Annotated in this window: 211 protein-coding genes, 2 pseudogenes and 2 riboswitches (1 of these 215 running past the window's edge); of the genes and pseudogenes, 116 read left to right on the top strand and 97 right to left on the bottom strand. The window is 63.7% G+C overall.

Going from position 1 to position 229538, the window contains the following annotated elements; translation table 11 throughout:
• The 9 genes from B5V02_RS26565 to B5V02_RS26525 form a co-directional block, all read left to right on the top strand.
• Positions 1–211: the final stretch of a branched-chain amino acid ABC transporter permease gene (locus tag B5V02_RS26565; protein ID WP_111547007.1), read on the top strand. It extends 839 nt beyond the left edge of the window; 211 of the gene's 1050 nt are visible here — the last part of the coding sequence; its start codon lies off the left edge, out of view; the stop codon is at positions 209–211.
• Positions 208–1233 carry a branched-chain amino acid ABC transporter permease gene (locus B5V02_RS26560; RefSeq protein WP_111547006.1) on the top strand — a complete coding sequence of 342 codons (1026 nt, stop codon included), beginning with the start codon at positions 208–210 and terminating at the stop codon, positions 1231–1233. Before B5V02_RS26565 ends, B5V02_RS26560 begins: the two co-directional genes overlap by 4 nt.
• Before the next feature lie 50 nt (positions 1234–1283).
• Positions 1284–2531, top strand: coding sequence for an ABC transporter substrate-binding protein (locus tag B5V02_RS26555; RefSeq protein ID WP_111547209.1), 1248 nt, complete (start codon positions 1284–1286; stop codon positions 2529–2531).
• A gap of 25 nt (positions 2532–2556) precedes the next feature.
• Complete coding sequence (locus tag B5V02_RS26550) at positions 2557–3342, top strand: ABC transporter ATP-binding protein (protein WP_111547005.1); 786 nt, start codon at positions 2557–2559, stop codon at positions 3340–3342.
• Positions 3335–5554, top strand: coding sequence for an ABC transporter permease (locus B5V02_RS26545; RefSeq protein ID WP_111547004.1), 2220 nt, complete (start codon positions 3335–3337; stop codon positions 5552–5554). Before B5V02_RS26550 ends, B5V02_RS26545 begins: the two co-directional genes overlap by 8 nt.
• An 89-nt stretch (positions 5555–5643) precedes the next feature.
• Entirely contained in the window at positions 5644–7830 is a 2187-nt protein-coding gene (locus B5V02_RS26540) for a flotillin family protein (protein ID WP_111547003.1), read from the top strand.
• Between the two features lie 72 nt (positions 7831–7902).
• On the top strand, positions 7903–8340 hold the full coding sequence (locus B5V02_RS26535) for an SRPBCC family protein (protein WP_111547002.1): 438 nt from the start codon (positions 7903–7905) through the stop codon (positions 8338–8340).
• Between the two features lie 9 nt (positions 8341–8349).
• Positions 8350–9876: an SRPBCC family protein gene (locus tag B5V02_RS41190; protein WP_111547001.1), complete on the top strand. Its 1527-nt coding sequence runs from the start codon at positions 8350–8352 to the stop codon at positions 9874–9876.
• A gap of 189 nt (positions 9877–10065) precedes the next feature.
• Positions 10066–11100: a LacI family DNA-binding transcriptional regulator gene (locus B5V02_RS26525; RefSeq protein WP_111547208.1), complete on the top strand. Its 1035-nt coding sequence runs from the start codon at positions 10066–10068 to the stop codon at positions 11098–11100.
• Between the two features lie 10 nt (positions 11101–11110).
• On the opposite strand, the gene B5V02_RS26520 is transcribed toward B5V02_RS26525, so the two are convergent.
• On the bottom strand, positions 11111–12055 hold the full coding sequence (locus B5V02_RS26520; protein ID WP_111547207.1) for an alpha/beta hydrolase: 945 nt from the start codon (positions 12053–12055) through the stop codon (positions 11111–11113).
• Positions 12056–12065: 10 nt separating this feature from the next.
• Positions 12066–13202, bottom strand: a complete 1137-nt coding sequence (locus B5V02_RS26515) for a Gfo/Idh/MocA family protein (RefSeq protein WP_111547000.1) — start codon at positions 13200–13202, stop codon at positions 12066–12068.
• 177 nt (positions 13203–13379) lie between these two features.
• Here B5V02_RS26515 and B5V02_RS26510 point away from each other — a divergent pair, with 177 nt between their 5' ends.
• From B5V02_RS26510 to B5V02_RS26465, 10 genes are read left to right on the top strand one after another with little or no spacing between them, the layout of a single operon-like run.
• Complete coding sequence (locus tag B5V02_RS26510; protein ID WP_111546999.1) at positions 13380–14726, top strand: ABC transporter substrate-binding protein; 1347 nt, start codon at positions 13380–13382, stop codon at positions 14724–14726.
• A 4-nt stretch (positions 14727–14730) separates the two neighbouring features.
• Complete coding sequence (locus B5V02_RS26505) at positions 14731–15663, top strand: carbohydrate ABC transporter permease (RefSeq protein ID WP_111546998.1); 933 nt, start codon at positions 14731–14733, stop codon at positions 15661–15663.
• Positions 15660–16496: a carbohydrate ABC transporter permease gene (locus B5V02_RS26500; RefSeq protein WP_111546997.1), complete on the top strand. Its 837-nt coding sequence runs from the start codon at positions 15660–15662 to the stop codon at positions 16494–16496. Before B5V02_RS26505 ends, B5V02_RS26500 begins: the two co-directional genes overlap by 4 nt.
• A gap of 5 nt (positions 16497–16501) precedes the next feature.
• Positions 16502–17323: a sugar phosphate isomerase/epimerase family protein gene (locus tag B5V02_RS26495; RefSeq protein WP_111547206.1), complete on the top strand. Its 822-nt coding sequence runs from the start codon at positions 16502–16504 to the stop codon at positions 17321–17323.
• A gap of 11 nt (positions 17324–17334) precedes the next feature.
• Positions 17335–18411, top strand: coding sequence for a Gfo/Idh/MocA family protein (locus tag B5V02_RS26490; protein WP_111546996.1), 1077 nt, complete (start codon positions 17335–17337; stop codon positions 18409–18411).
• The gene (locus tag B5V02_RS26485; RefSeq protein WP_111546995.1) at positions 18411–19229 is read left to right on the top strand and encodes a sugar phosphate isomerase/epimerase family protein; all 819 of its coding nucleotides are present in this window, start codon (positions 18411–18413) and stop codon (positions 19227–19229) included. Before B5V02_RS26490 ends, B5V02_RS26485 begins: the two co-directional genes overlap by 1 nt.
• A complete protein-coding gene (locus B5V02_RS26480; RefSeq protein WP_111546994.1) occupies positions 19229–20062 on the top strand; it encodes an alpha/beta fold hydrolase in 834 nt (277 codons plus the stop codon). The genes B5V02_RS26485 and B5V02_RS26480 overlap by 1 nt, the downstream gene beginning before the upstream one ends.
• Positions 20059–20781: a ribulose-phosphate 3-epimerase gene (locus B5V02_RS26475; RefSeq protein WP_111546993.1), complete on the top strand. Its 723-nt coding sequence runs from the start codon at positions 20059–20061 to the stop codon at positions 20779–20781. Before B5V02_RS26480 ends, B5V02_RS26475 begins: the two co-directional genes overlap by 4 nt.
• Positions 20778–21800, top strand: a complete 1023-nt coding sequence (locus B5V02_RS26470; RefSeq protein ID WP_111546992.1) for an ROK family protein — start codon at positions 20778–20780, stop codon at positions 21798–21800. Before B5V02_RS26475 ends, B5V02_RS26470 begins: the two co-directional genes overlap by 4 nt.
• Entirely contained in the window at positions 21793–22893 is a 1101-nt protein-coding gene (locus B5V02_RS26465; RefSeq protein ID WP_111546991.1) for an ABC transporter ATP-binding protein, read from the top strand. Before B5V02_RS26470 ends, B5V02_RS26465 begins: the two co-directional genes overlap by 8 nt.
• Positions 22894–22967: 74 nt before the next feature.
• Here the strand turns inward: B5V02_RS26465 and B5V02_RS26460 are convergent, their stop codons facing one another.
• The gene (locus B5V02_RS26460; RefSeq protein ID WP_111546990.1) at positions 22968–24296 is read right to left on the bottom strand and encodes a dicarboxylate/amino acid:cation symporter; all 1329 of its coding nucleotides are present in this window, start codon (positions 24294–24296) and stop codon (positions 22968–22970) included.
• A gap of 320 nt (positions 24297–24616) precedes the next feature.
• On the opposite strand from B5V02_RS26460, the gene B5V02_RS26455 reads away from it, so the two are divergent.
• From B5V02_RS26455 to B5V02_RS26445, 3 genes are all read left to right on the top strand, one after another.
• Positions 24617–26422, top strand: a complete 1806-nt coding sequence (locus B5V02_RS26455) for a sensor histidine kinase (RefSeq protein ID WP_111546989.1) — start codon at positions 24617–24619, stop codon at positions 26420–26422.
• Positions 26419–27810, top strand: coding sequence for a sigma-54-dependent transcriptional regulator (locus B5V02_RS26450; protein ID WP_111546988.1), 1392 nt, complete (start codon positions 26419–26421; stop codon positions 27808–27810). Before B5V02_RS26455 ends, B5V02_RS26450 begins: the two co-directional genes overlap by 4 nt.
• A gap of 68 nt (positions 27811–27878) precedes the next feature.
• Positions 27879–28307 carry a GNAT family N-acetyltransferase gene (locus tag B5V02_RS26445; RefSeq protein ID WP_111546987.1) on the top strand — a complete coding sequence of 143 codons (429 nt, stop codon included), beginning with the start codon at positions 27879–27881 and terminating at the stop codon, positions 28305–28307.
• Here the strand turns inward: B5V02_RS26445 and B5V02_RS26440 are convergent, their stop codons facing one another.
• The 9 genes from B5V02_RS26440 to murA form a co-directional block, all read right to left on the bottom strand.
• Positions 28308–29423: an anhydro-N-acetylmuramic acid kinase gene (locus B5V02_RS26440; RefSeq protein WP_111546986.1), complete on the bottom strand. Its 1116-nt coding sequence runs from the start codon at positions 29421–29423 to the stop codon at positions 28308–28310.
• Between the two features lie 10 nt (positions 29424–29433).
• Complete coding sequence (locus B5V02_RS26435; RefSeq protein ID WP_111546985.1) at positions 29434–30441, bottom strand: serine hydrolase domain-containing protein; 1008 nt, start codon at positions 30439–30441, stop codon at positions 29434–29436.
• Between the two features lie 106 nt (positions 30442–30547).
• On the bottom strand, positions 30548–32296 hold the full coding sequence (locus B5V02_RS26430; RefSeq protein WP_111546984.1) for an ABC transporter ATP-binding protein: 1749 nt from the start codon (positions 32294–32296) through the stop codon (positions 30548–30550).
• A complete protein-coding gene (locus tag B5V02_RS26425) occupies positions 32293–33132 on the bottom strand; it encodes an ABC transporter permease (RefSeq protein ID WP_111547205.1) in 840 nt (279 codons plus the stop codon). The genes B5V02_RS26430 and B5V02_RS26425 overlap by 4 nt, the downstream gene beginning before the upstream one ends.
• Positions 33132–34091 carry an ABC transporter permease gene (locus B5V02_RS26420; protein WP_111546983.1) on the bottom strand — a complete coding sequence of 320 codons (960 nt, stop codon included), beginning with the start codon at positions 34089–34091 and terminating at the stop codon, positions 33132–33134. Before B5V02_RS26420 ends, B5V02_RS26425 begins: the two co-directional genes overlap by 1 nt.
• Before the next feature lie 31 nt (positions 34092–34122).
• The gene (locus B5V02_RS26415) at positions 34123–35643 is read right to left on the bottom strand and encodes an ABC transporter substrate-binding protein (protein ID WP_111546982.1); all 1521 of its coding nucleotides are present in this window, start codon (positions 35641–35643) and stop codon (positions 34123–34125) included.
• A gap of 168 nt (positions 35644–35811) precedes the next feature.
• Positions 35812–36735 carry an N-acetylmuramic acid 6-phosphate etherase gene (gene murQ, locus B5V02_RS26410; RefSeq protein WP_111546981.1) on the bottom strand — a complete coding sequence of 308 codons (924 nt, stop codon included), beginning with the start codon at positions 36733–36735 and terminating at the stop codon, positions 35812–35814.
• Positions 36736–36914: 179 nt separating this feature from the next.
• Positions 36915–37796 carry a glucosamine kinase nucleotide-binding domain-containing protein gene (locus B5V02_RS26405; RefSeq protein WP_111546980.1) on the bottom strand — a complete coding sequence of 294 codons (882 nt, stop codon included), beginning with the start codon at positions 37794–37796 and terminating at the stop codon, positions 36915–36917.
• The gene (murA, locus tag B5V02_RS26400) at positions 37793–39049 is read right to left on the bottom strand and encodes a UDP-N-acetylglucosamine 1-carboxyvinyltransferase (RefSeq protein WP_111546979.1); all 1257 of its coding nucleotides are present in this window, start codon (positions 39047–39049) and stop codon (positions 37793–37795) included. The genes B5V02_RS26405 and murA overlap by 4 nt, the downstream gene beginning before the upstream one ends.
• 200 nt (positions 39050–39249) lie before the next feature.
• Between murA and B5V02_RS26395 the strand changes: the two genes are divergently transcribed.
• Entirely contained in the window at positions 39250–40110 is an 861-nt protein-coding gene (locus B5V02_RS26395; RefSeq protein ID WP_111546978.1) for a MurR/RpiR family transcriptional regulator, read from the top strand.
• Between the two features lie 188 nt (positions 40111–40298).
• Positions 40299–40988, top strand: a complete 690-nt coding sequence (locus tag B5V02_RS26390) for an SDR family NAD(P)-dependent oxidoreductase (RefSeq protein ID WP_111546977.1) — start codon at positions 40299–40301, stop codon at positions 40986–40988.
• A 579-nt stretch (positions 40989–41567) separates the two neighbouring features.
• Here B5V02_RS26390 and B5V02_RS26385 read toward each other — a convergent pair.
• Positions 41568–42923, bottom strand: coding sequence for a glutamine synthetase family protein (locus tag B5V02_RS26385; RefSeq protein ID WP_111546976.1), 1356 nt, complete (start codon positions 42921–42923; stop codon positions 41568–41570).
• 333 nt (positions 42924–43256) lie between these two features.
• On the opposite strand from B5V02_RS26385, the gene B5V02_RS26380 reads away from it, so the two are divergent.
• Positions 43257–44069 (top strand): class I SAM-dependent methyltransferase, encoded by an 813-nt coding sequence (locus B5V02_RS26380; RefSeq protein WP_111546975.1) that lies wholly within the window; start codon positions 43257–43259, stop codon positions 44067–44069.
• A 120-nt stretch (positions 44070–44189) separates the two neighbouring features.
• Here the strand turns inward: B5V02_RS26380 and B5V02_RS26375 are convergent, their stop codons facing one another.
• Positions 44190–44903 (bottom strand): GntR family transcriptional regulator, encoded by a 714-nt coding sequence (locus B5V02_RS26375; RefSeq protein WP_111546974.1) that lies wholly within the window; start codon positions 44901–44903, stop codon positions 44190–44192.
• A gap of 380 nt (positions 44904–45283) precedes the next feature.
• On the opposite strand from B5V02_RS26375, the gene ftsZ reads away from it, so the two are divergent.
• The 12 genes from ftsZ (at position 45284) to B5V02_RS26315 (ending at position 60619) form a co-directional block, all read left to right on the top strand.
• Positions 45284–46321 (top strand): cell division protein FtsZ, encoded by a 1038-nt coding sequence (gene ftsZ, locus B5V02_RS26370; protein WP_111547204.1) that lies wholly within the window; start codon positions 45284–45286, stop codon positions 46319–46321.
• A 228-nt stretch (positions 46322–46549) separates the two neighbouring features.
• Entirely contained in the window at positions 46550–47593 is a 1044-nt protein-coding gene (locus B5V02_RS26365) for a substrate-binding domain-containing protein (protein WP_111546973.1), read from the top strand.
• 35 nt (positions 47594–47628) lie between these two features.
• Positions 47629–48900 carry an ABC transporter substrate-binding protein gene (locus tag B5V02_RS26360; protein WP_111546972.1) on the top strand — a complete coding sequence of 424 codons (1272 nt, stop codon included), beginning with the start codon at positions 47629–47631 and terminating at the stop codon, positions 48898–48900.
• Positions 48901–49055: 155 nt separating this feature from the next.
• Positions 49056–49901: a carbohydrate ABC transporter permease gene (locus B5V02_RS26355; protein WP_111546971.1), complete on the top strand. Its 846-nt coding sequence runs from the start codon at positions 49056–49058 to the stop codon at positions 49899–49901.
• Entirely contained in the window at positions 49898–50743 is an 846-nt protein-coding gene (locus tag B5V02_RS26350; RefSeq protein WP_111546970.1) for a carbohydrate ABC transporter permease, read from the top strand. Before B5V02_RS26355 ends, B5V02_RS26350 begins: the two co-directional genes overlap by 4 nt.
• A gap of 21 nt (positions 50744–50764) precedes the next feature.
• The gene (locus tag B5V02_RS26345; RefSeq protein WP_111546969.1) at positions 50765–51805 is read left to right on the top strand and encodes an ABC transporter ATP-binding protein; all 1041 of its coding nucleotides are present in this window, start codon (positions 50765–50767) and stop codon (positions 51803–51805) included.
• Positions 51806–51827: 22 nt separating this feature from the next.
• Complete coding sequence (locus B5V02_RS26340; protein WP_111546968.1) at positions 51828–53108, top strand: MGH1-like glycoside hydrolase domain-containing protein; 1281 nt, start codon at positions 51828–51830, stop codon at positions 53106–53108.
• Positions 53109–53231: 123 nt separating this feature from the next.
• Entirely contained in the window at positions 53232–54614 is a 1383-nt protein-coding gene (locus tag B5V02_RS26335; RefSeq protein WP_245446199.1) for an SWIM zinc finger family protein, read from the top strand.
• Positions 54611–56038, top strand: coding sequence for a DUF5691 domain-containing protein (locus B5V02_RS26330; protein WP_111546966.1), 1428 nt, complete (start codon positions 54611–54613; stop codon positions 56036–56038). Before B5V02_RS26335 ends, B5V02_RS26330 begins: the two co-directional genes overlap by 4 nt.
• Positions 56039–56069: 31 nt before the next feature.
• The gene (locus B5V02_RS26325) at positions 56070–57149 is read left to right on the top strand and encodes an ATP-binding protein (protein ID WP_111546965.1); all 1080 of its coding nucleotides are present in this window, start codon (positions 56070–56072) and stop codon (positions 57147–57149) included.
• A gap of 4 nt (positions 57150–57153) precedes the next feature.
• Positions 57154–59403 (top strand): DUF5682 family protein, encoded by a 2250-nt coding sequence (locus tag B5V02_RS26320; RefSeq protein ID WP_111546964.1) that lies wholly within the window; start codon positions 57154–57156, stop codon positions 59401–59403.
• Complete coding sequence (locus B5V02_RS26315) at positions 59396–60619, top strand: VWA domain-containing protein (protein ID WP_111547203.1); 1224 nt, start codon at positions 59396–59398, stop codon at positions 60617–60619. Before B5V02_RS26320 ends, B5V02_RS26315 begins: the two co-directional genes overlap by 8 nt.
• A 59-nt stretch (positions 60620–60678) precedes the next feature.
• Here B5V02_RS26315 and fba read toward each other — a convergent pair whose 3' ends face one another.
• The 3 genes from fba to B5V02_RS26300 form a co-directional block, all read right to left on the bottom strand.
• Positions 60679–61743, bottom strand: coding sequence for a class II fructose-bisphosphate aldolase (gene fba, locus B5V02_RS26310; RefSeq protein ID WP_111546963.1), 1065 nt, complete (start codon positions 61741–61743; stop codon positions 60679–60681).
• A gap of 163 nt (positions 61744–61906) precedes the next feature.
• Positions 61907–62380, bottom strand: coding sequence for a 6,7-dimethyl-8-ribityllumazine synthase (locus B5V02_RS26305; RefSeq protein WP_111546962.1), 474 nt, complete (start codon positions 62378–62380; stop codon positions 61907–61909).
• A gap of 76 nt (positions 62381–62456) precedes the next feature.
• Positions 62457–62603: riboswitch (FMN riboswitch) on the bottom strand.
• Positions 62604–62672: 69 nt separating this feature from the next.
• Positions 62673–63851, bottom strand: coding sequence for an MFS transporter (locus B5V02_RS26300; RefSeq protein WP_111546961.1), 1179 nt, complete (start codon positions 63849–63851; stop codon positions 62673–62675).
• Positions 63852–63899: 48 nt separating this feature from the next.
• Here B5V02_RS26300 and B5V02_RS26295 point away from each other — a divergent pair, with 48 nt between their 5' ends.
• Positions 63900–64439, top strand: coding sequence for an Lrp/AsnC family transcriptional regulator (locus B5V02_RS26295; RefSeq protein WP_111546960.1), 540 nt, complete (start codon positions 63900–63902; stop codon positions 64437–64439).
• Positions 64440–64458: 19 nt separating this feature from the next.
• Here the strand turns inward: B5V02_RS26295 and mtnA are convergent, their stop codons facing one another.
• Together mtnA and mtnK are read right to left on the bottom strand one after the other, a co-directional pair.
• Positions 64459–65553 carry an S-methyl-5-thioribose-1-phosphate isomerase gene (gene mtnA / locus B5V02_RS26290; RefSeq protein WP_111546959.1) on the bottom strand — a complete coding sequence of 365 codons (1095 nt, stop codon included), beginning with the start codon at positions 65551–65553 and terminating at the stop codon, positions 64459–64461.
• Complete coding sequence (mtnK, locus tag B5V02_RS26285; RefSeq protein ID WP_111547202.1) at positions 65550–66821, bottom strand: S-methyl-5-thioribose kinase; 1272 nt, start codon at positions 66819–66821, stop codon at positions 65550–65552. Before mtnK ends, mtnA begins: the two co-directional genes overlap by 4 nt.
• Positions 66822–66956: 135 nt before the next feature.
• On the opposite strand from mtnK, the gene B5V02_RS26280 reads away from it, so the two are divergent.
• The 3 genes from B5V02_RS26280 (at position 66957) to B5V02_RS26270 (ending at position 70647) form a co-directional block, all read left to right on the top strand.
• Positions 66957–68468, top strand: a complete 1512-nt coding sequence (locus tag B5V02_RS26280) for a sugar ABC transporter ATP-binding protein (protein WP_111546958.1) — start codon at positions 66957–66959, stop codon at positions 68466–68468.
• Positions 68469–68550: 82 nt separating this feature from the next.
• Positions 68551–69546, top strand: coding sequence for an ABC transporter permease (locus B5V02_RS26275; RefSeq protein WP_111546957.1), 996 nt, complete (start codon positions 68551–68553; stop codon positions 69544–69546).
• A gap of 48 nt (positions 69547–69594) precedes the next feature.
• The gene (locus B5V02_RS26270) at positions 69595–70647 is read left to right on the top strand and encodes a substrate-binding domain-containing protein (RefSeq protein ID WP_111546956.1); all 1053 of its coding nucleotides are present in this window, start codon (positions 69595–69597) and stop codon (positions 70645–70647) included.
• Positions 70648–70710: 63 nt separating this feature from the next.
• On the opposite strand, the gene B5V02_RS26265 is transcribed toward B5V02_RS26270, so the two are convergent.
• The 4 genes from B5V02_RS26265 to B5V02_RS26245 form a co-directional block, all read right to left on the bottom strand.
• Positions 70711–70998 carry a type II toxin-antitoxin system RelE/ParE family toxin gene (locus B5V02_RS26265; protein WP_111546955.1) on the bottom strand — a complete coding sequence of 96 codons (288 nt, stop codon included), beginning with the start codon at positions 70996–70998 and terminating at the stop codon, positions 70711–70713.
• Positions 70991–71251: a type II toxin-antitoxin system ParD family antitoxin gene (locus B5V02_RS26260; RefSeq protein WP_245446197.1), complete on the bottom strand. Its 261-nt coding sequence runs from the start codon at positions 71249–71251 to the stop codon at positions 70991–70993. The genes B5V02_RS26265 and B5V02_RS26260 overlap by 8 nt, the downstream gene beginning before the upstream one ends.
• A 127-nt stretch (positions 71252–71378) precedes the next feature.
• Complete coding sequence (locus B5V02_RS26255) at positions 71379–73433, bottom strand: bifunctional aldolase/short-chain dehydrogenase (protein ID WP_111546953.1); 2055 nt, start codon at positions 73431–73433, stop codon at positions 71379–71381.
• A 194-nt stretch (positions 73434–73627) separates the two neighbouring features.
• The gene (locus tag B5V02_RS26245; protein ID WP_111546952.1) at positions 73628–74593 is read right to left on the bottom strand and encodes a sugar-binding transcriptional regulator; all 966 of its coding nucleotides are present in this window, start codon (positions 74591–74593) and stop codon (positions 73628–73630) included.
• A gap of 294 nt (positions 74594–74887) precedes the next feature.
• Here B5V02_RS26245 and B5V02_RS26240 point away from each other — a divergent pair, with 294 nt between their 5' ends.
• The 11 genes from B5V02_RS26240 (at position 74888) to B5V02_RS26190 (ending at position 90184) form a co-directional block, all read left to right on the top strand.
• A complete protein-coding gene (locus B5V02_RS26240) occupies positions 74888–76528 on the top strand; it encodes an acyl-CoA synthetase (protein ID WP_111546951.1) in 1641 nt (546 codons plus the stop codon).
• 187 nt (positions 76529–76715) lie between these two features.
• The gene (locus tag B5V02_RS26235; protein ID WP_111546950.1) at positions 76716–77321 is read left to right on the top strand and encodes a TetR/AcrR family transcriptional regulator; all 606 of its coding nucleotides are present in this window, start codon (positions 76716–76718) and stop codon (positions 77319–77321) included.
• A 52-nt stretch (positions 77322–77373) separates the two neighbouring features.
• Positions 77374–78522: an efflux RND transporter periplasmic adaptor subunit gene (locus tag B5V02_RS26230; protein ID WP_111546949.1), complete on the top strand. Its 1149-nt coding sequence runs from the start codon at positions 77374–77376 to the stop codon at positions 78520–78522.
• A gap of 201 nt (positions 78523–78723) precedes the next feature.
• On the top strand, positions 78724–81864 hold the full coding sequence (locus B5V02_RS26225; protein ID WP_111546948.1) for an efflux RND transporter permease subunit: 3141 nt from the start codon (positions 78724–78726) through the stop codon (positions 81862–81864).
• A 197-nt stretch (positions 81865–82061) separates the two neighbouring features.
• On the top strand, positions 82062–84071 hold the full coding sequence (locus B5V02_RS26220; protein WP_111546947.1) for a CocE/NonD family hydrolase: 2010 nt from the start codon (positions 82062–82064) through the stop codon (positions 84069–84071).
• A 19-nt stretch (positions 84072–84090) separates the two neighbouring features.
• A complete protein-coding gene (locus tag B5V02_RS26215; protein WP_111546946.1) occupies positions 84091–85041 on the top strand; it encodes an ABC transporter permease in 951 nt (316 codons plus the stop codon).
• Positions 85025–85912: an ABC transporter permease gene (locus B5V02_RS26210; RefSeq protein ID WP_111546945.1), complete on the top strand. Its 888-nt coding sequence runs from the start codon at positions 85025–85027 to the stop codon at positions 85910–85912. The genes B5V02_RS26215 and B5V02_RS26210 overlap by 17 nt, the downstream gene beginning before the upstream one ends.
• Entirely contained in the window at positions 85909–86874 is a 966-nt protein-coding gene (locus B5V02_RS26205; protein ID WP_111546944.1) for an ABC transporter ATP-binding protein, read from the top strand. Before B5V02_RS26210 ends, B5V02_RS26205 begins: the two co-directional genes overlap by 4 nt.
• Entirely contained in the window at positions 86871–87899 is a 1029-nt protein-coding gene (locus B5V02_RS26200) for an oligopeptide/dipeptide ABC transporter ATP-binding protein (RefSeq protein ID WP_111546943.1), read from the top strand. Before B5V02_RS26205 ends, B5V02_RS26200 begins: the two co-directional genes overlap by 4 nt.
• A gap of 1 nt (position 87900) precedes the next feature.
• A complete protein-coding gene (locus B5V02_RS26195; protein WP_111546942.1) occupies positions 87901–89460 on the top strand; it encodes an ABC transporter substrate-binding protein in 1560 nt (519 codons plus the stop codon).
• Positions 89461–89503: 43 nt separating this feature from the next.
• Positions 89504–90184, top strand: a complete 681-nt coding sequence (locus B5V02_RS26190; protein ID WP_111546941.1) for a TetR/AcrR family transcriptional regulator — start codon at positions 89504–89506, stop codon at positions 90182–90184.
• Here B5V02_RS26190 and B5V02_RS26185 read toward each other — a convergent pair.
• The 18 genes from B5V02_RS26185 to B5V02_RS26090 form a co-directional block, all read right to left on the bottom strand.
• Positions 90181–91719 (bottom strand): trimethylamine methyltransferase family protein, encoded by a 1539-nt coding sequence (locus B5V02_RS26185; RefSeq protein ID WP_111546940.1) that lies wholly within the window; start codon positions 91717–91719, stop codon positions 90181–90183. The two genes, B5V02_RS26190 and B5V02_RS26185, sit on opposite strands and share 4 nt — an antisense overlap.
• A gap of 9 nt (positions 91720–91728) precedes the next feature.
• Positions 91729–93831: an oxidoreductase gene (locus tag B5V02_RS26180; RefSeq protein ID WP_111546939.1), complete on the bottom strand. Its 2103-nt coding sequence runs from the start codon at positions 93829–93831 to the stop codon at positions 91729–91731.
• Between the two features lie 181 nt (positions 93832–94012).
• Positions 94013–95722, bottom strand: a complete 1710-nt coding sequence (locus tag B5V02_RS26175) for a trimethylamine N-oxide permease (protein WP_111546938.1) — start codon at positions 95720–95722, stop codon at positions 94013–94015.
• 257 nt (positions 95723–95979) lie between these two features.
• Positions 95980–98349 carry a trimethylamine N-oxide demethylase gene (locus tag B5V02_RS26170; RefSeq protein WP_111546937.1) on the bottom strand — a complete coding sequence of 790 codons (2370 nt, stop codon included), beginning with the start codon at positions 98347–98349 and terminating at the stop codon, positions 95980–95982.
• Positions 98350–98618: 269 nt separating this feature from the next.
• Positions 98619–99248 carry a sarcosine oxidase subunit gamma gene (locus B5V02_RS26160; protein WP_111547200.1) on the bottom strand — a complete coding sequence of 210 codons (630 nt, stop codon included), beginning with the start codon at positions 99246–99248 and terminating at the stop codon, positions 98619–98621.
• On the bottom strand, positions 99241–102222 hold the full coding sequence (locus B5V02_RS26155) for a sarcosine oxidase subunit alpha (RefSeq protein WP_111546935.1): 2982 nt from the start codon (positions 102220–102222) through the stop codon (positions 99241–99243). The genes B5V02_RS26160 and B5V02_RS26155 overlap by 8 nt, the downstream gene beginning before the upstream one ends.
• A 241-nt stretch (positions 102223–102463) precedes the next feature.
• Positions 102464–102739 carry a sarcosine oxidase subunit delta gene (locus B5V02_RS26145; RefSeq protein ID WP_111546934.1) on the bottom strand — a complete coding sequence of 92 codons (276 nt, stop codon included), beginning with the start codon at positions 102737–102739 and terminating at the stop codon, positions 102464–102466.
• A gap of 16 nt (positions 102740–102755) precedes the next feature.
• Complete coding sequence (locus tag B5V02_RS26140) at positions 102756–104009, bottom strand: sarcosine oxidase subunit beta family protein (protein WP_111546933.1); 1254 nt, start codon at positions 104007–104009, stop codon at positions 102756–102758.
• A 93-nt stretch (positions 104010–104102) separates the two neighbouring features.
• Positions 104103–105410, bottom strand: a complete 1308-nt coding sequence (gene glnT / locus B5V02_RS26135) for a type III glutamate--ammonia ligase (RefSeq protein WP_111546932.1) — start codon at positions 105408–105410, stop codon at positions 104103–104105.
• Between the two features lie 50 nt (positions 105411–105460).
• Positions 105461–106789: an FMN-binding glutamate synthase family protein gene (locus tag B5V02_RS26130; protein ID WP_111546931.1), complete on the bottom strand. Its 1329-nt coding sequence runs from the start codon at positions 106787–106789 to the stop codon at positions 105461–105463.
• A 6-nt stretch (positions 106790–106795) separates the two neighbouring features.
• Positions 106796–107527 carry a GltB/FmdC/FwdC-like GXGXG domain-containing protein gene (locus B5V02_RS26125; RefSeq protein ID WP_111546930.1) on the bottom strand — a complete coding sequence of 244 codons (732 nt, stop codon included), beginning with the start codon at positions 107525–107527 and terminating at the stop codon, positions 106796–106798.
• A 4-nt stretch (positions 107528–107531) separates the two neighbouring features.
• On the bottom strand, positions 107532–108428 hold the full coding sequence (locus B5V02_RS26120; RefSeq protein ID WP_111546929.1) for a class II glutamine amidotransferase: 897 nt from the start codon (positions 108426–108428) through the stop codon (positions 107532–107534).
• A gap of 85 nt (positions 108429–108513) precedes the next feature.
• Positions 108514–108843, bottom strand: a complete 330-nt coding sequence (locus B5V02_RS26115; RefSeq protein ID WP_111546928.1) for a hypothetical protein — start codon at positions 108841–108843, stop codon at positions 108514–108516.
• On the bottom strand, positions 108840–109529 hold the full coding sequence (locus B5V02_RS26110) for a hypothetical protein (RefSeq protein ID WP_167458667.1): 690 nt from the start codon (positions 109527–109529) through the stop codon (positions 108840–108842). Before B5V02_RS26110 ends, B5V02_RS26115 begins: the two co-directional genes overlap by 4 nt.
• A 45-nt stretch (positions 109530–109574) precedes the next feature.
• Positions 109575–110969 carry an APC family permease gene (locus tag B5V02_RS26105; RefSeq protein WP_111546927.1) on the bottom strand — a complete coding sequence of 465 codons (1395 nt, stop codon included), beginning with the start codon at positions 110967–110969 and terminating at the stop codon, positions 109575–109577.
• A 14-nt stretch (positions 110970–110983) separates the two neighbouring features.
• Positions 110984–111145 carry a hypothetical protein gene (locus B5V02_RS26100; RefSeq protein WP_111546926.1) on the bottom strand — a complete coding sequence of 54 codons (162 nt, stop codon included), beginning with the start codon at positions 111143–111145 and terminating at the stop codon, positions 110984–110986.
• Positions 111146–111163: 18 nt separating this feature from the next.
• Positions 111164–111541, bottom strand: a complete 378-nt coding sequence (locus tag B5V02_RS26095; RefSeq protein ID WP_111546925.1) for a hypothetical protein — start codon at positions 111539–111541, stop codon at positions 111164–111166.
• 12 nt (positions 111542–111553) lie between these two features.
• Entirely contained in the window at positions 111554–111832 is a 279-nt protein-coding gene (locus tag B5V02_RS26090; protein WP_245446195.1) for a hypothetical protein, read from the bottom strand.
• A gap of 298 nt (positions 111833–112130) precedes the next feature.
• Here B5V02_RS26090 and B5V02_RS26085 point away from each other — a divergent pair, with 298 nt between their 5' ends.
• Genes B5V02_RS26085 through B5V02_RS26070 form a run of 4 tightly spaced genes read left to right on the top strand, consistent with a single transcriptional unit; the run spans position 112131 to position 115914 of the window.
• The gene (locus tag B5V02_RS26085) at positions 112131–113264 is read left to right on the top strand and encodes an aminomethyl transferase family protein (RefSeq protein WP_111546923.1); all 1134 of its coding nucleotides are present in this window, start codon (positions 112131–112133) and stop codon (positions 113262–113264) included.
• Positions 113265–113305: 41 nt separating this feature from the next.
• Positions 113306–113902 carry a dimethylamine monooxygenase subunit DmmA family protein gene (locus B5V02_RS26080; protein ID WP_111546922.1) on the top strand — a complete coding sequence of 199 codons (597 nt, stop codon included), beginning with the start codon at positions 113306–113308 and terminating at the stop codon, positions 113900–113902.
• The gene (locus B5V02_RS26075) at positions 113899–114864 is read left to right on the top strand and encodes a PDR/VanB family oxidoreductase (protein WP_111546921.1); all 966 of its coding nucleotides are present in this window, start codon (positions 113899–113901) and stop codon (positions 114862–114864) included. Before B5V02_RS26080 ends, B5V02_RS26075 begins: the two co-directional genes overlap by 4 nt.
• Positions 114865–114873: 9 nt before the next feature.
• Positions 114874–115914 carry a heme-dependent oxidative N-demethylase family protein gene (locus B5V02_RS26070; RefSeq protein ID WP_111546920.1) on the top strand — a complete coding sequence of 347 codons (1041 nt, stop codon included), beginning with the start codon at positions 114874–114876 and terminating at the stop codon, positions 115912–115914.
• Here the strand turns inward: B5V02_RS26070 and B5V02_RS26065 are convergent.
• Positions 115911–116636, bottom strand: a complete 726-nt coding sequence (locus B5V02_RS26065; RefSeq protein ID WP_111546919.1) for a helix-turn-helix domain-containing protein — start codon at positions 116634–116636, stop codon at positions 115911–115913. The genes B5V02_RS26070 and B5V02_RS26065 overlap by 4 nt on opposite strands.
• 338 nt (positions 116637–116974) lie before the next feature.
• On the opposite strand from B5V02_RS26065, the gene B5V02_RS26060 reads away from it, so the two are divergent.
• On the top strand, positions 116975–118333 hold the full coding sequence (locus tag B5V02_RS26060) for an NAD(P)-binding domain-containing protein (RefSeq protein WP_111546918.1): 1359 nt from the start codon (positions 116975–116977) through the stop codon (positions 118331–118333).
• A 15-nt stretch (positions 118334–118348) separates the two neighbouring features.
• Here B5V02_RS26060 and B5V02_RS26055 read toward each other — a convergent pair whose 3' ends face one another.
• From B5V02_RS26055 to B5V02_RS26030, 7 genes are all read right to left on the bottom strand, one after another.
• Complete coding sequence (locus B5V02_RS26055; RefSeq protein WP_111546917.1) at positions 118349–120331, bottom strand: ABC transporter permease; 1983 nt, start codon at positions 120329–120331, stop codon at positions 118349–118351.
• Complete coding sequence (locus B5V02_RS26050; RefSeq protein WP_111547198.1) at positions 120328–121407, bottom strand: quaternary amine ABC transporter ATP-binding protein; 1080 nt, start codon at positions 121405–121407, stop codon at positions 120328–120330. Before B5V02_RS26050 ends, B5V02_RS26055 begins: the two co-directional genes overlap by 4 nt.
• Positions 121408–121484: 77 nt before the next feature.
• A complete protein-coding gene (locus B5V02_RS26045; protein ID WP_111546916.1) occupies positions 121485–122459 on the bottom strand; it encodes an ABC transporter substrate-binding protein in 975 nt (324 codons plus the stop codon).
• A 28-nt stretch (positions 122460–122487) separates the two neighbouring features.
• Entirely contained in the window at positions 122488–122649 is a 162-nt protein-coding gene (locus tag B5V02_RS40820) for a hypothetical protein (protein WP_167458666.1), read from the bottom strand.
• A gap of 250 nt (positions 122650–122899) precedes the next feature.
• On the bottom strand, positions 122900–123664 hold the full coding sequence (locus B5V02_RS26040; protein ID WP_111546915.1) for an SDR family oxidoreductase: 765 nt from the start codon (positions 123662–123664) through the stop codon (positions 122900–122902).
• A gap of 91 nt (positions 123665–123755) precedes the next feature.
• Positions 123756–124553 carry a DUF427 domain-containing protein gene (locus B5V02_RS26035; RefSeq protein ID WP_425374420.1) on the bottom strand — a complete coding sequence of 266 codons (798 nt, stop codon included), beginning with the start codon at positions 124551–124553 and terminating at the stop codon, positions 123756–123758.
• A gap of 89 nt (positions 124554–124642) precedes the next feature.
• The gene (locus tag B5V02_RS26030; protein WP_111546914.1) at positions 124643–126298 is read right to left on the bottom strand and encodes an ABC transporter substrate-binding protein; all 1656 of its coding nucleotides are present in this window, start codon (positions 126296–126298) and stop codon (positions 124643–124645) included.
• Between the two features lie 113 nt (positions 126299–126411).
• On the opposite strand from B5V02_RS26030, the gene B5V02_RS26025 reads away from it, so the two are divergent.
• The gene (locus B5V02_RS26025) at positions 126412–127314 is read left to right on the top strand and encodes a LysR family transcriptional regulator (RefSeq protein WP_111546913.1); all 903 of its coding nucleotides are present in this window, start codon (positions 126412–126414) and stop codon (positions 127312–127314) included.
• Positions 127315–127343: 29 nt separating this feature from the next.
• Here the strand turns inward: B5V02_RS26025 and B5V02_RS26020 are convergent, their stop codons facing one another.
• From B5V02_RS26020 to B5V02_RS25985, 8 genes are all read right to left on the bottom strand, one after another.
• Entirely contained in the window at positions 127344–129374 is a 2031-nt protein-coding gene (locus B5V02_RS26020; RefSeq protein WP_111546912.1) for a dipeptide ABC transporter ATP-binding protein, read from the bottom strand.
• Positions 129367–130245, bottom strand: coding sequence for an ABC transporter permease (locus B5V02_RS26015; protein WP_111546911.1), 879 nt, complete (start codon positions 130243–130245; stop codon positions 129367–129369). Before B5V02_RS26015 ends, B5V02_RS26020 begins: the two co-directional genes overlap by 8 nt.
• Positions 130242–131195: an ABC transporter permease gene (locus tag B5V02_RS26010; protein WP_111546910.1), complete on the bottom strand. Its 954-nt coding sequence runs from the start codon at positions 131193–131195 to the stop codon at positions 130242–130244. Before B5V02_RS26010 ends, B5V02_RS26015 begins: the two co-directional genes overlap by 4 nt.
• A 71-nt stretch (positions 131196–131266) precedes the next feature.
• Positions 131267–132931 carry an ABC transporter substrate-binding protein gene (locus tag B5V02_RS26005; RefSeq protein ID WP_111546909.1) on the bottom strand — a complete coding sequence of 555 codons (1665 nt, stop codon included), beginning with the start codon at positions 132929–132931 and terminating at the stop codon, positions 131267–131269.
• 250 nt (positions 132932–133181) lie between these two features.
• Positions 133182–134366 (bottom strand): mandelate racemase/muconate lactonizing enzyme family protein, encoded by a 1185-nt coding sequence (locus B5V02_RS26000; RefSeq protein ID WP_111546908.1) that lies wholly within the window; start codon positions 134364–134366, stop codon positions 133182–133184.
• A gap of 1 nt (position 134367) precedes the next feature.
• On the bottom strand, positions 134368–135474 hold the full coding sequence (locus B5V02_RS25995; RefSeq protein ID WP_111547196.1) for a mandelate racemase/muconate lactonizing enzyme family protein: 1107 nt from the start codon (positions 135472–135474) through the stop codon (positions 134368–134370).
• Between the two features lie 52 nt (positions 135475–135526).
• A complete protein-coding gene (locus B5V02_RS25990) occupies positions 135527–136264 on the bottom strand; it encodes a GntR family transcriptional regulator (protein ID WP_111546907.1) in 738 nt (245 codons plus the stop codon).
• A gap of 116 nt (positions 136265–136380) precedes the next feature.
• Positions 136381–137169: a HalD/BesD family halogenase gene (locus B5V02_RS25985; protein ID WP_111546906.1), complete on the bottom strand. Its 789-nt coding sequence runs from the start codon at positions 137167–137169 to the stop codon at positions 136381–136383.
• 103 nt (positions 137170–137272) lie between these two features.
• Here B5V02_RS25985 and B5V02_RS25980 point away from each other — a divergent pair, with 103 nt between their 5' ends.
• Entirely contained in the window at positions 137273–138205 is a 933-nt protein-coding gene (locus B5V02_RS25980) for a LysR substrate-binding domain-containing protein (protein ID WP_111546905.1), read from the top strand.
• 21 nt (positions 138206–138226) lie between these two features.
• On the opposite strand, the gene B5V02_RS25975 is transcribed toward B5V02_RS25980, so the two are convergent.
• From B5V02_RS25975 to B5V02_RS25965, 3 genes are read right to left on the bottom strand one after another with little or no spacing between them, the layout of a single operon-like run.
• On the bottom strand, positions 138227–139378 hold the full coding sequence (locus B5V02_RS25975) for an efflux RND transporter periplasmic adaptor subunit (RefSeq protein WP_111546904.1): 1152 nt from the start codon (positions 139376–139378) through the stop codon (positions 138227–138229).
• A gap of 15 nt (positions 139379–139393) precedes the next feature.
• Positions 139394–142570 carry an efflux RND transporter permease subunit gene (locus tag B5V02_RS25970; RefSeq protein ID WP_111547194.1) on the bottom strand — a complete coding sequence of 1059 codons (3177 nt, stop codon included), beginning with the start codon at positions 142568–142570 and terminating at the stop codon, positions 139394–139396.
• The gene (locus tag B5V02_RS25965; protein ID WP_111547195.1) at positions 142564–142818 is read right to left on the bottom strand and encodes a hypothetical protein; all 255 of its coding nucleotides are present in this window, start codon (positions 142816–142818) and stop codon (positions 142564–142566) included. The genes B5V02_RS25970 and B5V02_RS25965 overlap by 7 nt, the downstream gene beginning before the upstream one ends.
• 246 nt (positions 142819–143064) lie before the next feature.
• On the opposite strand from B5V02_RS25965, the gene B5V02_RS25960 reads away from it, so the two are divergent.
• On the top strand, positions 143065–143655 hold the full coding sequence (locus B5V02_RS25960) for a TetR/AcrR family transcriptional regulator (RefSeq protein WP_111546903.1): 591 nt from the start codon (positions 143065–143067) through the stop codon (positions 143653–143655).
• Between the two features lie 339 nt (positions 143656–143994).
• Here B5V02_RS25960 and B5V02_RS25950 read toward each other — a convergent pair whose 3' ends face one another.
• The 5 genes from B5V02_RS25950 to B5V02_RS25925 form a co-directional block, all read right to left on the bottom strand.
• Positions 143995–145017, bottom strand: coding sequence for a LacI family DNA-binding transcriptional regulator (locus B5V02_RS25950; protein WP_111546902.1), 1023 nt, complete (start codon positions 145015–145017; stop codon positions 143995–143997).
• A 126-nt stretch (positions 145018–145143) separates the two neighbouring features.
• Positions 145144–145935 carry an ATP-binding cassette domain-containing protein gene (locus B5V02_RS25945; protein WP_111546901.1) on the bottom strand — a complete coding sequence of 264 codons (792 nt, stop codon included), beginning with the start codon at positions 145933–145935 and terminating at the stop codon, positions 145144–145146.
• 3 nt (positions 145936–145938) lie between these two features.
• Positions 145939–146925 carry an ABC transporter permease gene (locus tag B5V02_RS25940; protein ID WP_111547193.1) on the bottom strand — a complete coding sequence of 329 codons (987 nt, stop codon included), beginning with the start codon at positions 146923–146925 and terminating at the stop codon, positions 145939–145941.
• A gap of 119 nt (positions 146926–147044) precedes the next feature.
• Entirely contained in the window at positions 147045–147980 is a 936-nt protein-coding gene (locus tag B5V02_RS25935) for a substrate-binding domain-containing protein (RefSeq protein WP_111546900.1), read from the bottom strand.
• A 360-nt stretch (positions 147981–148340) separates the two neighbouring features.
• A complete protein-coding gene (locus B5V02_RS25925; RefSeq protein ID WP_111546899.1) occupies positions 148341–149498 on the bottom strand; it encodes a fumarylacetoacetate hydrolase family protein in 1158 nt (385 codons plus the stop codon).
• A gap of 241 nt (positions 149499–149739) precedes the next feature.
• Between B5V02_RS25925 and B5V02_RS25920 the strand changes: the two genes are divergently transcribed.
• The 8 genes from B5V02_RS25920 (at position 149740) to B5V02_RS25885 (ending at position 157928) form a co-directional block, all read left to right on the top strand.
• Positions 149740–151023 (top strand): NAD(P)/FAD-dependent oxidoreductase, encoded by a 1284-nt coding sequence (locus B5V02_RS25920; RefSeq protein WP_111546898.1) that lies wholly within the window; start codon positions 149740–149742, stop codon positions 151021–151023.
• Between the two features lie 89 nt (positions 151024–151112).
• Positions 151113–151997, top strand: a complete 885-nt coding sequence (locus B5V02_RS25915) for an ABC transporter permease (RefSeq protein WP_111547191.1) — start codon at positions 151113–151115, stop codon at positions 151995–151997.
• Complete coding sequence (locus tag B5V02_RS25910; RefSeq protein WP_111546897.1) at positions 151994–152860, top strand: ABC transporter permease; 867 nt, start codon at positions 151994–151996, stop codon at positions 152858–152860. The genes B5V02_RS25915 and B5V02_RS25910 overlap by 4 nt, the downstream gene beginning before the upstream one ends.
• Entirely contained in the window at positions 152845–153909 is a 1065-nt protein-coding gene (locus B5V02_RS25905; RefSeq protein WP_111546896.1) for an ABC transporter substrate-binding protein, read from the top strand. Before B5V02_RS25910 ends, B5V02_RS25905 begins: the two co-directional genes overlap by 16 nt.
• Positions 153910–154173: 264 nt before the next feature.
• The gene (locus B5V02_RS25900) at positions 154174–154782 is read left to right on the top strand and encodes a helix-turn-helix domain-containing protein (RefSeq protein WP_111547190.1); all 609 of its coding nucleotides are present in this window, start codon (positions 154174–154176) and stop codon (positions 154780–154782) included.
• Positions 154772–155857, top strand: a complete 1086-nt coding sequence (locus tag B5V02_RS25895; protein WP_111546895.1) for an ABC transporter ATP-binding protein — start codon at positions 154772–154774, stop codon at positions 155855–155857. Before B5V02_RS25900 ends, B5V02_RS25895 begins: the two co-directional genes overlap by 11 nt.
• 36 nt (positions 155858–155893) lie before the next feature.
• Entirely contained in the window at positions 155894–157321 is a 1428-nt protein-coding gene (locus tag B5V02_RS25890; protein WP_111546894.1) for an aldehyde dehydrogenase family protein, read from the top strand.
• Between the two features lie 253 nt (positions 157322–157574).
• Positions 157575–157928, top strand: a complete 354-nt coding sequence (locus tag B5V02_RS25885; protein WP_111546893.1) for a nuclear transport factor 2 family protein — start codon at positions 157575–157577, stop codon at positions 157926–157928.
• A 111-nt stretch (positions 157929–158039) separates the two neighbouring features.
• Here B5V02_RS25885 and B5V02_RS25880 read toward each other — a convergent pair whose 3' ends face one another.
• Complete coding sequence (locus B5V02_RS25880) at positions 158040–158519, bottom strand: SRPBCC family protein (RefSeq protein ID WP_111546892.1); 480 nt, start codon at positions 158517–158519, stop codon at positions 158040–158042.
• Positions 158516–158872, bottom strand: coding sequence for an ArsR/SmtB family transcription factor (locus B5V02_RS25875; protein WP_111546891.1), 357 nt, complete (start codon positions 158870–158872; stop codon positions 158516–158518). Before B5V02_RS25875 ends, B5V02_RS25880 begins: the two co-directional genes overlap by 4 nt.
• A 163-nt stretch (positions 158873–159035) precedes the next feature.
• Between B5V02_RS25875 and B5V02_RS25870 the strand changes: the two genes are divergently transcribed.
• Positions 159036–159392 carry an ArsC family reductase gene (locus tag B5V02_RS25870; protein WP_111546890.1) on the top strand — a complete coding sequence of 119 codons (357 nt, stop codon included), beginning with the start codon at positions 159036–159038 and terminating at the stop codon, positions 159390–159392.
• 101 nt (positions 159393–159493) lie between these two features.
• Here B5V02_RS25870 and B5V02_RS25865 read toward each other — a convergent pair whose 3' ends face one another.
• From B5V02_RS25865 to B5V02_RS25855, 3 genes are read right to left on the bottom strand one after another with little or no spacing between them, the layout of a single operon-like run.
• Positions 159494–159847 (bottom strand): DUF488 domain-containing protein, encoded by a 354-nt coding sequence (locus tag B5V02_RS25865; protein ID WP_111546889.1) that lies wholly within the window; start codon positions 159845–159847, stop codon positions 159494–159496.
• A 27-nt stretch (positions 159848–159874) separates the two neighbouring features.
• On the bottom strand, positions 159875–161131 hold the full coding sequence (locus B5V02_RS25860; RefSeq protein ID WP_111546888.1) for an aminopeptidase: 1257 nt from the start codon (positions 161129–161131) through the stop codon (positions 159875–159877).
• Complete coding sequence (locus tag B5V02_RS25855; RefSeq protein ID WP_111546887.1) at positions 161128–162126, bottom strand: LysR substrate-binding domain-containing protein; 999 nt, start codon at positions 162124–162126, stop codon at positions 161128–161130. The genes B5V02_RS25860 and B5V02_RS25855 overlap by 4 nt, the downstream gene beginning before the upstream one ends.
• Positions 162127–162221: 95 nt before the next feature.
• Between B5V02_RS25855 and B5V02_RS25850 the strand changes: the two genes are divergently transcribed.
• From B5V02_RS25850 to sbmA, 3 genes are all read left to right on the top strand, one after another.
• Positions 162222–162446 carry a hypothetical protein gene (locus B5V02_RS25850; RefSeq protein WP_111546886.1) on the top strand — a complete coding sequence of 75 codons (225 nt, stop codon included), beginning with the start codon at positions 162222–162224 and terminating at the stop codon, positions 162444–162446.
• Positions 162447–162709: 263 nt separating this feature from the next.
• Positions 162710–163870 carry a YbfB/YjiJ family MFS transporter gene (locus B5V02_RS25845; protein WP_111546885.1) on the top strand — a complete coding sequence of 387 codons (1161 nt, stop codon included), beginning with the start codon at positions 162710–162712 and terminating at the stop codon, positions 163868–163870.
• A gap of 115 nt (positions 163871–163985) precedes the next feature.
• On the top strand, positions 163986–165245 hold the full coding sequence (gene sbmA, locus B5V02_RS25840) for a peptide antibiotic transporter SbmA (protein WP_111546884.1): 1260 nt from the start codon (positions 163986–163988) through the stop codon (positions 165243–165245).
• A gap of 36 nt (positions 165246–165281) precedes the next feature.
• On the opposite strand, the gene B5V02_RS25835 is transcribed toward sbmA, so the two are convergent.
• Positions 165282–166289 carry a polysaccharide deacetylase family protein gene (locus tag B5V02_RS25835; protein ID WP_111546883.1) on the bottom strand — a complete coding sequence of 336 codons (1008 nt, stop codon included), beginning with the start codon at positions 166287–166289 and terminating at the stop codon, positions 165282–165284.
• A gap of 208 nt (positions 166290–166497) precedes the next feature.
• Here B5V02_RS25835 and B5V02_RS25830 point away from each other — a divergent pair, with 208 nt between their 5' ends.
• A complete protein-coding gene (locus B5V02_RS25830; RefSeq protein ID WP_111546882.1) occupies positions 166498–167163 on the top strand; it encodes a tetratricopeptide repeat protein in 666 nt (221 codons plus the stop codon).
• On the top strand, positions 167160–168599 hold the full coding sequence (der, locus tag B5V02_RS25825) for a ribosome biogenesis GTPase Der (RefSeq protein ID WP_111546881.1): 1440 nt from the start codon (positions 167160–167162) through the stop codon (positions 168597–168599). The genes B5V02_RS25830 and der overlap by 4 nt, the downstream gene beginning before the upstream one ends.
• A gap of 53 nt (positions 168600–168652) precedes the next feature.
• Here der and B5V02_RS25820 read toward each other — a convergent pair whose 3' ends face one another.
• Positions 168653–169549 carry a LysR substrate-binding domain-containing protein gene (locus B5V02_RS25820; protein ID WP_111546880.1) on the bottom strand — a complete coding sequence of 299 codons (897 nt, stop codon included), beginning with the start codon at positions 169547–169549 and terminating at the stop codon, positions 168653–168655.
• A 123-nt stretch (positions 169550–169672) separates the two neighbouring features.
• Here B5V02_RS25820 and B5V02_RS25815 point away from each other — a divergent pair, with 123 nt between their 5' ends.
• The 7 genes from B5V02_RS25815 to B5V02_RS25785 all read left to right on the top strand — a co-directional run bounded on the left by B5V02_RS25815 (position 169673) and on the right by B5V02_RS25785 (position 175290).
• Positions 169673–170980: an MFS transporter gene (locus tag B5V02_RS25815; RefSeq protein WP_111546879.1), complete on the top strand. Its 1308-nt coding sequence runs from the start codon at positions 169673–169675 to the stop codon at positions 170978–170980.
• Between the two features lie 149 nt (positions 170981–171129).
• Entirely contained in the window at positions 171130–172314 is a 1185-nt protein-coding gene (locus B5V02_RS25810; RefSeq protein WP_111546878.1) for a cell wall hydrolase, read from the top strand.
• A gap of 255 nt (positions 172315–172569) precedes the next feature.
• Positions 172570–172977, top strand: a complete 408-nt coding sequence (locus tag B5V02_RS25805; protein WP_111546877.1) for an AtpZ/AtpI family protein — start codon at positions 172570–172572, stop codon at positions 172975–172977.
• A gap of 65 nt (positions 172978–173042) precedes the next feature.
• The gene (locus tag B5V02_RS25800; RefSeq protein WP_111546876.1) at positions 173043–173801 is read left to right on the top strand and encodes a F0F1 ATP synthase subunit A; all 759 of its coding nucleotides are present in this window, start codon (positions 173043–173045) and stop codon (positions 173799–173801) included.
• Between the two features lie 83 nt (positions 173802–173884).
• The gene (locus B5V02_RS25795) at positions 173885–174109 is read left to right on the top strand and encodes a F0F1 ATP synthase subunit C (protein WP_006206606.1); all 225 of its coding nucleotides are present in this window, start codon (positions 173885–173887) and stop codon (positions 174107–174109) included.
• A gap of 79 nt (positions 174110–174188) precedes the next feature.
• On the top strand, positions 174189–174788 hold the full coding sequence (locus B5V02_RS25790) for a F0F1 ATP synthase subunit B (RefSeq protein ID WP_111546875.1): 600 nt from the start codon (positions 174189–174191) through the stop codon (positions 174786–174788).
• 10 nt (positions 174789–174798) lie between these two features.
• A complete protein-coding gene (locus B5V02_RS25785) occupies positions 174799–175290 on the top strand; it encodes a F0F1 ATP synthase subunit B (protein WP_111546874.1) in 492 nt (163 codons plus the stop codon).
• Positions 175291–175464: 174 nt separating this feature from the next.
• Here B5V02_RS25785 and B5V02_RS25780 read toward each other — a convergent pair whose 3' ends face one another.
• Positions 175465–176160: a ribonuclease HII gene (locus B5V02_RS25780; protein WP_111546873.1), complete on the bottom strand. Its 696-nt coding sequence runs from the start codon at positions 176158–176160 to the stop codon at positions 175465–175467.
• 151 nt (positions 176161–176311) lie between these two features.
• The gene (locus B5V02_RS25775) at positions 176312–177466 is read right to left on the bottom strand and encodes a PA0069 family radical SAM protein (protein WP_146606157.1); all 1155 of its coding nucleotides are present in this window, start codon (positions 177464–177466) and stop codon (positions 176312–176314) included.
• A gap of 150 nt (positions 177467–177616) precedes the next feature.
• Between B5V02_RS25775 and B5V02_RS25770 the strand changes: the two genes are divergently transcribed.
• Positions 177617–178141: a glycosyltransferase gene (locus B5V02_RS25770; RefSeq protein WP_111547189.1), complete on the top strand. Its 525-nt coding sequence runs from the start codon at positions 177617–177619 to the stop codon at positions 178139–178141.
• 145 nt (positions 178142–178286) lie between these two features.
• Positions 178287–179260 (top strand): annotated as a pseudogene (locus B5V02_RS25765) (hypothetical protein).
• Positions 179261–179267: 7 nt separating this feature from the next.
• Here the strand turns inward: B5V02_RS25765 and B5V02_RS25760 are convergent.
• The 7 genes from B5V02_RS25760 to B5V02_RS25730 form a co-directional block, all read right to left on the bottom strand.
• Positions 179268–179693 carry a GFA family protein gene (locus B5V02_RS25760; RefSeq protein ID WP_146606153.1) on the bottom strand — a complete coding sequence of 142 codons (426 nt, stop codon included), beginning with the start codon at positions 179691–179693 and terminating at the stop codon, positions 179268–179270.
• Positions 179694–179842: 149 nt separating this feature from the next.
• Positions 179843–180385: a molybdenum cofactor biosynthesis protein B gene (gene moaB, locus B5V02_RS25755; RefSeq protein WP_111546870.1), complete on the bottom strand. Its 543-nt coding sequence runs from the start codon at positions 180383–180385 to the stop codon at positions 179843–179845.
• Between the two features lies 1 nt (position 180386).
• Complete coding sequence (locus B5V02_RS25750) at positions 180387–181274, bottom strand: 4-(cytidine 5'-diphospho)-2-C-methyl-D-erythritol kinase (protein WP_111546869.1); 888 nt, start codon at positions 181272–181274, stop codon at positions 180387–180389.
• A 26-nt stretch (positions 181275–181300) separates the two neighbouring features.
• Entirely contained in the window at positions 181301–181486 is a 186-nt protein-coding gene (locus tag B5V02_RS25745; protein WP_013896713.1) for a membrane protein, read from the bottom strand.
• Positions 181487–181626: 140 nt separating this feature from the next.
• On the bottom strand, positions 181627–182487 hold the full coding sequence (locus B5V02_RS25740; RefSeq protein WP_111546868.1) for a S49 family peptidase: 861 nt from the start codon (positions 182485–182487) through the stop codon (positions 181627–181629).
• Positions 182488–182566: 79 nt separating this feature from the next.
• The gene (locus B5V02_RS25735; protein ID WP_111546867.1) at positions 182567–183367 is read right to left on the bottom strand and encodes a tRNA1(Val) (adenine(37)-N6)-methyltransferase; all 801 of its coding nucleotides are present in this window, start codon (positions 183365–183367) and stop codon (positions 182567–182569) included.
• Entirely contained in the window at positions 183367–183591 is a 225-nt protein-coding gene (locus B5V02_RS25730; RefSeq protein ID WP_015318845.1) for a putative signal transducing protein, read from the bottom strand. The genes B5V02_RS25735 and B5V02_RS25730 overlap by 1 nt, the downstream gene beginning before the upstream one ends.
• Before the next feature lie 178 nt (positions 183592–183769).
• On the opposite strand from B5V02_RS25730, the gene B5V02_RS25725 reads away from it, so the two are divergent.
• The 5 genes from B5V02_RS25725 (at position 183770) to B5V02_RS25705 (ending at position 188800) form a co-directional block, all read left to right on the top strand.
• The gene (locus B5V02_RS25725) at positions 183770–184786 is read left to right on the top strand and encodes a polyprenyl synthetase family protein (protein WP_111546866.1); all 1017 of its coding nucleotides are present in this window, start codon (positions 183770–183772) and stop codon (positions 184784–184786) included.
• A 107-nt stretch (positions 184787–184893) separates the two neighbouring features.
• Positions 184894–185562: a GntR family transcriptional regulator gene (locus tag B5V02_RS25720; protein WP_111546865.1), complete on the top strand. Its 669-nt coding sequence runs from the start codon at positions 184894–184896 to the stop codon at positions 185560–185562.
• Positions 185563–185754: 192 nt separating this feature from the next.
• Complete coding sequence (locus B5V02_RS25715; RefSeq protein ID WP_111546864.1) at positions 185755–186348, top strand: biotin transporter BioY; 594 nt, start codon at positions 185755–185757, stop codon at positions 186346–186348.
• Positions 186345–186788: a DUF1284 domain-containing protein gene (locus B5V02_RS25710; RefSeq protein WP_111546863.1), complete on the top strand. Its 444-nt coding sequence runs from the start codon at positions 186345–186347 to the stop codon at positions 186786–186788. Before B5V02_RS25715 ends, B5V02_RS25710 begins: the two co-directional genes overlap by 4 nt.
• 236 nt (positions 186789–187024) lie before the next feature.
• On the top strand, positions 187025–188800 hold the full coding sequence (locus B5V02_RS25705; protein WP_111547188.1) for a tetratricopeptide repeat protein: 1776 nt from the start codon (positions 187025–187027) through the stop codon (positions 188798–188800).
• Between the two features lie 103 nt (positions 188801–188903).
• On the opposite strand, the gene B5V02_RS25700 is transcribed toward B5V02_RS25705, so the two are convergent.
• Positions 188904–189365: a GNAT family N-acetyltransferase gene (locus B5V02_RS25700; RefSeq protein ID WP_111546862.1), complete on the bottom strand. Its 462-nt coding sequence runs from the start codon at positions 189363–189365 to the stop codon at positions 188904–188906.
• 242 nt (positions 189366–189607) lie between these two features.
• Between B5V02_RS25700 and B5V02_RS25695 the strand changes: the two genes are divergently transcribed.
• The gene (locus B5V02_RS25695; RefSeq protein WP_111546861.1) at positions 189608–190528 is read left to right on the top strand and encodes a glycine--tRNA ligase subunit alpha; all 921 of its coding nucleotides are present in this window, start codon (positions 189608–189610) and stop codon (positions 190526–190528) included.
• A gap of 2 nt (positions 190529–190530) precedes the next feature.
• Here the strand turns inward: B5V02_RS25695 and B5V02_RS40810 are convergent, their stop codons facing one another.
• Positions 190531–190707 carry a hypothetical protein gene (locus B5V02_RS40810; protein WP_167458664.1) on the bottom strand — a complete coding sequence of 59 codons (177 nt, stop codon included), beginning with the start codon at positions 190705–190707 and terminating at the stop codon, positions 190531–190533.
• Between the two features lie 434 nt (positions 190708–191141).
• Here B5V02_RS40810 and glyS point away from each other — a divergent pair, with 434 nt between their 5' ends.
• Together glyS and B5V02_RS25685 are read left to right on the top strand one after the other, a co-directional pair.
• Complete coding sequence (gene glyS, locus B5V02_RS25690) at positions 191142–193520, top strand: glycine--tRNA ligase subunit beta (RefSeq protein ID WP_111546860.1); 2379 nt, start codon at positions 191142–191144, stop codon at positions 193518–193520.
• 108 nt (positions 193521–193628) lie between these two features.
• A complete protein-coding gene (locus B5V02_RS25685; RefSeq protein WP_111546859.1) occupies positions 193629–193943 on the top strand; it encodes an ATPase in 315 nt (104 codons plus the stop codon).
• Positions 193944–194128: 185 nt separating this feature from the next.
• Here the strand turns inward: B5V02_RS25685 and B5V02_RS25680 are convergent, their stop codons facing one another.
• Entirely contained in the window at positions 194129–195055 is a 927-nt protein-coding gene (locus tag B5V02_RS25680; RefSeq protein ID WP_111547187.1) for a LysR family transcriptional regulator, read from the bottom strand.
• 106 nt (positions 195056–195161) lie between these two features.
• Here B5V02_RS25680 and B5V02_RS25675 point away from each other — a divergent pair, with 106 nt between their 5' ends.
• Entirely contained in the window at positions 195162–195863 is a 702-nt protein-coding gene (locus tag B5V02_RS25675) for an alpha/beta fold hydrolase (protein ID WP_111546858.1), read from the top strand.
• Between the two features lie 177 nt (positions 195864–196040).
• Here B5V02_RS25675 and B5V02_RS25670 read toward each other — a convergent pair whose 3' ends face one another.
• Positions 196041–196430, bottom strand: a complete 390-nt coding sequence (locus B5V02_RS25670) for a hypothetical protein (protein ID WP_111546857.1) — start codon at positions 196428–196430, stop codon at positions 196041–196043.
• A 153-nt stretch (positions 196431–196583) separates the two neighbouring features.
• The gene (locus B5V02_RS25665; protein WP_111546856.1) at positions 196584–197090 is read right to left on the bottom strand and encodes a hypothetical protein; all 507 of its coding nucleotides are present in this window, start codon (positions 197088–197090) and stop codon (positions 196584–196586) included.
• 178 nt (positions 197091–197268) lie between these two features.
• On the opposite strand from B5V02_RS25665, the gene B5V02_RS25660 reads away from it, so the two are divergent.
• The 3 genes from B5V02_RS25660 to B5V02_RS25650 all read left to right on the top strand — a co-directional run bounded on the left by B5V02_RS25660 (position 197269) and on the right by B5V02_RS25650 (position 200435).
• Positions 197269–198243 carry an L-threonylcarbamoyladenylate synthase gene (locus B5V02_RS25660; protein ID WP_167458663.1) on the top strand — a complete coding sequence of 325 codons (975 nt, stop codon included), beginning with the start codon at positions 197269–197271 and terminating at the stop codon, positions 198241–198243.
• A gap of 9 nt (positions 198244–198252) precedes the next feature.
• On the top strand, positions 198253–199683 hold the full coding sequence (locus B5V02_RS25655) for an FAD-binding oxidoreductase (protein WP_111546854.1): 1431 nt from the start codon (positions 198253–198255) through the stop codon (positions 199681–199683).
• Positions 199684–199868: 185 nt separating this feature from the next.
• The gene (locus B5V02_RS25650) at positions 199869–200435 is read left to right on the top strand and encodes a DUF6101 family protein (RefSeq protein ID WP_111546853.1); all 567 of its coding nucleotides are present in this window, start codon (positions 199869–199871) and stop codon (positions 200433–200435) included.
• A gap of 40 nt (positions 200436–200475) precedes the next feature.
• Here B5V02_RS25650 and ubiA read toward each other — a convergent pair whose 3' ends face one another.
• Both ubiA and B5V02_RS25640 read right to left on the bottom strand, forming a co-directional pair.
• Positions 200476–201459 (bottom strand): 4-hydroxybenzoate octaprenyltransferase, encoded by a 984-nt coding sequence (gene ubiA, locus B5V02_RS25645; RefSeq protein WP_111546852.1) that lies wholly within the window; start codon positions 201457–201459, stop codon positions 200476–200478.
• 31 nt (positions 201460–201490) lie between these two features.
• Entirely contained in the window at positions 201491–202417 is a 927-nt protein-coding gene (locus tag B5V02_RS25640) for a LysR family transcriptional regulator (RefSeq protein WP_111546851.1), read from the bottom strand.
• 88 nt (positions 202418–202505) lie between these two features.
• Here B5V02_RS25640 and B5V02_RS25635 point away from each other — a divergent pair, with 88 nt between their 5' ends.
• Together B5V02_RS25635 and purD are read left to right on the top strand one after the other, a co-directional pair.
• Positions 202506–203327, top strand: a complete 822-nt coding sequence (locus tag B5V02_RS25635) for a phytanoyl-CoA dioxygenase family protein (protein ID WP_111546850.1) — start codon at positions 202506–202508, stop codon at positions 203325–203327.
• A gap of 159 nt (positions 203328–203486) precedes the next feature.
• Positions 203487–204764, top strand: coding sequence for a phosphoribosylamine--glycine ligase (gene purD, locus B5V02_RS25630; protein ID WP_111546849.1), 1278 nt, complete (start codon positions 203487–203489; stop codon positions 204762–204764).
• Positions 204765–204781: 17 nt separating this feature from the next.
• On the opposite strand, the gene B5V02_RS25625 is transcribed toward purD, so the two are convergent.
• Together B5V02_RS25625 and B5V02_RS41910 are read right to left on the bottom strand one after the other, a co-directional pair.
• On the bottom strand, positions 204782–205891 hold the full coding sequence (locus B5V02_RS25625) for a glycoside hydrolase family 25 protein (protein WP_111547186.1): 1110 nt from the start codon (positions 205889–205891) through the stop codon (positions 204782–204784).
• 137 nt (positions 205892–206028) lie between these two features.
• Positions 206029–206265, bottom strand: a complete 237-nt coding sequence (locus B5V02_RS41910; RefSeq protein WP_111546848.1) for a hypothetical protein — start codon at positions 206263–206265, stop codon at positions 206029–206031.
• A 216-nt stretch (positions 206266–206481) separates the two neighbouring features.
• On the opposite strand from B5V02_RS41910, the gene B5V02_RS25615 reads away from it, so the two are divergent.
• Together B5V02_RS25615 and B5V02_RS25610 are read left to right on the top strand one after the other, a co-directional pair.
• Entirely contained in the window at positions 206482–208251 is a 1770-nt protein-coding gene (locus B5V02_RS25615; RefSeq protein ID WP_111546847.1) for an acyl-CoA dehydrogenase family protein, read from the top strand.
• Between the two features lie 18 nt (positions 208252–208269).
• A complete protein-coding gene (locus B5V02_RS25610) occupies positions 208270–209022 on the top strand; it encodes a crotonase/enoyl-CoA hydratase family protein (RefSeq protein WP_111546846.1) in 753 nt (250 codons plus the stop codon).
• 9 nt (positions 209023–209031) lie between these two features.
• Here B5V02_RS25610 and pdxH read toward each other — a convergent pair whose 3' ends face one another.
• Entirely contained in the window at positions 209032–209649 is a 618-nt protein-coding gene (gene pdxH, locus B5V02_RS25605; protein WP_111546845.1) for a pyridoxamine 5'-phosphate oxidase, read from the bottom strand.
• 40 nt (positions 209650–209689) lie between these two features.
• Here pdxH and B5V02_RS25600 point away from each other — a divergent pair, with 40 nt between their 5' ends.
• The 4 genes from B5V02_RS25600 to B5V02_RS25585 all read left to right on the top strand — a co-directional run bounded on the left by B5V02_RS25600 (position 209690) and on the right by B5V02_RS25585 (position 212738).
• A complete protein-coding gene (locus B5V02_RS25600) occupies positions 209690–210151 on the top strand; it encodes an RT0821/Lpp0805 family surface protein (protein ID WP_111546844.1) in 462 nt (153 codons plus the stop codon).
• A gap of 99 nt (positions 210152–210250) precedes the next feature.
• Entirely contained in the window at positions 210251–211180 is a 930-nt protein-coding gene (locus B5V02_RS25595) for a DnaJ C-terminal domain-containing protein (RefSeq protein WP_111546843.1), read from the top strand.
• 107 nt (positions 211181–211287) lie between these two features.
• A complete protein-coding gene (gene fabI / locus B5V02_RS25590; RefSeq protein ID WP_111546842.1) occupies positions 211288–212106 on the top strand; it encodes an enoyl-ACP reductase FabI in 819 nt (272 codons plus the stop codon).
• Between the two features lie 44 nt (positions 212107–212150).
• On the top strand, positions 212151–212738 hold the full coding sequence (locus tag B5V02_RS25585; protein WP_111546841.1) for a histidine phosphatase family protein: 588 nt from the start codon (positions 212151–212153) through the stop codon (positions 212736–212738).
• A gap of 74 nt (positions 212739–212812) precedes the next feature.
• Here the strand turns inward: B5V02_RS25585 and B5V02_RS25580 are convergent, their stop codons facing one another.
• Positions 212813–213532, bottom strand: coding sequence for a carbonic anhydrase (locus B5V02_RS25580; protein WP_111546840.1), 720 nt, complete (start codon positions 213530–213532; stop codon positions 212813–212815).
• A gap of 181 nt (positions 213533–213713) precedes the next feature.
• Positions 213714–213968, bottom strand: a complete 255-nt coding sequence (locus B5V02_RS25575; protein WP_111546839.1) for a DUF1344 domain-containing protein — start codon at positions 213966–213968, stop codon at positions 213714–213716.
• Between the two features lie 281 nt (positions 213969–214249).
• Between B5V02_RS25575 and aroC the strand changes: the two genes are divergently transcribed.
• The gene (gene aroC, locus B5V02_RS25570; protein WP_111547185.1) at positions 214250–215359 is read left to right on the top strand and encodes a chorismate synthase; all 1110 of its coding nucleotides are present in this window, start codon (positions 214250–214252) and stop codon (positions 215357–215359) included.
• Positions 215360–215460: 101 nt separating this feature from the next.
• Complete coding sequence (ribB, locus tag B5V02_RS25565; RefSeq protein ID WP_111546838.1) at positions 215461–216561, top strand: 3,4-dihydroxy-2-butanone-4-phosphate synthase; 1101 nt, start codon at positions 215461–215463, stop codon at positions 216559–216561.
• Positions 216562–216614: 53 nt separating this feature from the next.
• Here the strand turns inward: ribB and B5V02_RS25560 are convergent, their stop codons facing one another.
• Positions 216615–217838: an MFS transporter gene (locus B5V02_RS25560; protein ID WP_111546837.1), complete on the bottom strand. Its 1224-nt coding sequence runs from the start codon at positions 217836–217838 to the stop codon at positions 216615–216617.
• A gap of 121 nt (positions 217839–217959) precedes the next feature.
• Here B5V02_RS25560 and B5V02_RS25555 point away from each other — a divergent pair, with 121 nt between their 5' ends.
• Both B5V02_RS25555 and B5V02_RS25550 read left to right on the top strand, forming a co-directional pair.
• On the top strand, positions 217960–218568 hold the full coding sequence (locus tag B5V02_RS25555; RefSeq protein WP_111546836.1) for a TetR/AcrR family transcriptional regulator: 609 nt from the start codon (positions 217960–217962) through the stop codon (positions 218566–218568).
• Between the two features lie 97 nt (positions 218569–218665).
• A complete protein-coding gene (locus B5V02_RS25550; protein ID WP_245446192.1) occupies positions 218666–219649 on the top strand; it encodes a hypothetical protein in 984 nt (327 codons plus the stop codon).
• A 116-nt stretch (positions 219650–219765) separates the two neighbouring features.
• On the opposite strand, the pseudogene bluB reads toward B5V02_RS25550, so the two are convergent.
• Positions 219766–220383, bottom strand: a pseudogene (gene bluB / locus B5V02_RS41905) (5,6-dimethylbenzimidazole synthase); the annotation flags it as partial.
• 60 nt (positions 220384–220443) lie between these two features.
• Positions 220444–220623, bottom strand: a riboswitch (cobalamin riboswitch).
• A gap of 121 nt (positions 220624–220744) precedes the next feature.
• On the opposite strand from bluB, the gene B5V02_RS25540 reads away from it, so the two are divergent.
• The 6 genes from B5V02_RS25540 to B5V02_RS25515 all read left to right on the top strand — a co-directional run bounded on the left by B5V02_RS25540 (position 220745) and on the right by B5V02_RS25515 (position 225769).
• Entirely contained in the window at positions 220745–221671 is a 927-nt protein-coding gene (locus B5V02_RS25540) for a histone deacetylase family protein (RefSeq protein WP_111546834.1), read from the top strand.
• A 3-nt stretch (positions 221672–221674) separates the two neighbouring features.
• Positions 221675–221926, top strand: coding sequence for an exodeoxyribonuclease VII small subunit (locus B5V02_RS25535; protein WP_027035956.1), 252 nt, complete (start codon positions 221675–221677; stop codon positions 221924–221926).
• Between the two features lie 112 nt (positions 221927–222038).
• Entirely contained in the window at positions 222039–222305 is a 267-nt protein-coding gene (locus B5V02_RS25530) for a DUF2277 domain-containing protein (RefSeq protein WP_111546833.1), read from the top strand.
• Between the two features lie 37 nt (positions 222306–222342).
• On the top strand, positions 222343–223263 hold the full coding sequence (locus B5V02_RS25525; protein ID WP_111546832.1) for a pirin family protein: 921 nt from the start codon (positions 222343–222345) through the stop codon (positions 223261–223263).
• Positions 223264–223413: 150 nt separating this feature from the next.
• On the top strand, positions 223414–225327 hold the full coding sequence (gene dxs, locus B5V02_RS25520) for a 1-deoxy-D-xylulose-5-phosphate synthase (RefSeq protein WP_111546831.1): 1914 nt from the start codon (positions 223414–223416) through the stop codon (positions 225325–225327).
• Between the two features lie 148 nt (positions 225328–225475).
• Positions 225476–225769 carry a hypothetical protein gene (locus B5V02_RS25515; RefSeq protein ID WP_111546830.1) on the top strand — a complete coding sequence of 98 codons (294 nt, stop codon included), beginning with the start codon at positions 225476–225478 and terminating at the stop codon, positions 225767–225769.
• 26 nt (positions 225770–225795) lie between these two features.
• Here the strand turns inward: B5V02_RS25515 and B5V02_RS25510 are convergent, their stop codons facing one another.
• Positions 225796–226197, bottom strand: a complete 402-nt coding sequence (locus tag B5V02_RS25510; protein ID WP_111546829.1) for a GFA family protein — start codon at positions 226195–226197, stop codon at positions 225796–225798.
• Positions 226198–226369: 172 nt separating this feature from the next.
• Here B5V02_RS25510 and B5V02_RS25505 point away from each other — a divergent pair, with 172 nt between their 5' ends.
• From B5V02_RS25505 to B5V02_RS41900, 3 genes are all read left to right on the top strand, one after another.
• Positions 226370–227134, top strand: coding sequence for a TlyA family RNA methyltransferase (locus B5V02_RS25505; RefSeq protein WP_111546828.1), 765 nt, complete (start codon positions 226370–226372; stop codon positions 227132–227134).
• Positions 227131–228372: a class I SAM-dependent RNA methyltransferase gene (locus tag B5V02_RS25500; RefSeq protein ID WP_111546827.1), complete on the top strand. Its 1242-nt coding sequence runs from the start codon at positions 227131–227133 to the stop codon at positions 228370–228372. Before B5V02_RS25505 ends, B5V02_RS25500 begins: the two co-directional genes overlap by 4 nt.
• Positions 228373–228520: 148 nt before the next feature.
• On the top strand, positions 228521–228928 hold the full coding sequence (locus B5V02_RS41900) for a hypothetical protein (RefSeq protein ID WP_245446190.1): 408 nt from the start codon (positions 228521–228523) through the stop codon (positions 228926–228928).
• Positions 228929–228939: 11 nt separating this feature from the next.
• Here B5V02_RS41900 and B5V02_RS25490 read toward each other — a convergent pair whose 3' ends face one another.
• Positions 228940–229329, bottom strand: coding sequence for a type II toxin-antitoxin system VapC family toxin (locus tag B5V02_RS25490; RefSeq protein WP_111546826.1), 390 nt, complete (start codon positions 229327–229329; stop codon positions 228940–228942).
• Positions 229330–229538 lie beyond the last annotated feature (209 nt).

Below are 229538 nucleotides of genomic sequence, written 5' to 3'. Positions count from 1 at the left end.
GGACGTCCGCTATCTCCTGGCGTCGCTGGTCGTCGTCATCGTCGGCGGCATGGGCTCGATATCAGGGGCCGCCATCGGCGCGTTGCTGATCGGCCTCGCCGAACAGATCGGCCTCGTCTACTTCCCGACCTATGGCATCGTGCTGACCTTCGTCATCATGGTGGTGACGCTGGCGGTCAGGCCGCAAGGCATCATGGGGAAGGCGAGATGAGCCTGACCATCGCCACCGGCACGACGCCGCAGCAGAATTGGCTGGAGAGACTGGGCGCCGGCCACATCATCCTTGCCGTCGCGCTGGTGCTTTATCCCCTGGTGGCGTCGGATTTCTTCCTGACGCAGATCGGGGGGTATTCCCTGGTCTTCGGCATGCTGGGGCTGTCATTGATGCTGCTCGCCGGCTATGGCGGCATGGTCAGCCTGGCGCAGATCACGGTCGCCGGCATCGCCGCCTATGCCATCGCTATCCTCGGCAACAACAATTCCAACATCCTTGGCTTCGGCTGGCCGTGGTGGCTGGCAGTGCCCTTCGCGGTTCTTGCGGCCGCGTTGGCCTCGGCGCTGATCGGCTGGATCTCGGTGCGCACCGAGGGCATCTACACCATCATGATCACGCTGGCGATCGCCACCGCGACCTACTATTTCGCCCAGCAGAACTACGCCATCTTCAATGGCCATTCCGGCTATGCCGGCATCCGCGCACCGGCGTTCTGGGGTATCAGCTGGCGCGACCCTCGGCCCTTCTATTACCTTTGCCTTGGGCTGGCGGTGCTGTCCTATGCGGCCGTGCTCTATGGCTCGCGCTCGACCTTCGGCATGACTTTGCAGGCGATCCGCGATAACCCGCGACGCATGCGCGCGCTTGGCTATCACGTCACCGCGCACAAGGTTTTTGCTTGGGCTTTGGCCGGCGTCATCGCCGGATTGGCGGGCGTGTTGTTGGTCTGGTTCAACGGCCGCGTCTCGCCCGGCACCATCGGCGTCGATGCCGCGATCGACGTGCTGATCATTGCCGTCATCGGCGGCCTTCGCCATCCGATCGGGCCGTTTCTCGGTGCGGTCGTCGTCGTCCTGATGCAGACCTTCGCCATCGACATCGTCGGCGCCGAGCGTTTCAACACGCTGATCGGCATGGTGTTCCTGGTGATCGTCTTCGTCTCACCGGATGGAATTCTTGGGTTGTGGGGGAGGATCAAGCCACATCTTGCCCAGGAGTCCTTGCGTCCCGGCCCCTAGCTGTCGGGATGGATCAACCACTGCAAAAACGAAATCAACGGGAGGAAATCATGAGGATGCATAGACGTACATTACTTGCCCTGGCGGTGTTCACCGGGCTGACCGCCCCTTCAATGGCGCTGGCTGCCGACGACACCATCAAGATCGGCCTGCTCGCCACCTTCGAGGGGCCGTTCACTGTGCTCGGTGAAGACAGCGAGCGCGGCGCCATGACGGCGGTTGCCGAGATGAACGGCACCGTCGCCGGCAAGAAGATCGAGATCGTCAAGGGCTCGTCCGACGCTTCGCCCGACAGCGCCGTGCGCGCGGCGCGCAAGCTGGTCGAGCAGGACGGCGTCAAGGTGCTGGTCGGCCCGCTTTCGGGCGATGAAGGCCTCGCCGTCAAGGACTATGCCAAGACGCAGCCGAATGTGACCTTCATCAACGGCACCTCGGCCGCGCAGGACACCACGCTGCGCGATCCGGCGGAAAATTTCTTCCGCTTCTCGACCGACGGCGCCCAGTGGATGGCCGGCCTCGGCACCTATGCCTTCAAGGACAAGGGCTACAAGAAGGTCGCCACCGTCGCCGAGGATTATTCCTTCCCCTACACGCAGGTGTTCGGCTTCATGGCCGAGTTCTGCAAGGCCGGCGGCCATGTGCCGTCGAAGTCCTGGGTGCCGATCGGCAACAAGGATTTCTCTTCGGTTATCGCCGCCATCCCCGAGGACGTCGATGCGATCTACGTCGCGCTCGGCGGTGCCGACGCGGTCAACTTCCTGACCCAATACCAGCAGGGTGGCGGCTCCGCACCGCTGATCGGCGGTTCGATCACCGTCGACCAGACGGTGCTGACCTCGAAAGGCAAGCTGCGCGATGTGCTGAAGGGCACACCCTCGGCCGGGCCGACGGCAGACACCAATGACGCACCGGCGTGGAAGACGTTTGTCGAGGCCTACAAGAAGCAGCCAGGCGCCTTTCCCTCGCCCTCGCTCTTCGCCCATGGCTACTATGTCGACATGAAGGCGACGCTGCTCGGTCTCGACCAGGTCGGTGGCGACGTCTCCGACGGCGGCAAGAAGTTGCGGGACGCGCTGTCGAAACTGTCCTTCGACACGCCGACCGGCAAGGTGTCGCTCGACAAGAACCGCAACGCCATTGCCGACATCTTCCTGACCGAGGTCACCGAAGGCGCTGACGGCAATCTCATGAACAAGCTGGTCAAGGTCGTGCCGCAGGTCAACCAGACGCTCGGCATTCCCGAAGACGAATTCATGAAGCTCGGCGCGGTCAACCGCGACAATCCGAGCTGCCCGTAACATCGGAATTCGAGTGTAGCCGCCAGTGACCGAAAGCCTCGCAGCAAACCGTCTCCAGAGCACCGGCGCCTATGCGCTGGAGCTCGATGGCGTGGCGCGGCATTTCGGGGCGCTGGTGGCGCTCTCGGGCATCACTATGAGGATCGCGGCCGGTGAACGGCGCGCGGTCCTCGGCTCCAACGGCGCCGGCAAGACGACCTTGTTCAACGCCATGACCGGCGACTTCCTGCCGACCGCCGGACGCATCCGCTTCTTCGGCGAGGACATCACCGATCTGCCGCCGCATGAACGCATCCGCCGCGGCCTGCGGCGCACCTATCAGATTTCGCAGCTGTTCAAAGGACTGTCGGTTCTCGATTCCATCTTTCTCGCTTGCCGTGGCGTCTCGCGCCGGCGGTTTTCGCTGCTGCGCCCGACCACGACCGACGTCAACATGGTGCAGGCGGAATCGATCCTCAACGCCGTCCATCTCGAAGCCTATCGTGACACCCTTGTGGCGACGCTGAGCCACGGCCAGCAGCGCCAGCTGGAGATTGCGCTGGCGCTCGCCGGTGCACCGCGCTTCATCCTGTTCGACGAGCCGGCCGCAGGTCTTTCACCGACCGAGCGCCGCGACCTCGTGGCCATCCTCAACGCGCTGCCCAAGCATATCGGCTACATCATCATCGAGCACGATCTCGATGTCGCACTGCGCGTGTCGGAATATGTCTCGATGATGCACAATGGCCGCCTGTTCAAGGAAGGCACGCCGCAGGAGATCGAGGCCGATCCCGAAGTCCAGGAGATCTATCTCGGGGGCAAGCATGGCTGAGCGCCAGACCCCCTCCGGCAAGCCGACCAAGGCCATCCTGAGGATAGACGACCTGCAGGTCTTCTACGGCGAAAGCCATGCCCTGCAGGGCGTTTCGCTGACATTGGAAAGCGGCGTGCTGTCGGTGGTCGGCCGCAACGGCATGGGCAAGTCGACGCTCTGCAACACCATCGTCGGCTTGAAGCGCGCGAAGTCCGGTTCGATCCGTGTCGACGGCCGTGAGATCACGTCTCTCGAGCCGCACGAGATCCATCGTCTCGGCGTCGGCTATGTTCCGCAAGGGCGCCGCGTCTGGCCGAGCCTGACAGTCGACGAGCATCTGCGGCTTGCCGCCGGCAACAGGCGCGATGCCAGCTGGACGGTCGAGCGTGTCTACCAGACCTTTCCGCGCCTCGCCGAACGCCGGACCAATGGCGGCTCGCAATTGTCGGGTGGCGAGCAGCAGATGCTGGCGATTTCGCGTGCGCTGCTCAGCGATCCGAAGCTGCTGGTCATGGATGAACCAACCGAAGGACTGGCACCGATCATTGTCGACCAGGTCGAGCAGATGCTGGTCGACCTCGCCGCCGAGGGCGAGATGGCGGTTCTGGTCATCGAGCAGAACATCGGCGTGGCGACCGCGGTGTCGAACCAGGTCGCCATCATGGTCAATGGCCGCATCAACCGGCTGATGGACGCCAAGGCACTTGCCGCCGACCGCGAGTTGCAGCAGCGGCTGCTCGGTGTCGGCCGCCATGCCGAGGAAGCGCCCGTCACGCCGGCCGAAGCCGCGCAGGCAAAGGAGCAATTGGCGGAAGTCTATCGCGTCGATCGCACTGGCTCGGCCGAACCAACGCCGCGGAATGGCGTCTATCGTCCCGTCACCGAATTGCCCAACCGCTGGAACGTACCGGTCACCGAATTGCGCCAGGCGGCTGTCGACAAGACCGCGCCGCAGGACGACCTGAAGAAGGTCTTCGCCATTCCCTTTGCCGAGCGCATCGGCCGGACCGTGCTGGTTGTCGGCACCTTCGACACCAAGGGCAAGGAACTGCGCTTCGTCGCCGACCGGCTGAAGTCGCTGGGCATCCCGGTCCGTACCGTCGATCTGTCGACATCGGGAAAGCCGACAAGCGCCGACGTGCCGGCCATGCAAGTGGCCGGCATGCACCCGCGCGGATCGTCCGCCGTTTTCACCAATGATCGCGGCGGCTCGGTCAGCGCCATGGCTGACGCCTTCGCCCGCTGGATCGAGCGCGAGCCACGCATCGGCGGCGTCATCTCGGCCGGCGGCTCCGGCGGCACCACGCTGGCGACAGCCGGCATGCGGGTGCTGCCGGTCGGCATCCCCAAGCTGATGGTCTCGACGGTGGCGGCCGGCGATGTCGCCAAATATGTCGGCGGCGCCGATATCATGATGTTCCATTCGGTCGCCGATGTGCAGGGGCTGAACTCGATCACCGAACAGGTGTTGTCCAATGCCGCGCATGCGATGGCCGGCATGGTCGCGCAACTGCCCAACGCCGAGGCGTGGGAAGCAAAGCGCAAGCTGGCGCGGCCGGCCGTCGGCATCACCATGTTCGGCGTCACTACGCCCGCCGTGCAAGCGGTGACCAGGCGGCTTGAAGCCGACTATGACTGTCTCGTCTTCCACGCCACCGGCATCGGCGGGCGGGCCATGGAAAATCTCGGCGACTCGCGGCTGCTGTCGGCCTTCCTCGACCTGACCACCACGGAGGTGGCCGACATGATCGTCGGCGGTGTGTTCCCGGCGACAGAGGATCGCTTCGGCGCGGCGATCCGCACCGGACTTCCCTATGTCGGCTCGACCGGCGCGCTGGACATGGTCAATTTCGGCCCGCGCGACAGCGTGCCGGAGAAATTCCGCAGCCGCAAATTCGTCATCCACAATCCGAATGTCACGCTGATGCGCACCACGCGCGACGAGAACCGCGCCTTCGGCGAATGGATCGGCACGCGGCTCAACGCCATGAACGGCCCGGTGCGCTTCCTGTTGCCCGAAGGCGGCGTCTCGATGCTCGATGCACTCGGTCAGCCGTTTCACGATCCGGAGGCTGACAACGCGCTGTTCGAGGCCGTCGAGAAGACGGTTCGCCAGACGCCGCTGCGCCATGTCGAGCGCGTGCGCGCGAACATCAACGACACGCCTTTCGTCGACGCGGTGATCTCTGCGTTTCACGCGATCACGCCGAAGCTGCAGAGGCGGGCATGAAGAATTGGACTTCGCCACCGTGCAGGTGGATGTTTGAAAACACTGCCGGTCGCCCCGTGCCGACCGTATTGTCTTGGGGAGGATAGATCATGGACGCGCAAACCTTTGGCGCTTTCCTGCTGTGGCTGATCATTGCCGCGGTCGTCGTGGTGATCGCCGTCTACATCTTGCGGTGGCTCTATCGCCGCTCGACCAAGGAGACGGCGTTCGTGCGCACCGGCTTCATGGGCGAGAAGGTAGTGGTGAATGGCGGCGCCTTCGTCATTCCGGTGCTGCACGAGATCACCCCGGTCAACATGAATGTGCTGCGCATCGAAGTGCGCCGCGAGGATGGCTTTGCGCTGATCACCAAAAACCGCATGCGCGTCGATCTGATCGCGGAATTCTTCGTCCGTGTTGGCGCCAGCCGCGAGCTGGTCGCCGCCGCCGCGCAGACGCTTGGCCGTCGCACGCTGCAGCCCGACAGCCTGCGCGAATTGCTAGAGGGCAAATTCGCCGGCGCCCTGCGCACTGTCGCCGCGCAGATGACGCTGGAAGAGATGCACGAATTGCGCGGCGACTACGCCGCCAGGGTGCGCAGCCTCGCCTCGGAATCGCTCGCCGCCAACGGGCTTGAGCTGGAGAGCGTCGCCATCGTCGATCTCGACCAGACCAGCCTCGAATATTTCGATCCGTCCAACGCTTTCGATGCCGAAGGCCTGACGCAGCTGACGGAATCGATCGAGACCCGGCGCCGGATGCGCAACGAGATCGAGCAGCGCACGCTGGTCGACATCCGCAACCAGAATCTCGACACCCAGCGCAAGGTGCTGGAGATCGATCGCGACAGCGAATATGCCCGCCTCGAACAGGAGCGTGAGGTCGAGATCCGCCGTGCCGCGCAGCGTTCCGAACTCGCCATCGACCGCGCGATACGCGACCAGGAATCCGAACAGGCGCAGCTTTCGTCGCGCGAAGCCGTCGAGAAGTCGCGCCTAAACCAGGAGCGCAACATCACCGAGGAGCGCATCAAGAGCGAGGAGGACACGCAGCGCCGCGAGATCGCTCGCCGCCGTTCGCTCGATGAGACCGAGATGAAGATGCGCGAGCTGACCGAGCGCGAGCAGATCGCGCTCGAACTGTCGCTGGAAAAGGCGCGCATCGAGCGCCAGGGCACGCAGAGCCAGCTCGAGATCGAGCGCAGGAAGCGGCTCGAGGTCGCCGAGCTGGAGCGCCAGATCGCGCTTGCTGAAAAGGCGCTTGAGGTGACCAGGGCAGAAGCGGAAAAGCGCCGCGCCGAGATCGTTGAGAACCAGGCGACCGAGACGGCACGGATCGCGCAGGAACGTGTCGTCGACGAGGTCAGGATTGAACGGGAGCGTCACCTCGAAGCGCTGCAGATCGCCAAGCGCCAGGCCTTCGAGGAAGCCGAGATTTCGGCCGGCGAAGAGGTCGAGCGCGCCCGCATCACCACCGAACGCGGCATCGAGGAAGCGCGCCTGATCAAGGATCGCGACATCAGGCAGCTTGGTGTGGACCGCGACCAGAAGATCGAGATCGCCGAGATCCAGAAGGCGATCGACATCGCCAAGAAGACGCAGGAACGCTCTTCGGCGATCGCGGCCTCGGAAGCGGTTCGCGCCAAGGCCATCCAGGCCGAGGAACAGGCGTTCACCGCCCGCGAACGCGAGATTGCCGAGCGCCGCAAGCTGACCGAGCTGATCGGCGCGCAACGCGAAGCGGAGCGTGACGCCTTGCGCATAGTCTCCGCCGCGGATGCCGAGATGAAGGCGGCAAGGAGCCTCGCCGAAGCGCAGAAGATTGCAGCCGTCGCCTCGGCCGAGTCGGAGAAGATCCACGCCCTTGCCGCGGCTCAGCGCTATGAGGTCGACGCCGCCGGCCATCGCCAGCTCAACGAGGCCGAGAACATTCTTTCCGAGGGCGCGCGGGCAGGGCGCCTGCGCGGCAAGCTGCTTGATCACATGGAAGGCATCATCCGCGAAAGCGTCAAGCCGATGGAGAAGATCGAAGGCATCAAGATCCTGCATGTCGACGGCATCAACGGCGGCACCGGCGGCAGCCGCAACGTCACCGACGAAGTCATCGACTCGGCGCTGCGTTACCGGGTGCAGGCGCCGATGATCGACAATCTGATGAAGGAGATCGGCATCGAGGGCGGCTCGCTCGGCCGCATGACCGACGTGCTGCGCGACGCCAAGGACATTGCGAGCCTGACCCGCGACAAGAAGGGCAAGGGCAAGGCCGCCAAGGACGACGATGACGATCGCGATCACTGACGAGACGATCGTGCGGTTGCAGATGCGTTGCGCCAGACGGCAGGTTCTCCGTGATGCGGGTGGTCGCCCAAAATGACCAAGGTCTATGTCTCCTCGGTCATCCCCGCTCCGGCGGCGGAAGTCTGGAAGGTCGTGCGCAATTTCAATGGATTGCCGGGCTGGGCACCGTTCGTTGCCGAAAGCCGCATCGAACAGAATGCGCAAGCCGACCAGATCGGCTGCATCAGGAGTTTCACGCTCAGGGATGGCGGGCGCATTCGTGAAAGGCTGCTGGCGCTGTCCGACTATGATCTGTCCTGCAGCTACGCGATCCTGGAAAGCCCGATGGCGGTGGAGAATTATGTCGCCACCCTGTCGCTGACGCCGATCACCGACGGCAATCTGACACTCGCCGAATGGCAAGCGGAGTTCGACTGTGCGCCCGATCGCGAGGCAGCCTTGATGCACCAGATCGGCACCGGCGTGTTCCAGACCGCCTTGACCGCGTTGAAACACCGGTTCGGGCGCTGACATCAGCCGATGGTCAGGGTTTGCCAGAGCACGATCATCGACGCACCGATCGAGGAGGTCTGGGCGATCCTGCGTGATTTCAACGGCCATGACCGTTGGCACCCGGCAATTTCCTTCAGCGAGATCGAGGGCGGTGAGCCGGTCGATGCGGTCGGCTCGGTGCGACACTTCCGGCTCGCCGACGGTGGCGAGTTGCGCGAACAATTGCTGGCGCTGTCCGACAAGGACCGAAGGCTGAGCTATTGCCTGCTCGAGGCGCCGCTGCCGTTGATGGGCTATGTCGCCTCGGTGCGGCTGAAGCCGGTGACCGACGGCAACGCCACCTTCTGGGAATGGCGTTCCGAGTTCAACCCGCCGGCGCATCGCCGCGACGAACTGGTCAAACTGGTCACCGAAGGCATCTATCAGGCCGGCTTCGCGGCCGTGCGCGATCTCCTGCGGCGCGGAAGTGTCGGCTCGCCGGTCGATGCGAGATCACCTCGGGCCGTTGCCGCCCCGGTGCCTTCCGCAAGCCTGCCGCGTGCCGTATCAACACTCGCCCCAGGGCAGGGCGCGACAACCAGGGCTATCGTCATCGAGCGCTATGGCGGGCCGGAGGAGTTGCTCCTTAAGGAAATCGGACTGCCGCCGCCAGCGCCGACCGAGGTCCGGATCCGCCACACGGTGATCGGCGTCAATTTCATCGACGTCTATTGCCGCACCGGTTTTTTCGACCTCTTGCAGCCGCCTGGTGTGCCGGGCATGGAGGCCGCCGGCGTCATTGAAGCCGTTGGTTCGGCGGTGTCGGGTTTCGCCGTCGGCGACCGTGTCGCCTATGCCTGTCCGCCGGTCGGCGCCTACTGCGAGCGGCGCAACATGACGCCCGAATTGCTGATCCATCTCTCCGACGATATTTCGGACGAGATCGCCGCCGCCGGCCTGCTCAAAGGGATTTCCGCCAGTTTTCTGCTGCACGATGTCCATGTCGTGAAGCGCGGCGCCATCGTTCTCATTCATGCGGCGGCCGGCGGTATCGGCCAGTTGCTGGTGCAGTGGGCCCGTCATCTCGGCGCGACGGTGATTGCTACGGTGTCGAGCGATGACAAGGCGCGCATCGTCGAACGCCTCGGCGCACACCATGTGATTGTCTATTCTCGCGAGAATTTCGCCGAGGCCGTCATGCGACTGACCAATGGCGCGGGCGCCGATATCGCCTATGATGCGGTCGGTAACGACACCTTCGGCGGTTCGATTGCTGCCCTTGCCGTGCGCGGCCACCTCGTCAGTTTCGGCCAGGCCTCGGGGCCGGTCGGCAATTGGGACATCGGTCGCTTCGCCACCAAGTCACTGACCCTTTCGCGGCCCAACTACGCCCATTACACCGACACGCCGGAAAAGCTCGCTCCACACGTCGCCAGGTTTTTCCAAGCGCTTCGCCAAGGCGTCGTCAGGGTCGAGGCGCCGACGCGTTACGACCTTGTCAACGCCGCTGTCGCTCACCGCGATCTGGAATCCCGCCGCACGACGGGAGCCTTGGTCCTGCTGCCCCAGCCTTAATCGAGGGCCGTCAATTTCAGGGCGCCAATAAAGAATTTGACGCACGTAATGTTTTTGCGTTGTATTGGAAACTGTGAAAATTGACTGAATAAGTTCGGCCAAGCATTGCCGCTTCCGGACAACGGCCGCATGACTGGTGACGGCCGGATCGTTTCGGTCGGCGACGCGGCAAGAGGACCTGATAGATCGATGGCGGAGAAGACGCACCGCACGATGGATGATTTCGCCCGGGCATGTGGCGTGTCACGGCCGACGCTGTCGAAATATTTTGACGATCCGGCGAGCGTGAGGCCGGCGACGCGGGCGCGCATCGAAGCCGCGTTGCGTTCCTCGGACTACCAACCGAACCTGTTCGCCCGCAATCTCAATCGCAAGCGCACCCGCAACATCGGCATCGTCGTGCCGACGATCACCGATCCATTCTATGCCGAGATGGTCAGCCGCATCGAATTTCGCTGCCGCGACGAGGGCTATTGGCCGATCGTCATCTCCTCGCATGGCTCGCCGAAGCTGGAAGCGGAGTCGGTCAGGACGCTGCTGTCATTGAAGGTCGCCGGCGCGATCATCGCGCCGCTCGGCCTGGCCTCCGATCGCGGCGTTTTCGACAAGCTCGGACAGGATATTCCGATCGTCTATTTCGACACCTATATCGAGGGCGACACGCCTTTCGTTGGCAACGACAACCACCAGAGCACGTCGACCATGGTCGACTATCTCAACCGCTCCGGAGAACCGCCTGTCTATGTCGACATTCCGCATGTCAACCACAATTCGGGTGAACGGCTGCAAAGCTACATCGCGACGATGCAAGTCGCCGGTTTGGAACCCGTCGTCATCGACGCGGCGCGCGACTATACTTGGGACTTCGAGCGCATCGGCCACGAATGGATGGAAAGGACGCTCGATGTTGGCGGTCTGCCCGGCCGCACGATCCTGTGTGCCAATGATCGTCTCGCCTTTGGCGTGATGGCGGCTGCGTTCTCGCGCGGACTGAAGATCGGCCGCAGGCCCGACAGCGATCTGCGCGTTGCCGCGCATGACGATCATCCGTTGAGCCGCTACACCTGTCCGGCACTGACCACCATGGCGCAGGATTTCGCCGCCATGGCCGGCCGCAGCGTCGAGATCCTGCTGGCCTTGCTGGACGAGGCCGATCCGCCAAAGCAGGACTTGGCACGCACGGTCAAGCTCGGTGCGACCCTGGTGATGCGTCAGTCGGCCTGAGCGTCCAGCGTCAGCGACCCTTCTCGAATTGGCGCCAGGCAGCCACCGCCTCGGCCACCGCTTGCCGCGCGGCGGGGATATGGCGTCCCATCGAGACGAAGCCGTGGATCTGGCCCGCCCATTGCCGCAGGACCAGCGGCACGCCTGCGGCTTGCAGGCGCTCGGCGTAGGCTGCCCCTTCGTCGGCAAGGATGTCGCAGCCGGCAAGCGCGACGAAAGCTGGCGCGACGCCGGCGAGATCAGGCGCCAGCAAGGGCGAGACGCGCCAGTCCACGATGTCGTCGGACGTTTGCACATAGTGGTCGCGGAACCATGCCATGGTGGTTGCCGTAAGCCCGAGGCCGTCGCCGAAGCGCCGGTAGCTGTCGGCCGTCTGCCTCGCATCGGTGTTGGGATAGATCAGGATCTGGGCGGCAAGGGATAGCGCCAGTCCATCGCGGGAAAGCAGCGCCAGCACGGCGGCGAGATTGCCGCCGGCACTGTCGCCGGCAACGCCGATGCGGGTACGAGCGATGCCGAGACCGGCGGCATTCTCTGCCATGAAGCGGAGCGTCGCCAGACAATCCTCCAGCCCGGCAGGAAATTTGTGTTCCGGCGCCAGGCGATAGTCGGGGCAGACAATGACGGCATTGCCGAGATTGGCCAGCCAGCGGCAGATCTCGTCATGCGAATCGAGATTACCGACGACCCAGCCGCCGCCATGCAGATAGAGCAGCGCCGGCGCCCCGCTTTGCGGCGCACTGACGCCGCGATGGACGCGGATCGTCACAGACCCGTTCGGCCCGTCGATCCGCTGTTCTGCGGTCGTTGCGACCGGTTCGTGCTCGCCCTGTTGCGTCGGGAACGAAGCGTTGTAGGCGGCCCGCGCCGCCGCCACGCTGCCGGTCTCGAACGGCTCGCCGCCAGCCGCACGGCCGATTTCAAGGACGCGCAGCGCATCCTGGTCAAGCGTCATCGTCATATCCTCAGGCAAGCAGGTCGCTCGCCTCTTCCTCTGTCAGCAGGGCCGGTTGGGTGACATCCCCCGCGACCATCACCGAGCCCTGGCTCTCGCCGGAACGCAGGACAGCCTCCATAATTTCCAGCACATGCAGCGCGAGATTGCCGGAGGCGCGTGGCGTGTTGCCGGTTTGAAGCGAGCGCACCAGATCGGCGACGCCGAGCATGCGGTAATTGGCGCGGTCGGGCGCCGCATAGGGCCAATTGCGGGCGCCGTAGAGATCGCCTTCGCTGGCGAAATCCTTCCAGTCGGTGCCGCGTTCGGACAGCGACACGGTGCCGCCGAACGTGTCGGGGTCGGGCAGACGCAGCGAGCCTTCCGTGCCATGCAGCTCGATCGGGTGGTTTGAGTGGCGAAAGACGTCCCACGAGGCGCCGAAGGTGACCGTCGCGCCCGAGCGGAATTCAAGCAGCGACAGCACGTTGGTTGGCGTGCCGACCTTGAATGTGGTGTTCTTGAACGGTCCATCGGCGGTGATCAGCCTTTCCTCCTGGCCGCGTGTCGCCATCGCCATGACACGTTCGACCGGTCCGAGCAGGTTGACCAGCATGGTCAGATAGTAGGGCCCCATGTCGAACACCGGCCCGCCGCCGGGCTGGTAGTAGAATTGCGGGTTGGGGTGCCAGTGCTCCATGCCGCGGCCCATCATGAAGGCCGTGCCGGTGACCGGACGGCCGATGGCGCCGGCGTCCATCAGCCGGCGCGCCCGGCGTCCAGCGGCACCGAGGAAGGTGTCGGGCGCCGAGCCGAGCCGCAGGCCGCGCGACTTCGCCTCGCTGACCAGAAGCTGCCCGTCGGCGGCCGAGGTGGCGAGCGGCTTTTCGGTGAAGACGTGCTTGCCGGCCGAAAGCGCCGACATGGTGACGTCGAAATGCACGGCGGGAATGGTGAGGTTGAGAACGAGGCCGATTTCGGGATCGGCAAGCAAGGCATCGACGCCCATTGCCCTGATGCCGTATTCGCGGGCTCGCAGGGCGGCGGCGTCCGGCGAGATGTCGGCGCAGGCCTTCAATTCCACGCCGGCAAAAAGTGCTGCGTTGCGCATGTAGGTCATGGCGATGTTGCCGCAACCTATGACCCCTACACCAAGCTTTTCCATCATTCCTCCAGTCGGCTGCGGTCCGTCATTCCATGCCGGATCGGCGAATCTTCGTCCACGTCGTGGGCACATTGATGCATCATTATGCAGTTTAAATCTTGACGCGCGACAATTTTTTATAAATCATGTGCGAAGTTGGACGGGCGGGAGTGGCTGCCGTCAACTCTGGGAGGACTACACATGGACGAGTCAAGGAAGGGGCCGCGCAGCGGCTCCAAGTCGATTGGGCATGTCACCATTGCCGATCGCCGGCAATTTCTCATCGGTTCCGCCGGCCTTCTCGGCGCGGCGGCGTTCGGGGCAGGGACGTCGCTCGGTATTGGCCGGGCTCGCGCCCAGAGCCGGGCCGAAATCTCGTTTGCCAGCGCCGCCTTCTTCGGCAAGGAGACCTTCGGCGACCTGATCAAGGCCTTCAACGAATCGCAGGACCGCATCCTGGTCAAGAACATCGAACTGCCGCCGCCGAGCTCCTCCACCGAGGTCTACCAGGGCCTCGTCCAGCAGCTCGCACGCCGCACCGGCACGCCTGACGTCTTCAGCCAGGACGTGATCTGGATCGCCGGCTTTGCCGCCGCCGGATGGGCGCTGCCGCTGGACGAGTATTTCCCGGCCGACAAGCGCAGCGCCTACTTCACCGGAACCCTCAATGCCTGTACCTACGGCGGCAAGCTCACCGCCCTTCCCTGGTTCATGGATTCGGGCATGTTCTATTACCGCAAGGACGTGCTGGAAAAGCATGGCGGCAAGGTGCCGGAAACCTGGACCGACATGGCGACCATTGCCGCCGCCGCGCAGAAGGCCGGCGACATCGATTTCGGCTATCTCTGGCAAGGCAAGCAGGCCGAGGTTCTGGTCTGCGACGCGGTCGAGATCATCACCTCTAACAACGGCGCCATCCTGGCGCCCGACGGCAAGTCGTCGCTGATCAACCAGAAAGGCGCAGTGGAGGCGATCCAGTTCCTGCACGACACCATCGCCACCAACAAGGTCAGCCCGCAGGACGTGCTGTCTTGGGACGAGGAACCGTCGCGTCAGCCCTTTACCTCGGGCAAGGCGATGTTCATGCGCAACTGGTCCTATGTCTATCCGATCGCCCAGGACGCCAAGGCATCCCAGGTGGTCGACAAGGTCGGCGTCGCGCCGCTGCCGTCGTTCCCCGGCGGCAAGAGCTCGGCCTGCCTCGGCGGCTACCAGCTCGGCGTCAATGCCAACTCGAAGCAGCGCGAAGCCGCGATCGAACTCTTGACCTGGCTGTCGTCGACCGAGACCCAGCACCGCATCGCGCTGAACTTCGGCCTCGCACCGACGCGGCCGGCGCTGTTCCAGGACGCACAGATCAAGAAGGAACAGCCGTTCATGGCCAGCCTCGAGAAAGTCTTCACCGGCGCCACGGCGCGGCCGATCACGCCCGAATACGCGAAAGTGACGCTGGCCTTGCAGTCCGGCATCTCCAAGGCACTGGTCTCTGGCAACATCCAGGCCGAGATGGACGCGACGGCGGCGCAAATCGACAAGATCGTAGGCTGATTGAATGTCCGCGGCGGCCACTATTCCTGGCATCGGCCGGCCGCGGCGCTCCGGCAAGGCGCTTCCGGGCGCCTTGTGGGCCTTGCTTCTGCTGACGCCAGCCTTCGTGTCGCTGGCGTCGGTTTCGTTCTACCCGATCGTCAACGGGCTCTACCTCTCGCTCACCAACACCTCGTTGATTACGCAGGAGCAGGATTTCACCGGCTTCTCCAATTATGTGGAGCTGTGGGGCGACCCACAGTTCTGGAATGCCTGGTGGCACACGATGTGGTTCACCGCCGCCTCGACGGTGCTGGAGACGGTGATTGGGCTCGGCATGGCGCTCATCCTGTGCGAAGCCTTCAAGGGGCGCGGCCTTGTGCGCGCCGCCATGCTGGTGCCGTGGGCAATGCCCACCGTCGTCACCTCCAAGATGTTCGGCTGGCTGTTCGACGGCCAGAACGGCATCGTCAACTACATCCTCCTGCATGCCGGGCTGATCGACCAGAACATCAACTGGTACGGCTCCACCGACACGGCGATGATCACCATCATCATCGCCGATGTCTGGAAGACGACGCCGTTCATGGCACTGCTGCTTCTGACCGGGTTGCAGACCGTGCCCAATTCGCTGATCGAGGCGGCGCGCATGGATGGCGCCAAGGGCTGGATCACCTTCTGGTATATCCGCCTGCCGCTCCTGATGCCGACTTTGCTGATCGCCGGCCTGTTCCGCGCGCTCGATGCCTTCCGCGTCTTCGATCTCGTCTATGTGCTGACCGGCGGCGGCCCGGCCGATTCGACCGAGACGCTGTCGACGCTGTCCTACAAGGTGCTCTTCTCGACGCTGCAGTTCGGCTACGGTTCGGCCGTCTCGACGGCGATGTTTGTCACCGAGGGCATCATCGCGCTGGTGTTCTGCCTGTATCTCATCCGGCAGATCAGGAGAGCGCAATGAACGATACGCGCTTGCCGCTGCAGACAGTCGCCATCTATCTCGGCGCCTTGCTGATCTTCGTCTGGTCGGGTGGTCCGTTCATCTGGCAGTTCTCGACCTCGTTCCAGCTCGACAAGGCGCTGACGTCAGGCTCGCCGTCGCTGATCCCGCATCCCTTCACGCTGGAGCATTACTACAACGCCTTCGTCGAGAAACAGCTTCACCGCTATGTCTGGAACTCGCTGGTGGTCTCGCTGGCGACAACCTTCCTGTGCCTGTTCGTCGGCTCGCTGGCCGCGTTCGCGCTGTCGCGGCTGAACATCAAGGGCCGCTTCGGCATTCTGATGGTCATCCTTTCGGTGTCGATGTTTCCGCAGATCGCGCTGGTCGGGCCGCTCTATCTGGTGGCCACCAATCTCGGCCTGCTCGACACCTACACGGCGTTGATCATTACTTACCTGGCGCTCGGCCTGCCGCTCGTCACTTGGGTGCTGTTCGGCTATTTCGAGACGCTGCCGCGCGAGATCGACGAGGCGGCGCGCATGGATGGCGTCAGCGTGCCCGGCCTGCTCTGGCGCATCATCCTGCCGATGTCGCTGCCGAGCCTGGTGACCACCGGCCTGCTCGCCTTCATCACCGCGTGGAACGAATTCCTGTTCGCGCTCGCCTTCACCTCCAACATCGACCGGCAGACGATACCGGTCGGCATCGCCAACTTCACCAACCTCTATTACGTCCCCTGGGGCGATATTGCCGCGGCCTCCGCCGTGGTGACCGTGCCCTTGATCCTCCTGGTGCTGTTCTTCCAGCGCCACATCATCGAAGGACTGACCCAGGGCGGCGTCAAGGAATGAACGACATGACGAAGACGAAGCTCAAGGTCGGCTGCCAGACCTTCACCTGGGAAATGCTGGGCAAGGCCTGGACCGGGGGCCCCGACGATCTGTTGAACGCGATAGACGATGGCGGTTACGCCGGCATCGAGATCACCGACACCATGATCGGCCATTATGCCGACAGGCCGGCCGAGTTCGCTACCGCGCTCGACGCCCGAGGCCTCGCCCTCGTCTCCTTTGCCTTTGGCTCGAAGAGCGGTTTCACACTGAAAGAGGCGCTGGAAGGTGACCTCGAAGCCGCCCGGCGCTGGGTCGGCTTTGCCGCGAACTTTCCCGGCGCGCTGGTGTCGATTGGTTCGGCGACGGTCGTCTCCGATGGTCCGCGCCAAGACAAGTTCGCCATATCAGCCGAATTCTACAATCGCGCCGCCGAGATCGGCCGCAAGGCCGGTGTGGATGTCGCGGTGCATCCGAGCTCGCACCACAACACGCTGCTGTTCGACCGCGCCGATTACGACACGATCTTTGCCTTGCTCGACCCCGACCTGGTCGGCTGGGTGCCGGATACCGGCCATATCTTGCGCGGCCACAAGGACATGCTCGACACGCTGCGCACCCACCGCGACCGCATCCGTTACATCCATCTCAAGGACGTCGACGCCAAAGGCACCTGGGCCATGCTTGGCAAGGGCGTCTGCGATACCCCCGCGGTCATCGAGATCGCCGGCACCGCGCCGCACTTCACCGGCTGGCTGGTGCTCGAAGAGGAATCCGACACGGCTGCCGCCGACCCCGCCGGCGCGGTCAAGACCAACCGCCAGACAATGCGCAGCTACGGCGCCTGAAGAACGAGACGATGATCAAGAAACAGGACAGACGCCTCAGGGTCGGCGTGCTCGGCTGCGGCCCCATCGCGCAGTTCGCGCATCTGCAATCCTGCGTCAAGGCGGGCAATGCGGACCTCTACGCCATCTGCGACGCGGCACCCGACCTGCTCGCCCGCATGGGTGCCACCTACGAGCCGCGGAAGATGTATGCCGACTATGACGCGATGCTCGCCGATCCCGAATTGGAGGCAGTGATCGTCGCCACCTCGGACGCCTATCATGTGCCGATGTCGATCAAGGCGCTCGATGCCGGCAAGCATGTACTGTGCGAAAAGCCGATCGGCACTTCAGTGGAAGAAGGGGAGGCGCTGGCGGAGGCGGTCAGGCGCTCGGGCAAGGTCCTGCAGGTAGGCCACATGAAGCGCTTCGACCCGGCGCTGGAGGCGGCGCGCGACTTCGTCCGCGACGAGATCGGCGACGTGCTGGCACTGAAGGCGTGGTACTGCGATTCCACCCATCGCTATACCAACACCGATGCCATCCAGCCGCTGCCCGTCACCAGCAAACTGGCGAGGAAGCCGGCCGGAAATCCGAAGGCCGACCTGCGGCAGTATTTCATGCTCGCGCATGGCTCGCATCTCGTCGACACGGCGCGTTTCCTGTGCGGCGAGATCGTCGCCGTGCGCGCCCGCCTCAACGAGCGTTTCGGCGCCTATTGCTGGTTCGTCGAGACCGAGTTCGCCAGCGGCGCGCTCGGCCATCTCGATCTCACCGTTGCCGTGCGGATGGACTGGCACGAAGGTTTCCAGCTCTATGGCGAGAACGGCTCTGTCATCGCCAAGACTTTCAACCCTTGGTACTTCCGCGCCAGCGAGGTCGAGATCTTTCACGAGAAGACCGCCACGGCCCATAAGCCGCTCGGCGCTGACGGCCATTTCTTCCGCCGCCAGCTCGAAGGTCTTGCCGAAACGGTGCTTGAAGGCGCGCCGATGCGCGGCGCCAATGTCGAGGACGGCATCGCGTCGATCCGCGCCATGGTCGCCATTGCGCGCTCGGTGGAGACCGGCGAGCGGGTCGAACTCGCCTCGGTTTCGGGGGCGGTCTGATGCGTCTCGGCATTTTCGCCAAGACCTTTCCCGGCGCCGAGCCGGCCGCCGTGCTGGCCGCCGTGCGGCAGGCTGGCTATGAGACCACGCAGTTCAATCTTGCCTGCGCCGGCCTGCCGTCGATGCCCGATGCCGTGCCGGCGGAAGCCGTCGCGGCGATCCGCGCCGCCGCGCAGTCGACTGGTGTTTCGCTCGCAGCAATTTCTGGCACCTACAACATGGCGCATCCCGACAAGGCCGTCCGCGACGACGGCCTCAGGCGCCTGGCCATCGTCATCGAGGCGGCGGCTGTCCTGGACATTCCCCTGGTCACACTCTGCACCGGCTCGCGCAACGCCGCCGATCAATGGGCGTACCATCCCGACAATGCCGATCCGGTCGCCTGGTCCGACATGGCCGCCGAGATGGCGAAGGCGCTGGTGCTGGCCGAACAGGCAGGCGTCGATCTCGGCATCGAGCCCGAGCAGGCCAACATCGTCACCTCGGCCAAGGATGCCACCCGGCTGATCGCCGAGATGGGGTCGCGGCATCTGAAGATCGTGCTTGATCCGGCAAACCTGTTCGAGCACGCGACGCCTGACGAGACGCGCGCCATTGTCGCCGCCGCGATCGACGAGGCTGCCGCCCACATCGCAATGGCGCACGCCAAGGACCGCTATGGTGACGGCCGCTTCGCCACCGCCGGGCAAGGCATTGTCGACTTCCCGGATTTAGCCGCGCGGCTGAAGGCAGTGGGCTTCGACGGGGCACTCGTTACTCACGGGCTGTCCGCCGACGAAGCCCCCGGCGTCGCCGCCTTCCTGCGGAGGTTCCTCTGATGGACGCCGCGCCGACGGTCATGCTTCGCGACGATGCAGCACTTCGTGTCTTCGACACGGGGCAGGGCAGGCTTCCGGTCGTTTTCCAGCACGGTCTCGGCGGCGATGCAGCGCAGGTGGCGCAGAACTTTTCCGACAGCCCGTCATACCGCCGACTGACCGTCGAGTGTCGCGCACAGGGTGGCTCCGGCGCCGGCCGTGGGCGGCCCTTTTCGATCGCCATGTTTGCCGATGATGTGCTGGCCGCCGCCGACGCGGCCGGCATCGACCGTTTCGTCGCCAGCGGCATCTCGATGGGCGCGGCGATCGCGCTGCGGCTTGCAAGCCGTTACCCGGACCGCGTCCTGGGTTTGGTGCTGGTGCGCCCTGCCTGGGCCTTCGATGCGGCGCCGCAAAACATGCGCCCCTACGCGGAGGTGGCGGAGCTCATCCGCGACCGCCCGCTGGATGACGCGCGCAACGCCTTTGCAACCTCCGTCACCGCCGCCCGCTTTCGCAAGGAAGCACCGGACAATCTCGCTTCCCTGCTCGGCTTCTTCGAGCGCGACAATGCGGCTGTCTTCGCCGAGGTGATGCAGGCGATCGCAAACGATGGGCCCGGCGTCACGCAGGCAGCGGCCGCCGGCCTCAAGGTCCCCGCGCTGGTCATCGGCAGCGGCATCGATCTCGTCCATCCGCTGGCGACCGCCCGCTTCCTCGCCGATGCGATCCCCAACGCCGCCTTTGCCGAGGTGACGCCGAAGGCCACCGACAAGGATCGCCATTTCGCCGAGGTCCGCGCTTCTATCGCGGGCTTCCTCGATGATCGTTTCAACAACCAGGACCAGTCATGATCTCGAAACCACTCACAGGCCCGGCCGCCATCGCCGCACTGCCGCGCGACCGCATGATCGCTGAATTCTCGCTGTGGTCCGCCGACCTCGTCAATTTCGAGAGCGACCTGAAGCGCATCGAGCCCTATGTCGACCTTCACCACATCGATGTGGCTGACGGTCATTTCGCCCCGTCCTTCCTGTTCTTTCCCGATCTCGTCGCCCGCATCGCCAGGCTGACGGCCAAACCCATCCACGTCCATCTGATGGTCGATGCGGCGGTTGTCGAGGCGCAGACGCGCCAGTTCATCGAGGCCGGCGCCGACATGATCAGCGTCCATGCCGAGAACGGCGAGGCGGGATTGCGCGCCGTTCGGTTGGCGCGCGAACTCGGCGCGGAAGCCGGCGTCGTGCTCAGGCTCGAGACGCCGGTCGAAACGGTGACGCCTTTCGTCCCGGAGGTCGCTTTCGTCACGCTGCTTGGCACGGCTATCGGCGTCAAGGGCCAGAGCCTGTCGGACGAGGCCTGCGACAGGCTGGGCGCTGCCCGCGCCATCCTGAGAGAGGCCGGCCGCGAGGCGGCCGTGGTTCTGGCCGCCGATGGCGGCATTCGCCACGAGACGGTGCCGTTGCTGCGTGCCGCCGGCGCCGAAACCGTGGTTCTCGGCTCGCTCGCCTTCGGCGACAAGGATCTGGCCGGCCGCATTGGCTGGCTGCACGGCTTGAAGGTCGCGGCATGAACAACGAAGCCGCCCTCGCGATCGATCTTGGCGGCACCGAGCTTCGTGCCGCCCTGGTCGACCGCGACGGCAAGATCCTGGCGTTCGCCGCGGTGCCGACGCAGGCGCAGGCCGGCCCCGACGTGGTGATCGGCCAGATCGAAGCGCTGGCCGCGACCGTCCATGCCGAGGCCCCGGCGCTCGCCATCGTCGGCGTCGGCGTCGGCGCGCCGGGACCGCTCGATCCGCTGGCCGGCATCGCCGTCGGACCGCCGACACTCGCCGGCTGGCTGGACGTGCCGCTTGCCGATATCCTCGAACGGCGGCTCGGCCTGCCGGTGCGGCTGGAAAACGATGCCAATGCCGCGGCACTCGGCGAATGGCGCTTCGGCGCCGGTCATGGCGCCCGCTCGCTGGTCTTCGTCACGGTTTCCACCGGCATCGGCGGCGGTGTCGTCGTCGACGGACGCATTCTCCATGGCCGCCGTGGGCTCGCCGCCGAGATCGGCCATATGACCATCACCAATGAAGGCGAGCGTTGCATGTGCGGCGTCGTCGGCTGCTTCGAGGCCATCGCCTCGGGCACCGCGCTCGGCCGCCGCGCCAATGCCGCGACAGCGCCCTGGGATGGCTCGGCGCTGCGGCGCCTCTCTGCGAACGGCGAGGTGACCGGCCGTCACGTGGTCGAGGCGGCACGGCTGCAAGACGAGCTTGCCTTGGCCCTGCTCGAGGAGGAAGCCCGCTGGCTTGGCATCGGCTTCACCAATCTTTTGCATCTCTATTCGCCCGATGTGCTGGTCGTCGGTGGCGGCATTGCCAATGGGCTCGACCTCATGGCGCCTGCCATCGAGGCGACCATCAGGCAGCGGGCCATGCGTGCCTATCGCGACGTGCCGGTCGTTCAGGCCCAGCTTGGCCGCCACGCCGGGCTCGTTGGTGCTGCCAGCCTTGTCCTGTTCGATGACGGAGGTACGTTGGCGGCACGCATGCCTGTCGGTCCAAGCACATATCCGGATGCGAGGAGGGACTTCAATGGCTGAGCTCAAGCTGCGCGGCGTGCGCAAATCCTACGGCAATGCCGAGGTGATCAAGGGTGTCGACCTCGATGTCGGCGACCGCGAGTTCGTCGTCTTCGTCGGCCCGTCGGGCTGCGGAAAATCGACGCTGCTGCGCATGATCGCCGGTCTCGAGAAGATCACCGCCGGCGAGCTGATGCTTGATGGCGCGCGCATCAATGAGGTCGATCCCTCCGAACGCGGCCTCGCCATGGTGTTCCAGTCCTATGCGCTCTATCCGCATATGACGGTCGCCGAAAATATGGGTTTTGCCCTGAAGATCGCCGGGCTTCCGGTCGTCGAGCGTGACGCCAAGGTCAAGGCGGCGGCCGAGGTGCTGCAGCTGTCGCATCTGCTCGAGCGGCGGCCGAAGGAGCTTTCCGGCGGCCAGCGCCAGCGCGTCGCGATCGGCCGCGCGATCGTGCGCCAGCCGAAGGTGTTCCTGTTCGACGAACCGCTGTCGAATCTCGACGCTGCGCTGCGCGTCAACATGCGGCTGGAGCTGATGCAGCTGCACGAACGGCTCGCCGCCACCATCGTCTATGTCACGCACGACCAGACCGAGGCGATGACCATGGCCGACAAGATCGTCGTCCTCAATGGCGGCAACATCGAGCAGGTCGGCTCGCCGCTCGACCTTTATGCGAGACCGGCCAATGTTTTCGTCGCGGGCTTCATCGGTTCGCCGAAGATGAACATGCTGCCGGTGCGGGTTCTCTCCGCCAACACGGATGGCGTTGCCGTTGCCCTGCCGGGCGGGGCCAGCCTGGTCGTTCCGGTCGAGGCGGGCCCGCTTGCGCCGAACAGCGAGTTGCTGCTCGGCATCCGACCGGAACATATCCGCATCGCAGATGCGGGCCAGTTCAAGGGCGAGGCGGTGCTGGCCGAACGGCTCGGCGGCCTGACCATCCTGCATGCCGAGATCGGCGAGAAGACAAGGCTGGTCGTGCAGACCGAGGGCATCGACACGACGCCGCTGCACAGCCCCATCGCCATGCAGGCCGACCCCTCCCGCTGCCATCTCTTCGCCGCCGACGGCAAGGCACTGGCGCCTCTGGGCAAAACCGGTGCCGCCTGACATCGTTGTGACCTACATGCCAACGGCCGGAAGCAGCATGCCTCCGGCCGTTGATTGATATTGAAGCGCGCGGATTACTCGGCGGGAACGACGTCTGCCGGCAGGCTGTCGTCGGCGGTGCCCGCCAGTGCCCTGGCCAGCTTGGCTTCATCGAGTTCGCCTTCCCAGCGTGCCACCACCAGCGTGGCGACGGCGTTGCCGACGAAGTTGGTCAGCGCCCGGCACTCCGACATGAAGCGGTCGACGCCGAGGATCAGCGCCATGCCGGCGACCGGCACCGAGGGAACGACCGACAGCGTGGCAGCAAGGGTGATGAACCCGGCTCCGGTGATGCCGGCGGCGCCCTTCGAGGAAAGCATCGCAACGAGCAGCAGCAGGATCTGGTCACCGATCGACAGGTGGATGTTGGTCGCCTGCGCGATGAACAGCGCCGCCAGCGTCATGTAGATGTTGGTGCCGTCGAGGTTGAAGGAATAGCCGGTCGGGATGACCAGACCGACCACCGAGCGCTTGGCGCCGGCCTTCTCCATCTTTTCCATCAGCGAGGGCAGGGCGGCTTCCGACGAGGACGTACCCAGCACCAGCAGCAGCTCTTCCTTGATGTAGCGGATCAAGGAGAGGATGGAGAAACCATTGTAGCGGCAGACGGCACCCAGCACGACGAACACGAACAGCAGCGACGTCACATAGAAGGTGCCGACCAGCATGGCGAGGTTGATGACGGCGCCGATGCCGTATTTGCCGATGGTGAACGCCATGGCGCCGAAGGCACCGATCGGGGCAGCCTTCATCAGCACGCTGACCAGCTTGAAGACCGGCGCCGTCAGCGCCTGCAGGAAGTTGAGCACCGGCGTGCCCTTGTCGCCGACCAGCGCCAGCGCGATGCCGAACAGCACCGAGAAGAACAGCACCTGCAGGATGTCACCGTCGGCGAAGGCGCCGACGATCGTCGACGGGATGATGTTCATCAGGAAGCCGGTGACCGACTGGTCATGCGCCTTGGCGGCATAGGTGTTCACGGTCGAGGCGTCGAGCGTTGCCGGGTCGATGTTGAAGCCCGCACCCGGCTGCACGACATTGGCCACGACAAGGCCGATGATCAGCGCCAGCGTCGAGAAGGTAAGGAAGTAGAGCATCGCCTTGCCGGCGACACGCCCGACCTTCTGCAGGTCGCTCATGCCGGCGATGCCGGTCGCCACGGTCAGGAAGATGACCGGGGCGATGATCATCTTGACCAGCTTGATGAAGGCGTCGCCGAGCGGCTTCATGCTCTCGCCGATCGACGGATAGAAGTGACCGAGCAGGATGCCGACGGTGATCGCGACGAGCACCTGCACGTAGAGTTGGGCATAGAAAGGCTTGCGCTGCGCGGCAAGCGCGCCTGATTGGTCTGCGATGTGCATCGAACTCTCCCTGGCCGGATGGACGGAAATGCACCGCCCTGCGTGACTTCTCCCATCGCGGCGCTCCGGTCGCACGCCGCTGCAAGGACTTTTGCAAGCGCTGTGCCAGATCGCGGAAAGGCCGGAATCCCAGCATTTCGGCCTTTGTTCGAGGCCATGCGGCGAATGCCTGTGCGGATTTCCGCACAGGCAGCGTTTGCCTGGGCGGAATTTCGCATTACACTGGCCGCAAGGCCGCGAGGAAAAAAGGGAGAGGGCAGACGCTGCAAGCTGACATCGATAGGGGCTCCGCGGCCGGCCGTGAATTGCTGCGCGAGGCAATGGCCCGGCTGCGCGACGGCCGCTGGCGTGTCGTGGTCGTCGCTCTTGCGGTTCTGGCTGGCGCGATCGCCATCGCCGGGCGCATCGCCACCGGCCAGGCGGCCGACAATCTGCGCGACGGAGCACTTGCCGCTCTGCCGCTGGCGGCGGGAACCCTGACCGGCGAAATCGAAAAGCAGCGCCTGGTTCCACTGGTGCTGGCACGCGATGATGCCGTGCGCGGGGCGCTGCGCCGGGCCGGAACGATGGAAGAGGCGGCCCTCAACGACAAGCTCAGGGCGATTGCCGGCGATGCATCGGCGTCCGCCATCTATGTCATCGACACAGCCGGCATCGCGATTGCCGCCAGCAATGCCGGTGAGCCGACGAGCTTTGTCGGCATCGACTATAATTTTCGTCACTATTTCCAGGAGGCAATGGCCAAGGGTGCCGCTAGCCAATATGGCCTCGGTACGATCAGCGGCCGGCCGGGTCTTTACCTCGCGAGCCGCGTCGACGACGCCGCCAAGCCGCTTGGCGTTGCGGTGCTGAAGGTCGAGCTCGACCGCGTCGAGGCCAATTGGCGCTCCAGCGGCTTTCTTGTTTTCGTCACTGACGAACGCGGCGTGGTGCTGGCCACCAGTCAGCCCGAGTGGCGGTTTCGAGCCCTGGCGCCCCTGTCGGCGCAGGACGCCGCAATTGCCCACGAACAGCTTCAGCTGGCTGATGCCGGCTTCGAACCGCTGCCGCTGCGGCGTGGCGCTGGCGACGGCCTGGCGACGATCGACAGTTCTGGAAAGCCGCGCCAGTTCGTCGAAGTGGTGCAGGACCTGCCCGGTGCGGTACCCGGCTGGCGTCTGTGGCTGCTGACGCCCGCCGACGCTGCTCTGTCATCCGCCGCCAACACGGCGCGACTGACCACGCTGCTCGGGCTGCTGCTTATGGGCCTGCTTGCCTTCGTGCTCACCCGGCGCCGACGCGCCCGCCGGCTGAGGCAGGAAGCGCTGGCGCGCATGAACGCCGAACTGGAGAGCCGGGTCAGCACGCGAACGGCCGAGTTGACGCGTTCCAACACGGCCCTTGCGGGCGAAATCGCCGAGCGTGAGAATGCCGAAGCCAAGGTTCGCCGGCTGCGTGACGATCTCGCCCAGGCCAACCGGCTTTCCATCCTCGGCCAGATCGCCGCCGGCGTGGCGCACGAGATCAACCAGCCGGTCGCCGCCATCCGGACCTATGCCGAGAATGCCGGCCGCTTTCTCGACACCGGCAAGATCGAGCCGGTCAGCGGCAATCTGACGTCGATCGTGTCGATGACCGAGCGCATCGGCGCGATCACCAGCACCTTGCGCACCTTCGCCCGCCGGCCCGGCGTTGCCGCCTCGCCATTGCCGGTGCGCGAGGCGATCGACGGCGCGCTGTCGCTTCTGTCCGGCCGCATCCGCGATTCCGGCGTGACCATCGTCAAGCCGCGCGGCAGCGCGTCGCCGGTGGTCATGGCCAGCCGCATCCGGCTCGAGCAGATCCTCGTCAACCTGTTGCAAAACGCGCTGGACGCGATGAAGGACCAGCCAGATCCCCGCATCGAGATCGAGATTGCCGAGCGCGACGACCGGGTGCTGATTTCGGTGCGCGACAACGGCCCCGGCCTCGGTCCGGAGGCGGCCGGCAATCTGTTCATGCCGTTCCAGACCACCAAGGAGAAGGGGCTTGGCCTCGGGCTGGTGATCTCGCAGGAGATCGCCCAGGAATTGGGCGGCACGCTGCGGCTCGATCCCGGCAGCGCCGGCGGCGCATCCTTCACCATCGACTTGAGGCGAATTGAATGACAGAGGGATCAGGGCTGGTGGCGCTCGTCGACGACGATGCGGACCTGCTTCACGCCACCACGCAACTGCTCGAGCTTGCCGGCTTCACGGTTGTTGGGCTCGATGCCGCCGAGGCCGCGCTAGCCGTCGTCGACAGGAATTTCGAGGGCGTGGTCGTCAGCGACATCCGCATGCCGGGCGTGAACGGGCTGCAGCTGTTCGATCGCATCAAGGCGATCGACCCGGACATACCGGTGATCCTGGTCACCGGGCACGGCGACGTCGATCTCGCGGTGGCCGCGCTCAAGGACGGCGTCTACGATTTCATCCCAAAACCCTATGCCGGCGATCGCCTCGTCGAGGCACTGAGACGGGCGAGCGAGAAGCGGCGGCTGGTGATGGAGAACCGGCGGCTGCGCGAGGCCGCAACGCAGGCTGCCGACGGCCTGCCGTTGATCGGTGAAGCGCTGGCCATCCGGCGGCTGCGGGAGACGTTGCGCCAGATCGCCGACATGGATGTCGACGTGCTGGTGGAAGGGGAGACCGGAACCGGCAAGGAAGTGGTGGCCGACCTGCTGCACAGATGGGGCCGGCGGCGCGCAAAACCGTTCGTGGCGCTGAATTGCGGCGCCCTTCCGGAAACCGTCATAGAAAGCGAACTGTTCGGCCATGAGGTGGGCGCGTTCACCGGCGCGCAGCGGCGACGGATCGGCCGCATCGAGCATTCCAGCGGCGGCACGCTGTTCCTCGACGAGATCGAATCCATGCCGCCGGCCCTCCAGGTCAAGCTGCTGCGCGTGCTCGAAACGCGCAGCGTCACCCCGCTTGGCTCGAACGAGACCCGGCGCGTCGACCTCAGGGTCGTCGCGGCGACCAAGGTCGATCTCGGCCGGCAGGATCAGCGCGGCGATTTTCGCGAGGATCTCTATTTTCGCCTCAACGTGGTGACGCTGCGCATCCCGCCATTGCGCGAGCGGCGCGGCGACATCCCGATGCTGTTCGGGCACTTCCTCGGCAAGGCCGCGGAACGGTTCGGCCGGCCGGTCGCCGGGGTCAACGCAGCGGTCAGCGATCATCTCCAGTCGCATGCATGGCCGGGCAATGTGCGCGAGCTTGCGCATTTTGCCGATCGCGTCGCGCTCGGTCTCGGCCCGGACGACGAGACGAAAGCGGTTCCCGCGCACTTGCCGGAGCCGGCGGCCACACTGCCTGAACGGGTAGGCCACTACGAGGCGCAACTCATCCGCGATGCGCTGCGCGATCACGGCGGCGATGTGCGCAGCGCCATCGACGCGCTCGGCGTGCCGCGCAAGACCTTCTACGACAAGCTCAAGCGCTACGGCATTGCAGCGTCCGAGTTTCGCAATGGCGGCGATGCGGATCCGCACGCTGTTCGGGGCCAGATATAGACATTGCGCAAGCGCCGTGCCCCTCGTAACGCTGTGTTCGTATCCAGGCGCGCATTTTGGACAAAGTCATGAAAACGACCCTTGAAACGACGGCAAATCCCTTGCCGGAAGAACTCACCTTTCTCGCCGAACGGCTGACGGCGTTCAATGACAGTGATGTCGGCGCTTCCGAAAGGAAGGCCCTGGCTGTGTTCGTGCGCGGCGAGGATGGCGCGGTCGTCGCGGGCATCTCAGGCTACACGGCCTGGGGTTGGCTTTACGTGCAGTGGCTGTGGGTCGATGAAAGGCTGCGCGGCCAGCAGATGGCCGGCAACATGCTGGACGCGGCGGAGCAGGAAGCGGTGGCGCGCGGCTGTCGGAATGCCTGGATCGATACCTTCAATCCGAACGCCGCCAAGGTCTATCAGCGCCAGGGCTATCAGCCCTTCGGAACGCTTGCCGATTTCCCTGTCGGCCGCAGCCGAATCTTCCTGCGGAAGAACCTGTCGCCGGCTTGATCAGCCGGCAAGTTTTCCGCCGCGCATCGGTTGCGGTGCGCCGGTCGTGCTGGGGAAGCTGATCGGCAGGCCCCGCAGCACGCGAACCGCGAGGAAGGCAAAACACTCCGCCTCCACCGCGTCGCCGCTCCAGCCGAGGGTCTCGGCCTGCACCACCTCGACGCCGGCGCGGCTGGCGAGCATCGCCATCATCGTCGGGTTGTGGCGGCCACCGCCGCTGACCACAAGTTTTTCCGGCCGGCGTGGCAAAAGGTCGAGCGCCTTGCCGACGGCGGCGGCGGTGAAGGCGGTCAAAAGGGCTGCGCCATCCTCTGCGTTCAGGCCGTCCGCCATGGCGGCGCCGAAGTCGAAACGATCCAGCGATTTGGGATAGGGCTTGGCGAGATAAGGATGCTGCAACAGTTTGGCGAGCCGTGCCTCGTCGACCGTTCCCGCACGGCCGAGCGCGCCGTCGCGGTCCATTTCTCCCAGTCCCTTCGATTTGATGAAGTCGTTCAGCGGGGCGTTGGCCGGTCCGGTGTCGAAGGCGACGAAATTGTCGGCGCCATCCCACCATGTGACGTTGGCGACGCCGCCAAGGTTGAGCACCGCCATGTCGCCGCTGGCGCCGGCATTGCGCATCAGCGCGGCGTGGTAGGCGGCCGACAGCGGCGCGCCTTGCCCGCCGGCGCGCATGTCGGCCGAGCGGAAGTCGTAGGCGACCTTGGTGCCGAGGATGGCGTGCATCAACTCGCCGTCGCCGAGTTGCCGGGTCTGGCCGAGCCGTCCAACCTGCGGCGCGCGATGCAGCACGGTCTGGCCATGAAAGCCGACGACGCCGATGTCGGCCATCGTCATCCCATAGCCTTCGACCAGTTCCTTGACTGCCGCCGACTGGGCACGCGTCAGCGCCTCTTCCGCCTTGCGAAAGATCGCCGGCTCCGGCCCGGTGAAATTCCAGGCTCTTGCCTCCGTCAGCGTCTCTTCCAGCAGAGAGCGGATCGACGGGGGATAGGGCATCAGCCGATAGGTGCCGAAATCGTCGATGCGCTCGCCATCGGTCTTGATCAGCGCGACGTCGATATTGCCGTCAAGCACGGTGCCGGTCATCAGGCCGACGGCCCAGATTGGTTCCATGGTCACTTCCCTAATAGTCCCCGTTAACAAGGTCGCCGACCGCCTGCCGAAGCGAAACGATGCCGCTGTCGAAATGACGTGTCGGATGGATCCGGTTGGTGAGCAAGGTCCAGGCCTTGCCTCTGTCGAAGTCGATCCACAGTCCCGTGCCTGTAAAGCCGGTGTGGCCGATGGTTCGCGGGCTGCACAACGCCCCGCCGGACCAGCCCTCATAGGGGCGCTCCCAGCCATGGGTGCGGGTGGCGGACAAGGGCGTTCGCATCAGCGCGATCGAACGCTCGGACGCGCCGGTGCCATCCAATAGCCCTTGCGCGAAATCGAGGACAGAAGCGGCTGTTCCAAACAGGCCGGCATGTCCCGCACCTTGCAGCGCCGAGCAATTGTCGTCGTGGACCTCGCCGGACAGCACGCGATGGCGCCAGGTGCAGTCCTCGGTCGCGGCGGCAGCATCCGGTTCGGCGGAAAAAGCAAAGCCGGGGCCGGGATCCATGTCCCTGATGGACTTTCGCGACAGCCGCTCCAGCGCAAAGCCGAGTAGAATGAAGTTGATGTCGGAATAGACCGGGTCGCGGGCGCGCCATTCGCGCTGCAGGATGAAGGCGCGCAGCAGTTCGGGGTCGCGCCCATAGGTGTAGATTGGCTCGACAGCCGGAAACGGCGTCTGGTGGCCGAGACACTGGCGGAAGGTCACTTTCCGCTCCCAGGCCTCTGCGTCATACTGGCGAAGGTCCGGCAGGACCGAGATCAGCGGCGCATCGAGATCGATGGCACCGTCTTCCGCCAGCGCCAGGATGCGCGGCGTGGTGAAGATCACCTTGGTCAGGGACGCCAGGTCGAACCAGGTTTGGTCCTGCATGGGTCGCGGCTTCGGCACCAATTGCGCGGAGCCGACCGATCTGACGACGCGTTCGCCATTTTTATCGACAATGCCGAGCACGCCGCCGGGAATGCGCTTGGCGGCCACTGCGGCTTTCAGCGGTGCGAACGCGCGATCGAAGAGCTGGGCGAGGGCGCTCAATGCCAGGCTCCACGCGAAAGTTGGCGATCCTTCGCGCCCCCCTCTGTCCGGCAGGGCAGAGGGGGGTGCTGTCCGGCAGACCCTGAATATTTCCGGGCACAATCCATCACGCCTCCGCCCTCGCTCGATGATCAGGCCCAAACTGCTCCCATCTCGCCGGCGCCGGCTCAAACCCCTGCGGGCGCACCAGCGAGGGAACCTGGCGCGTGTCGAGTTCGAAATGTTCGTGGCGCCGGTCGATGGTCGGAACGGCGGCGATGAGCTTCTTCGTGTAGGAATGCTTCGGCTTCGACAGCACCGAGGTCGCGTCGCCGATCTCGACGATCTGGCCGGCATAGATGACGGCGATCCGGTGGGCGATCCGCTCGACGACAGCCATGTCGTGCGAGATGAACAGATAGGCGAGGCCAAACTCGCGCTGCAGGTCGACCAGCAGTTCCAGCACCTTGGCCTGGACCGAGACGTCGAGCGCGGACACCGCCTCATCCAGAACAACAACGGACGGGTTGAGCATCAGTGCGCGGGCGATGCACAGCCTTTGCCGCTGACCGCCTGAGAATTCGTGCGGATAGCGCTCCAGGCTGTTCTTTGGCAGGCCGACGCGCTCCAGCAGGCTCACCATCCTGGCCCGCGTTTCAGCCTTCACCCGGCCGCCGGTGGCGATCACCGGCTCGGCCAGAATGCTCTCGATGCTGAGCCTTGGATTGAGCGAGGCATAGGGATTCTGGAACACCATCTGCACGGGCAGGGCGCTCTGCTCGGCCGAAGCCTTTCGGACGCCGACCGAGAAGCTGCCGCGCGTCGACCGCACCAGCCCCAGCACGGCGCGCGCGGTGGTCGATTTGCCCGAACCGCTCTCGCCGACGATGGCCAGCGTCTCGCCGGGCATCAGGTCGAAATCGACGCCATCGACGGCATGCACCGCGCCCGTGGCGCGGCTGAAGAAGCTGCTTTTGAGGGGGAACCGCACCACGAGGCCGTCGACCTTCAAGGCCGGTTCAGTGCTTGCACCTTTATCACGCCGTCCGTCCGAACGCGTCGCGCTGCCATTGGCGAAATGCGGCACGGCGTGCAGCAGGTGCTGCGTATAGGGATGCTGCGGATTGTCGAGGATCTGGTTCAGCTCGCCTTGCTCCACGGCCTGCCCGTTCTGCATCACCATCACCTTGTCGGCGATGCCGGCAACCAGGCCGATGTCATGGGTGATGAAGATCATCGACATGCCGGTTTCCCGCTTCAGCTCGGCGAGCAGCGCCATGATCTGCGCCTGCACCGTCACGTCGAGTGCCGTCGTCGGTTCGTCGGCGATGAGCAGGCGCGGGTTGCAGGCCAGCGCAATGGCGATCATCACCCTTTGCAGCATGCCGCCGGACAGCTGGTTGGGCGTGTATTTTAGCCGCCGTGCCGCATCGGGAATGCGCACGCGGTCGAGCGCATCCCTGGCCGCCGCCGTGGCTTGCCGCCCGGTGAGGCCCCGGTGCAGCTGGAACGATTCCTCGATCTGCCGGCCGATGGTCAGCACCGGATTGAGCGAGGTCATCGGCTCCTGGAAGATCATGCCGATCTCGGCACCGCGAATGCCGGTCAGTTGCGGTTCGCTCGCGGTCATCAGATCGAAGAGGCTGCCGTCGGCCAGTTTCAGCTTTATGGCGCCACCGGTGATGCGGCCGCCGCCAAAATCGATAAGGCGGTTGATCGACAATGCGGTAACGGATTTGCCGGAGCCGCTCTCGCCGACAATGGCCAGCGTCTCGCCGTCGGCGAGGTCGAAGCTGACGCCGCGCACCACCTCATTGGCTTGCGGATTGCGGCCGAAGCCGACGCGCAGGTCCGATACGGACAGCAACGGGGTCATGCCGGCGCCCTCCGCATCCTGGGGTCGAGGATGTCGCGCAAGGCGTCCCCAAGCAGGTTGAAGCCGAGGATGCTGATCATGATCGCCAACCCGGGGAAGATCATCAGCCACGGCGCTGTCTCCATCAAATTGCGGCTGTCGCTCAGCATCAGGCCGAGCGAGGCGGCGGGCGGCTGCGTACCGAGGCCCAGAAAGCTCAAGCCGGCTTCCGTCAACAGCGCCCAGGCCAGGGCCAGTGTCACCTGTACGGTCAACGGAGCCACCAGGTTGAGCAGCAGGTGGCGAGTGACGATGTAGCTCGAACTGCTGCCGAAAGTGCGCGCGGCGTCGACGAATTCGCGCGCCTTGAGCGAAAGAGCGGGGCCGCGCACAACGCGGGTAAAGATCGGCGTGTAGACGATGCCGATGGCAACGACGCTGGTCCATGTGCCAGGCCCGGCAACGGTGACGATGAGCAGCGCCAACAGGATCGCCGGGAAGGCCAGCAGCACATCCATGATCCGCATCAGCACGCCGTCCCAGCGGCGGCCGAGCCAGGCGGCGGCGAGCCCCAGAACGGTGCCGGCAAGCGTCGCGAAGGCGACCGAGAAGAAGGCAACCGTGAAGGATTGACCGACGCCCGCCATCAGCCGGCTGGCCACGTCGCGACCGAACAGGTCGGTGCCCATCCAGTAGGCGCCGTTGGGCGCATGCAGCCGGTCGACCCGGTATTGCGTGATGGGATTGTGCGGCGTCAGCCCCAGCATGCCGAGGATGGCGACCAACAGATAGACGCCGACGATGATGCCGCCGATGCGGCCGCTGCCGTGGCCGAAGATGGCGCGCAGGATGCGCATCATTGCTCTCCCAGCCGGATGCGCGGATCGAGCGCGACATAGGCGAGGTCGACCAGGAGGTTGACGATCATGAAGTTGAAGGCGATGAACAGCACGCTTCCTTGCACCAGCGCGTAGTCGCGCTGCTGGATCGCGTCCAGCACCATGCGGCCGAGACCGGGCAGCGCGTAGATCTGCTCGACGATGACGGCGCCGCCAAGCAGATAGCCGAACTCGATACCGCTCAAGGTGACGACCGGGATCAGCGCATTGGGCAGCGCGTGCCGCCAGATGACGCTGCGCGCCGAGGCGCCTTTGCTGCGCGCGGTCCGGACATAGTCGTCGCTCAATACGTCGAGCATGGCCGAGCGCGATATGCGGGTGACCGAGGCGGCGAAGGCAAAGCCAAGCGTGATGGCAGGCAGGATCAGCTGGCTGAGATTGCGCAGAGGATCCTGCCAGAGCGGCGCGAACTCGCCCATCGCCGGCAGCACGCCGAAGCCGGCCGACAGCGTGTAGATGATCAGCAGGCCAAGCACGAAGCTCGGTGTCGACTGGCCGATCATGGCGACGATGCGCACCCCGAGATCGGACAGTTTCTCATTGTGCGTGGCGGCAAAGATCCCGGCAGGCATGCCAACCGCAAGCGCGATGATCATCGACAGGATGGCCAGTTCGAGCGTCAGCGGGAAGCGCTCGAGGATGACGTCGAGCACCGGCCTGCCATAGGTGACCGAGATGCCGAGATTGCCGTGCAGGATGCCGCCTATCCAGCGCCAGTACTGGACGAACCAGGGCTGGTCGATGCCGAAATAGGCGGCGAGCGAGTCACGCTGCGCCGGCGTCAGCAGGCCGGCCTCGGTGCCCAGCATAGCCGTGATCGAATCGCCCGGCACCATCCGGATCGCAACGAAGACCAGAATAGACACGCCAAGCAGGACGAGAGGAAACGTCGCCAGTCGTCGCATCAGATAATTCACGCGAAGAAGTCCTCTCGTCCAAGGCCGGCGGCTACTGCTGGATTGTCACCTTGCTGAGGCTGAACAGCGTGCCCGTCGGCGTCGGTACGAACCCGGCGATGTTCTTCTGCTGCGCCGTATAGCTGTACGAGGTGTAGAGCCAGATCCACGGCGATATTTCGGCGAGGTGCTTCTCGAACTCGGCGAAGATCGCCTTGCGCGCCGCCGGATCGGTCTCGGCGCGGCCCTTCTGCATCTGGCTGTCGAGCGTGTCGTCGATATAGTTCGCAACCTTCTGCAAATTGCCTGATTTGGTCCAGTAGCGGTTGTACATGGTGTAGGGGTCGGCCCGGCCGCCGTTCAGCGCAATCGCCATGTCGAAGTCGCCCTTCAGCCAGGCGTCGACATAGACGTTAAGCTCCATCATCTTGATGTCGAGCTTGACGCCGATCTCGGCCAGCTGTGACTGGATGACCTGGGCTTCCGCCGCCGCCGTCGGCGGCTCGCCGGTGGCGCCGATCACGGTCGCCGAAAAGCCATCGGCATAGCCGGCCTCGGACATCAGCTTCTTGGCCTTCTCGACGTCGCGCTTGTAGCAGAACAGCTGGCTGGGGTCGGTCGCCAGAGCCGGGATGGTCAGCGGTCCGGTGACCTTGCCTTCGCCGAGCGAAGCGGTGTCGAGCACTTCCTGCCGGTCGATAGCGCAGGAGATGGCCTGGCGCACCTTGAGCTCGGTCATCGGCTTGCGCGACGGATTGAGCTGCAGCACGTGATAGGCGAGCACCGGCACCCGGTTCAGTTGCAGGCTGGCCTCCTTCGGCACCAGCGTGGCGACCAGCGGGTCGTTGAGCAGCGCGAAATCGATCTGCTTGGTGCGCATGGCGGCCAGGATTGCGGCTTCGTCGGGAAGCACGCTGATCTCGATGCCGTCGACACCGGTCGCGCCGCCGGCCCAATCCTTGTTGGCGCTGAGCACTTCCTTGGCATTGGGGTCCCATTTGTCGAGCTTGAACGGGCCCGAGCCGACCGCCTTGGTGCCGATCGAGCCGGCCTTGATCTCGCTTGCCGGAACAATGGCCGCGTTGACGTCGCTCATCGCCGTCAGGATCGGCACGTCGGGTTGCGACAGATGGAAGACGACAGTGGCCGCATCGGGCGTGTCGATGCTGGCGATCGACAGGAAATTGGCGCGGGCGGCCGCGCCCGTCTTCTCGTCGAGGATACGCTCGAACGACGCCTTGACGTCGGCCGGGGTCACAGCCGTGCCGTCCTGGAACTTGGCCTTGGGATCGAGCTTGAAGGTCAGCTCCTTGCCGTCCTTGGAGAATTCCCAGGAGGTGGCGATGGCGGGAATGATCTGCAGGCTGGCGTCGACCCGCACCAGCGGCTCATAGATCAACTCCAGCAGCCGCAGCGACGAAAAGGCCGTCTGCTTGTGCGGGTCGAGCCCGGTGGCGTCCTGCGACCAGGCCATATGCAGCGTTGCTGCATTCGCCTGCGTTGAAACCGCGGCTACGCCGAGCATCGCCGCCAACATGATGCCCGACAGCAGCTTTCTTGTGAGGTGAACCATTCTCGTCTCCCATTATGATTGAACTCGATGCCTTGCAGTTCTGCGGACCGCTTCCAAGACACACATGCTTTGGAGTATCGGCCCAGTCTATGCGGCTTCACGCCGTCTTGTCCCATGCGGCTTCATCCCGTCTTGTCTCATGCGGCTTTGCCGTCATGTCCATGCGGCTCATGCCGTCGTGTCGCTGATCGCCTTTCGCAGGAATCCTCCAGCCTTGCCGAGAGCCGCTCGCGCCTCTTCGACGCCCATGCCGGTGATCGTCACCAGGATCGCCAGCTTCACATCATTGCTGGTCTGGGCGAGCGCTTGTTTGGCCTGCTGCGCCGCGCAGCCGGTGGTCTGCATGACGATCCTGGTCGCCCTGGCGACCAGCTTCTTGTTGGACGGGTTAAGGTCGACCATCAGGTTCTGGTAGCTCTTGCCGATGCGGATCATGCTGGCGGTGGTCAGCATGTTGAGCACCAGTTTTTGCGCGGTTCCCGACTTCAGCCGGGTCGAGCCGGTGAGCACTTCCGGGCCGACAACCGGCGAGATGGCAATGTCGGCGATGCCGGCAATGGTTGAGGCCGGATTGCAGGACAGCGCGACCGTCGTTGCGCCCACCTGCTTGGCATAGTTCAATCCGCCGATGACATAGGGCGTGCGTCCGCTGACGGCGATGCCGACCACCACGTCGTCTGATGTGAGCCCGATCTCCTGCAATGCCTTGGCGCCCATTGTGGGATCGTCCTCGGCGCCCTCCGTCGATCGCACCAGGGCGTCAGGACCGCCGGCGATCAGGCCGACGACCATGCCTTCGGGGACGCCGAAGGTCGGCGGGCATTCCGAAGCGTCGAGAACGCCAAGCCTGCCGCTGGTGCCGGCGCCCATGTAGATCAGGCGTGCGCCTTTTTGGAAGGCAAGCACGATACGGTCCACTGCAGCGGCGATTTCCGGAACGACCTTTTCGACCGCCGCTGGAACAGCCTTGTCTTCATCATTGATCTTGCGCAGCACGTCGATGGTCGGCAGCAGGTCGATGTCCATCGTCCTAGGGTTGCGGCCCTCGGAAATCAGCCGGTCCAGCTCGGACATCAACCCTTGTTCGGTCATCCCAGTGCTTCCAAATCATGCTGCACGGCCGGCGTCGAGCGTAGCTCCTTGACCGGCACCAGCGCACACGGACGATGGGTCCGTTGTCGCTACCTGTTTTCTTTCGTTAACTTTTTAGAATTTAATATTCGCACCGTCAACAGGAATGTGGAATATATTATTCCTATCCGGACAGAGCGCTATCGCCCGCCGCAGGACCGTTTGGCGAGGATGATCGCTCCTGAGACGGCGTCGCCATCAGCGGGCTTCAGGCGGCGCCTTACATCGGGTGAAAGCCATGGCTCGAGCGGGCTCGAGAGACCGCCCAGCAAGGTCACGCGCGGCGCGCCTTGTTCGAACAGCACCCGCACCAGCGTGTCGATCTGCTCGGCCGCACTTTGCACGATGCGCCGGCCGACCGGATCGCCCTGGTCGGCGTGGCGCATCACCATCGGCGCCAGCGCCGCATAGTCCGTGGCGCTGGCGCGGTCCATCCAGGCAACCGCTTCCATAGGGTCGCCCTCGAAGCGCTGCATCACCTCGGCCAGCAGCGCCGACCGCTCGTGCCGGCCGTCATGGGCGCGCAACGCCAGCTGCACGGCTTTCAGCCCAAGATCGGCGCCGCTGCCTTCATCTGAGATCGGAAAACCGTAACCGCCGACACGCAGGTCGCGGCCGTCGACAAAGCCGAGGCCGATCGAGCCCGTGCCGGCAATGACGATGGCGCCGTCCTGACCGGAATGCGCGCCAAGGCAGGCCCCGACGCCATCACTGACGAAATCGATGCTGGCAAAGGGATGCACGATCGCCCGCAACGCCTCCAGCGCGCCCTTGCGGCCGATGCCGGCAAGGCCAATGCCGGCGCGAATTCTGGCTGTTTCGGCTGGTCCGAAGCCTGTCTCTTCGATCGCCGCGCCAAAAGCTTTCGCAATCGAGGCCCAGGCCGCATCGATGCCGAGCCGCGTTGTCGCCGGGCCCGACAGGCCCTGTCCCAGCACGTTTCCCTGGGCGTCCTCGATGCGGGCGCGACATCCGGTCCCGCCGCCGTCGACGCCGAGAAAATAATCCGCGCCGCTGTTCATGCGCTCAGCCGCTCGATGTCGGCGCCGCACAGGCGCAGCTTGCGGTCCAGTTGCTCATAGCCGCGGTCGAGGTGATAGACCCGGTTGATGGTCGCCTCGCCCTCGCACACCAGCGCCGCCAGCACCAGCGACACCGAAGCGCGCAGGTCGGTGGCCATCACCGGTGCGCCATGCAGCATCGCGCCACCACGCACCAGCGCAGTGGTGCCCTGCAGCTTGATATTTGCGCCGAGCCGCATCAGTTCGGGAACATGCATGAAGCGGTTCTCGAAGATCGTTTCACGCAGCAGTGACGCACCCTCGGCGCAACACATCAGCGCCATGAACTGCGCCTGGAGATCGGTCGGAAACCCCGGATAGGGTTCCGTCGTGACGTCGACAGCCTTCAACGGCCGGTCGCGTGACACGATGAGCCCGCGGTCGCCCGGCCAGACGCTGACGCCGGTTGCCTCCAGCAATTGCACCACCGAGGCCATATGCTCGAGCCGGGCATGCGTCAGTTCCAACTGGCCGCCGGTGATGGCAGCGGCGATGGCATAGGTGCCGGCCTCGATCCGGTCCGGGATGATGTCGTGCCTGGCAGCATGCCACGTCGTGCCGCCGGCAATCAGGATGCGGTGCGTGCCGGCACCCTCGATGCGCGCGCCCATGGCGTTGAGGCAAGCGGCGAGGTCCGCCACTTCGGGTTCGCGCGCCGCGTTGAGGATCTCGGTTTCGCCCTTTGCCGTGGTCGCCGCCATCATCGCGGTTTCCGTCGCTCCGACCGATGGCGAGCTCAAGACGATGCGCGTGCCGGTCAGCCCGTTCGGCACTGATGCGACGATCGAGCCGTTTTCGATGGTGATCCGGGCGCCCAGGGCGGCGAGTGCCGCGACATGCATGTCGACCGGCCGCGCGCCGATCGCACAGCCGCCTGGCAGCGAAACCCGCGCATGGCCGAACCGGGCCAGCAGCGGCGCCAGGACGAGCACCGTCGCCCGCATCTTTCGCACCGTGTCGTAGGACGTCTCCTTGGAGACGGCGGCACTGGTGTCGATCGTCGCGGCATGGGCCGACCGCGTCACTTCGGCGCCGTGCAGCCGCACCACGCCGAGCATGTTCTCGACGTCGGTGACATCAGGCAGGTTGGTCAGTTCGAGCGGGTAGGGGCTGAGCAGGGCCGCCGCGATCTGCGGCAGGGCGGCGTTCTTGGCGCCGGATATGGTGACCGCGCCTTCCAGTCTTTGTCCGCCGACGATCCGCAATCTGTCCATGCGCCGAAACCTTGTGCGAGGAGAGCCGGGCCACCGTTTCGCTCCGGAGTCCTTCTCCGAATCCCGGATTTGGCTTGGGTCCAGGTTGAGAATTAATTCTGCGTTCTTGGCTGTCAATCGAAATTGGAATAATTTATTCCTTCGTGGCGAGCCGTCTGCCGGCTATGCGCTTGCCGGCCTGAGAAGCGCGAGGGAATCCCGTGTCCGTTCTGAACAGGATCAATGCGAAGCTCGACGGCATGGCGCCCGGCGATCGTGAGATCGGCCGGTACATCGTCGACAATCCCGACCAGATGCTGCGTCTGTCGTCGGCCGCACTTGCGGCCGAGATCGGACGCAGCCAGTCGAGTGTCGTCAAGTTCAGCCAGAAGCTTGGCTATGCCAGCTACCAGGAGCTCAAGCTTGCCGTCAGCGAGGCCAAGGCGCAGGAATGGCAGGTACCGGCCGGCGTGATCCACGGTTCGATCGAGGTTGGCGACAGCTACCAGGTCATTCTGAAAAAGCTGATCGGCAGCAAGCTTCTGTCGATACAGCGGACCGTCGCCGCCAACAGCGAGCGGATCATCTCCAGGACGCTGGAACTGCTCGATGTTGCGCGCCGCATCCATCTGGTCGGTGTCGGCGCTTCCTCGCTGGTGGCGCGCGATTTCTCCTACAAGCTGATGAAGCTCGGCCGCAATGTCCTGCATGACAGCGACAGCCACATCCAGATGGCCAATGTCTCGACGCTCGGGCCGGGTGACGTGCTGTTTGCACTCTCCTATTCCGGCGCCAGCATCGAAACCTTGCGCATCGCCGAGCTTGCCAGCAAGCGCGGCACGACGGTGATCGCCGTCACCGGCCTGCACGACAATCCGCTGAGCCGGGTCGCCGACATCTGTCTCTACACCATCGCCGACGAGGAGCGTGCGCGCTCGTCCTCGATCACCGCGCGCGACGCGCAGCTGACGCTGACCGACCTTTTGTTCATCCTGCTGGTGCAAAAGCAGCCCGACGCCAACGAGTATGTCCATAACAGCGAAGTGGCGGTCTCGGTCCTGAAGGCCGAGCGGTCTTCGTAGTTTCCTCAGGACGGAGGGGCAGTCCCGCCGTCATCTTGAATTGAGCCTACCTCTCCCACGACCTGCCAGAGGCTTGCACGTGCGGTTTTTGGTATCCACATCCACCTGACACCAAAATCGCAGCAAAGGCTTTTCTTGCCTCTTGTCGCCGAAGGCGCGACGTTGCGAAACACCGGAGGAAAAAAATCATGACATCCGATGTGGCCGTCATTGCAGGTGCGGGCGCTGGCCTGAGCGCCTCGCTTGCGCGTCTTCTCACGAGAGAGGGCTTCCGTGTGGTTCTGGCCGCCCGCAACGTCGAGAAGCTGCGCGCCCTGGTCGACGAGACCGGCGCACTGGCCGTCGAGACGGACGTCGCCGATCCAGCCTCCGTCGCAAATTTGTTCGACGCCGCCGATAAGGCCGGTCCGCTTGCAGTTGCGGTGTTCAATGCCAGCGGGCGCACGCGCGGCCCGATCGCCGATCTCGATCCCGATGCGGTCAGGCAGGCGCTGCTGGTCGGCGCTTATGGCGGCTTCCTGGTCGGCCAGCAGGCGGCTCGGCGGCTGCTGGCGCGGGGCTCGGGATCGATCCTGTTCACCGGTGCCACCGCCAGCCTCAAGGGGTTTTCCGGCTCGGCCGGCTTTGCCATGCCGAAATTCGGCCTGCGCGGACTGGCGCAATCCATGGCCCGCGAGCTTGCGCCCAAAAACATCCATGTCGCGCATTTCATCATTGACGGTCAGATCGAGCCGCCCGGACAGGCAGCCGATCCCGACAGGCCGGACCACCGCCTGTCGCCAGACGCGATCGCCGAGGCCTATCTCGCGGTCCATCGTCAGCACCGGAGCGCCTGGAGCTTCGAAGTCGAGCTCAGACCGTGGGTCGAGGCGTTCTGACAATCCAACCGATTGCCCAAGTAGGAAGTAACGGACCTATTCGCTACTCGTTAGGAAGTTCGCGTATTTCTCGACGCTACGTTACACGTCGTACGTTGCTTGCGGCCGGAAGCGGCGGGTTGCTGATCTCGCAAGCTTGGGCGGCCAGCACTGCGGGACAGCAGGCGGAGACCCCCCAAGCCGTCGCGCGCAGGATTGCCGGAAAGATCTCCGCCACATGTGTTCCGCTCTCGAAACTGGCGATCGCGGAGGCTCAGTCCGGCGGCAGCTTGGCCGGCACGAGCCCTTGCCCGTCGCTGTCGGTCGGGTCTTCGTAGCTAGTTTGGCCACCACGCAAGCGCGATAGCTGTCGCCACGGCAGCGACAGCAAAAACGGCGACGATCGCGACAAGGCGGAGGCGTTGCGCTGACCTCTTGCGGCGAGGCGGGGATGCTGGTGCATAGGCACTGTAAATGCGCCGACCATCTTCCTCGAAGCGGTCGCTATTTGGATAAACCTTCCTGGGTTTCGGTCGCGGTCGAAGTATCCCCATCGGCTGCATAATAGGAACTTGTTTGGCCAGGTCTAGCGTCCAGCGTCTAAACGCTTTCCAGGTAGGTCTCGATCTCGAAATCGCTGACATTGAGGGCGAACGTGTTCAGTTCCTGGCGTTTGCAGGCGATGAAGGAGTCGCGCAGGATCGTCGGAAAGATCTCGGCCACATGTGTCCCGCTCTCGAAACTGGCGATCGCGGAAGCCCAGTCCGGCGGTAGCTTGGCCGGCACAAGCCCTTGCCCGTCGCTGCCGGTCGGGTCGCCGGGCGATAACTGTCTTTCAATGCCGATCAGCGCTGCGCCCAATATGGCGGCAAGCACCAGATAGGGATTGGCATCCGCTCCCGAAACGCGATGCTCGATGCGACGCGCGCCGGTCGGGCCACCGGGAATGCGGATCGCGACCATGCGGTTCTCGTAACCCCAGGCCACGGCGGTCGGCGCGTAGGACCTCGGACGCAGCCTGCGGTATGAATTGAAGTGCGGTGCGAACACCAGCGTGCTCTCGGCCATCGCCGCGAGAAGGCCGCCGACCGCATGGCGCATGATTTCCGAGCCTTGATCCGTGCCGTCGTCGAACACGTTGCGCCCCTCGGCGTCGATCAGGCTGAAGTGGACGTGAAAGCCGTTGCCGGCGCGGTCACCATAGGGCTTCGCCATGAAGCAGGCGGCGAAACCGTGCTTGCGGGCGATGCCCTTCACCGTGCGCTTGAACAACACGGCATCGTCAGCCGCCCGCAGAGCGTCGGCGACGTGGTTCAGATTGATCTCGAACTGGCCGACGCCATTTTCGGCAATGGCTGTGTCGACGGGAATGCCTTGCGTTCTGCAGGCTTCGTAGACGTCGTGGATGAAGGATTCGAAGTCGTCGATCTCATCGATCGACAGGGCGGCGTCGGAATCGAGCCGGCGCCCGGTGACCGGTGAGACCGGCCCGACCGGCCGCTGCGACTGTGGATCGACCAGATAGAATTCAAGTTCCGTCGCCGCGACCGGGGTCAATCCCAAGGCCTTGTAGCGATCGAGAATGCGGGCCAGCGCCCGCCGTGGATCGCCAAGATACGGCGCGCCGGTTTCGTCGGCGAGCCAGAGCGGGACAAGCGCCGTCGGATGCGCCGTCCAGGCCACCGGGAGAATGCCGCGCCCTGTCCATTGGCAAAGTCCGTCGGCGTCGCCTGTCGAGAAAACCAGCGTGTTGCCTTCGATGTCTTCGCCCCAGATGTCGAGCCCGATCAGGGAATAAGGCATGCGCAGCTTGCCTTCGAGCGCCTTGCGCGCCTGCTCGACCGGGATGCGCTTGCCGCGCATGACACCGTTGAGGTCGCACACAGCCGCCCTCAGGCTCTGGATGTCGTTCCTGCTTTCAAGCCAGTTCAAAACGTCCGCAATTGCATCGCTCAATTTCTAACCCCTGGTTTTTGAAGGTGCCGCAGCCTGATCGGCCGCACTGTCCCTGGTAAAAATAGCTCGTGAGTTCTTGAAAACAAAACCCGGCCGTCGCCAGGCGTTTTCTTTATTTTTTCAAGTCACTAGCCGGGATGTCGGGAGGCATTTCAAAACCAATTGCGCGATCTGCGATCGCAACATAGAGGCAAGGGGATGGAAAGCCAAGTGGCATTTGCACGGCCGCGGCTCAGCCAAGATGGCTTGCACGGTCGCCTCGGTCGAAAACGATCTATGCGGGCAATAATGTGCTAGTCTCGCGCGCTATTCAACGGATCGCGGGTGGTGGCAATGTTGGAAACGGACAAGGTGTTCGCGAGCTCGATTCCGGAAAACTACGACCGCTATATGGTGCCGTTGATTTTCGAGCCGTTCGCCGCGGATCTTGCACGACGAGCAGCGTCCTTGTCGCCACGTGCCGTTTTGGAAATCGCCGCGGGCACCGGGGTTGTCACCCGCGCATTGGCGCCAAAACTGTCCCCCGGCGCAAGCTATGTCGTAACCGACCTCAACCAGCCGATGCTCGATTACGCCGCTTCGCGACAAGCTCCCGACAGTCGCATCAAATGGCGCCAGGCGGACGCTTTGGCGCTACCGTTTGAAGATGCGGCCTTCGACCTCGTTTGTTGTCAGTTCGGCGCGATGTTCTTTCCAGACCGCTCATCTGGCTACCGCGAGGCAAAGCGGGTCCTGAAGCCCGGAGGCCATTTTTTATTCAACGTGTGGGATCGCATCGAGGAGAATGTATTTGCCTATGATGTGACGAATGCTCTCGCAAGGATTTTTCCGAACGATCCGCCGCGCTTTTTGGCACGCACGCCACACGGCTACCACGATACGGCACTGATCCGCAGCGAGCTGGAGGGCGCAGGCTTCTCCCGTGTGTTGATCGAGACGAGAGCCGAACAAAGCCGTGCATCCTCGCCGCGCATCCCGGCCGTTGCCTATTGTCAGGGAACTCCGCTTCGCAACGAAATCGAGGCCAAAGGCGCGGGAAAACTCGAAACTGCAACCGACTATGCCGCCGCCGCGATTGCAGACAGACATGGCCGCGGCGAGGTTGCTGCCAAAATTCAGGCCCACGTAATCGTGGCTGTGGTCTAATGCATGTCGCCCAAAAGTGGCCCCGGTTTTGGGAGAACGACATGCATAAAAACAAAGACCTAAAGCGCGTCGCATGGGTTCCGTTCAAACGCGACGCGCTTTAGCGGACATGAACCGAATTTATGAGTACGCGCCCTGGTTTCTCGGTTCCGGAAATCTGGCCTGCTGAAGGATATGCGTGGCGCCTTCGTCGATGTCACGAACGATGGCCGCACGCGCACGCTCGCCGTCCTGGGCCTCGATCGCCGCGACGATTTCCTCGTGATAGTCGATGTCGAGAATGGAGGCGAGATCGTCCTCGAATCCCATGGCCAGGTTCCTCAGAAAAGGGCCGACCTGCATCCATACGGTCTCGATCAGGAAGATCATCTGCTCGTTGCCGCAATGGCGATAAATCGAGAATTTGAAGTCGTGGTTCTTCCGCAGATAGTCGTCGATATCGCCCTTGCGGGCCGCCAAAGTCAGGTCGGTGCAGTGGCGTCGGATCGTCCGCAGATTGTTGCCGTTGATGAGCTTTGTCGCAAATTCAGTCGCCGAGCCTTCGAGGATCGTCCGCACGGCGGTCAACTGCGAAAACCGTTCGGCCGAGATGACAGGCACTTCCACGCTGCCGTTCGGCATCGGGCTCAGCGCCCGCAGCGCCTGCAGTCGCATGAAGGCGCTGCGCACCGGCATGTCGCTGGTGCCGAGTTCCTTGGCGAGCTTGCGCGAGGTCAGCTTCTGGCCAGGCAAGAACTGGCCGGACATCAAGGCTCTGACGAGCTCCAGATAGACCTTCTCATGCAAGGGGACGGTGTTGACGGCGGTCAACCCGAATTGTGTTTTGTCGGCCATTGGCGCGGGCGCTACTTCATTCGTTCTGAAATCTACCCTGACGACATTCGCCGTAGATAATCTTGGTTGGCCGAACGCGGCAGGAACGCCGAAGTCAGCGATTTATCAAGCACATGATAGCCGCTTCGATCATTGCGCGGCAAGCCGTGTTGGCAAAGCCGGCCCCTGGCGGCCCCGGCGGCCGGCGTCTGTGCCACGGTGTGCAAAACCGTCATCACAAATCTTGACCTTGCGCGCACTTGCACCTCTGGCCGCTCTCTGGCTTTTTAAGGTACCCATCCGAACGGACTGATTCGCGTCATGCCGCTCGATTGCAATCTCCCCAAGGCAGTCTGCGGATGGATCGTGAAGTGCGCGCAATTGGCGAAGGAGAAGCAGGCATGGCCGAGTTCAAGAAGCCCGAAATCTCCGAGATGAGACCCAAGATCACCGTCATCGGCGTCGGCGGCGGCGGTGGCAACGCCGTCAACAACATGATCGCGGAGCAGCTTCAGGGAACCGAGTTCATTGCCGCCAACACAGACGCGCAGGCGCTGACCATGTCTAAGGCAACGCGACTGATCCAGCTTGGCGCGCATGTCACCGAAGGATTGGGCGCCGGATCGCTTCCCGAGATCGGCCGCGCCGCGGCCGAGGAATCGCTCGACGAGATCATGGATCATCTGGCCGGCACGCATATGTGTTTCGTCACCGCCGGAATGGGCGGCGGCACGGGAACCGGCGCTGCTCCGATCATTGCCCAGGCGGCGCGCAAGGCCGGCATCCTGACGGTGGGCGTCGTCACCAAGCCTTTCGCCTTCGAGGGCAGGCGCCGCATGCAGATGGCCGAAGAGGGCATCGAGCGGCTGCGCGAGAGCGCCGACACGGTGATCGTCATCCCGAACCAGAACCTGTTCCGGATCGCCGATGCCAAGACCACCTTCGCCGATGCGTTCGTCATCGCCGACCGGGTGCTCTATTCCGGCGTCAGCTGCATCACCGATCTGATCGTCAAGGAAGGCCTGATCAATCTCGACTTCGCCGATGTAAAATCGGTGATGCGCGACATGGGCCGCGCCATGATGGGAACCGGCGAGGCGTCCGGCGAGGGCCGGGCGATGAAGGCGGCGGAAGCCGCAATCGCAAACCCGTTGCTCGACGAAGTGTCGATGAAGGGCGCCAAGGGTGTCCTGGTCTCGATATCGGGCGGCAGGGACATGACCCTGTTCGAGGTCGACGAGGCAGCCACCCGCATCCGCGAAGAGGTCTATGAGGACGCCGACATCATCGTCGGCGCCATCTTCGACAAGAGCATGGAAGGCCGCTTCAGGGTCTCCGTGGTGGCGACGGGGCTCGATCGTTCGTTTGGGGCCGAGGATGCCGATGCCGGCATCGCCCGGGCCCATGTTGGCCAGCCGCCAGCGCGGACGCTTCAGTAGACTTATTCGATCCGGATTGACCGAGCCCGGGATTGCCGGGTGGGCTGCTTGTTCAGCCATGAACAGGCTCGCCGCATGGTGACCGCCTGCAACTCCATCGCGCCTTAGCTGAAGCTGCTTCTCACGGACGGCAGGTTCTCTTTGATAAGCTTCCAACTGAAATTTAAAACGTTTGCATTTTTACGAAAGCCGATTACAAACGTTTCAAATTCGTTCGAGGGAGGAACGATGACGACCCGCGTCATCACACTCAAGGAGCTTGCGGCGAGCCTCGACCTGTCGATCACGACGGTGTCGCGGGCGCTTGCCGGCCACGAACAGATCGCCCTCAAGACGCGCGAACGTGTTGCGCAGGCGGCGCGTCAGGCCGGCTATGTGCCCAACACAGCGGCACGCACGCTCGTTTCCGGCCGCAGTGGTTTCGTCGGCCTGGTGTTGCCGATCCGCGGACCAAACCTTGTCGATTCCTTCCTTGGGGAGTTCGTCACCGGGCTTGGCGAAGGACTGGTGTCGCACGGCGCCGACCTGATCCTGGCCACCGCGGCTTTTGGCCATTCGGAACTGTCGGTGCTGCGCCATGTTGTGGAATCCGGACGCGCCGATGGCGTCGTCGTCACGCGTATCGCCGAAGTCGACGAGCGCCTTGCCTATCTGCGCGAGCGTGGCTTTCCGTTCGTTGCCCACGGCCGATTGCTCGACAGCGACTTTGGCTACAACTGGCTCGACACCGACGGCGCGCACGCCTTCGGCGAGGCGTTCGACATGCTCTATGACCTCGGCCACCGCCATTTCGGCCTGGTGACGATTTCCGAGCCGATGACCTTCCGGCATCTCAGACAAGACGGCCTCGCCGCGGCTATCGCCCGTCGCGGCGATCCGTCGGTGCGGCTCGATGTGGTGACGGCGCCGCGCTTCGATCATGAAGCCCGCATCCAGGCCGTCAACCGGATGCTAAAGGGGCCTGACAGGCCGACGGCCATCGTTGCTTTGTTCGACGAATTGGCGCTGACGGTGATGGAGGAGGCCGCCCGGGCGGGTCTCGACGTGCCGCGCGACCTCTCCGTCATCGGTTTCGACAACATCGCCGCGTCGGCCTATGCGCCGCCGGGCCTGACCACGTTCGATGCCTCGATCCGCCAATGCGCGCGCGCGATCGCCGACATGCTGCTCACAGTCATTGCCGACAAGCCTGCCGCACCGCTGACGCGGCTGATCCGGCCGACGCTGGTTGCGCGCGCAAGCCATGGACCCGCACCGCAGACAAGAAGCTGACGCCGCCTGACGGCGCATATCCAGGGAGGAAGACCATGATGAAAGCGTTGAAGACACTCGCCGGCGCCGCGCTGGCGTTATCGATCGCCTCAGGCGGCGCGCAGGCCCAGCAGGTGCTGTTCTGGTCGACGCAGGCGCGCCCGGTCGAGGAAACCCAGAAGATGCGCGACGAGGTGCTGAAGGGTTTTGCCGGCGCAGTCGACTATCAGGTCGCCGAGATCGGCCCCTGGCTCACCCGCCTGCAGGCCGAACTGCAGGCGGACACCGGCACCATCGGCGTGCTCGGTGGCCTGCATGGCGACTTCTCCAGTACCGGCGCGGACCTTGTCGATCTGTCCGGCGTCGATGTTGGCACTGTCAAAGTCAACGAGGCCTACAAGAAGCTTGGCATGCTCGGCACTGGCGAGCAGAAATACCTGCCGTGGATGCAGGCCACCTACCTGATGGCGGCCAACAAGCAGGCGCTGCAATACCTGCCGCAAGGCGTCGATCTCAACACCATCACCTATGACCAGCTGATCGAATGGTCGAAAAACATCGCCGACAAGACCGGTTCGCCAAAGTTCGGTTTTCCGGCCGGTCCCAAGGGGCTGAAGCATCGCTTCTTCGAGGGCTTCCTTTATCCGTCCTACACCGGCTCGATGGTGACCAAATTCCGCTCGGCCGAGGCCGAGACAGCCTGGAACAAGTTCAAGGAATTGTGGCAGTACACCAATCCGAACTCGACCAACTATGCCTTCATGCAGGAACCGCTTTTGAGCGGCGATGTCTGGGTGGCGTTCGACCATGTCGCGCGTCTGGCCGACGCCTTCAACAAGAAGCCCGACGAGTTCGTCGCCTTCCCGGCGCCGGCCGGTCCTGCCGGTCGCGGCTTCATGCCTGTCGTGGCCGGGGTCGCCATCCCGAAGACGTCGCCGGACATGGACAAGGCCAAGGCGCTGGTCGCCTATATGCTGAAGCCGGAAACCCAGATCGCGACGCTCAAGGCGACCAATTTCTTCCCGGTCGTCGACGTCAAATTGCCTGACGACATGCCGGCCTCGGTCAAGGCCTTCGGCCCGGCGATCGCCATCATGACCGGAGCTTCCGATGCGCTGCCGGCGTTGCTGCCGATGGGGCTCGGCGATCTCGATGGCAAGTTCAACCAGATCTACACCGACAGCTTCGAGCGCATCGTTCTCGGCGGTGAAGACGTGCATGGCGTGCTCGGCGAAGAAGCGACGGCGCTCAAGGCGATCATCGACCAGTCGAAGGCGCCATGCTGGGCACCCGACAAGCCGTCTGACGGCGCTTGCCCGGTCGATTAGACCATGATCCCGAACCGAAGGACCGCGTCAGCGAAAAGTGGAAACCGGTTTTCGGAAAAGATCATGGTCAAACAAAAGTAGGAATCCTCCCGAGGGGGCGTCCGGAGTTTGTTGCACTCCGGGCGCCCGACCGTGCCACCGCAAAGGACACCACCATGCACGGCAAGGCTCTGCCCTATCTGCTGCTGATGCCGGCGACGCTGTTCCTCTGCATCTTCTTCCTCTACCCGTTCGCGCTTGTCGCCTTCGAGGCGGTGACCCGCGATGGCGCCTTCACGCTCGACAATTTCCGCAGCATGGCCGGCAGCTGGAAATTCCCGGTCACCGTCCGCAACACGCTGCTGCTTGCGGCCATCGTCGTGCCGATCCAACTGGTCATGGCGTTGCTGATGGCGAGCGTGGTGTCGCGGCTGGAAACCGGGCGCAGTGCCGCCCTTTATGTCTTTGCCATTCCGCTCGGCATTTCCGACCTTGCCGCCGGGCTGATCTGGCTCGCCATCTTCGACCAGTTGGGTTTCCTCAACACGTTGCTTTCCAGCCTGGGCGTCGTCGACAAGCCGATCATGTTCCTCGGTTACCAGAGCAAGCTGACCATCTTCATCGCCGTGGCGCTGGCCGAGATCTGGCGGGCCACCGCAATCATGATGGTCATCCTCGTCGCCGGCATGGGCCTCATCCCGAAGGAGTATTACGAGGCAGCGGAAGTGTTCGGGGCAAGCCCATGGCAGCGCTTCCTGCGCATCACGCTGCCATTGCTGCGCCCCAGCCTGCAGACGGCGATCATCCTGCGCGTCATCCTCGCCTTCGAGGTCTTCGCCGTCGTCGCAGCCCTTGGCGGCACCAATTTGCCGGTGCTGATGGGCGAAACCTACAACTGGCAATTCACGCTGCAGGATCGCAATGTCGCCGCCGCTTCGGCGCTGCTCATCCTCGCCATCTCGATTGGCTTCACGCTGTTCTTCCTCAGGGTGCTGCGCGTGCCCAAAGAGGCACGGATATGAGCGCCGTCAGCGAAGCACCGGCTGCCGCGACCGCCGATGCGCGCAAGGCCGGCGACTGGCTGCTGATCGCCACCGCAATCCTGCTTTGCGTCTGGGTGCTGCTGCCGATCTACCTCCTGATCGTTAACGCGCTGTCGTCGCCGGATGAGGTCACCGCCTTTCCCAAGCGCTTCTTCCCATCCTTTGATTTTGGCAGCCTGTCCTTCTTCATCAATTTCGCCGGTGTCGCCAGGGCGCTGTGGAACTCGGTCCTGGTTGCCACCTTAACGATGGTCCTCGCCATCGGCTTCGGCGCGCCGGCCGGTTACGCGCTGTCGCGCTTCGACTTTCCGGGCAAGGGAACCTTCCGCTTCCTGGTGCTGATGACGCGCGCCTTTCCGCTGCCGCTGCTGGCATTGCCGCTGGCGGTGATGTTCATCCGCACCGGCCTCGACGACACCGCCATCGGGTTGGCGCTGGTTCACACCACGCTGGCGCTGCCTTTCGCCGTGCTGATCACTTTCTCGCTGTTCTCGGGCATTCCGGTCGAGCTTGAGGAGGCGGCGTGGACGCTCGGCTGCACGCGCTGGCAGGCCTTTCGCAAGGTCATCCTGCCGCTGGCGCTGCCCGGCATCGCGGCCTCGGCAGTGTTTGCCTTCACCATCTCCTGGAACGAGGTGTTCGCCGCCGCCGTGCTGACCATCGAAAACCGCACGCTGACCGCCTTCCTTTTGCAGAGCCTCGGCGAATCACCGCTCTATCTCAAATTCGCCGGCGGTGCGGCGCTCGTCGTGCCGGCGCTGATCTTCATCTTCGCCGTTCGAAAATATCTGTTCGCCATGTGGGGGATCGCCAACCGATGACGCACGACACGGAGACAAGTCATGGCTGAAATCGCGATCAAGGGCGTCGCCAAGCGCTTTGGCGGCTTCACCGCGCTGCATCAGGTCGACTTAACCATCGCCGACCAGGAATTCATGGTGCTGCTCGGCGCTTCGGGCTGCGGCAAGACCACGCTGCTCCGCATCGTCGCCGGGCTGGAGACGCCGAGCCAGGGCGAGGTCTGGATCGGCGGTCGCCGCGTCGACCATCTGCCGCCGCGCGACCGCGGCACTGCCATGGTGTTCCAGAACTATGCCGTCTTCCCGCATCTGACCGTGTTCGAGAACATCGCCTTCGGCCTGCGCATGAAGAAGTTGCCGCAGCAAGAGGTCGAGCGCCGCGTAACCCGCACCGCCGAACTCATGCATATCGAGCAATTGCTGAAGCGCTATTCCGGCCAGCTGTCCGGCGGCCAACGCCAGCGTGTCGCCGTCGCCCGGGCGCTCGCCATGGAGCCCGACGTCATCCTGATGGACGAGCCGCTGTCGAACCTCGACGCGCTCCTGCGGCTGGAAATGCGCGCCGAACTCAAGGGCGTGCTCGCTGCCTCCAAGACCACCACCATCTATGTCACCCACGACCAGGTCGAGGCGATGAGCCTGGCCGACCGCATCGCCGTCATGCATCAGGGCCGCATCGTCCAGGCCGCGTCGCCGGTCGAGGTCTACCGCAATCCGGCGGCCCGCTTCGTCGGCTCCTTCATCGGCAATCCGCCGATGAATTTCCTGCCCGCGACGAAGGCCGCGAACGACAGCTGGAGCGTTGCCGGGCTGACGCTGCCCGGCCCCAAATCAGACAGGCAGAAGCTCGAATTCGCCATCCGCCCGGAAGACGTCGACGCCGGCGGCGAGGGACTGCAGGCCACCGTGCGTGTCATCGAGCCGCTCGGACCGCACACGCTGGTCACCTGCGATGTCGAGGGCGGCCTATTCCGCGCCATCCTGGAATCGAATGCCAGCGTCCAGGTCGGCGATCACCTGCGCCTGGCGCCCAAACCCGACCGTATCCGCTGGTTCGATCCCGAAACCACCAATGCCCTTTGACATCGAAAGCCCACGAACATCCATGACTGCTTCTGCCACCAGTGACATCATCGCCCGCGCCGTCGAGGTGCTGAAAGAGAACGACCAGGGCGCCTACACCATCCCGACGAAGGGCCTTTATCCGTTTCAGTGGAACTGGGATTCCTGCCTGACCGCGCTCGGCCTTGCCCACTATGACGAGGCGCGCGCATGGACCGAGATCGAGACGCTGTTCGCACACCAGTGGCCGGACGGCATGGTGCCGCATATCGTCTTCCATGTCTGGAACGACGGCTATTTTCCCGGGCCGGAGGTGTGGCGGACCGGCCGCCCGACGGCCACCTCCGGCATCACCCAGCCGGCCGTCGCCGGCTTTGCCGTGCGCCGCCTGTTCGATCGTGCCAAGGACAAGAAGTCAGCCGCGGATCGCGCCCGTGCGCTGCTGCCGAAGATCGATGCCTGGCACCGCTGGTTCTACGAAAACCGCGACCCCACGGGCGAGGGGCTGGTCGCCATCATCCACCCCTGGGAGTCCGGCCGCGACAACTCGATCGACTGGGACGATGCCTTCGAGCGCGTGCCGACCGAGGGCGTCGAGCCCTACACGCGCCGCGACACCCTGCATGCCGATCCGGCGCATCGCCCGACACGAGAGCAGTATGACCGCTACATCTGGCTACTGCAGCATTTTCGCGGGCTTGGCTGGGACAATGCCAGACTGCATGATGCCTCGCCCTTCCAGGTCGTCGATCCCGGCTTCAACGCCATCCTGATCCGCGCCGCGGCCGATCTTGCCGAGCTCGCGGAAGCGCTGGGCGAAACCGGAATTGCCGGCGCCAACCGTGCCCGCGCGCAAAAGGGCCTGGCGGCGATGGAGCGACTGTGGAGCGATGCGCAAGGCCAGTATCTCTGTCTCGACCGCGTCACCGGAAAACTGATCGACAGCGCCTCCGTTGGCGGCATCCTGCCAGCCTTCGCGGCCATCCCCGAAGCGCGCGCCGCGACGCTGGCCACTACTGTCGAGCGTCTTGCCGGCAAGGCGCGTTACGTCGTGCCGTCGCATGATCCCGACGATCCGCGTTTCGACGCCAAGCGCTACTGGCGCGGCCCGGTCTGGCTGGTGGTCAACTACATGATCGCCGACGGCCTCGCCGCCGCCGGCCACCACGACGCCGCGCGGCGCATCACGCAATCCAGCCTGGATTTGATCAGGGAAAGCGGCTTTGCCGAATATTATGACCCGCTCGCCGGCGACCCGCTCGGCGGCGGCCGCTTCACCTGGACGGCGGCGATGGTGATCGAATTTTTGCGCCACACGAGCTGAATACTTGCGGGCCGCTGTATCGGTCTCTATCCCTCTGCTGCTACAAGAATTCTTCACAAACGGCCATCTATACTGGCAACCGGCATTCGTTCGAGCGACGAGAGGCGCGGCTTGGAATTTGACTTGAAAACCATCGAGGCGCTTGCGCCCGACCAGGCGTCGTTGAGCGCCGCTTCCAAGTTGACCAAGCAATCGAACTGGCCACGGCTCGAAAAGAACGAACAGCTCGCTCTCATCTGGGGGGAATGCCAGGGTTCCGGCTCCAATCCCTACCGTGTGGTCGTCGACACCGGCGACCATGGCTACAAATGCACCTGCCCTTCGCGGAAATTTCCCTGCAAGCACACCTTGGCGCTGATGTGGATCGCTGCCACCACGCCGGCCGGTTTTGCCGCCGCCGGCTCGACGCCGGAATGGGTGAACGATTGGCTGGGTCGTCGCAGGAAGACCACGTCGCAGCCTGTGGAACCGACACAAGGTGCGGGAGGCAAGAGCATCGGTGAAGTCTTGCGCGACGAAAGCGCAGATATCGAGGACGCAGCAGCAGTCGAGCGCCGCGAGGCAGCGCAGCGCAAGCGGGCAGAAGACACGCGATCTTCCGTGTCGGCGGCGCTGGATGAACTGGATCAATGGATCGCCGACCAGTTGCGGCTTGGCCTGGCCGGCTTTGTCGACAACAGCAGCGATCGTTGCCGCCGGATCGCCGCGCGGCTGGTCGACATGAAGGCGACCGCACTTGCCGGCCGCATCGACGAGATACCGTCACGGCTGATGGGGCTGCGCAGCGAGGAACGGCCGGACGCTGCGATCCGCGAACTCGGCAAGCTTGTACTGCTGGCCAAAGCCTGGCGATCGGCACCCGACGACCCGGAACTGAGGCGGCTCGTCTCGACCTCTGAGGGCCGCGAACAGGTGCTGGCCAATCCCGATGCGACACAGGTCGAAAGCGTCTGGGAGGTGCTCGGCGAGAAGATCGAGTCTCGCCGTGACGGTCTTGTCAGCCATTCGACCTGGCTGCTCGACCTGAACAGCGCCACCTCGCAATTTGCCCTCCTGCTCGATTATTTTCCGGCGTCGGCCGGTCGCCGGTCGAACGCGTTCACTCCGGGGGATCGCTTCGATGCCCGATTGGTCTTCTATCCGGCGCGTCAGCCGCTAAGGGCACTGGTGGCGGACCGCAAGGGCGACGTCCCGTCCGGTGATTGGCCCGATTTCAGCCTTGGCGCATCGGATACGCTCGCGGCCCATGTTGCTCGCCAGGACGCCGCGCCCTGGGTGACCGATTGCCCCGTCATGCTGCCGCCCGGAGCGATCCTGCTGGACGATCGGGGTGCCGCCTGGTGGCAGGCCGCCGGCGATCCGCACGGCATCGCCTTGCCGATCGCCGACACCGTCAATCCAACGCTGCTTGGGCTCGACCTCAAGGCAACGGCGGCACTTTGGAACGGCAGCCGGCTTGAGCTGCTGGCGGCGCAAAGTGGGTTCGGAAGGCTTGATCTGTCATGAATGAGATCGAGCAGACCGGGCTGGCGACCATGCGCGACTGCTGGATCACCGGCGGAACGACTTTCGACCTGGCTCCTGCCGCGTGGAAGGAGATTGCCGGCAGTGCAGGTCCCGACGAGCGCGAACGCCGGCTGCTGGCAATCGCCGCGCAGGCCCTCGAAATTGCCTTGCGGCCAGCCGCGCCAAAGACGCTGAAACGACGCCCGCCACTGCCTGAGCTTGCCTTGCCGATGCTACCGGAGCGGCTGCGGCCGCTTTTGCGAGCGACGCTGAAACATGCCAGCGACACAAGAGGCAAGACGCGTGTGGTGACGCTCGTCGCCAGCCGCGGCTTCGTGCTGCATCCGATGGACTGGATGCCTGCCGCCTCGGATCAGAACGGTCCGGACGTCTATGCGCCCTGGATCGACTGGCAGTCAGGCGTGGACGGCGAAAAACATACAAGCCAGGAGCATCTGACGGCGGAAAATTGGGACGACTTCTATCCCGCTTCCCGCCGTACCGCGCTGGCCGATATGCGTCGCACCGCACCGGCTTCGGCACGGCAGCTGATCGAGACCAAGGGGCCCGGCGAGCCGGCGGAGGTCAGGCTCGCGCTCATCGAACTGATGCGCTTCGGCCTAGGCGCCGATGACGTGCCGTTCCTGCAGAGCCTTTCCGCCGATCGTTCCGGCAAGGTGCGCGAACTGGCTGGCCGGCTGCTGGCAAGGCTGGGAGAGCACGGCCAGCCCGGCGATGGCGGGCCGGAAGATCCGACAGCCGAACTCGCCGCCTTCATCGCAGAAGGCAAATCCGGCTTCATCCGCCGCCGCACCACCTACGCGCCGGCAAAACTCAAATCGCCGGCACAGGAACGACGCCGCGCCGAACTGTTCGAAACCTGCAACCTGGTTGACCTTGCCGCGCGCTTCGGCGTCACCGAGTCCGATTTCATCGGGGCGTGGCAATTCGGCGCCGACAACAATGCCGATATCCTTGTCGCGCGAATGGTTGCCGCGTCAGGGAGCGACGCTGCGGTGACGCATATGGCCGATACGCTTGTCGCCGAAGGCGGCAAGCCGGCGCTCTTCGTCCTCCACCTCATGCCGCGTCTGGACAGCCGCAGAAAGCGTGTCCTGGTCAGGCTGATCCTGAAAGACACGCAATATCTTGGTGCGCTCAACCTGGCCGAGGGCCTCGAAGCAAGCTGGCTGGAATGGGCCGACCTGACAAACGGCCAGGCGCTCCCGGCGCTGCGCTCCGCTGTTGCGGGAAACGATGACGCCGTAAGGCGAGGCGTCGACCAGCTACTGGAAACGATGGGCTTTCTCGCCACAGCGGCGACGGCGGAAAAATTGATCGGGGACGTTGTTGCAGCCGGTATGGCTCCGGCAGCGCCTTCGCTCGGTCTTCTGCGTCTCAACGCGTCACTGGCCGGGCCCTGAACCGACACATGATCAATCCGGAGAACAGCAAATGAACGCAGCCATCCGTCTTCCGGTCGAGCAGGCCTATGCCGCCGAGTTGCAGGCGCTCGCGCGCAACGACGACCGGCAAAGGCCTGCCGGGTGGAGCCTTTCGCCAAAGGCGGTTCTCACCTATCTGCTCGGCGGAAAGGCTGATGACGGGACGCTGATAACGCCCAAATATGTCGGCCGTCGCCGGCTGATGGAGACCGCCGTGGCGACGCTCGCCACCGATCGCGCGCTGCTGCTGCTCGGCGTGCCGGGCACCGCCAAATCCTGGGTGTCGGAGCATCTTGCGGCAGCCATCATGGGTGACTCGACGCTGATCGTGCAGTGCACGGCCGGCACCGACGAGAACCAGATCCGCTATGGCTGGAACTATGCGCAGCTTCTGGCCAAGGGCCCAAGCCAGGAGGCGCTGGTGCCGACGCCGCTTTACCGCGCCATGCAAGACGGAAAACTGTGCCGCCTCGAGGAACTGACGCGCATGGGCTCCGATGTGCAGGACACGCTGATCACCGTGCTGTCCGAAAAGATGATGCCGATCCCGGAACTCAACACGTCGATCTATGCGCAGCGCGGTTTCAACATCATCGCCACGGCCAACAACCGCGACAAGGGCGTCAACGAGCTGTCATCGGCACTGAAGCGCCGCTTCAATGTCGTCGTGCTGCCATTGCCCGAAGATATGGCGGAAGAAGTGGCGATCGTCTCGAAGCGGGTCGGCGAGATGGCTGGCGGTCTCGACCTGCCGGTGCCGAAGAATGTCGGCGAGGAGATCGCCCGCGTGTTGACCATCTTCCGCGAATTGCGCTCCGGTGCGACATCAGACGGCAAGGTGACGCTGAAGACGCCGTCCGGTTCGCTGTCCACGGCCGAAGCGATCGCCACCATGGTTGGCGGCCTCAGCCAGGCGGCCTGGTTCGACAGCGGCAAGCTCGGCGCCGAAGGTCTGGCCGCCAGCCTTGTCGGCGCGATCATAAAGGATCCGGTGCAGGACAAGTTGGTGCTGGAAGAATATCTGGAAACGGTACTCAAGAAGCGGCCGGACTATGCCGGCTATTACGCGGCCTTGAACGCGGCGATCTGACGCCATGGCGCAACGCGACGTTTCCTATTTCGGCATACGCCATCACGGGCCCGGCTCCGCCGACAGCCTGGTGCAGGCGTTGCAGGACTTGAAACCGGTCGCGGTGCTGATCGAAGGGCCGGCGGATGCCTCCGCGCTGCTGCCGCTGCTTGCCCGCCCCGAAATGCAGCCGCCGGTGGCGCTGCTCTGCTATCCGGAAGACGATCCGGCTTCGACGAGCTTCTGGCCTTTCGCGGAGTTCTCTCCGGAATACCAGGCCGCCCTGTGGGCTGTAGGCAACAACGCGGCATTGCGGTTCATCGACCTGCCGTCATCGGCCCGGGTTGCGCCGGTTGACGGCGCGGAAAATGCCAATGCCGGTGAAGCGGAGCCCGGCGTCGACAACGAGACGGCGCCGCATCTGCGTGACCCGATCGGGACGCTGGCGCAGGCCGCCGGCTATGAGGATGGCGAGAGTTGGTGGTCTGATATCATCGAGCAGAATCCGCAACCGGGCCCCATCTTCGCCGCGATATCCGATGCCATGACGACGCTGCGGGATGGTGAAGGTCCACTTGCCGCCTTCGAGGCCAGGCGGGAAGCGCATATGCGGCTTGAGATCACCGCCGCGCGCAAGGAATTCGAGGGGCCGATCGCTGTCGTTTGCGGCGCCTGGCATGTGCCTGCGTTGCAAGCGACGCGACCGCAGAAAGAGGATCAGGCCCTTCTCAAGGGGCTCGCCCGGCGCAAAAGCACGATGACCTGGGCGCCATGGACGGGGCCGCGTCTGGCGCTGGGCTTCGGCTATGGCGCGGGCGTCGTCGCGCCTGGCTGGTGCAAGCATCTTTGGCGTACGCGCGGCCGACACGACGCGGCGACCCTGTGGCTCGCGATGATCGCGGCGGTGCTGAGAGCGAAGGGACATATGGTCTCGACCGCCTCGCTGATCGAAGCCGAACGGCTGGCCCGTACGCTGGCCGCAATCCGTGAGCGGCCAAAGCCTGGTTTCGAGGAATTGCGCGACGCCGCGATCGCCGCCCTGTTCAACGGCGAAGCGCTGCTGTGGGCGCTGGTCGAAGCCGAACTGCTTCTGGGCGCGGATGTCGGTGAAATTCCGCCCGACACGCCACTGGCGCCGTTGATCGAGGACCTGCAGCGCAACCAGAAGGCGGCGCGGCTGAAGCCCGAGGCGCTGGAGCGCGAACTGTCGGTCGATTTGCGCAGTGAAAGCGGGTTGTTTCGTTCGACACTACTGCACCGGCTGAACGTGCTTGGCGTGCACTGGGGTAAATTGACCGACAGCGGACGCAGCCGCGGCACCTTTCGCGAGCGATGGGCGCTCTCGTGGGAGCCGGAATATGCCGTTCGCCTGGTCGAGAACCTGATCTACGGGCCGACCATCGAGAAGGCCGCCAATGGCCGGCTGATCCAGATGATCGGCGCGGCGACATCCCTCGACGCGCTAGCGGCACTGGTTCAGGGCGCCATCACGGCAAACCTGTCGGAGGCGTCGGCGGCCGGTCTCGTGGCATTGGAGGAACGAGCGGCGCGCAGCAGCGAATGCCTGGAAATCCTGGCATCGGTGCCGCCGCTCGCCGACATCATTCGCTATGGCGAGGCGCGCAAGACGGAAACGGCCCGCCTGTCCGGTCTGCTGGAGCGACTGATCGTCGAAGGCGGGATCGCGCTTGCCTATGCCGCTCGCGACCTCGATGCGCAGGCTTCCTCGGCGCTGGTTGGCGCGATGCGCAAGGCCGACGAGGCGATCAAGCTGGTCGAGCCTGAACAGGACGTGCTGGACGCCTGGCGCAATGGACTGGCTGCCGTGCTGGATGGATCGCGCTCGACGGCGCTGGTGGCGGGCTGTGCCGCGCATCTGCTCTACGAAGCCGGCCATCTGTCCGCCGACGCCGCGGCGGGCCTGATCGCACGGCGCCTGTCGCCGGGAACACCGGTCACGGAGGCTGCAGGGTTCTTCGAAGGGTTCTTCAGCACCGCCGGTCAACGGCTCATCCATGACGAGGCACTGCGCGGAGCGGTCGATGCCTGGCTCAAATCCCTGGAGGAAGATGCCTTCATTGCACATCTGCCGCTGCTGCGCCGGGTCTTTTCGCATCTGGATGCGATGGAGCGGCGGCGGTTGATCGAAGCGGTGCTCGGCCGCGCCGCACGCCTGCCGGCCGGACTGACACCAACGCCGGATGGCGGTGAGGCGTGGCGCCGTCACCTGGAACGGCTCGGACCCTTGCTGATGGGCGGGAATGGCGATGGATGACGAGGCCGAGATAGGCGAAGCGTCGACCGATGACGGACGGGAGCGCCGCTGGCGCCTGGCGATCGGCGCCGATGATGAGAAATCGACTTCGCTTTCCGACACTGACAAGCGGCTTTCGGCGGCACTCGATGCGCTCTATGGCGATGGTGCCGGCGATGCGGCCGCCGATCCGCGCAAGCGGCGCGGCGGGCTCGGCCGCTCGGCGCCGCGAGTGGCACAGTGGATGGGCGATATCAGGTCGTTCTTTCCCGCGCAGGTCGTGCAGATCGTCCAGAAGGATGCCTTCGAGCGCCTCAACCTGAAGCAGATGCTGATGGAGCCGGAGTTCCTCAAGGCGATCGAGGCGGACGTCAATCTCGTTGCCGACCTGATTTCGCTGCGCTCGGTCATGCCGGCCAAGACCAAGGACATCGCGCGTACGATCATCGCCGATATCGTCGCCAAGCTGATGCGGCGGCTGGAGCAGAAGACGGCCGAGGCGATCCGCGGCGCGCTCGATCGGTCGCAACGCACCAACCGGCCACGCCAGCGCGACATCGACTGGCCGCGGACCATCTCGGCCAACCTTCGCCACTACCAGCCCGAGCATAAAACCATCGTGCCTGAGAAGCTGGTCGGCTTCTTGCGCAAGCAGCGCCGGCTGGTCGATCTGGACGAGGTCGTGCTGTGCGTCGATCAGTCCGGCTCTATGGCAAGCTCGGTGATCTACGCCTCGATATTCGCCGCGGTGATGGCTTCGTTACCCGTCGTGCGGACCAGGCTTGTCTGCTTCGACACGACCATCGTCGATCTCACCGATGAACTCAGCGATCCGGTCGAAGTCCTGTTCGGCGTGCAGCTTGGCGGTGGAACCGACATCAACCAGGCCGTCGCTTATTGCGCGGATCGCATCGAACGGCCGACCAAGTCGCATATGGTGCTGATCACCGACCTTTTTGAAGGCGGCAACGGTCAGGAATTGCTGCAGCGGCTTGCCGCGCTGGTTCGTTCCGGCGTCAATGTCGTGGTGCTTCTGGCGTTGACCGATCAAGGCAGGCCTGGCTACGACCCCAAGATGGCCGGGTCGGTTGCCGCGCTCGGCATTCCGGTCTTTGCCTGCACGCCGGATCTGTTTCCAGACATGATGGCGGCGGCATTGCGCCGCGAGGATATCGGCTCATGGGCGGCCGGGGCCGACATCAAGCTGGTTCGCGCCGAGACCGAGACACCGGAATGAAATAGCCGCCACCAGAGTTGCCAGGAGCATCCTGGCAGCTCTGGGATGGTTGATCGCGTTCAGCCGAACTTCGGGTCGAGGCTCCCCGACTTGTAGCGCTTGGCCATTTCGGCGACCGGCAGCGGCTTGATCTTCTGCGCGTTGCCGGCAGTGCCGAACTGCTCGAAGCGCTCCTTGCAGAGCTTCCTCATCGCGGCCATGGCGGGCGTCAGATATTTGCGCGGGTCGAACTCGCTCGGGTTCTCGGTCAGCACCTTGCGGATGGCGCCGGTCAGCGCCATGCGGTTGTCGGTGTCGATGTTGATCTTGCGCACGCCGTGCTTGATGCCGCGCTGGATCTCCTCGACCGGCACGCCCCAGGTCGGCTTCATCTGGCCGCCATATTTGTTAATGATCTCCTGCAGATCCTCCGGCACCGAGGACGAACCATGCATGACCAGATGCATGTTCGGCAGCCGGCGGTGGATCTCCTCGATGACGTTCATGGCCAGCACCGCGCCATCGGGCTTGCGAGAGAATTTGTAGGCGCCGTGGCTGGTGCCCATGGCAACAGCCAGCGCATCGACATGGGTGTCTTTGACGAATTCGACCGCCTGTTCCGGGTCGGTCAAAAGCTGGTCGTGGCTGATCTCGCCTTCGACGCCGTGGCCGTCTTCCTGTTCGCCGCCACCGCTCTCGAGCGAGCCGAGCACACCGATCTCGCCTTCGACGGAAACGCCACCCCAATGCGCCATGTCGACGACGCGGCGGGTGATGCCGGAATTGTAGCCGTAGTCGGCCGGCGTCTTGCCGTCTTCCTTCAGCGATCCGTCCATCATGACAGAGGTGAAGCCGTACTGGATTGCAGTGACGCAGGTGGCTTCGTTGTTGCCATGGTCGAGATGCATGCAGACCGGGATGTCGGGATGGATTTCGACCAGCGCGTCGATCAGCTTGGCCAGCACCACGTCATTGGCATAGGCGCGAGCACCACGGCTCGCCTGCAGGATGACCGGCGACTTGGTCTCCTCGGCGGCCTCCATGATGGCGAGGCCCTGTTCCATATTGTTCATGTTGAAAGCGGGCACGCCGTAGCCGTATTCGGCGGCGTGGTCGAGCAATTGTCTCAGTGTTATGCGAGCCACCCAATAGTCTCCCGTATCTGGTTTCAAGCGCAACGTCGCGGGCCGACCGGTCGCCGGTCGGCCCCTGATGCTTCTGGCCGGATTTCAGGCCAACCGCAACCTTCAGAGGCCCTGTCGATCGCAATTCTTGTTGCAGGGCTGAAATCCGGCTTCTTTGGTGATCTTAAGCCGCGATCAATTCCCGCGCCGCCAGGATCTGCACGCAGGCATTGGCCGCTTCCTTGCCCTTGACGGTGAAGTGCTCGAAGAAGAAGCGGTGATGCTCGGCGCTGTCGTGGTAGTTGTGCGGGGTGAGCACCGCCGACAGCACCGGCACGCCGGTCGACAGCTGCACGTTCATCATGCCGTCGATGACAGCACTGGCGACAAACTCATGCCGGTAGATGCCGCCATTGACGACGAAGGCGGTGCCGAGGATCGCGGCATAGCGGCCGGTCCCGGCCAAGGTCTTGGCGTGCAGCGGAATCTCGTAGGCGCCGGGCACGTCGAAGACATCGACAGCGAAGCGCTCGCCTCCGATGTCAGCCAGTTCCGCCTCGAACGCCTGCACGCATTGGTCGACGATGTCGGCATGCCAGCGCGCGCGAATGACGGCGATGCGGGTCGTTTCATAGTCTTTGTGGGAATGCTGATTCATGGGTCCATCCTTCCGTTTCGAACCAGAATCAGGACGCACGATACAAAATCCGGCCCGCAAAGGCGGTCCGTCTTCCGTTCGCTCTCTTCCATCCGGACTGTAACCGTCGGCTCCGGAATCCACCGGATCTGCTGACCTTTCCGATTGTGTCGGAAAGCGCTCGCGGGCTTGGGCCGAAACCCTTACCGCCGGTGGGGACTCTCACCCCGCCCTGAGAACATTAACGCCGTTTGTATGGAAGGGCAGGGCGCCGCTGTCAATCGCGTGAAAGGCGGATGGCCAATACAGTCTGTCAATTAGTTGTGCGCCATGCCGCCGCCGCGGCGGCAACCAGCATCAGCAGTGCCGCGACCGTCGCGCAAGTCGCAAAACCGAAGGTCGAATAGAGCGGCCCAAAGCCGGTGGTGCCGACGAAGACCGCCAGATAGGTCACGGCGCTGTTCAAGCCCATGATCGTGCCGCGTCGTGACGGATCGAGCGCCGACAGGCGCATCACAAGGACGTTCAGTCCAAAGTGGTTGGCAAGCCCCCAGACCGCCACCATGGCCAAGGTCAGGCCGAAACTGCCGCTCGTCACGGCCATGGCGACATAGACGACGGCGACCAGAAGATAGGCAAACGGCATCACGCGACGCGCGCCCAGGCGATCGATGACGCCGTCGAGGAGAGCAGCCGTGCCGAAGCCGATGCCATAGGCAAGTGCTGCCCACCCGTTGGCACTCACCGGTTTGCCCAATCCGCTGTGAAGGTGATCGCCGAGGTAGCCGTAGACACCGTAGAAGGCGGTCATGAAGGCGGCGCAGGCGATGAGCAGCGGTACGATGCCGGGAATACCGAGCGCCTCCAGCGGTGTCGGCGCCGGGCCGCTCTTCCTGACGTCGCTCAGCGACGACAGTGTAAGGCCGGCCAAGGCAAGCGTTGCCAGCAGCGCGACCGCTGCGAAAACGGCACGCCAATGCACGAGATCGGCAAGCACGGCCGATAGCGAAACGCCGGCGACCATGCTGAGCGTCCATCCGGTCAGCACGACGCCGATCGTGCCGCTTTCGCGGCCAGGCGGCGCGATGGCTGCCGCACTCGCATAGATTGCCGGCATGGCGATACCGGCAGCAATGCCGGCGAGCAGTTGCGCCGCGACCAGCATCATCACCGTCGGTGCCGCAGCACTGGCGACGAGCGCTATCGCCAGCAACAGCAATGCGCCCTGCAGCATCCGGCGGGCGCCAACCCGGTCGATGTAACGCGCCAGGAACAGGGCGCTTGCGGAGGTGCCGAGGCCGAACACGGCCGCCGCAATCATGACGACCGGCACGCTTGTCGCAAACGACGAGGCCACGGCCGGTGCGATCGGGCCCAGCACAAGTGAATTCGAGCCGATCACGGCGATGCATCCGGTCAAGAGATAGGCGAGAGTCGGGATCGGCTCCCGGGCGCTTGCGGCCAATGGTGCAACTTGATCAGCGTTCGACATAAGACCATAATGACCGCATTAAATTCTGCGGCAACCGGAGATTTCAACATGGACGAAGAAACAGATGGCATTCTGCAGAACAGGTCTGCGGCCCGTGAGCTCGACGCAATCGACCGAAAAATATTAGGCGTCCTGGTCGATGACGCGACGGTCAGTTATGCCGAGCTCGGTGATCGCGTCGGGCTTTCACCGCCGGCGGCGCACGAACGCGTCAAGCGGCTGCGGCGCAGCGGCGCCATCCGCAACACCGCGGCAATCATCGATCCCAACGCGGTGCGCAAGCCGCTGCTGGCTTTCGTGCATATCGACACCAAGGGTTGGGGAAAGACCCCGGAACTGATGGCGGTTTCGCAGTATCCGGAAGTCGAGGAAATCCACACCGTCGCCGGCGACACCTGCATGCTGCTCAAGGTCCGCACCGAGGACACCAGAGCGCTCGAAGGGTTGCTGTCACGCCTCTACGAAACGCCAGGCGTCACCTCGACGCGCAGCTACGTGGTCCTGTCGACCTATCTCGAGCGGCCGGTGCAGCCGGGCGTGACCGCGACGTGGCCAACGCCCAAGCACATGAGCAAGCCGCTCTATTAGGCGCTCCTGCGGTGAGATCTTAGCCGCGCTCGGGAAACATCGCCTTCAAGCCCTCGCGCGACGCCTTGGCGACGCCGCGTTCGGTGATCAGGCCGGTGACCAGCCGCGCCGGTGTCACGTCGAAGGCCGGGTTTGCCGCGGGTGTCGTCTCGGGTGATATGCGCACCTGGGCAATCTCGCCGGCAGCGGTCTTGCCCCAGACCAGCGAGACCTCGTCGGCCGAGCGCTGCTCGATGGGGATTTCGGCCAGCCCGTCATGCACAGTCCAGTCGATGGTCGGCGACGGCAGCGCGACATAGAACGGCACGTCATTGTCGGCGGCGGCAAGTGCCTTGAGATAGGTGCCGATCTTGTTGCAGACATCGCCGTCGGCGGTGGTGCGGTCGGTGCCGACGATGACCATGTCGATCTCGCCGCGCTGCATCAGATGGCCGCCGGCATTGTCGACGATCAGTGTGTGCGGCACGCCGTGGCCGGCCATCTCCCAGGCGGTCAGTTGGGCGCCTTGGTTGCGCGGCCGCGTCTCGTCGACATAGACGTGGACCGGAATGCCGGCCTCGGTTGCCAGATAGATCGGCGCGGTGGCGGTGCCGTAATCGACGGTCGCCAGCCAGCCGGCATTGCAGTGGGTCAGGATGTTGACCGGTTCGCCCTTCGGCTTGCGCGCGGCAATGGCCTTGATGATGGCGAGACCGTTCTCGCCGATGGCCCGATTGAGGCCAACGTCCTCATCGGCGATTTCGCCAGCGCGCTGGTAGGCGGCTTCGGCGCGTTGTTCTGTTGGCAGCGGCTTGAGGAAGCGCCGCATCTCATCGAGCGCCCAGCGCAGATTGATCGCGGTCGGGCGCGTCTCGTGCAAGGTCTCCCAGACGGCATCAAGTGCTGCATCCGACGGATCGTCCGCCATCTGCATGGCGACGCCATAGGCCGCGGTGACGCCGATCAGCGGCGCGCCGCGCACCCACATGTCGCGGATCGCGGTGGCGATGCCGGCGACGGTGCCGATCCTTTCGACGCTGAAATCATGCGGCAGCCAGCGCTGGTCGATGATCTCCACCGAACGCCCGTCGTCGCTCAGCCAGATGGTGCGATAGTGGCGGTCGCCGACGTTCAAATGCTGTTCTCCTGTTCGATCAGCGCGGCCAGATGATTGACCTCGTCGATGCTGTGGATCTGGCGCCGGTTGACGGCGAGGTGACGGCCGAATTTCAGCGCCTTGGCCTCACAACTGGCGCGCAAATCTTCATCGGCAATGGTCTCGAAATCGGCATTGTGGGCGAGGCCGAGGATGCGCCGGTGGATCTCGATGCCGGCAAAGCCGAGCAGGTCGGTCCACATCTGGTGCAGCACATGGTCGAGCGCCTGTTCGGCGCCGAGCCTGTCGTCCTGATTCTCGAACAGGCTTTTCTGGTAGAGCATGCCGGTGCGCTCGGTGCGCCACAGATGCGAGAACTCGGCGCGGAACACCGACCATGTTTCGACGGTCACCTCGAGCAGATAGGCACGCATGGCGTCGCGTTTGCCGATCTGCTCGTGGCCACGCTGCGAGAAGAAGGACATCCAGAAATTGGCAAGCAGCATGCCGACATCGAAGGCCATCGGGCCGTAGAAGGCGAACTCCGGATCGATCATCCGCGTCTGGCTGTCGGTGACCATGATCGAGCCGGAATGCAGGTCGCCATGCAGCAGCGTTTCGGCATTGGCGGCGAAGATATGCTTCAGCCGCTGCGCCTCGACCTTGAGGTCGCGGTCGGCGCGCAGTTCCGCGACGATGCCGTCCAATTGCGGGCTGGTGTGCCGGTTCATCCTGGCGTCGAAATAGGGGTCCGAGAACACCAGGTTCTCGGTGATGTCGCAGAGTTCGACATTGTCGGCGAACAGCGCCAGATCGGCCTTGCGGTCCTTGGCTGCCATATGCAGGTCGGAGCCGCGGAACAGGGTGCGGGCCATGAACAGGCCGATATCCCTGGCAATGTTCGGCAACTGCCGGCCTTCGATCAGCGCCCGCCGCAGGATGATGTGCGGCGACAGATACTCCATGATGATCAGCGCCTGGCCTTCATCGAAATGGTAGATCGCCGGCACCGAGCCCGGCGCGCGCGCTTCTTGCCGGGTCAGCGCGTGGTATTCGAAGAAGGAGCGCTTGAGCGGCAGCGGCCAGCTGTCGCCGACCAGGCGGACATAGGGCAGGGCCTGCTTGACCACCGCTGCACCGCTGGCGCCTTCGACGATGAAGACCAGATTGAGGTTGCCATCGCCGACCTCGCGGACCTTCCAGGCGCTCGTGTCCTTGCCGATCTTCGCGCGCAACGCCTCGTTGTCGCCAAGACGGGTCGGGAGCGTCTCGACCGACAGTGCTTCGAACTGCAATTTCCCAGTCATCGTCATCCTCCCGCATATGCGCTCCGAACATAACGGAGGCATGGCGGCCGGGCCAAGCTAGGAAGCGATCTGGCAATTGTCAATCGTGTTGACAATTGCCGATGTAGCCCATAGCGTCGTGTCAGGGAGGAACGCATGGTCGGCAATGCCGTGTTCCGCGCAGAGGGGCTGAGGAAATCCTTTGGCCAGAACGAGGTGCTTGGCGGCGTCTCGCTGGAGCTGCATGCCGGCGAAGTGACCGTGCTGATGGGCGCCAACGGTGCCGGCAAATCCACCCTCGTCAAGATCATCAGCGGCGTCTATGAGCGCGGCGACGGCACGATGGGCCTCGCCGGACAGGCCTTCGCGCCGAACACGCCGGCGGAAGCAATCCGCGCCGGCGTCGTCACCGTTCACCAGAACATCAATGACGGTGTCGTCGCCGATCTCGATGTCGCCACCAATTTGACCCTCGACCGCTTGAGTGGCAGCGGCGCTCCGTTCCTGTTCAATCCGGCGCGCGTGCGTCGCCAGGCAAAGGCCGTTGCCGACCGCATGGGGCTGGCCATCGATCTCAAAGCGCGCGTCAGCGATCTTTCTCTGGCCGATCGCCAGATGGTGGCGATTGCCCGCGCTTTGGCGCATCAGCCGAAAGTGCTGATCCTCGACGAGCCGACCTCGTCGCTGTCCAGCGCCGAAGCCGATCGGCTGTTTGCGCTGATCGACAGGCTGCGCGAGCAGGGCGTCGCGATCCTCTACATCTCGCACCGCATGTCTGATATCAGGCGGCTTGCCGACCGTATCGTCTCGATGCGCGACGGCATCATCTCGGGCGTCTTTGACAAGAAACCGCTCGACTATGAAGGCGCGGTCAACGCCATGCTCGGCCGCAAGATCCACCTCGACCAGATCGTCGTCAGGGATTCGGCCGACATCGTCCTCAAGATAGATGGTTTGCGCATAGCGCAAGGCGCCAAGCCGATCTCGCTGACGCTCGGCGACGGCGAGGTCGTTGCCATCACCGGTCTCGTCGGCGTCGGCAAGACGGCGCTGGCCGAGACGCTGTTTGGCGTACGCAAACCGGTCGCCGGCACCATGGTGCTGAACGGCAAACCCTATGCGCCGGGATCGACAGGCGAGGCGATCGCCGCCGGCGTGTTCCTCGTTGCCAAGGATCGCGGCGAAAACGGCATCGTCGGCGGCTTCAATATCCAGGAAAATATCAGCCTGCCGTTTCACAAGCGCATGTCGCGTTTCGCCGTTCTCAGGCGCCGTCTGGAACGCATCACCGCGCGCCAGCAGATCGAGGAACTGGGCATCGTCTGCCGCTCCGAGAAGGACGAGATGTCGGCGCTGTCCGGCGGCAACCAGCAGAAGGTGATGGTCGCCCGCTGGATGGCGCAGGATGCGGGACTGTTCATTCTCGATGAACCGTTCCAGGGCGTCGACATTTCAGCCCGGCGCGACATTGCCGCCAAGCTGAGGGCAAGCGCCAATGGCCGCGCCACGCTGCTGTTCGTCACCGAACTCGATGAGGCGCTGGAAACCGCCGATCGCATCCTGGTGATGTCCGAACAGACCATCGTCGGCGAACATCGCAACGCCGATGTCGATCTCGATCGCCTGCTGGCCGAGGTCGCCGGCGGACCGCTGCACAGCGCCGCCTGAGCGTGGCGGCAAAAAGGAATTGGAATGGAGAGACTATGGGTTCGAGTTGGGTAAAAATGGCAGCGGCGCGCGGGGGCGCTGAATGACGTTGCGCGACCACGCCATCCGCTACGGCTTCATCGTACTGTTGTTCGGGCTCGTCGCCTATTTCGCGATCGCCGCCGACGGTTTCGTTTCACCGCAAAGTGCTGTCTTCATCTTCCAGTCGGTCGCCATCACCGGCGTGCTGGCGCTCGGCGTCACCGCCACGCTCGTCGTTGGCGGCTTTGACCTGTCGATCGGCTCGGTCGCCACCTCAGCCATGATGGCGGCGGCCTATGTCATGGTGGTGCTGGAGCAGAACGCTCTCGTCGCGGTCGTCGTCTGCCTGCTGATCGGCGCCATTGTCGGCCTCATCAATGGCTGGCTGATCGTTTACATGCGCGTGCCGGATCTTCTGGCGACGCTTGGCATGATGTTCCTGCTGGTCGGCCTGCAGCGCATCCCGACCGAAGGCCGCTCGATCGCCACTGGCATGACCATGCCGGATGGTTCGGTCGCCAATGGCAAGTTCAGCGACGCCTTCCTGGCGCTCGGCCGCCACCGCTTCGATTTCTTCATCCCGAACCTCATTCCGGTGTCGGTGGTCGTGCTGCTCGTGCTCGCCGTGCTGATCTGGTTCTTCCTCGAATACACGCGTTTCGGACGCATGATGTATGCGGTCGGCAGCAATGAGCGTGCCGCCGAACTCGCCGGAGCGCCTGTCAAGGCATACAAGATCTGGGCCTACGTTATTTCAGGAGTTTTTGCCTCGATCAGCGGCATTTTGCTCGCCGCCCGACTTGGACGCGGCGACATCGCCTCGGGTAATAATCTGCTGCTCGACGCTGTCGCCGCGGCGCTCATCGGCTACGCGGTGCTTGGCGCCGCCAAGCCGAACGCCTTCGGCACTGCCGTCGGCGCGCTGTTCGTCGGCATCTTGCTGCAAGGCCTGACGATGATGAACGCGCCTTACTACACGCAGGATTTCGTCAAGGGCGTGGTGCTGGTCGTCGCCCTTGTCTTCACCTTTGCGCTTTCGGGCAGGGGCAGGAGATAGCTTTCGACCGGATAGGATTTTGGGTTCAACAAGAGTGGAGGAAACGAAGTGAACATAACAAGAAGACTTCTGGGGAAGGTCGCGCTCGGGCTGGCCGGCGCAACCATGCTGATGCAGTTCCCGGCGCTGGCCGCGGACAAGCCGGCGCCGTTCGACAAGCCCGGCGTCAAGATCGCGCTGGTGCGCTATCTCTCGACCGGCGACTTCTTCCAGGCCTATCTCAGCGGCGTCGAGGCGCAGTCGAAGGCGCTCGGTATCGACCTGCGCGTGCTCGACAGCCGCCAGGATGCAGCCCTTCAGTCTGACATGGTCGACCAGGCCATCGCGCTTGGCGTGCAGGGCATCATCATCCAGCACGGCCTGACGGAATCGATGAAGGACGCCGCCCAGCGGGCGGTCGACGCCGGCATCAAGGTGGTGGCCTTCGACGTCAATGTCGAAAACCCCAAGATCCCGCAGGTCGAACAGTCCGATCGCGACTTGGCCCGCCTCGCTCTCGAGCAGGCGGTCAAGGACAATGGCGACAGCTGGAAGGCCGGCTATGTCTATGTCGCCGGCATCGCGCCGCTCGACCGCCGCAACGAGACCTGGGTCGACGTCAAGAAGAAGTATGCCGGCATCAGCGAAGTCGCGATGTTCGGCACGCTCGACAACCCGATCGCCAATTCCGTCGCCAACCAGGCGCGTTCGGTGCTGTCGGCCCATCCCGACATCAAGGTGATGTTCGCCCCCTATGACGAATTCGCCAAGGGCGTGAAGATCGCCGTCGACGAGGCGGGCTTGAACAAGGGCATCAAGATCTACTCGGCCGACATCTCGACGTCCGATATCGCCGCTATGCGTGAGCCCGACAGCGCCTGGGCGGCAACCGCCGCCACCAACCCGGCCGTCGTTGGCCAGGTTTCGGTGCGTGCACTGGCACAGTTGCTCGCCGGTGAAGATCCGGGCCACAACGTCGTCGTGCCGCCGACGCTGATCACCCAGAAGGACCTCATCGACAAGGACATCAAGAACATGGAAGACCTGTCGGCCAAGCTGCCGCAGTTCGCCCATGCCGATGTCGCGATGCCCGCCTGGATGCCGAACCCGAACGCCAAGTAATTTTGCTCTCCGGCAAAGAAGGAGCGGCGTTGCGCCGCTCCTTTCACCCTCAGTCCCTTTGGGTTACAGCCAGTGTTCCGGGTCGCGCATCCCGTGGACAATCGCCACGACCAGGACACCTTCCGACTGCGGTTCGTAGATGACGATGTAGCGGCCTTCGACGAGTACACGGGCCGTCACGCTCAACTCCGGCCGGGCCGCGCCCATCTTCGGGTGCTGTGCCGCCAGTTCCAGCTTGTCAAAAATGCGCATAAGCAGCTTGTCCGCTGCCTGTTCGTTGTCGATTGCGATGGTATGCCAGATGTCTCGCAAATCCTGCGAGGCGCGCGGTGTAAACCGATATCTAGCCACGGGCGCGGCGTTCTGCCTTCAAGCCGCGTATGAACTCGGCGGGTTCGACTTCCACCGGCTTGCCGCTGGCCATGCCGTCAGCATAGGCCCGCTTCAAGTGATCGAGCTCCAGTGTTCGCAATTTCTCACGCTGCTCCCACAAGCGCAAGGCGTCGCGGACAATCTCGCTGTTGGAGGCATATCCGCCGCCTTCGATGGCGCTTTGCAGGCGAGCGGCCTGCTGTGGGGTGAGGGATATGGTGAGGGTGCGCATGGGTTCGTTTTTCATCCCCACCCTATACCACGCCTCACAAGATCTAACAATATTTGTTAGGATTCCAGCATATGCGCCTTACAATCCCCTGCCGCGTGGCAGCGGATTGTAAGGGCAAGACTTTCGCCTATCGCATCGCGGCCGCGATATTGCCGCCGTCGACCGTCGTCACATCGGCGGTGGTCCGGTCGGCCAACGCATGATGCAGGAAGGCCTGCGCCACGTCTTGTGCCGTCACTTCCTGGCCGAGCAGATTGCCGGACATGTATTCCTTCTCCGACACGCCGCGCGCACCCGAACGGCTGGCGATCATGGCGTCGGTCAAAAGGCCGGAGCGGATGCGGTCGGCGTTGACGGCGTTCGAGCGGATGCCGTGCGCGCCATAATCGAGCGCGTATTGCCTGGACAGGAACAGTGTCGCTGCCTTCGGCACGCCATAGGCGCCGAACTTCGGCCCCGGATTGACCGCCTGCTTGGAGGTGTTGAACAAAAGCACGCCGCCGGTGCCCTGTTCGAGCATGATGCGCACGGCATTCTGCGCCACCGACTGGTGGGCGAAGAAATTGAGCTCGAAACTCCGACGCAAAAGCGCGTCGTCGAGCTCGCCGATCCGGCCTTCCCAGGCGGCACCCGCATTGGACACCAGGATGTCGACGCCGCCGAACACGGCAACCGCCCTGTCGAAGGCGGCACGCACCTGCGCCCGATCGGTGATGTCAGCGGCGACACCGATCGAGTTGTTGCCGGCTTTCTTGGCGGCGTCAGCGGCCTTTTCGGCGTCGAGATCGACGACGACGGCATGGGCGCCATTGTCTGCGAACAGCTTGGCTGTCGCGGCACCGATCGCACCGGCGCCGCCGGTGATCAGCACCACCTGGCCGGTCAGCGGCTTCGGCTTGTTTGAGGCGAGCTTGGCCTGCTCCAGCGACCAGTATTCGAGCGGGAACAGGTCGGCCTTGGAGAGCGGATGGAAACGGCCAATTGCTTCGGCGCCGCGCACCGCCTCGATCCACATCTCGCCGACGTCCGAGGCGATCTTCGCATCCTTCAGCGTGCGACCGTGGCCGAACATGCCGAGGCCTGGCACCAGCGTCAGCCGCGGCATCTGGTCGAGCATGGTGCGCTTGACGTCGTCGAGGGCATCATTGGTTTCGAAATAGGCGCGGTAGTCCTTGGCGAAGGCTTCGACGTGATCCTTGATCACCGCCCTGTAGTCGCCGACCTTGTCGGCATCCGGCGCCGGCAGCGCCATCGGTCCGGTCTTGATGCGGATCGACAGGTCAGGCGTCGACACGCCGCGCGCGGCATAGTCGGCGATCTCAGCCGAATTGATGAAATCGACGATAGCGTCCGAGGTGCGGAAGTCGCTAATCATGCGGTCGAAGCGACCTTCGCCGCGCGCCACGGCGACGGCGCCGCGCAGCGTTGGCGCGATAGCCGCCGGTGTCGCGAGCTTTGCCGGCAGCGCTGCTTTCGCCGCTGGCGGCTTGGCGTTCTTGGCGACGTACTCCTCGGCGACATTCACATAGTGGATCATCCGGTCGTAGGCCTGCCTGGCATCGTCGCCGAAGGTGAAGATGCCGTGCTTGTCGAGGATCAGGCCCTCGACCGTCGGATCGGCGTCGAAGATATCGGCAGCCGCCTTGGCGAGGTCGAAGCCGGGCATGATGTAAGGCACATAGCCCATCTTCGCACCGAACACCGTCTTGACCAGCGGTTTGCTGTCCTCCTGGTCGACGATGGCCAGAATGGCAGTCGAGTGCGTGTGGTCGACGAATTTATGCGGCAGGAAGGCATGCAGCAGCGTCTCGACCGAAGGGTTGGGCGAGGACGGGTCGATGAGGTTGGCTCGTTGCAGGGCAACCATGTCCTCGTCGGCCAGTTTGTTCAGCGAGCGCGCCTTGAGCAGTGGCTTGAGCTTGACCGCCGGCAGGCCCTGCGGCTCGATGACACCCATGTCCCAGCCGCTGCCCTTGACGCACAGCACGTCCCACTGGTCGCCGACGAGATCGGTGGCCGTCGTCTTGCAGGAGGTGTTGCCGCCGCCATGCAGGACCAGCCGTGGCTCGCCACCCAGCAGCCGGGTCGTGTAGACACGCAGCGCCAGGTCGCGGCCGACACCCTTCTTTGCATAGTCGGCAACGAGTTTCTCGGCTGCGTCGTCGTTCCACAGGTTCTTCATGTTTGTTTCGTCCAGTTGCTGTCTTTGATGGTGAAACAGGAATGCCGCGACGCTTTGATGACAATGCGCCGGCGGCGGAGATGGTGGTTTCCTAAAGCGCGTCGCGTTTGAATGGATTCAGGCGACGCGCTTTAGGTCTTTGTTTTTATGCATGTCGTTGTCCCAAAACCGGGGCCACTTTTGGGCGACATGCATTAGGAGGCCTTTTCTGTCGTCGCTCCAGCATGATCCAGCAGCCGCTGCGCCATGCGTGCGCCGACCACCAGATGCGTGCAAAGTCCGCCGGCGATCGCCGCGAGCAGCGGTTCGAACTTGCTGTCCTCCTGCACGACCATCAGGCGCCTGGCGATGGCGCGCAGCGAGGCAAGCTCGGCCGAGATCACCCGGCGGTTGTAGCTGCAGTCGAGCACCTTGCCGTCGGCATCGATGATCTGCCCGGCAATGACGCCGGCGGCGCCTCGGCTGCGCAGCTCCGCCATTTCGCCAGATGTCAGCGCGCCACATTTGACCAGATGGCTGTCGGCGTCGACCGCGCCGACCGAGTACAGCGCCAGATCGCATTCACCGACGCCGGACAATTGTTCCCGGATCACCGGCTCGGCACGCAGCGCGCGCGCCAGCTCTTCCGTCGACAGCACCAGCGGCGCGTAGAAATTGAGGCCCTTGGCGTTGAGCCGCCGCGCGATTTCCATGGTGCATTGGTCGGGCCGGTAGGAATAGGGCGCGCCGAGATTGCCGCAGAGCTGCACCACGGTGACATCCTGCAGGTCGGCATAGGACATGATGTCGGCGATCATGTAGACGGTGCGGCCCCAGGCGACGCCGATGCGGTCGCCCTTCTTGACCAGCTCGAGAAAGACGCTCGCCGCCAGCACGGCGATTTCCGTCGATGGATCGGCGATATGGTCGTTTTCCGGCGCGATCCAGACGGCGTCGAGGCTCAGCGCATCCTCGAGCTTGCGCGCCAGGACATCGTCGGTGAAAAGCTGGGTCGAGGTCGAGATGTTGACGATGCCGGTCTCGCGCGCCTTGCGAAGATACATGGCGACCGAGGCACGGGAAATGTTAAGCTGGCTCGCCACCTGGTCCTGTCGCAGGCCATGGGCGTAGTAGAGCCAGGCGGCCTTGTGGATGAGTTGTTCTGCCGGTCGGATCGCCATGCCGTCTCCTCGGCTGACATTATTCACGGCCTTCGACAAAAGTCAAACCAGGCCAAGGTATACGATGCCCTTTCACCCGCTGAATCTAGATCATCATTGTGCCAAATGCGCTCTATCGCGGCATCGTTGGTGGTGACGCGGCCCGAGCCTGTGATTAGAAGATCATAGACAAGACACTACAGCGCCGCGCGTCTTTACGGACGCGCAAAGGACACTGTAGCACTTTGATCTTGCGCATGATCCTTTCCGAAAATCGATTCCGGTTTTCGGGGTCATGCGCTAGGGGAGGACGGGATGGGCAATCCCTACGAACAGGATCTCGACAAGAACGCGGCCAACCACCAGCCGCTCACGCCGCTCACCTATCTGGAGCGCGCGGCAAAGACCTTTCCCGACCATGTCGCCATCATCCATGGCCGCCAGCGCCTAGACTATCGCACCTTCTGGCGTCGGTCGTTGAAGCTCGGCTCGGCCCTTCAGAAGCGCGGCATCGGCAAGGGCGACACCGTCACCGTCATGCTGTCCAACACGCCGCCGATGCTGGAGGCGCATTTCGGCGTGCCGATGACCAAGGCGGTGCTGCACTCGCTCAACACCCGCCTCGATGCCGCGGTCATCGCCTTCCAGCTCGACCATGCCGAGACCAGGATACTGATCGTAGACCGCGAGTTCTCCAGCGTCGTCAAGCAGGCCCTGGGGCTGGCCAAGGTCAAGCCGCTGGTCATCGACTATGACGATCCCGACTACGCCGCCGACGCGCCCTATCCGAAGGGCGAGCGCATAGGCACATCAGACTATGAGGACTTCATCGCCGGCGGCGACGAGGACTTCGCCTGGTCGATGCCCGACGATGAGTGGGACGCCATTTCGCTCAACTACACCTCCGGCACGACAGGCAATCCGAAGGGCGTCGTCTACCACCATCGCGGTGCAGCCCTCATGGCCTACACCAACACCATTCATGCCGGCATGGCCAAGCATGCGGTCTATCTGTGGACGCTGCCGATGTTCCACTGCAATGGCTGGTGCTTTCCATGGACGCTCGCCGTCCAGGCCGGCACCCATGTCTGCCTGCGCTGGGTGCGGCCGAAGCCGATCTACGATGCCATCGCCGACCAGGGCGTCACCCATCTGTGCGGCGCGCCGGTTGTGATGTCGGTGCTGATCAACGCGAAGGACGAGGACAAGCGCGAATTCCCGCAGACCGTCACCTTCAACACTGCGGCTGCGCCGCCGCCGGAGGCCGTGCTGTCCGGCATGGCCGACGCCGGCTTTGCCGTCACTCATCTCTACGGCCTGACCGAGACCTATGGCCCGGCAGTCGTCAACGAATGGCATGGCGCCTGGGATGATCTCGAAAAGGGCGCGCGCAGCGCCAAAAAGGCGCGGCAGGGCGTGCGTTATGCAGCGCTCGAAGGCCTGACCGTCATGGATCCCGAGACGATGCGGACGACGCCAGCGGATGGCGAGACCATCGGCGAGGTCATGTTCCGCGGCAACATCGTCATGAAGGGCTACCTGAAGAACCGCAAGGCGAGCGACGAGGCCTTTGCCGGTGGCTGGTTCCATTCGGGCGATCTCGGCGTCATGCATGCCGACGGCTATATCCAGCTCAAGGACCGCTCCAAGGACATCATCATCTCCGGCGGCGAGAACATCTCCTCGATCGAGGTCGAGGACGCACTCTACAAGCACACCGCGGTTGCCTCCTGTGGCGTTGTCGCCAGACCCGACGACAAATGGGGCGAGGTGCCGGTCGCCTATGTCGAGTTGAAACCCGGCAAGGCGGCGACCGAGGCCGAGATCATCGAGCATTGCCGCGCGCTGCTTGCCCGCTTCAAGGTGCCGAAGGCGGTGATCTTCGCCGAAATCCCGAAGACCTCGACCGGAAAGATCCAGAAGTTCCGGCTGCGGGAAATGGCCAAGGTCGCCTGAAGTCTCCAACGGCCTCTCGCGAAAATATTTCCAGTGGCCCGCATCCTCGTGCCGCTTGGTGGCGTCTATTGGGATGTCACCAGTTGTCACCAGTTGTACGCGTACGCCGATTTCGCGTTGACAGGCTGACCATTTCGATTTACGACTGACGAAAATTGAAATTCGTCACTCGTAACAACAGAGAGCCATGTCCGAAGCCGCCAACATAGTCCCTGACGTCGCCCGACAGGAAAATGTGACGCGCATTCTCGACTGCGCCGAGCGCCTGTTCCGGCACTACGGTTACGGCAAGACCAATGTCGCCGACATCGCCCGTGAACTCGGCATGTCGCCGGCCAATATCTACCGTTTCTTCGCCACCAAGGTCGAAATCCACCAGGCCGTCTGCGGCCGGATGCTCGGTGCCAGCTACAAGATGGCCTATGAGATTTGCCACCTGCCGATCAGCGCGGAGGAGCGGCTTCGGCGCTACGTACATGCGCAATACAAAATGACGATGGAAGTCATGCTCGACGAGCAGAAGGTCCATGAAATGGTCATCGTCGCGCTCGAACGGGATTGGGGCGTCATCGACAAGCACGTCGACAGCATCCACGATCTGTTCGCGGAGGTCATCCGCGATGGCATCGAGGCGGGTGAGTTCAGGGAACAGGATCCGGTGATCGCATCGCGTTGCTTCGGCGCTGCCACCGTCATCCTGTGCCATCCGCAGATGGTGGCGCAGTGTCTTGCCAAGACCAATCGGGCGATGCCCGACGACCTCATCGATTATGCAATCAAGGCCTTGAAATAGCGCCGCACGCAGGTGCCGGTGTCGACCATTCATCTCCAGTCGGAGTAGCAAGATGTCTTTGTCCCGTTCCATCCTTGGCAAGCTGCCGGTCGCCGGCCTGATCGTCGCGGCGCTCGGGCTTGCCGGCTGCTCGCAGGAGAAAGCCGAAGTCAAGGACATCATCCGCCCGATCAAGGTCGTCGAGATCGCCCAGGCGCATGACACCCGCACGCTCTCCTATTCCGGGTCGGTGCGGGCCCGCACCGAGAGCGCGCTGGCGTTCCGGGTCAACGGCAAGATCACGGAGCGCCTTGTCGACATTGGTCAGCATGTGGCCTCAGGCGATGTGCTCGCCCGCATCGATCCTATCGATTACGACCTTTCGGTCAAAAGCGCTCAGGCAGCGCTTGATGCCGCCGAGCGGCAGGTCGAGACTGTCGAGCTTGCCCGCAAGCGCGCCGAGCAGCTTTTTGCCAAGAACTTTGCACCGAAATCACAGCTCGAACAGGCGACGCTGAGCTATGACCAGGCGGTCGCCACCCGCGATTCTGCTCGCTCGTCGCTTGACCAGGCCAAGAACCAGGCCGGCTACACCGACCTTAAGGCCGACAGGGACGGCATCGTCACCGCGGTCAGCGCCGATGTCGGCCAGGTGGTTGGCTCCGGAACGCCGGTGGTCACCGTCGCGGTCGACGGCGAAAAGGAAGTGCTGATCGCGGTGCCGGAAATGGAAATCGGCGAGTTCAAGCCGGGCAAGATCGTCAAGGCGGGCTTCTGGTCCGATGACGCGCTCGCGCTCGACGGCAAGGTCCGTGAAGTCGCCGGCAGTGCCGATCCGCAATCGCGCACCTTTGCCGTTCGCGTCAGCCTGCCCAAGGATTCGCGCGTTCTCCTCGGCATGACCGCCAGCATCGAAGCCTCGGCGGCCAATGAGCGGCAGCTCGTTTCGATACCGCTGAGCGCGCTGGCCGAGCAAGGCAGCCAGTCGATCGTCTGGACCGTCGATCGCGGTGCCGACACCGTCCATGCCCGCCCGGTCAAGGTCGCCAAGTTCGCCGCCGATGGCGTGCGGGTCGCCGAAGGATTGAAGCCCGGCGATGTCGTGGTCGCCGCCGGCACGCAGTTCATGACCGAGAACCTGAAAGTGAAACTCACCGGCGACACAGTGCTGCAATCTGCTTCCGCGGCCGGCGATGGCAGCGACGCCAAGCAGGTGCGCTGACGACAGACAACCGGCTGCGCGTTCCCGCAGCCGCTGGTTTCCGGGCGGCAAACGCTCGAACCGAGGCGCTCGATTGATGTGACCCCCGCGCATCAATTCTCGCGTCCCACCGCGATGAGTGTTCTCCGCTCGGAGAGCTTTGCCGCCCGGAAGCCACTACCCGAACCTCGATCTTGTGTTGAAATAGATGGACCAGCATCGATGACCAATTCCACGGACGAGAAGCGGCCCTTCAACCTGTCGCGCTGGGCAATCGGCCATCCCTCCATTGCGCGGTTCCTGTTCGGCCTGATCATCATTTCCGGCGCGCTCGGCCTGATGCGCATGGGCCAGAAGGAAGATCCCGATTTCACCTTCCGGGTGATGGTCGTCCAGGCGATCTGGCCCGGCTCCTCGATCCAGGAGATGGAAGACCAGGTCGTCAACAAGATCGAACGCAAGCTGCAGGAAACGCCGCATCTCGACTTCGTGCGCTCGTTCACTCGCGCCGGCAGCGCCATCATCACGGTTCAGATCAAGGGCGACACCAACGCCGCCGAGGTGACGGACGCCTTCTATCAGGTGCGCAAGAAGGTCGGCGATATTGCTGGCGACCTGCCGCAAGGCCTGCTCGGCCCCTATTTCAACGACGAGTTTGGCGACACCTTCATCACGCTCCATTCGATCAGCGGTGACGGCTTCAGCTATCCCGAGCTGAAGAAGTTCGCCATCCAGGCGCGCGACATGCTTTTGACCACGCCCGGCGTCGAGAAGGCCGTCATCATCGGCGACCAGCCGGAAAAGCTCTATATCGACGTCTCCTCTAAGGCGCTCGCCGAACGCGGCCTGACGCTGACCGATCTGCAGAACGCGATCAAGGGACAGAACAATGTCGACCCGGCCGGCTCCGTCGACACCGGCACCAACTCGGTGCGCATTTCGGTCGAGGGCAACGTCAGCAAGGTGGAAGATATCCGCAACCTGCGCCTGCGCGCCGGTGGCCAGGTCACCCGGCTCGGCGACATCGCCACGGTGACGTCGGGGCTGGAAGATCCCTATCAGCGCAAATACCGCTTCAACGGCCATGAGAGCGTGCAGCTCGGTGTCGTCATGGCCAAGGGCTTCAACGTCAGAGACGTCGGCAAGGATGTCGAGGCGACCTACAAGCGCTTCGAGGAAGGACTGCCCTACGGCGTTGCGGTCGATCAGATTTCCGACCAGCCCGAGGTCGTCAAGGATGCCGTGAACGAGTTCATGGAGGCGCTCGGCGAAGCGCTGCTGATCGTGCTCGTCGTCTCGTTCCTGTCGATCGGCTGGCGCTCCGGCCTGGTCATTGCCATCGCCATTCCGCTGGTTCTGGCCGCCACTTTCGCCATCATGTACGAACTCGGTATCGACCTGCAGCGCATCTCGCTCGGCGCGCTGATCATCGCGCTCGGCCTGCTCGTCGACGACGCGATGATCGTCGTCGAAATGATGGAGCGCAAGCTGGAAGAGGGGCTGGTCAAGATCGAGGCGGCGAGTTTCGCCTATTCCTCGACCGCCTTCCCGATGCTGACCGGCACGCTGATCACCACCGCCGGCTTCATCCCGGTTGGCTTCGCCGCCTCCACGGCCGGCGAATATGTGCGCACGCTGTTCTATGTCGTCGGCATCGCGCTGATCGTGTCCTGGTTCGTCGCGGTCTATTTCACGCCGTGGCTCGGCAACATGATCCTGAAGCAGCGCAAGCATGCCGGCAGCCATCACGATGTCTTTGACACGCGTTTCTACCGCCGGCTTCGCGCCACGGTCGGTTGGGCGGTGCGCCATCGCATCATCGTGCTTGTCATGACGCTGGTTACCTTCGGCACCAGCCTTTGGGCCTTCCAGTTCATCCCGCAGAACTTCTTCCCGCAATCGTCGCGGCCGGAAATCCTCGTCGACCTCTGGCTGCCGGAAGGCACCAGCATCAAGGAAGTCGAGGCGCAGGCCAAGGCGCTCGAAACCAAGATGATGGACGACAAGGACAAGCGTTTCATCGCCACCTATATCGGCGAAGGCGCGCCGCGCTTCTTCCTGCCGCTCGACCAGCAGCTGACCAATCCGAACTTCGCCCAGCTTCTGGTGATGGCCAATGACGAGCCGGCCCGCGAACGGTTGATCGTCAAGCTGCGCACGGTTCTGGCTGAAGACTTCCCGTCGATCCGCGCCAAGGTCGACCGTCTGTTCCTCGGCCCGCCGACCGGCTGGCCGGTGCAGATGCGCGTCATGGGTCCGGATCGCCAGGAGGTGCGCCGCATCGCCGATCAGGTGAAGGCGAAGTTCCGCGAAGATCCGCTTCTTGGCGCCGTCCATGACGACTGGCTGGAGCCGGTGCCGGCAATGAAGCTGGTCATCGATCAGGATCGCGCCCGCGCACTCGGCGTCACATCGCAGCGTATCCGCCAGATGCTGCAGGCGACCATGTCCGGCGCCGCGCTCGACGACTTCCGCGACGGCGAGGAGACGGTGTCCATCGTCGCCCGCGAGCCGGACGCCAGCCGCAGCCTGCTGTCCTCGGTCGACTCCGTCTACATCCCGACCGATTTCGGCGGCTTCGTGCCGCTGTCGCAGGTGGCCAAGGTGGTGCCGGTGCTGGAGCAAGGCATCGAATGGCGGCGTAACCGCTTGCCGACCATCAGCGTGCGGGCGACGCTGCCCGACGGCGTGCAGTCGAACGACGTCGTCACCAAGCTGTACAAGGACATGCAGGGCCTGCGCGACGGGCTGGCACCCGGTTACAAGATCGAGATCCAGGGCGGTGCGGAGGATTCGGCCGAAAGCCAGGCCTCGATCGCCGCCAAGGCGCCGATCATGCTGGCCATCATCGTCGTGCTCTTGATGATCCAGCTGCAGAATTTCGGCAAGGCAATGCTGGTGTTGGCGACCGGCCCGCTCGGCATCATCGGTGCTGCCGCGGCCCTCTTGATCAGCGGCGCGCCGTTCGGCTTCGTCGCCATCCTCGGCGTCATCGCGCTGCTCGGCATCATCATGCGCAACTCGATCATCCTGGTCGACCAGATCGACCAGGATATCGCCACTGGCATGGATCGCTATGAAGCGATCATCGGCTCGGCCGTGCGACGCTTCCGCCCGATCGTGCTGACGGCAATGACCGCCGTGCTGGCGCTGATCCCGATCTCGCGCGCCGTGTTCTGGGGGCCGCTCGCCTATGCCATGATGGGCGGCATCATGGTTGCCACGGTGCTAACCATCCTGGTGCTGCCGGCGGGCTACGCTCTGTTCTTTGGGCGGGAGCCCAAGAAGGCGATGGATACCGAACAGATGCCTGAACCAGAGTTGCCTGCCGAAAGGCCGCAACTGGCGCTGGCCGCCGAATAGATATTGCGGGCCGGACGGTACCGTCCGGCCCGCAAATCTGCGTTCTCTTCCACCGCTTCATAATCGGTCTCTCGCTGGCCCGCCCGACGGCACGGGCCGTGAGCGGTATTCGGCGCCAAAAAGCGCGAACCGGGATTGCAGGTTAAATCGCCTTGTTGTACGAACGTTCAACAAGGCGATTTAACGAGTACCTGCCCGTGGTACGAACCGAGTTCCCCTTTGCCGTCGAAACCGTCGATCCGCTCTGGATCACGCTGGCCGACGACACGCGCATCGCCGCCACCTTGTGGCGTCCACGCACCGACACCAGGGTGCCCGTCGTCGTCGAAATGGTGCCCTACCGCCGCCGCGACGGCACCGTGGCGCGTGATATCGACATCCACCCTTGGCTTGCCGGCCATGGCATCGCATGCGCCCGCATCGATATCAGGGGCTCGGGCGATTCCGACGGCGATCTGGCCGACGAATATCTGCCGCTCGAGCAGGAAGATGCCTGCGAGATCATCGCCCATCTGGCCGCGCAACCCTGGTGCAACGGCAATGTCGGCATGACCGGCATTTCCTGGGGCGGCTTCAACGCACTGCAGGTCGCGGCGCGCCGGCCGCCGGCCTTGAAGGCCATCATCACCAACTGCGCCACCGACGACCGCTATGCCGACGACATCCACTACATGGGCGGCGCGCTGCTCACCGAGCAGGAGATGTGGTCGAACTTCATGCTGGTCAAGAAGGCGATGGCGCCCGATCCGCAGATCGTCGGCGACGCCTGGCGCGCCATGTGGGCGAGCCGTCTGGCGGCGACCAGCTCACTGTCGGAAAACTGGCTGGCGCACCAGCGCCGCGACGACTATTGGCGGCAAGGTTCGGTCTGCGAAAATCACGCAGCGATCGAATGCGCGGTCATGGCTGTCTGCGGTTGGGAGGACAGCTACTCCAACTTCGTGCCGCGCCTGCTCGAACATCTGCCCGGACCGAAGCTTGGCATCGTCGGTCCGTGGTCGCATGCCTATCCCTGCCGCGGTGCGCCCGGGCCGCTGATCGGTTATCTGCAGGAGGCGCTACGCTGGTGGCGCCATTGGCTTTGTGGCGAAGACACCGGCATCATGGACGAGCCGCTCTACCGCGTCTGGGTCACCGGCGAAGAACGGCCGCAACCTTTTTACCTTCCCGATCATGCCGGCAGCTGGGCCGCCGAGGACCAGTGGCCGTCACCGCGCATCGAGCGCCGCGCCTTGCACCTGAACGCCGCCGGGCTGGGCAGTCAGGCGGCGCCCGGCGCCACGCTTGCCGTACGTTCGCCGGCCACCGCCGGCCGCGACTGTGGCCGCTGGGGCGGCTATGGCGGCTCCTGTCCGGACATGGCCATCGACCAGCGCCGCGAGGACGGGCTGGCGCTGTGCTTCGACACGCCACCGCTCGACGACGACCTGACCTTGCTCGGGGCGCCGGAACTCGATCTGCTCGTCACCGTCGACCAGCCGCATGTCAACCTCGCCGCCCGGCTCTGCGACGTCTATCCCGACGGCACCTCGGCGCTGATGACCTATGGCGTGCTCAATCTCAGCCATCGCGACAGCCACGAGCATCCGACACCGTGCCCAGTCGGAACACCGTTCCGCGTGCAGCTGAAGCTCAATGATTTCGCCCGCATCGTGCCCAAGGGCCATCGCATCCGGCTGGCATTGGCCAACCAGCACTGGCCGATCCTGTGGCCGCAGCCGAAACTGTCGACGCTGTCGGTGGCGAGCGGCGACAGCACGGTGATGCTTCCGGTGCGCCCGCCGTCGCCGCGCGACCGTGACGTCCGCTTCGAACCGGCCGAAACAGCGCCGCCGGTTCCCACGATCACTCTGGATGACGGCTTCGACCGCCGCATCGTTACCGATGATGTCGGCACGGGCATACAGACCATCGCGCTGAGTTCCGACCATGGACGCAGGCGCTATGATGATCGCGCCATCACCGTGTCCTCGGCCAACACCGACACGATGAGCATCCGCGCCGACGAACCGCTGTCGGCCAAGCTCGTCACCGAATACCGCTGGGCGATTGCCAGCGGCGATGCCGACACCGAGGCAATGGCGGTGACCGAACTGACATCAGACGAAACCCATTTCAACCTGAGCTGGCGGCTCGAAGCGCGAGAACGAGGCAAGCTCGTCCATAGCGCCTCGGCAACGCGGCGCATCAGGCGCGATTTCGCCTGATAGGAGCGGAGAGGAGACCATGCTTGCATATGCAGTGAAGCGCATCGGTCTTGGCCTCCTGATCCTCGTGCTCGTGATGATCGCCATGTATGCGGCCGTCTTCCTGGTGCCGGGCGATCCGGCAACCGTGGCGCTTGGTCCGCGCGCCACGCCGGAACTGAAGCAGCTGCTGATCGAGCGCATGGGCCTCGACCAGCCGGTCTGGTGGCAGATCGTCGAATTCTTCCGCAACGCGCTGACCGGCAACCTTGGTTACGACGTCTGGTCGAACCGGCCGGTCTCCACTCTGGTCCTGGAGGCACTGCCGAACACGCTGATCCTTGGGCTGACCGCGCTCACTGTTGCCCTTGTCATCGGCGTTCCCCTCGGCTGCCTGTCGGTGATGCGGCGCGGCACGCTTGCCGACGCCGTCATCGGCGTGCTCTCGGTCGGCGTCATTGCCGTGCCGTCCTTCGTCGTTGCCATCTATTCGCTGCTGCTGTTTGCGGTGACGCTGCGCTGGCTGCCGGCCATCGGCGCCGGCGAGGCCGGCGACATTGTCAGCCAGGCTAAGGCGCTGATCATGCCGGCCGCGGCCATCGCGCTCGGCTGGATCGGCTACATCGCCCGCATGGTGCGTGCCTCGATGATGGAGGTGATGGGCGAACCGCACATCCGCACCGCGCGCTCCTTTGGCCTGCCGGAGTGGAAGATCGTCTCCAAATACGCGTTGCGCATCGCCATCATCCCGACCATTTCGCTGGTCGCCGTCGGCCTCGGCAGCATCTTGTCCAGCGCCGTCTTCGTCGAGGCGGTGTTTGCCCGCCCCGGCATCGGCAAGCTGATCACCGACGCCGTCAACACCCGCAATTATCCGGTCGTCATGGGCACCGTGCTGATCATGACCGCCATCTACGTCTCCATCACCATCGCCGCCGATCTGTTGATCGCGCGGCTCGATCCGAGGGTGCGCGATGTCTTCCGTGGCTGACGCCTCGCTGTCCCTTCCTGACCGACAACGATTTCCGCTGCTGCGCGCGCTGCTCGCCGATCCGTTCACCTGCGTGGCGCTGATCCTGGTTACCGGGTTCCTCATCACTGCCGTCTTCGCGCCCTGGCTGGCGCCCTATTCGCCGCTCAAGATCGATGTGCTGCACAAGCTGCAGCCGCCATCGGCCGGACACTGGTTCGGCACCGATCATCTCGGCCGCGATCTCCTGTCGCGCGTCATCTATGGCGCGCGCACGGCGCTGACCATTGCCATGGTGTCGGTGGCGATTGCCGGCGCGATCGGCCTGCTGCTCGGGCTGATCGCCGGCTACGGGCCGCGCTGGCTCGACGCCATCCTGGTGCTGACCTTCGACAGTTTGAATTCGCTGCCGATGATCATGTTCGCGCTCGCCATCATCACCGTGCTCGGCGCCGGCACCGGCACGCTGATCATCGTCATCGCCGCGACCTCGTTTCCGAGCTATGCCAGGCTGATCCGGGCGCAGACGCTGGCGCTGAAGAACAGCGATTACATCCTCGCCGAGCGGCTGCTCGATGCCAGCGCCGCGCGCATCATCTTCATCCACCTTCTGCCCAATGTCGTCGGCCCGCTGATCATCCTTCTGTCGATGGACATTCCGGTCGTCATCATGGTCGAGGCCGGCTTGAGCTTCCTCGGTCTCGGCGTGCGGCCGCCGACGCCGTCCTGGGGCTCGATCCTCTATGACGGCTACACCAGCATCCGTTCGGCGCCCTTCATGGTCATCTTCGGCGGCCTGCCGCTGGTGCTGGCGACGCTCGGCTTCACCTTCCTCGGCGAAGGCCTGCGCGACTATCTCGACCCGCGCCTGCAATTGCGGAGGCCGGCATGAGCGGCTCGCTCACCGCCAGCGATCTCAGCGTCCGCTACGAGACGCCGCATGGCAGTGTGCACGCATTGCGCCATGTCGACATCGAGGCGCATCCCGGCGAAGTGATCGGCATCGTCGGCGAGAGCGGCTGCGGCAAGTCCACGCTGGTCACCGCTTTGGCCAATTTGCTGCCGGCCAACGCCCGCATCGACGGGTCGATCAGCTACAATGGTGTCGACCTGGCAAAGCTCGACGCACACCACCAGCGCCTGCTGCGCGGCGACGAGATCGCCCTGGTCAGCCAGGATCCGATGACCGCCTTCAACCCGGTGCTGACCATCGGCGACCAGCTCGTCGACTTCCAGCATCACCGCAAGGATCTCGGCCGTGCGCAGAAGCGCGCGCGCATCGCCGCCATGCTCGGCCGTGTCGGCATCGCGGACGCGGAACGGCGGATGGACTGCTACCCGCACGAACTCTCCGGCGGCATGCGCCAGCGGGTGGCGATCGCCGCTGCCCTGCTGACCGATTCCGGCCTGCTCATCGCCGACGAGCCGACGACGGCGCTCGATGTCACCATGGAGGCGCAGATCATCCATCTGCTGCGCGAACTCAGGCGCGAATACAACGGCATCATCATCGTCGTCTCGCACCATCTCGGCGTCATCGCCGAGCTCTGCGACCGCGTCTATGTGATGTATGCTGGCGAGGTGGTCGAGGGCGGCGAGGTCGACGCGATCTTCCACGATGCAAGGCATCCCTATACGCAGGCGCTGCTCGCCTGCGATCCGGCCCGCTTCCATGAAAGGCTGGACAGGCTGCCGACCATTCCGGGCTCATTGCCCAACCTGACCCAGCCGCCATCCGGATGTGTTTACGCGCCGCGCTGCGACCGCGCCTTCGCGCCATGCGGCAGCGTCGCGCCGCCACAGGTGAAACTGTCCGCCTCGCATATGGCGCGCTGCCATGCGGTGGCGCCATGAGCCCGCTGCTCGCCATCGACGATCTGTCGGTAACCTTCGCCCGTAGCGGGCTGCTCAGCCGCCTGATCAACCCGTTCCCCTTGCCGAGCTTCAACGTCATCGACGGCGTAACGCTGTCTCTGATGCCGGGCGAGACGCTTGGGTTGGTCGGCGAGTCCGGTTCCGGCAAGACCACGCTTGCCCGCACCATTCTTGGCCTTGTGCGCGCGGCGGCGGGCCGCATCGTCTTCGAGGGCAGGGAGGTGCAAACGCCGGCCGATTTCCGCGCCATGCGCCGGCGCTCGGCGATGATGTTCCAGGACCCGGTCGCCTCGCTCAGCCCGCGCCTGCGCATCGGCACGCTGCTGACCGAGCCGCAGATCATCCAGGGGCTGCCGATGCCGGACCGCCGCGCCGCGGCAAAAGCGCTGCTGGCGCTGGTCGGACTGCCGGCCTCCTTCGTCGACCGCTTCCCGCACGAACTTTCGGGCGGCCAGGCGCGTCGTGTCGGTGTTGCCCGGGCGCTGGCGATGAAGCCGCATCTGCTGCTCGCCGACGAGCCGACCGCCGGTCTCGACGTGTCGGTGCAGGGCGACGTGCTCAACCTGATCGGCGAGTTGAAACGCGAACTCGGCTTCGCCGCCATGATCGTCACCCACAATCTCGCAATGATCCGCCATGTCAGCGATCGACTGGCCATCATGTATCTCGGCCGGCTGGTCGAAACCGGGCCGACGCAGGACGTGTTTTCCGCGCCGATGCATCCCTACACCGCGACGCTGATCCAGTCCGAGCCGATACCCGATCCGCGCCGGCGCAGCCAGAACCCGGCCGTCACTGGCGAGATCCCAAGTGTGTTCCGTCGGCCCTCGGGCTGCGAATTCCACACACGCTGCCCGATCGCCCGTGATCGTTGCAAGACCGAGGCACCGGCCTATCGACCGATGGGCGCTGACCGGATGGTGCGCTGCCATTTCCCGCTGGAGACAGGCGGGCAAGAACGGGAAGCCTTCTCACGCGCTTCCGCAAACCAAAGGGGAAACTGACATGACGCAATGGAACATGGACAGACGTGCATTCCTGAAAGCGGCGGGCGCGTTGGGCGCCGGCCTGACGATGAAGCCGGGTTTCGCCTGGTCGGCCGCCGGCGACACGTTGCGCATCCGTATGGAAGGCGATCTTCAGACCCTCGATCCCGCCTTCATGATCGGCGGGATCGAGGATGTCACGATGCGCGGCATCTATGTCTCGCTGAACCGGCTTGGCGATCTCAGGGCAGGTTCGCCCTGGTCGCCCTGGGGTGCGGAGAAGCTTGAGCTGAAGGATCCGAAAACCATTGCCTTCACGTTGATCGACGGACTGAAATGGTCGAACGGTTTTGGCCCTGTCACTGCCGAAGACGTGAAATTCTCGTATGAACGAATTGCCGATCCGAAGCTGTCATCGCCCTGGGCCTACCAGTTCGAGAAGCTCGATCGTGTCGAGGTCGTCGATGCCAGGTCCGGCATCATCCATCTCAAGGACCCGTACCAGCCGATCTTTGTCACCAGCCTGCCCTATTATGGCGGCCACATCATTTGCCGCGCCGGCACCGAGAAGGCTGGCGGCAAGTTCACCACCGAACCGCCGGCGACCTGCGGCCCCTACCTCTTCTCGGACTGGCAGCAGAAGCAGAAGGTGACGCTGACCGCCAATCCTGACTGGCCGGGGCCAAAGCCGGATTTCGGCAAGGTCGAGATCTACATCGTCGCTGACGATCAGGCCGCACAGCTTGCCTACGAGGCCGATGCCTTCGACTACACCAAGATTGCCATCTCGGCGACCAAGGCGGTCAAGGCCAGCCCGCCCGCCAACACCAAGGTGATCGAAGCGCAGTCGACCCGCTATGTCTGGCTGACCATCAACATGCTGAGCCCGCGGCTCAAGGACCTCAAGGTCCGCCAGGCCGTGCAGTATGGCGTCGATGTCGGGCAGATCCTGACCGGCGTCTATGACGATCTCACCAAGCGTTCCACCGGCGTCGTCCAGCCTGGCACCAAATTCGCGCGGGCCGGCAATTTGATCGCCGCACCCGACTATGAGAAGTCCGCCGCCCTGCTCACGGAGGCCGGCGTCAGCAACCTGTCGCTTACCCTGACGGTGATGAACGATTCCATCCGCACCGCGACCGCGCAGATCATCCAGGCCAGCCTCGAACAGGCCGGCATCAAGGTCGAGATCCAGCCTTACGACGAAGCCGCCTTCTGGGGCGTCGGCGACAAGACGCAGGGCGACGGCTACAAGAACATCGATCTGGCGCTGATGGATTTTGCCGGCGGCGTCGACCCATCTGAAAACCTTGTCTGGTTCCGTCCCGACCAGATCGGCGCCTACAACTGGTCCGGCTTCGACAGCCCTGAGTTCGAGACCGGCTATCAGCAGCTGGTGGCGGAAAGCGATGAGCCCAAGCGCATCGCATTGTCCAACCGCATGGAGGACCTGATGGAGCAATCCGGCGGCTTCGTTTTCATCTGCCACCAGCCGCTGGTCGTCATCCACAAGGCGGATTTCGAGCCGGTCATCTATCCCGATGGCCATCCCAATCCGGTGCTGTTCAAGAAGGCGTGACGCTTCCGTGGACAGGAAAGAGCTGATCGTTTAGCTGGGAGCCATGACGGAAGCGGAACCAGCACCTGAAAAACGCAAGCGCGGCGCCAAGAAATCGCCGCCGCGCTTCAGCCGTGAACAGGCGGATGTGCGCCGCTCGATGCTGATCGACGCGGCAACGCGATGCCTGTCGGTCGGCGGCATCGGCGCCTTTACCATCGATCGCATCTGCAAGGAGGCCGGTGTCTCGCGCGGCCTCATCAACCATCATTTCGAAGGCCTCGATGGCTTGCTGGTCGAGGTCTACAAATCCTCGCTCTATGCCAGCGTCAACAATCAGATCGCCGAAGCCAAGCGTCGTCGCGCGGAGACGTCCGATTGGTCGCCGCAGGCAGCGCTCGCGGCGCTGGTGCACTCCAATTTTTCACCCGATTACTTCAGCCGTGACAATCTTCTGATCTGGCTGTCGCTGTGGGGGGAGATTGCCGTCAACCCGCGGCTCAAGGCGGCGCACCGCGAACTCTATGACGCCTACCGGGCGGAGCTCGCCGAGGATATCGCAGCGGTCGCCGTGCCGCGCGGCAGGCAAGTCGACGCCCCGACGCTGGCGCGCAATTTCATCGCGCTGGTCGACGGGCTCTGGCTCGAATGGTGCCTCGACGAAAGCGTAGTGACGCCGCAGGCCGCCGAAGCCGCCGGCTTCGAGATGCTTGAGGCGCAGGTCGGTCCGCTGCGAGATTCCTAATTCAGCGGCGAACCGCCCTCGCGCTTGCGGCGTTCCATATAGTCGCGCAACGCCTCGTCGATCCCAGGATCGATCGGCGGCTGCTCATACTCGGCGACCATGCGCTTCCAGACCACATTGGCCCGCTCGCGCGCCGTCACCTGGCCGCGTTCCATCCAAGTGTCGTAATTGTCCCAGTTGGACACCAGCGGCGAGTAGAACGCCCGCTCGTAGCGCTGCATCGTGTGCGCCGCGCCGAAGAAGTGCCCGGCCGGGCCGACCTCGCGGACGGTTTCCAGCGCCAGCGTGTCGATGTCCACCACCGGCGGGTCGAAATAGGCGCACATCATCTGCAGCATCTCAGCATCGATGACCAGTTTCTCGAATGATGCCGTCAGCCCGCCGCCGAGCCAGCCGGCGGCGTGCAGCACCAGATTGGCGCCGCCCATCAGGCAGCCCCACAGCGACATGGCGCTCTCATAGGCCGCCTGCGCATCGACCGAATTGGCAGCGGTGACATTGCTGGAGCGGAACGGCACGCCGATCAGCCGGCACAGCTGGCCGGTGATCTGCGCGGCCTGTGTGTATTCGGGCGTGCCGAAGGCCGGTGCGCCGGTCTTCATGTCGACATTCGAGGTGAAGCCGCCATACATCACCGGCACGCCGGGGCGCACGATCTGGGTCAGCACGATGCCTGCCAGCGCCTCGGCGTGCTGCTGCGACAGCGCGCCGGCGAGCGTCACCGGGCTCATCGCGCCGGCGAGCGTGAACGGCGTGATGACATTGACCTGGCCATGCTCGGCCAGCGCGATCAGCCCTTCGGCCATCGGCTCGTCGAGCTGCAGCGGCGAGTTGGTGTTGATGATGCCGGTAAACACAGGCATCTCCTGCGCCAGGTTTTCACGCGTCGTGCCGAGCGAGATCGCCACCATTTCCAGCGCGTCGATGGCGCGTCCCCGGCCAAGCGCCTGCGGCTGCCAGTTCTTGTCGAGCAAAGTGATCTCGGCATAGTAGAGGTCGAGATGGCGGGTGTTCTGGTGCAGGTCGAGCGGCTCGAACGGCCCGCCGCCTTCCTGATGCAGCACGTTGAACGACTGGATGAGTTTGAGATAGTCGCACATTTCGGCATAGGTGCCCGGCCTGCGGCCGCGATCATTGTCCATGACATAGGCCGGTCCGCCGACCGACGACAGGATACAGTGCCTGCCGCCGACCTTGACGTTCTTCGCCGGATTGCGGGCCCGCAGTTCGAACGATGACGGCACCATGGCGACGCGCTCCATGACCATCGCACGGTCGAAGCGCACCCGCATCTCGCCTTCGTCGACATCACAGCCGGCGGCGCGATAGAACTGGCGTGCCTGCGGCTGCAGCACGCGCATGCCGATCTCCTCGAGGATGGTGAGGCCCATTTCGTGGATCGTCTGCACCTGGTCGGCCGACAGGATCTCGATCGGCGCATAGGGCCGCGTCAGCTGCTTCCACGGCCGCTGTTCGATACCGCCGACCTCGCGCTGCGGGCGGCCGGGTCTGCGACGTGCCGTGATGCGCTCCATGGCTTTCTCCTATTCGGCTGCCGTCCGCATGTCGAAATCCGCCACCGCATCGACGATCGGCGTGTCGCGGCGGTAGGGCTGCCAGCGGATTTTTGCGCCGATCTCCTGGGCAAGCTTGTGGCCGCTATGCACCGCATGGGCGATGGCACCTGGGGCCAGCGTGTCGCCGATACGATCGACACTTTTGATGCCGGCGGCCGCAAGCGCGTCCGCGCGTTGCGTCAGCGCCTCGAAGAGTTCGCCGCGCGGCAGCCTGAGCCCGACGATCAGCACTGAGCGGCAGGCGACGCGGGTTTCCTCGCCGGTGAACAGATGCGCCAGCGTCGCCGTCTCGCCGTCGAAGGATTTCAAGAGATGCAGCGTCGTCACCGGCACCTTGCGCCGCGCCAGGGCGCGATGCACCAGCGGCAGCTCGTTGGTCATGATCGTCCATGCGGACGCCTGGCCAGCCGGGGTCACGTAGCTGACCGGGATGCCGTGTGCTGCCAGATGCTCGGTGAGGACGCCGCCCATGGTGTAATTGTCGAAATCGAAGACCAGGGTCGGCCCCTGAGGAAGCCGGCCGCCGGCGATGTCGTCCGGTGTCAGGACATCGGGATGATCGAGCCGGCCGGCCGGAATCTCCAGCGAGGAATAGAGCATGTCGGTCCAGCGCGCGCCGGTCGCCAGCACAACGCGGTCCGGCGCCAGCTCGATGGTCTCGTCGGCGCCCAAAACACTCTCGGGATAGAGCGAGACGTTGCTCATCTCGTTGAGGCGCCCGAGGCGGTAGTCGACGACGCGGTTCCAGGCCGACAGTCCGGGCAGGGTCTTCTCGAAGGTCAGCCGCCCGCCGAAGGTCCGGCCGCTGTCGGCGAGCATCACCTCATGGCCGCGACGGCCGAGCGTCAGCGCGCATTCGAGCCCGGCCGGCCCGCCGCCGACAATCAGGATCCGTTCGGGCGCGTCGGCGCGCTCGACGCGCTCGGGGTGCCAGCCGCGACGCCATTCTTCGCCCGCGGTTGGGTTCTGGGTGCAGCGCACCGGCACGCCGTCATGCCAGCTCGAGATGCAGATGTTGCAGCCGATGCATTCGCGGATTTCGGCCTCGCGGCCCTCGCGGATCTTGTTCGGCAGGAAGGGGTCGGCGATCGAAGGCCGCGCGCCGCCGATGAAGTCCAGCACGCCGCGCCGGATCTGTGAGACCATGGTGTCGGGCGAGGTGAAACGCCCGACGCCGACCACCGGTTTCTTGGTCAGCGACTTGACGAAATCGATCACCGGCTCGTGGCTGCCTTCGCCGGTGAAGCGGGATGCCGAACAGTCGGTCGGGCTGGAATCCATCTTGACGTCGAACAGGTCCGGCAGGTCCGCCAGCAGGTCGACCAGTTCGTGCGCCTCGGAGGGCTGGTTGCGGCCGGGCCGTCCGCGCAGTTCCTCGAGGCTGACCCGCAAGGCGACGCCGCAGTCTTTGCCGACGGCATCCTTGGTGACCTCGATCATTTCGCGCACGAAGCGCACCCGGTTCTCGATCGGTCCGCCGTATTCGTCGGCGCGATGATTGTATTCCGGCAGCAGGAACTCGTAGCCGAGATAACCCATGCCGGCATAGACATAGACGATGTCGAAGCCGGCCGTGCGCGCCTTGCGCGCCGCCTCAGTCTGGCATCTCAAGACCTCTCGTATATCGGCCTTGTCCATGGTCTTCGGCCGCAAATTGCCCATGAAGCCGACATGGGTGGCCATCCATGGAATGCCGGACGGCGACAGCGGCGGCAGGCGGCTTGTCCGGTTCATCACCGATGCGCCGCCGTGCCACAATTCCACGCCGGCAAGCGCGCCATGGCGGTGCACTGCCTCCGTCATCAGCGCATGCGCGCGGATATCATTGTCGTCCCACATCGTGGCGAAAGGCAGCGGCGTGTCGTCAGAGCTGGGGTCGATCGAACAGGCCCCGGTGCAGATCACGCCCCATCCACCCTCGGCCTTGGCTTCACGAAAGGCCGCGCGCACCCGCGGCAGGGCATTGGTCATGCCGCTTGCATGCGGCACTTGATAGAAGCGGTTCGGCGCGGTGACCGGCCCGATCCGCATCGGCTCGAACAGGATTTCGTAGCGGGGATTGCAGGTCATCGGGGGCTTCGCGAATATGCTTGTTGAACGATCGTACAACAAGCATATTCGCACCTCGGTCCCTGCGCAATGGGCAGGGAGGCAAACAACAAAAAATCCATCCCGGCTTTCACAGGGATGGATCGGAGATCAAGGGAGAGTGCGGACCGGGCCCCCTTGGGCGCCCGGTCAAAGACAGACGTCAGATGACGAAATACCAGTTGGCGAGCAGCATCACCACCACGCCGGCGACCAGCGTCAGGTAGGGCAGCATCCCCGCCTTCTTGACCGCCAGATCGGACGAGCTCATGCCGAGGTCGGCCAGCATATGGTCGGGGAACTTGCCACCGTCCTGGATGTAGTGGCGATAGCAGAACACCGGGATGATCAGAGCGGCCGTGATCAGTCCGGCCCACAGTGCCATCGGGTTCCACACCTTGGCGCCGGCGCCCATGAAGATCGCATTGACATAGGCGAAGATGGCGCCGACGCCGAGCAGCCAGCTCGGCGCCTTCCATGGCCGCGCGATGTGGCCGTTGTCGATGCGGTGGATCCAGCCGGCGTTGAGGTTGAGGAAGTTGAAGATGATGTAGCCGCAGTTCGACACGGCGAGGATGAAGAAGAAGCTCGTCGCGTCGGCCGAGGCGATGGCCAGCACGATCAGGTTGAAGACGAGGTCGGTCCACATGGCACGGGTCGGCGCGCCATGCTCGTTGACATGGCTGAGATAGCGCGGCAGCCAGCCGTCCACCGAGCCCTGGTATAGCGTGCGCGAAGACCCTGCCATCGCCGTCATGATGCACAGCACCAGCGCCAGGATCATCAGCATCACCAGCAGGCTGTGGATCAGCGCGCCGCCACCGACCATACCGGCCAGCGCGTCGGCGACACCGGAGCCGTCGACGATCGGCGTCGCCAGCATGCCGTTGAGGCCGAGCACACCCTGGAAGGTGAACGGCACCAGGATGAACAGCAGCATGCAGAGCAGGCCGGAATAGAAGATCGCCTTGAACGTGTCGGTGCCCGGGTTCTTGAACTCCGAGGTGTAGCAGACGGCGGTCTCAAAACCGTAGGTCGACCATGCGGCGATGAACATGCCGCCGAGGACGAGTGTCCAGCCGGCAATGTTCCACGAGCCGGGCTCGGGCGCGTAGGCAGCGGCCAGCGGCACCAGCGGCGAAAAATTCGCCCAGTTGATCTGGCCGGTGACGATCGGTACGACGCCGACGATCAGCATCGGGATGATGACCAGCAGGCCGATATATTTCTGCACATTGGCGGTGCCCAGAATGCCGCGATGCTGGATGGAAAAGATGATCAGCATCAGCACCGCGCCGATGAAGAAGGTCGCATTGAGCGTGAAGGAAACCGGACCCAGCGTGTGGCTGAACAGCGTCCAGGTGCGGATCGCGGGCGTGGCGGCCGCGGTCACCGCGGTGATCGCATCGGCGGCGCTCGTTCCGGCATGGGCCGCGATATAGGCGACGACATCGGGCGAGGCATCGGTGAACAGCGGCACCGGCGCCAGCGCGTTGAGGATATAGGCGGCGGCGATCGAGCAGCCGAGCGACAGCACCGGCGACCAGGCGAACCAGTTGCACCACACCGAGAGAGGCGCGATGAACTTGGAATAGCGCAGCCAGGCGGTAGCACCATAGATCGAGGCGCCGCCCGACTTGTTCGGGAACAGGCCGGCGATCTCGGCATAGGTGAAGGATTGCAGGAAGCCCATGATCATGGAGGCGATCCAGATCGCGAAGGCCAGCGTGCCGGTGGTGCCGGCAATGCCGCCGATCGAAAACAGGACGAGGGCAGGAACGCCGCTGGCTACCCAGAAGGCGCCGCGCCAGTCGATATTCCGGTGCAGCTTGCTCTCCGCAGGCTGCTCCAAGGCAGTCGTTATTGTGCTCATGTGTTTGGCTTCCCCATTTTGATGTCCCCGTTCGTGACGGCCGCGACTTCGCGAGGCTTCATCATCGACGCATGCATTGAGCGGCTGCCGGTGTTTCCACTCAGTCGCATTTTTTTCTTAGCAGTGAAGATTGATCCGACGCGCTTTCACGTCAAGCGTTTTGTGAAGTCGTGCACATCACGGTTGCGAGCGCGCGGGCTCAGGCGCCCGGCGACATCACCGACAGGCGGTTCGTCAGCCCAAAAAAGCGGCAGCGGTCAGGAGCGCGGCTTGGTCTTCTGCGGATCGTAATGGGCAAAGGCGACAACGCGGGCCGGCAGCCGCTTGGCATGGCCGTCGAGCTTGCCGATCTCGACCTCGGTACCAACAGTGGCATGGGTGACGTCGAGCCTCGCCAGCGCGATGGTCTTGTTCAGCACCGGCGAGCGCATGCCTGATGTGACCACGCCGATCTGGGCGCGGCCGACATGCACGCAATCGCCATGGCCGACCGCGACATTGGCGTCGATGTCGAGGCCGACCAGTTTTGTTTGCGGGTTTTCCTTGCGCCGGATCAGCGCCTCGCGGCCGATGAAGTCGTCGGTCTTGGTCTTCAACGGCACGGTAAAGCCGATGCCGGCCTCGAACGGATCGGTCTGGTCCGAGAATTCGTAGCCGGCGAAGATCAGCCCGGCCTCGATGCGCACCATGTCGAGCGCCTGCAGCCCCATCGGCTTCAACCCATGCGGCTGGCCGGCCTCCCAGATGGCGTCGAACACTTTTTCGGCGTCGCGCGGATGGCACCAGATTTCGTAACCAAGCTCGCCGGTGTAGCCGGTGCGCGAGACGACGACCGGGATGCCGTTGCCGCCGCCGATGCGCGCCACTGCAAAGCGGAACCATTCGAGCTCCTCGATCGACGGTTGCAATGGCGAGGTCCAGATGACCTCCTTCAAAATATCGCGGCTCTTCGGGCCCTGCACGGCGATATTGTGCATCTGGTCGGTGGAGGAGCGCACCAGCACGTTGAGGCCAAGCTTTTTCGCCGTCTCGCGCAGCCATTCGCCGGACAGATCGTCGCCGCCGACCCAGCGGAAATTGTCCTTGCCAAGCCGCAGCAGCGTGCCGTCATCGATCATGCCGCCGTGCTCGTAGCACATCGCCGAATAGACGACCTGACCGACACCAAGCTTCTTGACGTCGCGGGTTAGCGTGTATTGCAGCAACGCTTCGGAATCCGGGCCGGTGACCTCGAACTTGCGCAGTGGCGACAGGTCCATGATCACGGCGTCCTGCCGGCAGGCCCAGTATTCGGCTATCGGACCTTGCCTGGCGAAGGAATTGGCCAGCCAATAGCCCCTGTACTCGACGAAGTTGCGGGTGTGCTCGGCAAAGCTCGAATGAAAGGATGTCTCGCGGGTCATTTTCGGTTCCGAATCAGGCGTCATGCGTCTGGCGATCGCTCGCGAGAATTTGTGCTGGCCGGAATAGGTCCGCACATGGATGTCGGTCAGGTTCCAGCCATTGGCCGGCGTCGTATCGTCGGGGCAGGCTGAGGACACGCAGACGATGTCGGTCAGCGCCCGCAGCAGCACATAATCGCCCGGCCGCGACCATGGCTCGTCGGACACCATGACGCCATGCGCGTCGATCGCGGTGTTGAAGAAGAAGTTGATCGCCATCCAGCCGGCACGTGGCGTGACGCCCTTATCCGACAGCGCGCGGTTGAAATTCTCCGAGCAGTTGGTGTGGCCGGGATAGCCGATATCGTCGTAATATTTGGCGGCGCAGGCGAGCGCGAAGGCGTCGTGCCGGCCACAGGTGTCCTGCACCACCTCGACCAGCGGCTCCATGTCCTGGTCGTAATATTTCGAATGCAGGCCGGGCATCGGATAGCTCGCACCCATCAGCGTACGGGTCGTCGTCACGTCGAGCGGATGGTCGCGGCCCTTGTCCAGCTTGCGCGCCGAAAAGCACTGGAAGTCGGTGCATTGGCGCCCGTCGACATCGATGATCTGCAGATAGTCGCCGGCCTTGACGAAATAGGATTCGGCCGTCGCCGAGTGGACGCGCAGGTCGAGCACCGGATCGGCAAGCGGATCGACCAGTTGGGACTTCGCCGCCGCGCGGATGGTGGCGCGTCGGACGATGACGCTGAGCGGCGTCGCCGTATCGTGGCCATCGACCAGCATCGGCCCGCCGGGAGCGGCGATGACCATCGCACCGTCGCGCGCGACGGTGAAACCCTGCTCGGTGCCGGCCGGCGTGGTGCCGCCGAACACGCGCACGGCTTTTGCCTGATCAAGCTGCACCTGCCGGCGCGCAAGCCCGCGTCGCAGGGCTGCGAGACTGTCGTCGCCCTCGGCGAGCAGTGCCTTGATGCCGGCGGCATTGCTGTTCGATGTTTCACCAAAAATGCCGGTATCCGTCACGCCAGCCTTGTCCCACGCCAGCAGCTCGCAGGCCTGGCCGCCCTCGACATTGCGCACGCTGATCGTATCGCCAGCCTCGACTTCGATGAGGACGGCGCCATTGCCCTGGATGGTATAACGCTCCATGCCGGGCGGCAGCGCGATCTGCCCGGGCCGCAGGATAAGGCTCGGGCGCGGCGGGCCGGCGGCAATTGCAGGGTAGGGCGACTGGCTCATCTCAGCCTTGCGATTCGAGAAACAAGTTTGCCTGTGTGTGAAATTATTTTAGCAGCAAGAATAGCAGGGGCGTCGCGTTTGGCAAGGCGAAGGTGGCCCTTCTTGCCTTCTCCCCCTGTGGGAGAAGGTGGATTGGCGCATAGCGCCAAGACGGTTGAGGGGTGTTGGACGAAGTGCCGTCGGTGCCAAGCTGGAACACCCCTCATCCGACCTTGCTTCGCAAGGCCACCTTCTCCCACAGGGGGAGAAGGGAAGGGCGCGTGACAGCGCTACGCCAACCACTCCGAATGCGCGATCTCAACACCATACTCAGCCGCGGCATCAAGCATCGTGTGCCACAGGCTTTCGGCGAAGGTCGCAAACACCAGCAGGTTGAACACCGCTTGCCCATCCGGCCGATCGCCGCCGCGCCAGAGCGTGACGCTGGTGTGATCCATCGAGGTTGCGGCAGCCGCGCCAACCGGGAATTCCGCCGGATGCACGTCGATCGACGACAGCTTGGCCAGCATGGTGCGGGCCTTGGCCCCGGAAATGCTGATCAGGGCGCGCGCGTGCGACTGGTCCGACAGCGAGGCTGGGCCGGACAATGCCGGCGCCAGCGTGCCCATCGTATGCTTGCCGCCCTTCGACAGGACGAAGAACTGATCCGGTCCCGACCAGATCAGCGTGGCGTCCTGGCTCTGCACCGCCTTGGGCGCATTCGGAGCCGCCACGCCGAAACGGCCTTTGGCGGCATTGGCCAGTTCGGCCGCTTTGCCGCGCCGCGCCATCACCTGGATCAGGTCGAAATTGCGGATTTCCGTCAGCGAGATGCCTGCTTCGATGTCGCGTACGCCATGCGCGCCGGTGACAAGTGCATGGTCCAGCGGACTGCGGGGAGACCAGGAAAACTCAGCCACGCTGGCGCACTCCATCCGGATCGTAGAAGACGGGATTGCACAGTTCGACTTCATAGTCCTCGCCGCGCAGCGGATCATGCGCTTGGACGATCTCGCCGGTGCGTTCGCGGCCGCGTTCGACCAAGCCAAGCCCGATCCACTGGTCTGATGTCGGCGAGAAGCAGACCGAGGTGACATAGCCCTGGTCGTTGCCCGGGCCAGGTGTCTGCCCCTTCGGGATGATGTGCGCACCGGAGCGTAGCCTGCGCGCCTTGTCCGTCGGCTTGACGCCGACCACGACCTGGCGATCCGGCGCGACCAGCGCCTCGCGGCCGGCCATGACGCGACCAATGAAATCCTTCTTGGTCGACATCATCTTGCCGAGACCAAGATCGGCGGCCGTCGTCGTGCCGCTCAGTTCCGGTCCGGCGACATGGCCCTTTTCGACGCGCATGACGCCGAGCGCCTCGGTGCCATAAGGCGTTACACCAAAGGGCTTGCCGGCCAGCATCAGATTGCGTGCCATGGCATCGCCGAAGCGCGCCGGCACCGAAATCTCGAACGCCATCTCACCGGAGAACGAGATGCGGAACAGCCGCGCCTTGATGCCGCCGCGCAGCGCCACTTCGCGTGCGCCCATGAACGGAAAGCCTTCGTTGGACAGGTCCTCTGCCGGATCGACAATTTCCCTCAACAGGTCTCGCGTCTTCGGCCCGGCGATCGAGAACTGCGCCCACTGGTCTGAGACCGAGGTCAGCTGCACGTCGAGTTCGGGAAACAGCACCTGCCGGCAGAATTCGAGATGCTGCATCACCAGCCCGGCCTTGGCGGTGGTGGTGGTCAGGAAATAGTGATCTTCAGCCAGCCGCGACGTCGTGCCGTCGTCATAGACGATGCCGTCCTCGCGCAGCATCAGCCCGTAGCGCGCCTTGCCGACGGCGAGGTTGGAGAAGGTGTTGATGTAGACGCGGTCGAGGAAGGCGCCGGCATCCGGGCCATGCACATCGATCTTGCCGAGCGTCGAGACATCGCAGAAGCCGACGCCGCCGCGCACCGCCTTGACCTCGCGGGTCACCGATTCCAGCCAGTCCTTCTCGCCAGTCCGCGGATACCATTGCGCCCGCTTCCACAGGCCGGTGTCGACGAAAACAGCACCCTGTTCGGCGGCCCAGTGATGCGACGGCGTCAGCCGCGTCGCATGGAACGTCTCGTCGCGGTGATGGCCGGCGAAGGCGCCGATGGCGACCGGCACATAGGGCGGGCGGTAGATCGTCGTGCCGGTCTCGGGAATGGACCGGCCGCTGACAGCCGCCATGATGGCGAGGCCGGCGACATTGGAGGTCTTGCCCTGGTCGGTGGCCATGCCGAGCGTGGTGTAGCGCTTCAGATGCTCGACCGATTCAAAGCCTTCGCGCTGCGCCAGTTCGATGTCGGAGGCGGTGACATCGTGCTGGTAGTCGACAAAGGCCTTGCCCTTGCCGGCGACATGCCAGAGCGGTGTGAGCGAGAACGCCTCGTCGTCGGCGACAGGAGCCGTGCCGGCCTTGCCGCTGTGTCCGGCGTCATGCGCGGCTGCGCTACCCGCGGTAAACCCTTCTGCCAGACAGGCGCCGAGCCCGAAGGCGCCGTTGGCGGCACCGGCGGCCACCATTCCAGGAGGCGCGCCATCCGGCACGAAGGCGGCGATGTCGTCGCTCCATTTCGGCCGGCCGCGATGATAGGAGGTCAGCCCGACAGCCGGGTTCCATCCGCCGGAGACGGCAAGCCCGTCGGCTTCGACCTCGGCGCGCGCGCCACCGGTGAGTGACACAGCGATTTTCCTGACACCATCCTTGCCGCCATCGACGCCGCTGACGGAGCCGTGCAGCACCGGAAAGCCACCCTTGGAGGCGAGGGAACGGTGGGCGGGCGATACGTCAGGCCGAGCGTCGATGACCGCTGCGATCTGCAGTCCAGAGCCGAGTGCGGTCTCGACCGTGCGCCAGCCATCCTCATTGTTGGTGAATAGCGCGATGCGCTTTGCCGGTGTTGCTGCATAGCGTGCGACATAGGTCCGCATTGCGGAAGCCATCATCACGCCGGGGGTGTCGTTGCCGACAAAGACGATCGGCCGTTCGATCGCGCCGGCGGCGACGACGCAGCGCCTGGCCACGATCCGCCACAGCCGCTGGCGCACCTGATGCTCGGGCGGCGAGGGCAAGTGGTCGTTGACCCGCTCCAGTGCGCCATAGGTGCCGCCGTCATAGACGCCGAACAGCGTCATGCGGGTCATGATGCGGACGTCTGGCAGCGCCGCCAGTTCAGCTAGCGTCCGCGACAGCCACTCGGCTGCCGGCAGGCCATCGATCGTGCCGCCGTCCGCAAGCAGGCGGCCGCCCAGCGAAAAATCCTCCTCGCACAGGATGACACGGGCACCTGAGCGTCCGGCAGCCAATGCCGCAGCCAGTCCGGCCGGGCCAGAGCCGCCGATCAGCACATCGCAATGCGCCCACGCCTTGTCGTAATGATCAGGATCGGCAACGCCTGCCGCGCGGCCAAGTCCGGCGGCGCGGCGGATCGCCGGTTCGTAGATCGCTTCCCAGAATTTCGCCGGCCACATGAAGGTCTTGTAGTAGAAGCCGGCGACGAAGATCGGCGCGAACAGCTGGTTGACCGACATCACATCGTGGCGCAGCGATGGCCAGCGGTTCTGGCTGGCGGCCTCGAGCCCCTCATAGAGCTCGGCCGTCGTCGCCTTGGTGTTCGGTTCGCGCCGCGCGCCTGTGCGCAATTCGACCAGCGCGTTGGGCTCTTCCGATCCAGCGGTCAGGATGCCGCGCGGGCGATGGTATTTGAACGAGCGGCCGACCAGCTTGACGCCATTGGCGATCAGCGCCGAGGCCAGCGTGTCGCCCTGGAAGCCGGAAAAAGTCTTGCCGTCGAAGCGAAAATTCAGCGGCGCCGAGCGGTCGATCAGGCCGCCACTTGGGAGGCGATGGGATTGACTGGAACTCACGATTGCCGACCCTCTGTGAGTTCGATGAAATGCGAGAGGGTTGCGCTGCCCCTCATCGCCCTGTCGGCATCCTCACCCCGTATAGGGACGGGGAGAAGGACGCCTTCACCGAAGATTTCGCCAATCATCGACGTTGCAGAAAGGGCGCCGAGGTTGCGGCCAGTGCCCCTCTCCCCGTCCCTATACGGGGTGAGGATGCCGGCAGGCAGGTGAGGGGCGGCACTGACCTGAGCAGAAAAATTCATTTCGCGGCCTGCCTAGCCCCAGCGCCGGCCGCCGGCTCAACCGAAGAAATCTCGTGCGTCAGCGTGTTGCGGCCGACCTTCAGCCAGGCCCGGCAGCCGCCACCATGGTACCAGTGTTCGCTGGTCTCGCCGGCGACATTGTCGCGCAGATAGACATAGTCGAAGACCTCGTCCTCCGAAGCGCCGGCCGCCGGCCGCACGGGCTTGGCGTCGCCCAGATAGGTGAACTCGCCGAGTTCGCGTTCGCCGCAGAAGGGACAGGCAATGCGCATGGTTTCCTGTCCGTCCTCAGTGCAGGTTCGGTTGGGCGCCCTGGCCCTTTTCGTCGATCATCGCACCAGTCCGGAAGCGGTCGAGGCGGAACCGCGCGGCTTCTTCGTGCGGCGTGTCGCGGGCCAGAAGATGGGCAAAGACAAAGCCCGATCCCGGCGTCGCCTTGAAGCCGCCATAGCACCAGCCGGCGTTGAGGTAGAGCCCGTCGACCGGCGTCTTGTCGATGATCGGCGAGCCGTCCATCGACATGTCCATGATGCCGCCCCACTGGCGCAACAGGCGCACACGGCCGATCATCGGCATCAGCGCCATGCCGCCCTCGCAGACATCCTCCATGACAGGCATGTTGCCGCGCTGGGCGTAGGAATTGTAGCCGTCGATGTCACCACCGAAGACCAGCCCGCCCTTGTCGGACTGGCTGACATAGAAATGGCCGGCACCAAAGGTCATGACACCAGGGATCAGCGGCTTGATCGCCTCGGAGACGAAGGCCTGCAGCACATGGCTCTCGATCGGCAGGCGCAGGCCGGCCATCGCCGCGACGCGCGAGGAACTGCCGGCCACCGCCATGCCGACCTTGCCGGCGCCGATCTTGCCGCGCGAGGTCTCGACGCCGGTCACCTTGCCGTTGGCATCGCGCACAAAGCCCGTCACTTCGCAGTTCTGGATGATGTCGACGCCGAGCGCGCTCGCCGCATGGGCGTAGCCCCAGACCACGGCATCATGCCGGGCCGTACCGCCACGCCGCTGCAAGAGCCCGCCTTGCACGGGAAAGCGCGCATTGTCGAAGTTCAGGAACGGGATCATCTTCTTGACCGCGGCGAGGTCGAGCAGTTCGGCATCGATACCATTGATGCGCATGGTGTTGCCGCGCCGCGCATAGGCGTCGCGCTGTGCGTCGGAGTGGTAGAGGTTGATGACGCCGCGCTGGCTGACCATCGTGTTGTAGTTGAGGTCCTGCTCCATCCGCTCCCACAGCTTCATCGACAATTCGTAGAAGCCGGTGTTGCCGGGCAGGCCGTAATTGGAGCGGATGATGGTGGTGTTGCGGCCGGCATTGCCGGAGCCGATCCAGCCCTTTTCGAGCACGGCGACATTCTTGATGCCGTACTCGCTGGCGAGGAACCACGCGGTGGCGAGGCCATGGCCGCCACCGCCGATGATCACCACGTCGTAGCGGTCCTTCGGGCTGGCGTCGCGCCAGGTGCGCTGCCAGTTCTTGTGGCCGGACAGGGCGGCGCGGGCGAGCGAGAAGATCGAGTATTTCATACGTTCATTCCGAGGTCGCTCGCACCACGCAGGAACTTTCTTGACGCATCGGATTTGCCCGAAAACCGCTTCGCACTTTTCGGTCCGATGCTCCTAGATATCCAGCGTGTGGTCGCGCTCCCATTGCGTGAAGTGCGAAGCATAGGAATTCCATTCCTGGTGCTTCAGCTTTAGGTAGGCCGACGAGAATTCCTCACCCAGCGCCGCCTTCAGCGATTTGTCCTTGTCGAACTCGCGCAACGCGTCGAGCAGGTTGAGCGGCAGCTTCGGCGCGCCCTTCACCGTATGGCCGTTCTGGTACATGTCGATGTCGTAGCGCTTGCCGGGATCGGCCTTCGAGCGGATGCCGTCGAGGCCGGCGGCGATGATGACCGCCTGCAAGAGGTAAGGGTTGGCCGCGCCGTCGGGCAGGCGCAGTTCGAAGCGGCCGGGGCCGGGCACGCGCACCATGTGGGTGCGGTTGTTGCCGGTCCAGGTCACCGTGTTCGGCGCCCAGGTGGCGCCCGAAATGGTGCGCGGCGCGTTGATGCGCTTGTAGGAATTGACCGTCGGGTTGGTGATCGCGGCAAGCGCGGAGGCATGCTTCATGATGCCGCCGAGAAAATTCTTGCCCTTGGCCGAGAGGCCAAGTTCCATCGAATTGTCGGCGAAGACGTTGGTCTTGCCGGCCTTGTCCCACACCGAGATATGAGCATGACAGCCATTGCCGGTCAGGCCCTGGAAGGGTTTCGGCATGAACGTCGCGCGCAGACCATGCTTTTCCGCGATCGACTTGACCATGAACTTGAAGAAGGAGTGCTTGTCGGCGGTCGCCAGCGCATCGTCGAAGGCCCAGTTCATCTCGAACTGGCCGTTGGCATCCTCGTGGTCGTTCTGGTAGGCGCCCCAGCCGAGCGCCAGCATATGGTCGCAGATCTCGGCGATGACATCGTAGCGGCGCATCACCGCTTGCTGGTCGTAGCAGGGCTTCGACGCCGTGTCGTATTCGTCGGAGATCGTCTTGCCGTCCGGCGAGATCAGGAAGAATTCGGCCTCGACGCCGGTCTTGACGTGCATGCCGTCGCTGGCCGCTTCGGCGATCAGCCGCTTCAGCGTGTTGCGCGGCGCCTGGTCGACCTCCTTGTCGTCCATGATGCAGTTGGCGGCGACCCAGGCGACTTCCGGCCTCCATGGCAGCTGGATCACCGAATCCGGGTCCGGCACCGCCAGCATGTCGGGATGTGCCGGTGTGAGATCAAGCCAGGTGGCGAACCCGGCAAAGCCGGCGCCGTCCTTCTGCATGTCGGCGATGGCCTGCGCCGGCACCAGCTTGGCACGCTGGCCACCGAACAGGTCGGTGTAGGAAATCATGAAATATTTGACGTTTTTCGCCCTTGCGAATTCTGCAAGATCTGCTGTCACGGAAGTTCCCCATTTTTTTGTCGATTGTGGTGGGCTTCGGCCCTTCTTGATCAGAAGCCGTTCTTCCCCGGTATCCAGTTGGTGCCGGCCAGCGGCACGCCGGCCATGGCGGCTGCCTCGATCGTCAGCGCGACGAGATCCTCGGGTTCGAGATTGTGCAGGCTGTTCTTGCCGCACGCGCGCGCAATGGTCTGTGCCTCGAGCGTCATCACCTTGAGGTAGTTCGCCAGCCGGCGTCCGGCGGCGACCGGGTCGACCCGCTTCATCAGTTCCGGATCCTGCGTGGTGATGCCGGCCGGGTCGCGGCCCTCGTGCCAGTCGTCATAGGCGCCGGCCGTGGTGCCGAGCTCGTTATACTCAGCTTCCCAACGCGGATCATTGTCGCCCAGCGCGACAAGGGCAGCCGTGCCGATCGAGACCGCATCGACGCCGAGCGCCAGCGCCTTGGCGACGTCGGCGCCGTTGCGGATGCCGCCGGAGACGATCAGCTGCACCTTGCGGTGCATGCCGAGATCCTGCAGCGCCTGCACCGCCGGCCTGATGCAGGCGAGCGTCGGCTGGCCGACATTTTCGATGAACACTTCCTGCGTCGCGGCGGTGCCGCCCTGCATGCCGTCGACGACGACGACATCGGCGCCGGCCTTCACGGCGAGGGCCGTGTCATAGTAGGGCCGGGCGCCGCCGACCTTGACGTAGATCGGCTTTTCCCAGTCGGTGATTTCGCGCAGTTCGAGGATCTTGATCTCGAGATCGTCGGGCCCGGTCCAGTCGGGGTGACGCGAGGCCGAGCGCTGGTCGATGCCTTTCGGCAGCGTGCGCATCTCGGCGACGCGGTCGGAAATCTTCTGGCCGAGCAGCATGCCGCCGCCGCCGGGCTTGGCGCCCTGGCCGACGACCACCTCGATCGCATCGGCCCGGCGCAGGTCGCGCAGGTTCATGCCGTAGCGCGACGGCAGGTATTGGTAGACCAGCGTCTTCGAATGACCGCGCTCTTCCTCGGTCATGCCGCCATCGCCCGTGGTGGTCGAGGTGCCCGACAGGGTCGCGCCGCGCCCGAGCGCCTCCTTGGCCGGGCCGGACAGCGAGCCGAAGCTCATGCCGGCGATGGTGATCGGGATCTTCAGTTCGATCGGCTTCTTGGCATGGCGAGAACCCAGCACGACGCTGGTGTCGCAGCGCTCGCGATAGCCTTCGAGCGGATAGCGCGAGATCGAGGCGCCGAGGAACAACAGGTCATCGAAATGCGGCAGCTTACGCTTGGCGCCGGCGCCACGGATGTCGTAGATGCCGGTCGCCGCGGCGCGGCGGATTTCAGAAAGCGTGTAGTCGTCGAAAGTCGCGGATTTGCGCGGCGTCGTCGGCGGGTTCCTGTAGGTCATGCTGCCTCAATACGCGTCGGCGTTGTCGATATTGAAATTGTAGAGCGTGCGCGCCGAGCCGTAACGTTTGAAGTCCGTCGGCTTGACGCCGGTGACGCCTGCGCGGTCGAGCAGGCCTTGCAGCAAGTCCAGGTGTTCGGCCCGCATCTCCTTGGCGATGCAGTCGGCACCTAAGCTGTCGACCTTGCCGCGCACGAACAGCCGCGCCTCGTAGATGGAATCGCCCAGCGCATCGCCGGCATCGCCCAGCACCACCAGATTGCCGGACTGCGCCATGAAGGCCGACATGTGGCCGATATTGCCGTGCACGACGATGTCGATGCCCTTCATCGAGATGCCGCAGCGTGACGAGGCATTGCCTTCGATGACCAGCAGGCCGCCCTTGCCGGTGGCGCCGGCATACTGGCTGGCATCGCCTTTGACGGTGATCGAACCTGACATCATGTTCTCGCCGACGCCGGGGCCGGCCGAGCCATGCACGGTGATGGCGCTGCCGGAATTCATGCCGCCGCAGTAATAGCCGACGCTGCCGCGCACATCGATGGTGATCGGCTGATCGACACCGACGGCGACCGAATGATTGCCTTTCGGGTTCAGCACTTCCCACGCCGTCTCATTCGAGCCGGGCGTCAGATTGTGAAGCGCCTGGTTGAGTTCGCGCAGCGACATCTGGTCGAGGTCGAAGACCCGAGAGGCATGGTCGTGCGCCGCCGTTTTTGAAAGCTTAGTAGCCGGCATGAACTCAATGCTCCCAGAAATAGACGGTTGCGGGCTCGGGTTCCCAGACCCTCGCATTGTCTATGCCGGGCAGTTTGGTCAGCGCGCGATACTCCGAGCCGAAGGCGACATACTGGTCCGTCTCGGCCATCACGGCGGGCTTGCAGGCGATCGGATCGCGCACCACGCCAAAACCGTTTTTGGTGCCGACGACGAAGGTGAAGAAGCCGTCGAGATCGGAGAGCGTGCCTTCCAGCGCTTCGCCCAGATTCTTGCCATGCGCCATCTGCGAGGAGAGATAGGCGGCCGCGACCTCGGTATCGTTCTCGGTCTCGAAGGTCATGCCTTCGCGGATCAGTTCGCGGCGGACATTGTTGTGGTTGGACAGCGAACCATTGTGCACCAGGCACTGATCGGCGCCGGTCGAGAACGGATGCGCGCCCATCGTCGTCACCGCCGATTCCGTCGCCATGCGGGTGTGGCCGATGCCGTGCGTGCCGGTCATGCCGCGAACGTCGAAGCGGTCGACCACCGCCTCCGGCAGGCCGACCTCCTTGTAGATTTCGACAACGTCGCCTGCACCCATGATGCGGATGTCGGGGCGCAGCGTCTGGATCGCCTCGCGCGCTTCGTCGATCTTGGCGGGCGTGGTCCTGACCACCGCATGGGTCGATTTCACCGCGATCGTCACCGGCGTGCCGATGGCCTTGGCGAGTTCAGCCTCGAGGCCGCGGAAATCGCGTTCCGGCTTGGCCGACTGGATGGTGATCTTGGCCTCATTCCTGGAAGGCGCGCCATAGATGGCGATGCCGGCGCTGTCCGGACCCCGATCGCTGAGCGAGATCAGCATCTGCGACAGCATCGAGCCAAGCTGGGGTTCCAGCGACTTGTTCTTCAAAAACAGTCCGACAATTCCACACATGTCAGCCTCCCGGCGTTTGCAGCTCTGAGATGATGTATCGAATGAGTCCCTCGAATTCAATCACATGAAAAAAATTTTCCTCTAGTTACGTATGCGTCTCAATGCCGCTCTGCGCACTATCATTGTCTCGCCGGGCGTTGTGAACCCATTTGGCGGTTCGGATGCGGGCGATCTTGTAGGCGTCGAGGATCGACAGCGCATAGATCAGGAAGCCGCCGGCATGACGGCCGACGAAGCTGGCGTCTGCTGGTGCGATCTTGGCGGTGACCCATGCCAGGATCACCATGAAGAAAAGAAACTGCAGGCCGCGCACCGGCACGCCGAGAATGACGTGTCCGCTTGCCGGCAACACGATTGCGGCGCCGAGAACAAGATATGGGCTGGGAGGGGTGGCGGCAGTGGCGGAACTGGTCATGCGGCTTGCCGTTCGCTTTTGTTGATGGCGTCGCGAAGCCCTGACACGGATACCAGCAGCTTTTCGATCAGCGCTGGATCGAGTGTCGCATCACCAAATTCGGCTTGCCGGAAAACGCCGTAGCGTGCGCGCTCGGCCTCAGCCAGCAGCCAGACGATGCGTATGCCCTTGGGCGTGATCAGCAGTTCCTTGGCCCGCCCTTCGGAGAAGATCTCGATATGGCTGGCGATGATACCTTGGGGAAAACGCGCCCCCCTGCGGTCGGTTCGCAGCACTGCTTCGGCTGGAAATCCCGGAGCCTTCGGCAGCGTATGGTCGAGATGATCGAAATTGGAGAAGGTCGTCGGTGAGCCCGGTCGCATCATCATGTCGAAGGTGCCGGGCACCGACACGGGCTCGGTGATCGAGACGCTCAGCCAGCGCGCCGGGAGTTTTCGCGTTGCCAGCGTATCGACGATGGTGCGCAGCTGGACGCGCCGGCCGTTCCAGGAACCTTCCCAGGTGATGACACCGGCGGTGCCATCCGAAACATCAGCTGCGTCTGCAATGACGGTACGAATGCTGGCAAGGTCGATGGCGAGCGCCGCTGACGCCCTGTTGCGGCTGGCACGCGCCAGCCAGGCAAGGTGAAGGACGAGGGCCAGGACAATTGCCCCGGCAAGCAGTGCTGACGTCACCTCGGACATTTTGTCATGCCAGGCCCGTCCGGGATTCGGACGGGCCTACTCCCATCAATAACCCTGCGGCTTCGGCCACGGCATGGTGAACTGATCGCCGCGCCGCACGAATCTGTAGCGGTAGAAATGGAACCATAGCGAGATCAGGAAATAGAAGGCGACCATGGCGATCAGCTGCGAGCCGAAGCCGAGGAAGATGGCGAAGAAGGTCACCACGCACAGGCAGAACAGCACGATCGCCGGCAGCGGATGGAACGGATGCGTATAGCCGCGGCGGATCGAGCCGAGCGGCCATTTCTTCCTGAACATGACGATGTTGATGCTCATGAACGTGTATTGCAGCACACCCGACAGGATCGAGAAGGTGATCGCCTGGTTGAGGTCGGCGATGAAGGCGAAAGCCAGCGCGATCGGCAACAGGAACAAGATCGAGCGATAGGGCGTGCGATATTTCGGATGCACGGCCGAGAACCATGTCGGCAGATAGCGGTCGCGGCCGAGCGAGAACCAGGCGCGCGCCGCGTCGTTGATGCAGCCATTGGCCGAGGCCAGTGCGGCAAGCAGCGTGGCGATGAACAAGAGGTTCTCGAGCAGCGGGCTGCCGGTCAGCTTGCCGGCGTCCCACAGCGGGTAATAGGTGATGCCCAGATATTCCCACGGCATCATCGAGGCGCAGACATACCAGGTCATGGCGGCGGCGATCAAAAGCGTGATCATGCCGGCCATCGTGCCATAGGGCAGCGAGCGGGCCGGTGAGCGCACTTCCTCGGCGGCCTGCGTGGTGCCCTCGATGCCGAGATAATACCAGATGCCGAACTGGAAGGCAGCGATGACGCCGATCCAGCCATAGGGCAGGGCGTTGCCGGGCGTGACCAGCTCGTTGAGCTTCAGCACGGCGCCTTGCGTCCACGGGCTGACCGAGAAAAACAGGATGACGATCGAGATATAGGCGATTGCGGTGATGACGAAGTTGACGTTCAGCGTCATCAGCACGCCGCGATAGTTCAGCCACGCCAGCACCACGATGGTGGCGGCGATGAAGGAATTGTGGGTGAGCCCTTCGACCCCCGCCTTAGCGACGATGGTGTCGCCGAGCAGGATGGCGTCGGACACTTCGAGCATGGTGTAGGCAAAGACCAGGAACAGCGCGACGTTGAACGCCATCAGCGGCCCGACAATGTGCTTGGCCTGCGCATACTGGCCGCCGGCGGCGGCGACGGTCGATGTCACCTCGGAATCGATCATCGCGACAGAAGTGTAGAGCAGGCCGACGACCCAGCAGACGATCAGCGCGGCGAGTGCGCCGCCCTTGTCGGCGGCAAAATTCCAGCCGGTGAATTCGCCGACGAGCACGATGCCGACACCGAGCGCCCAGACATGGGCCGGGCCAAGCACGCGCAGCAGTGAAACCCTGTCCCCGTGGACTGCCGGTTCAAGTGTGACCGTCATTGTTCAATCCCCACTCAGATCCGGTGTTTTTCGGAAACGGCTTCCAATTCGCCTTCGCGCGATGAGGTCAGCACCTCTTCGGAGAAGGTCGTGTCGACCTTGAACCAATCGTAGAGCATCCACAGAGCGAGCACGATCGAGATGCCCCACGACGCATAAGAGAGTGCCATCCACATGAAGGTGAGTCCTCGGGTTTACTTGTCGTCGAACTTTTCGTTGATGACGTCGCGATATTCGCGGTCGGAGGCGCGGAACAGGAAGACGAAATAACCGATCAGCACCGCGGCCATGATGATCAGCGTCGGCCAGTCGATGACATAGTGGAAGCGGTTCTGGATGATGTCGTGTGCGGTCTCGGGCGTGTAGCCGAGCTTTTCCCAGATCGAGGCCATGGTCGGGTTCTGGCCAAGCGCTTCCCATGTCTTGGCGTCGAGCGCGTCGATGGATTTCGCCGCACCGGCGAGGCCCATCTTCAGCGGCAGCCACAGCGCCACGAAAATGGCGACCACGACGACGACGATATCGAAAATCTGCCCGGCCTTGCTTTGCTCCGGCGGTGTGTAGCGCGACATGTCTTCTACCCCTCAGGACTTGCGGTTGCGGAACGCGTCGGCGTTCTTGATGTCGAGCCCGTAGATGAAGTCCTTGTCTTCCTTGTAGTGATTGACCATCGCCAGGATCGCCGCGGTGTTGAAGATCAGCACGGCGGCGGCCGCGGCGGCGACGACCACCCTGATCCCCATGTTCGGGATGTGCGGCCACGTCATGAGGAGGACGAAGAGGATCGTCGCCCACAGGCAAACGATCAGGAGCGCGGATCCGCGCACGTCGGAAAGGTACAGCGCTTCGATGCGCCGCTGCATGTCTGACATCGGTTTTTTCCCCTTTTTCCGACGCCCGGTTCCGAATCCACCGTTCGCCGCCCTCTTTCAAGAGAGTGAAATTTTTTTCATAAATTCAGACCGAATTCCGCAATTGTCAAGGCGAATTTACGCGGCGTTAACCGTTTGTGTAGCGCAACGGATTTTGCCTGACAATGAAATTAATTGCTTATGGGTATTGCGGCGCCCGAATGTTTGCGGTCAATATTCGGCCAACGCTCCCGCCGCTGCGCAGGGGGCAGGGAACAGCAAAAGATTTTTCGAAACGGAGGACGAGCGGATGACGGCATCCTGGAGATTTTCGACCCTGGCGGATCGCCATCGCGCCCTCGGTTCGAACCTCGAAGACTGGAGCGGCATGGGGACCGCCTGGACCTACGACAAGGATGCCGACGAAGAGTACATCGCCATCCGCACCAAGGCCGGGTTGATGGATGTTTCCGGCCTCAAGAAGGTCCACATCACTGGACCGCACGCCTCGCATCTGATCGACCTGGCGACGACGCGTGACGTCGAGAAGATCTATCCCGGCAAGTCGGCCTATGCCTGCATGCTGAACGAGGCGGGAAAATTCACCGACGACTGCATCCTCTACCGCACCGGGCCGAATTCCTGGATGGTCGTGCATGGTTCCGGCACCGGCCATGAGGAGTTGCAGCGCGCTTCCGTCGGGCGCGATGTCTCATTGCGCTTCGACGACAATCTGCACGACCTGTCGCTGCAGGGACCAACCGCTGTCGACTATCTGGCCAAGCATGTGCCTGGCATCCGCGATCTCAACTATTTCCATCACATGCAGACGCAGCTGTTCGGCTTCCCGGTGATGATTTCGCGCACCGGCTACACCGGCGAGCGCGGCTACGAGATCTTCTGCCGTGGCCAGGATGCCGGCACGATCTGGGATCGGATCCTCGACGAGGGCAAGAGCGCCGGCATCATTCCGTGCCGCTTCACCACGCTCGACATGCTGCGCGTCGAAAGTTATCTGCTCTTCTACCCTTACGACAATTCGCAGAAATATCCGTTCGACAATGAAGGCCCCGGCGACACGCTGTGGGAGCTCGGCCTCGACTTCACCGTCAGTCCCGGCAAGACCGGCTTCCGCGGCGCCGAGGAGCATTACCGCCTCAAGCGTAAGGAACGTTTCAAGATTTTTGGCGTTCTGCTCGACGGCAAGGAGCCGGCCGACGAGGGCGCGCCGGTCTATCGCGACGGTAAAAAGGTCGGCGTGGTGACCTGCGCCATGTATTCGCCACTGGTCAAAAAATCGATGGGCATCGCCCGGCTCGACGTCGACTGCGCGGTCAAGGACACCAAGCTCGAAATCCGCAACAAGAGCGGTTCGATCAAGGCGACGGCGCAGCCGTTGCCATTCGACGATCCCAAGAAGACCAAGCGCACGGCGAAAGGTTGAGGCATAGTCAACAGCGAGAGGTTCGAGGCACGAAGACTTAAATGGCAGCCAAAAGCATCATCAGCCGGCCGGTTTACGGAACCCTGTCTCCACAGCCCGGCAAGCACCATCTTTTCGTGGCGGATGCGGAGGGCGCGCTGGCGATAGCGGAGATGGCCAAACGGGCTCCGGCCGGGTTTTTCGACGAGGCCGAAATCGTCTTCATTCCCGGCCCTGACGGCAAACACGTTGCCGCGCTCGAAGCGCTGAAGCCGGCGCAGTTTCATGAGGCGCCGTCTTTCGCCAGCCTGCTGCCGCGGCTGAGGCAGACGCTGGCCAATGCGCATATGGGCCTGCGCCTCTATCTCTCCGGCACCGAAGGCCTGATCGGCCAGGCGATGCAGGTGGCCCTTGAGGCCGGCATCGACCACACTTCGATCGAGACCGAGCACCGCGGCTCGCTGGCGCGGCGCATGCAGTGCGTACATTGCAAGGGCATCACCGAGAACGTGACGACGCAGCCGGCGACCTGCGCGCATTGCGGCCTGCTGCTTCTGGTGCGCGATCACTATTCCAGGCGCATCGCCGCGTTCCAGGGTGTCTGCATCAATGCCGAGGATCGCAGCGAGATCCCTCCCATGGAGGAGATTTTTCGATGAGCACCGGAACAACAAAACTCGATGTCGTGGTCAGCGATGTCGTCCCGGTCAACGACCTGGTCACCCGCTTTCATTTCCGCCGGCGCGACGGGCAGCTTTTGCCGACCTTTTCCGGTGGTGCCCATGTCGTGGTCGAGATGCGCGATGGCGATCGGACCAGGCTCAATCCCTATTCGCTGATGGGCTCGCCGCTCGACACGCGCGAATACACGATCAGCGTGCGCCGCGATGATGTCGGCCGCGGCGGTTCGCTGTTCATGCACAGGAATGTCAGGCCTGGCCATGAGATGGTGGTCAGCTATCCGGTCAATTTGTTCTCGCTCGACCTGCGTGCCAAAAAACACCTGATGCTGGCCGGCGGCATCGGCATCACGCCGTTCATGGCGCAGACCGCGCAGCTGGCGGCGGAAGGCGGCAATTTCGAACTGCACTACACCTGCCGCACCGCCTCGCTCGGCACCTATGCCGATGTGCTGCGCGAGCGTTACGATCGCCGGGTCAGGCTCTATCACGACGACCTTGACGAGCGCATCGAGCTCGACCGGCTGCTGTCGTCGCAGCCGCTCGGCACGCATCTCTATGTCTGCGGCCCGGCCGGCATGATCAACTGGGTGCGTGAGCGCGCCGCCACTCTCGGCTGGCCGTCGGAGACCGTGCATTTCGAGCATTTCGCGGCCCCCCAGCCCGGGCTGCCGTTCGACGTGACGCTTGCCGTCAGCGGCAAGACGATCAGGGTCGACGAACAGCAGAGCCTGCTCGAGGCGATCGAGGCGGCCGGCGTCGATCCGCCCTATCTCTGCCGTGGCGGCGTCTGCGGCCAGTGCGAAACCAATGTCATCTCGTTTGACGGCAAGTTCATCCACAACGACCACTGGCTGAGCGAGGAAGACCACCGCTCGGGCTGCAAGATCATGCCGTGCGTGTCGCGCTTCGAGGGTCGGTCGCTGGTGCTGGAAAGATAGGAGGCGAGCTTGGGCATTACCTTTCGCAAGGAAACGTTCCGCGACGATTTCACCTTCAAGAACAGCCCGGAGCACATCCGGCGGTTCCCGTTCCCGTTCCACGAAGACGCCTACATGTATGCGGTCAACATCGAGCCGCATGTCGTGGGACCCAAGGGCAGCGTGCTCGAAAACCTGATCGACGTCGACGAGCATTATGTCGCCGAGATGCAGGACCGTGCGCTGGTGCTGGCCGAGGATCCGCTGCGCTGCCAGTCGCTGCCGCACATGACGCTGGCCGGCTGGGACCTGCTCGAGCTCCTGATGGAGCAGCAGGCGCTGGGCTATCCCGAGCATTTCACGCTGACCCGCGACGGTGATCGCTGGCGCTGGATCAACCGGCCGCTCGGCATCGACGACACCTTCACCTTCGGCGACACTTCGACGCTGCCCTATGGGCCGATGGAGTACATCACCCGGCAGAGCCAGGGCGATTTCTGCATCCTCGACCAGCGCGACGGCAATCTGTGGATGGATGCCGGCATGGTCACCACCCAGGCCGACTGGTCGCTCGACTTCGACATCGGCATGAACTTCTTCGAGTGGCACGCGCCGGTGCCGCTGGCGCATGAGAAGGGGATTTTCACCCGCGCGCTGAAATTCCTCACCAACATCCAGCAAGGCAAGCCGGCAAGGCGCCTGAACTGGACGATGACCATCAATCCGCGCCTCGATACCAGCCCGGAAAACTATCACAAATGGGGCCCGGACCGGACCACGGTGACGCCGGAGAATGTCGGCGAGAAGGTGCATCTGCGCGTCGAGCTGCAGAGCTTCTGGCGACTGCCGCGCTCGAACGGCATCGTCTTTCCGATCCGCTGCTATCTGATCAAGATGGACGAGCTGGTGACGCAGCCGAAATGGGCACGGCGGCTGCACCGCGTCATCCGCGATCTGCCCGATGAACTCGCCAACTACAAGGGCCTGACGCGCTATCGCCCAACGCTGGTCGAGTGGCTTTCGAAGCTGGATGACGGCAGCCCGACATCGCCGGGATTTGGGCCTGACTAACCCGCGCTGTTCTGCGGATAGCAGATGATCGAGAGGTAGCGCATTGGCAGCTGTGTCAGCTGTTCTGGCCCGTGCGGCGCGTCGGCATCGAAGAACAGGCTGTCGCCGGGCTTCATCGGATAGAGGTTGCTGCCATGCCGGTAAACGACCTCGCCTTCGAGCATGTAGAGGAACTCCATGCCCTCGTGCTGGAAGGTCGGGAACACATCCGAATCCTCGGTCAGCGTGATCAGGTAGGGCTCGACGACGACGCCGCTGGTGTTGGAGCCGATATGGCCGAGCAGATTGTACTGGTGGCCGGCACGCGTGCCGCGACGCTCGACATCGAGCCCTTCGCCGGCCTTGACGAAGACGGCGCTGCGCTCTTCCTCGAAGCGGCGGAAGAAGGCGGTGACCGGAACGCCGAGCGCCCGTGACAGCGCCTGCAAGGTGGTCAGCGACGGCGAGGTGATGCCGTTCTCGATCTTCGACAGCATGCCCAGCGAAATGTCGGTGGCGACCGCCAGATCGGCGACGGTGATGCCGAGCTTCTTGCGGAACGCCCGCACCTCGCGGCCGATCGCGACCTCCAGCACTTTTTCGCGGGTATCGCGAATGGCATGCGGGTTCTGCGTCAGCGGCGCCCGGATGGTCTTCCCGTCCGGCGAAACCTTGGGCAGCGGCTTGGCCTTTGCGCCGGCAGGGCCGGCACCAGGCTTGGGATCGGAAATCTTGTTCGCCATGTCGCCCCCGGGACTCTGCGGATATTTCACTCTAGGTGAACATATTCGGTGCCGATACAGCAGCGCAACTGCGACGGCAAGTCGCCTGAAGGCTCATGCCCACGATCCGGCGTTTGGCCGTGTCCGGTTTTTGTGGGAAATCCACCTTGGCGGAACGCTGTTTCAGCACGGGGGCTGTTGACAGCATCGAAGGGGCAATTACTGTCCTGTCAGTGAAATTTGTTTCGTAAGAGCAATTCCAGGAAAAGTGTGAAACGGTTTTCCCGGGAAAAGCTCATAGCGCTTTCCCTTGGGAATTGCGTCAAACCAAAAGTCGAAATCAGACCGGGAGGCCTGCAATGAAAAGTCGCGTTGCCGTCATCGGAGCCGGACCGTCCGGTCTAGCACAGCTCAGGGCCTTCAAGTCGGCCGCCGACAAGGGCGCCGACATTCCAGAGATCGTCTGCTTCGAAAAGCAGTCCGACTGGGGTGGCCTGTGGAACTACACCTGGCGCACCGGCCTCGACGAGCATGGCGACCCGGTGCACGGCTCGATGTACCGCTACCTCTGGTCGAACGGACCGAAGGAATGCCTGGAATTCGCCGACTACACCTTCGAGGAGCATTTTGGCCGGGCGATCGGCTCCTATCCACCGCGCGCCGTGCTGTGGGATTACATCAAGGGCCGGGTTGAGAAATCAGGCGTGCGCAAATGGGTGCGCTTCAACAGCCCGGTGCGCATGGTGACCTTCTCCGAGGCGACGAAGAAGTTCACCGTCACCGCGCATGACCGCACCAATGACGTCACCTACTCGGAAGAATTCGACAATGTCGTCGTCGCCTCCGGGCATTTCTCGGTGCCCAACGTGCCCTATTTCGAAGGCTTCTCGACCTTCAACGGCCGCATCCTGCACAGCCATGATTTCCGCGACGCCATGGAATTCAAGGGCAAGGACATCTTGATCATCGGCCGCTCCTATTCGGCCGAGGACATCGGTTCGCAGTGCTACAAATACGGTGCCAAATCGATCACCTCCAGCTATCGCTCGAAGCCGATGGGTTTCAAATGGCCGGAGAATTGGAAGGAAGTGCCACTGCTGCAGAAGGTCGTCGGCAAGACAGCCCACTTCAAGGATGGCACCACCAAGGATGTCGACGCCATCATCCTATGCACCGGCTATCTGCATTCCTTCCCCTTCCTCACCGAGGATCTGAAGCTCAAGACCGCCAACCGCATGTGGCCGGACGGGCTCTATGAGGGCGTCGTCTGGGAGAAGAACCCGAAGCTGTCCTATATCGGCATGCAGGATCAGTTCTACACCTTCAACATGTTCGACGCGCAGGCCTGGTTCGCGCGCGACGTCATCATGGGCCGCATCAAATTGCCGTCGGCCGAAGCGATGGCAGCGCACGGCGCAAAGTGGCGGGCGCGCGAGGAAACGCTGGAAGACGCCGAGCAGATGATCTGGTTCCAGGGCGACTACACCAGGGAATTGATGGACCAGACCGATTATCCCGGCTTCGACGTCGAGGCGGTCAACCAGACCTTCATGGAGTGGGAGCACCACAAGGGGGAAGACATTATGAGCTTCCGCGACCACGCCTATCGCTCGCTGATGACCGGCACCATGGCGCCGCTGCACCACACACCCTGGCTGCAGGCGCTGGACGACTCGATGGAGAGCTATCTCGAGGTGAAGGGGGTCGCGGCGGAGTAGCCGTCGCGCCTCTCACTACCCCAGCCTTGCCCGCGCCTTCGCCGTCCAGGCGTTGAACAGCCGGTCGGCGACGATGCCGATGAAGGCGATGGCGAGGCCGGCGACGATGCCACGGCCGGAATCGGCCTTGGACAGCGCGATGAACACTTCCTGGCCGAGATCGCGGGTGCCGACCATGGCGCAGATGATGATCATCGCCAGCGCCATCAGGATCGTCTGGTTGACGCCGAGCATGATCTCCGGCAGCGCCAGCGGCAGCTGCACGCGAAAGAAGGTCTGGCGCGGTGTGCAGCCTGAAACCTTCGCCGCCTCGATCAACGCCGGCGGCACCTGCCTGATGCCGTGATTGGTGTAGCGGATGGCTGGCACCACGGCGAAGGCGACGGTGGCGATCATCGCCGTGACGTCGCCGACCCGGAACAGCATCACCACCGGAATGATGAAGCAGAAGGACGGCAGCACCTGCAGCGTGTCGATGACCGGCGCAACGATCTTCTCGAAGCGGTCGCTGCGTGAGGCCATCAAGCCAATGGGAATGCCGATCAGGCACGCGATGAAGGCCGAGATGCCGCAGAGATAGACCGTCGCCATGGTCTTTTCCCACAGCCCGGTAACAGCGCAGAAGGCGGTCAATGCGGCGACCAGGGCCGCGAGCTGCAGGCCGGAGAGCTGATAGCCGGCAAGGCCGAGCAGGAACACCGCGCCCAACCACGGAAAGCCCTCGCAGAAGGCGCGCAGCGGGTTCAGCACATTGAGGATGAGCGCCACGCGAAACGCCTCGATCGTGTCGAAGAAGTTGATCGTGACCCAGTTCACGGCTGCCTTCCACAGCGGCGCGGTGGTGAAGGTGATCGCTTTCGGCACCGCCGCGAAGGCCGGCACGAACAGGCCGAGCAGCGTGGTGATGACAAGGATGGCGATGGCCAGTGTCAGGTTGGGGTAACGCCGCCAGAAGCTCGGGCTCACCTCCCGATGAACATGGCCCTTTGCCTGCTTGTGCGCGATGGCCTGGCTCAGCCGGTCGAGCGCGATCGCCAGCGCGACGATGGCGAGACCTGCCTCCATCGCTTCGCCGACCTTCAGCGCCCGCAACGCCAAAAGCACGTCGTAGCCGAGGCCGCCGGCGCCGATCATCGAGGCGATGATCACCATGTTCAGCGCCAGCATGATGACCTGGTTGACGCCGACCATCAGCGTCGGCCGCGCCGAGGGCAAAAGCACCCGCCACAGTTTCTGCCGCGCCGTGCAGCCGGCCATCTCGCTGAAATCGTCGATCTCGGAGGGCACCCGCGACAGGCCAAGCATCGTCGCCCGCACCATAGGCGGCGTGGCGAAGATGGCCGTCGCGATCATCGCCGAAACCGGGCTGTTGCCAAACAAAAGCAGCATCGGAATGAGATAGGCGAAAGTCGGGATCGTCTGCATCAGGTCAAGGGCAGGGGAGACGACGAGCCTTTCCGCCCATGGCTTGCGCCATGCCCAGATACCGGCGAACAGCCCGGTGACGATGCAGAAAGGCACGGCGATGGAGATCAGCGCCAGCGTCAGCATGGCGCTGGTCCATTGGCCGAACAGCGCGATGTAGAGGAAACAGCCGCCGACCAGCATGCCGAGCTTCCGGCCGCCGGCGGCATGCCCGGCAAGGAACGCAGCAGCGCAGACGCCGACCCAGGAAAGGCGTGGCAAGACATAGGCGTCGGCGCCGTGGCCGATCTTGAAATTCTTGGCCAGCAGATTGAGCGCGAAGTCGAGCGGCACGCCGAGCACGGCGGTGATCGAGCGTGTCAGCCAGGACAGGTTCGACTTGATCCAGCGCATCAATGCGCTGACCCAGTCGGCGACCGGCACGATCGCGCTGGCCGGATAGTTGACGGCCCAGGGCAGGCTGTCCTGCAACAGGAACACAACAAGCACGGCGGCAAGTGCCGAAGCCCAGACGATCAGCCAGATCTGAACCGGACGCGCCTTTGCCTCGCTGGCGCCAGCCGTCACCGTCATGCGCCGACCCTCGAACGATCGATGCCGGCCAGCAGATCGATCACCGCTTGCGGCGTCACTTCGCCGATCGGCTTGCCAGTGCCGTTGACCACCGCGAACGGCTTGCCGGCCGAGACGATGCTTGCCGAAAAGCTGGCTATCTTGGCATCCGGTGCCACCGTGCCGCCATGCTCGGCGCCGTCGCAAGCGCGCATCAGACTGCGCGCCGAAATCACCTTGGCGCGGTCGACGTCGCGGGTGAACTCGGCGACATAATCGGTCGCCGGGTTGACCACCAGTTCCTCCGGCGTGCCGATCTGGATGACCTCGCCGTCCTTCATGATGGCGATGCGGTCGGCCAGCCGGATCGCTTCGTCGAAATCATGGGTAATGAAGACGATGGTTTTGTGCAGCATCGTCTGCAGCCGCATCAGTTCGTCCTGCATCTCGCGGCGGATCAAGGGGTCGAGTGCCGAGAACGGCTCGTCGAGAAACCAGATTTCCGGTTTGGTCGCCAGGCTGCGGGCGATGCCGACACGCTGCTGCTGGCCACCGGAAAGCTCGCGCGGATAGAAATGCTCGCGGCCGCGCAGGCCGACAAGCTCGATGACCTCGCGGGCCCGCGCTTCGCGTGTCGGCCGATCCTGCCCCTGGATGCTGAGCGGGAAGGCGATGTTTTCCAGCACGTTGAGATGCGGCAAGAGCGCAAAATTCTGGAACACCATCCCCATGCGATGGCGCCGCAATTCGATCAGCGCCGCATCGGAGATTTTCAGCAGGTCCTTACCCTCGAATTCGACCTTGCCATGGGTCGGCTCGACCAGCCGCGACATGCAGCGCACCAGCGTCGACTTGCCGGAGCCTGACAGGCCCATGATGATAAAAATCTCGCCCTGGCGGATTTCGAGATCGACGGCGCGCACGGCGCCAACCAGTCCGGCAGCAGTGACGTCGGCCATGCTGGCCTTGCCATCGCGCTCGCGGATGAAATTGGCCGCGTTCGATCCGAACAGCTTCCAGACATTGCGGCAGGCAAGCTTTATCGGGCGGGCATCCTTGCCCGGCTGTGTCGGTGCCTGTTCAGTCCTGTCCGTCATCCAATCGTCCTTCTGGAACATCAGGAATCGAGACCCGGCTGATCAGCAGCCGGGTCTCATTTTTCCAGTCGGAACGATCACTGCGCCCAGGCTTTCCAGTCTGCCTCGTGCGCTGCGATCCAGGCGGCCGCGACGTCTTCCGGCGTCTTGCCGCCGAGGTCGATGTCGCCGCTCATCTTGTTGAGCTCGTCGGTGTCGATCGTGTAGGCCTTCGCCACCTTGTAGGCGACCGGCCACTTGTCCTTCATGCCGGACCAGGAGTATTTCCAGATCTCGCCATGCGGCTTGCCGCAGTCATATTTGGCGTCGGGGTTCACGCCCCATTTCGGGTCGTTGTAGCATTCGGGCGTGTATTCGGGGAACTGCACCCATTCGCCCTTGTATTTGGCCGGCGCCCAGTGCGGCGAATAAATCCACAGCATGATCGGCGCCTTGCGCTGATAGGCCGATTCCAGCTCGGCGAACATCGCCGCGTCGGTGCCGGCATGGATCACCGTGAAGGGCAGTTTCAGGGCCTCGACACGCTCGTCGTCAAAGCCTTCCCACGTTACCGGGCCGCCGAGATAGCGCCCCTTCGGTGCAGTCTCCGCCGTCGAAAATGCTTCGGCGCATTTCGGATCCTTCAGTGCTTCCCAATTGGGCAGGCCCGGGCACTTCTCCTTCATGTATTCGGGAAACCACCACTCTTCCTTGGCCTTGGGTCCGAGCTTGCCGAGCCGTTCGGTCTGGCCGGTCGCATCGGAGGCTTTCATGGCTTCGCCAGCCGTCGTGTCCCAGAACTCCAGGCCGACATCGAGGTCGCCATTGGTGAGACCCGTGGTCAGGCTGGAGAGATAGTCGGCGGTCGGATATTCGACGGTATAGCCGAGTTTTTCCAGGATGCCGCCGAGGATCTTGGCGTTCAGGTTGACGCTGGTCCAGTCGAACAGCGCGATCTTGATCGGGTCGCTGGATTCCGGTGCTGCGGCTTGGGCGGAAGGTGTCAGCAGGCTTAGCGTCGCGAGCGCGACGGCGCCCATCGACAGTTTCGAGATCTGGCTGCGAAATGACATGCTTGTTCTCCTTCAAGCTGTGTGAAAATTATCGTTGGTTCCCTTCTTGCGGCTTTTCTTGATTGTGTTGGAAAGACTGGTCGTTGCGCAAGGCCGTCGGCGCCAAATTGTCGCCCTGGCCTTGGCCAAGGCAGGCAAGATGGTGCTCAATTCTGGTGATGGTCGAATAGGACTGGAGGGTCAGCGTCATGGCTGCCGACGGATCGCTGCGGGAGCGATCATCCGCGGATCAATTGCCAGTTTTGCGGCGCCCTGCAAGGTGCGAGCCATCAAGGTCCCATGATCTCGGCTGTCGGCCCAGGCAAGCCCCATCTCGCCAAGGCCGTTTCATAGGATGAAATTATATATACCAAGGTTCATCCCGCGCAACGGCTAACGCCCGCGGGTTGCATAATTTCAGACCGCAGGCGAAGTCGAGCCCGACCGTCGGATTGTCTATCCTACCAGCAGACGTAGCCGCCATCGACAATCAGGTCGAGGCCGGTGACGAAGCTCGAGGCGCGGCTGGCCAGGAACACCGTCGGTCCGACCATTTCCTCCGGCGCCGCCATGCGCCCCATCGGAGTGTCGCGCTTGAAGATCTTGACTTCTTCCGCCACCTCCGGCCGCTTGTTCATCGGCGTCAGCGTATAGCCGGGGCTGACGACATTGACGCGCAGCCCGCGATCGGCCCACTCCATGGCGAGGCTCTTCGACATGTGGATGACGGCGGCTTTCGAGGAGTTGTAGTGCGCCTGCGTCAGTCCCCGGTTGACGATGGTGCCCGACATCGAGGCGATGTTGATGATCGAGCCCTTGCGTCGCGCCAGCATCTTGCGGGCTTCGGCCTGACAGGACAGGAACACGCCGGCGACATTGACCTCATGCACCTTCTGCCATGTCTGCAGCGACAGCGTCTCGGCCGGTTCCGAACCGGCAATGCCGGCATTGTTGACGGCGACGGTCAGCGCACCGAGTTCGCTCTCGACGCGATCGATCGCCGCCGCGAGATCGCTCTGCGATGTCACCGTGCCGGTCAGCACCAGCGCCTTGCGGCCGAGCGCCGTGATCCGGTGAGCGGTTTCGTCCAGCCCGCCCTTCGAGGCATGGCCGAAACAGGCGACGTCGGCGCCCGCCTCGGCCAGCCCGATCGCGATCGCCTGGCCGATGCCGCTGCCGGCGCCGGTGACCAGCGCGACGTCGCCGTCCAGCTTGAAAAGATCCATGATAGCCCTCCCTGCCTTGGGGAGGGTATGCGCTGAGCCGTGGTTCGATCAAGCGTGCTCTGCCCGCAAGCGGACCAAGGGGCGCTATCGTTCAGAAATAACCGTCCGACGCGGCCGTGGCTTCCTTGGGGATTTCGACGCCGTCGATCAGGATCTTGTCGACCAGTTCGTGGTGGAAGCAAACCAGCCCCTTGATGCGCTCCGCCTCGTGCACCGGCTCAGGATAGTACCAGACGAGGTTTTCGTGGCGCTTGGCCTTGGTCGTCACGTGATAGTAGCTGGAGATGCCCTTGTAGGGGCAGCGCGAGATGTAGCGGCTGGGCGCGAACATATCGAGCCGCGTGTCGGAGATCGGCAGATAGTGGCGCACCGGATGGCCGGTCTCGAACAGGAACACGCCACGGCGTGAATCGGCGACCAATTCGCCGTCGAGAATGACCTGCACGCGCCGCGACGACGGCAGGCAGTCGACACGACGGAACGGATCGCGGGCATGGACGAAGATCTCCTCGTCCTCCTCGAACCAGTGGCCCATCTTGCTCCAGTAGAACGACATATAGTCGGCGAGCGGCGGGCAGCCTTTCACCGGATCGGCGTAGCGCCAGGCCGCGTCCTCGACCAGGGTCACGCCGGTGTTGAGCGAATAGTGGGTCGCCACGCCCTTGAACTGGCTCTCGGTCGTCATCGTGCTCGGCAGCAGGAACTCCTCGCGCACGTCGCTCATCGGGAAATAGTAGACCGGCAGATGGTCGGACTCGTAGAGCACCAGCGCGTTGACCGTGTCGGCGACCGTCATCGACCCGACCTGCACGCGCAGCCGCTTCTGCGTCGGCATGGTGAAGGCGACATAGCCCGGCTCGAAATCATATTGGGTGATGCTGTCGAGCAGCGGAAAATGCGGCCCGCGGCCGCGCAGGTGGCGCTTGCGAATGGTACTCTCCCGTTTCTTTTCTTTTATGATCGGGCGCTGGCGCACGATCAGCTCAATGACACGCGATCGAGCAGCAGCCCGGCAGCGATCGGCGGCAAGCCGCTGACATTCTTGCGCACCGGCACCAGCAGATCGGGGAAATAGCTGAAAATGACAGGCGTTTCGTCGAGCAGCAGTTTCTGGATGTCGGAGGCGGCACTGCGCTGTGCGCCAACATCGAGCGCTTTCAGGTAGCTGGTGACCATGCCGTCATAGGCCGGGCTCTTGAAATGCGCCGCGTTCCAGGGTCCGTCGCTGACCAGCGGGCTTTTGAGGAAGACGTTGGGCACGCTGCGATGCGCGTAGTCGGTGATGCCGAGCGGGCTGTCCAGCCAGTCCGACTGGCCGAACACCGCCTTGCCGTAATACTTGTCCTGGTCCTCGATGTTGAGCGCGATGCGGACGCCGATTTCCTTGGCGAAATTCTGGAACAGCTGCGCGTAGCCGGGAATGTCGGAATAGCGCAGCGTCGTCAGCGTGATGTCGAAGCCACCGGCAACGCCGGCTGCTTCAAGCAACTGCCTGGCCTTGGCGATATCCTGGACGCGCTGCGGCACCGTCTTGTCGGTCGCGGGGAAGGCCGGCGCGAACGGGCTGTCATTGCCGGTCGCCGCCATGCCGCGGCACAGGCCATCGACCAGCTTGGAGCGGTCGATGCACAATGCCAGCGCCTGGCGCGCGCGCTTGTCGGTGAACGGGCCGGTGTCGCAGCGCATGTGCAGCTGGCGGTGCGCGGTCGAGGCGACACGCAGCACGGTGATGTCGGGGCTGTTGAGCACGACCTGGCTGACATCGAGCGGAACCGCGTCGAGGATGTCGACCTCGCCAGCCTGCAGCGCCAGGATGCGCGGCTGCACGTCGCCATAGAATTTGAATTCGAGACGGTCGGGCAATGCCTTCTCGCCCCAATAATCGGGGTTGCGCACGAAGGTCGCGCCGACCTTCGGCGTGTAGGTCTCCAGCCGGAATGGTCCGGTGCCCTCGAAGGTCTTTTCGTAGTCGCCCTTGTAGCTCGCCGGCAGGATGACGGCGTTGTAATTGTCGATCGACACCGAATAGGGAAAGCTGCCGTTCGGCGCATCGAGATGGAAGGCGACGGTGTGATTGTCGACCTTCCGGGTGCCGCCCTTCGACAGCAGGCCCTTGAACACCGACAGCGCGTTCGAGGCGCCGCTGGGGTCGGCCAGCCGGTCGAAGGTCGCGACGACGTCGTCGGCCTTGAAGTCCTCGCCATTGTGGAATTTCACGCCCTTGCGCAGCTTGAAGGTCCACACGCTGCCGTCCTCGTTCGGCGCCCAGCTTTCCGCCAGCACCGGCTTCAAGGTGAGGTCCGGCTGAGTGATGCAGAGAAACTCGGCGGTCTGGAAAACCAGCTGGTAGCTGCCGCTGTCATAATAGGTGACGGGATCGATGGCGCCGCCCGGCGTGGCGACGCCGGCGCGCACGGTGCCGCCGGGCTTGCCCTCGGCGCGTGCCTGCTGCGTGCCGAGGCCAGCGGCGGCAACGAGGCTGCCGAGGAATGGCAGGGAGAGGCCAAGCACGGTGCCATGGCGCAGGAAATCGCGCCGGTCCATCCTGCCGGCGAGCAATTCATCGACAGCGGAATTTTCGATTGCTGTGAGATTTCTGCGAGCGACGTCGATCATCCTGAAATGCTTTGGCATGGCTGCATTCCTCGCTTGGCTTGGGTTTTGTCATCTAGTTCATTGTTGACTGCCGCCGGAAAGCGATATTTTTTGATAGGGGTCATCGAAATTTTCGATGCGAGGGGTGAGCCATGGACACTGAAAATCTGCGCAGCTTTCTCGAAGTTGCCACCCATGGCAGCTTCACCGTCGCGGCCAGCCGGCTGAACCTTGCCCAGTCCACTGTCAGCGCGCGGATCCGCGGGCTGGAGGAGCAGCTGGGGCGCCGGCTTTTCGTGCGCGATCGCGATGGCGTGACGCTGACGCCGGCCGGCCGGCAGTTCCTGCCGCACGCCTCTTCCATCACCCGCACCTGGGAGCAATCCAGGCAGGACATCGCCGTTCCCGATGGCTATGAGACCTTGCTGCGGCTGACCGCGCCCGCCTATCTGTGGGACCGCATCACCTCGCCATGGGTCGAGTGGATGCGCGCCAGGCGGCCGAACGTGGCGCTGCGGTTAGAGGGCAGTTTCCCGGATCTGGCGATCGATCAACTGGCGGAAGGTCTGCTCGACATCTGCATCCTTTATCTGCCGCGCCCGCATCCCGGCATCGTCTACGAAACGCTGGCGGTCGATCAGGTCGTGCTTGTCCAGCATGCCGCGCAGACGAAACCGTGGACCGAAAACTACATCCTGATGGATTGGGGGCTGGAGTTCCGCATCGAGCACGACCGCGCCTTTGCCGGCATGGTGAAGCCGGCCATCTCGGCCGGACTGGTCTTCATCGGGCTGCAGCATGTGCTGTCGCAGCACGCGGCGGCCTATCTGCCGCTCAGTGCCGTCAGCACCCATATCGAGCGTGGCGAAATGAGGCGCATCGACAACGCGCCGGTGTTCCAGCGGCCTATCTACCTCGCCTATCCCTCGAATCCCGTCTCGTCGGATGTCCTGGATGTCGCGCTCACCGGACTGCGCACGCTGGCCAGAGACTGGGCGGAAGGTCAGGGCTTTTCGGAAGGCGACCGTTCCCTGGGCATGACCGGCCGGATGTGACAGGCCAGGCCATATCCATGGCCAGCCCGCTATGCCGGTTCGGTCATCACTTCCTTCTGTAGCCTCGCCAGTTCGGCGTAGGGAATGTGGCAACGGATCGAGTGGCCCGGCTGCGCTTCGGCCAGCGGCGGCTCCTGCTGCTCACAGATCGCCCCGATCTTGCGCGGGCAGCGTGTGTGGAACACGCAGCCCGACGGCGGGTTGGTGGCGCTGGGGATTTCGCCGTCGAGGCGAATGCGCGCCGTCTCGGTCTGATCGAGCTTGGGCACGGCCGACAGCAGCGCTTCGGTATAGGGATGATGCGGCCCGGAAAAGACGTCTTCCGACGGTCCGAGTTCCATGATCCGGCCGAGATAGAGCACGGCGATCTTGTCCGAGAGGTAACGCACCACGGCAAGGTCGTGCGAAATGAAGATGTAGCTGACGTCTTCCTTCGACTGCAGGTCGGCGAGCAGATTGAGGATGGCCGCCTGCACCGACACGTCGAGCGCCGATGTCGGCTCGTCGCACACCACGATGCGCGGGTCGCCGGCGAAGGCGCGCGCGATGGCGACACGCTGCTTCAGCCCGCCCGAAAGCTGGCGCGGCTTGACGGCGAGGTGCCGGTCAGTCAGCCGCACCGAGCGGACGAGGTCGTTGAGGCGGGCCTCCAGCGCCTTGCCGCTCAAGCCCGCCAACCGCTTCAGCGCGCGGCCGATCAGGTGCCGGATCGAATGCGAGCGGTTGAGCGCCGAGTCGGGATTCTGGAAGACGATCTGCATTGCCTTGATCTGGTCGTCGCTGCGGTTTTCCAGCCGCGGCGCCAGCGCCTTGCCCTCGAGTTCGATGGTGCCGCCTCCATCTGGTGGCACCAGGCCGAGCAGCAGCCTGGCGAACGTCGTCTTGCCGCTGCCGGATTCACCAACCAGCCCAAGCGTCTCTCCCGGTCGCAGATCGAGCGACACGTCCTTCACGGCGCGCAGCGCATGGCCATGGCTGGTATAGGTCTTGTTCAGCCCCGCGACCCGCAGCACCGGTGCTGCTGCCGCCTTTGGTGCAGGCGCAACGTCGCTCGGGGTTGCGCGTGGCAGCGCCTGCGCCTTCTCGTGATAGAAGCAGCGCGACAGCCGGCCGCCCAGATCGTAAAGCGGCGGCAATTCGCTGCGGCAGCGGTCGTCAGCGAGCGCACAGCGGTCGGCAAAGGCACAGCCCTTGATCTCAGCACCGATGCCGGGCAGGAAACCCGGAATGGTGTCGAGCCGACCCTGATCCTTGCGCTGGCCGCCGCGTGGCAGGCAGCGCAGCAGCGCCACCGTATAGGGATGGCGCGGATCGTTGAACACGACCTCCGTCGGTCCTTCCTCCACCAGCATGCCGGCATAGAGCACGCCGACCCGGTCGCACATGTTGGAGACGACGGCGAGGTTGTGGCTGATGAACAGGATCGAGGCCGACAGCTCCTGCCTGAGCTGCGCGATCAGGTCGAGCACTTCGGCCTCCACCGTCGCGTCGAGACCGGTCGTCGGCTCGTCGAGGATCAGCATCGATGGATCGTTGGCCAGCGCCATGGCAATCGCCACGCGTTGCTGCATGCCGCCGGAAAGCTGGTGTGGATAACGCTGCATGACGCTTGTCGGGTCGGAGATGCGCACCCGGTTCAGCATGGCGATTGCCTTGTCGGTGGCCGCCTGTCCCGTTATGCCGCCTAGCTCGAAGATCTCGGTCAGCTGGCGGCCGATGCGGATCGACGGGTTCAGCGCCTTGCCCGGGTCCTGGTAGACCATGGAGACGCTTTCGGCCCGCGCCCGCCTGAGCGCTTCGGCATCCAGCTTCATCACGTCCTGGCCGTCGAGCGAGATCGCACCGCCGGTGATCGAGCCGTTTCTCGGCAGATAGCGCACGACGGTGAGCGCCACGGTGGATTTGCCGCAACCGGATTCGCCGACCAGCCCGTAGGCTTCGCCCTGGCCGATGTTGAGGCTGAGGTTGCGCAGCACCGCCCGATTGCGGCCGGCGACGCGGTAGGCAACCGACAAATCGTGCAGTTCGAGGGCGTTTTCTGCCTTGGCGGACTTAGTCATTGAGCGCTCCGTGAACGCCGTCGGCCGCCAGATTGACACCGATCACCAGCGAGGCGATGGCGAGCGCGTCGAACAGCACCGTCCACCAGAAACCGCCGCCGATCATGCCGTAATTGTTGGAGATCGAGAGCCCCCAGTCGGGCGAGGGCGGCTGGATGCCGAAGCCCATGAAGGAGAGCGTGGCGACCGCGAAAATGGCGTAGCCGAGCCGCACGGTGGTTTCGACCAGGATCGGTGGGATGACGTTGGGCAGGATCTCGACGAACATCGTATGCAACGCGCTTTCGTGCCTGAGCTGCGCGGCGGCGACATAGTCGAGTTCGCGCTCGGCGAGCACCGCGGAGCGCACGGTGCGCGCGATGATCGGCGCGAAGCTGAGGCCGATGACGACGATGACCGTCGTCTTCGATGTGCCGAGCGCCACGATTGCCAACAGCGCGACGATGACCACCGGGATCGCCATGAAGGCTTCCAGGATGCGGCTGACGACATCGTCGACGAGGCCGCGAAAATAGCCGGTGAGCAGGCCGAGCGCCGTGCCGGTCACTGTCGCCAGCAAGGTAGCCAGGGGGGCGACGGTCAGGATGTCGCGCGAGCCGACGATGACACGCGAGAAAACGTCGCGGCCGATCTGGTCGGTGCCGAACCAATGTTCGGCAGAAGGCGGCGCCAAGGCGTTGAGGATGTCGTCGGCAAGCGGGTCGTAGGGCGCGAAATGCTCGCCGAACAGCGCGCAGGCAACCCAGAACAGCACGATGGCCAAACCCGTCAGGAACGTGCCGGAGCGCAGCAGGGAGAAAAAGACCTCCGCCAGCGGGCCGCGCCTGCGCGTGTCGTCGGGTGTGGGGGAGGTGGTTTGGACAGCGCTCATTGATCTGACCCCAGCCGGATGCGCGGATTGAGCACGGAATAGAGAAAGTCGGCGACAAGCGTTGCCACCGCATAGACGATGCCGATGGTGAGAATTCCCGATTCCAGCATCGGGAAATCCTTGCCGCGCGCCGCGGTGAAGATCAGCGAGCCGATGCCCTGGTAGCGGAACAGCGTCTCGATCACCACGAGGCCGCCGATGAGATAGCCGGTCTGCGTCGCGATGACAGTGATGGTCGGCAACAGCGCGTTGCGCAGCACATGCCGCCAGATCACCGTGCGCCACGGCAGGCCCTTGAGCACGGCGGTCCGTGTGTAGTCGGAATCGAGCGCCTCGATCATGCCGGAGCGCGCCATGCGGGCGATGTAGCCGAACAGCACCAGGAACAGCGGCAGCGAAGGCAGGATCAGATAATAGAGCTGGGTGAAGAAGCCGGCATTGCGCGGCCATGCGGCTGATATCGGCAGCCAGCGCAGCCAGACGCCGAAAATCAGGATCAGGATGATGCCGGTGACGAATTCCGGCAGCACCGTCACCGACAGGCCGCCAAGGCTGATGATGCGGTCGAGCGGCCGGTTGAGATTGAGCGCCGCGATGACGCCGCCAAGGATGCCGATCGGCACCACCAGCACGAAGGCGACCGCCGCCAGCTTCATCGAATTGCCGAGCGCATCGATGACGAAGGGCGCGACCGGCGAGCGGAAGATATAGGACGTACCCATGTCGCCCTGGACGAAGTTCGAGATCCAGCCCCAGTACTGCGCCAGCAGCGGGCGATCGACACCGAGCGTGTGATTGAGCGCGTCGACGGCACGCTGATCGGCGAACGGGCCCAATATCGCGCGTCCGACATTGCCGGGCAGCACCTGGCCGCCCAGGAACACCATGATGCTGAGCAGGAACAGCGTCACCAGCGACAGCGAGACACGCCGGACAAGGAAGGAGAGAATGGCTAAGACTCCTTGTGGAGCCAGCCCCCATGAGGGAGCTGGCTGTTACAGGATTGGCTTTCCCTTTCCGTTCAGGCCTTCGATGCCTTGTCGAGGAACAGCTGAGACATCGCGGTCGGCTGTACGCCGGCCACGCCTTTCGCCGTCGCCGTCAGATAGTCGTAGAAATAGCCGAAGATGACCGGCGTTTCTTCGAGCAGCAGGTTCTGGATCTTGCCTGCCGTCGCCTTCTGCGCCTCGAGGTCGAGTGCGGCGATGTAGCTGGTGGCGAGCGCGTCGTAGTCCTTGTTCTTGAAATGCGCCGCGTTCCAGGTGCCGTCGCTTTTCAGCGGTGCTGCGAGATAGACATTCGGCACGCCGCGGTGACCGTAGTCGGTGATACCCATCACCGAATCCAGCCAGTTCGATTTGCCGAACACCGCATCTCCGTAATAGCCGCCCTGGTCGAGAATGTTGAGTTCGAGCTCGATGCCGATCTCCTTGACCCAGTTCTGGATGAGCTGGGCGTATTCGGGGATTTCCAGATAGCGCTCGGTGGTCAGCGTCACCTTGAAGCCCTTGCCGGCGCCGGCCGCTTCCATCAGCTGCTTGGCCTGCGCGATATCCTGCTTGCGCTGCGGCACGCTCGCATCGGTCGAGGGATAGGCCGGAGCGAACGGGCTGTCATTGCCTGGCGAAGCCCGGCCTTTCATCAGGCCGGCAACCAGCTTGTCACGGTCGAGGCTGAGTGCGATGGCGCGGCGCACGCGCGGGTCCTTGAATGGGTCCGAATCGCAGCGCAAATGCAGTTGCTGGTGAGCGACCGACTTCAGGCTGATGATGTCGACATTCGGGTCATTGAGCAGCGCGACGCCGGACAGCACCGGCAACTGGTTGATGATGTCGACCTGTCCGCCCTGCAGTGCGAGGATCTGCGGCTGCGTGTCGGTAAAGAAGGTGAACTCGGTGCGCTCCGGCAACGCCTTCGGGCCCCAATAGTCTTCGTTGCGGACGAAGGAGGCGCCGACCTTTGCCGTGTATTTCTCGATCTTGAACGGCCCGGTGCCGTCGAAGCTCTTCTCGTAGTCGCCCTTGTAGCTCGCCGGGATGATGACGGCGTTGTAATTGTCGGACGACAGCATGTAGGGGAAGTTGCCGTTCGGGGCGTCGAGGTGGAATTCCACCGTGTAGTCGTCGACCTTCTTGCTGGCGCCCTTCTGCAGGATGCCGGTGAACACCGACAGCGCGTTGGACGAGTTTGCCGGATCGGCAAGGCGGTCGATGCTGGCCACGACATCGTCGGCCTTCATCTCGCCGCCGCTGTGGAATTTCACGCCCTTGCGCAGCTTGAAGGTCCACACGGTGCCGGTGTCGTTGGGCTTCCAGCTTTCGGCCAGTGCCGGCTGCAGCACGAGGTCGGGACCGTCGACGCAGAGGAACTCGGCAACCTGCTGCATGACCAGCAGGCCGCCGGCGTCCGCGATGGTGACCGGGTCGATCGTCGCCGCCGGCACGCTGCTGGCGACACGGATGGTGGCGCCGGGTGCACCCTGGGCGCGCGCCAGCGACGGCATGCCGCCGAGGCCGGCGGCCATGCCGATACGGCCCAGCAGCGGCAGCGACAGGCCGAGCAGGCTGCCGTGGCGGATGAAGTCGCGGCGGCTGACCCTGCCGTCGACGAGGCCATCGATCAGGTGATTTTCAAGCGGCGAGCGATTGCGCCGGATCAGGTCGAGAATGTGATAATTCTTGCTCATGGGTTTTTACCCTTTCCCCTATGTTCTTATGACTGACGATTTTTGCGGATAGCTCCATTTTCCGGCCGCCAGGGTAGCCCGTTGACCGGACTGTAGCATGCGGTTTTGCCCGGTCCATCCAGTCGTTGGCGTGGATGCGCCGGATTCTTGGCTGCACTGCTTTCACCCGTCTTTGTCCAACCTTCCCGACCGAAGTCGCGGCGGTTGGCTTCTCGTCTCTTGGCCGCTTGTCTTGGTCGCCTGCCGTCATCTAGTTCAGCGGCAAACGGCGATAGGTTCCGGGCTTTGCCGGGTCATGATACTTGTTGCACGGTCCTTTCTCGGTAAAGTCTCTGTGACAGGCGGCGAGGTTTTCCCGCGACAACGTGATGCCGAGACCGGGGCCTTCCGGCACGCGCACGACGTTGTTTCTGGGCGAAAATGGCCCTTCCTCGGTGACATCCATCGGCAGCATGCGAAACAGCGACTGGTTCGGCTCCCTGATCCAGCCGAGTGCCGCGCACAGATGCAGATAGGCCGCGCTGCCGATGCCGCTGTCGCCGCTGTAGCACCAGAAATCGATGCCGGCGTGCTCGCAGGCGCCGACGAAACGCAGCAGGCGCCCGATGCCGCCATGCGTCGTCGGGTTGCCGACGAAGGCGTCCGGAACCTTAGTTTCCATGGCGCGGGCAATGTCGATGTTGTGGGTCGAGAACGGGATCGAGCAATGGCGCCGCAACTCGCGCATCTCCTCGATGGTCGCCACCGGGTCCTCCCAGTTGCGCACGCCCAGCTCCTCCAGCGGCCGCGCAAGGCGACGCGCCGTCGCCAGCGAATAGGCCTGGTTGGAATCGATGCGGATCATCGCATCGTCGCCAAGTTTCTTGCGGATCAGCTCGACCATCCTGAGCGAGATTTTCGGATCCTGCGTCGAAAACTTGCCTTCGAAGAAGGTCGTCCCATGGGTCTCATGCAGTTCGACGCAATATTCGGCGACTTCTTCCGGCGTCGTCTCGCCCTTCACCTTTGGTCCGTCGCCGCGCTGCGAGAAATAGTCGGTGAACGGGATGTCCTTACGCACGGCGCCACCGAGCAACTGGTAGAGCGGCCGGTTCCACGCCTTGCCGCGCAGGTCCCAGAACGCCATCTCGATGGCGCCGAAGGCCATGATGCGGGTGCGGTCGTTGATCGACTGCACGCCGGTCCAGTAGGGCAGGCAGACATTCTCGGCGCCGGCGATGTCGAAGGCATCGCGGCCGACCAGCCGTGGCGCCAGGACATCATTGATGATCGCGGCCGCCGCCGGTGTCGGCGCTTCGCCGAGGCCGATCAAGCCATCCTCGGTCTCGACCTCGACGATGGTTGGCGAAAACCCGTCGAGCTCGCCGAACACCCAGGCGTAGGGCGCCTCGAGGCGCAGGTTGATCGGCGTCGCGGTAATGCTGCGGATTTTCATCTCAGCGGCCGACCTCGAAGAACGGCGCGCCGAGCAGGTCGGGAACGACATCGATGCCGAGACCCGGTCCATCCGGAATGCCCATGCGGCTGCCGGTGACCGGCGGCTTGTTCGACGCCGTGCGCACCGTCACCCATTCGTGGAAGGCGATGGCATGCAGGCGGCGTTCTTCAGGCGTCGACAGCGACAGATGCGCCATTGCCGCGGTGTCGATCTCGGCACCGCCAGTGTCCTCGACGGTGATCATGAAATCGAGGTCGACGGCGAGATCGCGGATCTGCCGCGTTTTCGTCACGCCGCCAAGCCGCGAGATCTTCAAGGTCAGCCCGTCGGCGGCACCCTTGCGATGAATATCGAGCATGTCATCGAGCGAGGCGACGGATTCGTCCAACACCATCGGCTTGTCGAGCGAGCGGCGCACCGACATGCATTCGTCGATCGTCGTGCAGGGCTGCTCGAACGTGTAGTCAATGGCCCGTGTCGCATCGGCAAATTGGCGCGCCTGGTAGGGCGTCCAGCCGGCATTGGCATCGCAGAAGATAACCGTGCCTTTCGGCACCGAAGCGGCGACCGCCGTCACGCGCTCGATGTCGTCATGGACATTACCGCCGACCTTGACCTGCAGCCGGTGGAAGCCGTCCTTGACGATCCGCTTCGCCAATGCCGCCATGGCGTCGACGCTGCCGTGGGTGACGACCTTGTAGAGTTCCGCCGTCTCGCTCTCCTGGCCGCCGAGCAGAGTGACCAGCGGCACGTCGGCGGCGCGCGCCGCCAGATCCCAGCACGCCATGTCGAGCGCCGACTTGATGTAGGGGTGGCCCTTGAACACCGTATCCATCAGCCGGCCGATGCTGGCCAGCCCGCGCGGATCGTGGCCGATGAGATGCGGCGCGATCTCGACCACGCCGGCACGAACGCCGGCAGCGAAGGCGGGTGAGTAGAAATTGCCGAGCGGCGCCATCTCGCCCCAGCCGGTCAAACCGCTGTCGGCGGTGATGGACACGATCACCGCATCGAAGGCGTTGGCAACGCGTCCCTTGGACATGCGGTAGGGCCCGTCCACGAAGGGCTGCACGACATGGTAGGCTTTTATGGTTTCGATCTGCACGTGTCTGTCCATTGTCTGTTATGTCGGGATGGGGCTGCCAGACTGACCGGGCTCAGCTGCCTCCCGGGCCGCTGCGCGCCGGGCTGGCGCGATCGGCTCTGCCGCCCTTGGACGTCCGCTGTTCGAGGCTGCGCGCATAGGCAATCAGTTCCTCGAAATCGAGGCCGATATGCTCCCTGGCATGGCGCTGCGCGGCGAGCATGTCCTTGCCCTTCAGCAACTGCACATAGGTCTCGTGCACATCTTCGGCTGGCACCGGCTCGTTGCGAGCATGCTGGTGGAGCGCAAAATACATCTGCAGCCGGCTGGTCAGCCGCTGCCAGGTATCGAGCAGCACCGAATTATCGGCCCATTCATAAATCAGCCCGTGCAGTTGCAGCGCGGTCTCGATCTGGCGCGTGGTGTCGAGCGCGCGCGTCGCCTGCTTCACCGTCTCGTGGCGACGGTCGAGCTCGTCGAAGAATCGCTGGTCGCGCAGCGGCCAGGTCTGCTCGATAGCGAATTCGTCCATCACCTTGTTGAACGAATAGGCATCGTCGATGTCCTTGGCGGTGACATCGATGACGAAGGTGCCGGCATAGGGAATGCTGGTCAGGATGCCTTCCTGCACCAGCTCGCGCATCGCCTCGCGCAATGGCGCGCGGCTGACGCGCATCTGTTCGGAGATCCGGAGCTCGTTGAGCTTCTGGCCCGGTTCCAGCTGGCCGGTCAGGATCGCGCGCCGCAACAGCGCGACGATCTCGGCGCGGCGCGTGGTGTCCGCGATCGGACTGAAATCCGCTTTGCCCATTCGGCCACTCCCAATGAAACCGAGAGCAAGACAAGCAGATTGCCGACAATCTAACAAGAGGTCATTTTCGGATTTTCGATTGCCTCATGTTGGGTGCACCTTCAACCGGCTGGCTGTCAGGCCGCGCGGCCGTAGAAACCGACCCGCTCCTCGTCGCTGAACATGACGCCGGGCTTCTCGTAGTAGGAAAACACCGCGATCATGCGCTCGCGCTCACCTTCGACGGTGGTGACGCGATGCGCGGTGTTCTTGCCGCGAAAGACGTTGAGCGTGCCCGGCTTCATGCGCAGGATCTTGGCTTCGGGGTCACGCCCTTCAAGCAATTTGGCGACGCCCTCATAGTTCGGATTGTCGTCGGACCGCAGGTCGGTGCGGTATTCGAGGTCGCCGCCGCGTTGCGACTGCTGCAAGAGCAGGGTGGTGGTGAATTCCGAACGGTCGAAATGCCAGTTGAGCGCTTCGCCGGCGCGATAGGCCATGACATTGGTGCGCGCCAGCGGATCCTGCATGACATGCAGCTTGCTCTTGCCCATCGCCGCCGCCAGGAAGCGCAGCAGCGGTTCGTATTCGTAGATGGCGAGCACGACGCTGCCGGGGATCTGGTCGGCACAGACGGTGTGGCTGATGGTCTCGACCTTGCGCAGCGCCGGATGGTCGGGCGCAAGCTCGGGGATGTCAGGCTTGAAATAGATGTTGTGCATGCGCTTGTGCACATGCGACCGCGCAGCCATGACCGGCTGGATTTCCTGCACGGCCTTTTCAGCGACGCCAGGCCGCAAAAACCCTTCGAGGTTGAACATGCCGTCGGCTTCGAGCGCCGCGATGGATTGTTCGACGAGGCGCTTCCATTCGGCGCTGCCTTCGCGGTCGAGCGGATAGCGGTCGAGATCGAGGATGTCTTTCATGGTTATAAGCTCCGAGGTTCTGAGCCTATGAGACGACAAAAAAATCTTTCTCTCAACGCGGAAAATAATTAGGATTGGGCAAGAAAAACTTTGGGAGATCGATGTGGAACGGCTGCCACCGCTGAATGCGATCAAGGCTTTCGAGGTCGCGGCGCGCGCCGGCAGCTTCACCTTGGCCGCGACCGAGCTTGGCGTGTCGTCGGCGGCGGTGAGCCAGCAGATCCGCAATCTCGAAACCTGGTTCGGCAAGCAGTTGTTCGTGCGCAGCGGCAACCGCATCACGCTGACCGACGCCGGCCACGCCATCTATCCGCAGACCGCGCGGGCGCTGGGCGACATCGCGGCGATCGGCCAGCGTATGCTGGAAGGCGGCTTGCGGACGCGCCTTGTCGTCAGCGTGCCGTTCTCGCTGGCCGAATTGTGGCTGGCGCCGAAGCTCGCCGAGCTTCTCGATGCCTTCCCGCAGATGGCGATCGATGTCCGGGTCGAGGACGATCCGGTCGACCTGATGCGCCAGAACATCGATCTGCGCATCAGCTATGGCGACTATCACTATCCCGGATTGAAGCTCGTCCGGCTTGTCCATGATGACGTCTTGCCGGTCTGCGCGCCCGAATTCTGGCACAGGCATGGCAATGGCGATCCGGGTCTGGCGGATCTGCATGAAAGCCTGTTTATCCACACCAATTGGGGGCCGAATTATGCCTCGCACCCGACCTGGGCCGATTGGTTCGCGGCATCCGGCGGCAGTCGCTCGCCCGACCCGTCGCATGGGCGGCGCGTCGGCCTGTCCAGCCTGGCAATCACCTCGGCGAGGCTGGGTCTGGGCATTGCCCTTGGCCAGCGGGTCATGGCGCGCGCCGATCTGGAGGCAGGCCGCTTGATCGCGCTCTCATCCGTCTCGGTCCGCCTCGGGCATCCCTATTGCGCGTTCATGCCGCCGGCCAAGGCCGACCGTGCCGATGTCGCGGGTCTGGTCGAGCTGCTCACGAAAGCGGCGCCCGCGACCTGTGGGCAGGTCGGGGCGCCGCGCTGAAGCCGGACCTGACGGGGGTGTTCAGGTGGCCGGCTTTTCCGGCAGCGGAGAAATCGGCATTCCGGGTCCGATCTTCTGCAGATTGCCTGTTATCACCTGATCGCCTTCGGCCACGCCGGTCAGGATCGCCACCTGGTCGCCGCTGGTCGGGCCAAGCGAAACCAGCCGCTGGTCGACCGTGTTGCCCTTGCCGACGACGTAGAGATATTTGCCGAGCTGGCTCGATCCGAGCGCCGTCTGGGGCACCATCAGCGCATCGGCCTGCTGCTTCACATGCAGCCGGACACGGACATATTGGCCCGGCAGCAGCGTGAACTTGCCGTTGCCGATTGTCGCCCGTGCCGTGATGGTGCCGGTCGAACGGTCGACCGAATTGTCGATGAAGGTGAGTTCACCCTTCTGGCTGGCTTTGGTCTGGCCGGGAAGCAGGACCTCGACTTCGATCGGACCAGCCGCACGGGCCTGCTCGATTTCGGCCAGATCCGTCTCGCTCGGATTGAAGGTGACGTAGATCGGATCGAGCTGCACCAGCGTGTTGAGCACGGTGCCGGCAACGCTGACCAGCGTTCCGACCGAGGCCTGGTTGCGCCCCAGGCGTCCGGGGAACGGCGCGCGGATTTCGGCATAGCTCAGATTGAGCTCGGCCGTGCGGACCGCCGCCTGGTTGAGTGCCAGCGATGCCTGTGCCTCGCGCAAGGTGCTGGTGCGCTGGTCGAAGCCGTCCTTGGCAAGATAGCCGCTCTTGGCAAGCTCGGTGCCGCGGCCGAGATTGGACCGGGCATAGTCGAGCGTTGCCGTGTCGCGCTGCACCTGCGCCCTGGCCTGGTCGAGAGCCGCCTGGAAGTCATCAGGTGAGATCTTGTAGAGAAGATCGCCTTGGCGGACGTCGACGCCGTCAGCAGCGGTCTGCTCTTGCAGATAGCCTGGAATTCTGGCCTGCAAGGTGATGTTACGGATCGGCTCCGTCCGCGCGGCATAGTCGAGGTAGATCGGGATCGTCTTCTTGACGACGCTGACCACCGGCACCGGCATGACGAACGCCGCAGGCGCGGGCGCCGCACCAGCCGTGCCGGCATTGAGGCTGACATTGCCCATGTCGAGCAGATGGACGCTGGCCACCGAGATCGCTCCCAGCGCGACAGCCGTTCCCAACGCGATTTTCCATTTACGCATGATTAGTCTCCAATCTTATTCGGCCGCTTCCGCCAGGGGAGGGAAGGCGGTTTCGGCAGTTGGTTCAGTGTGTTCAGCGGTGGGCTCGTCATTGCCACGGCGTTCGCGCAGCTGTTCGATGACCGCGTAGAAGACCGGCACGAACACCAGCGACAGGATGGTCGCCGCGACCATGCCGCCAAAGACGGTGGTGCCGATCGACTGACGGCTTGCGGCACCGGCGCCGGTGGCGAACATCAGCGGCAGCACGCCGAGGATGAAGGCGAAGGCCGTCATCAGGATCGGCCGCAGCCGCAGCCGTGCTGCCTCCATCGCCGCGTCGACGATGCTGAGGCCCTCCTCGCGTCGTCGCCGGGCGAATTCGACGATCAGAATGGCGTTCTTGGCCGCCAGGCCGATCAGCATGACGAAGCCGATCTGCGAGTAGACGTCGATCTGCATGCCACGCGCCCACAGCACCGCGAACGCGCCGAACAGAGCGAGCGGCACCGCCAAGAGCACCATGAACGGCATTGCCCAGCTCTCATACTGCGCCGCCAGGATCAGGAAGACGAAGACGATGGCGAGGCCGAAGACGACGGACGCGATCGATCCTGCCTTGAGCTCCTGGAAGGTGATGCCGGTCCATTCGAAACCGAAATCCCTGGGCAGCGCGGTTGCGGCGGCCCGTTCCATCGCGGCGACCGCCTGGCCAGAGGAGAAGCCCGGAGCGGCACCGCCATTGATCGAGGCCGACGCGTTGTTGTTGTAATGCGGCACGGTTTCCGGGCCGACGAACGGCACGAGTTTGCCCAGCGTGCTCAACGGCACCATGCCGCCGGAGGCATTGCGCACATAGAGCCGCGAAATGTCGGCGGCGCCCGCACGTGCATCCTTGTCAGCCTGGATGGTCACCCGGAAGGTGCGGCCGAACAGGTTGAAATCGTTCACATAGAGCGAGCCGAGATAGATCTGCAGCGTGTTGAACACATCCGGCAGGTTAAGGCCGAGCAGTTTCGCCTTGCTGCGGTCGAGGTCGTAGTTGAACTGCGGCGTCGAGGTCGAGAACGGCGAAAACAGCTGCTGCGGATTGATCTCCGGCTGCTTGCGCGCCTCGGCGATCACGGCTTGCGTCGCATCGTTGAGGGCTGAGCTGCCGCGGCCGGTGAGATCCTCGACGACGAATTCGAAGCCGCCCGTGGTCCCGATGCCGGGGATCGAGGGCGGATCGAAGCTCAGCGCAAAGGCTTCCGGAATCTGCAGCAGCTTGCCGCGCACGTCGGCGACGAGCTTCGACGCGCTCTGGTCGGGACTGCGCTCCTCCCAAGGCTTCAGGATGGCGAATTCGACCGCCGAATTCGACTGCGCCGCACTGGTCAGGAAGTTCAGGCCACTGATCGAACCGACGATGTCGACACCGGGGGTCGCTTGCAGGATGTCACGCGCCTTCTTCGCCACCGCGTCGGTGCGCTCCAGCGAAGCACCGTCGGGCAGCTGGATGACGACGAAGAAGTAGCCCTGGTCCTCGACCGGAAGGAAGGTCGAGGGCAGGCGCTGCCAGACGAAATAGGTCGCGACCAGTCCGGCCGCGAACAGCCCAAGCATGATCCAGCGCAAGCGGATGAGAATGCGCACGCCGTGGGCATAGGCATGCGACAACCGGTCGAAGCCTGTGTTGAACCAGCGGAACAGCACGAACTGCGTTGGCTGGCGATGCCGCAGGAAGGCGGCACTGAGCGCGGGGCTCAATGTCAAAGAGTTGAAGGCGGAGATGCCGACGGAGATCGCCACCGTCAGCGCAAACTGGTTGTAGAGCTTGCCGGAGACGCCGGGAATGAAGGCGACCGGCACGAACACCGCCATCAGCACGGCGGTGGTGGCGATGATCGGACCGGTGACCTCGGCCATCGCGGCCTTAGTCGCCGCCAGCGGTTTGAGCCCGGCCTCCAGCTGTCGCTCGACATTCTCGACCACGACGATGGCATCGTCGACGACGAGGCCGATCGCCAGCACCATGCCGAGCAGGCTCAGCATGTTCAGCGAGAAGCCAAGCATCTCCATGACGACGAGCGTCGCCACCAGCGACACCGGAATGGCGATGGTCGGGATGATCGTCGTACGCCAGCTTTGCAGGAAGATGAACACCACGGCGACGACGAGGACCAGTGCTTCGCCGAGCGTGATCAGCACGTCATGCATCGACGCCGAGACGAAGCGGGTCGTGTCGTAGTGCATCGCATAGGAGACGCCCTTCGGGAAACGGCCCGACAGCTCCTGCATCTTGTCCTTGACGCGCTGCTGCAAATCGAGCGCGTTGGAGCCGGGCATCTGATAGACGGCAAGCACCACGGTCGGATCCTTGCCGAAGAACGCCGACGAGGAATATTGCAGCGCGCCGAGTTCGATGCGGGCGACGTCGCGCAGCCGCACCAGCGAGCCGGTATCCGTGTTGGCGCGCACGACGATGTCGCCGAACTCCTTGGGATCGCTCAAGCGGCCGACTGCGTTGACCTGCATCTCGAAGGCGGTGCCGGCCGGGGCCGGCGACTGACCGATCTTGCCGGCCGCCACCTGGACGTTCTGCTCGGCAATCGCGTTCTGGACGTCGACGGCGGTGATGCCGAGATTGGCGAGCTTGTCCGGGTCGAGCCAGACACGCATCGAATAGCGCCGCTCGCCGAAGATCTGCACGTCGCCGACACCGGGCAGCCGCTTCAGCGGATCGACCACCTGCAGATAGGCAAGATTGCTCAGCGCCACCGGATCGACGGAACTGTCCGGCGAGGTCAGGTTGACGATGAGGACGAAGTTCGGATTCTGCTTCTTGATCGTCACGCCGCCCTGGTTGACGATCGCCGGCAGCGACGAGGCCGCTTGCGAGACGCGGTTCTGGACGTCGACGGCGGCGGTGCTCAGGGAGTAGCCGACATCGAAGGTGATGGTGATGGTCGAGGAGCCGTCATTCGAGCTCGTCGACGACATGTAGGTCATGCCTTGCACGCCGTTGATCTGCTGCTCCAGCGGCGTTGTCACCGTATCGGCCACCACCTGCGCGCTGGCGCCCGGATAATGGGCGCTGACCACGACCTGCGGCGGTGTGATGTCGGGAAACTGCGAAACGGGCAGCAGGAAATAACAAATCGTCCCGGCAAGCACCATGATGATGGCGATCGCCGAGGCGAAGATCGGACGGTGGATGAAAAAGTTTACCACGACACGCACGCCTCCCCGGCTGCTCTTGCCTTGCCGAAGGCGCTGGCAACCCTGGACAGCCTTTGGCCGCGCCCATCACCGGGCTCTTCCAGCGAACGCAGCAGCGACACCTCGCGGCGCTGCGCATCGGCGAGCGAGCGCAGCATCCTCTCGAAGGCGCGCGGGTCGACGCCATCTGCTTTCATGACCAGCCGGATCATCGGATCCCGGACGGCTTCATCTATGGTAAGATCGCGGCGCTGTGGCATTGGCCGGCTCCTTGTCTTGTCGGTTCGCAGCCCATGCTCGCGAACCGTTTTCATCTCTTCACCGGCCCAAGCCGCATGACCTGTAATTTTTCGCCCATCTCTATCTGGTAGGACCAGTTCACGGTCTTGTGATTGACGGAAGGCGACATAGGTGTTACCAGTAAGTAACATTCGTGACGTTACAGACCGGTAACACCCTAGTCAAGAGGCGTACCGAGGGATTTTTGGGAAACCAAGGAGGTTTTGATGGAAGACGGCACTGTGGAACGCGCTCGCCCCCGGGACAGGATCCTGGAGACGGCGCAGGACATGTTTCACAAGCATGGCATCAAGGGCGTCGGCATCGACGCGATCACTGAGGCCGCCGGAACCAACAAGATGACGCTCTATCGTCATTTCGATTCCAAGGACGATCTCATCATCCAATGCCTGCGCGCCACTGCCTGCAAGGCTGGTGCAATGTGGGAGAAGTTCGAAATCGAGCACCCCGGCGACAAGCTGGCGCAGCTGCATGCCTGGGTTCGCATGGCCGCTGATTGCCTGACGGCTGACGGCCGCGGCTGCGACATGGCCAACGCCGCCATCGAGTTGAGCGAAACCGATCATCCGGCCAGGCGCGTGATCAAGGAACTCAAGGAGGCCCAGCGCGATCGCCTTGTGACGCTGTGCCGGGATGCCGGCATCGGCCAGGCCGAACTGCTCGCCGATACGCTGTCGCTTCTGCTTGAAGGCGCCCGTGTCAGTGTTCAAAGTGTCGGTACGGAAGGCCCCAGCGCGCAATTTGTCCGCATGGCGGAAGGGCTGATCGTTTCCTTCCGGGGCACTGCAGCCGGCTGAATTCTCCGCAGTAGCTAACGGCCCTTATTCGATCTCGTGACCGAGAACGAACGATGCCTCACGTCTTCTGGCGTGAGCAACGCCGCAACCGTCGCCGACTGGAACGAAAAAAGCCCGCTGCCGGGAGGAGGTGGCAGCGGGCTCGATTTCGAGTGTGGCGCGGGAGGAGGTGCACCCCACTCAGCGTCGGCATCTCATCTGGGAGGAGTAGATGGCCGACAACCAGAAGCTATGACGTGCCTAACGATTCGGCAATCGTGGATCGTGCATAGCAGCTGTGCAGATTCGCTGTATCACCCGCGAAAGTTGTCGAGTGTGACCAGAAAAGCTCAGCTTGCCTCATTGTACCGGAACGTTTTCCCGGAAGATCAAGCGCGGCTCGATGAACTTCCGCGTCAGATAGGGCGCCGAGGATGCAATCGAACCAAGCAGGCGAATGACCGACTGTTCGGCGATCAGCCTGGCATTCTGGTCGATGACGACATCGAGCAGGTCGTCGACGAGATAGCCGCGGGTGTCCCGGGTGAGATCGTGACAGATGAACACCGGCTTGCGGTTGGGCCTGGCTTCCCTGATCGCCTTTGCAACGCCCGAGTGTCCGGCTCCGACGCAATAGATGCCGAGCAGTTCGGGCTCGTTGTGCAGCGCCTTCATGGTCTCGGCATAGCTGACGTCGGGCTCGTCGTTGATCTCGACGGCGCTGCTGACGGTCAGGTTGGGAAACTCTTCATTGAGCACCGAGCGAAAACCCATTTCGCGTTCTTCATGACCGCGATAGGAGCGCGAGCCGACGACCATCGCCAGATGGCCGGTGCGGCCGCCGAGGAAGCGGCCCATCAACAGCGCCGCCGTTCGTCCCGCCACCCGGTTGTCGATGCCGACATAGGCCGATCGCGGTGCTGCCGGAACATCCGACACCAGCGTCACCAGGCGCATGCCGGCGTCGACGATGTCGCGCAGGATGTTGCGCGTGCGCGGATGATCGACGGCGATGACACCGACGCCATTGGCCCTGAGCGAGAGGTTTTCGACAGCGGTCTGCAGCGCGTTCGGTGAGATCCCGGCGAGGTTGTGGATCCGGCACGAGGCGACAAGCGGCAGCCGCGCGGCGTAGTCCTCGATATGTCCGGCGAGATCGCGCATAAAGGCATTGCTGCCGATCGGCAGCAGGAATTCGAGATGGGCGGGCCGCGAGGGCAGCGTCACCTGATCGGCGACCGGCAGATAGCCGAGCTGCTTGGCGGCCTCCATGACGCGCTGCCGGTTGGCGGCACTCGCGCCCGGCCGGTTGTTGAGCACTCTGTCGACCGTTGCGGTCGACAGCCCGCAGTTACGGGCGATATCCGAGACGGTGGCTTTCATGCCGCAACCCTATGTGCCGATGCGATGCCGCGCCAGACGAGCGATGCGATTTGAGGTGACGGCTGATTGCCGCCCATCAGCCGGACGGTTATTCGGCTGCCTCGACAGGACGGCTTCGGCCCTTCCTCAGTGCGATGGCTTGCCATCTGCGATGGCATCGCGGATTTCCTTGTCCGACATACCGGTGATGATCCGCTCGACTTCCGCCACGCTGGTCTTCTTCGGATCGATGTCGTCGGCAACCACCTTGCCCCGGCGCATGACGACGATGCGATCGACCACCTGGAAGACATGGTGGATGTTGTGGGCGATGAAAATGCAGGAATGGCCGGAATCGCGGGCGTTGCGCACGAAGCTCAGCACGCCCTGCGTTTCGGCGACGCCGAGATTGTTGGTCGGCTCGTCGAGAATGATGAGGTCGCTGTCGAAATGCATGGCGCGCGCGATCGCCACCGCCTGGCGCTCGCCGCCGGAGAGTGAGCCGATCGGTGTCGTTGGCGGGATGTTCTTCGAGATGCCGACCTGCTTGAGCAGGTCGCGCGCGACCGTGTTCATGGCGTCCTGGTCCATCCGGTTGAGGAAGCGCGGCGGCTTGATCGGCTCGCGTCCGAGGAACAGGTTGCGGGCGATCGACAATTGCGTGACCAGCGCCGAGTCCTGATAGATCGTCTCGATGCCGTGGGCGATGGCGTCGCTGGTGTTGCGCAAGCTCACCTTCTTGCCGCGGATGAAGATGTCGCCGCTGGTCAGCGGAACGGCGCCTGAGAGCACCTTGATCAGCGTCGACTTGCCGGCGCCATTGTCGCCGAGCAGGCCGACGATCTCCCGTTCATTGACATGGAAACTGACGTCCTCGAGTGCCTGCACGCGGCCATAGGACTTGCGGATGTTCTGCATGCGGATCAGTGGCTCGGCCATGGTTCAAGTCCCTGCCTGATGCCGGCGTTCCAGCCATGAATGGAGCGCCATCATGCCAAGGATGATCGCGCCGATGAAGATGTTGTAGGCAAGGCCGGGCACGCCGATCAGCACGATGCCGTTGCGCATGACGCGCAGGATCAGGATGCCGAGCACGGTGCCGATGATCGTGCCGCGCCCGCCGGTCAGGGCCGTGCCGCCGATCACCACCATGGCGATGACTTCCAGCTCATACCCGGTGCCGCTGTTGGGGTTAGCCGCCGAGGTGCGCAGCGAAGAGATGACGCCGGCGAGCGAGGCCATCAGTGATGACAGCACGAACAGGCCGATCTTGACGCCGCTGACATTGACGCCGCGGGCGCGCGCCGCATTGGGATTGCCGCCGGCCGCCTGGATCCAGTTGCCAGTGCGGCTTTGCGTCAGGACATAGCCGAGCGCGATGGCCGCGGCGATGAACCAGAACAGCGACATGTAGATGCGGAACGGCCCGATGAAGAAGTCGCCGACCAGCGCCTCGGCCAGCCAGCTGCCTTCCGCGCTCCAGGTGCGCTGCGGAAAACCGTCGGTGACGAAAAGGGCGGTGCCGCGCACCACCAGCAGCATGCCGAGCGTCACCAGGAAGGACGGGATCTTGAGCTGTGTGACGAACCAGCCGTTGACCAGCCCGATGAAGGCGGCGACCAGCAGGGCTGCGACAAAGCCGACCTCAAGCGACGTGAGGCCGCTGTTGAACAGCGTCCACATCAGCACCGGAGAGAAGCCGAACAACGAACCGACCGAAAGGTCGAACTCGCCCGACGTCATCAACAGTGTCATCGCCAGCGCGATGAGGCCGAGTTCGACCGTGAAGGCCAGCGTGTTCGAAATGTTCTGCGGCGACAGGAAGTCGTGGTTGATGCTCCAGAAAACGGCGATCTCGATGACGAGCAGGACCAAGGGGCCGAATTCAGGCCGCGCGATCAGGCGTTGGATGAGCGAACGATGTTCCACGAGCACCTGCGATATGATTGGAAAGGCTGAGCCCCGAACATCCGCATGCGAAGGGCTCGGCGAAAATGGGACGTCAGTCGCGACCGCCGGGGCAGTCGCGACTGCTAGGGTTGGGGATGTTATTTACCGGACAGGATCTTGTCGTAGACGCCGGCGGTGTCCTTTTCATAGAGCGCGCCAGTGATGACGTTGAAGCCCGGAGGAATGCCGCCTGCGGCCATGTTGGCCAGTGAGAGCGCGACATAGCTTGTCGCCTGCGGGTCCTGCCACTGGCCGGCATTGACATAGCCGTTCAGCACTTCCTGGGTGGTGTCGAGCGAGTTGCCCCAGCCGACGACCGGGATTTCGCCCGGCTTGATGCCGACCTGGTCGAAGACCCGCTTGATCGAGCCGGTCACCAGGTCGCCGAGGCCGATGATCGCCTTGACCTTGGCCTTGTTGGCGGTGAGGTAGTCGACCATGCGGTTGATCACTTCGGCCTGGTCGAGCGTGGCTTCGGTGATCTCATAGGTGATGCCGAGCGGTCCGAAGACGCTCTTGATGCCTTCCTCTTCCTGGACGCCATAGGTGGCGCCGGGGACCTCGACCGGCATCCAGACGAAATCGCCCTTCTTCACCAGGCCTTTGTCGACCAGATACTGCGCCCAGTGCTTGCCGAAGGTGACGTTGTCGCCGCCGACGTAGGCGTTGAAATTGGCTTTGGGATCGGGCGTGTTGAAGTTGATGATCGGGATGTTTGCCGCGCGGGCTTCCTTGACGATCTCGACGAGGCTGCCCGGATCGGGGCTGGTGGTGACGATGCCGTCGGCCTTGGCGGAGAGGGCGGCGCGAACCGCTTCCTGCTGGGAGGCCACGTCGCCATTGTGGAACGATGTGTTGACGGTGTTGCCGGTGTCCTTGGCCCACTGCTTGGCGCCAGCCAGGAAGTAGGTCCACACCGGATCAGCCGGACCGCCATGCGAGATCCAGTAGAACGTCTTGGCCTGTGCCGCTGCTGGAATCACCATTAGCGCCACCAACAGGCCGTATAGAACGAGTCTTAGCCGTGTCAGCATTTGATTTCCTCCCGTTTGTAGATGGTCAGTTCCGAATCCGTCCCTTGTTCCGGCGACCGCCGGATTGCGTCTTTTTGCCAGCGCCGGTTGGATGCGTCAGAGCATCCCCTTTTTCGACGGATGGCAAGCCTCCATCTGCAGATGTAGTGGGCGCCTGACGGGGCGCCATCAACGGTCCCATCAGATTGCATCAGTTGAGGTGATTTTTCGCGTCAGTCGAAGGGTTGGCGTCGAGGATGCCGCCGGCTGACCTGGATCACTCCGGCAAGCCCCGCCATCGCGCCCATCAGCACCAGCGTCAGCCGCCGCACCTTGGCGGTCGGAATGCCGGCATGGGCGGCGGCTTGCGGGCAGAGGCCGCTAGATAAGGTTGGCCTTTGCCAGCTCGCGCATGAGATGGCTGGCGCCGTAGGTCCAGTGCGGGCAGTCGGGCGACAGCCGCACCCGGTTGACCAGCGCGCCGAATTTCTCCGACGAGATCGTGACGATGTCGCCGACCTTGTGGGTGAAGCCCTTGCCCTTTTCGCCGCGATCCTTCGATGGCACGAACATGGTGCCGAGATAGAGCGCCAGCCCGTCCGGATACTGGTGGTGCGGGCCCATGGCGGCGGCAACCAGCTCTTCCGGCGAGCGGCTGATCTCGGCCATCGAGCTCGCACCCTCCAGCGAAAACCCGTCCTCACCCTCGACCTTCAGGCGCACGACGGCTCGCTTGACGTCGTCGATGGAGAATGTGTCGTCGAACAGGCGGATGAAGGGGCCGAGTGCGGCCGAGGCATTGTTGTCCTTGGCCTTGCCAAGCAGCAGCGCCGAACGCCCTTCGACGTCGCGCAGATTGACGTCGTTGCCGATGGTGGCGCCGACGATCCTGCCGCTGCTGGCGGCGATCATGGCGATCTCGGGCTCGGGATTGTTCCAGGTCGATACCGGGTGAAGGCCGACATCGGCGCCAAAGCCGACCGAGGCCATCGGCTGGCACTTGGTGAAGATCTCGGCATCGGGACCGATGCCGACTTCCAGATATTGCGACCAGGCGCCGCGCGCGATGAGCTTGGCCTTGATCTCCATCGCCTCTGGCGAGCCGGGCTTCAGCTTCGACAGATCGTGGCCGATCAGCCCGGCGATGTCGGCGCGGATGGCGTCGGCCTTTTCCGCCGAACCGCGCGCCTGTTCCTCGATCACCCGTTCGAGCAGGCTGACGACGAAGGTGACGCCCGAGGCCTTGACCGCCTGCAGATCGATCGGGGACAGCAGGTAGGGTTTTTTCGCATCGCGCGTGGCCGCAAAACTATTGGCCGCGATGGCGTCGAGCGAGCCGATCGGTTTACCCTTGGCCGACCGCACATGGCCGGCAGGATCGGCCATCTCGCAGACATCACGCACGGTTGGTGCCGTGCTTGACGTGATGTCGAAGACGGTGCCATCGCGCACTGTGACCACCAAAGGATGCGAGACATCGCTGCTCCTGGCGCGGCCGACAAAAAGGCCCTCAGTGGGCAGGTGCGTCGGGTTGGTCATAGTGTTCGGTCCTCTGAAATAATCCAAAATGCGGCTGGCCGGATCGGCGCGGCACTTTCACCGGATTCCGGCCAAAGGTCTATCCCACCGCTGGCTACCTGGGATGGCTCTTTTCGTTCGCGGAATTTTACACTCCCGGTTGCCTATCGGCGTCGGTCCACAGACGAAAACTGAAACGCTCTTTCAAAAACGTGAAATCTTGACTAGGGTTTTCATTTAAGCCAGCGCTTTCAGGTGACCTTTGCCCGCACCATTCTCCGATCCGATCTGGCGCAAGCCGCAAGCGGCTTCCATGTTTCAGTCGCTTTTTCCCGGCGGCGATAGCGTCGATGTCGTGGTTGTCGGCGGCGGCATCATGGGCCTGTCGACGGCTTTGCATGCTGCCCGGCTTGGCATGTCGGTGCAGGTGCTGGAGGCCGGCGACATCGGCCAGGGCGCATCGGGGCTCAATGGCGGGCAGGTCATTCCCGGCCTGAAATACGATCCTGAATGGCTGCTCGAGCATTTTGACCCGGAGCGCGGCGAGGCGCTCGTCAACTTTGCCGCTTCGACCGCAGATGCGGTTTTCGAACTGATCCGCGACGAAAAACTGGCGGTGCCGTTCGTTCGCAATGGCTGGATCCAGGGGGCGCACACCGAGGTTGCGCTGAAGGCGGCGGCAAACCGTGACCGGCAATGGCGGGCGCGCGGCGCCGACGTCAAGCTATTGAGTCAGGCGGAGATCGCCGCGATGACCGGCGCTCAAGGGTATCTCGGCGGCTGGCTCGATCGCCGCGCCGGTGTCATCGATCCGCTCGCTTACACGTCGGAACTCGCCCGGGTCGCAGCGGCGGCTGGTGTAGGGATAGCGGAGCGCCAAAAGGTCGTGAGGCTGACCAATGCCGCGGGCGTCTGGCGTGTTTCGACCGAAAACGGCATTGAATTGCAGGCGAAGGCGGTCGTGCTGGCGACCAACGCCTATACGGACGGTTTGATCCCTGGCCTCGCCGAGACGATCGTGCCGCTGCATTCCTTCCAGATCGCCACAGCACCGTTGCCGCCCGACCTGGCGGCTACGATCCTGCCGGAAGGGCAGGCTGTGTCGGATTCCAGGCGCATCCTCGTCTATTACCGCAAGAGCGCCGATGGCCGGCTGGTGCTCGGCGGACGTGGCCGCATGGCCTTGCCGACCAGCCCCGGCGACTGGGCGCATCTCGAGCGGGCGCTGCGGCGGCTCTATCCCATGCTGTCCGGTGTCGCCATCGAGAAGCGCTGGTTCGGCCGGGTGGCGATGACGCCGGACCACCTGCCGCACATTCACGAGCCGGAGCAAGGCCTTGTGGCCGTGGTCGGCTGTCAGGGGCGTGGCGTCGGTCTGATGACGGCGCTTGGCGAGCGCATCGCAACCTATCTTTCCAGTGGCGACGCCAGGCAGTTGCCATTTCCGCTCTCGCCGATCCGGCCGATCCCGTTCCACGCCTTCCGGCAGGTCGGCGTTGCCGCGACCATCGCCTGGTATCGCCTGCTCGACGCGCTGGAGCGCTGACCCAGCAATTCGCCAAAAGGGATTCCGCTTGACAGTTTCACGAATATGAAAAACTCTTAGGTAATTTCAAAATTTCGATGGGCAGGTCGATGTCGACCATTGTTGCAGCACAAGCGCCCGAGGCCCGGTCTTCATCGGGCTTTCGGGTTGCCATGTTGCTGCCGGGTGCGTTGGTCACCTTCCTGCTGATCCTGTTTGCCCTCGGCCTGGTGCTGTTCCTTGCCTTCCGCGCCAATGACGGTTCGCTGCTCGGTACGGGTTTCACCGTCGCGAACTTCGCCACCGTGGTGTCCGATCCGCTGTACTGGACGGTGACGCTGCGCTCGCTGGTCATCGCCGCCCTGGTCACGCTGGCCACGGTCGTCACCGCCTATCCCGTTGCCTACTACCTTGCCTTCCATGCCGGACGGCGGCGCGGCCTGCTGCTGTTCCTGGTGACGCTGCCGTTCTGGACCAGCTATCTCCTGCGCGTCTTCGCCTGGAAGATCGTGCTCGCCTATAATGGCGTTTTGAACTCGGCGCTGATTGAAAGCGGCATCTGGTCCGAGCCGACTTTGGCCTTTCTCAACACGCCGGCCGCCGTCGTCGTTACGCTCGCCCACGCCTATGCGCCGTTCGCCATCCTGCCCATCTATGTGGCGCTGGATACCATCCCGAAGTCGCTGGTCGAGGCCGCTTCCGATCTTGGCGCCAGACCCTTCACCTCTTTCCGCCGGGTCGTGCTGCCCAACTCGATGCCTGGCGTGCTGGCGGCCGCACTTGTCGTCTTCGTGCCGACGGTCGGCGACTATGTCACGCCCGCTCTCGTCGGCGGCCCGGCCAGCACCATGATCGGTTCGCTGATCCAGGCTGAGTTCGGCAAGGCCAATGACTGGCCGTTTGGCGCCGCGCTCTCCGTCGCCGTCATGTTGGTCATCCTTGCCGTGGTGCTGGTCGCACGCTTCACCGACCGCAGATTTGGCAGCCGCACATGAGCACCATGCGCACGGGAGGCGGCCGCTGGCTTGGCGTCTACGTCGTCGCCTATCTGGTCTTTCTCTATCTGCCGGTGCTGCTGATCCCGCTGTTTTCCTTCAACAACTCGATCCAGGCAGCGTTTCCGCTGCAAGGCTTTACCTTGCAATGGTACACGACGTTGTACGGCAATTCGGCGCTGTCCGGCGCGCTCGCCAACAGCCTCGTAATCGCCGCCATTGCCGCCACGGGAGCAACGCTGTGCGGCATCACCGTCTCCTACATGGACCTCTATGGCCGCTCGCCGCTCGCCGCCACCATCAGCGCCATCGCCCGGCTGCCGATCCTGATCCCGGGTGTCATTGTCGGCATATCGCTGCTGATCCTCATCAACCTGATTGGTCTCGGGCCATCGCGCATTGCCATCGTTCTCGGTCACATACTGGTGGCGCTGCCGACAACCGTGGTGATCATGCGCAGCCGCTTCGCCGCCATCCCGAAAACCATTCGCGAGGCGGCACTCGACCTCGGCGCTTCCGATTGGACGACCTTCCGGAGGGTCATGCTGCCGCTCAGCCTGCCGGCCATCATCTCGGCCTTCATGCTGGCCTTCCTGATCTCCTTCGACGAATTCATTGTCGTCTTCTTCCTCGCCGGCACCGAGCCGACACTGCCGCTCTACATCTGGAGCCAGCTGCGGTTCCCCAGATCGCTGCCGACGGTCATGGCGCTGGGCACGTCGATCCTGGCGGCCTCCTTCGTCATCGCTGCAATCGCCGAAATCCTGCGCCATCGCGGCCTGTCCGCAACGGTGCCACGACCCGCGGATCCATCACAACCAAAACAAACCAAGAGAGGAGAACTGCAATGGCATTCGACCTGATATCTGGAAAGATGGCCCGGACCGGCTTGGCCGCCCTGGCATTGGCGCTGTCGTCGACCGTCGCTTTCGCCGGCGACAAGCTGCAATATTTCACCTGGTCGGGCTATGAACTGCCCGATTTCAACAAGAGCTTCCTTGCCGCACATCCCGATGGCGTCGAGGCCTCGATCTTCGGTGACGACGATGACGCCTTCACCAAGGTCAAGGCCGGCTTCCGCCCTGACATCGCGCATCCCTGCTATGACAAGGTGGCACGCTGGAACAAGGAAGGCCTGCTGCAGCCGATCGACACCAAGCGCATCAAGAACTGGGATTCGATCTTCCCGGTGTTCAAGAACCTGCCCGACCTGCAGGCCGGCGACGGTAAGGTCTGGATGGTGCCGTGGGACTGGGGCAACACCTCGATCCTTTACCGCACCGATCTGGTGAAGAACCCGGAAGCGAGCTGGACCCTTCTGTGGGACAAGCAGTATGCCGGTCGCATGGCGACCATCGACGCCGTGCACGACACGCCGATCGTTGCGGCGCTCTTGGCCGGCGTCAATCCGTTCGACATGACGCCCGAGCAAATGGACAAGGTGGCAGAGAAACTGCGCGAGCAGCGTCCGCTGCTCTCCAACTACACCACCGATATGACCTCGGTCGAACAGGCGCTGGCCAGCGGCCAACTGGTCGCCGCCATGACCTGGAACGCGTCGGCCACCTCGCTGAAGAAGCAAGGGGTGCCGGTCGAGTTCATGAAGCCGAAGGAGGGCATGCTGACCTGGTCCTGCGGCTTCGTCATGCTCAAGGACGCCAAGAATGTCGATCTCGCCTATGATTTCATCAACAGCCGGCTGGACGCCGACTCCGGCAAATACCTGATCGAGTCCTACGGTTATGGCAGCTCGCTGAGCTCTGCCTTTGCCACCGTGCCGAAGGAGGAGCTGGAAAAGCTGCAGCTGCCGTCCGACCCGGAGGTGATGCTGAAGACGACCATCTTCACCGGACCGATGAAACAGAATGACGAACTCGCCAAGATGTTCGAAAAGGTCAAGGCAGGCGGCTGAGCTTGGTTCTTCCTTCTCCCCATGTGGGGTGAGCAGCCGGTTCGCGTAAGCGAATTCATCGTGCCAGTGGCACGATGAAAGGCCGGCGAACGCCGGGACGCTGCGAAGCAGCGGGGACCCGGCAGGGTGGATCGGCTACCACGCCCGGCCCTTCGCAGGCTCAGGGCGTTCGAAGCTCGAAAAGCCAAGCAATTGGCTTTTCGTTCGCTGCGCGAACCGCTTCTCACCCCACAAGGGGAGAAGGGAAAAAACGAGGACGAATGCATGGACATGCTCGACGAAGCGGCTGAAAAGCCGAAGGACGATGCCGATGTGCGGGTCGGCCGGCGCGTGCGGGCGCTGCGGCTTGAGCGCAACCTGTCGCTGGCCGATCTTGCCGCCAGGGCAGGCGTGTCGATCGGCGCGCTCAGCCAGATCGAGCGCGGCATGTCCTCGCTGCGCGTCAAGGTAATCTGGCCGCTCGCCGCCGCCCTCGACATCGAGCCGTCGGCGCTGATCGCCGACGGCAACGATGCCGTCAACGATCTCTATTGCGTGCGTGCCAACAGCCGCCGCGCCATCCCGGTGAAGTCGGAAGGCATCGCCAAGGCGCTGCTGTCGCCGCCGGGCGCGACACTGACCGGCATGCTGGTGACGGTGGATGCCGGCGGCGGCACCGCCGGGGCCTATGCCCATGCCGGCCATGAATTCGGCTTCGTCGTTTCGGGAGAGGTCGAGCTGGTTGTGGATTCGACAAAATACGTGCTGAAGACCGGCGACAGTTTTGCATTCAAGAGCACGCTTTTGCATGCCTTCTGCAATCCTGGCGCCGAGCGCTGCCAGATCCTTTGGGTCAACACCACGAAGCCCTCCGAGGTTCGCGATGGCGCCTGATCCTCTCGTCCGGCTGCAGACGGTTTCAAAGTTGTTTCCGGGCGGCATCGTCGGGCTCGATGCCGTCGATCTCGACATCGTCCGCGGCGAGTTCCTCACCCTGCTTGGGCCGTCGGGCTGCGGTAAGACCACCAGCCTGCGCGTCATTGCCGGCTTCGAAAGCCCGTCGAGCGGCAAGGTGCTGCTCGACGGCCGCGACATCACAGCACTCAGGCCCTACGACCGGCCGGTCAACACCGTGTTCCAGGACTACGCGCTGTTTCCGCATATGAACGTTGCCGAAAATGTCGGCTTCGGCCTGTCCTTGCGAAAATTATCCGGCGCCGAGCAGGCAAAGCGTGTTGGCGACGCCCTCGATATGGTCGGCCTCGCCGACAAGCTTGGCGCCCGCGTTTCCGAACTCTCGGGCGGCCAGCGCCAGCGCGTCGCGCTCGCTCGTGCCATCGTCTGCGAGCCGCGCGTGTTGCTGCTCGACGAGCCGCTGTCGGCGCTCGACGCGCATCTGCGCGAACAGATGCAGGTTGAACTGAAGCGGCTGCAGTCGCGGCTCGGCACCACCTTCGTCATGGTCACCCATGACCAGACCGAAGCGCTGTCGATCTCCGACCGCATCGTTGTCATGAACAAGGGCCGCATCGAGCAGATCGCGCCGCCGGCGACGCTCTACGACCGGCCCGCCACCACATTCGTCGCCAGTTTCATCGGCACCATGAACCTGTTGCAGTCGCGGTTTCTCGGACGCGATGGTGATCGCTTGCGGTTCGCCGCTGGTGCCTTGCCGCTGGAAGCGACCTCTGAATCCGGCGAGGCTCCCGTCGAGGGCGCCATGCGCATCGTCGGCGTGCGTCCCGAGGATTTGCTGGCGGCTACTGAAGCGGCAACCGGCACGGCGCCGGCACGCGTCAACAGCATAGTCTTCCACGGCCGCACCTTGCGCCTGCATGCCGAACTCGGGCAGGGCGCACCTGTTGTCATCGACGCGCCACGCCAGGCTGAGGGTTTTCAATTCAGCGTCGGCGATGTGGCGCATATCAGCCTGCGCCGTGGGGCCAACTGCCCTATGCTGCCAAGCTAGTCCCACCGACAGTCCAAGAAACCGGAGCACCACCGCTTGAGCAATCATCTGAACTTCTTTATCGACGGCAAATGGGTGGCACCCGTGGTGCTGGCGACGCTTGATGTGATCGACCCATCCACCGAAGAGGCCTACACCAGGATCTCCGTCGGCTCGAAGGCCGATGTCGACAAGGCCGTGGCGGCCGCCAAGGCGGCCTTCCCGTCCTTCTCGCAGACCAGCAAGGCCGAGCGCCTGACGCTCCTGAAGCGCATCCTCGAAATCTACAACGAGCGCTACGAGGACATCGCCCAGGCCGTCAGCCAGGAAATGGGCGCGCCGATCACCTGGGCACGCGAGGCGCAGGCCTGGGCGGGCAGGGCGCATATGGAAGCCACCATCAAGGCGCTGGAGGACTACGAGTTCAGCGAAAAGCGCGGCGGCACCATGGTCGTCAAGGAGCCGATCGGTGTCTGCGCGCTGATCACGCCGTGGAACTGGCCGCTCAACCAGATCGTCTGCAAGGTGGCGCCGGCAATCGCCGCCGGCTGCACCGTGGTGCTGAAGCCTTCGGAGATCGCGCCGATCAGCGGCATTGTCTTTTCGGAAGTGATGGAAGCCGCCGCTACGCCGAAAGGCGTCTACAACATGATCAACGGCACCGGCCCGGATGTCGGCCAGATCATGGCCGGCCATCCCGATGTCGACATGGTGTCATTCACCGGTTCGACCCGTGCCGGCATCATCGTTGCCAAGACAGCGGCGGAGACGGTCAAGCGCGTGGCGCAGGAACTCGGCGGCAAGTCGGCCAACATCGTGTTGCCCGACGCCGATTTCGAAACGGCGGTGCGCAAGGGTGTCGAGGGCTGCTTCGGCAACAGCGGCCAGTCCTGCGATGCGCCGACGCGCATGCTGGTGCCGGCCGCCCGCCATGACGAGGCGCTCGCCATCGCCAAGAAAGCCGCCGAAGCGCACAATGTCGGCGATCCCCGCTCCGAGGAAACCAAACTCGGGCCGGTGGTCTCGAACATCCAGTACGACAAGATCCAACGGCTGATCGAGGCCGGCATCAAGGAAGGCGCCACGCTGGTCACCGGTGGTCCCGGCAGGCCTGAGCACCTCAACCGCGGCTACTATGTCAGGCCGACCGTGTTCGGCCATGTCACATCAGGCATGACCATCGAAAAGGAGGAAATCTTCGGCCCGGTGTTGTCGGTTATTTCCTACAGTGACGACGACGACGCGGTGAAGATCGCCAACGACACGGTCTACGGCCTCGCTGCCTATGTGCAGTCCGGGGATATCGATCACGCCCGCAAGGTGGCCGGACGGCTGCGCGCCGGCCAGGTTTCGATCAACTACCCGGAATGGGACACGTTCGCACCGTTCGGCGGCTACAAGCAGTCGGGCAACGGCCGCGAATACGCCGATTGGGCGATCCACGACTTCCTCGAGGTCAAGGGTATCATCGGCTACGGCGCGTAGGCTCCCTGCTTGGCAGGCTCTCAAGGATTTGGATTGCAGGCGCTGGTGCGGGATCATCAGCGCCTGCTTCATTTTTGCTTGATTTGTCCTCTTTTGTTCTAGCTCTCTCGAGGCGACTATCTGGCTCAAATCGTCGTCGCATATCCGCGCGATATCATCATCCTGACATGGCTTGTCAGCTACAAGCGAATTGACGATGGCAGGCCGTCGAGCTGTCCCCTACTTGCATTACGTCTGAACAGGAGGAACACATATGACCATCGCGGAAATTGCCAAGGATTTCACCGAACTCCTACAGCAGGGCGACCACCAAGGCGCTGCTGAGAAATACAATGCCGACGATATCGCTAGCTACGAAGCCATGGAGGGGCCGATGGCCGTCAGCCATGGCAAGGCGGCCCTCAAGCAGAAGGGCCAGTGGTGGCAAGAGAACCACGAAGTCCATGGCGGCTCGGTCGAGGGCCCCTATGTCAATGGCGACCAGTTCGCGGTGCGCTTCAAGTTTGACATAACGCCAAAGGCTACGGGCGAACGTGTCACCATGGATGAGGTCGGCTTGTATACGGTCAAGAACGGCAAGATCACCGAAGAGCGCTTCTACTATTGAGTCCGGAAATACCGAAATACCATAGGGCTTCCGGGAGCCTGCTCTCTTCGCTGCAGGGTTGAAAAATAGGCATGGCGGCCGGGACGATACCCTGGCCGCCATATGAGACGCTCAAATGGTCTTCACATACTCCGCGAGTTGATCCAGCACCGTGCCCCAGCCGTCGAAGAAACCCATCTCTTCATGGTTCTTGCGGGTGGCCTCGTCGCGGTGGATGGCGGTTGCGGTATAGCGCGTGCCCTTGCCGTCCGGCTGGAAGGAAATGACGGCGGTGATGAACGGCTCCCCTGACGGCCGATAGCCCGGCAGCAGCGCATCCGTCCACACCAGCCGCTCGTTCGGCACGATTTCCAGATAGCAGCAATGGCGGTCGTTGACCTCCTTGCCGTCGGGCGACTGCATGCGCGTGCGAAACAGGCCACCCGGCCTGAGGTCGATCTCGCAGTCGGTGATCATCCACGGCTTCGGCGTGAACCACTGCTTGACGTGGCCCGGCGTCGTCCAGGCTTTCCACAGCAATTCGCGCGGCGCATCGACGGCGCGCTCCAGCACGAGGTCCAGTCTGGGGTCCGGCTTGAACGGATAGCTCATGCGTCTTTCTCCTTGAGTGTCATCACATAGGCGTCGAACTGGTCGAGGCGGCGCTCCCACAGTGTGCGCTGTTCGGCCAGCCAGTTTTCGGCGAGCTTCAGCGGCTCAGGCGCCAATTGATAGGTCCTGACCCGGCCGGTCTTTTGCGAATGCACCAGCCCGCAGCCTTCGAGAACCCTGAGATGCTCGATGAAGGAGGGCAGCGCCATGTCGAAGGGCTGCGCGAGTTCGCTGACCGAGGCGGGGCTGCGGTTCAGCCGCTCCACCACGCGTCGCCGCGTCGGGTCGGACAATGCGCGAAAGATGCCGTCGATCGGCGGGGGGCTCGGATTTGCGGTCTGGAGGCTGGTCATTGGTCGGTCCTGGGGCGCCATCAAAAATGGCTCGGAAAGATACTTAGGAGAATTCCTTAGTGTTGGCAAGCCCGAAATCACGGGGACGCCTGAGAGGCCGCTGGAAAAGCACGCGGAGCGTCCCTAATCTGCGGTCAGATTCGAAGTCCGAAGGGCAACTGTTTTGACGATCACGATGTACGGCATCACCACCTGCGACACGGTCAAGAAGGCGCGCGTCTGGCTGGAAAGTCATGAGGTGCCCTACCGGTTTCACGACTACAGGGCGGAGGGACTGGACGAGAAGCGGCTGGATGGCTGGGTCGGCAAGGTCGGCTGGGAAATCCTGCTCAACAAGGCGAGCACTACGTTCCGCGAACTGGCGGACAGGGACAAGCAGGGCCTCGACGAAAAGAGGGCCAAGGCGCTGATGCTGGCCAAGCCGACGATGATCAAGCGGCCGGTGCTGGAATTGGGCGACAGGATTCTCGTCGGCTTCAAGCCGGATGTTTATCAGCAGGCGGTGGGCGGGTTGAAGTAGGCCAACGGGACGGCGAAGCTGCCAATCTCCCCCGCAAGGGGGGAGATCAGATGTTGCTTCGGCTTTCGCCAATTTCCGCAGTTTCAGGGCGTAGGCACGCCTCAAGCCGCGCGCAGATACACCGCCAGCGCCACCGCATTGTTGTGCGCCTCGTCGCGCGCACCGTAGAGCAGCGTGACCTTTCCCTTGTCGAGCAAGGCACGCAACTGCCCAACCACCTCTTCGTTGCCGTCCAGCTCAGCACGATATCGCTTCTGAAACTCCGCCCAGCGCGCCGGCGCATGCCCGAACCATCCACGCAGATCATCGCTCGGTGCGATCTCCTTCAACCACAGCGTCAGCCCGGCCTCTTGCTTGCTGACGCCGCGTGGCCAGATCCGGTCGACCAGAACCCGTTGCCCGTCATCAGGCGCCGGCGGCTCGTAAATCCGCTTGACCACCAGGTCGAAGGCCACCGGACCCTCCGTAGGCGGCGGTGGCTGTCAGGCCCACTCGCCCTTGCGCATCACCGGCACGCGGGCGCCATCCTTGTGGACGCCGTCGATGTCGATCTTGTCCGAGCCGATCATCCAGTCGATGTGGATGAAGCTCTTGTTGCCGCCACGCGCGGCGATTTCGTCCTGGCTGAGCGAGGCGCCATTGACGAAGCACTTCGAATAACACTGGCCGAGCGCGATGTGGCAGGCGGCGTTCTCGTCGAACAGCGTGTTGAAGAACAACAGGCCGCTCGCCGAGATCGGCGAGGAATGCGGCACCAGCGCCACCTCGCCGAGACGGCGCGCGCCTTCGTCGGTGTCGAGCACCTTCTTCAGCACGTCCTCGCCTTTCGAAGCCTTCGCCTCGACGATCCGGCCCTCCTCGAAACGCACCGAAATCTCGTCGATCAGCGTGCCCTGGTAGGACAGCGGCTTGGTCGAGGAGACATGGCCCTCGACGCGCCTGGCATGCGGCGTGGTGAAGACTTCTTCGGTCGGGATGTTGGGATTGCAGGTGATGCCGTTCTTGGCGGTCGAGGCGCCGCCCATCCATTCATGGCCGTCCGCCAGCCCGACGGTCAGGTCGGTGCCCGGCCCAGTGAAATGCAGCGCATGGAAATTGTGGCCGTTGAGCCATTCGGTGCGGCCACGAAGCGCTGCATTGTGCGCCTTCCAGTTGCCGATCGGGTCTTCGACGTCGACTCGCGAGGCGGCGAAGATGGCGTCGGCGAGCTTGGCCACGGCAACGTCGTCGGCATCGCTAGGGAAAACCTGCCTGGCCCAGGCGAGGTCCGGATAGGCGACGATGTTCCAGTTGATGTCGAAGCCGGTGATCTTTTCCAGCGCCGGCTGGTAGGCCATCGAATTCGCCTTGTTGGCGCGCGCCACTTTCGCCGGATCCTGCGCCGACAACAGCGACGGATCCTCGCCGCGCACGGCAAGTCGCGCCGCATTGTTGGCGAAGGCCTTCGCCATGCCTTCATAGAGCCACCCGGCAGCGCGGTCGAAACCGGCATCGGCGCCGAAGCGATAGCGCGCCAGCGTCATCTCGTCGTCGTTGAAGATCGGCGTCACCAGTCCGGCGCCGGCCTTGTAGGCATGCTCGACGATCCGCCTGGTCAGCGGCAGCGCCGCGATCGATGACGTCAGCACCAGGTCCTGTCCGGGCTGCAACTGCAGTCCAACCTTGATGGCGACTTCCGCCAGCCTGTCGAGCTTCACCGGGTCGATCGATGCGGAAACGCCGCGCGAATGTGTGGTCATGATCCTGCCTGCCGTAGTTTGATGTCTGATCCACCATAGAGCGGTGCCACCGTCCTTTCCACCGTGAACGCACCGGAGGATGCGGTGGCCGCATTCGCGGACCCGAACTGTACCATCGTCGCCTCGATCTCTTCCTTGATCCAGACCTTGAAGTCCCGGACCTTGCGGCTTTCGCCCTTGGTGGAGGAGGTCACCAGCCAATAGCCGAGCCCGCTCTGGGCGCGGATTCCGAACGGCGCCACCAGCCGCCCGTCGGCCAGTGCATCGGCGGTGAGCAATTGCCAGCCGAGCATCACGCCATGGCCGGCAATCGCTGACTCCAGGCACAGCATCGGGTCGGTGAAGCGCGCCCCCTTCAGGAAAGTGACGGGCGGAACACCGGCTGCCTCGAACCAGCTTTCCCAATTGATCATCGCCCGCTCGTCGGTGATAGCGCAGGTCTGGGCAAGATCCTCGATCGAGTTCAGTTTTCTGGCGATCACCGGGGCGCAGACCGGAAAGACTTCCTGGGCCAGCAGCAGTTCCGCCCGCCCGCCCGGCCATTTGCCGTCGCCAAGCCGGATGGCAATGTCGATGTCGGAATGATCGAGATCGGCCAGCCGCACTGAAGCGTCGATGCGCAACAGCACGTTGGGATGCCGCGCGAAGTGACGCGACAGTCGCGGCAGCAGCCATTTCGAGGCAAAGGCCGGCGCCACCGAAACCACCAATGTGCATTGCGTCGCCTCGTCGGCCAGCGCCACGGCCTGGGCAAGCTCGCGAAACCCCGCACCCAGGCGGGCCGCGAAGACGGCGCCGAATTCGGTCGGCACGAGACCGCTCGCCGTCCGCTCGAACAGCGCCTGGCCGAGCTGCTTCTCGGTGCGACTGATCTGCTGGCTGACGGCACTGACGGAAACGTTGAGTTCACCAGCGGCCGCCGCAAGCGAGCCGAGACGGGCGACGGTTTCGACGGCGCGAAGGCCGTTGAGGTGGACGCGGTTGAGCATAGCCATACAGATTTTCTAAACCGATCCGGCTGAAATCTCAATTGAAAGACACATCGAAACGGCAGACTTTATCGACGGGAACCAGACCCGCGGAGCCGAAAATGCTGAGCATGTTGTCATCGCTGAAAGTCTTGTTCGCGACGGATGCTCCGCATGAGCCAGGCCGCGAGAGCGAGACGCAGAGATGGCTGACCGATCCGCTTTCGCATCCCGTGCTCAACACCATGTCGGAGCGCGAATTGGGTGACGTGCCGTTCAGGTTGACGGCGCAGCGGACGGTGTACGAGACCGCCTCATTGCAAGCCGGTTTCGGTGGACGCTGCTGAGAGACTGTTTGGAAATTCTACTCTGGCGGCCATCTGATGGCGTTTTCTGCGCTTCCGTTGCTCACGGACCAAATGTCCGCTGCGCTACGGTTCTCGAAACCACCACCATATGACTCGCCAGAGCGAATTTCGAAACGGTCTCTGAGCGGATGTCACGCTTTCCGGCTTAAGCAAAAGTCGAGGTGAGCGCCGCGCGTTGTGGCCGTACTGGCCCAACAGATGGCGGATTGTTTCAGCGATCCCTGCATTTATTGTGCGCTGCAATGATATCAGCCACCTCGACAGCACTGCGTTTCGCCTTCGCCGGCATGATCGCCATGGCTGTTGCCATGGGCATCGGCCGCTTCGTTTACACGCCGATCCTGCCCGGCATGATGGAAGAACTCCATCTGTCGCCGGCCGATGCCGGGTGGATCGCCTCCGCCAACTATCTCGGCTACCTCGTCGGCGCGCTGGTGGCGGCGGGCGGCTGGGCGCATGGGCGCGAGCGCCTGCTGATGCTGGTGGGTCTCGGCGCCAGCGCTGTCCTGGCAGCCCTGATGGGGCTGACCGACACCATGGTCGCCTTTCTCGTCATCCGCTTTCTGGCCGGTCTGGCCAGCGCCTTCGTCATGGTGTTCATGGCCAGCATCGTTTTCAGCCATATAAACGCTGCCGGCCGCAGCGACCTGCAGGCGTGGCATTTTGGCGGCGTTGGCCTCGGCATCGCGATGTCGGCGGCGATGATGGCGGTGCTGGTCACCGAACATGCCGGCTGGGCGGCGGGCTGGCTGTGGTCGGCGGCAATTTCGGCTTGCGGTTTCGTCGTCGTGGCACTGTTGGCAAACGAGGGCCCACTGACCAATGGCGAAACCACCCGTGAGCCGGCGCTGCCGAAGGACCGGTCGCTGATCAAGATCATCGTCGCCTATGGCCTGTTTGGTTTTGGCTACGTGGTGACGGCGACATTCCTGGTCGCCATCGTCCGGCAAGGCGGCGGCAGCCGCGTCTTCGAGGCCATGGTGTGGATGGTCGCCGGCCTTGCCGGCTTCCCCTCGACCTGGCTCTGGCAGAAGATCGCCGGACGGATCGGGCTCTATGCCGCCTATGCGCTGGGATGCTTCGTCGAAGTCGTCGGCGTCACCGCCAGCGTGGCTATCGGCGGGCGCACAGGGCCGCTGCTTGGCGGCCTGCTGCTCGGCGGCACCTTCATTGCCATCACAGCACTTGGCCTGCAGGCCGCGCGGCAACAGGCGCCAAGGGCGCCGCGGCGTATCTTCGCCCTGATGACGGCGTCGTTCGGTCTTGGCCAGATCATCGGCCCGGTCGCCGCCGGGCTGCTGGCGCAGGCATCAGGCGATTTCTTCCTCGCCTCGATCACCGCCGCTGCCATGCTGGTCGTCTCCGGCGCCATCATATGGTCGGCCGCGCCAAAATCGCCATGATTGTGGGTTTGCTCGATGCTGGGCATTGGGCACGGGCATTTTCTTTCCAACTAATGTGTGACTTTATGCCCGCCGAACCCCGCTGATTTGCGCATAGACCGAGGAATTCGCCACAGTGTTTGTATCCTTCTTCCCGCAGCCGAAGCTTTTTTTCTCTTCGGCAGCCATCTGGAGCCTTGCGGCAATCCTGTTCTGGTTTTTCGGCGGGGAGCAGTTGGGTGCGGTTTTTGGACTGCCGCCCGCCGCGGCTGGCGCGCCCCCCATCATCGGCATCGCCATCCTCTTGTCGCCGCCGTTTCTCTGGTTCTATCTCTATTTCGCCTTTTGCGTGCTCGTCTTCTACGCGTTCTGGAGCTGGTATTCGCCGCATCCATGGCAGCGCTGGTCGATCCTGATGACCGCGGTCATCCTGTTCTTCATCTATTTCAATGTGCAGGTCAGCGTCGCCGTCAACGCCTGGTACGGGCCTTTCTTCGACTATGTGCAGGGACTGATGTCGGGAACCGGAAAGTCGACCAACGGAGAATTTTACATCGGATTGGCCGATTTTTCGTGGCTCGCGCTGGTCGGCATGAATGTGCAGGTGGTCAACGCCTTCATCGTCAGCCACTGGATCTTCCGCTGGCGCACGGCGATGAACAATTATTTCGTCGAAAACTGGGGCAGGCTACGCCATATCGAGGGCGCCTCGCAGCGTATCCAGGAAGACACGATGCGGTTCTCGCAGATCATGGAGGATCTCGGCTCAAGCTTCGTCCAGTCGATCATGACCCTGATCGCCTTCTTGCCGGTCATGATCCAATTGCAGGCCCATATCACCGAGTTGCCGATCATCGGCGCGATTCCCCAGCCATTGGTTGTCGCAGCGCTTGCCTGGTGTCTGTTCGGGACGATTTCGGTCATGATTGCCGGCCTGAAACTTCCGGGACTACAATTCCGCAACCAGCGTGTCGAAGCCGCCTACCGCAAGGAATTGGTCTACGGCGAGGATCATGCGGAGAGGGCGCAGCCAGCCACCACTGCCGAGCTGTTCGCGAACGTTCGTCACAACTATTTCAGGCTCTATTTCCACTACATCTATTTCAACGTGGTCCGGTATACGTATCTGCAGGCTGACAACATCTTCTCGCTGCTGATCCTGGGCCCGTCGCTGGTGGCGCACAAGATAACCTTCGGCGCACTGAACCAGATATCGAACGCCTTCGGCAAAGTGACGGGTTCGCTGCAGTTTCTGCTCACCTCCTGGTCGACCATCGTCGAGCTGCAATCGGTCCACAAACGCCTGCGCGCCTTCGAGGCGACGCTGCAAGGCGAGCCGCTGCCGGCTATCGATCAGCGCTATCTCGAACGGCAAGGCGCCGAGGATCCGGCCTAAAAAGCTGAGGTTTGGAAATCGAACCGGGTTGGCGGCTCAGCCGCCAACCGAAGCTTGCTTCTGGGCAGCATCCTGCCGCGAAACATAGTCGCGGAAGCTGATGCATTCGACATCCTGCTTGACGCAGACTTCGCTGGCAAAGCGCTCCAGCGCGTTCCAATAGGCGCCGTCATTCATCAGCCCGAAGTGGAAGCCGAGTTCCAACGGAATGCGTTTGCCCTGATATTGCGCATCGAAAGCGGCGCGAAAGGCATCATAGGTCCGGTTGGCGAACTCGTCCGCCTTGCTCGGTCGCTCGAAACCGCCGGAATGTCTGACATAGAGATTATAGTCCATGGCGATGACCGGCCTTGATTTCGGTCCTTCCGGAATCTGCGGCAGTGAAAAGCGCATGATGCCGTGGTTGGCCGCCGGCCGGGCAGGGCCCTGCGAGACGCCGCTGGCGTCGAACTGATAGCCGGCCGCCGGCAGCGCCTCGTAGAGCGCCTTGCCTGTCGACAGATACGGCGCGCGGAAACCGACCACCGCATGCCGCGCGAAATCGCGCCAGCCCTTGGGTTCGGGCGCGATACCGTTGATCGCATAGGCGTTCTCGAGAATATGCTCGAACGAACCGAGCTCCTTCAGCCAGTCGGCCTTGCTCCAGTCCTTGCCGTCGAAATGGCCGCAGCCATGGCTGGCGATGTCGTGACCTTCGGAGGCGGCAAGTCCGATCTGTTCGAGCCGCTCGGTCACCTCCTGCTTGGAGGCGGCAAAGCCGATGTTGGATTTGCCGGCCGTTTTGCCGGGCGCCGTGTATTCCTTGCGTGTCTCCGTCGACAGCAGGAAGACACAGGACAGGAAGTAGGTGAAATGCGCGCCGGTGCGCTGCGCCAGCGCGCGGCTGCGCTTCCACTGCGAAATGTCGCGGGCGCTGTCGAACGAGATGATGACGACCTGTTTGGGCTTTGCCGGCGTCGGTGGCACCGGTGGATCGGCCAAAGCTCCGCCGGCAACGGCGAGCGAGGCGAGGGAAAACGCAACAACGCGAAACGGACGGTACATCGGCACTCTGAATCTTAACTCGGGCTGATCTTGACTCGGGGAATGTCTGGAAGCCGGCTATCGCGCAAATGTGGCGTGGGTGCGATTGGCCTTTTCGGCCGTCTGCCCTGGGAATAGGCGATTTTCCGGTCGAACCCCTTCCATGCCGACAAAATTTCGCTAAAACGCGGGCTGACAACGGCCCGCGAGGGCAGGAATGGTTTGATTGATGTCCGACGACAGTTTTATCCGTGAAGTCAACGACGAGATGCGTCGCGAACAGGCGCAGAAGCTGTGGGACCGTTTCGGTCCCGCCTTGCTTGTCCTCGCGATCCTCGTGGTGCTCGGCACCGCCGCTTTCGTCGGCTATCGCTATTGGGACGAGACGCGCGCCAACCGCTCCGGCGATGCGTTCTCGCAGGCGCTGAAACTTGCCAATGACGGCAAGAATGACGAAGCGCTGACCGCGCTCGATCAGTTGGAGAAGGACGGCTACGGCGCTTATCCGCTGCTCGCCCGCATGCGGGCCGCGACCGTCAAGGCCAACAAGGGCGACGTCGACGCCGCCGTCAAGGATTTCGACAACGTTGCCGCCGACACGGCCATTCCTTCAGGCATTCGCGACATGGCACGCCTCAGGGCAGCGCTCCTGCTTGTCGACCATGGCTCCTTCGCCGACGTGTCCAGCCGTGTCGAGGCGCTTACATCCGATACCAACACGCTGCGCCACACGGCGCGCGAGGCGCTCGGTCTTTCCGCCTGGAAGGAAGGCAAGACCCAGGATGCGCTGAAGCTGTTCGACCAGATTGCCGCCGACGACGGCGCCCCGCGCAACACCCGTGAGCGGGCAACCTTGATGTCCGAGCTTATCCGCGGGTCGGGCAGTGCGTCGTGACCTTCAAAGTCGCCATCATCGGCAGACCTAACGTCGGCAAATCGACTCTTTTCAATCGGCTGGTGGGAAGGAAGCTGGCGCTTGTCGATGACACGCCGGGCGTCACCCGCGATCGCCGCGTTCATGCCGCCAAGCTTTACGACCTGCATTTCGAAGTCATTGACACCGCCGGGTTCGAGGATGCCGCCGCCTCGACCTTGCCCGGCCGCATGCGCGCGCAGACCGAGATCGCCATCCGCGAGGCCGACCTGATCTTCTTCACGGTCGATGCCAAATCCGGCCTGATGCCCGACGACAAGACATTTGCCGAGATCGTGCGCAAGTCCGGCAAGCCGGTCGTGCTGGTCGCCAACAAGGCCGAGGCGAAGGGCGCCCAGGGCGGCATGCTGGAGGCCTGGGAGCTCGGCCTCGGTGAGCCGATCCCGGTGTCGGCCGAACATGGCCAGGGCATGCCAGACCTGCGCGACGCGGTGATCGGCGCACTTGGCGAGGCACGCGCCTTTGGTGAAGAAGAAGACGGTGAAGACGAAGAGGTCGTCGCCGGCGAGGTGCTGATCGGCGAAGACATCGTCGATCCGGATGCGGAAGATGTGCATTGGTATGACGACACCAAGCCGATGCGCATCGCCGTCGTCGGCCGTCCGAATGCCGGCAAATCGACGCTGATCAATGCGCTGATCGGCGAGGAGCGGCTGTTGACCGGGCCGGAAGCCGGCATCACCCGTGATTCCATCTCGGTCGACTGGGACTGGCATGGCCGCCGCCTGAAACTGTTCGACACGGCCGGCATGCGCCGCAAGGCGAGGATCCACGAAAAGCTGGAAGTGATGTCGGTGCAGGATGGCTTGCGCGCCATCCGCTTTGCCGAGATCGTCATCATCGTGCTCGACGCCACCATTCCTTTCGAGAAGCAGGATCTGCAGATCGCCGACCTGATCGTCCGCGAGGGGCGGGCGCCGGTGATCGCCTTCAACAAATGGGACCTGATCGACCATCCGCAGGAGCTTCTGGCGGAGCTGCGCGAGAAGACCGAGCGGCTTCTGCCGCAGGTGCGCGGCATCCAGGCGGTGCCTGTCTCGGCCGAAACCGGGCGCGGCCTCGACAAGCTGATGGATGCGGTGCTGAGGACCCACAAGGTGTGGAACAGCCGCGTCTCGACCGGCAAGCTCAACCGCTGGCTGGAAAGCATCCTGGCGCATCATCCGCCGCCTGCCGTCGCCGGCCGCCGGCTGAAGGTCAAATATGTCACCCAGGCCAAGACGCGGCCGCCGGGCTTCGTCGTCCAGTGCTCGCGGCCGGATGCGATGCCGCAATCCTATGTCCGCTATCTCTCCAACAGCTTGCGCGAAGCCTTCGACATGCCTGGCGTGCCGATCCGCATTGCGCTGCGCACGTCGGACAACCCGTTCGCCGGCAGGGCCAAGAAACGCAGCTGAGCATCGGCGCCCGTTCTGGCGCTGATCACGCCACGTCGCGCAAACCGTGGTCGTTAGCTCGCGTATTTTTCGGGTAGCGCCTGCCGTGCCGCCTGCAGCAATATCCCGGCGAGGCGCGCTACCACCGGCTCGGGTTCGGCGTCCTTGCGATGCAGGAACAACGCCATTTTGGGCAGTGCCGGCAGCCCGGCGATCTCCGGTGTCATCGCGCTGACGCTGGCCGGCAGGCCGATGTCGGTGCGGATCGTCAGCCCCAGTCCCGCGGCCACGGCCGCCCAGATGCCGCCAAGGCTCGGGCTGGAAAAGGCCATCCGCCAGGACAGGCCGGCGCGGTCGAGCGTTTCGGTTGCCACCGTGCGCAAAAGGCATGGCGCTTCAAGCGCCACCAGCGGCAGTGGCTCACTGTGGCGCAGGCTGGTCTCGATGCGCTTTGCCGGGCCGATCCAGCGCATCTGCACGTCGGCGACGTGCTCGCTGTAAGGCAGCGTCTCGCCGCTGTGCCAGGCGAGCGCGATGTCGAGGTTGCCTGACATGATCCTTTCGGCAAGTTCGTAGCTGCGCGCGATCCTGGCTTCGATCTTGACCTTGGGATGGGCGCGAGCGAAGCGGCCGAGCACGTCAGGCAGCACTGCCTCGCCGAAATCCTCCTGCAGGCCGAGCCGTACCCAGCCTTCCAGCTCGACGTCATGGATCGCGGATGCCGCATCGTCGTTGAGTTCGATCAGACGGCGCGCATAGCCGAGCATGGTCTCGCCGGCTTCGGTCAAGGCGAGGCCGCGTCCCAACTTGCGGAAGATCGGCGTCGCAGCCTGCTCCTCCAGTTTCTTCAACTGCGCGCTGACCGCCGACGTCGACCGGCCAAGCCGGTCGGCAGCCTTGGCGAAGCTGCCCAACTCCATGCCGGTGACGAAACTGCGGAGAACGTCGAGGTCGAACGTCACGCGTCGCATGGCAATAATCCTGGTTTTTGGGACAAACAGTCAAATACTTCCCGATATTCAGCATGAAACTATGGCGATAGACACAGGCCGTCAAGGTCCGGATGCCGTCGGACAATCAAGGGAAATTCAGCCATGTCGCTCGTCGCTACGGATTTGGAATGCAGCCGGGACAGGCCTCGGCTGCAGGCGGATGCTGCCGCCGCTGGTGCCGCGACAGTCCGCTCCAATCATCGCTGGAAGGTGCTGGGCATTGGCGTTGCCGCCAATGCCAGTTTTTCCGCAACCTTCTCCGGCATCCCGGCGACAGCGGTCTTCCTGCGCTCTGGCTATCATCTCGGCAATGGCGAGCTCGGGCTGGTTCTCGGTCTACTCGGCCTGGGTGTGGCGCTGAGCGAACTGCCATGGGGATTGCTCACCGATCGCTGGGGCGATCGCCGCGTGCTGCTCACCGGTCTCGGCGCCACCGCGGCATGGCTGCTTCTCATGGCATTGCTGGTCGTGCCGTTGCCGGCATACAGTCCCGGGGTTGTGCTTCTGGCCGCCGTGTTGCTCGTCACGGGTCTGCTCGGCGGCAGCGTCAACGGCTCAAGCGGCCGCGCCATCATGGCCTGGTTCCGTGAAGGCGAGCGTGGCTTCGCCATGAGCATCAGGCAGACTGCGGTGCCACTCGGCGGCGGGCTCGGCGCTCTTGTCCTGCCGTCGCTAGCCTCGACGCATGGCTTTGCGGCGGTCTACGGCCTGCTGGCCGCATTCTCCGCCGTCACGGCGCTTTTCGCGTGGCGCTGGTTGCGCCAGCCGCCAATCGGCGAAGACGCGATGTCCGCCAGCGACGGCATAGTGTCGGCCGGTCCGGCGCCGCTGCGCAATCCGGACGTCTGGCGCATCGCAATGGCCATCGGCCTGCTTTGCGTCCCGCAAGTGGCGGTGCTCACCTTCGCCTCCGTCTTCCTGCATGATTTCGGCGGCATGGGAACGGCAGTGATCAGCGCCAGCCTGGCAGCCGTGCAGGTCGGCGCCATGGTCATGCGCGTCTGGAGCGGCCGCTTCACCGACCGTCACGGCAATCGCCGCTCGTTCCTGCGCCTTTTCAGCAGGCTGAGCGCGGCTGCTTTCGCCACCCTCGCGCTGCTTGTGTTTGTCGTGGCCACCATTCCCGGCTGGCAGCCGGTGCTCGCGACAACGATTGTTGCCGTCCTGATCGTCGCCGGCATCTGTGGTTCGGCATGGCACGGCGTTGCCTACACCGAGATTGCCACGCTTGCCGGCGTCAGCAACGCCGGGGCGGCGCTCGGTCTCGCCAACAGCTTTGTCTTTGTCGCCTTCTTCCTGGTGCCGATCGCCATCCCTGGGCTTCTGGTTGTCGGATCATGGGCCGGCGTCTGGCTGTCGGCCGCCATCTGCGCGCTGATCGCCTCGCCGATCTTCCTGCCGCCGGCCTGAATTCACAGGCCGGCCGCAAAACCGCCCGACTTCGGAACCACGACCTTGAGCCGACTGAGAAAACCCGATCGAACCCGTTAACGTCCCATCAAGGTTAATGCATCATTTTGCTCTCCAGTGGGGTCAGTCGCGTTCCTGGAGAGAGTTCCGTGCATCGACGTGTGTTGAAGCGGCTCATTGCTGCCGCCGGTGAGAGAAAACGTGGCTTTCTACCTCCGCTCGTCATCGGTCTCGGCATCTGGATCGGCTTTCCGACCATCGCCGCCTACCAGGACATGACGAGCCTTGTCTCCGGCCTCGAAGCGCCGAACACCCGCTGGAATTCCTATGTCGAGAAATCCGTCGCCGGCTCGACCCATGCGGCGGAGATGCCGTTTGTCGATTCCGACGTCACCGGCTCGATCTCCGGATCGGGAGTCCATCTGGCCGGTGTCGGCAGCGTGTCGTTTCGTGGCAAGGGCGGCAAGGTCAGCGGCACGCCCGACGAGGATCGCATCGTGCGCGCCGACAAGAAGGGGCGCATCATCCAGATGTCTCCCGTCGCGCCGCCCAAGAACTTCAATGCCGGATCGATCTTCGAGCGCACCTCCTCCTTGCTGCGGCGCAGTATGGACAGCGACCTGAAGATGGCTTTCGCCAAGCCGCAGATCAAAGGCAAGGAAATCCAGATCGCCGCGGCATTCCATGCGCGCGAGGACAAGAAGCCGGACCCCGGCGTGCCGGCCATGCTTGCCGCGCTGGTCAACAACGACCATCCCGATGTGCTGGCGACCGCCTATGCGCAGGCCGAGCCCGACTATGCCAAGGCGTCACCCTTCGAAGCCCTGCTTCAGGATGAGCAGCCCAATGACGGCCGCTTCATTCCGCCGATGGCCAAGGGCGACCATGAGTGGATCCAGAACCCGCTGCCCGCCAGTGTCTTCTCCAAACCGGAACAGGCATGCCTGGCCAAAGGCATCTATTTCGAGGCGAGGAGCGAATCCGTGCGCGGCCAGGCCGCCGTTGCCCAGGTCATCCTCAATCGCGTCCGCAACCCGGCCTATCCCAATTCGATCTGCGGCGTCGTCTACCAGAACGACAGCTGGTTCAACCGTTGCCAGTTCTCCTTCGCTTGCGACGGCAGGAAGAAGCGTATCGACAGTCCCGCCGCCTACAAGACCGCGCAGGATATCGCCATGGCGGTCACTGCCGGCAAGATATTCATCCCCGAGGTCGGCTCGTCGACCCATTACTACGCCCAATATGTCCATCCAGGCTGGGCGCGCACCATGCAGAAGATGACCAAGATCGGCCTGCATATCTTCTATCGGACCTATGGCGGCGGCTGGAGCTGAGTGCTGAACGATTGCTGATCTTTTCCCGCCGCACGCAGTCCATCAAAGAGCCATTGCCGAGGGGATTCGCGCCATGCATCCCCGTCATCGTGGCGGGCACGATGTCGCACCTTTATAACCAATTGATTTTGTTGCCTAAAATACATGGCAATGAACTTCCGCCCGTGGCTTGACTGGCGCAAACCCTCTAACTATGTTGCCGGCGACTTTAGAAGCGGACGGACGGTGACGGTCTGACCGGGCAGGGGGGTTGCGATGGCCGATAAAAACAGGCCAGACGGAACCGGAGAAACTGGCCGCGGCAAGCAGCATGAAGCCGACATCCGCGACGACGATCTTGAGCGCCGCCGGCGTGACCTTGAAGCATCGCTTGCGACAAGGCGGCCGGACCGGCTCGAGGGGAAAGACGACGCGAAAGCGGGCAGTATGGCCGGTTATGGCCAGGCGCTCAAACTCTCCAGCGAGTTCATCGCCGGGGTGGTGGTCGGCGCCGGCATCGGCTGGATCATCGACCGTCTGGCGGGGACATCGCCATGGGGGCTGATCGTGTTTCTGCTGCTTGGTTTTGGCGCCGGCGTGCTCAATGTCATGCGTTCTGCGGGCGTTGTGGCAGAATTCGGACAGGGCGATAATTCGCGCCGTGACCAAGACGACAAGAAATGACCGTGCTTTATGCGCGGGTCGGGTAATGATAACGAGGCCGTACGCGGCATTGACGGGGTCTGAACGTGGCAGCTGACAAGGTCGATCCGATCCACCAGTTCCATATCAACAAGCTGATACCGATCGAGATCGGCGGCTACGACCTGTCTTTCACCAATTCGGCGCTGTTCATGGTCGCAACCGTGGTCGTTGCTGCCGCATTTCTGTTTCTCACGACCTCGAGCCGCAGCCTGGTTCCCGGCCGGCTTCAGTCGGTCTCCGAGATGGCCTATGAATTCGTCGGCAACATGTTGCGCGATGCCGCCGGCACGCAGGGCATGAAGTTCTTCCCATTCGTGTTCTCGCTGTTCATGTTCGTGCTGGTCGCCAATCTGCTTGGCCTGTTCCCGTATTTCTTCACCATCACCAGCCACATCATCGTCACCTTCGGCCTCGCCGCCCTGGTGATCGGAACCGTTGTTGTCTACGGCTTCATGAAGCACGGTTTCGGTTTCCTGAAACTGTTCGTGCCGCATGGCGTGCCGGTGTTCCTGCTGCCGCTGGTGGTGCTGATCGAGGTGATCTCCTTCGTGTCGCGCCCGGTCAGCCTCTCGGTTCGTCTGTTCGCCAACATGCTCGCCGGCCACATCACGCTGAAGGTGTTTTCCGGGTTTGTCGTCAGCCTGAGCGCGCTCGGCGCGGTCGGCGTGGCGGGTTCGGTCCTGCCGCTGGCCATGGCAGTGGCGCTGACGGCACTGGAACTGCTGGTCGCTTTCCTGCAGGCCTACGTCTTTGCGGTATTGACCTGCATGTATCTCAACGACGCCCTGCACCCCGGGCACTGAGCAAGAGTTTCCGGCCCAAGAGTTTCCAACATTGGCGCCGGATGGAATTGCAACGGAATTTTAGATCCAAAGGAGTTGAACAAATGGACGCAGAAGCAGCAAAGTACATCGGCGCCGGCATCGCTTGCCTGGGCATGGGTGGCGCGGGCATTGGCCTCGGCAACATCTTCGGCAGCTACCTGGCGGGCGCTCTGCGCAACCCGTCGGCTGCTGATGGCCAGTTCGGCCGTCTGATCTTCGGCTTCGCCGTGACCGAAGCTCTGGGCATCTTCTCGCTTCTCATCGCGCTTCTGGCCCTGTTCGGCTGAGCCCCTGTTTTGGCCAAGCGTTGGGAAGATTGGACAGGCCGGCCGCGCGAGCGGCGGGCCTGAATTTCGGGGATAGTCCATGTTCGTGACATCTGCCTTCGCGCAAGAGTCCGCACCTGCAGCCGACACCAGCCACGCTGCGACGGAAGGCGACACGCATTCCGGCACCAGCGTGCCTGCCGAAGCGCACGGCACGTTTCCGCCATTCGATCCGGCGACGTTCCCGTCGCAGCTTCTGTGGCTGGCGATCACTTTCGGGCTGTTCTACCTCTTCCTGAAGCGGGTCGTGATGCCGCGCGTCGGGGGCATCATCGATGTCCGCAACGACCGCATCACGCAGGACCTCGACCAGGCAGCCAAGTTGAAGGGCGAGGCCGACGCCGCTGTTGCTGCCTACGAGCAGGAACTGGCGGAAGCCAAGACCAAGGCCAACGCGATCGGCCAGCAGGCCAACGATGCGGCCAAGGCCGAAGCCGAGACCGCACGCAAGAAGGTCGAGGCGGCACTTGACCAGAAGCTTGGCGAGGCTGAGGCACGCATTTCTTCCATCAAGGCCAATGCCATGAAGGAAGTCGGCAGCATCGCCGAGGACACGGCTTCGGCGATCGTCGAGGCACTGGTCGGTGGCAAGGCCAGCAAGGCCGAGATCGCGGCCGCGGTCAAATCCGTGGCCCGGTGAGGAGCGCATCATGGATTACACGTCTCTCGCGACGCTCTGGGCAACGATAGCCCTCTTCATCTTCCTCGGCGTTGCCATCTACATCAAGGTGCCTGGCATGATCGCCAAGGCACTCGACGCCCGCGCCGCCAGGATCAGCAATGAGCTGGACGAAGCGCGCCGGCTGCGCGAGGAGGCCCAGCAATTGCTCGGCCAGTATCAGCGCAAGCGCAAGGAAGCCGAGCAGGAGGCCGCCGACATCGTCGCCGCCGCCAAGCGCGAAGCCGACATGCTTGCCGCGGATGCGCACAAGAAGACCGAGGACTATGTTATCAGGCGCACCGCGCTTGCCGAACAGAAGATCGGTCAGGCCGAGCGTGACGCCATTAGCGAAGTCCGCGCCAGCGCCGTCGACATCGCCGTCGAGGCTGCGCGTGCGCTGCTCGCTGGCAAGATGGACGTCAAGGCGGGTGCCGACCTGTTCAAGGCATCGCTGGTGGATGTGAAGTCCAAGCTCAACTGAGTTTCTTGCCCTGAGCAAAGAACGAAGCCGCTTGGGAAACCTGGCGGCTTTTTTGTTGTGGAAACTGCCCCGGAGATTGGCAAAACCGGCTGAGCGCCTAATCTCCCTCCTCATGGGGGGAGATTGGCTGTCACCGCTGCTCTCGCCAGTCGCCCAAGAGTATCGCCAAACCGCTCAATCCAGGCCGGCCAAGCTCTCTTCTTCCATCACTTCCGCGCCGCCAAGCCTGAACGGCGCAAACGACACGCGGTGCAGTCGCGCCACCGGGCCATGCGCTTCGATCGCCGTGCGATGGCGGGCCGTGGCGTAGCCCATGTGGACCTCGAACCCGTAGCGATCGTGATGGTTGCCGCAGCCGCACATCATGCGGTCGCGCATCACCTTGGCGACGATCGAGGCGGCGGCGATCGATTGCGAGCGCTGGTCGCCCTTGATCAGTGCGCGGCCGACGCAAGGCAGCCCCGGCGGCACATCGCGCCCGTCGGCGAGCGCGAGCTTCGGTTGAACCGACAGGCCGAGCACGGCACGGCGCATCGCTTCCAGGCTAGCCCTGAGGATATTGCTGCCGTCGATGCCTTCGGCGCTGATGGACGCCATTGAAACCCCTAGTGCGGAGCCAAGAATTCGCACGAACAGCGCTTCGCGTTGCAGATGGCTGAGACGTTTGGAATCGTCGAGCCCGTCTGGAATGTTGGCGGGGTCGAGCACCACCGCCGCCGCGACCACCGGTCCGGCCAGGGGACCACGACCGGCCTCGTCCATGCCCGCCACCGGCCACAGGCCGTCGGCCATCGCCTTCGTCTCGAAGGAGAAGTCGGGTTTCTCGATGATCTCAAAGAGAAGCGGAGAATCGGAGCGCGCGCGAGCCATGTTGCGGCGAGGTTCGCATCGGCTCCGATTCTCCGCAAGTCCCTCCGGGTCGGGTGGGGCGCCGGACCGGGAGGGCACCGTCTGCAGGCCGGGGCAGGCCGGACGGGATTCGTGTGCTGCGACAGATCAGCCGCCGCAGTGATTTGCATTCTCAGAGCAGCGTCAGCTGCACCTGGTCCTTTCCGCCGGCAACGAACTGATCGGTCCGAAGCGTGCGCCGTTCGACGTTGAGGCCAAGCCGCTTGGCGGTGATCTCGAAGCGCCGGCCGATTTGCCAGGCGTAGGGACCAGCACCCTTCATGCGCTTGCCCCATTCCGAATCGTAATCCTTGCCGTCGCGCATCGAGCGGATCAGCGACATCACGTGGCGGTAGCGGTCGGGATAGTGGCGCAGCAGCCAGTCCTTGAAGATCGGGCTGACCTCCAGCGGCAGGCGCAGCACGACATAACCCGCCTCGCGCGCGCCGGCGGCGCGTGCCGAATCGAGGATGCGCTCCATCTCCTGGTCGGTCAGGCCGGGGATGATCGGCGCCACCATCACCGAAGCCGGAATGCCGGCATCCGAAAGCTGTCGGATTGCCTCCAGCCGCTTGGTCGGTGTCGAGGCGCGGGGCTCCATCGTTCTGGCCAGCATGCGGTCGAGCGTCGTCACCGACAGCGCCACCTTGGCCAGCCCGCGCTCGGCCATGCGCGACAGGATGTCGATGTCGCGCGTCACCAAAGCGGACTTGGTGACGATGCCGACCGGATGGCCGCGCGCTTCCAGCACTTCGAGGATCTCGCGCATGATCCGATATTGCTTCTCGATCGGCTGGTAGGGATCGGTGTTGGTGCCGATGGCGATGGTGCGCGGCTGGTAGCCGTCTTTCGACAACTCCTTGTCGAGCAGTCGCGCTGCATCCGGCTTGGCGAACAGCTTCGATTCGAAATCGAGACCCGGCGACAGGCCCATGAAACTGTGCGTCGGCCGGGCGAAGCAATAGACGCAGCCGTGTTCGCAACCGCGATACGGGTTGATCGACCGGTCGAAGGAAATGTCTGGCGATTCGTTGCGGGTGATGATGGTGCGCGGCTTCTCGACCTGCACCTCGGTCTTGAAGGGCGGCAGTTCCTCGAGCGAATTCCAGCCATCGTCGAAGACATGCCGGCTGACCGGCTCGAACCGTCCCGACGGATTGATGCCCGCCGACCTGCCGCGATTGCGGTCCGGACGGACACGCACGCCACTCTGCTCGATCATCGCATTGGCCATCTCGGCTCTTCCTGCTCCGAAAGCTGCAATGTCGGCACGCACGATCTGTTCCATCTTCGCCCGCTCCCAGGGACTGTCCATGTTGTGTCGAATCGCTCTGTTCATGAAATTATTCCTATTTCGGCGATGAGAACAAAGCAAGAACTTTTTATGGTGCGTTGCAGAAACTGGCGCTCCGTCCGGCTTTCCGCTATTCGGCTAATGATGCTCAGTGTTCTCATCGAAACCCGCAATGACGAGGAGGGCCTCGCCCGCACACTCGCCTCGCTGATTGGCGGCGCGGTCGAGGGCGTGGTGCGTGACGTCATCGTCTGCGACACGGGTTCCACCGACCAGACGCATCGTGTTGCCGAGCATGCCGGCTGTCAGTATGTGACTGGCGGTATCGCTGCCGGTATTCGCCAGGCCAAGGGCGACTGGCTGCTGCTCCTGGAGCCGGGCTCGCGGCTGGTGGAAGGCTGGATCGATGCGGTCGTTGCCCACACGGCCAGGCAGACCATGGCGGCGCGCTTTTCGCGGGCCCGCGGCAGCCGCACACCGTTCCTGGCCCGGATATTTTCGGGAAACCGCGCCTTGGCCGATGGATTGCTGATCAGCAAGCTTCAGGCCGCGGCCTCGGCCAAGAGTGCCGGCAGCGCCGAGGCCATCGCACGCGGCCTCGCGGCAAAGCGGCTCGACGCCGAAATCTGGGTGGCGCCGCCAAAGCAAGAGCATCGCTCCCCGAAGTGATTTTTGCAGCTGCTCACTCCATTGTGCATTGCACAATGTCTGACGCGAGGTTAGCTTCCCATCCAGGCGGGTGAATTGGGTTTGGGTCATGCCGAGTGATGAGCACCGATGCCGCATCGGTGCCGCTCTCATAGCCGAGGACCCGATGAACCTTTCAACCCCCGACAAATCCGGCACGGCCAGTCTCGAGGCCATTGCGCGCAACGGCAGCCTGCTGCGGCGCATCGCCGTGCGCATTCCGACCTATCTGACGGACCTGCGCGAAAACCCTGCCTGGCTGCCGATGTTCGTGCTGGCGCGCACAATGCCTGGACGCAGGATGCATTGGCTGGGCGCAAAACGCGCCGTCCGGCCGACAATGCGGGGGATACGATGTTTGCCGGCGTCGACCGTGAGGCCGTGGTCGAAGCGCTGCGCTCCGATGGGCTGTTTTCGGGCCTGGTCCTGCCGCCGGCGATCCATGAAGAGATCGCGAGTTTCGCCCAGCGCACCCCTTGCTTCGGCAATTTCGACCGCCGTCTCGAATTCATGCCGGGTGAACATGCCGAGGCCGAGAAGCGCTTTGGCCGCTCGCTGCTCAGCGGGCATTTTTTCGAGCGCATCCTCGATTGCCGGGCGGCACTCGCCATCCAGCGCGATCCGCTGCTGCTGGATATTGCCGCGCATTATCTCGGCGGCCAGGCAAAGCTGATCACGACGCGCGTCTGGTGGAGTTTTCCGACTGGGGAGGCATCGGACGCCGACAAGAACCTTGCCTCGCTCGGCAAGTATCATTTCGACCTCGACGACTGGCGCATGCTGAAATTCTTCTTCTATCTCAAGCCGGTCGACGCCGACACCGGCCCGCATGTCTATGTCCGGGGCAGTCACAAGCGCCGCAGCCTCAAGCATCAGCTCACCCTGCTGGTCGGCCATCCCGCGCAAGAGGTTCTGGATGTCTATGGCGAGCAGAGCCCGGTGACGCTCACTGGCGATGCCGGCCTCGGCTTCGTCGAGGATCCGTTTGGCTTCCACATGGGCACCGTGCCGGCGCGCACGCCGCGGCTGATGATGGAAGTTGGTTTCGGCGTATCGCCGCCGTCACGCCGCCGCTTTCATGGCGAGCCGGTCATCCGATGAAAGGGAACTATCCGAAGCTCATCTCGACAGGCATCCAGCGAGCGCGACGCCTGGCTTGGCGTTGCTCTCTGCCTTCCGCGTCGAAGTCGACCGGGACCGGCTCCCGATCGAACCGCTCTCGGTCGTCCAGGGCATTTATGATGACGATCGCCCTTGCGTCATCATCATCTCCGGCGATTGCGGCGACATAGACGCCGCAGTCCCGGCAGATCAAATAGTCGGCCGTCCTCAGCCCGAAATGATATGTCCGCAATTGCGCTCTGTCCTTGACCGAGATGATCAGTCTGCCGTCCGGATCGGCAACGGCGCGCGAACCATGTTTGACACAGAACGAGCATTGGCAGGCGCGAACTTCGATTTGCGACGGGTCGAGCCCGGTCTCGAATGTCAGGCGAACATTGCCGCAATGGCATCCGCCGGAGTGTGCGTTCATCGTATTTCCCGCCGCCAAGTCGTGGCTGAGAATATTCATGCGGCATCCGGTTGGGAATGGCGCTTCGAAGGCGCAAGCGGCACTCCGCTGGGCGAAACCAAGGTCGCGCACTTGAATTGCCTGCGACTTGGGTCCCTACGCGGATGGGCTCACCCGCGCCGCAGATGCTCGTCCAGGCGCGGCATGATCTCGACGAAGTTGCACGGCATGTGCCGGTAGTCGAGCTGCGCCTTCAGGATGCCGTCCCAGGCGTCCCTGCAGGCGCCGGGCGAGCCCGGCAGCACGAAGACGAAGGTGGCATTGACGACGCCGCCGGTCGCCCGGCTCTGGATCGTCGAGGTGCCGATCTTGTCGTAGGAGATGCGGTGGAACACTTCGGAAAACCCGTCCATGCGCTTTTCGAAGATCGGCTCCAGCGCTTCTGGCGTCACGTCGCGGCCGGTGAAGCCGGTGCCGCCAGTGGTGATCACGACATCGATCGCCGCGTCCTTTGACCAGCCGAGCACCTTGTCGCGGATTTTCTCGCGGTCATCGATGACGATATCGCGGGCGGCCAGGATGTGACCGGCTTCAGTGATGCGGTCGGCCAGCGTCTGGCCGGACTTGTCGTCGGCAAGGCTACGTGTGTCCGACACCGTCAGCACCGCGATGCGGATCGGGATGAAAGGCCGGCTCTCGTCAGTCCTGGCCATCTCAGTCGGCCTCCGATGTCACGGTGCGCGTCGCGGCGACGAACCAGTCGGGCTGGCGGCCGCGGATGTCGGCGGCGGCGCGCTTGGCGACATTGCCGGTCTCGAACAGACCGAAGCATGTCGCGCCGGATCCGGACATACGCGAGAATCCCGATCCGGCCTTGTTAAGCCAGGAAAGCGCTCTGCCGATGGCGGGCTGCATCGCCAGCGCCGCCGGCTCAAGATCATTGCGGGTGATCTCCAGCCAGTTACGCAGGCTGTGGAAGTCGATGCTGCGCGGCAGCGGCGGCAGTGGCTCGTTGTCGCGACGGGAAAGCGCTGCAAACACATCGGCGGTCGAGACGGCGGTTCCGGGATTGACCAGCACCAGCCCCAGCGCCGAGAAATCCGGCACCATCGACAGCTCGTCCCCAATGCCGCGCGCGACCAGCGGCTTTGCCGCCAGGCACATCGGCACATCGGCGCCAAGCGAGAGGCCGATCCACGCCAATTCAGCGCCGTCCATGTTCAGGGCCCATGTCTCCGCCAGCCCGCGCAGCACGGCTGCCGCGTCGCTCGAGCCGCCGCCGACGCCGGAGGCAACCGGCAGGTTCTTTTCGAGCCGGATGGCGACCGGCGGAGTCCTCTCCAGCCCAGCCTCTCTTCGCAGCGCATCGCGCGCCTTGAGCACCAGATTGCTGGTGTCGAGAGGAACCGCCGGCCCGTAGCGGCCGGACACCGTAAAATCATCACTGTCGGCGAGCGCGATTTCGACCCGGTCGCCAAAACGCGTGAACACCGCCAGGCTTTCGATCAGGTGATAACCGTCGGGGCGCCTGCCGGTGACATGCAGCGCCAGATTGATCTTGGCATGCGCATGCCAGGTGCGCGACCCGATCTCGGTGTCCACGGCGTCAGTCGTATGCGGGATGATGCTCAGTCCTTGGCCAGCCGGTATTCGCCGGTCTTCGGATCCTTGACCAGCGTACCCATGGCGCCATTAGCCGCCTGCTTTTCGGTGCGCCGCACCTTGGCGGTCACGCGCTCGGCTTCCCGGACGAAGGTGCGATAGCCGAAATAGGCGGCGACGCCAACGACGGTGAAGAAAATGATCTGCGGCATGCCAAAACTCCTCCCACGCTGGGCCGGCGAAGGCGGCCGGTCGGGTCGGTTGATGCATGTCGCCCAAAAGTGGATCCGGTTTTGGGAAAACGACATGCATAAGACTTCAAGCTCTCATGCTAGACGGTTTTGCCGGGTTTTCAAAGCCCGAACCGTGCCCACAACGCGCGCTCTTCCGCCGCATCGATCACACCGCTGGCGGCTGCCGCGGCGATATCGGGCGCCGAAAAGCCCTTGCTCGAGCCGAACAGGCCGAAGCGGCCGAGGAAACCGCGCGGCGCCGTGATCAGCCTGAGCTGGGTCTTCGGTCCAAAACGGGTTTTCAGCACCGTGCGCATGTCGCCGAGCGCATCGACCAGGCCGAGTTCGAGGCCCTTCATGCCGGTCCAGAACAGGCCGGTGAACAGGTCCGGATCGTCCTTAAGCTTCGTGCCGCGCCTCTCCTTGACGAGGTCGATGAACGTGCCGTGCACCTCGAGCTGCAGCGCTTTCAGGCGCTCGACGTCTTCCTTCTTCTCCGGCTTGAACGGATCGAGCACAGCCTTGTTCTGGCCGGCGGTGTGGACACGGCGCTCGACACCGATCTTCTTCATCAGTTCCGGGAAACCGAACGAGGCCGAGACCACGCCGATCGAACCGACGATGGAGGACGGATCGGCGAAAATCTCGTCGCCGGCGACCGCGATCATGTAGCCGCCCGATGCCGCGACGTCCTCGACGAAGACCAGCACCTTCTTGTTCTTCTCGGTCGCCAGGTCGCGGATACGCTTGAAGATCAGCCGCGACTGCACCGGCGAGCCACCCGGCGAATTGATCGAGATGGCGACCGCCGGCGCGTCGTAGGAAAACGCCTTCTCGATGAGACCGGCGGTCGTGGCCAGCGACAGATTCTGCCGGAACTGGCCGCCCGACATGATCGTGCCGTGCAGCCGGATGACCGGAATGGTGACGACGGTGGAGCGCCAGGATTTCGGCAGCAGGCGGTTGATAAGTCGTTTCACGAGGGCGCGATCTCCGGTCGATGGGTTGCAGGCATGTAGGGATTCCCCGGCCAACGGCAATGTGGCCGGTAAGAATAGCTCAATCTCCGAACAACGAGGCGAGGCCGTTGGTGATCATTTCGCTGCGCTCATCAGGGCCGTCGCCCGATTGCGCGCGCAGCATCAGGGGAGGCCGGATGGCGAGCTTCCCCCGCGCCCCGAGCGCTGCCCGGACGACGATGCGGATCGCTGCCGCGTCGGGGCGAGGGTGGACGGCGAGCATCTCGGCATCGCCGAAGCGGCCGGCGATCGCATCGAGAATGGCGCCAAGCTGCTCGGGCCGGGCGATCACGGCAAGCCCGCCGCGCGGCCTGACCACAGCGGCAGCACTGCGGATCCAGTGCTCGAACAGCCCGTCTTCCATGACGTGGGCTTCCTTTCTCAGGCGATCGGGCGTGGCGCGGTCCCGTGCGGCGTTGAAAGGCGGGTTCATGATGACGAAATCGAAGTCATTGTCGGCGAGGCCGGCCGCCGCCCGCGCCCGGCCCGATACGGTGACATCAGCGATGAGCACCGAGGCACGATCGCTGAGATGGGCATTGCCGGGATGAGCCAGGGTAGCCGCGGCGAAAGCGGCCATTTCCGGCGCCCGTTCGACAAGCACGGCCGCGGCCGGCGGGCAGCGCGACAGCACCGCCAGGCCGGCGGCGCCGGCACCGGCGCCGAAATCGGCGAGACGTCCGCCAAAGGAGGATGGCACGGACGCCGCCAACATCATCGCATCCATTCCGGCGCGATGGCCGCCCTGCTTGGGCTGCACGAGCCAGAACCGGCCGCGATGGAAAGCATCGACCGTATGGGCCGGCGTGTCCGGGGCAAGGGTGGCCGGCGCGGCGGACATTATTTTCCGCGGATCTCGTTGGCGATGCCGGCATCCGTCAGGATGCGCCGTGCCGCGTCGGCCTGGTCGGCGTCGACCATGACGCGTCGCGGCAGGATGCCGAGCGAGCCGTCGAGCACGCTCATGTTCTGGTCGGCGACGAAGCAGCCGATGCCGGCATCGCGCATCAGCGATTCGACAAAGGAGATGATGACGGCGTCGTTGGTGCGAATGAGCTCTATCATCGGGCGAAACTCTCAGTTTGCGGCGCATATGTAAACGGGCAGGCGGATTCCCGGTTGACAGGCTGTTATCGCCGCCGCGCCAATTCGCCACTTGCCGTGGCCGTGTCTGCCGCCCTAGAGTCCCTGCAGGGACTAAGGGTGCCGTCGCACGCGTTATACCAAGACGGGAGTGATTGTCGTGGGTGTCGTTCTCAACATCGAAAACGGGAAGCGGGAACCCGCCTCCATCAAGGATTTGATCGATCTGACGGCGACCGATATGGGACGCGTCAATGAATTGATCCTGTCCAAGGCCGGCTCCGACGTCGAGATGATTCCGGAGGTTGCCAACCATCTGATCTCGTCCGGCGGCAAGCGGCTGCGGCCGATGCTGACGCTCGCCGCCGCGCAGATGTTCGGCTATGCCGGCGAGGGCCACGTCAAGCTCGCCACGGCAGTCGAATTCATGCATACGGCAACGCTTCTCCACGACGATGTCGTCGACGAGAGCGGCATGCGGCGCGGCAAGAAGACCGCCCGCATGATCTGGGGCAACCAGGCAAGCGTCCTGGTTGGCGATTTCCTGCTCGGCCAGGCCTTCCGCATGATGGTCGATGTCGGCTCGCTTGAAGCGCTCGACATCCTGTCCAGTGCGGCCTCGATCATCGCCGAGGGCGAGGTGATGCAGCTTGCCGCCGCCAAGAACCTCGAAACTACCGAGGACGAGCATTTCGCCGTCATCAAGGCCAAGACCGCGGCGCTGTTTTCCGCCGCTGCCGAGGTCGGCCCGGTCATCGCCCAGGCCACCCGCAATGACCGTGCAGCACTGCGCTCCTACGGCATGAACCTCGGTCTCGCCTTCCAGCTGATCGACGATGCGCTGGACTATGGCGGCACCAGCAAGGATCTGGGCAAGAATGTCGGCGACGATTTCCGCGAGGGCAAGGTGACGCTTCCGGTCATTCTCGCCTACCGGCGCGGCACCAAGGCGGAGCGCACCTTCTGGAAGCGCGCCATCGAGGACAATGTCACCGATGACGCCGGCCTGGAAAAGGCGATCGGCCTGATGACCCGCCACGGCGCCATTGCCGACACGATCGGGCGCGCCCGCCATTTCGGCGAGATCGCCCGCGATGCGCTGGCGCCGCTGGAAGCGACGCCGCAGAAATCGGCGCTGATCGACGTCATCGATTTCTGCATCAGCCGGGTGAACTGAGCGGCTGGCGTTTCGCCGGCTCCCTCTGGCCTATTGTGGCGAGGAAGGTCGCGAATCCCGTTCTTGCCGTCTCGACAAGCTGCCTCGCCTCAAATTATCTATAAAACATGGCAAAGGGCACAGACGACACCATCGCCGTCCGCATCAGCAAGGTACTGGCGGACCGCATCATCTCGGGCGCGATCGAGCCCGGGGCTCGGCTTCGGCAGGATCACATCGCCGAGGAATTCCAAACCAGCCATGTGCCAGTGCGCGAGGCCTTCCGCCGTCTCGAGGCGCAAGGGCTGGCCGTCGGTGAGCCGCGCCGTGGGGTGCGTGTCGCGTCTTTCGATCTGGGCGAGGTCAAGGAGGTCGCCGAAATGCGGGCGGCACTTGAAGTGCTGGCGCTGCGCCATGCCGCGCCGCACCTGACATCCGCCATTCTCGATCTGGCCGAAGAGGCGACCAAGGCCGGCGACAAGTCCCGCGATGTCAGGTCGTGGGAAGAAGCCAACCGCGCCTTCCACAGGCTGATCCTGGCGCCATGCGGCATGCCGCGCCTGCTTGCCACCATCGACGATCTGCACGCGGCGAGCGCCCGCTTCCTGTTTGCGGCATGGCGCTCGGAGTGGGAGACGCGCACCGACCAGGACCATCGCGCAATACTCACCGCCTTGCGGCAGGGAAACACCGAATCGGCCGCGGCAACACTGGGGCGGCATGTCCAGTGGATTGGTCGCAAGCCGGTCAGGACGGCTTCAGGGACGACACGCGAAGCCTTTGCCATCGTGGGTTGATGCATGTCGCCCAAAAGTGGTCCCGGTTTTGGGAGAACGACATGGATAAAAAACAACGGTCAAAAGCGCGCCGCGCCGCGCTTTTGACCGCCTTTGCAAAGGGAGGGCTTGCTATCCCAAGGGAATTGTGGATTCGATAATAGATCGAAAACAGAAATTATCTATAATTTGCAATCGATCGAAGGAATCCCAATGTCAGACGTCGCGTTCTCGTCCCACAATCCGTCGTTCAGCCCGCTCCGGCTTCAAGGTCGATCTCTCGGCTGGCAGGTTGGAGCCGTCGTGCTCGGCACGCTGTTCCTGGCGCTGTCCTCCTATATCGAAGTGCCGATGGTGCCGGTTCCGGTGACCATGCAGACCTTCGCCGTGACATTGATCGGTGCGCTCTATGGCTGGCGGCTTGGCGCCATCACCATTGCCGCCTGGCTGGTCGAGGGCGCGGTCGGCTTTCCGGTTCTGGCTGGAGGAGCAGCCGGTTTGTCGCATTTCGTCGGACCAACGGGCGGTTATCTCTTCGCCTTTCCCCTTGTCGGCGCGCTTGTCGGCTGGCTGGCCGAACGCGGCTGGAACGGCAACCGGGTGATGCTCGCCTTCGCCGCCATGCTGCTCGGCAACCTTGCATGCCTTGTTCTCGGCACGGCATGGCTCGCCGTCATGATCGGTGTTGAAAAGGCCATCACTTTCGGGTTCATGCCTTTTCTCCTCGGCGGTCTGCTCAAGTCGGCGCTCGGCGCTGCGACACTGATGGCTCTTCCCGGCGGCAAGGCAAAACCGGCGAATCCGTGACGATCAGGCTGCGCGCCCATCACCTCCTTTGCCTGCTCACCTATGTGGGCAAGGGATATACCCCCGCCTTCACCGCCAACTATGACGGGATTGCGGAGCGCCTGAGTCGGGGCGAGGACATCCTCCTCGTTTCCGGCCCGGACGACGTTTGTGCCCCGTTGCTCGACGAGCCGGAACCGCACTGCCTGCGCGACAGCGCCGCCGAGCGAGACCAACTGGCGGCACAGGACGTGGCGGATCTGCTGGCGCGGCCAATCCAGGCCGGCGTCCGTCTCGATCTCGTTGCGGCAATCCTGGCACGGATGCGGCAGGCATTTTCAGCCGGCCTTGTGCGCAAGGCTTGCGGAGGCTGCGAGTGGAATGGGCTGTGCAGCGCGGTTGCGGCCGACGGCTATCGCGACACGCAGGTGCGGCGGCCTGCCTTGCCAGGCAAGCGCTGATATCGGCGACGGTGTCTCGCGGTCGCATCTGTGATATGTTCGGCTCCGCGCAGGGGCATGGCCGGATTCGAAAACGGAAAACTGTCCCTGTCGCCATGGTTTGTTAATCGGGTGCCCGGATTGTGAATTCGAGGCGGATTGAAGCGCGACCCCAAAAAGGCCATGCTTTGCCCGGAAAGATCGAGTCTACGTCGATCCCGCTGATGCGGAGATGGCGCCTGGCTGAAAGGGATACGATGCAGCAAGGACGTGCGCGCTGGCTGACAAGGCTGGCAATTGTGACAGGCATGGCGATCTCGGCTCTGCCGGCCTATGCCAAGCAAACCACCGAACCGGTCAGGATCACGTCGTTCTCGGGGGCCTATCTGGCCGCCCGGATCGCCGAAGGCGACAACGACCTCGACAGCGCCATCGCCTATTACAAGCAGGCATTGGCCTTCGATCCGAGCGACACCGGCCTGCAGCAGAGCCTGATGCTGTCGCTGATCGCTCAAGGGCGCTTCGACGAATCCCTAGTCTATGCCGACAAGCTCAAGGAAGTTCCCGATGTCGAGCGCTTCTCGCGCCTGGCGCTGGCGGTCGATTCCTTCCACAAGAAAGATTTCACCAAGGCGCAGTATTGGCTCAAGCTGTCGCTGGAATCCGATCTCGACCGGCTGATCTCCGGCGTCATGTCCGGCTGGGCCGAACAAGGCGCCGGCGAAGCCTCCGATGCGATGGCTTCCATCGACAAGCTCCAGGGCCCGGATTGGTTCGGCCTGTTCAAGTCCTTCCATCGCGCGCTGATCGCCGATGCGTCCGGTATGCCCGAAAAGGCCGAGGCGATCTACACCGCGACGATGCAGGATACTGCCGCCGGTGGTGCGGCTCCCGAAACCTGGATGCGCAATGCGCAGGCCTACGCGTCGTTCCTGGCCCGCAAGGGCGAAAAGGACAAGGCGCTGTCGGTGCTCGATCAGGCCGAGGCGTTTGCGCCGGGCAAGCTGGAAATCGTCGCCTTGCGCGACAAGATCAGCAAGGGCGACAAGATTGCGCCGTTCGCTGCTGGCCCGTCGGACGGTGCGTCGGAGATCCTGCTTGATCTCGCCACGGCGCTCAATCGCGGCGGCGGCGAGCCGTTCGTCCGCCTCTATCTACAATATGCCCTGGCCCTGAAGCCTGACAGCGACGCAGCCCTGGTGCAACTCGCCGCCGTCTCCGAGCAGCTGAAGGACGGCGAGGGCGCCATCGCGCTCTATCGGCGCATCCCCGACTCTTCGCCGTTGAAAGAGCTTTCGGACCTGCAGCTCGGCCTCAACCTTGCCGATCTCAATCGCCAGGACGAGGCGATCACCCATCTGAAGGCGTTCGTCGATGCGCATCCCGATGACATGCGCGCCTACCTGGCGCTCGGCGGCGTCTATTCGTCGAAGGATGATTTCCGCTCGGCCGCCAATCTCTATGACAAGGCAGTCACGGTGTTGAAGACGCCGACTGCCGCCAACTGGAACATCTTCTACCAGCGCGGCATCTCCTATGAGCGGCTGAAGGAATGGCCCAAGGCCGAGCCGAATTTCCGCAAGGCGCTGGAACTGTTCCCCGATCAGCCGCAGGTGCTGAACTATCTCGGCTATTCCTGGGTCGACATGAATACGAACCTCAAGGAAGGCCTGGCGATGATCCAGAAGGCCGTCGATCTCAGGCCGAGCGACGGTTACATCGTCGATTCCCTGGGCTGGGCCTATTTCCGCCTCGGCCGGTTCGATGACGCGGTGCGCGAGATGGAACGCGCCGTGTCGCTGAAGCCGGAAGATCCGGTCCTGAACGATCATCTCGGCGATGCCTACTGGCGCGTCGGCCGCAAGCTGGAAGCCACCTTCCAGTGGAACCAGGCGCGCGACCTGAAGCCGGATCCCGATGTGCTGGCCACCTTGCAGCAGAAGCTGATGAAGGGCCTGCCGCCGATCGAATCCAACACGGCGCAGGAAACCCCGAAGGTCAAGCCCGAGCCGGTGCCCGCCCCGAAGGGATGAAAATAGGTTTCTTGAATGCAAACGGGGCTCTTTCGGAGCCCCGTTTTCGTTTGGACGTCCATCCGTCCAAAAACTCAACACGCGCCAGTGCGCTGGAACGGCCTCAGAACATTTTCCGGTAGACGATGAAGCCGGAGCGTTCGCCGACCTTGTCGTAGAGCTTCATCGCCGTGTGATTGGTCTCATGCGTCAGCCAGTACACCCGGCCTGAGCCGGCAGCCTGGGCACGGTCGTAAACGCCCTCTATCAGGGCCCGGCCGATGCCTTTTCCGCGCGAGGCCTCTGTGGTGAAAAGGTCCTGCAAATAGCAATTCGGCGCGATCGCTGTCGTGCTGCGGTGGAAGAGGTAGTGCACGAGGCCGAGAAGCTGTCCCTCGCTCTCGGCAACCAGCGCATGCACCGGCTCATAGGCATCGAAGAAGCGCGACCATGTCATCGCAGTGATCTCGCATGCCAGAGCCGTCTCGCCCGAGCGGCCATAAAATGCATTGTAACCGTCCCACAGCGGCAGCCATTGCTCGAAATCCTGGCGCGTGATGGGACGGATGACGATCGGGCTGGGCATGGCTGAGCCTGTTGTGGTTGACATGGGACGATACCGGCGTCGAGCAGACCGCAGGCTGCCATGGCCGGCAATGGGCCAGTCACTCGCAAAGCTTTCACATCATCGGCATGCTCCCCGCGTCCGCGCCGGTGCGCCTTGCTTGACGCCTCGCCGCCGGGTCTCTAGGACGTGCCGGCAAGCTAGCCTTTGCTGTCGAGGCCCCCGTGACGAATGAAATCCCGACGATTGAAATCCCCGCTCATATGCATCCCAGCCGCTCGTTCCAGGGGCTGATCCTGACCTTGCACAATTACTGGGCGGACTATGGTTGCGTCATCCTGCAGCCCTACGACATGGAGGTCGGCGCCGGCACCTTTCATCCGGCGACGACGCTGCGGGCACTCGGGCCAAAGCGCTGGAACGCCGCCTATGTCCAGCCGTCGCGCCGCCCCAAGGACGGCCGCTATGGCGAGAACCCGAACCGGCTGCAGCATTATTACCAGTATCAGGTGATCCTGAAGCCGAATCCGCCGAACCTGCAGGAGCTCTATCTCGGCTCCCTGGCGGCGATCGGCGTCGATCCGCTGCTGCACGACATCCGCTTTGTCGAGGACGACTGGGAAAGCCCGACGCTGGGCGCCTGGGGCCTTGGCTGGGAATGCTGGTGCGACGGCATGGAAGTGTCGCAGTTCACCTATTTCCAGCAGGTCTGCGGCATTGAATGCGCACCGGTGGCGGGCGAACTGACCTACGGGTTGGAGCGGCTGGCCATGTATGTGCAGGGCGTCGACAACGTCTACGACCTCAATTTCAACGGCCGCGAAGGCGCCGACAAGGTCACCTATGGCGATGTCTTCCTGCAGGCCGAGCAGGAATATTCGCGTCACAATTTCGAATATGCCAACACGGCGATGCTGCTGCGCCACTTCGAGGACGCCGAGGCCGAATGCAAGGCGCTGCTCGATGCCGGTGCGCCGGCGTCGAACGACAATCTGCCGATGCACCGCATGGTCTTCCCTGCCTACGACCAGTGCATCAAGGCCAGCCATGTCTTCAATCTGCTCGACGCGCGCGGCGTGATTTCGGTCACCGAGCGGCAGAGCTACATCTTGCGGGTGCGCAATCTGGCGAAGGCCTGCGGCGAGGCGTTTTTGAAGACCCAGGCTGGCGGACTGGCGGCCTGAAATCAGGCACGCTTCATCAAGTCGAGGGAAGCGTTGATCGGCGACAGGATCTGGCCGCTCGGGCCAGCCATTGTCCGCAATGCCTGCCTCACACCCGGCATCGAGAAAGCGCCGTGAGCCTGCGCGGTGAAGCAGGCGCTGAGCGCGAGGATCTGCAGAAGTCTGGATGCCGTTTTCATGGTCGTTTCAGCCAATAGTTCCCTGCCTGAGCGTGGGTCGCTTCAGCGCTGCATTCGGTTCATGGAAATCTTTGATCCAAGGACGAGCGGGATCGCCTCGTCCCGACAGGGCGGTCAAAATTTCCGGAAAGGGTGACAGCGGCCAGCCGAGTTGCTATGCCCCGCGCGGACCACTCTCCCGCATGAGCTGACCCCAATGCCTGACCTGCTTCTAGAACTTCGCTCCGAGGAAATCCCCGCCCAGCCGCGCGCCCGCAGCGTCGGAGGCGCGAGGACGTGCAAACAGGAAGAAGGCATGCGGGTGGAGAAACTCTGATGCCGGATCTTTTGCTCGAACTTCGCTCCGAGGAAATCCCTGCCAAGCCGCGCGCCCGCAGCGTCGGAGGCGCGAGGACGTGCAAACAGGAAGAAGGCATGCGGGTGGAGAAACTCTGATGCCGGATCTTTTGCTCGAACTTCGCTCCGAGGAAATCCCCGCCCGCATGCAGCGCAAGGCGGCGGGTGATCTCAAGAAGGTGCTGACCGACGGTCTGGTCGAGGCGGGGCTGACCTATGAGGCGGCACGCGAGTACTGGACGCCGCGGCGTCTGACGCTCGATATCAGGGGTCTGACCGCGCGCTCGAAGGATATAAGCGAGGAGATCAAGGGGCCATCGACGACAGCGCCCGAACAGGCGGTGCAAGGTTTCCTGCGCAAGGCAGGGCTTTCGTCGATCGCCGAGGCGCATGTCCACTCCGACCCGAAGAAGGGCGATTTCTACGTCGCCCACATCTCGAAGCCGGGCAGGGCGGCGGAAGAGATCATCGCCGAACTGGTGCCGGGCATTATTCGCAATTTCCCGTGGCCGAAGTCGATGCGCTGGGGGCCGGCCTCGGCCAAGCCCGGCTCGCTGCGCTGGGTGCGGCCGCTGCAGTCGATCCTGTGCACCTTCGGCCCGGAGACCGAGGAGCCGATGGTGGTCGATTTCGAGATCGACGGTATCCGCTCGGGCAACATCACCTATGGGCACCGCTTCCATGCGCCCGATGCCATTACGGTGCGCCGCTTCGACGACTATGTCTCCAAGCTGGAAGCGGCGAAGGTCGTGCTCGACGCCGACCGGCGCAAGGAGATCATCCTTGCCGACGCCCGCAATCTTGCCTTCGCCAACGGGCTCGACCTGGTCGAGGACGACGGGCTGCTGGAGGAAGTGTCTGGCCTCGTCGAATGGCCGGTCGTGCTGATGGGCGAGTTCGAGGAGGCTTTCCTGGCCATTCCGGCCGAAGTGATCCGGTTGACCATCCGCGCCAACCAGAAATGCTTTGTGACGCGTCCGCAGGGTGCTGCCGAGGATCTTTCCAATCGCTTCATCCTCACCGCCAACATCGAGGCCAAGGATGGCGGCAAGGAGATCGCCCACGGCAACGGCAAGGTGGTGCGCGCCCGCCTGTCCGACGCGCTCTATTTCTGGACGACCGACCAGGGCGATTTGCCGGATCTGGGTGAGCTCAAGGCATCGGCGGAAAAATTCGGGCTCGATCTGAAGAAGCCGCTCGACCAGCGCATGGCCCGCCTCGACCATCTCGGCGTCACCTTCCACGCCAAGCTCGGCACGCAAGGTGAACGGGTGGAGCGGATTGCCAGGCTCGCCGAGGAATTGGCGCCGATCGTCGGTGCCGATCCCACGCTGGCGCGCCGCGCCGCTGTCCTTGCGAAGGCCGATCTCACCACCGAAGTCGTCGGCGAATTTCCCGAACTGCAGGGCGCCATGGGCCGCAAATACGCGCTGCTGCAGGGCGAGCATCCGTCTGTGGCCGCAGCCATCGAAGAACATTACAAGCCGCAAGGCCCTTCCGACCGCGTGGCGAGCGATCCGGTGTCGGTCGCTGTCGCTCTTGCCGACAAGCTCGACATGCTGGTCGGTTTCTGGGCTATCGACGAAAAGCCGACAGGGTCAAAAGATCCCTATGCGCTGCGTCGGGCGGCGCTGGGTGTGGTTAGGATCATACTGGAAAACAGGATCACGCTTTCCCTGGGCGTCGCCATTGCAGCGGCAGTCTCCTCGGCGCTCGCCACATATGAACGACTGGGCGACGGGGCTGAGAGCCGTGGTGTGGTCGCGATGCTCGATTCCCGTATTCGCGACCACAAGGGGGCAAGCCAGCTGTTGTCGGAAGCGGGCTTGATCTCCAGGTTGTTGAAGGGCGGGCTGGCCAAAGCAAGTTCAGAGGCCTTTGGCTCCGCCGATCAGGAACGAGAGTTTTTCGATGGCCAGCGTGTGATGGAATTGGAGGCATCGCTGTCGCCATTCATCGCTGACCTCCTCGCCTTCTTCCATGACCGCCTGAAGGTGTACCTGCGCGACCAGGGTGCCCGGCACGATCTCATTGATGCTGTCATCACGCCGCAGTCCGACGACCTTCTCCAGATCGTCCGCCGGGTCGAGGCACTTGGTTCCTTCCTTGACACCGAGGACGGCAAGAATCTGCTCGCCGGCGCCAAGCGTGCAGCCAACATTTTGGCTGCCGAGGAGAAGAAGAAAACGGCGGTCGCCAAAACTGTTGAGCCGGCGCCGTTTCGCGAGGGTGCCGAGAAGTCGCTGTTTGCGGCGGTGAATCAGGCTGAGAAGCAAGCCGGCGAAGCGATTCAAAACGAAGACTTTTCCGGTGCCCTGCTGGCGCTTAGCGTGTTGCGTGAGCCGGTTGATTCATTCTTTGAGCATGTTCTCGTGAATGATGAGGACCAGGCCGTGCGCGCCAACCGCCTGGCGCTGCTCGCCCGCATCCGCGCGGCCACCGGTCAGGTCGCGGATTTCTCGAAGATCGCCGGCTAATACGCTGGAAAAAATTCTGCTGGCCGGCCGTTCGAGCCGGCTTACAGTCATATGACGATGATCTCTCCGTGGCAAAAGGGACATGTTCCCCAACCCACGGAGGCTTCCATGAATTCCGATCACGAAATCGAAGTGACAGAAGAAACCCCGGCTCCCGCCGAGGCGCTTGAATCCGCTTCCGAAACCGCCCTCGACCATGCCGCTGCCGCCACGGTCGAAGCGACCGATCTGTCGGATGACGAAGATGGCGACGATGAAGAAGGCGAAGAGTCTGACGACGCCGAAGCCGCCACGCTCTCGGATGACGATGAAGACGAAGACGAAGACGAAGATGAGGACGAAGACGACGCCGATGACAGCGTGAAGGCTGAAGGCGACGACGAGAAATCCGAAGAAGACGACGACAAGGAAGAAGCCGCCTGATTTTCAGCTGCTCAGTCTATCGATGGCAGGGCGGCGCTAACCAGGCTTGTGAAAACATCGGCGCCTCATCTCAAGGGGCACCGTCCCTCTTCGAGAATCGTCCTCGTCTCAGCTCGGCCTTGCTAGACGATTTCGTCGCGCTAACAGAGCGCTTATTCCTGACGCCCCATCTCCGCGTGCGACACCTATTGTAGAGCTTCAGCGTATCGGATGATGCTCTGATTTTGCACGTTTTCGACCAATTCATCCGCACGAGATAAAAGTCGGCGGAGCAAGGGAGAGGAATTTGCCTCGTTGTATCCCAGAGTGAGATCAACTGTCGGAGGCACACCCTCGAGCGCTCTGGCAACAACGTTTGGTGCCAGCATATTTTGCGCATAAAGCGGGACAAGAGTAACTCCGCCCGTGGACGCGACGAGCGACATTGCCGACGATATGTTCTCGCCTTCGTACTTTGCCTTGAGCGTGATCCCGGCCCTTGATGCGTAATCCTGAATCACAGATTGCAATACCGGAGACGTTCTCGCCGAGCTGACGTAAATTTCGCGGGCAAGATCCTGCGGCCGAATCTTTTTGCGCGATGCCAAGCTATGGCCTGCCGGCAGCACGGCGATCAGAGGCTCCTTCGCTAACAATTTGAAGGATAGGCCCAAGCTCTGTTTCTCGGGGCGAAGGAAGGCTACGTCCAACTTCCCGCGCATTAACGCAAGAGCGAGCTCCGGGGAGGACTGACTACACAGCGTGACTTCGATCTCCGGTGCTTCCTCGCGGATCATGCGCAATAGGTGAGGTAGCCACGTGACCTCCAGCCCAACCAGAAACCCCATAGCAAGTACGGGCCTTTTCGGCTGTGCCGTCCGCCGGGCGCCTTCGGTAGCAGCCTCGACCTGCAGAAGTGCCAGCCGAGCGTGATCCAGAAAAACGCGCCCCGCAGCGGTAAGCACAACGCCGCGCGCCTGCCGCTCCAATAGCTGTACGCCGACTTCAGATTCGAGATCGCGAATCTGCCGGCTCAACGACGGCTGCGAGGTGTTCAGTCGCCGCTGGGCAGCGGTCAACAAGCTGCCTTCCTCGGCAACCGCGATGAAATAGCGTAAATGGCGGAGTTCCATCGGGTCCTCACTATACCTCCAAGGCATAGGTCGAACGTACAAGGTATTTGTCACCGATAGAAGGGAGATTTACCTTCGCGCTAAGGTCAAAGAAGGAGAAAGCAAAATGTCTACAGCATCCAAGCCTACCATCGTGTTCTGCCACGGCATTTGGGCCGATGGTTCGTGCTTCAGCAAGGTGATCCCGGCACTGCAGGCGGACGGACACGAGGTGATTGCTGTCCAATATGGCCTGGATTCATTCGAAGAGGATGTGGCGACGGTCAAACGCACGCTCAACCGCGTCGGCAGCCCGGTTGTCCTCGTCGGCCATTCCTACGGTGGCGCCACGATCACGGCTGCGGGCGTCGATGAGCGCGTGATCGGCCTGGTCTACGTCGCCGCCGTCGCCCCGGATGTCGGCGAGACTGTGCAAGACCAGCTCGACAAGTATCCGTCGGACATCTTCTCTCGCGTCGAGGTCGCGGATGGGCGCGCCTGGATGCTTCCAAACGGCACCGAGTTCTTCGCCGGCGACCTCTCGGCGGAAGAGCAGAAGCTCGTCTGGGCCACCCATTATGCACCCGTCTTCGATCTGTTCCACCAGCAGAAGCTGAGCGCGGATCGCATTGCGTGGAAGTCGAAGCCGAGCTGGTATGTGCTGGCTACGAAAGACCACACCGTGCATCCCGATCTCCAGCGCTGGGTTTCGAAGCGCATGGGAGCGACCGTCACCGAGGTGGCAAGCAGCCACGTGCCGATGCTCTCCCAGCCCGCCGTCGTCATCGACGTAATCCGGAAAGCTGTAGCTGCTGTTCAAAACGGTTGAGAGCAGCCGTCCGACGGATGTGGAGAGACTGCCGCAGGGCGGTCTCTCCTGCTCGTGCGAAGCGTTGCGGAACTCCAAAGCGCTCCCCCTTCGGAGGGATGTGCGCGTGCTTAAGGCTCCAGGACTTTTCACACAGCCTGTAACGCGCCGCCCTTTTTCTGTCAGATGCTAGCCTTCTCAGTTTTCCAGAATGCTGACACGCACGCTGTTTTCGTAGACGTCGACCTGGATCAGCGGCTCGCCATTGACGATGGCACGCTTGGTCGAGGAGCTCATGGCGCCGGAGCGCTCGAGCATGCGTTGCAAGTCGGCGCGCTGGTCGTTGGTCCTGAACCAGCCATCACCCTCATCGTCGCTGTCGCGACGGTGGAATTTGTGCCAGTTGGCACGGTCCTGCCGCACCATTTGCGCGGCGCTCTCCAGCGCATAGCCGTCACTCGCCTGATGATCCCGATCGGAAATGCGCGCGACATAGGATCCCAGCATGTCGTCGGCATGAGCCGTGCCGGCACCAAGCGACGACGCCAGCAGAAGCCCGGCCGCAGTGACGGTTTTGAATTTTCTCATGATCACCCCCCTTACCCCTAAACGATAAAATCCCGTCTACCGTGGCCGCTTGACGAAATTCGGACAGTGGCACCCAGCGGCGAAAAACCGGAACGGGTTTGCCTGCCAATGGTGCGCCGGGCGCCAGACCGCAGTCAAGTCGCAGTCCAGCCTCTATTTGGCTTTGCTGACCCTGCGGACGGGCTGGGTTGCTGCCTGTGCGGGTGCGTTCGGTGGTGAGGCCGAGTTTGTCCCGGCATCTCCCGCAGGGGCGGCGGAGGCGGTAGCCGTTGCCGGCGCGGTCCCCGTCGCCGGCGCGGTGCCCGTTTCTGGTGCTGCGGCTGTCGCAGGGGCGGCGCTTGGCGTCGGCGCCGAGAAGGCGGGACCGACGACGCCGCCGCGAATGATCATTGGGTTCTGCTCAAAGCCATGCCTGGCCTCGGGCTTGTCCGGGATCGCCGATACCTTTTCATAGGTGACGTCGGGCTGCGCCTCGCCGAGCCCCACCACCGATTGCACATTGCTGGCCTTGACGGTGTCGGCGGTCTTCAGCGGTTTGGCGGCGTCGAGCTTGATGATGGATGGCGTCGAGGAGGGCGCGCCGGGAAAAACCAGCGACGAGGCCTGGGCCCCGCCGGTCGTCACGGCAAGAACAATCCCCAGCAGGATACGCACAGACACGATGATCGCTCCCCTTTGCCCAGAAGCCGCACAGTAGCGGACCGGAATTGATGCTGGCTTTCGTGGAAACATAGCATTTTAGGGATTGATAAATCGCCAATGCCCCGACTTGCCTAACAGCCGACTTGCCCAACAGCCGCCGTCGTACTACGCAGCCGGCATCTGCGAGGTGACGAGAGTGGCTGAAATACTTGCCGTCGGCGAGGCGTTGGAGCGGGCGCTGGCGCTGCTCCAGAGCGGCGATGTCGTCGCCATCCCGACGGAAACCGTCTACGGGCTTGCCGGCGACGCCACCAACGGCATCGGTGTGGCGCGCATCTTCGAAGCCAAGGGACGGCCGCGCTTCAACCCGCTGATCGCCCATGTCGCCGACATGGCCATGGCCGAACGCATTGCGCTGTTCGATCCGCTGTCGAAAAAACTGGCGCGTGCGTTCTGGCCCGGTCCGCTGACGCTGGTGCTGCCGCAGCGGCCCGGCAACGGCATCCATCCGCTGGTCACGGCCGGACTCGATACGATTGCCCTGCGCATGCCAAGGGGCTTTGGCGGCGACTTGATAGCCCGCCTCGGCCGCCCGCTTGCAGCACCCAGCGCCAATTCATCCGGCAAGATCAGCGCGACGACGGCGCAAGCGGTGGCGGCAGATCTCGGCGCACGGATTAAGCTGGTGGTCGATGGCGGGGCGACGCCGGTCGGGCTGGAATCGACCATCGTCAAGGCCGAAGGCGCAAGGCTGCGGCTGCTCCGGCCCGGCGGCATCGCCGCCGAAGAGATCGAGGCGGCCATCGGCATGGAGCTCTTGCGCGGCGGTGCCGCCGGCGTCGAGGCGCCGGGCATGCTTGCCTCGCACTATGCGCCGGGTGCTGCGATGCGGCTCAATGCCGGGACCGTCAATAAGGGCGAGGCCCTGCTCGGCTTCGGCAGCCAGCGAGCCGAAGGCTGGCGACACGCCGCCGCTTTCCTCAACCTGTCCGAGACGGGCGACCTGCGCGAAGCGGCGAGCAACCTTTTCGCCTACATGCAGGATCTTGATCGCAGCGGCGTACGGACCATCGCCGTCGAGCCGGTTCCCTTCGACGGTCTCGGCGAGGCGATCAACGATCGCCTCTCGCGTGCCGCCGCCCCTCGTGACAACACACAGCCCGCAACATAGTTTTCCCACATGACCGAAATTTCAGAAAAGCTCGATCCCGTTCTCATCGATCGCTTCGCGGCGATCGTCGGCAACAAATACGCGCTGCGCGGCGAGCAGGATATCGCGCCTTACCTGATCGAGCGGCGTGGGCTCTGGCATGGCGCGACATCGCTGGTGCTGCGGCCGGGCAGCGTCGAGGAAGTCAGCCAGATCATGCGGCTGGCGACCGAGACGGGAACACCGATCGTGCCGCAAAGCGGCAACACCGGGCTGGTTGGCGCCCAGGTGCCGGACAAATCAGGCCGCGAGATCGTGCTGTCGCTGTCGCGGCTGAACCGCATCCGCGAGATCGATGTCCTGTCCAACACGGTGACGGTCGAGGCTGGGGTCATCCTGCAGACGCTGCAGGAAGCGGCCGATGGCGTCGACCGGTTGTTTCCGCTGTCGCTGGCCGCGCAAGGCTCCTGCCAGATCGGCGGCAACCTGTCGTCCAATGCCGGTGGCACCGGCGTGCTTGCCTATGGCAACGCGCGCGAACTGTGCCTCGGTGTCGAAGTGGTGCTGCCGACAGGCGAGGTGTTCGACGATTTGCGCAAGCTGAAGAAAGACAACACCGGCTACGACCTGAAGAACCTGTTCGTCGGCGCCGAAGGAACGCTCGGCGTCATCACAGCCGCCGTGCTCAAGCTGTTCCCGAAGCCGAAGGGGCGCGAGGTGGCGTTCGTCGGTCTGTCATCGCCGGAAGCCGCGCTTTCCCTGTTCAGCCTGGCAATGGACCGCGCCGGAGCAGCGCTCACCGCCTTCGAACTGATCGGCAAGCGGCCGTACGACTTCACGCTGGCGCATGCCCAGGGTGTGACGCGGCCGCTGATGGAGGACTGGCCGTGGTACGTGCTGATGCAGATTTCGTCCGGCCGCTCATCGGAGGATTCGAGAGCATTGATCGAGGACGTGCTCTCGGCTGGCCTCGAACAGGAATTCGTCGGCGATGCCGTCATCGCTGCAAGTCTTGGCCAGGGCGACGCCTTCTGGAATTTCCGCGAGCTGCTGCCCGAGGCGCAAAAACCGGAGGGCGCTTCGATCAAGCATGACATTTCCGTGCCGGTGGCAATGATCCCACGCCTCATCGAAGAGGCCGCCGGCGCGGTGGCGTCGGTCAGTGCCGGCGCCCGCGTGGTCTGCTTCGGTCATATGGGTGACGGCAATCTGCATTATAACATCTCGCGGCCCGTCGACGGCGACGACGAGGCGTTTCTCGTTCTCTATCACACCATGAACAAGGCGGTGCATGATGTCGTGCGCAGCCTGCACGGTTCGATCTCGGCCGAGCATGGCATCGGCCAGTTGAAGCGTGACGAACTGATCGCCACCGCGCCGCCGATGGCGATCGACCTGATGCGCCGGGTGAAGGCTGCCTTCGACCCGGCCGGTATCATGAATCCCGGTAAGGTTATCTGATCCTTTCAACGTCTGGTGGCTGGTGGCATTCCGATAACCATCCCTGAGATCAGCAAAATTTAACCGACTTTCTTAAGCGGGGCGGTAAGGAGCCCGCGCTACTGTCTGCTCACAAACGAGGCTGGAAAAACCGGCCCGGAGAGAACCGGACACCGGCTCTCAGGAGACAGACAGGAAGGCACTCTATGAACACCGGACTGAAGCCAGTCTGGGCGGGACGCAACATGCGTCTCGACCCATTCCGCCTGCCGCAAGCGGTAAGCTACGCCACGCGCGACGACTACGGCGACGTGACCTTTACCATCGACAAGCGCGGCGCTGTGATCCGCCGCATGCTCGAGATGAGCGGCTTGCCGGCGATCATCGCGCTGCCTGCCAATGCGTTTCGCGGCGTTGCCGCCCGTGCGATGGAGGATCCGGACGGCAATGTCACGGTGACCCTGGAACTCCTGCACAACGATCCGATGCTGTCGGTGCCGTTGCTGGTTGCCGATGATCTCGAAGATGTCGCCGCAGACTGGCGCGCCTGGGCCGACGCCTACCGTCTGCCGATGCTCTTGATCGAATCGGACGGCGTCGCCCGCACCCTGGAAGAATCGCTCGGCGCCGCCATCAAGACGCTGCCGCCGCAGGATCGCCGCAAGGGCCGCGTTTCGACCATGCGCCGTCCGCGTTTCCTTGCTCGCCGCAGGGCCGGCGATCTCGGTCTCAGGCTGGTCATCGACGGCCAGGAGATCATTTCGAGAGACTGAGCATAATCCGGCTTTTGGATTTGCTCGAAAGGCGAAGCCGCTAGACCAGCGGCTTCAGCGCCACCCACACCGCCCCGCCGATCAGGCCGAGGAAGATCAGCCAGCCGACCTGGTTGTTCGACCTGAACAGCCGCAGGCACTGGTCCGGATTGTCGATATCCAGCACGGCGATCTGCCGGGCCATATGGGCGCCGGCGGCAATCAGCCCGGCCAGCGCCGGCACAGGAGCCTGTGCCGATGCGAAGGCGATGGCGAAGCAGATCAGCGTGCCGCCATAGAGCCCGACAAGCCACGACTTGGTGTTTTCGCCGAACAGCCGTGCCGTCGAGCGCACGCCGACAATGGCGTCATCCTCCTTGTCCTGGTGCGCATAGATCGTGTCGTAGCCGATCACCCACAGGATCGAACCGATATAGAGCATGATGGCGGGCCCATCGAGGTCGCCGAACTCGACCGCCCACCCCATCAGGGCGCCCCAGGAAAACGCAAGGCCGAGAACCAGTTGCGGCCAGTTGGTTATCCGCTTCATGAACGGATAGACGGCGACGATGGCCAGCGAACAGATGCCAAGCAGAATGGCGAAACTGTTGAACTGCATGAGCACCACCAGGCCAACCAGCGCCTGCAGGACAAGAAACACCCATGCCCGCCGGCGCGTGGCCTTGCCCGATGGCAGCGGTCGCGAGCGCGTCCGCTCGACCTTGTTGTCGATGTCCTCGTCGACGAGGTCGTTGTAAGTGCAGCCGGCGCCGCGCATGGCGATGGCGCCGATCAGGAACAGCACGAGATACAATGGCGCCGGCAGCAGCGAGAGCAGAGGATCGCCGGGACGCGGATAGGCGCTCGCCGCAAGTGCTGCCGACCACCAGCACGGCCATAGCAGCAATTGCCAGCCGATCGGCCTGTCCCACCGGGCAAGCTGCGCATAGGGCCATATCGAGCGCGGCAGCACACGATAGACCCAATGGCCGTTCGGTGCATCGGCGACACGGCCCTGGGCCGCTTTCGACTGGATCGGTTCCATCACGCTGGATTGGCAGCAGACTGGAAGGCCGTCAAGCAGTCTCGCTTGCGGACGCGAAGATGTCATGAGAGGCGAACCAGACCTTGGCCACATCGATGAATGCCAGCGCCGCATTCGAGACGCGCTGGTGCGTGTCATAGGTGAGCAGGATCCGCTGCATGGGCAGCGGATCGGACAGCGGCTTGCAGATCAGCGGCAGGCCGTCATAGCTGCGGTCGCCATGCGGGCGGGTGTAACTGACGGCAACACCGAAGCCATTCGCCACCATGCTGCGCTGGAGTTCGAACGAACTTGTCGTTGAGTCCGCGACCGGGGAGAGGCCGCGGCTGCGGAACAGGTCGAGCATGTGTTGCCAGCTGTGCGGCTGGTCCGTCGTGATCAACGGATAGGCGGCCAGATCCGCCAGGCTGACCTCGGGACGATCCGCCAGGGCATGGCCTGCCGGCAACAAGGCATGCGGCCGAAGTTCACGCAGCAGGATGCGGGCGAAATGTGTCGGTAGGCTGAGGTCATAGGTGAGGCCGAGATCGATGGCGGCATCGCCGAGCCGCCGCCCGAGCGTCTCGAACGTCTCGTCGCGAACGACGATTTTCACGGCCGGATAGCGTTCGGAGAAGGCGCGGATCAGGGCCGGCGCGAAGAAAGGAGCCAGGTCCTCGAAACATCCCAGCACCAGTTCACCGCCGACAGCCGATTTGCTTGAACCCAGGCCGACGAGTTCGTCCGTTTCGGTGAGGATCTGTCTTGCCTTCGCCACGACAGCGCGGCCGAACGATGTTGGCGACACGCCGCTGCCCCGCTGGCGGACGAACAGCTTCTGGCCGAAATTTTTTTCGACGGCGTCGATGGCCACCGAAATCGAAGGCTGCGAAACGTTCAGCATTTTCGCGGCGCCTGTCACGCTGCCATGACGCGCCACGGCGACCAGATAACGCAGCTGCGTGAGGGTCACATTCATAGGGTAATCCTATGTACCAAATGAGAAGTTATTATTTTACTGAATGAAAGAGGGTTGCGATAGTCGGTTATTCCAAGAGGAGAACGCCATGGCTTCCCAGATCGACACCCAGACAATCGACACCCAGGTCATCGACGCAAAGACGATCGCCGAATACCAGCGCGACGGTGCGGTTTGCATCCGCGGTGCTTTCAAGGGTTGGGTCGACACGATTGCCGCCGGCATCGAGCGCAACATGCAGAACCGCAGCGCCACCGCGTCCGATATCGCCAATGGCCGCGGCAGTTTCTTCGACGACTATTGCAACTGGGAGCGCATTCCCGAATTCGTCAGCGTGGTGCGGGACTCGCCGGCCGCCGAACTGGCTGCAGCGGTGATGCAGTCGCGCACCGCGCAGTTCTTCCACGACCATGTTCTGGTCAAGGAACCCGGCACGCAGAAGCCGACGCCCTGGCATCAGGACATCCCCTACTACTTCGTTGATGGCCAGCAGACGGTAAGCTTCTGGATCCCCATCGATCCGGTGAAGGAGGCGACGCTGCGCCTGATCGCCGGCTCGCACAAATGGGACAAGATGATCCTGCCGGTGCGCTGGCTGGACGACGGCAATTTCTATGCCGGCGACGGCGACTATCTGCCGGTGCCCGATCCCGACAAGGACCCTGGGATGAAGGTGCTCGAGTGGGAAATGGAGCCGGGCGACGCCATCCTGTTCGACTTCAGGACCGCGCATGGCGCGCGCGGCAACCTGACCTCGGCACGGCGCCGGGCGCTGTCGCTGCGCTGGGTCGGTGATGACGCTCGCTATGTCGAGCGGCCTGGACGCACCTCGCCACCTTACCATGGCCACGGCATGCAGCCGGGACAGAGGCTGCGCGAGGACTGGTTCCCGGTCGTCTTCCAGCGCTGAAGGGACTTGCCAGAAAATCGGCGGCGGTGTCCGCCGCCGATTTTCGGCAGGGGTAACGTTCCCGTGCGCAATTCCGATCAAAGCGCCCTGATGCCTTGACCCATCGTGCAGAGAGCAATAGCGGGTTCTCTGCAGGATTATAGGCATCAAGAGGTGGCCATGAACGTTCTTCTTCTCGGCTCCGGCGGCCGCGAACATGCGCTGGCCTGGAAGATCGCCGCGTCGCCGCTGCTGACCAGGCTCTATGCGGCTCCCGGCAATCCGGGCATCGGCAGCGAGGCCGAGCTGGTGAAGCTGGATATTGCCGATCACGCCGCCGTCGCCGCCTTCTGCAAGGACAACAAGATCGACCTCGTCGTGGTCGGCCCGGAGGGACCGCTGGTCGCAGGCATCGCCGACGATCTGCGTGCGCAAGGCATTCGCGTCTTCGGACCCTCCAGGGCCGCCGCCCGGCTGGAAGGTTCGAAGGGGTTCACCAAGGATCTCTGCGCCAGATACGACATCCCGACCGCCGCCTATGGCCGTTTCGGCGATTTGGCGTCCGCCAAGGCCTATGTCGAACAGACCGGCGCGCCGATCGTCATCAAGGCCGATGGTCTGGCGGCCGGCAAAGGCGTCACCGTTGCCATGACGCTGGGCGAGGCACAGGCCGCGCTCGATGCCTGTTTCGACGGTTCCTTCGGCGCCGCCGGAGCGGAAGTGGTGATCGAGGAATTCATGACCGGCGAGGAGGCGAGTTTCTTCTGCCTCTGCGACGGCATCACAGCGCTACCATTCGGCACCGCGCAGGACCATAAGCGCGTTGGCGATGGCGATGTCGGCCCCAACACCGGCGGCATGGGCGCCTATTCGCCGGCCCCGGTGATGACGCTTGAGATGGTCGAGCGCACCATGCGCGAGATCATCGAGCCAACCATGCGTGGCATGGCCGAGCTAGGCGCGCCCTTCGCCGGCATTCTCTTCGCCGGGCTGATGATCACTGACAAGGGGCCGAAGCTGATCGAATACAACACCCGTTTCGGCGATCCGGAATGCCAGGTGCTGATGATGCGGCTGAAGGATGATCTGCTGGTCCTGCTCAATGCGGCAACCGACGGCCAGCTTGCACACACCTCGGTGCGCTGGCGCGATGAGGCGGCACTGACCGTGGTGATGGCGGCCAGGGGCTATCCCGGCACGCCGGAAAAGGGATCGGTCATCCGCGGCGTCGAAGACGCGGCGGGCGACGGCGTCCAGATATTCCACGCCGGCACTGCCATCAACTGCGGAGCGCTGGTTGCCAATGGCGGCCGCGTCCTCAACGTCACGGCATCAGGCGCTACGGTCGGCGAGGCGCAGAAACGCGCCTATGCCGCGCTCGACCGGATCGACTGGCCGGACGGCTTCTGCCGCCGCGACATTGGCTGGCAGGCCGTGGCGCGCGAGCAGGCAAACTGAAGTTCCGGAACGGTAGTCTATCGCAAACCGCGATCGAGTTCGGTCGAAGCGGTGCTGAGCGGATCGGGGGCGGCAAAGGCGGCATCGAGTTGCGCGGGCGAACGCTGTTCGGTCCGCTTCCAGGCGACATATTGGACAATGCCGAAAACCGGCCGCCGCGGCACCGTCTTCACGACAGGCATGCGGAAGCCGTCGCGGAACTTCGTCCAGCGCGTGCCCAGCGCCGCGACCATGTCCTCGAAGGTCGGCGGCGCCGCCACCGAGGCGTAGGTGATGGTGACATTGCCGGCGAGTCCGGCTTCGCGTGAGACCGGCAGCGGTATCGAGGCGAGATAGTCAGGCGGCACGTCGATCAGACCGCCGAACGGCCATTGCGCGCGCAGCGTGGCGGCGTCCGTCGGCGCGACATTGACGTCGATGTCCTTGGGCGTGCCGGCGACCCTGTAAGGGCAGCGGAACCGGCCGCAATTGGCTTGCGCCGAAAACTGCCACAGAGCGTAGCCTTGCCAGTTGCCCATCGGAAAATGCACGTCGATGTCGGACTTGTAGCGGGCATACCAGAGCGGCAGCCGCGACAGGAGCCGATATCTGTAGCTGTTTTCGGCAATGTACTGGGCCGTCTTGCCATTGCTGTAGAGCACCGGGAAGCGGCCGATGCGCCGATGCACCTGGCGCACGAACTCCTCAGCGTCGTCGAGCGACATCCATTGTGTCGGGTCGTTGCCCTCGATGTCGAGAGCTAGCAGATCGTCCGGCGCGGGTTCGGCGAAATCGAGGAAATTATTGGCCTGTTCGACCGGATTGCCGGGGCGGGCGAGGTGATAGGCGCCCCATTTCAGGCCGAGTGCCTTGGCGACCACCTTGCGCGTCTGGAACAGTTCGCGCGTCACCGCGTGGCGTTTCCAAAGCGCCTTGCAGAGTTTTACCTCGGTGTCGTCGCCGGAACAGAAATAGGGAGGCGGCATGCCGTCGGATGCCTTGTTGATGAAGCCGACGATCCGCTTGTCGGTGGCAAGTTGGGCCCAGTCGATGGAATTGTATTCGTAGGCATCGACGACCAGGGCGCGATCAGCATTCTTCCAGGGCTCGGAAAAATCCGAGGCTTTTGCCACCGTCGACAGCGTCATCGTCGCCGCAAAAGCGAGAAGCGCTGTGCGGCGAAGGAGGCGCGCCGTCCTTTTCAAACAGGGAATCCCCGTTGATCAAAGACAAATCCTGGACCGTCATGGTTAAGGAAGTGCTTATGGAAGCGCTGCCGGCAAAGCTATCGTCGGATAAGTGGCTGAAATTCAAACGGGTCGGGCGCTGGCTCTTGCGGCAGCGTGCCTTCGGCGGCGCGTTTGCGGTGGTGGGCGAGAGAGCATTGCGGCGAACACAATATGCCGCGGTCCGACCAGTAGGCGGCGCCGTTTTCCAGCTTGCCCTGATGGTACGAGAACCCTGCCGCGCGATAGGGCAGGCCGCATTCGATGCAGCGATAGGAGTCAGGTCTGGCAAGCATGGAGTGGTTCCGGTTTGCTGGTTCTGGTCTGTCGCCGTTCGGCTCGATCCGGCGTGGATTGAATTTAATACGTGCGGGCGCGATTACAAAATCCGCGTGACAAAGTTTGACGTTTACGTAAAAAGAAGATGGGAGACCGCCGCCCAAGGCGGATGGTTTTTGCGGCAGTGCGGGTCCTAGGATCAGTGAGCCGATGTATCAGGAGGAGGGAGCGGCATGTATCGGGCACCGGTCGAGGATATCGCTTTCACGCTCAAGCACGTGGCTGGTCTCAAGCCCGCCCTTGATGCCGGCACGTTCGGCGATCTCGGCGAGGATCTGGTCGACGCCGTTCTTGGCGAGGCCGGCCGCTTCGCCACCGACGAGGTCGCGCCGCTCTACAAGATCGGCGATGAGCAAGGTGCGGTGCTGAAGGACGCTGCCGTCACCACGCCGCCCGGCTGGAAGGAACTCTATCGCCGCTGGATCGATGGCGGCTGGAACGCGCTGTCCGGCCCTGAAGAATATGGCGGCCAGGCGCTGCCGACCATGCTTGGCGTCGCCGCGCTCGAAATGTGGAACTCCGCCGCCATGGCCTTCGGCATCGGCCCGACGCTGACCATGGGCGCGGTCGAAGCGCTCGACAAGCACGCCTCGCAGGAACTCAAGGCGATATATCTCGAAAAGCTTGTCTCGGGCGAATGGATGGGCACGATGAACCTGACCGAGCCGCAGGCCGGCTCGGACCTCAATGCGCTGCGCGCCCGCGCCGAGCCGGTGGGGGACGGCACCTACCGCATCTTCGGCCAGAAGATCTTCATCACCTATGGCGAGCACGACTTTACCGACAACATCATCCATCTGGTTCTGGCGCGGCTGCCCGATGCCCCTGCCGGCACGCGCGGCATATCGCTGTTCCTGGTGCCAAAATTCCTGGTCGGCGACGATGGATCGCTGGGCGCGCGCAACGACGTCTTCTGCTCCGGCCTGGAGCACAAGCTCGGCATTCATGCCTCGCCGACCTGTACCATGATCTATGGCGACGGCTTCGGGGGTGCCAAGCCCGGCGCCATCGGCTGGCTGATCGGCGAGGAGAACAAGGGCCTCGCCTGCATGTTCACCATGATGAACAACGCCCGCCTTGCCGTCGGCATGCAGGGCGTGGCAGTCGCGGAAGCCGCGACGCAGAAGGCGATCGCCTATGCCAATGAGCGCCGCCAGGGCAAGGCGGCAAGCTACGCTGGCGCCGGCATGGCGCCGATCGTCCATCATCCCGATGTGCAGCGCAATCTCCTGACCATGAAGGCACTCACGCAGACAGCACGCGCCATCAGCTACTGCTGCGCGCATGCCATGGACCTGGCGCGCGTGTCGGTTGGCGATGAGGCGACGCATTGGCGCGACCGCGCCAATCTGCTGACGCCGCTTGCCAAGGCGTTTTCGACCGATGTCGGCGTGGAAGTTGCCTCGATCGGCCTCCAGGTGCATGGCGGCATGGGCTTCATCGAGGAGACGGGCGCGGCAGCATTCTATCGCGATGCCCGCATCGCACCGATCTATGAGGGCACCAACGGCATCCAGGCCATCGATCTGGTCATGCGCAAGCTGCCGCTCGGCGGCGGCGAACATGTGTATGGTTATATCGTCGAACTGGCCGCGGTCGCCAATGCGGTGCGGACATCGAATCTCGAGGGTTTCGGCCGCACGGCCGATGCCCTCGACGAGGCGCTCGCCGAGTTGACACATGCGACCCGCTTCCTGCAAAAAATGTCCGCCGATGGCCGGTCGGACGAGGCGCTGGCGGGTGCTACGCCCTATCTCAGGCTGATCTCGCTGGCCGCCGGCGCGGCTTATCTGGCGCAGGGCGCGCTTGCCGATCAGGGCCGTATCGCGCTTTGCCGCTTCTTCGCCGAAAACCTGCTCGGTGAGGCACGCGCACTGAAGGATCGCATCATCGATGGCGCCGAAAGCCTCGCCGCTGCCGGCAAAATGCTGATTTCAGCCTGACGCTCACAAGGAAAAACTATGACAGACCATATCCTCGTCGAGCGCCAGGGCGCCATCCAGATCATCCGCATGAATCGGCCGGACAAGAAGAACGCGCTGACGCGCGCCATGTACGCGAAGATGTCGCAGACCCTGGCCGGGGGCGACGCCGACCCGGCGATCCGCGTCCATGTCTTCCTCGGCGTGCCCGGCGCCTTCTCCTCCGGCAACGACCTTGCCGATTTCATGGTCGTCGCCACCGGCGGCGACGGCGGCACCGAGGTCTGGGACTTCCTGATGGCGCTGGCCAGGGTCGAGAAGCCCATTGTCTCCGGCGTCGACGGCATCGCGGTCGGCATCGGCACGACGCTCAACCTGCATTGCGACCTGACCTTCGCCACGCCGCGCACCGTGTTCAGGGCGCCTTTCGTCGATCTCGGTCTGGTGCCAGAGGCGGGATCGAGCCTTTTGGCGCCGCGCATCCTGGGGCAGCAGGCTGCTTTCGCGCTGCTAGGTCTCGGCGAGAGCTTTTCGGCCGAACGCGCGAAAGCCGCCGGCCTGATCTACGAGGTGGTCGAGGAAGCGGTGCTGGAAGCTTCGGTCCTTGCTGCCGCCGGCCAGATCGCGGCCAAGCCACCGCAGGCGCTGAAGATCGCACGCGACCTGATGCGCGGTTCGCGTGACGAGCTTGTCGCCCGCATCAGCGAGGAAAGCGAGTATTTCCGCGCGCGGCTGAAATCGGACGAGGCGCGCGCCGCGCTCACGGCGTTCATGACCAGGAAGAAGGCCTGAGCCTCTCTTTTAGGGATAAAGCCTCGTCTTGTTCCAGCCGTCTTTCGCGTCTCGAGAAAAGACCACCCGGTCATGCAGCCGGAACGGCCTGTCGTGCCAGAACTCGATGGTCGTAGGCACGATGCGGAAGCCCGACCAATGCTTTGGCCGCGGGATTTCGCCGATCGGATAGCGCGCCGTATATTCGGCCACCGCTTTTTCCAGTGCAAAGCGGCTCTCCAGCGGCCGCGACTGTTTCGAGGCCCAGGCGCCGATGCGGCTGCCACGCGGTCGCGTCGCGTAATATGCATCGGCTTCGGCATCGCTGACGATCTCCACCGGACCGCGAATGCGCACCTGGCGGCGCAGCGATTTCCAATGGAAGCACATCGCCGCCTTCATGCTGCCAAGAATCTCCTGGCCCTTGGCGCTCTCGAAATTCGTGTAGAATACAAACCCGCCTTCATCGAACCCCTTGAGCAGAACCATCCGCACATCCGGCATGCCGTCGGCATCGACGGTCGCCAGCGCCACGCCGTTGGGATCGTTCATCTCGCTCTTGGTGGCGTCTTCCAGCCATGCGGCAAAGAGGCGAAACGGCTCCGCCGCCTCGGTAAAGTCACGGCTTGTTAACTCTGTGTCACTCATAGTTTTTCCCAATCGTCACGAAGCAGGGGGAGGTTGCCGATTGTCGCGTATCGCGCAAGCTTTTGACAGCAGGCAAAGTGGCCTAATTGCTTCAGCCAGCGCCAAAGCCGCGGTCGTGATGATCGCTCTGCCGCTTGCCGCCTGCGGCGCGGGTGGCTTCAGCCTGGAAAAAGCCGAAGTCGACCGGTCGATCCTGACCAGCAGCATGTCCGCCCCATCCGCGCCGGTCAGTTCGGATCGAGACTCCGACCAAACGACGATCGGCAATGCTGTGTCCTCGGCCGACATCGAGCAACTCGGCGGGCAGGCCGTGCCGTGGGCGAATGCCGGCACCGGGTCACGCGGCTCCATCACCGAGCTGGCGGAATTGAAGGACAACGGCCAGACATGCCGCCGTTTCAGGGCCTCGCGCGAAAGCTTTGATGGCGTTGCCATGTTCGAAGGCGAACTCTGCCTGGCCAGCGCCGGCGGCTGGCACATGCAGGACTTCAAGGCGCTCTGACTTTCCGCTTTTGATATGCTGCTCGGCCACTGGAATTTCTTCCTATGCGAGCGCATATAGGAGGCTACCACAGACTCACTCCTTTCCAGGGCAGTAAGCATGCGCGACCCCTATGAGGTGCTGGGCGTTGCCAAGAACGCATCGGCCAAGGACATAAAATCGGCGTACCGGAAACTCGCCAAGAAGCATCATCCGGACCAGAATCCGAATGATCCCAAGGCGAAGGACCGTTTTGCCGCGGCCAACCAGGCCTATGAGATCGTCGGCGACGAGAAGAATCGTGCCGCGTTCGATCGCGGCGAGATCGATGCCGACGGCAAGCCGCGTTTCCAGGGCTTTGAGGGCGCCGCCGGTGGCGGTGATCCCTTCGGCGGGTTTCGCCGGCAGCAAGGGGCTGGCGGTTCGCGCTTCGAATTCCGCTCCGGCCGTCCGGGCGGTGATCCGTTCGACGGCAACAGCGATATCTTCAGCCAGATTTTCGGCGACGCCTTTTCGGGCGCGCGCGGCCCCGGCACGGGCGACCGCCGCCAGCCGGCGACCGCCGCCGATCTGAACGTGACGCTCGACGTCACCATCGAGGAAGCGGCGACCGCCGAAAAGGTGACAGCAATGTTCCCCGACGGTCGCAAGGTGGCGGTCAAGCTGCCGGCCTATGTCGAGGACGGCCAGACCATCCGGCTGAAGGGGCAAGGCGAGCAAGGGCCGGGTCAGCCGGGCGATGCGCTGGTCAAGATCCATCTGCGCCGGCATCCGCGCTACCGGATCGAGGGCCGCGACCTGCATGCCGATTTGCCGGTGGCGCTGGCGGATGCGGTGCTTGGCGCCAAGGTGCCCGTCGAGACGCCGACCGGCAAGCTCGCGGTCAACGTTCCCGCCTGGTCGAACTCGGACAAGGTCCTGCGGCTGAAGGGCAGGGGGCTGCCGGAGAAAGCCGGTGGCCATGGCGATCTCTATGCCCATGTGCGGATCATGCTGCCGGAAGGCGGCGATAGCGCGCTCGAAGCGCTGTTGCGCAGCCAAAAAGGTTGATTGGCGGCTTTTGTCCCCCGAACTGTCCGGTTTGAACGCTTGAAGGGGCACTGTGCCTGTGCGATAGGGCACTCCACAAAGCAGAAAATCTTGCGGAGAGCGCTCACATGGCGGGTGGACAGGGCCTTATGGCCGGCAAGCGCGGCCTTATTCTTGGCGTCGCCAACAACAGATCGATCGCCTATGGCATCGCCAAGTCGTGCGTCGACCATGGCGCCGAGATCGCGCTCACCTATCAGGGCGAAGCGTTCAAGAAGCGTGTCGAGCCGCTGGCGGCGGAACTCGGCGCCTTTGTCGCCGGCCATTGCGACGTCACCGACCCGGCGAGCCTCGACGAGGTTTTCGCCAACGTCGCCAAGCATTGGGGCAAGCTTGATTTTCTCGTCCACGCCATCGCTTTTTCCGACAAGGACGAGCTGACCGGCCGCTACGTCGAGACGACGCGCGACAATTTCCTGCGCACCATGGACATTTCGGTCTATTCCTTCACCACCATCGCCAAGCGCGCCGAGGCGCTGATGACCAATGGCGGCTCGCTGCTGACGCTGACCTACTATGGCGCCGAAAAAGTGATGCCGCACTACAACGTCATGGGTGTCGCCAAGGCGGCGCTCGAGGCCAGCGTGCGCTATCTGGCCGTCGACCTCGGCGCCAAGAAGATCCGCGTCAACGCCATCTCGGCCGGCCCGATCAAGACGCTTGCCGCATCCGGCATCGGCGATTTCCGCTACATCCTGAAGTGGAACGAATACAATTCGCCGCTGAAGCAGACGGTGACGCAGGAGGAAGTCGGCGATTCCGGCGTCTATTTCCTGTCCGATCTGTCGCGCGGCGTCACCGGCGAAATACATCACGTCGATTCGGGCTACCACGTCGTCGGCATGAAGGCGGTCGACGCGCCTGACATTTCGACGGTAAAGGAATAACGCCCACCAACCGTCGTCCGTCCCGCCCCGTACCGGAAGACCTGATGTACCCGCTGGTTTATATCGTGCGCCACGGCCAGACCGCGTGGAACGCCGAAGCCCGGCTGCAGGGGCAGGCCGACACCGACCTCAATGCGCTTGGCCGCGAGCAGGCCACCGGAAACGGCCATCGGCTGGCCGCGTTGGTGCAAGATCCCGAGGATTTCGATTTCGTCGCCAGCCCGATGAAACGAACGCGCGAAACGATGCAGCGCATCCGTGCCGCGATGAAGCTCGATCCAGATGCCTATCGAACCGATCCTCGACTGGTCGAAGTCAATTTCGGCGATTGGCAGGGGTTTACCTTTGCCGAGCTCAAGACGCGGTATCCGGGCGCGAAGCGGACACGCGCGCTGGACAAATGGAACTTTCAGCCGCCCGGCGAGGGCGCGGAGAGTTACCAGATGCTGCTCGAACGGGTGCAGCCCTTGTTCGATGCGATCGAACGCCGGACGATCTGCGTGACGCATGGCGGGGTCATGCGAGCCCTGTTTCGCTTCGTGGAGGGGATGGCAGAGGACGAGGCGGCGAACCTGGAAATACCGCAGGACCGTGTGCTCAGGCTGCAGGGTGAACGCCTGGAGTGGCTCTAGCTATGAAGGCTATACATCCGAGACTGGTTTAGAAGGCTCCCAACTCTTGGCCCCGGTCGTTAAGGATGAACGTGTTATTCGATGTAGGTCACCACACCCGTTTCAAGATCATAGATTGCCGCGACGATCTTCAGCTTCCCGGCCCCGGTGAGACCGGCCAAGAGCTTGCTTGAAACGGCCAGGCGCCGCGCAGTTCGCCGCGCGCTCTCCTTAGCGGTGTTGTCGACGAAATCGCCCGCCTCGCTCCGCACCGCGATCGCCGCAGGCAGGATCGGTTCGATCATCGGGCCGATCGCGCCCGGATAGGTAGCGTTCTTGGTGACCACGTCGCAAGCCGCCTTGACGGCACCGCAGCTTGTGTGCGCGAGCACGACGATCAATGGCGAGCCGAGCACCGCCGCGCCGTATTCGACCGTGCCGAGCGTCGCGGTGTCGACGAGGTTGCCAGCATTCCGGGCGACGAATAGGTCTCCAACGCCGTGGCCGCCGAAGATCAACTCAGGCGGAACGCGACTGTCGGCGCAACTGATGACCGTAGCCCAAGGCGCCTGGTGTGTGGCAACAGCGTTCCGCTCCGCGGCAAGGTCAATCGAGCAGAGTTCCGGGTGGCTGACATAGCGTTCGTTGCCGGACTTCAACGCGGCGATCGCTTCATCAGGGGACAGCGTCGTTGCAGTGCCCTCGGCCGCGCGCGCCGACCAGGAAGCTCCACCAAGACCGATCGCGACGAGCCCCGCGCCGACCTTGAGGAAATCCCTCCGGTCGACCCCTTCGCCCTCGCAGTCGCTGCACATTGTTCGGCCCCCGCCGCGGATCTTCCATTCGATGGCTGGATCTGCGAGCTGAGATTGCTACCAACGGATGGCGTTGGCAAGGGCCGGCCCTCGCCCAGCGCGCCCAAGCTGCTTGGACAAGAAGATAAAGCCGATTCCGACCCTGTCGGAATGGATCTGGCCGTGCGGAGCCGGAAAGCGCTTATTCGGTGTCCGGCAATTCCATGTCGGTGACGATGTTCTCGCCATTGGTCTCATCGTAGGCGATGACGACGTCCATGCCCGGCTTCAGCGAGTCGAGATCTGTCTCGGCATTCAGCTTGTAGGACTTGCCGTCATCCAGCGTCAGCGTCGCCGTGTCCTTGTCGATCTTCTTGATCAGGCCTTCGGTCTGGCCAGCGAAAGCGGCGGTGGAAAGCAGCAGCGTGGCGGCAACGGCGCCAATCAGGGTACGCATGGTCGTTCCTTTTTGTCATTGCACCGGCATGGCGGCGGCAGGCGATGGCTGGCGGATGGAAGAGAGCAGAAACCAACCGAATGTGTCAAAACTAAATCCGCCAGATCACAGTTTGACCCCTGTGAAAAACGCCAATAGAAGGCAGACCACAGCGCCGCGCGTCCTCTTGGATGCGCAGGGACGCTGTAGCACTTTTGATTTTGCGCATGATCCTTTCCGAAAATTGCTTCGATTTCGGGTCATGTGCTAAGCCGGCTCCGACGCCGGGGCAGGGTCATTTCATGTCTCACAACACGTTCGGCCACCTTTTCCGCGTCACCACCTGGGGCGAAAGCCACGGCGCCGCACTCGGCTGTGTGGTCGACGGCTGTCCGCCCGGCATCCGCTTCACTCAGCGAGACATCCAGGCCGAACTCGACAAGCGCCGGCCGGGCCAGTCACGCTTCGTCACCCAGCGCCGCGAACCCGATGAAGTGAAGGTGCTGTCGGGCTTCATCCTCGACGAGGACGGCGAGACGATGATCACCACCGGCACGCCGGTGTCGATGCTGATCGAGAATGTCGACCAGCGCTCGAAGGACTATGGCGAAATCGCCCGTCAATATCGGCCCGGCCATGCCGATTACACCTATGACGTCAAATATGGCGTGCGCGATTATCGCGGCGGCGGCCGCTCCTCGGCCCGCGAGACGGCGGCGCGCGTGGCGGCCGGAGCACTCGCCCGCAAGGTGGTGCCGGGCGTGGTGGTGCGCGGCGCGCTGGTGTCGATGGGCGAAAAATCGATCGATCGCGCCAACTGGAACTGGAATTTCATCGGCGACGCGGAAAATCCGTTCTTCACCCCCGATCCGGCTTCCGTTCCCGTCTTCACGCAGTATCTCGACGGCATCCGCAAGGCGGGATCCTCGGTCGGTGCGGTGATCGAGATCGTTGCCGATGGTGTTCCGGCTGGCCTCGGCGCACCGATCTATGCCAAGCTCGACCAGGACATTGCGTCCGGCCTGATGTCTATCAACGCCGTCAAGGGCGTCGAGATCGGCAATGGTTTCGAGGCCGCCCGCATCACCGGCGAACAGAATGCCGACGAGATGCGCATGGGCAATGACGGCAAGCCGGTGTTCCTGTCCAACAATGCCGGCGGCATCCTCGGCGGCATCTCGACCGGCCAGGCGATCATCGCCCGTTTCGCCGTCAAGCCGACCTCATCGATCCTGACGCCGCGAAAGTCGATCGACAAGGACGGTAACGACGTCGAGATCATGACCAAGGGCCGTCACGATCCGTGCGTCGGCATCCGCGCCGTGCCAATCGGCGAGGCGATGGTTGCCTGCGCCATTGCCGATCATTATCTGCGTCATAGGGGACAGACAGGGAAGGGGAATAGGCAATAGGCAGTAGGCAGTAGTTAGGCCGCCTACAGAGCCAGCCATTTTTCCTTTTCCCTACTCCCTTACTGCCCTACTCCCTATTCCCTGCGAGCGAAGCGAGCCCAATGCCTTACGACCAGAAGAAAATCGTCGAAGCCCTGCGCGCTTTCGAGCGCGGCGAGATCGTCGTCGTCATGGACGATGACGGGCGCGAGAACGAGGGCGACCTGATCGTCGCCGCCGTCCACTGCACGCCGGAGAAGATGGCGTTCATCATCCGTCACACCTCCGGCATCGTCTGCACGCCGATGCCGCGCGAGGAGGCCAAGCGACTCAACCTGTCGCCGATGGTCGCCGACAATGATTCCGCCCACACCACCGCCTTCACCGTCAGCGTCGATTTCAAGCACGGCACGACCACAGGCATTTCGGCCGAGGACCGCACGTTGACCGTGCGCAATCTCGCCAACGGCAATGTCGGCGGCTCGGATTTCGTCCGTCCCGGCCACATCTTCCCGCTGATCGCGCGCGAGGGCGGCGTGCTGATGCGCTCGGGCCATACCGAAGCTGCGGTCGATCTGTGCAAGCTCGCCGGCCTGGCGCCGGTCGGCGTCATCTCGGAACTGGTCAACGACGACGGCACCGTCAAGCGCGGCCCGCAGGTTTCGGCCTTTGCCGAAGAGCATGGCCTCAAACAGGTTTCGGTCGCCGACCTCATCGCCTACCGGCAACGCAAGGAAACGCTGGTCGAACGCGTGGCTTGCTCCGAAATCGACACGCTCGGCGGCAAGGCGCAGGTCTTCACCTACACGTTGCCCTGGGACTCGATGCATCACGTCGCCATTGTCTTCGGCGACATCCGCGACGGCGAGGAGGTGCCGGTGCGCCTGCATTCCGAGGATGTGGTGACCGACGTGTTCGGCACCAGCCATCGGCTGGACGGTATCATGAAGGCGATGGGCGAGCGCAGGCGTGGTGTCATCGTCTATCTGCGCGAGGGCTCCGTCGGCGTCGCCCATCAGGAGCGCAAGCGGCCGGCCAGCGGCGACCGCGAGGATCACGAAGAGGCGCGCCGCCGTGAGAACGAATGGCGCGAGATTGGTCTCGGCGCGCAGATACTCAAGGATCTCGGCATTTCCTCGATCAATCTGATCGCTTCACGCGAACGCCACTATGTCGGTCTCGAGGGCTTTGGCATCCACATCGCCAAGACCGAGATTCTCTGAAGGGCAACCACCGGGATAGCGCCCGATCCGTTCGAAACCGGGCGCTTCGGGGATCATTCTGCAGGAACGACGCCTGCTTCGCATCCGTCCAGGTCGCATTTAGGCGTGGCAAGGCTGCGCTGGCCAAGCAGTACGGTGGCCAGTGCGATTGTACCTGAAGCCACCGACACCCAGAACCCGTTCTGGGCGCCGAATGCATCCACCACCGAGCCGGCCGCGAACGAGCCCAGCGCCATGCCGATGCCGATCCCGGTGGTCACCCAGGTGATGCCCTCGGTCAGCATCGCTTCCGGCACGTGCCGCTCGATCAAGCCGAATGCCGTGATGAAGGTCGGTGAGATCGCCACGCCGCTGACGAAGACGGCCAGCGCCAGAAGCGGCACCGTGTCGGCGGCGAGCAACGGCAGCGCTGTGAGCGCGATGACGGCGACGGCGATAGCAAGTTGACGCTGCAGGGCCATTTTCAGGTTGAGCGCCCCGACGATGATGCCGAGCACGAACGACCCCAGCGCGTAGACGCCGATCACCAGGCTCGCGGCGCCTGGTTGGCCAAGCTCCTTGGTGATCGCCACGGTGCTCACTTCCGTTGTCGCGAAGGTCGCGCCGATGAAGATCAGGGCGAAGGTGATGATCTGCACCGGCCGCAGGCGGATTGCCGAGCCGCGCGAATCCTGTTCCGCCGGCCGCACTTGCGGCTCGGTCGAACGCTGCAGGATGAACGCCGTCGAGCCGACGGCAAGGAACAGCGTGCTCGCCAGCATTCCCGCTTCCGGGAACAGGGCGGCACTCAGGCCCACCGACAGCGATGCCCCGGCAACGTAGACCAGCTCGTCCGCCGCCGACTCGAAGGCGAATGCGGTGTTCATTTCGGGCCGCCCGCGGAAAATCTCGGTCCAGCGCGCGCGCACCATTGCCGGGATGCTGGGCATCGCCGCGGCCGGCAGCGCCGACACGAACAACGTCCATACCGGCCAGTCCTGATTGGCCGCCACAATCAGGACTGCGAAGGCGAGCACGGAGATGATCGTGGTCGGCACCACGATCCGCGTCTGGCCAACGCGGTCCACCAGCCTTGATATCTGCGGCGCCGCGAAAGCGTTGGCCAGCGCGAATGTCGCGGAAACAGCGCCGGCCAGCCAGTACTCGCCGCGCGTCTGCGACAGCATCGCCACGATGCCGATTGGCGCCATCGCAATCGGCAGTCGAGCCATGAAGCCTGCGCTTGCAAAGCCCTTGGCGCCGGGAGCGCGAAAGATTTCCGAATAGGGATTTTGCATGGTCCGGTTCCTCGACAAAGGAAGATTCGACAATTACATACGAGGCGTATGATTGTTAGATAGATCATACGCCACGTATGTCAATTGGCATACGCGACGTATGTTAATAGGTCCAGAAGCCATGCACAAACCTCGCAAGGAAATGATCGCCGAGACCCGCGCCAAGCTGATCGCGGCGGCCCGCCATGCCTTCGGTACGATCGGCTATGCCCAGGCCTCGATGGATGATTTCACTGCCTCGGCCGGGCTGACGCGCGGCGCACTCTATCATCACTTCGGCGACAAGAAGGGATTGCTGCAGGCGGTCATCGCCGAAATCGACGGCGAGATGGCGGCGCACGTGAACGAAGTGGCGTCGAGAGCGCCGACCCGCTGGCAGCATTTCGTCGACGAATGCACGACCTATATCGAGATGGCGTTGGAGCCGGAAATCCAGCGTATCATGTTCCGGGACGGCCCGGCCGTGCTGGGGGATCCGGCACAATGGCCGAACGCCAATGCGTGCATCGCTTCAATGACCGGCCACCTGACGACGCTGCAGGAGGAGGGGGTTGTCGTCTCCAGCCTCGACCCCGAGACCGCCTCGCGGCTGATCAACGGAGCGAGCAGTCAGGCGGCACAGCGGATCGCCAATTCGAACGACCCCGAAGCGACGTCGAAGAAGGTGGTGACGGCGTTCAAGCAACTGCTTGAGGGTCTGCTCAAAAAGCCGGGTCCGCAGCCGAACTAGAATCCCCATTGGCGGCCTGGCCCGCTACTGCCCGCGATTGACAATAACCGGTTTGAGCGCATCCTCCTGCGCCATCTCTGAGCGGGAGATTCGGGGCATGTGGGATTTCGATATTGGCAGGTCGGTGTCCATCATGATGCGGACCTGGCCCTTCATTGTCTTTCGCATGATCGTCTATTTCGGCATCACGCTGGCCTACATCATGGCGACCGGCACCGGCGCCTCCGTTGGCTACGGCGTCGGCCATATCTCCACCGATCCCGACGGGCCGCTGTCCTTTGCCTTGTGGGGCGGCGTGGTCGGGTTCGGCATCGTCTCGATCGCCGTCTACTGGATCCGCGAATACATCCTCTATGTCGTCAAGGCCGGCCATATCGCGGTCATGGTCCATCTGATCGACGGCCGTGACATTCCCACCGGCCAGAACCAGATTGCCTACGCCAAGGACATCGTGACCCAGCGTTTTGCCGAGGCCAACATGCTTTTTATCGTCGACCAGCTGGTCAAGGGTGCCATCCGCGCCATCACCGGGCTGATCGGCGGCATCGCCGCCTTCCTGCCGATTCCGGGCTTGGGCGGCCTGGTCTCCTTCATCAACACGGTGATCCGCCTGTCGCTGACCTATGTCGACGAGATCATCCTCGGCTACAACATCCGCGTCAATTCAGCCTCGCCGTTCGAGACGGCCCGCCAAGGCGTCGTGCTCTACGCCCAGAACGGCGAGGTCATGGTCAAGAACGCCGTCTGGCTGGCGGTCATCATGTGGGGCGTGTCGTTCGTCATCTTCCTGTTGATGCTGGCTCCGGCCGGCGCCATTCTTTTCCTCATGCCCGGGCAACTCGCCGGCTGGGCCTTCGTGCTTGCCATCGTCTTCGCCTGGGCCTTCAAGGCAGCGTTCATCGAACCCTTCGCCATCGCCTGCCTGATGCAGGTCTATTTCAGGACCATCGAGGGCCAGGTGCCCGATCCCGCCTGGGACGCCCGGCTCGCCGAAGCGTCGTCGAAGTTCAGTGAACTCAAAGACAAGGCGCTGGCCTCCTTCGGCGGCTCGCGCTGGGGCACGGCCGGCGCGACCCGCTGATCAGCGGTGGTCGCCGATGCGACGTCAACGGCATTGAGGCGCTGCACGGTCGATTTGAGCAGCGTTTCACCTTGCCCGGAAAAGGTCTCGCTCATGATCAGCTCCGGCAGCGGCAAGCGGCGGCCCCAGCCATGCGCTTCGAGGTCTGGCTTTGGCGCGAACTCGGAAACATGGCCGACGCAAAGATAGGCGACCGGCGTCACATGCTCGGGAATTGACAGCAGGCTTTTCAATGCCTGCGCGTCGATGATGCTGACCCAGCCGACACCGACGCCTTCGGCGCGCGCCGCCAGCCAGAAATTCTGCACCGCGCAGACTGTGCTGTAGAGGTCCATCTCCGGATTGTGCCAGCGCCCCAGCGGCGAACCCTTCGAGCGCTGGCGGTCGCAGGTGATGCAGATGTTGAGCGCGCTTTCGCAGATGCCTTCCAGCTTGAGCTTGCGGTAGAGCGCCTGCCGGTCTTCCGCGATCGCCGGCAATTCCTGCTCACGCGCCGCCAGGAACAGGTCGCGCACTTTTTCCCGTCGCTCGGCATCGCGAATGACGATGAAATTCCAGGGCTGCATGAAGCCGACCGACGGCGCATGGTGAGCGGCAAGCAGCAGCCGCGCCAGCACCTCATCATCGAGCGCGGTTGGCAGGAAATGGCTGCGGACATCGCGCCGCGTGAACATGGCGCGATAGACCGCGTCGCGCGCACTCTGGTCAAATCCGTCGCCAACAGCAGCGGTCATGTGTTCCGGCATCGCGTGTCCCCTTGCGATTGCAGTAGATGCCATCCGCCTGACCATGCGGATGACGATACCTGCCAGGCCGGTCTTCTGGCTCGGGATCAACCCGCGTCCGGTGCCTTCCCGTCATCGACAGTGGCATTTACCGGCGCGGTCCCCCTCACAGCGTTGGGCACGCCACGGAGTTCAACCGTGTTCCCGATTCTCCCGCTTGCGGCGGGCACCAGGCAGTGGCAGCGACCTTACGCCGAAGCGCCGAGGACGCCAATGCCTGCAGCGACACCAATGGACGCATGTGTGATTTTCCCCAGCCATCAGGCCACAACGCATGGCCATCGCGACGTCGGGGCACTAGATAGGGAAGATGACCACTCGTCTCTACACCCATCCGATCTTCCTTGAGCACATCACGCCGCCGGGTCACCCTGAGCGGCCGGATCGCTTGCGCGCCATCGAGCGGGTGCTCGACGATGAAGCTTTTACCGCGCTCGATCGCGTCCAGGCGACCGAAGGCGATGAGGCCACGATCCTCTACGCGCATCCCGCCGATTTCGTCGCCCGTGTCCGCGCCGCCATTCCCGACGAGGGCATCGCCCGCATCGACGCCGACACCACCGCCAGCCCGAAGAGCTGGCAAGCGGCGATAACCGCGATCGGCGCCGCCAATGCAGCCGTGGATGACGTTTTCACTGGCCGCGCCGACAATGTCTTCGTCGCCGCCCGGCCGCCCGGCCACCATGCCGAAAAAACCACGGCCATGGGTTTCTGCCTCTTCAACACGGCGGCGATCGCCGCGCGCTATGCGCAGAGGAAACATGGCGTCGAGCGCGTTGCGGTCGTCGACTGGGATGTGCATCACGGCAACGGCACGCAGGATATTTTCTGGGACGATCCATCGGTGCTCTATTGCTCGACGCACCAGATGCCGCTTTATCCCGGCACCGGAGCAAAGAACGAAACCGGCGCCGGCAACATCGTCAACGCGCCGTTGGCACCGCAGACCGGCAGCGAGGTTTTCCGCGACGCCTTCCTGTCGCGTGTCCTACCAGCACTCGACAATTTCGCGCCCGACCTGATCATCATTTCGGCCGGCTTCGATGCGCACCATCGCGATCCGCTGGCCGAGATCAACCTGACCGAGGATGATTTCGACTGGGCGACCGGCCAGCTGATGCAGCGCGCAACGCGCCACAGCGGCAACCGGCTCGTCAGCCTGCTCGAGGGTGGCTACGATCTGCAGGGACTGGCATTTTCGGTCGCCGCCCATGTCGGGCGACTGATGAAAGGATGAATGATGGCTGGTGAGACCAACGAAGATATCAAGGCGATGAGCTTCGAACAGGCACTCGACGCGCTGGAAAAGATCGTCGATGATCTGGAGCGTGGCGACGTGCCGCTCGACCAGTCGATCAGGATCTATGAGCGCGGCGAGGCGCTGAAGGCACATTGCGACCGGCTGCTGAAGGCCGCCGAGGACAAGGTCGAGAAGATCAGGCTGTCGCGCGACGGCAAGCCGGTTGGAACGGAGCCGCTCGACGCCGACTGAGGCATGCTGCCGAACGATGGTCTTGCCTCACCGGTTTTTGGACATGATCATGATCGAGGATAGAAGCCGTCTCGATTGAAACGGCTTCAGGACAAGAGGAGGTTCGGAAACGATGTGCAGAAACATCAAGACCCTGTTCAATTTTGATCCGCCGGCAACCCATGACGAGGTGCGCGACGCAGCACTTCAGTTTGTCCGCAAATTGAGCGGAACGACGCGACCTTCGAAGCAGAACCAGCACGCCTTCGACCATGCGGTCGAAGCCATTGCGGTGTCGGCGCGCGAGCTTCTCGGCTCCCTCGAAACCCATCAGCATCCTCGCAATCGCGAAGAGGTGGCGGCCAAGGCGCGGGCGAAGGCGGCGGTCCGTTTTGCCTGATGCGGCAAGCAGGCACGGCCACTGACAAGGAGAGTCCATGAGCTTCTTCCCTGGGAAAGACCCTGAAGTCGGCGATGCCTTTGCCAGCGACCAGATCGAACTGATGGTCATCCCGAACGCCAAGGACATTGGCGGTTTTCAGGTGCGCCGTGCTCTGCCGACCGCCAAAAGGCGGCTGGTCGGGCCTTTCATCTTCTTCGACCGCATGGGCCCGGCGATCCTGCGGGCCGGCCAGGCACTCGATGTCCGTCCGCATCCGCATATTGGTCTGTCGACGGTGACCTACCTGTTCGACGGCAAGATCCGGCATCGCGATTCCCTCGGCACCGAAATGGTCATCCAGCCCGGCGACGTGAATTTGATGACAGCCGGCCGCGGCATCGTGCATTCCGAGCGCACGCCCGAAGAATTGCGCGGCGCGCCGATGTCGGTCTCCGGCCTGCAGACATGGCTGGCACTGCCGGATGGTGGGGAAGAAGTCGCCCCGGTGTTCGAGAACACCGCAGCACTTCGGCTTCCCGAGATCGATGCCGAAGGCGTCAGCGGGCGCATCGTCATCGGCAACTTCCAGGGGCTGCGCTCTCCAGTCAGGACGGCCTCCGACACGCTCTATGCCGACCTCAGGCTGGCGCCGGGCGCCAGCGTGAAAATCCCGGCCGACGCCGAGGAGCGCGCTATCTACACGCTCGAAGGCGAGGTCTCGATTTCGGGCGATGTTTTTCCGGCGGAACGGCTGCTGGTGTTCCGGCCCGGCGATGAGATCGTCGTGTCGTCGGATACCGGCGCCCATTTCATGCTGTTCGGTGGCGCCTCGCTCGGCTCGAAGCGTTACATCTGGTGGAATTTCGTCTCGTCCTCCAAGGAGCGCATCGAACAGGCCAAGGAAGAATGGAAGACGGGCCGCTTCGATATCGTTCCCGGCGATGAGGAAGAATTCATCCCGTTGCCGGAAAGCTAATGCATGTCGCCCAAAAGTGGCCCCGGTTTTGGGAGAACGACATGCATGAAACAAAGACCTAAAGCCTGATCCGCGTCACTGACACGCATTTACTTTCGCCGGCCGCCGGCATATCCCGCCCATGAACAGAAAGCCTGAGCAGGCCAATCCGTGAACGCAACGCCGCATACCCCGCTTCTCGACAAGGTCCGCATCCCCGCCGACCTGCGCACGCTTGCCGAGAGCGAATTGCCGCAACTGGCATCCGAGCTTCGTGCCGAACTGATCGACGCGGTGTCCCACACCGGCGGCCATCTTGGCGCCGGCCTTGGCGTGGTCGAGCTGACAGTGGCGCTGCACTATGTCTTCAACACCCCCGATGACCGGCTGATCTGGGATGTCGGCCATCAGGCCTATCCGCACAAGATCCTCACCGGCCGCCGCGACCGCATCCGCACCTTGCGGCAGGAAGGGGGCCTGTCCGGCTTCACCCGCCGCGCCGAGAGCGAATACGATCCTTTCGGCGCCGCCCACTCCTCGACATCGATATCGGCCGGCCTCGGCATGGCCGCCGCTCGCGATCTCTCCGGCGGCCGCAACAATGTCATTGCCGTCATCGGCGACGGCGCGATGTCGGCCGGCATGGCTTACGAGGCGATGAACAATGCCGGCGCGCTCGATGCCCGGCTCATCGTCATCCTCAACGACAACGACATGTCGATTGCGCCGCCGACCGGCGCGATGAGCGCCTATTTGGCGCGTCTGGCCTCGGGCAAGACCTATGTCGGCCTGCGCGACTTCGGCAAGAAACTGACCTCCTATCTCGGCAAGCGCGCCGATCGTGCGATCACCCGGGCGGTCGAGCACGCACGGGGCTACGTCACCGGCGGCACGCTGTTCGAGGAGCTCGGCTTCTATCATATCGGCCCGATCGACGGTCACAACCTGGAGCATCTGATCCCGGTCCTGAAGAATGTCCGCGACAATGGCGAAGGCCCGGTGCTGATCCATGTCGTCACCCAGAAGGGCAAGGGCTACGCACCGGCCGAAGCCGCCGCCGACAAGTATCACGGCGTCAACAAGTTCGACGTCATCACCGGCGCACAGGCCAAGGCGCCGGCCAACGCACCGGCCTACACCAAGGTGTTCGCCGAAAGCCTGGTCCAGGAAGGCCGTGAAGACGACCGCATCGTCGCCGTCACCGCCGCCATGCCGAGCGGCACCGGCCTCGACCTGTTCGGCGAAGCGTTTCCGTCGCGGATATTCGATGTCGGCATCGCCGAACAGCATGCGGTGACCTTCGCCGCCGGCCTCGCCACCGAAGGTTACAAGCCGTTCGCGGCGATCTATTCGACCTTCCTGCAGCGCGCCTACGACCAGGTCGTCCACGACGTCGCCATCCAGAAATTGCCGGTGCGCTTTCCCATCGACCGCGCCGGCTTTGTCGGCGCCGATGGCGCCACCCATTGCGGCGCCTTCGACACCACCTTCCTGGCGACCTTGCCGGGTTTCGTGGTGATGGCGGCGGCGGACGAGGCGGAACTGCGCCACATGGTGCGCACCGCGGCGAGCTACGATGACGGTCCGATCGCCTTTCGCTATCCGCGCGGCAACGGCGTCGGTGTCGACATGCCGGAGCGCGGCACGGTCCTCGAAATCGGCAAGGGCCGTATCGTCAGGGAAGGCACCAAGGTCGCACTCCTGTCCTTCGGCACGCGGCTGCAGGATTGCCTCATCGCTGCCGAGGAGCTTGGCGCGGCCGGGCTTTCCACCACGGTCGCCGATGCCCGTTTCGCCAAGCCGCTCGACGAGGATCTGGTCCGCCGGCTGGCCCGCTCGCACGAGGTTCTGGTGACGGTGGAGGAGGGCGCCGTCGGCGGCTTCGCCAGCCATGTGCTGCAGTTCCTCGCCCATGAGGGCTTGCTGGAAAGTGGCCTGAAGGTGCGCCCGCTGGTACTGCCCGACGCGTTCACCGACCACGCCAAGCCGGAAAAGATGTATGCCGATGCCGGGCTGGATGCCGCCGGCATCGTGCGCACGGTATTCGTCGCCCTCGGCCATACAGCCCGCGCCCAGCGCGCCTGAATCAAAATCTCAAGGGCTTCAATCAGTTTGCCGGCTTGATGCCTTAACGCATTGTTAACGCTGCCATTTGGCGCTTTGCTTACCGTGTCTCTTGGCCGTTTTTCAACGGCGCCCTGCTAGATCGTGATCAGGCAGGGAGACAACAACAATGAGAACGCTTCTGTGCGGCGTGGCGCTTTCAGCGGTCATCGTCGCGCCGGCCGCCGCCGAAACGCGCTATGATCGCAGCCTTGAAAAGGCGGCCATGGGCATCATCGCCGGCAAGATGGGCGATATCCGCGGCGGCTTTTCCTACAAGCAGGTGCCGCAACTGGTCGTCCTGCCGGACCCTGGTCCGGCGCCTGCGGTCGCGCCCGAGCATCCGGGTGAGCAAGCTTCGGGGGATCGGGACGATGGTTTGTCTCCAGCCGTCGAACGCCAGGTTCCGCGAACCATTTTCTAAGGTCGCCCAAAAGTACGCGGCGCGCTTTAGAACCACAAATCGCGCACGCAGCGTCCATCGCGTGGCAGATCATCGTAAGTATCGAGGCCATCGAAATGGTCGATCGGCAAGTCGGCGACGGCCTCAGGCGGTGCGAGCCTTACATTGACGGCGATTCGAGTGCGGCCAGTGGCGCTGGAGCGCAAGCCACGCCAGGCGAGCACGCAGGCGCAAGTGGGACAGAATAGGATCTCGAGCGAGGGCACATCCTTTCCGGCGCGCCTATAGCTGCTCACCGGCCCCGCGACGCGGATGCGTTCATCGACATAGTCGTGGGCCCAGAGCACGCCATAGCGGCTGCAAAGCGTACAATTGCAGGCGGTGATCGACCCGGGATCGCCCTCCAGAGTCCAGTGGATTGCACCACAGTGGCAGGTTCCTGTCAGCATCCGTCCTTCCCAGTGTTCGGACAACAAACGGCGCTCCTGCTTAACATTGTGCCGACCCGATGCGATGCGCGCAAGCGGCGCAGCGGCTTGATGTGTTCGCACGCTTGCAACGATGTTTCTTGTCCCGCCCCAATATCCTTGCCTTCGCGACCAGCTTTCGCCATGAAGGCCGATGAACTCGCCTCTGCCAGCCAGCACCCGCCAGCGGCTCGACGACCTGCTCGTCCAGCGGAGCCTGTTTGCCAGCCGTTCGCGTGCCCGTGACGCGATCGAGCGTGGCACGGTGATGGTGGACGGCGTCATAGCCCGCAAGCCCGGCCAGAACGTTTCGCCGCAATGCCTGATCGCCATCGATGATCCGGCGCAGGGCTTTGTCTCGCGTGCGGCGCTGAAGCTGATCGGCGGGCTCGACCATTTCGGCCTCGATCCTGCCGGCCGCGAGGCACTCGACATCGGCGCCTCGACCGGCGGCTTCACCCAGGTCCTGCTCGAGCGCGGCGTGGCCCACGTCACCGCCATCGATGTCGGGCATGGCCAGATGCATCCCGATATCGGCGGCGATCCGCGTGTAACAGTCATCGAGGGCCTGAACGCCCGCGATCTTGCCGTCACCGATCTTGGCGGCCGTATCCCGGATTTCATTGTTTCCGATGTCAGCTTCATTTCGCTGAAACTCGCGCTGCCGCCGGCGCTCGCCATTGCGAAGGTTGGTGCACGCGCCATGTTTCTGGTCAAGCCGCAATTCGAGGCCGGCCGCGAAGCGATCGGCAAGGGCGGCCTGTTGAAGGATCCCTACGATGCCGCCCGTGTCGCTGGCCTACTGCAGGATTGGCTGGACGCCGTTCCTGGCTGGCGCTCGCTCGGGATGCATCTGTCGCCCATCGAAGGCGGCGACGGCAACCGCGAATTCCTGCTCGGTGGGATCAAGGATCGATGAGCGCGCGCTTCAGCATCAGGAAACTTGGCGCCCAGGGCGACGGCATCGCCGAGACCGAGAGCGGCGATCTGTTCATTCCCTTCACATTGCCCGGCGAGGTCGTCACCGCCGCGCGCGAAAAAGACCGCGCCATGCTGATGGCGGTGCTGGAGGCTTCGCCGCTGCGCATCGATCCCGCCTGCCGCCATTTCACCGAATGCGGCGGTTGCGCGCTCCAGCATTTCGAAGCCGAAGCCTATCGCCAATGGAAACGCGAAAAGGTGGTGCACGCCCTGAAGGGCAAGGGCATCGATTGCGAGATCGGCGACCTGGTCGCATGCGCGCCGCACATGCGCCGCCGTGTCGTGCTCGCCGCGCGGCGCACAGACACAGGCATGCTGCTCGGCTTCAATCGCCATCTGTCGCCGGAAATCATCTCCATATCGGAATGTCCGATCTCGCTGCCCCAGATCGTCAGCGCGCTCGATCGGCTGAAGGCGCTCGCCGAACTGGTTTGCGCCACAACCAAATCGTTCCGGCTGGCGGTCACCGTGACAGGTTCGGGCCTTGACGTCGCGGTTCACGAATCCGGCAAGCTTGGCGAAAACCAGCGTCGGGTCGCCTCCAACTTCGTCTTGGCTCAGGGATTTGCCAGGCTGTCGATCGATGACGAGATCATCATCGAGCCAAGAAAGCCGGTGGTGATGTTCGGCAGCGTCGCTGTCGCCCTGCCTCCGGGCGCCTTTCTGCAGGCAACCGAGGCCGCCGAACAGACCATGGCCGATATCGTCGGCGGACATCTGAAGCGTGCCAAGAAGGTCACCGATCTTTTCGCCGGTTGCGGCAGCTTTGCCTTGCGGCTGGCAGTGAAGTCGGAAGTCCATGCGGTGGAAGGCGACGCGGCAGCCCTTTCGGCGCTCGACCGGGGCTCACGCTTCGCGACCGGGCTGAAGCGGGTGACGGGCGAACGCCGCGACCTGTTCCGCCGGCCGCTGACATTCAAGGAATTGAATGCCTTCGACGGCCTGGTGTTCGACCCGCCACGGGCGGGTGCCGAGGACCAGTCGAAGCAGATCGCGCGGTCGGATGTTCCGCTTGTCTCGGCCGTGTCCTGCAATCCGGTGACGCTGGCTCGCGACCTGCGCATCCTGCTCGACGGCGGCTACACCTTGAAAAGCGTGACGCCGATAGACCAGTTCCTGTGGTCGCCGCATGTCGAGGCGGTGGCGCTGCTGGAGAAGCCGAAGCGGCGGCGTTAGGGCTTGTGAAGCGTTCGGTAAAGCTGGCTGCGTCCCACTGTCTTACGGGGCGAAAGGCTGGGCAGGGCGATTGCAAAGCTGTGGGATAGATGCCGCCGCAGTTGAGCTTGCCGCTCAAAACAGGCACATTGCGCCGTGGAATGGGGGGATGAAAAAGATGATTTCACCAGGGTTCGTGGCTGAGATTTTGGGTGCGGCTTTTACCATGGCGCTCACAGGTGCGCTGGTCGCTTGGCTTTTTAGAAAGGTTACTCGTATCGGGCTATTGCCGTCCTATGCACTTGGCATCACGGTCATGACGTTTGTCGCAGCTGCGCTGTATGTCTCCGGCCACGACGGGACTGTCGACTACCTGAGTGCCTGGATCAAGTATGCGATCGGCGGTGTCGTCGGCTTCCTCATTCTCTATACGACATCGCGCTCTATACGACATCGCGCAGGTCGGTCAGCAAGACATAACTGTTCGCCCCAAAAGGCTGGACGACCAGACAATCGAGTTGATCTCTGCCGACTGCCAAGAACGCTAGCTTTTGCCACCGCAGGTAGTTCGAAATAGGTCGGGGGGAGCTATGCTTCTTGCACGCTGTCATGTCCGGCTGCTTTCGCGGCCTTGATGAACCTGCGGTCAAACGTTGCGAAGCCAGCGCAATGCGCAGATTTGCCCAGATGCAGTGCATCTGCGAAATCCATCCCCTTCTCCGCGAGATCGAGCGCGGACGACGCAATTGCGGCATCATCCATCTCAACGGTCGGGAGCCCGCCGAACGCCCGCAGCGCCTGGACGATTTCGGCCTGGCCGTAACCATAGGCGCTGCGCAGCACCCATTCGACTTCCAGGATCACGGTAATGGCGACAAAGACCAGCCGACCGTCGATCAACTGCCGGGCGCGCTGGGACTGCTCGGGATGGTCACCTGTCAGGTAGCGAACGATAACGTTGGTATCAATCGCGAGCATGGCGTCGCCGCGCCTCGGCGAGCACGCCCGCGTCCATTTCTTCTAGAGCGGGATGAATTGAGGCTGAATCGAAGGGATTCCCCTAGGGTGGCAAATCTGATTCAACCTTCTTGCTAGGCAAGGAGGTTGGTAAGGATGGGCAAGCCTTATTCGATGGATCTTCGCGAACGGGTTGTTGCGTCGGTTGAGCGGGAGGGGCTGTCGCGACG

It is taken from the genome of Mesorhizobium kowhaii (genome assembly GCF_003253745.1).
GTDB lineage: Bacteria > Pseudomonadota > Alphaproteobacteria > Rhizobiales > Rhizobiaceae > Mesorhizobium > Mesorhizobium kowhaii.
Note: the sequence above shows the minus strand (reverse complement) of the source record. Positions and strands in the feature narration are given on the sequence as shown.

Coding starts and splice junctions, on each gene's coding strand:
- B5V02_RS26560 (WP_111547006.1), top strand. CDS start 208: ATGAGCCTGACCATCGCCACCGGCACGACGCCGCAGCAGAATTGGCTG.
- B5V02_RS26555 (WP_111547209.1), top strand. CDS start 1,284: ATGAGGATGCATAGACGTACATTACTTGCCCTGGCGGTGTTCACCGGG.
- B5V02_RS26545 (WP_111547004.1), top strand. CDS start 3,335: ATGGCTGAGCGCCAGACCCCCTCCGGCAAGCCGACCAAGGCCATCCTG.
- B5V02_RS26540 (WP_111547003.1), top strand. CDS start 5,644: ATGGACGCGCAAACCTTTGGCGCTTTCCTGCTGTGGCTGATCATTGCC.
- B5V02_RS26535 (WP_111547002.1), top strand. CDS start 7,903: ATGACCAAGGTCTATGTCTCCTCGGTCATCCCCGCTCCGGCGGCGGAA.
- B5V02_RS41190 (WP_111547001.1), top strand. CDS start 8,350: ATGGTCAGGGTTTGCCAGAGCACGATCATCGACGCACCGATCGAGGAG.
- B5V02_RS26525 (WP_111547208.1), top strand. CDS start 10,066: ATGGCGGAGAAGACGCACCGCACGATGGATGATTTCGCCCGGGCATGT.
- B5V02_RS26520 (WP_111547207.1), bottom strand. CDS start 12,055: ATGACGCTTGACCAGGATGCGCTGCGCGTCCTTGAAATCGGCCGTGCG.
- B5V02_RS26515 (WP_111547000.1), bottom strand. CDS start 13,202: ATGATGGAAAAGCTTGGTGTAGGGGTCATAGGTTGCGGCAACATCGCC.
- B5V02_RS26510 (WP_111546999.1), top strand. CDS start 13,380: ATGGACGAGTCAAGGAAGGGGCCGCGCAGCGGCTCCAAGTCGATTGGG.
- B5V02_RS26505 (WP_111546998.1), top strand. CDS start 14,731: ATGTCCGCGGCGGCCACTATTCCTGGCATCGGCCGGCCGCGGCGCTCC.
- B5V02_RS26500 (WP_111546997.1), top strand. CDS start 15,660: ATGAACGATACGCGCTTGCCGCTGCAGACAGTCGCCATCTATCTCGGC.
- B5V02_RS26495 (WP_111547206.1), top strand. CDS start 16,502: ATGACGAAGACGAAGCTCAAGGTCGGCTGCCAGACCTTCACCTGGGAA.
- B5V02_RS26490 (WP_111546996.1), top strand. CDS start 17,335: ATGATCAAGAAACAGGACAGACGCCTCAGGGTCGGCGTGCTCGGCTGC.
- B5V02_RS26485 (WP_111546995.1), top strand. CDS start 18,411: ATGCGTCTCGGCATTTTCGCCAAGACCTTTCCCGGCGCCGAGCCGGCC.
- B5V02_RS26480 (WP_111546994.1), top strand. CDS start 19,229: ATGGACGCCGCGCCGACGGTCATGCTTCGCGACGATGCAGCACTTCGT.
- B5V02_RS26475 (WP_111546993.1), top strand. CDS start 20,059: ATGATCTCGAAACCACTCACAGGCCCGGCCGCCATCGCCGCACTGCCG.
- B5V02_RS26470 (WP_111546992.1), top strand. CDS start 20,778: ATGAACAACGAAGCCGCCCTCGCGATCGATCTTGGCGGCACCGAGCTT.
- B5V02_RS26465 (WP_111546991.1), top strand. CDS start 21,793: ATGGCTGAGCTCAAGCTGCGCGGCGTGCGCAAATCCTACGGCAATGCC.
- B5V02_RS26460 (WP_111546990.1), bottom strand. CDS start 24,296: ATGCACATCGCAGACCAATCAGGCGCGCTTGCCGCGCAGCGCAAGCCT.
- B5V02_RS26455 (WP_111546989.1), top strand. CDS start 24,617: ATGGCCCGGCTGCGCGACGGCCGCTGGCGTGTCGTGGTCGTCGCTCTT.
- B5V02_RS26450 (WP_111546988.1), top strand. CDS start 26,419: ATGACAGAGGGATCAGGGCTGGTGGCGCTCGTCGACGACGATGCGGAC.
- B5V02_RS26445 (WP_111546987.1), top strand. CDS start 27,879: ATGAAAACGACCCTTGAAACGACGGCAAATCCCTTGCCGGAAGAACTC.
- B5V02_RS26440 (WP_111546986.1), bottom strand. CDS start 29,423: ATGGAACCAATCTGGGCCGTCGGCCTGATGACCGGCACCGTGCTTGAC.
- B5V02_RS26430 (WP_111546984.1), bottom strand. CDS start 32,296: ATGACCCCGTTGCTGTCCGTATCGGACCTGCGCGTCGGCTTCGGCCGC.
- B5V02_RS26425 (WP_111547205.1), bottom strand. CDS start 33,132: ATGCGCATCCTGCGCGCCATCTTCGGCCACGGCAGCGGCCGCATCGGC.
- B5V02_RS26415 (WP_111546982.1), bottom strand. CDS start 35,643: ATGGTTCACCTCACAAGAAAGCTGCTGTCGGGCATCATGTTGGCGGCG.
- murQ (WP_111546981.1), bottom strand. CDS start 36,735: ATGACCGAACAAGGGTTGATGTCCGAGCTGGACCGGCTGATTTCCGAG.
- B5V02_RS26405 (WP_111546980.1), bottom strand. CDS start 37,796: ATGAACAGCGGCGCGGATTATTTTCTCGGCGTCGACGGCGGCGGGACC.
- murA (WP_111546979.1), bottom strand. CDS start 39,049: ATGGACAGATTGCGGATCGTCGGCGGACAAAGACTGGAAGGCGCGGTC.
- B5V02_RS26390 (WP_111546977.1), top strand. CDS start 40,299: ATGACATCCGATGTGGCCGTCATTGCAGGTGCGGGCGCTGGCCTGAGC.
- B5V02_RS26380 (WP_111546975.1), top strand. CDS start 43,257: ATGTTGGAAACGGACAAGGTGTTCGCGAGCTCGATTCCGGAAAACTAC.
- B5V02_RS26375 (WP_111546974.1), bottom strand. CDS start 44,903: ATGGCCGACAAAACACAATTCGGGTTGACCGCCGTCAACACCGTCCCC.
- ftsZ (WP_111547204.1), top strand. CDS start 45,284: ATGGCCGAGTTCAAGAAGCCCGAAATCTCCGAGATGAGACCCAAGATC.
- B5V02_RS26365 (WP_111546973.1), top strand. CDS start 46,550: ATGACGACCCGCGTCATCACACTCAAGGAGCTTGCGGCGAGCCTCGAC.
- B5V02_RS26360 (WP_111546972.1), top strand. CDS start 47,629: ATGATGAAAGCGTTGAAGACACTCGCCGGCGCCGCGCTGGCGTTATCG.
- B5V02_RS26355 (WP_111546971.1), top strand. CDS start 49,056: ATGCACGGCAAGGCTCTGCCCTATCTGCTGCTGATGCCGGCGACGCTG.
- B5V02_RS26350 (WP_111546970.1), top strand. CDS start 49,898: ATGAGCGCCGTCAGCGAAGCACCGGCTGCCGCGACCGCCGATGCGCGC.
- B5V02_RS26345 (WP_111546969.1), top strand. CDS start 50,765: ATGGCTGAAATCGCGATCAAGGGCGTCGCCAAGCGCTTTGGCGGCTTC.
- B5V02_RS26340 (WP_111546968.1), top strand. CDS start 51,828: ATGACTGCTTCTGCCACCAGTGACATCATCGCCCGCGCCGTCGAGGTG.
- B5V02_RS26330 (WP_111546966.1), top strand. CDS start 54,611: ATGAATGAGATCGAGCAGACCGGGCTGGCGACCATGCGCGACTGCTGG.
- B5V02_RS26325 (WP_111546965.1), top strand. CDS start 56,070: ATGAACGCAGCCATCCGTCTTCCGGTCGAGCAGGCCTATGCCGCCGAG.
- B5V02_RS26320 (WP_111546964.1), top strand. CDS start 57,154: ATGGCGCAACGCGACGTTTCCTATTTCGGCATACGCCATCACGGGCCC.
- B5V02_RS26315 (WP_111547203.1), top strand. CDS start 59,396: ATGGATGACGAGGCCGAGATAGGCGAAGCGTCGACCGATGACGGACGG.
- B5V02_RS26305 (WP_111546962.1), bottom strand. CDS start 62,380: ATGAATCAGCATTCCCACAAAGACTATGAAACGACCCGCATCGCCGTC.
- B5V02_RS26300 (WP_111546961.1), bottom strand. CDS start 63,851: ATGTCGAACGCTGATCAAGTTGCACCATTGGCCGCAAGCGCCCGGGAG.
- B5V02_RS26295 (WP_111546960.1), top strand. CDS start 63,900: ATGGACGAAGAAACAGATGGCATTCTGCAGAACAGGTCTGCGGCCCGT.
- mtnK (WP_111547202.1), bottom strand. CDS start 66,821: ATGACTGGGAAATTGCAGTTCGAAGCACTGTCGGTCGAGACGCTCCCG.
- B5V02_RS26280 (WP_111546958.1), top strand. CDS start 66,957: ATGGTCGGCAATGCCGTGTTCCGCGCAGAGGGGCTGAGGAAATCCTTT.
- B5V02_RS26275 (WP_111546957.1), top strand. CDS start 68,551: ATGACGTTGCGCGACCACGCCATCCGCTACGGCTTCATCGTACTGTTG.
- B5V02_RS26260 (WP_245446197.1), bottom strand. CDS start 71,251: ATGCGCACCCTCACCATATCCCTCACCCCACAGCAGGCCGCTCGCCTG.
- B5V02_RS26255 (WP_111546953.1), bottom strand. CDS start 73,433: ATGAAGAACCTGTGGAACGACGACGCAGCCGAGAAACTCGTTGCCGAC.
- B5V02_RS26245 (WP_111546952.1), bottom strand. CDS start 74,593: ATGGCGATCCGACCGGCAGAACAACTCATCCACAAGGCCGCCTGGCTC.
- B5V02_RS26240 (WP_111546951.1), top strand. CDS start 74,888: ATGGGCAATCCCTACGAACAGGATCTCGACAAGAACGCGGCCAACCAC.
- B5V02_RS26235 (WP_111546950.1), top strand. CDS start 76,716: ATGTCCGAAGCCGCCAACATAGTCCCTGACGTCGCCCGACAGGAAAAT.
- B5V02_RS26230 (WP_111546949.1), top strand. CDS start 77,374: ATGTCTTTGTCCCGTTCCATCCTTGGCAAGCTGCCGGTCGCCGGCCTG.
- B5V02_RS26225 (WP_111546948.1), top strand. CDS start 78,724: ATGACCAATTCCACGGACGAGAAGCGGCCCTTCAACCTGTCGCGCTGG.
- B5V02_RS26215 (WP_111546946.1), top strand. CDS start 84,091: ATGCTTGCATATGCAGTGAAGCGCATCGGTCTTGGCCTCCTGATCCTC.
- B5V02_RS26210 (WP_111546945.1), top strand. CDS start 85,025: ATGTCTTCCGTGGCTGACGCCTCGCTGTCCCTTCCTGACCGACAACGA.
- B5V02_RS26205 (WP_111546944.1), top strand. CDS start 85,909: ATGAGCGGCTCGCTCACCGCCAGCGATCTCAGCGTCCGCTACGAGACG.
- B5V02_RS26200 (WP_111546943.1), top strand. CDS start 86,871: ATGAGCCCGCTGCTCGCCATCGACGATCTGTCGGTAACCTTCGCCCGT.
- B5V02_RS26195 (WP_111546942.1), top strand. CDS start 87,901: ATGACGCAATGGAACATGGACAGACGTGCATTCCTGAAAGCGGCGGGC.
- B5V02_RS26190 (WP_111546941.1), top strand. CDS start 89,504: ATGACGGAAGCGGAACCAGCACCTGAAAAACGCAAGCGCGGCGCCAAG.
- B5V02_RS26185 (WP_111546940.1), bottom strand. CDS start 91,719: ATGGAGCGCATCACGGCACGTCGCAGACCCGGCCGCCCGCAGCGCGAG.
- B5V02_RS26180 (WP_111546939.1), bottom strand. CDS start 93,831: ATGACCTGCAATCCCCGCTACGAAATCCTGTTCGAGCCGATGCGGATC.
- B5V02_RS26175 (WP_111546938.1), bottom strand. CDS start 95,722: ATGAGCACAATAACGACTGCCTTGGAGCAGCCTGCGGAGAGCAAGCTG.
- B5V02_RS26170 (WP_111546937.1), bottom strand. CDS start 98,349: ATGAGCCAGTCGCCCTACCCTGCAATTGCCGCCGGCCCGCCGCGCCCG.
- B5V02_RS26145 (WP_111546934.1), bottom strand. CDS start 102,739: ATGCGCATTGCCTGTCCCTTCTGCGGCGAACGCGAACTCGGCGAGTTC.
- B5V02_RS26140 (WP_111546933.1), bottom strand. CDS start 104,009: ATGAAATACTCGATCTTCTCGCTCGCCCGCGCCGCCCTGTCCGGCCAC.
- B5V02_RS26130 (WP_111546931.1), bottom strand. CDS start 106,789: ATGACCTACAGGAACCCGCCGACGACGCCGCGCAAATCCGCGACTTTC.
- B5V02_RS26125 (WP_111546930.1), bottom strand. CDS start 107,527: ATGCCGGCTACTAAGCTTTCAAAAACGGCGGCGCACGACCATGCCTCT.
- B5V02_RS26120 (WP_111546929.1), bottom strand. CDS start 108,428: ATGTGTGGAATTGTCGGACTGTTTTTGAAGAACAAGTCGCTGGAACCC.
- B5V02_RS26115 (WP_111546928.1), bottom strand. CDS start 108,843: ATGACCAGTTCCGCCACTGCCGCCACCCCTCCCAGCCCATATCTTGTT.
- B5V02_RS26110 (WP_167458667.1), bottom strand. CDS start 109,529: ATGTCCGAGGTGACGTCAGCACTGCTTGCCGGGGCAATTGTCCTGGCC.
- B5V02_RS26105 (WP_111546927.1), bottom strand. CDS start 110,969: ATGACGGTCACACTTGAACCGGCAGTCCACGGGGACAGGGTTTCACTG.
- B5V02_RS26100 (WP_111546926.1), bottom strand. CDS start 111,145: ATGTGGATGGCACTCTCTTATGCGTCGTGGGGCATCTCGATCGTGCTC.
- B5V02_RS26095 (WP_111546925.1), bottom strand. CDS start 111,541: ATGTCGCGCTACACACCGCCGGAGCAAAGCAAGGCCGGGCAGATTTTC.
- B5V02_RS26090 (WP_245446195.1), bottom strand. CDS start 111,832: ATGCAGCGGCGCATCGAAGCGCTGTACCTTTCCGACGTGCGCGGATCC.
- B5V02_RS26085 (WP_111546923.1), top strand. CDS start 112,131: ATGACGGCATCCTGGAGATTTTCGACCCTGGCGGATCGCCATCGCGCC.
- B5V02_RS26080 (WP_111546922.1), top strand. CDS start 113,306: ATGGCAGCCAAAAGCATCATCAGCCGGCCGGTTTACGGAACCCTGTCT.
- B5V02_RS26075 (WP_111546921.1), top strand. CDS start 113,899: ATGAGCACCGGAACAACAAAACTCGATGTCGTGGTCAGCGATGTCGTC.
- B5V02_RS26065 (WP_111546919.1), bottom strand. CDS start 116,636: ATGGCGAACAAGATTTCCGATCCCAAGCCTGGTGCCGGCCCTGCCGGC.
- B5V02_RS26060 (WP_111546918.1), top strand. CDS start 116,975: ATGAAAAGTCGCGTTGCCGTCATCGGAGCCGGACCGTCCGGTCTAGCA.
- B5V02_RS26055 (WP_111546917.1), bottom strand. CDS start 120,331: ATGACGGTGACGGCTGGCGCCAGCGAGGCAAAGGCGCGTCCGGTTCAG.
- B5V02_RS26050 (WP_111547198.1), bottom strand. CDS start 121,407: ATGACGGACAGGACTGAACAGGCACCGACACAGCCGGGCAAGGATGCC.
- B5V02_RS26045 (WP_111546916.1), bottom strand. CDS start 122,459: ATGTCATTTCGCAGCCAGATCTCGAAACTGTCGATGGGCGCCGTCGCG.
- B5V02_RS40820 (WP_167458666.1), bottom strand. CDS start 122,649: ATGACGCTGACCCTCCAGTCCTATTCGACCATCACCAGAATTGAGCAC.
- B5V02_RS26040 (WP_111546915.1), bottom strand. CDS start 123,664: ATGGATCTTTTCAAGCTGGACGGCGACGTCGCGCTGGTCACCGGCGCC.
- B5V02_RS26030 (WP_111546914.1), bottom strand. CDS start 126,298: ATGCCAAAGCATTTCAGGATGATCGACGTCGCTCGCAGAAATCTCACA.
- B5V02_RS26025 (WP_111546913.1), top strand. CDS start 126,412: ATGGACACTGAAAATCTGCGCAGCTTTCTCGAAGTTGCCACCCATGGC.
- B5V02_RS26020 (WP_111546912.1), bottom strand. CDS start 129,374: ATGACTAAGTCCGCCAAGGCAGAAAACGCCCTCGAACTGCACGATTTG.
- B5V02_RS26015 (WP_111546911.1), bottom strand. CDS start 130,245: ATGAGCGCTGTCCAAACCACCTCCCCCACACCCGACGACACGCGCAGG.
- B5V02_RS26005 (WP_111546909.1), bottom strand. CDS start 132,931: ATGAGCAAGAATTATCACATTCTCGACCTGATCCGGCGCAATCGCTCG.
- B5V02_RS26000 (WP_111546908.1), bottom strand. CDS start 134,366: ATGAAAATCCGCAGCATTACCGCGACGCCGATCAACCTGCGCCTCGAG.
- B5V02_RS25990 (WP_111546907.1), bottom strand. CDS start 136,264: ATGGGCAAAGCGGATTTCAGTCCGATCGCGGACACCACGCGCCGCGCC.
- B5V02_RS25985 (WP_111546906.1), bottom strand. CDS start 137,169: ATGAAAGACATCCTCGATCTCGACCGCTATCCGCTCGACCGCGAAGGC.
- B5V02_RS25975 (WP_111546904.1), bottom strand. CDS start 139,378: ATGCGTAAATGGAAAATCGCGTTGGGAACGGCTGTCGCGCTGGGAGCG.
- B5V02_RS25965 (WP_111547195.1), bottom strand. CDS start 142,818: ATGCCACAGCGCCGCGATCTTACCATAGATGAAGCCGTCCGGGATCCG.
- B5V02_RS25960 (WP_111546903.1), top strand. CDS start 143,065: ATGGAAGACGGCACTGTGGAACGCGCTCGCCCCCGGGACAGGATCCTG.
- B5V02_RS25950 (WP_111546902.1), bottom strand. CDS start 145,017: ATGAAAGCCACCGTCTCGGATATCGCCCGTAACTGCGGGCTGTCGACC.
- B5V02_RS25945 (WP_111546901.1), bottom strand. CDS start 145,935: ATGGCCGAGCCACTGATCCGCATGCAGAACATCCGCAAGTCCTATGGC.
- B5V02_RS25935 (WP_111546900.1), bottom strand. CDS start 147,980: ATGCTGACACGGCTAAGACTCGTTCTATACGGCCTGTTGGTGGCGCTA.
- B5V02_RS25925 (WP_111546899.1), bottom strand. CDS start 149,498: ATGACCAACCCGACGCACCTGCCCACTGAGGGCCTTTTTGTCGGCCGC.
- B5V02_RS25915 (WP_111547191.1), top strand. CDS start 151,113: ATGTCGACCATTGTTGCAGCACAAGCGCCCGAGGCCCGGTCTTCATCG.
- B5V02_RS25910 (WP_111546897.1), top strand. CDS start 151,994: ATGAGCACCATGCGCACGGGAGGCGGCCGCTGGCTTGGCGTCTACGTC.
- B5V02_RS25905 (WP_111546896.1), top strand. CDS start 152,845: ATGGCATTCGACCTGATATCTGGAAAGATGGCCCGGACCGGCTTGGCC.
- B5V02_RS25900 (WP_111547190.1), top strand. CDS start 154,174: ATGGACATGCTCGACGAAGCGGCTGAAAAGCCGAAGGACGATGCCGAT.
- B5V02_RS25895 (WP_111546895.1), top strand. CDS start 154,772: ATGGCGCCTGATCCTCTCGTCCGGCTGCAGACGGTTTCAAAGTTGTTT.
- B5V02_RS25885 (WP_111546893.1), top strand. CDS start 157,575: ATGACCATCGCGGAAATTGCCAAGGATTTCACCGAACTCCTACAGCAG.
- B5V02_RS25880 (WP_111546892.1), bottom strand. CDS start 158,519: ATGAGCTATCCGTTCAAGCCGGACCCCAGACTGGACCTCGTGCTGGAG.
- B5V02_RS25875 (WP_111546891.1), bottom strand. CDS start 158,872: ATGACCAGCCTCCAGACCGCAAATCCGAGCCCCCCGCCGATCGACGGC.
- B5V02_RS25860 (WP_111546888.1), bottom strand. CDS start 161,131: ATGACCACACATTCGCGCGGCGTTTCCGCATCGATCGACCCGGTGAAG.
- B5V02_RS25855 (WP_111546887.1), bottom strand. CDS start 162,126: ATGGCTATGCTCAACCGCGTCCACCTCAACGGCCTTCGCGCCGTCGAA.
- B5V02_RS25850 (WP_111546886.1), top strand. CDS start 162,222: ATGCTGAGCATGTTGTCATCGCTGAAAGTCTTGTTCGCGACGGATGCT.
- B5V02_RS25845 (WP_111546885.1), top strand. CDS start 162,710: ATGATATCAGCCACCTCGACAGCACTGCGTTTCGCCTTCGCCGGCATG.
- B5V02_RS25835 (WP_111546883.1), bottom strand. CDS start 166,289: ATGTACCGTCCGTTTCGCGTTGTTGCGTTTTCCCTCGCCTCGCTCGCC.
- B5V02_RS25830 (WP_111546882.1), top strand. CDS start 166,498: ATGTCCGACGACAGTTTTATCCGTGAAGTCAACGACGAGATGCGTCGC.
- B5V02_RS25820 (WP_111546880.1), bottom strand. CDS start 169,549: ATGCGACGCGTGACGTTCGACCTCGACGTTCTCCGCAGTTTCGTCACC.
- B5V02_RS25815 (WP_111546879.1), top strand. CDS start 169,673: ATGTCGCTCGTCGCTACGGATTTGGAATGCAGCCGGGACAGGCCTCGG.
- B5V02_RS25805 (WP_111546877.1), top strand. CDS start 172,570: ATGGCCGATAAAAACAGGCCAGACGGAACCGGAGAAACTGGCCGCGGC.
- B5V02_RS25795 (WP_006206606.1), top strand. CDS start 173,885: ATGGACGCAGAAGCAGCAAAGTACATCGGCGCCGGCATCGCTTGCCTG.
- B5V02_RS25790 (WP_111546875.1), top strand. CDS start 174,189: ATGTTCGTGACATCTGCCTTCGCGCAAGAGTCCGCACCTGCAGCCGAC.
- B5V02_RS25785 (WP_111546874.1), top strand. CDS start 174,799: ATGGATTACACGTCTCTCGCGACGCTCTGGGCAACGATAGCCCTCTTC.
- B5V02_RS25780 (WP_111546873.1), bottom strand. CDS start 176,160: ATGGCTCGCGCGCGCTCCGATTCTCCGCTTCTCTTTGAGATCATCGAG.
- B5V02_RS25775 (WP_146606157.1), bottom strand. CDS start 177,466: ATGGAACAGATCGTGCGTGCCGACATTGCAGCTTTCGGAGCAGGAAGA.
- B5V02_RS25770 (WP_111547189.1), top strand. CDS start 177,617: ATGCTCAGTGTTCTCATCGAAACCCGCAATGACGAGGAGGGCCTCGCC.
- B5V02_RS25760 (WP_146606153.1), bottom strand. CDS start 179,693: ATGAACGCACACTCCGGCGGATGCCATTGCGGCAATGTTCGCCTGACA.
- moaB (WP_111546870.1), bottom strand. CDS start 180,385: ATGGCCAGGACTGACGAGAGCCGGCCTTTCATCCCGATCCGCATCGCG.
- B5V02_RS25745 (WP_013896713.1), bottom strand. CDS start 181,486: ATGCCGCAGATCATTTTCTTCACCGTCGTTGGCGTCGCCGCCTATTTC.
- B5V02_RS25735 (WP_111546867.1), bottom strand. CDS start 183,367: ATGTCCGCCGCGCCGGCCACCCTTGCCCCGGACACGCCGGCCCATACG.
- B5V02_RS25730 (WP_015318845.1), bottom strand. CDS start 183,591: ATGATAGAGCTCATTCGCACCAACGACGCCGTCATCATCTCCTTTGTC.
- B5V02_RS25720 (WP_111546865.1), top strand. CDS start 184,894: ATGGCAAAGGGCACAGACGACACCATCGCCGTCCGCATCAGCAAGGTA.
- B5V02_RS25715 (WP_111546864.1), top strand. CDS start 185,755: ATGTCAGACGTCGCGTTCTCGTCCCACAATCCGTCGTTCAGCCCGCTC.
- B5V02_RS25705 (WP_111547188.1), top strand. CDS start 187,025: ATGCAGCAAGGACGTGCGCGCTGGCTGACAAGGCTGGCAATTGTGACA.
- B5V02_RS25700 (WP_111546862.1), bottom strand. CDS start 189,365: ATGCCCAGCCCGATCGTCATCCGTCCCATCACGCGCCAGGATTTCGAG.
- B5V02_RS25695 (WP_111546861.1), top strand. CDS start 189,608: ATGCATCCCAGCCGCTCGTTCCAGGGGCTGATCCTGACCTTGCACAAT.
- B5V02_RS40810 (WP_167458664.1), bottom strand. CDS start 190,707: ATGAAAACGGCATCCAGACTTCTGCAGATCCTCGCGCTCAGCGCCTGC.
- glyS (WP_111546860.1), top strand. CDS start 191,142: ATGCCGGATCTTTTGCTCGAACTTCGCTCCGAGGAAATCCCCGCCCGC.
- B5V02_RS25685 (WP_111546859.1), top strand. CDS start 193,629: ATGAATTCCGATCACGAAATCGAAGTGACAGAAGAAACCCCGGCTCCC.
- B5V02_RS25680 (WP_111547187.1), bottom strand. CDS start 195,055: ATGGAACTCCGCCATTTACGCTATTTCATCGCGGTTGCCGAGGAAGGC.
- B5V02_RS25675 (WP_111546858.1), top strand. CDS start 195,162: ATGTCTACAGCATCCAAGCCTACCATCGTGTTCTGCCACGGCATTTGG.
- B5V02_RS25670 (WP_111546857.1), bottom strand. CDS start 196,430: ATGAGAAAATTCAAAACCGTCACTGCGGCCGGGCTTCTGCTGGCGTCG.
- B5V02_RS25655 (WP_111546854.1), top strand. CDS start 198,253: ATGACCGAAATTTCAGAAAAGCTCGATCCCGTTCTCATCGATCGCTTC.
- B5V02_RS25650 (WP_111546853.1), top strand. CDS start 199,869: ATGAACACCGGACTGAAGCCAGTCTGGGCGGGACGCAACATGCGTCTC.
- ubiA (WP_111546852.1), bottom strand. CDS start 201,459: ATGGAACCGATCCAGTCGAAAGCGGCCCAGGGCCGTGTCGCCGATGCA.
- B5V02_RS25640 (WP_111546851.1), bottom strand. CDS start 202,417: ATGAATGTGACCCTCACGCAGCTGCGTTATCTGGTCGCCGTGGCGCGT.
- B5V02_RS25635 (WP_111546850.1), top strand. CDS start 202,506: ATGGCTTCCCAGATCGACACCCAGACAATCGACACCCAGGTCATCGAC.
- purD (WP_111546849.1), top strand. CDS start 203,487: ATGAACGTTCTTCTTCTCGGCTCCGGCGGCCGCGAACATGCGCTGGCC.
- B5V02_RS25625 (WP_111547186.1), bottom strand. CDS start 205,891: ATGACGCTGTCGACGGTGGCAAAAGCCTCGGATTTTTCCGAGCCCTGG.
- B5V02_RS41910 (WP_111546848.1), bottom strand. CDS start 206,265: ATGCTTGCCAGACCTGACTCCTATCGCTGCATCGAATGCGGCCTGCCC.
- B5V02_RS25615 (WP_111546847.1), top strand. CDS start 206,482: ATGTATCGGGCACCGGTCGAGGATATCGCTTTCACGCTCAAGCACGTG.
- B5V02_RS25610 (WP_111546846.1), top strand. CDS start 208,270: ATGACAGACCATATCCTCGTCGAGCGCCAGGGCGCCATCCAGATCATC.
- pdxH (WP_111546845.1), bottom strand. CDS start 209,649: ATGAGTGACACAGAGTTAACAAGCCGTGACTTTACCGAGGCGGCGGAG.
- B5V02_RS25595 (WP_111546843.1), top strand. CDS start 210,251: ATGCGCGACCCCTATGAGGTGCTGGGCGTTGCCAAGAACGCATCGGCC.
- fabI (WP_111546842.1), top strand. CDS start 211,288: ATGGCGGGTGGACAGGGCCTTATGGCCGGCAAGCGCGGCCTTATTCTT.
- B5V02_RS25585 (WP_111546841.1), top strand. CDS start 212,151: ATGTACCCGCTGGTTTATATCGTGCGCCACGGCCAGACCGCGTGGAAC.
- B5V02_RS25580 (WP_111546840.1), bottom strand. CDS start 213,532: ATGTGCAGCGACTGCGAGGGCGAAGGGGTCGACCGGAGGGATTTCCTC.
- B5V02_RS25575 (WP_111546839.1), bottom strand. CDS start 213,968: ATGCGTACCCTGATTGGCGCCGTTGCCGCCACGCTGCTGCTTTCCACC.
- aroC (WP_111547185.1), top strand. CDS start 214,250: ATGTCTCACAACACGTTCGGCCACCTTTTCCGCGTCACCACCTGGGGC.
- ribB (WP_111546838.1), top strand. CDS start 215,461: ATGCCTTACGACCAGAAGAAAATCGTCGAAGCCCTGCGCGCTTTCGAG.
- B5V02_RS25560 (WP_111546837.1), bottom strand. CDS start 217,838: ATGCAAAATCCCTATTCGGAAATCTTTCGCGCTCCCGGCGCCAAGGGC.
- B5V02_RS25555 (WP_111546836.1), top strand. CDS start 217,960: ATGCACAAACCTCGCAAGGAAATGATCGCCGAGACCCGCGCCAAGCTG.
- B5V02_RS25550 (WP_245446192.1), top strand. CDS start 218,666: ATGTGGGATTTCGATATTGGCAGGTCGGTGTCCATCATGATGCGGACC.
- B5V02_RS25540 (WP_111546834.1), top strand. CDS start 220,745: ATGACCACTCGTCTCTACACCCATCCGATCTTCCTTGAGCACATCACG.
- B5V02_RS25535 (WP_027035956.1), top strand. CDS start 221,675: ATGGCTGGTGAGACCAACGAAGATATCAAGGCGATGAGCTTCGAACAG.
- B5V02_RS25530 (WP_111546833.1), top strand. CDS start 222,039: ATGTGCAGAAACATCAAGACCCTGTTCAATTTTGATCCGCCGGCAACC.
- B5V02_RS25525 (WP_111546832.1), top strand. CDS start 222,343: ATGAGCTTCTTCCCTGGGAAAGACCCTGAAGTCGGCGATGCCTTTGCC.
- B5V02_RS25515 (WP_111546830.1), top strand. CDS start 225,476: ATGAGAACGCTTCTGTGCGGCGTGGCGCTTTCAGCGGTCATCGTCGCG.
- B5V02_RS25510 (WP_111546829.1), bottom strand. CDS start 226,197: ATGCTGACAGGAACCTGCCACTGTGGTGCAATCCACTGGACTCTGGAG.
- B5V02_RS25505 (WP_111546828.1), top strand. CDS start 226,370: ATGAACTCGCCTCTGCCAGCCAGCACCCGCCAGCGGCTCGACGACCTG.
- B5V02_RS25500 (WP_111546827.1), top strand. CDS start 227,131: ATGAGCGCGCGCTTCAGCATCAGGAAACTTGGCGCCCAGGGCGACGGC.
- B5V02_RS41900 (WP_245446190.1), top strand. CDS start 228,521: ATGAAAAAGATGATTTCACCAGGGTTCGTGGCTGAGATTTTGGGTGCG.
- B5V02_RS25490 (WP_111546826.1), bottom strand. CDS start 229,329: ATGCTCGCGATTGATACCAACGTTATCGTTCGCTACCTGACAGGTGAC.